Source organism: Pseudoalteromonas sp. SWYJ118 (genome assembly GCF_015864505.1).
GTDB classification, from domain to species: Bacteria; Pseudomonadota; Gammaproteobacteria; order Enterobacterales; family Alteromonadaceae; genus Pseudoalteromonas; species Pseudoalteromonas arctica.
The window spans coordinates 1-230,686 of record NZ_JADYXC010000001.1 but is presented as its reverse complement, the minus strand read 5'-3'; the positions used below and the strand labels follow the sequence as shown (position 1 = coordinate 230,686).

Annotated in this window: 226 protein-coding genes, 4 tRNA genes, 1 other RNA gene and 1 riboswitch (1 of these 232 cut by a window edge); of the genes, 111 read left to right on the top strand and 120 right to left on the bottom strand. The window is 37.2% G+C overall.

What is annotated here, in order from left to right:
• Positions 1–269: the end of an MFS transporter gene (locus I6F48_RS01155; RefSeq protein WP_165740952.1), read on the top strand. Its footprint begins 928 nt before the window's first position; only the last 269 of its 1,197 coding nucleotides appear in the window; its start codon lies off the left edge, out of view; it ends in the stop codon at positions 267–269.
• Here the strand turns inward: I6F48_RS01155 and I6F48_RS01150 are convergent.
• The 3 genes from I6F48_RS01150 to I6F48_RS01140 form a co-directional block, all read right to left on the bottom strand.
• The gene (locus I6F48_RS01150; protein WP_165740953.1) at positions 258–479 is read right to left on the bottom strand and encodes a hypothetical protein; all 222 of its coding nucleotides are present in this window, start codon (positions 477–479) and stop codon (positions 258–260) included. The two genes, I6F48_RS01155 and I6F48_RS01150, sit on opposite strands and share 12 nt — an antisense overlap.
• Before the next feature lie 111 nt (positions 480–590).
• Entirely contained in the window at positions 591–1,004 is a 414-nt protein-coding gene (locus I6F48_RS01145) for a GFA family protein (RefSeq protein WP_007581502.1), read from the bottom strand.
• Positions 1,005–1,307: 303 nt separating this feature from the next.
• A complete protein-coding gene (locus tag I6F48_RS01140) occupies positions 1,308–2,297 on the bottom strand; it encodes a fatty acid desaturase (protein WP_165740955.1) in 990 nt (329 codons plus the stop codon).
• Positions 2,298–2,688: 391 nt separating this feature from the next.
• On the opposite strand from I6F48_RS01140, the gene I6F48_RS01135 reads away from it, so the two are divergent.
• Positions 2,689–2,773: transfer RNA gene (locus tag I6F48_RS01135), tRNA-Leu, on the top strand.
• Positions 2,774–2,990: 217 nt separating this feature from the next.
• Here the strand turns inward: I6F48_RS01135 and I6F48_RS01130 are convergent.
• The 4 genes from I6F48_RS01130 to I6F48_RS01115 form a co-directional block, all read right to left on the bottom strand.
• Positions 2,991–3,464 (bottom strand): VOC family protein, encoded by a 474-nt coding sequence (locus I6F48_RS01130; protein WP_165741087.1) that lies wholly within the window; start codon positions 3,462–3,464, stop codon positions 2,991–2,993.
• Positions 3,465–3,564: 100 nt separating this feature from the next.
• Positions 3,565–4,035 (bottom strand): GFA family protein, encoded by a 471-nt coding sequence (locus tag I6F48_RS01125; RefSeq protein WP_165741088.1) that lies wholly within the window; start codon positions 4,033–4,035, stop codon positions 3,565–3,567.
• A gap of 103 nt (positions 4,036–4,138) precedes the next feature.
• Positions 4,139–6,211 carry a catalase gene (locus I6F48_RS01120; protein WP_197118641.1) on the bottom strand — a complete coding sequence of 691 codons (2,073 nt, stop codon included), beginning with the start codon at positions 6,209–6,211 and terminating at the stop codon, positions 4,139–4,141.
• A gap of 242 nt (positions 6,212–6,453) precedes the next feature.
• Positions 6,454–7,287, bottom strand: a complete 834-nt coding sequence (locus I6F48_RS01115) for a mechanosensitive ion channel family protein (protein ID WP_010553100.1) — start codon at positions 7,285–7,287, stop codon at positions 6,454–6,456.
• A gap of 370 nt (positions 7,288–7,657) precedes the next feature.
• Between I6F48_RS01115 and I6F48_RS01110 the strand changes: the two genes are divergently transcribed.
• The 6 genes from I6F48_RS01110 to I6F48_RS01085 all read left to right on the top strand — a co-directional run bounded on the left by I6F48_RS01110 (position 7,658) and on the right by I6F48_RS01085 (position 17,056).
• Positions 7,658–8,044 (top strand): hypothetical protein, encoded by a 387-nt coding sequence (locus I6F48_RS01110; RefSeq protein ID WP_007581468.1) that lies wholly within the window; start codon positions 7,658–7,660, stop codon positions 8,042–8,044.
• 331 nt (positions 8,045–8,375) lie between these two features.
• Positions 8,376–10,244, top strand: a complete 1,869-nt coding sequence (gss, locus tag I6F48_RS01105; RefSeq protein WP_197118640.1) for a bifunctional glutathionylspermidine amidase/synthase — start codon at positions 8,376–8,378, stop codon at positions 10,242–10,244.
• A gap of 136 nt (positions 10,245–10,380) precedes the next feature.
• Positions 10,381–10,749 carry a DUF2237 family protein gene (locus I6F48_RS01100; RefSeq protein ID WP_165727644.1) on the top strand — a complete coding sequence of 123 codons (369 nt, stop codon included), beginning with the start codon at positions 10,381–10,383 and terminating at the stop codon, positions 10,747–10,749.
• Between the two features lie 236 nt (positions 10,750–10,985).
• Positions 10,986–11,510: a DNA starvation/stationary phase protection protein Dps gene (gene dps, locus I6F48_RS01095; protein WP_010553097.1), complete on the top strand. Its 525-nt coding sequence runs from the start codon at positions 10,986–10,988 to the stop codon at positions 11,508–11,510.
• 624 nt (positions 11,511–12,134) lie between these two features.
• Positions 12,135–15,074, top strand: coding sequence for a TonB-dependent receptor (locus I6F48_RS01090; protein ID WP_165727645.1), 2,940 nt, complete (start codon positions 12,135–12,137; stop codon positions 15,072–15,074).
• Positions 15,075–15,316: 242 nt separating this feature from the next.
• Positions 15,317–17,056 carry a SulP family inorganic anion transporter gene (locus I6F48_RS01085; protein WP_197118639.1) on the top strand — a complete coding sequence of 580 codons (1,740 nt, stop codon included), beginning with the start codon at positions 15,317–15,319 and terminating at the stop codon, positions 17,054–17,056.
• Positions 17,057–17,108: 52 nt separating this feature from the next.
• Here the strand turns inward: I6F48_RS01085 and I6F48_RS01080 are convergent, their stop codons facing one another.
• The gene (locus tag I6F48_RS01080) at positions 17,109–17,786 is read right to left on the bottom strand and encodes a glutathione S-transferase family protein (protein ID WP_197118638.1); all 678 of its coding nucleotides are present in this window, start codon (positions 17,784–17,786) and stop codon (positions 17,109–17,111) included.
• Positions 17,787–17,963: 177 nt separating this feature from the next.
• Between I6F48_RS01080 and I6F48_RS01075 the strand changes: the two genes are divergently transcribed.
• Positions 17,964–18,734 (top strand): DUF1223 domain-containing protein, encoded by a 771-nt coding sequence (locus I6F48_RS01075; RefSeq protein ID WP_165740882.1) that lies wholly within the window; start codon positions 17,964–17,966, stop codon positions 18,732–18,734.
• A gap of 25 nt (positions 18,735–18,759) precedes the next feature.
• Here I6F48_RS01075 and I6F48_RS01070 read toward each other — a convergent pair whose 3' ends face one another.
• Positions 18,760–19,413 carry a hypothetical protein gene (locus tag I6F48_RS01070; RefSeq protein ID WP_165740883.1) on the bottom strand — a complete coding sequence of 218 codons (654 nt, stop codon included), beginning with the start codon at positions 19,411–19,413 and terminating at the stop codon, positions 18,760–18,762.
• A gap of 184 nt (positions 19,414–19,597) precedes the next feature.
• Here I6F48_RS01070 and I6F48_RS01065 point away from each other — a divergent pair, with 184 nt between their 5' ends.
• The gene (locus tag I6F48_RS01065) at positions 19,598–20,956 is read left to right on the top strand and encodes a serine hydrolase domain-containing protein (protein ID WP_197118637.1); all 1,359 of its coding nucleotides are present in this window, start codon (positions 19,598–19,600) and stop codon (positions 20,954–20,956) included.
• A 164-nt stretch (positions 20,957–21,120) separates the two neighbouring features.
• Here I6F48_RS01065 and I6F48_RS01060 read toward each other — a convergent pair whose 3' ends face one another.
• Complete coding sequence (locus I6F48_RS01060) at positions 21,121–21,942, bottom strand: AraC family transcriptional regulator (RefSeq protein WP_197118636.1); 822 nt, start codon at positions 21,940–21,942, stop codon at positions 21,121–21,123.
• Between the two features lie 126 nt (positions 21,943–22,068).
• Between I6F48_RS01060 and I6F48_RS01055 the strand changes: the two genes are divergently transcribed.
• Positions 22,069–22,539, top strand: a complete 471-nt coding sequence (locus I6F48_RS01055) for a YHS domain-containing (seleno)protein (protein ID WP_197118635.1) — start codon at positions 22,069–22,071, stop codon at positions 22,537–22,539.
• Between the two features lie 111 nt (positions 22,540–22,650).
• Here the strand turns inward: I6F48_RS01055 and I6F48_RS01050 are convergent, their stop codons facing one another.
• The gene (locus tag I6F48_RS01050) at positions 22,651–22,992 is read right to left on the bottom strand and encodes a YajD family HNH nuclease (RefSeq protein WP_007581433.1); all 342 of its coding nucleotides are present in this window, start codon (positions 22,990–22,992) and stop codon (positions 22,651–22,653) included.
• Between the two features lie 144 nt (positions 22,993–23,136).
• Here I6F48_RS01050 and I6F48_RS01045 point away from each other — a divergent pair, with 144 nt between their 5' ends.
• Complete coding sequence (locus I6F48_RS01045) at positions 23,137–23,613, top strand: YqhA family protein (RefSeq protein ID WP_007581432.1); 477 nt, start codon at positions 23,137–23,139, stop codon at positions 23,611–23,613.
• Positions 23,614–23,708: 95 nt separating this feature from the next.
• On the opposite strand, the gene I6F48_RS01040 is transcribed toward I6F48_RS01045, so the two are convergent.
• From I6F48_RS01040 to I6F48_RS01030, 3 genes are all read right to left on the bottom strand, one after another.
• Positions 23,709–24,644: a hypothetical protein gene (locus I6F48_RS01040; protein ID WP_197118634.1), complete on the bottom strand. Its 936-nt coding sequence runs from the start codon at positions 24,642–24,644 to the stop codon at positions 23,709–23,711.
• Positions 24,645–24,729: 85 nt separating this feature from the next.
• Positions 24,730–25,344, bottom strand: coding sequence for an acyl carrier protein phosphodiesterase (locus I6F48_RS01035; RefSeq protein WP_197118633.1), 615 nt, complete (start codon positions 25,342–25,344; stop codon positions 24,730–24,732).
• Between the two features lie 154 nt (positions 25,345–25,498).
• Positions 25,499–25,993, bottom strand: coding sequence for a hypothetical protein (locus tag I6F48_RS01030; protein WP_165727652.1), 495 nt, complete (start codon positions 25,991–25,993; stop codon positions 25,499–25,501).
• 468 nt (positions 25,994–26,461) lie between these two features.
• On the opposite strand from I6F48_RS01030, the gene I6F48_RS01025 reads away from it, so the two are divergent.
• Positions 26,462–26,845, top strand: coding sequence for a hypothetical protein (locus I6F48_RS01025; RefSeq protein ID WP_024607151.1), 384 nt, complete (start codon positions 26,462–26,464; stop codon positions 26,843–26,845).
• A gap of 194 nt (positions 26,846–27,039) precedes the next feature.
• Here I6F48_RS01025 and I6F48_RS01020 read toward each other — a convergent pair whose 3' ends face one another.
• From I6F48_RS01020 to I6F48_RS01010, 3 genes are all read right to left on the bottom strand, one after another.
• Positions 27,040–29,328, bottom strand: coding sequence for a hypothetical protein (locus I6F48_RS01020; RefSeq protein ID WP_231615164.1), 2,289 nt, complete (start codon positions 29,326–29,328; stop codon positions 27,040–27,042).
• Positions 29,329–29,734: 406 nt separating this feature from the next.
• Positions 29,735–30,454, bottom strand: a complete 720-nt coding sequence (locus I6F48_RS01015; RefSeq protein ID WP_197118631.1) for a PP2C family serine/threonine-protein phosphatase — start codon at positions 30,452–30,454, stop codon at positions 29,735–29,737.
• The gene (locus I6F48_RS01010; protein ID WP_197118630.1) at positions 30,454–31,128 is read right to left on the bottom strand and encodes a vWA domain-containing protein; all 675 of its coding nucleotides are present in this window, start codon (positions 31,126–31,128) and stop codon (positions 30,454–30,456) included. The genes I6F48_RS01015 and I6F48_RS01010 overlap by 1 nt, the downstream gene beginning before the upstream one ends.
• 481 nt (positions 31,129–31,609) lie before the next feature.
• Here I6F48_RS01010 and I6F48_RS01005 point away from each other — a divergent pair, with 481 nt between their 5' ends.
• From I6F48_RS01005 to I6F48_RS00990, 4 genes are all read left to right on the top strand, one after another.
• Positions 31,610–31,855, top strand: a complete 246-nt coding sequence (locus I6F48_RS01005) for a DUF4235 domain-containing protein (protein WP_002958040.1) — start codon at positions 31,610–31,612, stop codon at positions 31,853–31,855.
• A gap of 402 nt (positions 31,856–32,257) precedes the next feature.
• The gene (locus I6F48_RS01000) at positions 32,258–32,566 is read left to right on the top strand and encodes a hypothetical protein (RefSeq protein ID WP_197118629.1); all 309 of its coding nucleotides are present in this window, start codon (positions 32,258–32,260) and stop codon (positions 32,564–32,566) included.
• Between the two features lie 305 nt (positions 32,567–32,871).
• Complete coding sequence (locus tag I6F48_RS00995; protein WP_197118628.1) at positions 32,872–34,020, top strand: hypothetical protein; 1,149 nt, start codon at positions 32,872–32,874, stop codon at positions 34,018–34,020.
• A gap of 83 nt (positions 34,021–34,103) precedes the next feature.
• On the top strand, positions 34,104–34,247 hold the full coding sequence (locus I6F48_RS00990) for a hypothetical protein (protein WP_197118627.1): 144 nt from the start codon (positions 34,104–34,106) through the stop codon (positions 34,245–34,247).
• 1 nt (position 34,248) lies between these two features.
• Here I6F48_RS00990 and I6F48_RS00985 read toward each other — a convergent pair whose 3' ends face one another.
• The 7 genes from I6F48_RS00985 to I6F48_RS00955 all read right to left on the bottom strand — a co-directional run bounded on the left by I6F48_RS00985 (position 34,249) and on the right by I6F48_RS00955 (position 44,926).
• Positions 34,249–35,142 (bottom strand): Abi family protein, encoded by an 894-nt coding sequence (locus I6F48_RS00985; protein ID WP_197118626.1) that lies wholly within the window; start codon positions 35,140–35,142, stop codon positions 34,249–34,251.
• A gap of 442 nt (positions 35,143–35,584) precedes the next feature.
• Entirely contained in the window at positions 35,585–38,416 is a 2,832-nt protein-coding gene (locus I6F48_RS00980) for an NACHT domain-containing protein (protein ID WP_197118625.1), read from the bottom strand.
• A gap of 576 nt (positions 38,417–38,992) precedes the next feature.
• Positions 38,993–39,277: an addiction module antidote protein gene (locus I6F48_RS00975; RefSeq protein WP_197118624.1), complete on the bottom strand. Its 285-nt coding sequence runs from the start codon at positions 39,275–39,277 to the stop codon at positions 38,993–38,995.
• A gap of 336 nt (positions 39,278–39,613) precedes the next feature.
• Entirely contained in the window at positions 39,614–42,505 is a 2,892-nt protein-coding gene (gene gcvP, locus I6F48_RS00970) for an aminomethyl-transferring glycine dehydrogenase (RefSeq protein WP_197118623.1), read from the bottom strand.
• 161 nt (positions 42,506–42,666) lie between these two features.
• Complete coding sequence (gene gcvH / locus I6F48_RS00965) at positions 42,667–43,056, bottom strand: glycine cleavage system protein GcvH (protein ID WP_024592874.1); 390 nt, start codon at positions 43,054–43,056, stop codon at positions 42,667–42,669.
• A gap of 73 nt (positions 43,057–43,129) precedes the next feature.
• Complete coding sequence (gene gcvT, locus I6F48_RS00960; RefSeq protein WP_121955113.1) at positions 43,130–44,212, bottom strand: glycine cleavage system aminomethyltransferase GcvT; 1,083 nt, start codon at positions 44,210–44,212, stop codon at positions 43,130–43,132.
• 114 nt (positions 44,213–44,326) lie between these two features.
• Entirely contained in the window at positions 44,327–44,926 is a 600-nt protein-coding gene (locus I6F48_RS00955; protein ID WP_165740687.1) for a hypothetical protein, read from the bottom strand.
• Between the two features lie 126 nt (positions 44,927–45,052).
• On the opposite strand from I6F48_RS00955, the gene I6F48_RS00950 reads away from it, so the two are divergent.
• On the top strand, positions 45,053–45,904 hold the full coding sequence (locus I6F48_RS00950; RefSeq protein WP_024607170.1) for a LysR family transcriptional regulator: 852 nt from the start codon (positions 45,053–45,055) through the stop codon (positions 45,902–45,904).
• 188 nt (positions 45,905–46,092) lie between these two features.
• Positions 46,093–48,249 (top strand): TonB-dependent receptor family protein, encoded by a 2,157-nt coding sequence (locus tag I6F48_RS00945; RefSeq protein WP_197118622.1) that lies wholly within the window; start codon positions 46,093–46,095, stop codon positions 48,247–48,249.
• A gap of 206 nt (positions 48,250–48,455) precedes the next feature.
• Here I6F48_RS00945 and rlmB read toward each other — a convergent pair whose 3' ends face one another.
• From rlmB to I6F48_RS00920, 5 genes are all read right to left on the bottom strand, one after another.
• Positions 48,456–49,199, bottom strand: coding sequence for a 23S rRNA (guanosine(2251)-2'-O)-methyltransferase RlmB (rlmB, locus tag I6F48_RS00940; protein WP_007378377.1), 744 nt, complete (start codon positions 49,197–49,199; stop codon positions 48,456–48,458).
• Positions 49,196–51,691: a ribonuclease R gene (gene rnr / locus I6F48_RS00935; protein ID WP_007579938.1), complete on the bottom strand. Its 2,496-nt coding sequence runs from the start codon at positions 51,689–51,691 to the stop codon at positions 49,196–49,198. The genes rlmB and rnr overlap by 4 nt, the downstream gene beginning before the upstream one ends.
• A gap of 205 nt (positions 51,692–51,896) precedes the next feature.
• The gene (locus I6F48_RS00930) at positions 51,897–52,637 is read right to left on the bottom strand and encodes an enoyl-CoA hydratase/isomerase family protein (protein WP_197118621.1); all 741 of its coding nucleotides are present in this window, start codon (positions 52,635–52,637) and stop codon (positions 51,897–51,899) included.
• A gap of 100 nt (positions 52,638–52,737) precedes the next feature.
• Positions 52,738–53,352, bottom strand: coding sequence for a response regulator transcription factor (locus tag I6F48_RS00925; RefSeq protein ID WP_197118620.1), 615 nt, complete (start codon positions 53,350–53,352; stop codon positions 52,738–52,740).
• Complete coding sequence (locus tag I6F48_RS00920) at positions 53,349–54,452, bottom strand: sensor histidine kinase (RefSeq protein ID WP_165727667.1); 1,104 nt, start codon at positions 54,450–54,452, stop codon at positions 53,349–53,351. The genes I6F48_RS00925 and I6F48_RS00920 overlap by 4 nt, the downstream gene beginning before the upstream one ends.
• Before the next feature lie 327 nt (positions 54,453–54,779).
• Here I6F48_RS00920 and I6F48_RS00915 point away from each other — a divergent pair, with 327 nt between their 5' ends.
• The 4 genes from I6F48_RS00915 to queG all read left to right on the top strand — a co-directional run bounded on the left by I6F48_RS00915 (position 54,780) and on the right by queG (position 58,813).
• Positions 54,780–55,646: a DMT family transporter gene (locus tag I6F48_RS00915; RefSeq protein ID WP_010554316.1), complete on the top strand. Its 867-nt coding sequence runs from the start codon at positions 54,780–54,782 to the stop codon at positions 55,644–55,646.
• A complete protein-coding gene (locus tag I6F48_RS00910; protein ID WP_165740593.1) occupies positions 55,643–56,347 on the top strand; it encodes a glycerophosphodiester phosphodiesterase in 705 nt (234 codons plus the stop codon). Before I6F48_RS00915 ends, I6F48_RS00910 begins: the two co-directional genes overlap by 4 nt.
• 45 nt (positions 56,348–56,392) lie before the next feature.
• On the top strand, positions 56,393–57,613 hold the full coding sequence (locus tag I6F48_RS00905; protein WP_197118619.1) for a methyl-accepting chemotaxis protein: 1,221 nt from the start codon (positions 56,393–56,395) through the stop codon (positions 57,611–57,613).
• Between the two features lie 66 nt (positions 57,614–57,679).
• Positions 57,680–58,813 (top strand): tRNA epoxyqueuosine(34) reductase QueG, encoded by a 1,134-nt coding sequence (gene queG / locus I6F48_RS00900; protein WP_121955309.1) that lies wholly within the window; start codon positions 57,680–57,682, stop codon positions 58,811–58,813.
• A 46-nt stretch (positions 58,814–58,859) separates the two neighbouring features.
• On the opposite strand, the gene I6F48_RS00895 is transcribed toward queG, so the two are convergent.
• The 3 genes from I6F48_RS00895 to I6F48_RS00885 form a co-directional block, all read right to left on the bottom strand.
• Positions 58,860–59,987 carry a response regulator gene (locus tag I6F48_RS00895; RefSeq protein ID WP_165727670.1) on the bottom strand — a complete coding sequence of 376 codons (1,128 nt, stop codon included), beginning with the start codon at positions 59,985–59,987 and terminating at the stop codon, positions 58,860–58,862.
• Between the two features lie 55 nt (positions 59,988–60,042).
• Positions 60,043–62,037, bottom strand: a complete 1,995-nt coding sequence (locus tag I6F48_RS00890) for a hybrid sensor histidine kinase/response regulator (protein ID WP_165740591.1) — start codon at positions 62,035–62,037, stop codon at positions 60,043–60,045.
• A 119-nt stretch (positions 62,038–62,156) separates the two neighbouring features.
• Entirely contained in the window at positions 62,157–62,645 is a 489-nt protein-coding gene (locus tag I6F48_RS00885; protein ID WP_165727672.1) for a GNAT family N-acetyltransferase, read from the bottom strand.
• 81 nt (positions 62,646–62,726) lie between these two features.
• Here I6F48_RS00885 and I6F48_RS00880 point away from each other — a divergent pair, with 81 nt between their 5' ends.
• From I6F48_RS00880 to I6F48_RS00855, 6 genes are all read left to right on the top strand, one after another.
• The gene (locus I6F48_RS00880; protein ID WP_024590220.1) at positions 62,727–63,302 is read left to right on the top strand and encodes a glutathione peroxidase; all 576 of its coding nucleotides are present in this window, start codon (positions 62,727–62,729) and stop codon (positions 63,300–63,302) included.
• Between the two features lie 86 nt (positions 63,303–63,388).
• Complete coding sequence (locus I6F48_RS00875; protein WP_002958009.1) at positions 63,389–63,670, top strand: peptidylprolyl isomerase; 282 nt, start codon at positions 63,389–63,391, stop codon at positions 63,668–63,670.
• Between the two features lie 64 nt (positions 63,671–63,734).
• On the top strand, positions 63,735–64,313 hold the full coding sequence (locus tag I6F48_RS00870; RefSeq protein ID WP_165740590.1) for a glutathione S-transferase family protein: 579 nt from the start codon (positions 63,735–63,737) through the stop codon (positions 64,311–64,313).
• A gap of 17 nt (positions 64,314–64,330) precedes the next feature.
• Positions 64,331–64,681: a DUF2750 domain-containing protein gene (locus tag I6F48_RS00865; protein WP_197118618.1), complete on the top strand. Its 351-nt coding sequence runs from the start codon at positions 64,331–64,333 to the stop codon at positions 64,679–64,681.
• Positions 64,682–64,780: 99 nt separating this feature from the next.
• Entirely contained in the window at positions 64,781–65,461 is a 681-nt protein-coding gene (locus I6F48_RS00860) for a hypothetical protein (protein WP_024590219.1), read from the top strand.
• Positions 65,462–65,609: 148 nt separating this feature from the next.
• On the top strand, positions 65,610–68,183 hold the full coding sequence (locus I6F48_RS00855) for a M1 family metallopeptidase (RefSeq protein WP_197118617.1): 2,574 nt from the start codon (positions 65,610–65,612) through the stop codon (positions 68,181–68,183).
• Between the two features lie 82 nt (positions 68,184–68,265).
• On the opposite strand, the gene I6F48_RS00850 is transcribed toward I6F48_RS00855, so the two are convergent.
• Together I6F48_RS00850 and I6F48_RS00845 are read right to left on the bottom strand one after the other, a co-directional pair.
• Positions 68,266–68,631, bottom strand: a complete 366-nt coding sequence (locus tag I6F48_RS00850; protein ID WP_007579906.1) for a hypothetical protein — start codon at positions 68,629–68,631, stop codon at positions 68,266–68,268.
• A 75-nt stretch (positions 68,632–68,706) separates the two neighbouring features.
• Entirely contained in the window at positions 68,707–69,582 is an 876-nt protein-coding gene (locus I6F48_RS00845; protein ID WP_197118616.1) for a hypothetical protein, read from the bottom strand.
• Between the two features lie 157 nt (positions 69,583–69,739).
• Here I6F48_RS00845 and I6F48_RS00840 point away from each other — a divergent pair, with 157 nt between their 5' ends.
• From I6F48_RS00840 to yjjG, 3 genes are all read left to right on the top strand, one after another.
• On the top strand, positions 69,740–70,639 hold the full coding sequence (locus I6F48_RS00840) for a phosphoribulokinase (RefSeq protein WP_165739829.1): 900 nt from the start codon (positions 69,740–69,742) through the stop codon (positions 70,637–70,639).
• A gap of 78 nt (positions 70,640–70,717) precedes the next feature.
• Complete coding sequence (yjjX, locus tag I6F48_RS00835) at positions 70,718–71,263, top strand: inosine/xanthosine triphosphatase (protein ID WP_165739827.1); 546 nt, start codon at positions 70,718–70,720, stop codon at positions 71,261–71,263.
• Between the two features lie 13 nt (positions 71,264–71,276).
• Complete coding sequence (gene yjjG / locus I6F48_RS00830; protein ID WP_010554302.1) at positions 71,277–71,951, top strand: pyrimidine 5'-nucleotidase; 675 nt, start codon at positions 71,277–71,279, stop codon at positions 71,949–71,951.
• 92 nt (positions 71,952–72,043) lie between these two features.
• Here yjjG and lpxC read toward each other — a convergent pair whose 3' ends face one another.
• From lpxC to mraZ, 16 genes are all read right to left on the bottom strand, one after another.
• Entirely contained in the window at positions 72,044–72,955 is a 912-nt protein-coding gene (gene lpxC / locus I6F48_RS00825; protein ID WP_007582940.1) for a UDP-3-O-acyl-N-acetylglucosamine deacetylase, read from the bottom strand.
• Positions 72,956–73,061: 106 nt separating this feature from the next.
• Positions 73,062–74,309 carry a cell division protein FtsZ gene (gene ftsZ, locus I6F48_RS00820; protein WP_007582938.1) on the bottom strand — a complete coding sequence of 416 codons (1,248 nt, stop codon included), beginning with the start codon at positions 74,307–74,309 and terminating at the stop codon, positions 73,062–73,064.
• Between the two features lie 21 nt (positions 74,310–74,330).
• Positions 74,331–75,563, bottom strand: coding sequence for a cell division protein FtsA (ftsA, locus tag I6F48_RS00815; protein ID WP_197118615.1), 1,233 nt, complete (start codon positions 75,561–75,563; stop codon positions 74,331–74,333).
• The gene (locus tag I6F48_RS00810) at positions 75,560–76,339 is read right to left on the bottom strand and encodes a cell division protein FtsQ/DivIB (RefSeq protein ID WP_007582934.1); all 780 of its coding nucleotides are present in this window, start codon (positions 76,337–76,339) and stop codon (positions 75,560–75,562) included. Before I6F48_RS00810 ends, ftsA begins: the two co-directional genes overlap by 4 nt.
• Position 76,340: 1 nt before the next feature.
• Entirely contained in the window at positions 76,341–77,261 is a 921-nt protein-coding gene (locus I6F48_RS00805) for a D-alanine--D-alanine ligase (protein WP_024592944.1), read from the bottom strand.
• Entirely contained in the window at positions 77,258–78,709 is a 1,452-nt protein-coding gene (gene murC / locus I6F48_RS00800; RefSeq protein WP_002957994.1) for a UDP-N-acetylmuramate--L-alanine ligase, read from the bottom strand. The genes I6F48_RS00805 and murC overlap by 4 nt, the downstream gene beginning before the upstream one ends.
• Positions 78,710–79,786, bottom strand: a complete 1,077-nt coding sequence (gene murG / locus I6F48_RS00795) for an undecaprenyldiphospho-muramoylpentapeptide beta-N-acetylglucosaminyltransferase (protein WP_197118614.1) — start codon at positions 79,784–79,786, stop codon at positions 78,710–78,712.
• Complete coding sequence (gene ftsW / locus I6F48_RS00790) at positions 79,783–80,958, bottom strand: cell division protein FtsW (RefSeq protein ID WP_007582927.1); 1,176 nt, start codon at positions 80,956–80,958, stop codon at positions 79,783–79,785. The genes murG and ftsW overlap by 4 nt, the downstream gene beginning before the upstream one ends.
• Complete coding sequence (gene murD / locus I6F48_RS00785) at positions 80,955–82,289, bottom strand: UDP-N-acetylmuramoyl-L-alanine--D-glutamate ligase (RefSeq protein WP_197118613.1); 1,335 nt, start codon at positions 82,287–82,289, stop codon at positions 80,955–80,957. The genes ftsW and murD overlap by 4 nt, the downstream gene beginning before the upstream one ends.
• A complete protein-coding gene (gene mraY, locus I6F48_RS00780; RefSeq protein ID WP_007582922.1) occupies positions 82,290–83,372 on the bottom strand; it encodes a phospho-N-acetylmuramoyl-pentapeptide-transferase in 1,083 nt (360 codons plus the stop codon).
• Complete coding sequence (locus I6F48_RS00775) at positions 83,372–84,754, bottom strand: UDP-N-acetylmuramoyl-tripeptide--D-alanyl-D-alanine ligase (protein WP_197118612.1); 1,383 nt, start codon at positions 84,752–84,754, stop codon at positions 83,372–83,374. Before I6F48_RS00775 ends, mraY begins: the two co-directional genes overlap by 1 nt.
• Positions 84,751–86,229: a UDP-N-acetylmuramoyl-L-alanyl-D-glutamate--2,6-diaminopimelate ligase gene (gene murE / locus I6F48_RS00770; protein ID WP_197118611.1), complete on the bottom strand. Its 1,479-nt coding sequence runs from the start codon at positions 86,227–86,229 to the stop codon at positions 84,751–84,753. Before murE ends, I6F48_RS00775 begins: the two co-directional genes overlap by 4 nt.
• Positions 86,222–88,039: a penicillin-binding transpeptidase domain-containing protein gene (locus I6F48_RS00765; protein WP_165739818.1), complete on the bottom strand. Its 1,818-nt coding sequence runs from the start codon at positions 88,037–88,039 to the stop codon at positions 86,222–86,224. Before I6F48_RS00765 ends, murE begins: the two co-directional genes overlap by 8 nt.
• Positions 88,036–88,362 carry a cell division protein FtsL gene (ftsL, locus tag I6F48_RS00760; protein WP_007582915.1) on the bottom strand — a complete coding sequence of 109 codons (327 nt, stop codon included), beginning with the start codon at positions 88,360–88,362 and terminating at the stop codon, positions 88,036–88,038. Before ftsL ends, I6F48_RS00765 begins: the two co-directional genes overlap by 4 nt.
• Positions 88,359–89,297: a 16S rRNA (cytosine(1402)-N(4))-methyltransferase RsmH gene (rsmH, locus tag I6F48_RS00755; protein ID WP_008167099.1), complete on the bottom strand. Its 939-nt coding sequence runs from the start codon at positions 89,295–89,297 to the stop codon at positions 88,359–88,361. The genes ftsL and rsmH overlap by 4 nt, the downstream gene beginning before the upstream one ends.
• Before the next feature lie 28 nt (positions 89,298–89,325).
• Entirely contained in the window at positions 89,326–89,784 is a 459-nt protein-coding gene (mraZ, locus tag I6F48_RS00750) for a division/cell wall cluster transcriptional repressor MraZ (RefSeq protein ID WP_007582904.1), read from the bottom strand.
• Positions 89,785–90,280: 496 nt separating this feature from the next.
• On the opposite strand from mraZ, the gene I6F48_RS00745 reads away from it, so the two are divergent.
• From I6F48_RS00745 to I6F48_RS00735, 3 genes are read left to right on the top strand one after another with little or no spacing between them, the layout of a single operon-like run.
• On the top strand, positions 90,281–90,619 hold the full coding sequence (locus I6F48_RS00745; RefSeq protein ID WP_197118610.1) for a DUF883 domain-containing protein: 339 nt from the start codon (positions 90,281–90,283) through the stop codon (positions 90,617–90,619).
• Between the two features lie 6 nt (positions 90,620–90,625).
• Positions 90,626–91,072 (top strand): hypothetical protein, encoded by a 447-nt coding sequence (locus I6F48_RS00740; RefSeq protein ID WP_197118609.1) that lies wholly within the window; start codon positions 90,626–90,628, stop codon positions 91,070–91,072.
• 10 nt (positions 91,073–91,082) lie between these two features.
• Complete coding sequence (locus I6F48_RS00735) at positions 91,083–91,325, top strand: hypothetical protein (RefSeq protein WP_007582895.1); 243 nt, start codon at positions 91,083–91,085, stop codon at positions 91,323–91,325.
• A 3-nt stretch (positions 91,326–91,328) separates the two neighbouring features.
• On the opposite strand, the gene I6F48_RS00730 is transcribed toward I6F48_RS00735, so the two are convergent.
• Entirely contained in the window at positions 91,329–92,303 is a 975-nt protein-coding gene (locus I6F48_RS00730) for a glutathione S-transferase family protein (protein WP_197118608.1), read from the bottom strand.
• A 21-nt stretch (positions 92,304–92,324) separates the two neighbouring features.
• The gene (locus I6F48_RS00725; RefSeq protein WP_197118607.1) at positions 92,325–93,167 is read right to left on the bottom strand and encodes a pirin family protein; all 843 of its coding nucleotides are present in this window, start codon (positions 93,165–93,167) and stop codon (positions 92,325–92,327) included.
• A gap of 201 nt (positions 93,168–93,368) precedes the next feature.
• On the opposite strand from I6F48_RS00725, the gene I6F48_RS00720 reads away from it, so the two are divergent.
• Positions 93,369–96,473 (top strand): bifunctional diguanylate cyclase/phosphodiesterase, encoded by a 3,105-nt coding sequence (locus I6F48_RS00720; protein ID WP_197118606.1) that lies wholly within the window; start codon positions 93,369–93,371, stop codon positions 96,471–96,473.
• An 89-nt stretch (positions 96,474–96,562) separates the two neighbouring features.
• Positions 96,563–97,450 (top strand): LysR family transcriptional regulator, encoded by an 888-nt coding sequence (locus I6F48_RS00715; protein ID WP_165727686.1) that lies wholly within the window; start codon positions 96,563–96,565, stop codon positions 97,448–97,450.
• A 3-nt stretch (positions 97,451–97,453) separates the two neighbouring features.
• On the opposite strand, the gene I6F48_RS00710 is transcribed toward I6F48_RS00715, so the two are convergent.
• Complete coding sequence (locus I6F48_RS00710) at positions 97,454–98,407, bottom strand: YihY/virulence factor BrkB family protein (RefSeq protein ID WP_007582878.1); 954 nt, start codon at positions 98,405–98,407, stop codon at positions 97,454–97,456.
• A gap of 117 nt (positions 98,408–98,524) precedes the next feature.
• Here I6F48_RS00710 and I6F48_RS00705 point away from each other — a divergent pair, with 117 nt between their 5' ends.
• On the top strand, positions 98,525–99,604 hold the full coding sequence (locus I6F48_RS00705; RefSeq protein ID WP_197118605.1) for a mechanosensitive ion channel family protein: 1,080 nt from the start codon (positions 98,525–98,527) through the stop codon (positions 99,602–99,604).
• Positions 99,605–99,679: 75 nt separating this feature from the next.
• Here I6F48_RS00705 and rnpB read toward each other — a convergent pair.
• Positions 99,680–100,044, bottom strand: an RNA gene (gene rnpB / locus I6F48_RS00700) — RNase P RNA component class A.
• A 42-nt stretch (positions 100,045–100,086) separates the two neighbouring features.
• Positions 100,087–100,944 carry a 16S rRNA (cytidine(1402)-2'-O)-methyltransferase gene (gene rsmI, locus I6F48_RS00695; RefSeq protein WP_010554279.1) on the bottom strand — a complete coding sequence of 286 codons (858 nt, stop codon included), beginning with the start codon at positions 100,942–100,944 and terminating at the stop codon, positions 100,087–100,089.
• Positions 100,945–101,005: 61 nt separating this feature from the next.
• Between rsmI and I6F48_RS00690 the strand changes: the two genes are divergently transcribed.
• The 4 genes from I6F48_RS00690 to dolP are packed head-to-tail and all read left to right on the top strand — an operon-like array spanning position 101,006 to position 104,459.
• Complete coding sequence (locus tag I6F48_RS00690; protein ID WP_007582872.1) at positions 101,006–102,883, top strand: penicillin-binding protein activator; 1,878 nt, start codon at positions 101,006–101,008, stop codon at positions 102,881–102,883.
• 19 nt (positions 102,884–102,902) lie between these two features.
• Positions 102,903–103,274, top strand: a complete 372-nt coding sequence (locus I6F48_RS00685; protein WP_010554278.1) for a YraN family protein — start codon at positions 102,903–102,905, stop codon at positions 103,272–103,274.
• Positions 103,275–103,306: 32 nt separating this feature from the next.
• The gene (locus I6F48_RS00680) at positions 103,307–103,900 is read left to right on the top strand and encodes an SIS domain-containing protein (protein WP_002957968.1); all 594 of its coding nucleotides are present in this window, start codon (positions 103,307–103,309) and stop codon (positions 103,898–103,900) included.
• Positions 103,893–104,459, top strand: coding sequence for a division/outer membrane stress-associated lipid-binding lipoprotein (gene dolP, locus I6F48_RS00675; RefSeq protein WP_165727690.1), 567 nt, complete (start codon positions 103,893–103,895; stop codon positions 104,457–104,459). The genes I6F48_RS00680 and dolP overlap by 8 nt, the downstream gene beginning before the upstream one ends.
• Before the next feature lie 59 nt (positions 104,460–104,518).
• Here dolP and I6F48_RS00670 read toward each other — a convergent pair whose 3' ends face one another.
• The 8 genes from I6F48_RS00670 to zapE form a co-directional block, all read right to left on the bottom strand.
• The gene (locus I6F48_RS00670; protein WP_024593995.1) at positions 104,519–104,956 is read right to left on the bottom strand and encodes a ClpXP protease specificity-enhancing factor; all 438 of its coding nucleotides are present in this window, start codon (positions 104,954–104,956) and stop codon (positions 104,519–104,521) included.
• Positions 104,956–105,582 carry a stringent starvation protein SspA gene (sspA, locus tag I6F48_RS00665; RefSeq protein WP_002957965.1) on the bottom strand — a complete coding sequence of 209 codons (627 nt, stop codon included), beginning with the start codon at positions 105,580–105,582 and terminating at the stop codon, positions 104,956–104,958. The genes I6F48_RS00670 and sspA overlap by 1 nt, the downstream gene beginning before the upstream one ends.
• Positions 105,583–105,662: 80 nt before the next feature.
• The gene (locus I6F48_RS00660; protein ID WP_007580337.1) at positions 105,663–106,412 is read right to left on the bottom strand and encodes a cytochrome c1; all 750 of its coding nucleotides are present in this window, start codon (positions 106,410–106,412) and stop codon (positions 105,663–105,665) included.
• Positions 106,409–107,674 carry a cytochrome b gene (locus tag I6F48_RS00655; RefSeq protein WP_007580335.1) on the bottom strand — a complete coding sequence of 422 codons (1,266 nt, stop codon included), beginning with the start codon at positions 107,672–107,674 and terminating at the stop codon, positions 106,409–106,411. Before I6F48_RS00655 ends, I6F48_RS00660 begins: the two co-directional genes overlap by 4 nt.
• Positions 107,674–108,264, bottom strand: a complete 591-nt coding sequence (petA, locus tag I6F48_RS00650) for a ubiquinol-cytochrome c reductase iron-sulfur subunit (RefSeq protein ID WP_007580333.1) — start codon at positions 108,262–108,264, stop codon at positions 107,674–107,676. The genes I6F48_RS00655 and petA overlap by 1 nt, the downstream gene beginning before the upstream one ends.
• A gap of 581 nt (positions 108,265–108,845) precedes the next feature.
• Positions 108,846–109,238, bottom strand: a complete 393-nt coding sequence (gene rpsI, locus I6F48_RS00645; protein ID WP_024590200.1) for a 30S ribosomal protein S9 — start codon at positions 109,236–109,238, stop codon at positions 108,846–108,848.
• Between the two features lie 8 nt (positions 109,239–109,246).
• On the bottom strand, positions 109,247–109,675 hold the full coding sequence (gene rplM / locus I6F48_RS00640) for a 50S ribosomal protein L13 (RefSeq protein ID WP_007378318.1): 429 nt from the start codon (positions 109,673–109,675) through the stop codon (positions 109,247–109,249).
• 285 nt (positions 109,676–109,960) lie between these two features.
• Complete coding sequence (zapE, locus tag I6F48_RS00635; protein ID WP_197118604.1) at positions 109,961–111,049, bottom strand: cell division protein ZapE; 1,089 nt, start codon at positions 111,047–111,049, stop codon at positions 109,961–109,963.
• Positions 111,050–111,183: 134 nt separating this feature from the next.
• Between zapE and I6F48_RS00630 the strand changes: the two genes are divergently transcribed.
• The 3 genes from I6F48_RS00630 to I6F48_RS00620 all read left to right on the top strand — a co-directional run bounded on the left by I6F48_RS00630 (position 111,184) and on the right by I6F48_RS00620 (position 114,296).
• Positions 111,184–111,627, top strand: coding sequence for a YhcB family protein (locus I6F48_RS00630; protein ID WP_007580324.1), 444 nt, complete (start codon positions 111,184–111,186; stop codon positions 111,625–111,627).
• Positions 111,628–111,758: 131 nt separating this feature from the next.
• The gene (locus tag I6F48_RS00625) at positions 111,759–113,111 is read left to right on the top strand and encodes a Do family serine endopeptidase (protein WP_010554276.1); all 1,353 of its coding nucleotides are present in this window, start codon (positions 111,759–111,761) and stop codon (positions 113,109–113,111) included.
• Between the two features lie 102 nt (positions 113,112–113,213).
• Positions 113,214–114,296, top strand: a complete 1,083-nt coding sequence (locus I6F48_RS00620) for a trypsin-like peptidase domain-containing protein (RefSeq protein WP_165727692.1) — start codon at positions 113,214–113,216, stop codon at positions 114,294–114,296.
• A gap of 100 nt (positions 114,297–114,396) precedes the next feature.
• Here I6F48_RS00620 and murA read toward each other — a convergent pair whose 3' ends face one another.
• From murA to I6F48_RS00585, 7 genes are read right to left on the bottom strand one after another with little or no spacing between them, the layout of a single operon-like run.
• The gene (murA, locus tag I6F48_RS00615; protein ID WP_165727693.1) at positions 114,397–115,656 is read right to left on the bottom strand and encodes a UDP-N-acetylglucosamine 1-carboxyvinyltransferase; all 1,260 of its coding nucleotides are present in this window, start codon (positions 115,654–115,656) and stop codon (positions 114,397–114,399) included.
• 13 nt (positions 115,657–115,669) lie between these two features.
• A complete protein-coding gene (locus tag I6F48_RS00610; protein WP_002957953.1) occupies positions 115,670–115,927 on the bottom strand; it encodes a BolA family protein in 258 nt (85 codons plus the stop codon).
• A gap of 5 nt (positions 115,928–115,932) precedes the next feature.
• Complete coding sequence (locus tag I6F48_RS00605) at positions 115,933–116,226, bottom strand: STAS domain-containing protein (RefSeq protein ID WP_010554274.1); 294 nt, start codon at positions 116,224–116,226, stop codon at positions 115,933–115,935.
• A complete protein-coding gene (locus I6F48_RS00600; protein ID WP_165739997.1) occupies positions 116,219–116,899 on the bottom strand; it encodes an MlaC/ttg2D family ABC transporter substrate-binding protein in 681 nt (226 codons plus the stop codon). Before I6F48_RS00600 ends, I6F48_RS00605 begins: the two co-directional genes overlap by 8 nt.
• A 5-nt stretch (positions 116,900–116,904) precedes the next feature.
• Positions 116,905–117,453 (bottom strand): outer membrane lipid asymmetry maintenance protein MlaD, encoded by a 549-nt coding sequence (gene mlaD / locus I6F48_RS00595; protein ID WP_002957950.1) that lies wholly within the window; start codon positions 117,451–117,453, stop codon positions 116,905–116,907.
• A 13-nt stretch (positions 117,454–117,466) separates the two neighbouring features.
• The gene (gene mlaE, locus I6F48_RS00590) at positions 117,467–118,246 is read right to left on the bottom strand and encodes a lipid asymmetry maintenance ABC transporter permease subunit MlaE (RefSeq protein ID WP_002957949.1); all 780 of its coding nucleotides are present in this window, start codon (positions 118,244–118,246) and stop codon (positions 117,467–117,469) included.
• A complete protein-coding gene (locus tag I6F48_RS00585) occupies positions 118,246–119,061 on the bottom strand; it encodes an ATP-binding cassette domain-containing protein (RefSeq protein ID WP_076915496.1) in 816 nt (271 codons plus the stop codon). The genes mlaE and I6F48_RS00585 overlap by 1 nt, the downstream gene beginning before the upstream one ends.
• A gap of 255 nt (positions 119,062–119,316) precedes the next feature.
• Between I6F48_RS00585 and I6F48_RS00580 the strand changes: the two genes are divergently transcribed.
• From I6F48_RS00580 to I6F48_RS00520, 13 genes are all read left to right on the top strand, one after another.
• Positions 119,317–120,285, top strand: a complete 969-nt coding sequence (locus I6F48_RS00580; RefSeq protein ID WP_166419373.1) for a calcium/sodium antiporter — start codon at positions 119,317–119,319, stop codon at positions 120,283–120,285.
• A 3-nt stretch (positions 120,286–120,288) separates the two neighbouring features.
• On the top strand, positions 120,289–121,260 hold the full coding sequence (locus I6F48_RS00575; RefSeq protein WP_024607452.1) for a KpsF/GutQ family sugar-phosphate isomerase: 972 nt from the start codon (positions 120,289–120,291) through the stop codon (positions 121,258–121,260).
• Complete coding sequence (gene kdsC / locus I6F48_RS00570) at positions 121,261–121,812, top strand: 3-deoxy-manno-octulosonate-8-phosphatase KdsC (protein WP_007580311.1); 552 nt, start codon at positions 121,261–121,263, stop codon at positions 121,810–121,812.
• The gene (gene lptC, locus I6F48_RS00565; RefSeq protein WP_007580308.1) at positions 121,809–122,363 is read left to right on the top strand and encodes an LPS export ABC transporter periplasmic protein LptC; all 555 of its coding nucleotides are present in this window, start codon (positions 121,809–121,811) and stop codon (positions 122,361–122,363) included. The genes kdsC and lptC overlap by 4 nt, the downstream gene beginning before the upstream one ends.
• Complete coding sequence (gene lptA, locus I6F48_RS00560) at positions 122,353–122,898, top strand: lipopolysaccharide transport periplasmic protein LptA (RefSeq protein WP_024590191.1); 546 nt, start codon at positions 122,353–122,355, stop codon at positions 122,896–122,898. Before lptC ends, lptA begins: the two co-directional genes overlap by 11 nt.
• The gene (lptB, locus tag I6F48_RS00555) at positions 122,895–123,620 is read left to right on the top strand and encodes an LPS export ABC transporter ATP-binding protein (RefSeq protein WP_007580304.1); all 726 of its coding nucleotides are present in this window, start codon (positions 122,895–122,897) and stop codon (positions 123,618–123,620) included. The genes lptA and lptB overlap by 4 nt, the downstream gene beginning before the upstream one ends.
• A gap of 69 nt (positions 123,621–123,689) precedes the next feature.
• Positions 123,690–125,189 carry an RNA polymerase factor sigma-54 gene (locus I6F48_RS00550; protein ID WP_007580303.1) on the top strand — a complete coding sequence of 500 codons (1,500 nt, stop codon included), beginning with the start codon at positions 123,690–123,692 and terminating at the stop codon, positions 125,187–125,189.
• 26 nt (positions 125,190–125,215) lie between these two features.
• On the top strand, positions 125,216–125,503 hold the full coding sequence (gene hpf / locus I6F48_RS00545) for a ribosome hibernation promoting factor (RefSeq protein WP_007580301.1): 288 nt from the start codon (positions 125,216–125,218) through the stop codon (positions 125,501–125,503).
• A 4-nt stretch (positions 125,504–125,507) separates the two neighbouring features.
• Positions 125,508–125,960: a PTS IIA-like nitrogen regulatory protein PtsN gene (gene ptsN, locus I6F48_RS00540; RefSeq protein ID WP_024590190.1), complete on the top strand. Its 453-nt coding sequence runs from the start codon at positions 125,508–125,510 to the stop codon at positions 125,958–125,960.
• An 18-nt stretch (positions 125,961–125,978) separates the two neighbouring features.
• Positions 125,979–126,824 (top strand): RNase adapter RapZ, encoded by an 846-nt coding sequence (gene rapZ / locus I6F48_RS00535; protein ID WP_010554269.1) that lies wholly within the window; start codon positions 125,979–125,981, stop codon positions 126,822–126,824.
• Between the two features lie 42 nt (positions 126,825–126,866).
• On the top strand, positions 126,867–127,139 hold the full coding sequence (locus tag I6F48_RS00530; protein ID WP_002957937.1) for an HPr family phosphocarrier protein: 273 nt from the start codon (positions 126,867–126,869) through the stop codon (positions 127,137–127,139).
• Positions 127,140–127,269: 130 nt separating this feature from the next.
• Positions 127,270–128,628 (top strand): magnesium transporter, encoded by a 1,359-nt coding sequence (gene mgtE, locus I6F48_RS00525; protein WP_010554268.1) that lies wholly within the window; start codon positions 127,270–127,272, stop codon positions 128,626–128,628.
• Positions 128,629–128,684: 56 nt separating this feature from the next.
• Entirely contained in the window at positions 128,685–129,236 is a 552-nt protein-coding gene (locus I6F48_RS00520; protein WP_165721143.1) for a protein disulfide oxidoreductase, read from the top strand.
• Positions 129,237–129,693: 457 nt separating this feature from the next.
• Here I6F48_RS00520 and I6F48_RS00515 read toward each other — a convergent pair whose 3' ends face one another.
• Positions 129,694–131,871, bottom strand: a complete 2,178-nt coding sequence (locus I6F48_RS00515) for a YgiQ family radical SAM protein (RefSeq protein ID WP_007580292.1) — start codon at positions 131,869–131,871, stop codon at positions 129,694–129,696.
• A gap of 399 nt (positions 131,872–132,270) precedes the next feature.
• Entirely contained in the window at positions 132,271–134,460 is a 2,190-nt protein-coding gene (locus tag I6F48_RS00510; protein ID WP_197118603.1) for a bifunctional diguanylate cyclase/phosphodiesterase, read from the bottom strand.
• 111 nt (positions 134,461–134,571) lie between these two features.
• On the opposite strand from I6F48_RS00510, the gene I6F48_RS00505 reads away from it, so the two are divergent.
• Both I6F48_RS00505 and I6F48_RS00500 read left to right on the top strand, forming a co-directional pair.
• On the top strand, positions 134,572–135,153 hold the full coding sequence (locus I6F48_RS00505; protein WP_007580289.1) for an SRPBCC family protein: 582 nt from the start codon (positions 134,572–134,574) through the stop codon (positions 135,151–135,153).
• The gene (locus I6F48_RS00500; protein ID WP_197118602.1) at positions 135,122–136,009 is read left to right on the top strand and encodes a TIGR03899 family protein; all 888 of its coding nucleotides are present in this window, start codon (positions 135,122–135,124) and stop codon (positions 136,007–136,009) included. Before I6F48_RS00505 ends, I6F48_RS00500 begins: the two co-directional genes overlap by 32 nt.
• A gap of 33 nt (positions 136,010–136,042) precedes the next feature.
• On the opposite strand, the gene I6F48_RS00495 is transcribed toward I6F48_RS00500, so the two are convergent.
• From I6F48_RS00495 to dusA, 7 genes are all read right to left on the bottom strand, one after another.
• Positions 136,043–136,813 carry a TIGR04219 family outer membrane beta-barrel protein gene (locus tag I6F48_RS00495; protein WP_007580285.1) on the bottom strand — a complete coding sequence of 257 codons (771 nt, stop codon included), beginning with the start codon at positions 136,811–136,813 and terminating at the stop codon, positions 136,043–136,045.
• Positions 136,814–136,816: 3 nt separating this feature from the next.
• Positions 136,817–137,803 (bottom strand): DUF2333 family protein, encoded by a 987-nt coding sequence (locus tag I6F48_RS00490; protein WP_010554262.1) that lies wholly within the window; start codon positions 137,801–137,803, stop codon positions 136,817–136,819.
• 8 nt (positions 137,804–137,811) lie between these two features.
• On the bottom strand, positions 137,812–138,321 hold the full coding sequence (locus I6F48_RS00485) for a copper chaperone PCu(A)C (RefSeq protein WP_024590184.1): 510 nt from the start codon (positions 138,319–138,321) through the stop codon (positions 137,812–137,814).
• Between the two features lie 79 nt (positions 138,322–138,400).
• Positions 138,401–138,727, bottom strand: a complete 327-nt coding sequence (locus I6F48_RS00480; RefSeq protein ID WP_010554260.1) for a hypothetical protein — start codon at positions 138,725–138,727, stop codon at positions 138,401–138,403.
• A 172-nt stretch (positions 138,728–138,899) separates the two neighbouring features.
• On the bottom strand, positions 138,900–139,106 hold the full coding sequence (locus I6F48_RS00475; RefSeq protein WP_008172691.1) for a PspC domain-containing protein: 207 nt from the start codon (positions 139,104–139,106) through the stop codon (positions 138,900–138,902).
• 9 nt (positions 139,107–139,115) lie between these two features.
• Positions 139,116–139,796, bottom strand: coding sequence for a PspA/IM30 family protein (locus I6F48_RS00470; RefSeq protein WP_197118601.1), 681 nt, complete (start codon positions 139,794–139,796; stop codon positions 139,116–139,118).
• A gap of 243 nt (positions 139,797–140,039) precedes the next feature.
• The gene (gene dusA / locus I6F48_RS00465; protein WP_197118600.1) at positions 140,040–141,044 is read right to left on the bottom strand and encodes a tRNA dihydrouridine(20/20a) synthase DusA; all 1,005 of its coding nucleotides are present in this window, start codon (positions 141,042–141,044) and stop codon (positions 140,040–140,042) included.
• Positions 141,045–141,198: 154 nt separating this feature from the next.
• Here dusA and I6F48_RS00460 point away from each other — a divergent pair, with 154 nt between their 5' ends.
• The 10 genes from I6F48_RS00460 (at position 141,199) to I6F48_RS00415 (ending at position 154,268) form a co-directional block, all read left to right on the top strand.
• The gene (locus I6F48_RS00460) at positions 141,199–142,374 is read left to right on the top strand and encodes an integrase (protein WP_197118599.1); all 1,176 of its coding nucleotides are present in this window, start codon (positions 141,199–141,201) and stop codon (positions 142,372–142,374) included.
• Between the two features lie 276 nt (positions 142,375–142,650).
• The gene (locus tag I6F48_RS00455) at positions 142,651–143,289 is read left to right on the top strand and encodes a ParA family protein (protein WP_197118598.1); all 639 of its coding nucleotides are present in this window, start codon (positions 142,651–142,653) and stop codon (positions 143,287–143,289) included.
• Positions 143,290–143,300: 11 nt separating this feature from the next.
• Positions 143,301–143,537: a hypothetical protein gene (locus I6F48_RS00450; protein WP_197118597.1), complete on the top strand. Its 237-nt coding sequence runs from the start codon at positions 143,301–143,303 to the stop codon at positions 143,535–143,537.
• Between the two features lie 376 nt (positions 143,538–143,913).
• On the top strand, positions 143,914–144,183 hold the full coding sequence (locus tag I6F48_RS00445; protein ID WP_197118596.1) for a hypothetical protein: 270 nt from the start codon (positions 143,914–143,916) through the stop codon (positions 144,181–144,183).
• 14 nt (positions 144,184–144,197) lie between these two features.
• Positions 144,198–145,268, top strand: coding sequence for a hypothetical protein (locus tag I6F48_RS00440; protein WP_197118595.1), 1,071 nt, complete (start codon positions 144,198–144,200; stop codon positions 145,266–145,268).
• Positions 145,269–145,433: 165 nt separating this feature from the next.
• A complete protein-coding gene (locus I6F48_RS00435) occupies positions 145,434–148,277 on the top strand; it encodes a hypothetical protein (protein ID WP_197118594.1) in 2,844 nt (947 codons plus the stop codon).
• Between the two features lie 119 nt (positions 148,278–148,396).
• The gene (locus I6F48_RS00430; RefSeq protein WP_197118593.1) at positions 148,397–150,916 is read left to right on the top strand and encodes a hypothetical protein; all 2,520 of its coding nucleotides are present in this window, start codon (positions 148,397–148,399) and stop codon (positions 150,914–150,916) included.
• Positions 150,917–151,060: 144 nt separating this feature from the next.
• Positions 151,061–152,137, top strand: a complete 1,077-nt coding sequence (locus I6F48_RS00425) for a hypothetical protein (RefSeq protein ID WP_197118592.1) — start codon at positions 151,061–151,063, stop codon at positions 152,135–152,137.
• Between the two features lie 78 nt (positions 152,138–152,215).
• Positions 152,216–152,893 carry a hypothetical protein gene (locus I6F48_RS00420; protein ID WP_197118591.1) on the top strand — a complete coding sequence of 226 codons (678 nt, stop codon included), beginning with the start codon at positions 152,216–152,218 and terminating at the stop codon, positions 152,891–152,893.
• A gap of 595 nt (positions 152,894–153,488) precedes the next feature.
• Positions 153,489–154,268: a reverse transcriptase domain-containing protein gene (locus tag I6F48_RS00415; protein ID WP_197118590.1), complete on the top strand. Its 780-nt coding sequence runs from the start codon at positions 153,489–153,491 to the stop codon at positions 154,266–154,268.
• Between the two features lie 39 nt (positions 154,269–154,307).
• Here I6F48_RS00415 and I6F48_RS00410 read toward each other — a convergent pair whose 3' ends face one another.
• The gene (locus tag I6F48_RS00410) at positions 154,308–155,363 is read right to left on the bottom strand and encodes a hypothetical protein (protein ID WP_197118589.1); all 1,056 of its coding nucleotides are present in this window, start codon (positions 155,361–155,363) and stop codon (positions 154,308–154,310) included.
• A gap of 111 nt (positions 155,364–155,474) precedes the next feature.
• A complete protein-coding gene (locus I6F48_RS00405; RefSeq protein ID WP_197118588.1) occupies positions 155,475–156,182 on the bottom strand; it encodes a hypothetical protein in 708 nt (235 codons plus the stop codon).
• A 300-nt stretch (positions 156,183–156,482) separates the two neighbouring features.
• Here I6F48_RS00405 and I6F48_RS00400 point away from each other — a divergent pair, with 300 nt between their 5' ends.
• Both I6F48_RS00400 and I6F48_RS00395 read left to right on the top strand, forming a co-directional pair.
• Positions 156,483–157,661, top strand: coding sequence for a hypothetical protein (locus I6F48_RS00400; RefSeq protein ID WP_197118587.1), 1,179 nt, complete (start codon positions 156,483–156,485; stop codon positions 157,659–157,661).
• A gap of 119 nt (positions 157,662–157,780) precedes the next feature.
• Positions 157,781–159,529: an LA2681 family HEPN domain-containing protein gene (locus tag I6F48_RS00395; RefSeq protein WP_197118586.1), complete on the top strand. Its 1,749-nt coding sequence runs from the start codon at positions 157,781–157,783 to the stop codon at positions 159,527–159,529.
• Positions 159,530–159,561: 32 nt separating this feature from the next.
• Here I6F48_RS00395 and I6F48_RS00390 read toward each other — a convergent pair whose 3' ends face one another.
• Positions 159,562–161,868, bottom strand: a complete 2,307-nt coding sequence (locus I6F48_RS00390) for an AAA family ATPase (protein ID WP_197118585.1) — start codon at positions 161,866–161,868, stop codon at positions 159,562–159,564.
• A 77-nt stretch (positions 161,869–161,945) separates the two neighbouring features.
• Positions 161,946–164,273: a hypothetical protein gene (locus tag I6F48_RS00385; RefSeq protein WP_197118584.1), complete on the bottom strand. Its 2,328-nt coding sequence runs from the start codon at positions 164,271–164,273 to the stop codon at positions 161,946–161,948.
• 305 nt (positions 164,274–164,578) lie between these two features.
• Between I6F48_RS00385 and I6F48_RS00380 the strand changes: the two genes are divergently transcribed.
• The 11 genes from I6F48_RS00380 (at position 164,579) to I6F48_RS00330 (ending at position 170,740) form a co-directional block, all read left to right on the top strand.
• A complete protein-coding gene (locus I6F48_RS00380) occupies positions 164,579–164,821 on the top strand; it encodes a ParE family toxin-like protein (RefSeq protein ID WP_197118583.1) in 243 nt (80 codons plus the stop codon).
• 2 nt (positions 164,822–164,823) lie between these two features.
• On the top strand, positions 164,824–166,734 hold the full coding sequence (locus I6F48_RS00375) for a hypothetical protein (protein WP_197118582.1): 1,911 nt from the start codon (positions 164,824–164,826) through the stop codon (positions 166,732–166,734).
• A gap of 108 nt (positions 166,735–166,842) precedes the next feature.
• Entirely contained in the window at positions 166,843–167,232 is a 390-nt protein-coding gene (locus tag I6F48_RS00370) for a hypothetical protein (RefSeq protein WP_197118581.1), read from the top strand.
• Positions 167,229–167,597: a hypothetical protein gene (locus I6F48_RS00365; RefSeq protein ID WP_197118580.1), complete on the top strand. Its 369-nt coding sequence runs from the start codon at positions 167,229–167,231 to the stop codon at positions 167,595–167,597. The genes I6F48_RS00370 and I6F48_RS00365 overlap by 4 nt, the downstream gene beginning before the upstream one ends.
• Positions 167,598–167,645: 48 nt before the next feature.
• Positions 167,646–167,876 (top strand): hypothetical protein, encoded by a 231-nt coding sequence (locus I6F48_RS00360; RefSeq protein ID WP_197118579.1) that lies wholly within the window; start codon positions 167,646–167,648, stop codon positions 167,874–167,876.
• Positions 167,876–168,439 carry a hypothetical protein gene (locus I6F48_RS00355; RefSeq protein ID WP_197118578.1) on the top strand — a complete coding sequence of 188 codons (564 nt, stop codon included), beginning with the start codon at positions 167,876–167,878 and terminating at the stop codon, positions 168,437–168,439. The genes I6F48_RS00360 and I6F48_RS00355 overlap by 1 nt, the downstream gene beginning before the upstream one ends.
• Before the next feature lie 13 nt (positions 168,440–168,452).
• Positions 168,453–168,884 carry a GIY-YIG nuclease family protein gene (locus tag I6F48_RS00350; RefSeq protein ID WP_197118577.1) on the top strand — a complete coding sequence of 144 codons (432 nt, stop codon included), beginning with the start codon at positions 168,453–168,455 and terminating at the stop codon, positions 168,882–168,884.
• A 24-nt stretch (positions 168,885–168,908) separates the two neighbouring features.
• Positions 168,909–169,145, top strand: a complete 237-nt coding sequence (locus I6F48_RS00345; protein ID WP_197118576.1) for a hypothetical protein — start codon at positions 168,909–168,911, stop codon at positions 169,143–169,145.
• Between the two features lie 326 nt (positions 169,146–169,471).
• A complete protein-coding gene (locus I6F48_RS00340) occupies positions 169,472–169,780 on the top strand; it encodes a hypothetical protein (RefSeq protein WP_197118575.1) in 309 nt (102 codons plus the stop codon).
• A gap of 66 nt (positions 169,781–169,846) precedes the next feature.
• The gene (locus tag I6F48_RS00335) at positions 169,847–170,119 is read left to right on the top strand and encodes a hypothetical protein (protein WP_197118574.1); all 273 of its coding nucleotides are present in this window, start codon (positions 169,847–169,849) and stop codon (positions 170,117–170,119) included.
• A gap of 66 nt (positions 170,120–170,185) precedes the next feature.
• A complete protein-coding gene (locus I6F48_RS00330) occupies positions 170,186–170,740 on the top strand; it encodes a YkgJ family cysteine cluster protein (RefSeq protein ID WP_197118573.1) in 555 nt (184 codons plus the stop codon).
• Between the two features lie 89 nt (positions 170,741–170,829).
• On the opposite strand, the gene I6F48_RS00325 is transcribed toward I6F48_RS00330, so the two are convergent.
• From I6F48_RS00325 to I6F48_RS00285, 9 genes are all read right to left on the bottom strand, one after another.
• Complete coding sequence (locus I6F48_RS00325) at positions 170,830–171,306, bottom strand: hypothetical protein (RefSeq protein ID WP_197118572.1); 477 nt, start codon at positions 171,304–171,306, stop codon at positions 170,830–170,832.
• 9 nt (positions 171,307–171,315) lie between these two features.
• A complete protein-coding gene (locus I6F48_RS00320) occupies positions 171,316–172,044 on the bottom strand; it encodes a hypothetical protein (RefSeq protein WP_197118571.1) in 729 nt (242 codons plus the stop codon).
• Positions 172,044–172,529 (bottom strand): hypothetical protein, encoded by a 486-nt coding sequence (locus I6F48_RS00315; RefSeq protein WP_197118570.1) that lies wholly within the window; start codon positions 172,527–172,529, stop codon positions 172,044–172,046. The genes I6F48_RS00320 and I6F48_RS00315 overlap by 1 nt, the downstream gene beginning before the upstream one ends.
• A gap of 24 nt (positions 172,530–172,553) precedes the next feature.
• Positions 172,554–173,087, bottom strand: coding sequence for a hypothetical protein (locus I6F48_RS00310; protein ID WP_197118569.1), 534 nt, complete (start codon positions 173,085–173,087; stop codon positions 172,554–172,556).
• Positions 173,088–173,105: 18 nt separating this feature from the next.
• Positions 173,106–173,522 (bottom strand): hypothetical protein, encoded by a 417-nt coding sequence (locus I6F48_RS00305; RefSeq protein WP_197118568.1) that lies wholly within the window; start codon positions 173,520–173,522, stop codon positions 173,106–173,108.
• Positions 173,523–173,532: 10 nt separating this feature from the next.
• Positions 173,533–174,282, bottom strand: coding sequence for an N-6 DNA methylase (locus I6F48_RS00300; RefSeq protein ID WP_197118567.1), 750 nt, complete (start codon positions 174,280–174,282; stop codon positions 173,533–173,535).
• Positions 174,279–174,524 (bottom strand): hypothetical protein, encoded by a 246-nt coding sequence (locus I6F48_RS00295; protein ID WP_197118566.1) that lies wholly within the window; start codon positions 174,522–174,524, stop codon positions 174,279–174,281. The genes I6F48_RS00300 and I6F48_RS00295 overlap by 4 nt, the downstream gene beginning before the upstream one ends.
• Before the next feature lie 3 nt (positions 174,525–174,527).
• Complete coding sequence (locus tag I6F48_RS00290) at positions 174,528–174,926, bottom strand: hypothetical protein (protein WP_197118565.1); 399 nt, start codon at positions 174,924–174,926, stop codon at positions 174,528–174,530.
• A gap of 183 nt (positions 174,927–175,109) precedes the next feature.
• Positions 175,110–175,394 (bottom strand): pyocin activator PrtN family protein, encoded by a 285-nt coding sequence (locus I6F48_RS00285; RefSeq protein WP_197118564.1) that lies wholly within the window; start codon positions 175,392–175,394, stop codon positions 175,110–175,112.
• A 664-nt stretch (positions 175,395–176,058) separates the two neighbouring features.
• Between I6F48_RS00285 and I6F48_RS00280 the strand changes: the two genes are divergently transcribed.
• A complete protein-coding gene (locus tag I6F48_RS00280) occupies positions 176,059–177,534 on the top strand; it encodes a zincin-like metallopeptidase domain-containing protein (RefSeq protein WP_197118563.1) in 1,476 nt (491 codons plus the stop codon).
• Between the two features lie 191 nt (positions 177,535–177,725).
• Positions 177,726–178,034, top strand: a complete 309-nt coding sequence (locus I6F48_RS00275; protein WP_197118562.1) for an XRE family transcriptional regulator — start codon at positions 177,726–177,728, stop codon at positions 178,032–178,034.
• A gap of 37 nt (positions 178,035–178,071) precedes the next feature.
• Here the strand turns inward: I6F48_RS00275 and I6F48_RS00270 are convergent, their stop codons facing one another.
• Both I6F48_RS00270 and I6F48_RS00265 read right to left on the bottom strand, forming a co-directional pair.
• Positions 178,072–178,386: a hypothetical protein gene (locus I6F48_RS00270; protein ID WP_197118561.1), complete on the bottom strand. Its 315-nt coding sequence runs from the start codon at positions 178,384–178,386 to the stop codon at positions 178,072–178,074.
• A gap of 1 nt (position 178,387) precedes the next feature.
• Positions 178,388–178,684: a hypothetical protein gene (locus I6F48_RS00265; RefSeq protein ID WP_197118560.1), complete on the bottom strand. Its 297-nt coding sequence runs from the start codon at positions 178,682–178,684 to the stop codon at positions 178,388–178,390.
• 245 nt (positions 178,685–178,929) lie between these two features.
• On the opposite strand from I6F48_RS00265, the gene I6F48_RS00260 reads away from it, so the two are divergent.
• From I6F48_RS00260 to I6F48_RS00230, 7 genes are all read left to right on the top strand, one after another.
• Complete coding sequence (locus tag I6F48_RS00260) at positions 178,930–179,376, top strand: hypothetical protein (protein WP_197118559.1); 447 nt, start codon at positions 178,930–178,932, stop codon at positions 179,374–179,376.
• A complete protein-coding gene (locus tag I6F48_RS00255) occupies positions 179,369–179,530 on the top strand; it encodes a hypothetical protein (RefSeq protein ID WP_197118558.1) in 162 nt (53 codons plus the stop codon). The genes I6F48_RS00260 and I6F48_RS00255 overlap by 8 nt, the downstream gene beginning before the upstream one ends.
• Before the next feature lie 200 nt (positions 179,531–179,730).
• Positions 179,731–180,474: an endonuclease gene (locus I6F48_RS00250; RefSeq protein ID WP_197118557.1), complete on the top strand. Its 744-nt coding sequence runs from the start codon at positions 179,731–179,733 to the stop codon at positions 180,472–180,474.
• Between the two features lie 191 nt (positions 180,475–180,665).
• Positions 180,666–180,938: a hypothetical protein gene (locus I6F48_RS00245; protein WP_197118556.1), complete on the top strand. Its 273-nt coding sequence runs from the start codon at positions 180,666–180,668 to the stop codon at positions 180,936–180,938.
• 18 nt (positions 180,939–180,956) lie between these two features.
• Complete coding sequence (locus I6F48_RS00240; RefSeq protein WP_197118555.1) at positions 180,957–181,505, top strand: ABC-three component system protein; 549 nt, start codon at positions 180,957–180,959, stop codon at positions 181,503–181,505.
• Positions 181,492–181,728 (top strand): ABC-three component system middle component 6, encoded by a 237-nt coding sequence (locus I6F48_RS00235; protein WP_197118554.1) that lies wholly within the window; start codon positions 181,492–181,494, stop codon positions 181,726–181,728. Before I6F48_RS00240 ends, I6F48_RS00235 begins: the two co-directional genes overlap by 14 nt.
• A complete protein-coding gene (locus I6F48_RS00230) occupies positions 181,715–183,409 on the top strand; it encodes a DUF2326 domain-containing protein (protein WP_197118553.1) in 1,695 nt (564 codons plus the stop codon). Before I6F48_RS00235 ends, I6F48_RS00230 begins: the two co-directional genes overlap by 14 nt.
• Positions 183,410–183,560: 151 nt before the next feature.
• Here I6F48_RS00230 and I6F48_RS00225 read toward each other — a convergent pair whose 3' ends face one another.
• Positions 183,561–184,673: a hypothetical protein gene (locus tag I6F48_RS00225; protein ID WP_197118552.1), complete on the bottom strand. Its 1,113-nt coding sequence runs from the start codon at positions 184,671–184,673 to the stop codon at positions 183,561–183,563.
• Between the two features lie 136 nt (positions 184,674–184,809).
• Here I6F48_RS00225 and I6F48_RS00220 point away from each other — a divergent pair, with 136 nt between their 5' ends.
• Positions 184,810–185,121: a hypothetical protein gene (locus tag I6F48_RS00220; protein WP_197118551.1), complete on the top strand. Its 312-nt coding sequence runs from the start codon at positions 184,810–184,812 to the stop codon at positions 185,119–185,121.
• Between the two features lie 179 nt (positions 185,122–185,300).
• Here I6F48_RS00220 and I6F48_RS00215 read toward each other — a convergent pair whose 3' ends face one another.
• Together I6F48_RS00215 and I6F48_RS00210 are read right to left on the bottom strand one after the other, a co-directional pair.
• Positions 185,301–186,266 carry a hypothetical protein gene (locus I6F48_RS00215; RefSeq protein WP_197118550.1) on the bottom strand — a complete coding sequence of 322 codons (966 nt, stop codon included), beginning with the start codon at positions 186,264–186,266 and terminating at the stop codon, positions 185,301–185,303.
• Between the two features lie 3 nt (positions 186,267–186,269).
• Entirely contained in the window at positions 186,270–186,800 is a 531-nt protein-coding gene (locus tag I6F48_RS00210; RefSeq protein WP_197118549.1) for a hypothetical protein, read from the bottom strand.
• A 547-nt stretch (positions 186,801–187,347) separates the two neighbouring features.
• Here I6F48_RS00210 and I6F48_RS00205 point away from each other — a divergent pair.
• The 3 genes from I6F48_RS00205 to I6F48_RS00195 all read left to right on the top strand — a co-directional run bounded on the left by I6F48_RS00205 (position 187,348) and on the right by I6F48_RS00195 (position 193,435).
• Positions 187,348–190,602 carry a hypothetical protein gene (locus I6F48_RS00205; RefSeq protein WP_197118548.1) on the top strand — a complete coding sequence of 1,085 codons (3,255 nt, stop codon included), beginning with the start codon at positions 187,348–187,350 and terminating at the stop codon, positions 190,600–190,602.
• Between the two features lie 123 nt (positions 190,603–190,725).
• The gene (locus I6F48_RS00200; protein ID WP_197118547.1) at positions 190,726–192,816 is read left to right on the top strand and encodes a hypothetical protein; all 2,091 of its coding nucleotides are present in this window, start codon (positions 190,726–190,728) and stop codon (positions 192,814–192,816) included.
• A 52-nt stretch (positions 192,817–192,868) separates the two neighbouring features.
• Positions 192,869–193,435, top strand: coding sequence for a hypothetical protein (locus tag I6F48_RS00195; RefSeq protein ID WP_197118546.1), 567 nt, complete (start codon positions 192,869–192,871; stop codon positions 193,433–193,435).
• Between the two features lie 103 nt (positions 193,436–193,538).
• On the opposite strand, the gene I6F48_RS00190 is transcribed toward I6F48_RS00195, so the two are convergent.
• The 5 genes from I6F48_RS00190 to I6F48_RS00170 form a co-directional block, all read right to left on the bottom strand.
• A complete protein-coding gene (locus I6F48_RS00190; RefSeq protein ID WP_197118545.1) occupies positions 193,539–193,715 on the bottom strand; it encodes a hypothetical protein in 177 nt (58 codons plus the stop codon).
• Positions 193,716–193,945: 230 nt separating this feature from the next.
• Entirely contained in the window at positions 193,946–194,974 is a 1,029-nt protein-coding gene (locus tag I6F48_RS00185) for a hypothetical protein (protein WP_197118544.1), read from the bottom strand.
• A 1,964-nt stretch (positions 194,975–196,938) separates the two neighbouring features.
• Positions 196,939–198,615, bottom strand: a complete 1,677-nt coding sequence (locus I6F48_RS00180) for a methyl-accepting chemotaxis protein (protein ID WP_231609594.1) — start codon at positions 198,613–198,615, stop codon at positions 196,939–196,941.
• A 56-nt stretch (positions 198,616–198,671) separates the two neighbouring features.
• Positions 198,672–199,136: a hypothetical protein gene (locus I6F48_RS00175; RefSeq protein ID WP_101216902.1), complete on the bottom strand. Its 465-nt coding sequence runs from the start codon at positions 199,134–199,136 to the stop codon at positions 198,672–198,674.
• A gap of 462 nt (positions 199,137–199,598) precedes the next feature.
• Positions 199,599–200,219 (bottom strand): MarC family protein, encoded by a 621-nt coding sequence (locus I6F48_RS00170; RefSeq protein ID WP_101216903.1) that lies wholly within the window; start codon positions 200,217–200,219, stop codon positions 199,599–199,601.
• Between the two features lie 95 nt (positions 200,220–200,314).
• Here I6F48_RS00170 and I6F48_RS00165 point away from each other — a divergent pair, with 95 nt between their 5' ends.
• From I6F48_RS00165 to I6F48_RS00155, 3 genes are all read left to right on the top strand, one after another.
• Positions 200,315–200,752 carry a transcriptional repressor gene (locus I6F48_RS00165; RefSeq protein WP_007580267.1) on the top strand — a complete coding sequence of 146 codons (438 nt, stop codon included), beginning with the start codon at positions 200,315–200,317 and terminating at the stop codon, positions 200,750–200,752.
• 75 nt (positions 200,753–200,827) lie between these two features.
• Positions 200,828–201,295: a chemotaxis protein CheX gene (locus tag I6F48_RS00160; protein WP_166419386.1), complete on the top strand. Its 468-nt coding sequence runs from the start codon at positions 200,828–200,830 to the stop codon at positions 201,293–201,295.
• Positions 201,292–201,720: a secondary thiamine-phosphate synthase enzyme YjbQ gene (locus I6F48_RS00155; protein ID WP_165721147.1), complete on the top strand. Its 429-nt coding sequence runs from the start codon at positions 201,292–201,294 to the stop codon at positions 201,718–201,720. Before I6F48_RS00160 ends, I6F48_RS00155 begins: the two co-directional genes overlap by 4 nt.
• Positions 201,721–201,940: 220 nt before the next feature.
• Here I6F48_RS00155 and I6F48_RS00150 read toward each other — a convergent pair.
• The 4 genes from I6F48_RS00150 to orn form a co-directional block, all read right to left on the bottom strand.
• Positions 201,941–202,016, bottom strand: a tRNA-Gly gene (locus tag I6F48_RS00150).
• Between the two features lie 120 nt (positions 202,017–202,136).
• Positions 202,137–202,212, bottom strand: a tRNA-Gly gene (locus I6F48_RS00145).
• 173 nt (positions 202,213–202,385) lie between these two features.
• A tRNA-Gly gene (locus I6F48_RS00140) sits at positions 202,386–202,461 on the bottom strand.
• A 105-nt stretch (positions 202,462–202,566) separates the two neighbouring features.
• A complete protein-coding gene (gene orn, locus I6F48_RS00135; RefSeq protein ID WP_007585019.1) occupies positions 202,567–203,112 on the bottom strand; it encodes an oligoribonuclease in 546 nt (181 codons plus the stop codon).
• Between the two features lie 121 nt (positions 203,113–203,233).
• On the opposite strand from orn, the gene rsgA reads away from it, so the two are divergent.
• Together rsgA and asd are read left to right on the top strand one after the other, a co-directional pair.
• Positions 203,234–204,292 (top strand): small ribosomal subunit biogenesis GTPase RsgA, encoded by a 1,059-nt coding sequence (gene rsgA / locus I6F48_RS00130; RefSeq protein ID WP_197118543.1) that lies wholly within the window; start codon positions 203,234–203,236, stop codon positions 204,290–204,292.
• 14 nt (positions 204,293–204,306) lie between these two features.
• Positions 204,307–205,173, top strand: a complete 867-nt coding sequence (gene asd / locus I6F48_RS00125; RefSeq protein WP_197118542.1) for an archaetidylserine decarboxylase — start codon at positions 204,307–204,309, stop codon at positions 205,171–205,173.
• A 394-nt stretch (positions 205,174–205,567) separates the two neighbouring features.
• On the opposite strand, the gene I6F48_RS00120 is transcribed toward asd, so the two are convergent.
• The 8 genes from I6F48_RS00120 to I6F48_RS00085 form a co-directional block, all read right to left on the bottom strand.
• Complete coding sequence (locus I6F48_RS00120) at positions 205,568–206,317, bottom strand: HesA/MoeB/ThiF family protein (RefSeq protein WP_197118541.1); 750 nt, start codon at positions 206,315–206,317, stop codon at positions 205,568–205,570.
• A gap of 20 nt (positions 206,318–206,337) precedes the next feature.
• Positions 206,338–207,873, bottom strand: coding sequence for a thiamine phosphate synthase (gene thiE, locus I6F48_RS00115; RefSeq protein ID WP_197118540.1), 1,536 nt, complete (start codon positions 207,871–207,873; stop codon positions 206,338–206,340).
• A gap of 9 nt (positions 207,874–207,882) precedes the next feature.
• The gene (locus I6F48_RS00110) at positions 207,883–208,674 is read right to left on the bottom strand and encodes a thiazole synthase (protein WP_024592345.1); all 792 of its coding nucleotides are present in this window, start codon (positions 208,672–208,674) and stop codon (positions 207,883–207,885) included.
• A 5-nt stretch (positions 208,675–208,679) separates the two neighbouring features.
• Complete coding sequence (gene thiS, locus I6F48_RS00105) at positions 208,680–208,874, bottom strand: sulfur carrier protein ThiS (RefSeq protein WP_002960781.1); 195 nt, start codon at positions 208,872–208,874, stop codon at positions 208,680–208,682.
• A 7-nt stretch (positions 208,875–208,881) separates the two neighbouring features.
• The gene (locus tag I6F48_RS00100; protein ID WP_197118539.1) at positions 208,882–209,892 is read right to left on the bottom strand and encodes an FAD-dependent oxidoreductase; all 1,011 of its coding nucleotides are present in this window, start codon (positions 209,890–209,892) and stop codon (positions 208,882–208,884) included.
• A 118-nt stretch (positions 209,893–210,010) separates the two neighbouring features.
• Complete coding sequence (gene thiC, locus I6F48_RS00095) at positions 210,011–211,963, bottom strand: phosphomethylpyrimidine synthase ThiC (RefSeq protein ID WP_169044136.1); 1,953 nt, start codon at positions 211,961–211,963, stop codon at positions 210,011–210,013.
• A 140-nt stretch (positions 211,964–212,103) separates the two neighbouring features.
• Positions 212,104–212,218, bottom strand: a riboswitch (TPP riboswitch).
• 107 nt (positions 212,219–212,325) lie between these two features.
• Positions 212,326–212,724 carry an META domain-containing protein gene (locus tag I6F48_RS00090; protein ID WP_010555269.1) on the bottom strand — a complete coding sequence of 133 codons (399 nt, stop codon included), beginning with the start codon at positions 212,722–212,724 and terminating at the stop codon, positions 212,326–212,328.
• A gap of 126 nt (positions 212,725–212,850) precedes the next feature.
• On the bottom strand, positions 212,851–213,249 hold the full coding sequence (locus I6F48_RS00085) for an acyl-CoA thioesterase (protein ID WP_010555268.1): 399 nt from the start codon (positions 213,247–213,249) through the stop codon (positions 212,851–212,853).
• 84 nt (positions 213,250–213,333) lie between these two features.
• On the opposite strand from I6F48_RS00085, the gene I6F48_RS00080 reads away from it, so the two are divergent.
• The gene (locus I6F48_RS00080; protein ID WP_197118538.1) at positions 213,334–215,451 is read left to right on the top strand and encodes a TonB-dependent receptor; all 2,118 of its coding nucleotides are present in this window, start codon (positions 213,334–213,336) and stop codon (positions 215,449–215,451) included.
• A 498-nt stretch (positions 215,452–215,949) separates the two neighbouring features.
• On the opposite strand, the gene epmA is transcribed toward I6F48_RS00080, so the two are convergent.
• Both epmA and efp read right to left on the bottom strand, forming a co-directional pair.
• The gene (epmA, locus tag I6F48_RS00075) at positions 215,950–216,924 is read right to left on the bottom strand and encodes an elongation factor P--(R)-beta-lysine ligase (RefSeq protein WP_197118537.1); all 975 of its coding nucleotides are present in this window, start codon (positions 216,922–216,924) and stop codon (positions 215,950–215,952) included.
• Between the two features lie 56 nt (positions 216,925–216,980).
• The gene (gene efp / locus I6F48_RS00070) at positions 216,981–217,547 is read right to left on the bottom strand and encodes an elongation factor P (protein ID WP_010555265.1); all 567 of its coding nucleotides are present in this window, start codon (positions 217,545–217,547) and stop codon (positions 216,981–216,983) included.
• 41 nt (positions 217,548–217,588) lie between these two features.
• Between efp and epmB the strand changes: the two genes are divergently transcribed.
• Positions 217,589–218,602: an EF-P beta-lysylation protein EpmB gene (gene epmB, locus I6F48_RS00065; protein ID WP_197118725.1), complete on the top strand. Its 1,014-nt coding sequence runs from the start codon at positions 217,589–217,591 to the stop codon at positions 218,600–218,602.
• Here the strand turns inward: epmB and I6F48_RS00060 are convergent.
• Positions 218,599–218,808, bottom strand: a complete 210-nt coding sequence (locus I6F48_RS00060) for a hypothetical protein (RefSeq protein ID WP_197118536.1) — start codon at positions 218,806–218,808, stop codon at positions 218,599–218,601. The genes epmB and I6F48_RS00060 overlap by 4 nt on opposite strands.
• An 82-nt stretch (positions 218,809–218,890) precedes the next feature.
• Between I6F48_RS00060 and I6F48_RS00055 the strand changes: the two genes are divergently transcribed.
• Complete coding sequence (locus I6F48_RS00055) at positions 218,891–219,181, top strand: hypothetical protein (RefSeq protein ID WP_002960798.1); 291 nt, start codon at positions 218,891–218,893, stop codon at positions 219,179–219,181.
• Positions 219,182–219,225: 44 nt separating this feature from the next.
• Here I6F48_RS00055 and I6F48_RS00050 read toward each other — a convergent pair whose 3' ends face one another.
• Positions 219,226–219,717 carry a DUF3016 domain-containing protein gene (locus I6F48_RS00050; protein WP_197118535.1) on the bottom strand — a complete coding sequence of 164 codons (492 nt, stop codon included), beginning with the start codon at positions 219,715–219,717 and terminating at the stop codon, positions 219,226–219,228.
• Between the two features lie 279 nt (positions 219,718–219,996).
• On the opposite strand from I6F48_RS00050, the gene galE reads away from it, so the two are divergent.
• Positions 219,997–221,013 (top strand): UDP-glucose 4-epimerase GalE, encoded by a 1,017-nt coding sequence (gene galE / locus I6F48_RS00045; RefSeq protein ID WP_165740872.1) that lies wholly within the window; start codon positions 219,997–219,999, stop codon positions 221,011–221,013.
• A 679-nt stretch (positions 221,014–221,692) separates the two neighbouring features.
• On the opposite strand, the gene I6F48_RS00040 is transcribed toward galE, so the two are convergent.
• Positions 221,693–222,373, bottom strand: coding sequence for a Fe2+-dependent dioxygenase (locus I6F48_RS00040; RefSeq protein WP_007585050.1), 681 nt, complete (start codon positions 222,371–222,373; stop codon positions 221,693–221,695).
• Positions 222,374–222,462: 89 nt separating this feature from the next.
• Positions 222,463–224,643, bottom strand: coding sequence for a TonB-dependent receptor (locus I6F48_RS00035; RefSeq protein ID WP_024592337.1), 2,181 nt, complete (start codon positions 224,641–224,643; stop codon positions 222,463–222,465).
• A gap of 217 nt (positions 224,644–224,860) precedes the next feature.
• Here I6F48_RS00035 and I6F48_RS00030 point away from each other — a divergent pair, with 217 nt between their 5' ends.
• The 6 genes from I6F48_RS00030 to I6F48_RS00005 are packed head-to-tail and all read left to right on the top strand — an operon-like array spanning position 224,861 to position 229,840.
• Complete coding sequence (locus I6F48_RS00030; protein WP_197118534.1) at positions 224,861–225,634, top strand: DUF3450 family protein; 774 nt, start codon at positions 224,861–224,863, stop codon at positions 225,632–225,634.
• Positions 225,634–226,959 (top strand): MotA/TolQ/ExbB proton channel family protein, encoded by a 1,326-nt coding sequence (locus tag I6F48_RS00025; RefSeq protein ID WP_165729237.1) that lies wholly within the window; start codon positions 225,634–225,636, stop codon positions 226,957–226,959. The genes I6F48_RS00030 and I6F48_RS00025 overlap by 1 nt, the downstream gene beginning before the upstream one ends.
• Complete coding sequence (locus tag I6F48_RS00020) at positions 226,952–227,332, top strand: MotA/TolQ/ExbB proton channel family protein (RefSeq protein WP_002960812.1); 381 nt, start codon at positions 226,952–226,954, stop codon at positions 227,330–227,332. Before I6F48_RS00025 ends, I6F48_RS00020 begins: the two co-directional genes overlap by 8 nt.
• Positions 227,333–227,336: 4 nt before the next feature.
• A complete protein-coding gene (locus tag I6F48_RS00015; protein WP_197118533.1) occupies positions 227,337–227,741 on the top strand; it encodes an ExbD/TolR family protein in 405 nt (134 codons plus the stop codon).
• 1 nt (position 227,742) lies between these two features.
• Positions 227,743–228,399: an energy transducer TonB gene (locus I6F48_RS00010; protein WP_010555258.1), complete on the top strand. Its 657-nt coding sequence runs from the start codon at positions 227,743–227,745 to the stop codon at positions 228,397–228,399.
• A 19-nt stretch (positions 228,400–228,418) separates the two neighbouring features.
• Positions 228,419–229,840, top strand: coding sequence for a tetratricopeptide repeat protein (locus tag I6F48_RS00005; protein ID WP_197118532.1), 1,422 nt, complete (start codon positions 228,419–228,421; stop codon positions 229,838–229,840).
• Positions 229,841–230,686 lie beyond the last annotated feature (846 nt).

Here is a 230,686-nt window from a genome sequence, read left to right as displayed (position 1 = left end):
GTTTTTGCTCTGGAGCATGTTTTATATTGGGGTTGTCGTTTATTAGTTTACGAACCGATGATTCGCAACAAGCAGCATCGCTTTCAGGTATGTCGCAAAGCGTAGGTTATTTACTCGCGGCTATTGGTCCTATGCTAGCTGGTGCATTACACACGACTACAGGAAGTTGGGCTGCGCCATTATGGCTGTGCGCTATTGCCGGAGTACTGTGTGCATTATGTGGTTTAGGCAGTGGTAAAAACACTACTTTAGCTAAATCAGTTAACTAGTTGCTGTAACCACGAAAATAAACCAGACGAAGTTTTGTTGCTCGTGTGTTTTTGCTCATAGCGTTTATTAGTCGCTTCGCGCTGTTCACGGCGCTCTTGTGCTAAATTAGCCTTTGCAGCAAAACGCAAGCGCTGCTCTTGAGTAAGCTCATCATTAAAACTAATGGCTGTTTTTTTAACTGCTCGGCTGCTTTTAGGTGAACTACACATGTTATTCTCCAAATGACTGACTTATAAGTAGACAGTCATTTGGTAAAATAAATTTCAAACCGCTTACTAAAAAAGTGATTTTTGATCAGTATTACTAATAACTCCAACTAACTAGTTTTGTGGGGTTGTATCAAACGCAGGTACTTCGTGTAAGCCGCTCAACCAGCTCAATGTTGATTTAGCCCAAATTTGTGCTGTTGGCGTAAACTGTTCACGCTGATCAACCGCACCAATACGCAAGCCATATACACGGTCAGTTTTAGCTTCGTTAGTTGCATAAAGTGTTGTACCACATGTACCACAAAAACCTTGCGCACGCTTGTTACCACTTTGCGCTGTTTTAACAAACTCTTTTGGCTCACCTTGGGTAAATACTACCGAATTTGGCTCTGCAATTATAACGGCTCTAAATGGGCCGCTCGACATACGTTGGCAATCGCTACAATGGCAAACAAGTGCATTATTATTTTGAGACTTTGCTTGGTATTTAATTTCACCACAGTAACAGCTTCCAGTAATTTCCATTATTTAAATCCTTAATGCTTATGAAGATTGAATCGAGATATAAGACCGGCAGTATCGATTCATTATTTTTAAAATATAAAAAATTGCTCGCCGGTTCATTTGTATATTCGGTTAGATTTTTAATTTTTGAGAGTGATTTTCAACGTTGAGCAAGTGCTACAAACATGATCCGATGTTTTAAATAAAACAGCAATACCACGTTAAGCTAATAGCGTAACGTGGTGCGTCTAAATTATTTTTTATATGTGTTTAGATCATAAAATAAGAATAGCAATGTAGAACCTCCCCTTATGTTGGGGGTAATTATTTAAATGCGTTAGCATTTTTTATGCTGTCAAAATCGTTAAAGCGCACGTTGTGTTGCGCCATTACTTTAAGTATTTTTTCACTTAGCATTTGACGTAAATAAAACGGCTGATTTGGCACAAAATGATGGATGGTATGCGTTTTACCAAAGTTAAAACAAAACAAGTGAAACGGCATAAATAAACGGCTCGTTAGTACATGAGTTTGCTCAAGCATGTTATTAACGCCGCCATAGTAATGCATGCTTGAGGTAACAAAATTAAGCGAGCTTGAGCGAATAATATTAGGAACAATGAGCACAACCATTAAAAATTCGAACACATTCATTGTACTTAACAACCAGCTAGGCGAATTTAGCGAAAGTGGTATAAATAAATCAACAATATGAAATACAATAACGCTGTATAAAACAGCAAAATACGCAGTCGCTATCGGAAATCCCGCATTAAAAACACTCGAAAAACTAAAGCCATTAATTTCTTTTCTAAAACGTTTAGTAGAAATAACTAACCCTAATAACCCATCCATAATAACTAACGCACGTAAGAATGGGTTTTTAATACCGTTGCCCACCAAGCGCTCTTCTAAGTCTTGTTGTGTGCCTGAGGTTCTGTGATGGTGTAAATGCATTTTACGTCGGTACCACGGGCTAATAGTATTTGGCCGCATTAACCATACTGTTAGCATCATAAAATTATGCATAAATGGCTGGTTACTAAAGTATTGTTTATGTATAAGGTCGTGTTCTAACTCATGGGAAATAGATGCAGCAATAGCCGCAAGTACTATGCATACCCAAGCAGGTATGATGGCTAAATAATATAAAACACCAACACCAATTAGTGCGCTAAGCGATAGCAATAAAATAATTAACCCTAAGGTATTTTGATGTGCAAGTAACGGGTGCTTTTGACGAAGTGATGCTTCCTCTGCCTTAATTGCTTTAACAATCGATTGAATGTTCTGTTTGGCACTTAATTGAGTCATATATAATGTCTTAAAAACCTTGTTGTACAAATAATACCTGAATTAAGCGCAAAATCGGCATAAAGCAGGAATAATTTTTGTAATACGATTAACTATTATCAATAGTTCAATTGCTTATTTATTCAATCGCATAACAATTTAATAGCACTCATAACCCAAAATATTCGCTTTATATATCAGTCCAAAAAGACTTAAAAAATTTACCGATGGAGTCTCCTTGCTATAAACGATCAATTATCAACCAGTTGTTTATACAAATAAAAGAAAAGGCTTGCCGCCCCCTCTTTTGTTTGTATAATGCGGATACAGAATAAGAGGTATATAAGTATCCTTTTTATTTTAAGTGGTTTTTCTTTATCTTTTTATGCTTAAAAGATTAAAGAAAAATTATGCCAGCGTGATGAAATTGGTAGACATGGGGGATTCAAAATCCCCTTCCGAAAGGAGTGCCGGTTCGAGTCCGGCCGCTGGTACCACTTTTTGAACCTCAGCTAATTATTGGCTGAGGTTTTTTTATGCCTAAAATTTAACTAGTAATTAATACTAATTCGCTTTACTAAGTGAGCTACGTTTAGGCAGAAAACGGTTTCGATAACAAGATAAAACCTAGATGAGTTGAAGCAAAAGCTACAAGCCTTTCATTAAAGCCGTCAACGTAATTAGGAAGGTACATAAATCTAATTAGCATGCTAGTTATGCGTCTTGCTCTTGATTTGTTATATTCCCAATACGATTATTTAACTCTTCGTCACTAACATCTTCTTTGTGTGTACCAATGATCCATATATGACCAAATGGGTCTTGTAGTGTGCCGGTCCTATCACCATAAAACTGATCATGTACGGGTCTTATTAGTGTTGCACCAAGCTCAATTGCTTTTTTAAATACGGTATCAACATCTTCAACATAAAGCATAAGGCTTAGCGCTGTACCACCGAGTTCTTTTGGGCTTTTTAAATGCTCTTCAGAACCATTATCTGAAAGCATAATATGCGAATCACCAATTATTATTTCTGCATGGGCTATTCCACCATCAGGTAAAGGCATTTGCATTACGTGTTCAGCACTAAATGCATCACAATAAAAATCTATCGCTTTTTGTGCGTCATTCATAATTAAATATGGTGTAACTGAATGAAACCCTTTTGGTATTGCTGGGACTGCCATAATATTCTCCTTTACTTACGCGGTGATTTTTAATATTTAATAAACTAAATATGCGTTTAATTGCCCCTAAATTTAAGCTTAGCTCATACAAAAAATTGCGTTACTTTTCGAGGTTTAAACGCTTATGCCAAGCAGCAATACTTTCATCAGGGTATTCTTCAAATTGCTTGTCACCTTCATTAATGGGCGCATTTACCCAATTTGCTTTACTACCAAGCATTAAATGAGTGCGCTCTGGCGGTATGGGTAACTCACTATCTATTGCACCAGCAAAGGGGTGAACTTGCTCAGGCCAACGTGCATCGTATAACCACAAGTTAGCACTACAATGCTTACAAAAATGACGCTCTGCAGGGCTGATTTTATCGCCTATTTTTGCATGATAAATAGTTATGTGTTCACGCCCTGTAACCTCAAGCGTGCTGTATTGTGCGTTCAAATTAATAACAAACCCGCCGCTCCCTGCGGTTTTACGACATACAGAGCAATAGCATAAATTATAAGGATAAGGGTGTTTTGAGTTGACCGTAAATACCACTTTGCCACAGTGACAAGCGCCATTAAGCTTCATAATATATCCAATTTTATTGTTGGCTTGAACTAATACCTTAACTAGGTGAGCTTAAAAAAAACCACAACAATTACATGCTGTGGTTTTTTAATTATTGAGCTTACTAACGTTTCCAATATCTTAAATTACGTAATGTATTTATAAATTTATCGGCAGAGTGTGCCTCTAAATCAATCCAACCATCATCTGCTTTGTCATCGAGCCCTGCGGCTTTAAATAAAGGCTTAGCCTCTTGTGTGTAGCCTATGTATTTCATATGTGCATACGCATCACTTACAAAGTCTTTAGCTTCTGCAATAGCAGCTAGTTTTTCGGCTCCCTCTTCAGTGGTGAGTACAAGTACCGCATCGTATAAAACCGATGGACCACCATTAATAACCTGATCAGCTTTAAAGTGCTTACCTTTACTGCATTTAGCACCGCCAACTTGTGGGGCAATAATTTCAGAGTTTGCGCCTTCACTTTTAAGTGCATTGGTAACCGATTCAAAAATTTCTGCATTAAAGCCATCACTTACTAAAATACCTAATTTACGGCCTTTGAAGGTGTTGGGCGCATTTTTCAAAATACTTAACGCATCAGATACAGGTAAGTCTTTACGTGTTGGCATAGCAGCTTCAGCTGGGTCTGGCATTTCTTGCAAGCCAAGTCCTTCGGCAACTTTATTTGCGAGGGTTTCGTCAATATTTAACAAGTGCGATACCAAACGTTCTCGTATTGGTAAATGCTCAACTTTAGACAGCTCAAACACGTACGCAGATTGAATATGCGCCTGCTCTACCTCTGTTTGACTTAAATAAAATTGACGGGCTTGACTGTAATGGTCGCTGAATGTTTCTGAGCGATAACGCAGTTTATCACCGCCGCTTACTTCAGGTTCCTTTGAGCTTTTAAAGCCATGTACTGGGCATTCGCGCGGGTTGTTTTCGTCGCCGCTCCATGAGTTTGGCTCATAATTAACACGCCCTTTTGGATTGTGCATTGCCATGTGGCCATCTTGCTGAAAATGACGCATTGGACATTTAGGCGCATTGACCGGAATATGCGTAAAGTTAGGACCACCTAAACGCTTAGTTTGAGTATCTAAGTATGAAAAGTTACGACCTTGCAGTAGCGGGTCGGGTGTAAAGTCGAGCCCTGGTACAATGTTTTGAGTACAAAATGCTACTTGCTCTGTTTCTGCAAAAAAGTTGTCTACAACACGGTCAAGCACCATACGGCCAACAATTTGCACTGGTACTTGCTCTTCAGGTATAAGCTTGGTGGCATCAAAAACATCAAATTCAAATTCATCAGCAAATTGCTGATCAAACACCTGCACACCTAACTCCCACTCTGGGTAGTCGCCATTACCAATAGATTCCCACATATCTCTGCGATGAAAATCAGGGTCCGCGCCGTTTAGCTTAAGTGCTTCGTTCCATACTACAGATTGCATGCCGCCTTTTGGTTTCCAATGAAATTTAACAAATTTCTCTTCACCTTTGGCATTAATAAATTTAAAGGTATGAACGCCAAAACCTTCCATAAATCGCAATGAACGCGGAATAGCTCTATCAGACATTGCCCACATAACCATGTGCATTGACTCAGGCGATAAGCTCACAAAATCCCAAAAGTTATCATGTGCTGTTTGCGCTTGCGGAAAACCTCGGTCGGGCTCGGCTTTAGCTGAATGAACTAAGTCTGGAAACTTCATCGCATCTTGAATAAAGAAAACCGGTATATTGTTTCCCACTAAATCCCAGTTTCCTTCTTGGGTATAAAATTTTACCGCAAAACCACGTACATCACGTGCTAAATCTGGAGACCCTTTATTACCTGCAACTGTAGAGAAACGAGTAAATACTGGGGTTTTTTCACTTTTTCGCTGAAAAATATCTGCACAGGTTAAATCTTCAAGCGTGTCGTAATTTTCAAAGTACCCATGTGCCCCGTAACCTCGTGCATGCACTACTCGCTCAGGAATGCGTTCGTGATCAAAGTGAAAGATCTTCTCGCGCATTATGTGATCTTCTAATAATCCTGGGCCACGCTTTCCTGCACGTAATGAGTTTTGATCGTCACTTACAGGGCAGCCCTGCGCGGTGGTCATGGTAGGGTGTTCATCCGACGCTTTTTGATGCAATTCACCGCCATGCCCTTTATTACCTGAGTATTTAAATGATTCAGCCATGTTTAGTCCTTCATACAGTTTGATTTAATGGGTCAATAGTTTTTATGAGCTTTAAAGCTAAAAGCGACTATGCAAATGCAAAATAAAGACCAGCCATCCAACCTAGTAAAAAAGGGCTGTACAGATAACAATGTAGTATTTGAAGTGGTTTATAAAAGAAAAGGTTACACAGGTATGTAACTTTTTCACACAAAAAAAGAGCACTTAAAAGTGCCCTTAGGTTTAAATCGTTTTAAATTTAGTTAATCTTTGCTTTCGTTAACTAAAATAACTTTACGATGTGGGAAAGGTATTTCGATGTTGTTTTCATCCAGTGCTTTTTTAATTAACTCTGGCACCGTGTAAAGAATATCGAAGTAATGCTCGCCCTTACAAAAAGGTCTTACTAAAAAGTCTACTGAGCTGTTGTTTAGAGTTTCTACTTCAACAAAAGGAGCTGGATCTTTTAGTATGTGTGGGTGCGCTGCAAGTACGGCATCTATAACTTTACGTACAGCCGTTGTATCTTCACCGTAAGCAACACCAAAATGCATATCCACACCACGAATTGGATGATGTGAATGGTTTATAATTTGCGCGCCCCAAATTTGACTATTTGGAATAATAACCTGTTGGTTATCGAACGTTTGTAAAATAGTAGTAAACATATCTACTTCTGTTACTTTACCAAAACGCCCTGCGGCCTCAATAAAGTCATTCACTTTATAAGGTCTGAAAACAAGTAGCATAACGCCTGCGGCAAGGTTCGACATTGCACCTTGTAACGCCAAGCCTATAGCAAGTCCCGCAGCACCTAGCAAAGCAATAATAGAGGCCGTTTGTACACCAAAGCGATTTAACACAGCAATAATAACGAACGCTAATATGATGTAGCGAGCCATACTGCCTAAAAAGCGAAAAAGCGTATCATCAAGATGAGTGTATTTATGGCATAAGCCAATAATTAAATTGCGTACTTTGCCTGCCAGCCATAAGCCCGCAAGTAAGATTGCAATCGCTAGTAATATGTTGGTTGCCCACGTAATTGCAGCGGGTAAATATTGATTAATATCAATGTTGTTTATTATATCTTCCATTTTTTTTCCTGTTTTAAAAACTTTTAACTGACTTCAATTCATACTAAGCGCAATAGTTTAACAAAAAATTAACTAAAGTACGACTATAGGAGTAATTTAAAACATAAAGAAAGAGCGTTCCCTCAAAACATGTCATCGCTCACGTAAATCTTTCAACGCATAATTTTGCTTTAACCCTTGGTTTATAGCTTAAATAATTAAACTTTAACTAGTTCATAAATAAAGTTAATGCCCGATATAAATCTCGGTTAGCTCTCTTAATTTTCTAATTACTACTGGCACTCATCTATAAATTTACCGATAATCTCACCTAAGCGCGCATATATTGGCGAGACAACACAATTGGATGAAATTAAAACAAAGGATTATTATGAAAAAGTACTCAATTTTACTTACAGCGGCAGCACTTACTGTACTTGCTGGTTGTTCAACATCTGTTGCAGTAAGAGACTTTGAACAAAACCCTATTCCACAAACATCAACAATTACCAACAGTGAAGCTGACGTAGAAAAAGGTATTCTAAAGGCATGTATTCAGCTTGGTTGGAAGTGTACGCCTATGAGTGAAGGTAAAATAAAAGGTGTACTGGATATTCGAACACACCAATTAACTGTCGATATTGCGTATGACAAAACGGCATACTCAATCAACTATAAAGACTCTATTAACTTAAACTACAACGGCAAAAAAATTCACCGCCAATATGTTAATTGGGTATCAAACCTAATACGCCATATAGATGCTGAAATGATTTAGCAGCGCGTTAACCTGCTTTACATATTATAAAAATCACTAAATATGAATAATAAAAGTGGAGAAGTTACCTATAGCTTCTCCATTTTTTAATTGAGATTTAAACAGTAATAATCACGCCAAAAATATTAATAAATTTCAACCAGTTACAAGCCAAAAAAGCACCAAACCTAACACTATTAGTAAAAGTACTCTCCCGTATTTTCACTCTTTAATGAATGAGTGATTTTTTACTTATCCCCCTTCGTAAAAACATATTTTATATCTTGCTATAACGCAGTTTCGCTCATATAGTCAGCAAATTATCACACCTTTATTTTGAACATCTTTGTTTATGAAATCTTCTGCTCCTGCTAGTGATTTTGGTACCTTATTAGGTTATGCACCTGGTAATGTTGCTGTGTATTCATCTGATTATGATACGGCTGACGAAAGCATTTATCCTAATCGTAGCGCCTATCGTAGTTACCTTGATGGCATTTACATGGGCTATAAATGGCAATGCGTTGAGTTTGCACGTCGATGGATGTATCTCAACCATAGCTATATTTTTGATGATATTGCTATGGCTTACGATATTTTTGAGCTGCGTTCAGTGCGCGATGTAAATAGCCAAAACAGATTGCCACTAAACGCGTTTAAAAATGGTGCAAAACATCATCCTCAAGTAGGTAGCTTACTTATATGGGAAGAAGGCGGCGAGTTTGAAGAAACAGGCCATGTTGCTGTCGTTGTTGAAGTGCATAAAGATAAAATACGTCTTGCTGAGCAAAATGTAGGACATCAAATATGGCCAACAAATCAAAACTGGTGCCGTGAACTAAAAGCAAAAGTAACTAAAGATGGCGACTATTGGATTGAGTGCTCTTACAGCGACGCCACTATTTTAGGCTGGATGACACAAACTGATGAAACAGAATATGCTGAGCCAACGTCTGAGCTAAACACTGATTTATTTATTATAGAAGCCCATAAAGCAGTAGATACAGGCCAAGCAAACAAGTCATGGTTAAATATTGCGAATGACGATGAAGCTGCCTACGTAGAAATGATGCAAGGCCATAAACTTACATCAGTAGCTGAGGATCAGCATAATTACTTTGCGATATCTCAAACGGCGCAGCAAAGCATTGAGCATGCAACAAATGAGCTGCATGGCTTATTTATGCATGCAACCGATTATGTATTACAGCACCCTGAGTTATTAAAAAAGTTTAATTTACCCGATGTTGTGCTTAATAAAATTCGCCAATCGTGGGATAACCGCTTAAACCAATTAATTACCAGCCGGTTTGACTTTGCCTTAACAGCAGCAGGTTTAAAAGTTTACGAATACAATTGCGATTCGGCATCGTGTTATATGGAGAGCGGCAAAGTTCAGGGTAAATGGGCAAAACACTTTGGTGTTAAAACAGGTGTAGATGCAGGCCAAAATTTATTTAAAGATCTCGTAAAAGCATGGCGTAAAAGTGAAGTAAAAGGTCTTGTTCATATTCTGCAAGATGATGAACCAGAAGAGCATTACCACGCATTATTTATGAAAGAAGCTATTGAAGCCGCGGGCTTTGAGTGTAAGTTAGTAATTGGCTTAAGCACACTTCGCTGGAATGAATCAGGCAACATAGTAGATGAAGACGGCGCACAACTGAGTTACGTATGGAAAACCTGGTCGTGGGAAACCGCACTTGATCAAATTCGTGAAGAATGCGAAGCAGACCAATCATTAGGTGATAACTTTGAACCACAACTCAAAATTGGTGAAACGCCACGCTTAGTCGATGTATTACTGCGTAAAAATGTCATGGTATTTGAACCGCTGTGGACATTGATCCCAAGTAACAAGGCTATTTTACCAATACTGTGGAGTTTATTCCCTAATCATAAATATTTACTTAATACCGCGTTTGAGCTTAACGACGAGTTATTACAAACCGGTTATGTAGTTAAACCAATAGTAGGACGTTGTGGTGCTAATATTCAACTTGTTGATGAACAGCAGCAAGTTATAGAAAAAACAATGGGGCACTTTGCCGAGCAAGACCAAATATACCAACAACTATTTGCACTGCCTAAAGTAGATGACTACTTTGTACAAATATGTAGTTTTACAGCCGCCGGAAAATACTCTGGTGGTGGCGTACGTGTTGATAAAAGCATGATCATAAACGGCCATAGCGATTGTATGGCACTGCGTATTAAATAAATAATACTAAGCCCGCAATTTTGCTGCGGGCTTAAGTTTGTGTAGACCCCCTTCCCTCTTTTAAGTTTTATAGCTATCTCAAGCGAGTTACTCCTGATAGAGTAAATTTATTAAACACCACAAACTAAGGTATTTCATGGCGAATCAATTTAATGTACTTGGCACACGTTTAAAACTATGTTGCGGTAATGGTGGCTACACACGTGAAGGATTTTGTTATGTACCAGAATCAGATCTTGGCAATCACAGTGTGTGTGCAATTATGACTGATGAGTTTTTACAGTTTTCAAAATCACAAGGTAACGATTTAATAAGCCCAAACCCTCTTTACGATTTCGAAGGTTTAAAAGCCGGTGATAAATGGTGCTTGTGTGCAGTAAGATGGCTTCATGCTATTGCAGCGAGCGTAGCGCCACCAGTGGTACTTGAAGCCACAAATAAAAAATCATTAGAAATAGTGCCGCTCGATGTTTTAAAAGCGCACGAATATATAGCCAAAGTTTAAATACACTTAAGCGTTATTAAATTAAAGTCTGCAGATTTTACAAATGTATGCAGGCTTTTCAAAAATTCAATCATCCCTCCAGCCTCTAAAATCTTAAATAAAAACATAACCCCATGTTTTTAAATCACTTTTGAAAGTAATCAACTTACGGCATAACAGTTGCTTCATTAAGTTTAAGTCATGCTCATAACGCAACATATTATATGAGCAACACATTACTTAATGTAGGAGAAATTATGAGTAACAATAACGAATCAAACAAAACAACTAAATTTACCGCGCCAGGTATGAGTGACGAATCAGCTCAAAAAACAATAGCTACGCTAGATAACCGCATGGTTGCATTGATAGATTTACAGCTTACTTTAAAGCATATTCACTGGAACGTAGTGGGACCTAACTTTATTGGCGTACACGAAATGATAGACCCACAAGTAGACATTGTGCGCGAAATGACAGATACAATTGCAGAGCGAATTGCGACTCTTGGTGGAGTGCCCGTTGGTACGCCTAAATCAATTGTAGATCGTCGTACATGGAACGAATACTCAGTAGGTAAAGGTTTAGTAACCGAGCATTTAGCCGCACTTGATAAAGTATACAACGGCGTTAATGGCGATCACCGCAAAGCAATTGAGACTCTTTCTGAATTAGATCCGGTGTCTGAAGATATGATCACCAGCCAACTAGCTGACCTAGAGCAATTTCAGTGGTTTATTAGAGCCCATTTAGAATCATCTACAGGCGAGTTAAAAAGCTAATATATTTAATCTAAGAAAGCCCAGCATTAATATGCTGGGCTTTTTTTTGCGTAAAAATCACTCTATTTATAATCATATATAGATATATATCAGTAAGCTCTAATACAAAATTCATATAAAAACAATAGAAAATTGGTATTACCAAAACAAATAACCAAAATAAAATTGAATGATTTTATACTCCTTACTATTTCGCAAATTTATAAGCCATACCCAACCTTTAATGAACATCTCATTATTTTAACATCACTTAAAAAACAAACTAAATACGTATAAAAGTACGGCATAAAATTTAAAAATAGCACTAAAAAATGTATTTAATAGTACAAATAATATAAAAAAACGCCTTTGGTAAACATACTTCAATAAAATTCACTCAAAATATAAAAAATAAAAATACACCATAAGCCATTAAATTTATTAAATATAAGCAAAATAAAAGAACACTTTGTAATACACCTTGTGAATTTTTGGTAAACAAAGGTTGTAATAAAAGCTGAATTGGACTAATTTCAACCATACCACCTGTATGACACACTACAGGGAAACAGCAGTTAAATTGGTTAACCAAACCAAGTAACAACACACACAATGACGTAAGTCGTACCCAAACGGGAGAGATACATGAAACTCAATCAAATTACTTCAACATTAATTAATAAACATAAAAGAAGTAGCTCTACAACAATCAGTGCAGCAGCCCTTTTATTAATGGCTTCTTCTACTATTGCAGCGCAAGAGGCTCCGGCAGCTTCAGAAACGGCAGCTGCAGATATTGAAGTTATTGAAGTAAAAGGCATGCTAGGTAGTATGAAAGCCGCCGCTATGCTTAAGCGTACTGACGGACGTATTGTAGATGCGATTGTTGCTGAAGACATTGGTAAGTTACCTGATAATAATATTGCAGAAGCACTGCAACGTATTACTGGTGTATCTATTAATACCGATTTTGGTGTGGGTGACAGTGTTTCGATTCGTGGCTTACCTCAAAACCGTGTTGAATTAAACGGTCGCTCTACTATTGGCGACTCTCGTGACGGTATTAGCTTACAAGATTACCCATCAAGTTTCTTAAAAACAGTAGAAGTAGTTAAGTCTCCTACTGCCGATATGATTGAAGGTGCATTAGGCGGAACAGTTAGCTTAAAAACAGTTCGCCCATTAGAGTTAGATAAACTAACTGGCGCAGTTTCATTAGATGGTGAATATGCAGATAAAACAGAAAAAGTAGCACCTATTTTTAGTGGTTCACTTGGTAACAACTGGGACTTTGACGAAATGGGTACCTTTGGTGCTATTGCTATGTTTTCGTATCAAGATCGTGAAATTCGTCAAGATGAAACGTCTAGCCGTGTTAAACCTCAAGACATTGATATTAATGGCCAAGAAGGTAATACACCAAGTGGCAACGCTATCGTACGAGACGAGCACAGTGTTGAACAATATGTAGAACAACGTAAACGTACTGCTGTAAATTTATCACTTCAGTGGGCACCGCAATCTGGTAATGGCATGGTGTATCTAGATTTAAGTGGCACTAAACGCTCTGGTGAGCAAAGTGGTAACTCTATATTAGGTGTTGCGGGTTCGTTATCAACAGATGCAAATACAACTCAAGATGCTAACGGCGTAAATAATTACACGCTAACAAACGAATTTGGTATCCCTAAAACATACAGTGACTTTCGTGAAACTGACTCGTTTTCAAATGCACTTGGTGCAGAGTGGAACCTTACTGACAGTATAAAAATCTCTGGTGAAATTGCAGTAGCATCATCAGAAAGCGTAAGACCTGATTCTGAATTTACACTTCGCCCAATCGAAAAATCAACATTTGAAGCAAGTGGCGGAACTCAGCTAACAAATCATTTATATGATGGTGCATTTTCTCAAGACGGTAATAAATTACCAAGCATCATTCATTCAGATCCAAATGCATTTACTGACCCACAAAACTTAGCACTACGTACGTTTAAAAGTGAAGATAGAAGAACAGACAATGACGAAACAGCTATTCGTTTTGATGTTGAAATGTTTGAACCTCTCAGCAGCTTAAGCTGGGTGTCTAAAGTAAAAGCAGGTGTACGTGTTACTAACCGCGATTACGAATATGAGCAATACAAAGTAGAAATTAAAGACATTTACAAAAATGCATTTAACGACTCAGATGGTTCATTAGCTACTTTATGGGTTGATGACTACAACGCTGCTTTTTCAAATAGCTTCACAACAGTTAGCCACGACAACTCTTTTGACCAATTAGGTAATTCTGGTCAAAACGACCTACTAACGTTTTTAAGCTACAACGGTTTATCTAACCCTGCAAATACTTACGCTCAACTTCAGCAGTTACTTGCAGGTACTAACCTAGCGTCAACGGGGAGTCTTTCAGATAACCAAGAGTTCCAAGAAAGCGCATACCGTAACGTAGTTGAAGATACAGCAGCTGTGTACATATCAGCGTACTTAGACTTTGATAACATCACTGCGATTGTGGGTGGTCGTTATGTGACTACAGATTTAGAATCAAGCGTATTTCTTAATGGCGAAAAAGTAACTGGCGACAATGACTACAGCGACTTTTTACCAAGCTTAAACGTTACGTATAACTACTCAGACGAAACATTATTCCGCTTTGCTGCTGCAAAAGTTATGCGCCGCGCTGACTTTAGCGAGCTAAGCCCTGCATTTGACGTTAATAACGATATTACGGGTGCAACGCAAGGATCTATTGATTTAGAACCATACCGTGCAACGCAGTACGACTTATCAGTAGAGCATTACTTTGATGAAGGTAACGTACTATCTTTCGCTGTATTTTATAAAGATGTTGAGTCTTTCTTAAGTAACGAAAGCAGCTGTCAGGCTTCTTCAAGCACTTCAACTGGTCAAAACGTAACGCAGTGGAACCAAGTATGTCAGCTTGACGTTGCAGGTGTTTCACAAGACAACCTAGTATACTCTGACGCAACTGATTTCCCTGTAGATGCAGATGGCTTTAACCATGTTGCAGGTCTGCGTGACGCAGGACTAACGGGTATCGATACAGTTAAAAATGTAAATGGTGAAAACGGCTCAGTACAAGGTTTTGAAGTGGGTTACCAACAGTTCTTTACAAGCTTACCTGGTGCATTTTCTGGCTTAGGTGTTAATGCAAACTACACGTATGCAGACAGCGAACAACCAAACGGCAACCCACTATTAGATATTTCTAAAAATACATATAACTTACAAGTATTTTGGGAATACGAAGGGTTCTCTACTCGTATCGCTTATAACTACCGTGACAGTTTCTTAGATACTGAAAACGAAAAACGCGTAGAAAATATTAACTCAGATGGCAGTATTTCAGCAGAAGGCACTGTTTACGGTAATAACTACCGTGACGACAGAGGCCAGTTAGATTTCTCTGCAAGCTGGGATATTAACGAAAATATTACGCTAGTAGGTAATGCGACTAACTTAACGGGTGAGCCTTCAATCTACCTATCTGAACTAGGTGGTGCTTGGAAGTACACTGAAGCGGATCGTCGTTACAGCTTTGGTATTCGCGCTAAATTTTAATTTTCCCTGGAAACTAAAGCCTGCTTTATGCAGGCTTTTTTACGTCTATAAAAAAGTGGCTTTATATTATACAACCTTATTAAAAACATGATTATTCTACCGAGTTAAATAACCCTCCATCGCTATAGTAAATAACTAATTCAATACAGTGGGTATTACGTAAAAATACTCTCCTCTAGCTATACTTATTTGAATATTAAATTTACTATCAAAGCGTTATTACTATTAACAGGAAAGTTGAAGTGCTGTCGCGTTTATATAATTTTATGCCGGGTTTAGATACATTGCTGCACTATGAGCGACAATGGTTTGCTGATGATTTAAGAGCAGCGCTATCGGTAGCTGCCGTAGCTTTACCTGTTGCCATTGCTTACGCACAGCTAACCGGTGTTAATGCTGCCGTAGGGTTATATTCTTGCATATTGCCAATGATGTTATATGCACTTTTTGGCACTTCAAAACAGTTAATAGTAGGCCCTGATGCTGCTACCTGCGCCGTTATTGCAGCAGTAGTAACACCTCTTGCTGCAGGTGACAGTTTTAAACATTGGCAACTTGTTGTCACCATGACCGCTATGACCGGCTTTTGGTGCTTTATAGCCAGTAAATTTAAGCTAGGTGTATTAGCCGACTTTTTATCTAAACCTATTTTAATGGGATTACTAAACGGCGTAGCCATTACTATTATTGTTGGTCAATTTTCCAAAGTATTTGGCTTTACCTTTGACGAACGCTACCTACTTGAACGCTTAGGTGGTGTGCCCACATACCTAGCGCAAACACATGTCCCCACCTTATTAATGGCTTTGTTTACACTGGCGGTTTATTTTGTGATGAAACGCGTAAAACCCACGTGGCCTGCATCTATGTTCGCCATTGCCTTTGGTGCGCTTTTGGTGTGGATTTTTGATTTAAAACAGCTTGATATAAAAACCATTGGCACCGTAACAGGTGGACTTCCCGTTTTTAATACCCCTGTTTTTGATTTAGGGATTATTCGTGAGTTAGTGGTCCCCGCACTTAACTTAGCCATCGTGAGCTTTGTTAGTATGATGCTAACTGCCCGCAGCTTTGCTGCTAAAAATGGCTACGACATAGACGCCGATAAAGAATTTAGAGCGTTAGGTATTGCCAATATAGCGTCAGCTCTTTCGCAAGGTTTTGCAGTCAGTGGCGCCGACTCACGCACCGCTGTTAACGATGCAACAGGTGGTAAAACACAGTTAGTATCAATAATAGCAGCGGCCATTATTGCTGTCATAGCCGTATTTTTAACAGCCCCACTTGAATTTATTCCAAGCGCAGCGCTAGGTGTTGTACTCATTATTGCCTCTGTTCATTTACTCGATTTAAAAGCTGTTTGGCAATTAAAACGAAAAGATAAACAGGCATTTTATCTCGCATCAGCCACCTTACTTGCCGTGTTATTTATTGGCGTTATACCAGGGATCACACTTGCTGTATTACTGGGGTTATTTCAGTTTATTCGCACCGTAATGCGCCCAACCGATAATATACTCGGCGTAGATGTTAACGGTGTAGTAAGAAGTTTAGACGCCACAGATAAAGCAAAAGCGGTGCAAGGCGTGTTTATTTACCGCTTTAATTCACCTTTAACTTACTTTAATGCCAGCTACTTTAAACGCAGATTACTTGAGCAATACGCAAGACAAAAAGACGATACGCAATGCGTAATAATTGATGCCGTGCCCTGCTTTACTCACTTAGATTTAAGTGTAATGGCCATGCTTGCCGATCTCGACGTTATATTTAAAAAGCGCAATATAAGGCTTGAACTTGCAGGCAGAAAACGCCAGCTGCTCTCATGGTTTGAAATTGCCGGAATGAAGTCAGGAACAGAGGGTATATACATTCACTCAGACCTATACATCGCCCTAAAAAGAAATAGCGTAAGCCAGCACACACAAGAGGTTAGCTTGTTTGAGTCAGACGAAAATAAAGAAGCGCTCACACAGCCATAAAATACTAAACAGCAGATCAGCTAGCTGATCTGCTTATTGTATTAAGTACTTTTTATACTTTAGGGTAATTTGAAGGGAAAAATGCTTTTTTAGCGTCTTCATCAAACTCTTTTTTAAATGCTACATCAGTACCTATTACGCGTGCACGTGCAACCGCTGGGCGCCTATCAATGCTTTCAAACCAACGCTTAAGATTTGGATACGGTGCTAAGCCCTCTTCACCTAATACAACCGGTGCTTTATCAATCCAGCCCCATGCAGATACATCAGCAATGGTATACGTATCACCCACAATAAAGTCGCGGCCCTCAAGATGCGTATCAAGTACTTCGTAATGGCGCTGCGCTTCACGTAAATAACGATTAACCGCATAATCAAGCCCTTCTGGCGCCATGTGTCTAAAGTGTACACTTTGCCCTGAATACGGACCCAAACCAGATGCAATAAACATTAACCACGACAGCATTTCAGCACGGTCATCGCCCTTGCCTTCTAGCTTTCCATATTTTTCAGAAAGGTACATTAAAATAGCATTCGAATCGAACACACGCGTTTCACCATCAACAATTGCTGGCGCTTTAGCATTTGGATTAATTGCTTTAAATTCAGGTGTATGTTGCTCACCTTTTAAAGTATCAAGAGGAACAAGTTCAAACGGTAAGCCTGTTTCTTCTAAAAAGAGTGCAACCTTCATTGGGTTAGGAGTATGGTGAAAATAAAATTTAATCATGTAAAGTTCCTCAATAATTGAGCAACGATTAAAACACAACTTGAGCGGGTGTTCAAATTAAGTTTTAACCAAGTAAAATATACAGTTAAAACGTGATTTAATTGTGAGTATTTCGTGATACTTCATTCGTAAATATCATTTAGGCTGAATGCAATATCAACCTTTGCGAGAAGTAACATGCCTTTTAAAGCACTATCCCGTCCATTTTTTATCTCACTTGTTGGGTTAATAATTTTTTGCTTTCAAAGCCAAGCTGCTGAGCAAGTAACTATTTCCAGTACAGCTAATCCGACTACCTTTTTAGAGCTTTACACATCGCAAGGTTGCAGTAGTTGCCCACCAGCAGAGCGCTGGATTTCAACGTTTACAGATGATGAAAAGCTATGGACTGATTTAATCCCTATTAATTTTCATGTTACTTATTGGGATTATTTAGGATGGAAAGACCCGTTTGCCTCTGCTGTTTTTAGTAAAAGACAACGTACTTATAAAGCACTCGGTAAAAGTAGGATTGTAGCAACCCCAGGATTTATGGTTAACGGCAGCGGGTGGCAAGGTTGGTTTTATAAGCAAGCTATTCCTGTAGCTAAAGCCCCTCATTTAGGTAATTTAAAAGCGACTATAAACAATAGTAAAATTAATCTCGAATACGATACTGTTAATACCAAAGATGATACTAACCAAAACTTAATAGCCCATGTAGCTCTGTTAGGCTTTGGCATAGAAACACAAATACACAGCGGCGAAAACGCAGGCCATAAGTTAAAACACGACTTTGTTGTTATTGGCTACGAGCAAAGTGACATGCAAACTAAGCAACAATTATCATTAACTGACTTAAACCTGCCTCGCGCTAAAAAAATATCGCCAACAAAGCAAGCCTTAGTATTTTGGGTATCTGAAAAAAGCGACCCTACCCCACTACAAGTTGCAGCAGATTGGTTTTAATATGGATAAAATAAACAGCTGAAGTTTAAAAATAGGCCACCATTACACCTTTAACTATACAGCTTGTTAGTAGTCCACTCATACCCATATACGTAAACATAAAGCGTTGTTCAGAATCTGTTTTAAACACGAAAGCGACTAAATAAAGAGAAGCAATAATAGCTACGCTTAGCATAAGCCCATAAATAAATGAGCCGCAATAGTGTGGTAATACAGCTAAAGCGAGTGCGGTTAAATTAGTGCCAAAGAATGCTACGGGCTTTTTAATACCGCGTAAAATGGCAAATAGCGGTATAACAAAAGTAAGACAATACAACCAAATAATATGAGTAGACCATCCGTAACTTAAGGGAGCTTTAACTTCAAAAGTAGAAAGCTTAAAATTACTCGTAAATGTCCATGCAGCATTAATAATTATACTTACAATAAAAGCCCCAATAAATAGAGCGACTAACACCGCAATTGCACCGCCTGCGGTAGCCCCTGCTTTCTCTTTTTCTATAATTAAAATAATGACACTTAACAGCCCACTTAATTGTAACCACTGCCAATAATCGCTCGTAAATAGAGGAATAGCAGCTAAAACGATCGTAGTTATAATTAACTTACTTCCATCATTTGAGCGCAATAAATAAAAGGCCATTATGGCAATATAAAATAGAGCCGTTACATCAGGCATATCAACAACTTCCTTGTAAAAATATAATAAAAACCAATAAACGCAGCGATTATACCTATTACTGAGCCCCTATAAAATCCGATAATTGTGTTTACTTTTTAGCTGTGCAATATTAACTCACTATAAAACACAAGGATCGCTAAGCCTATCTAGAGGTTTGGTATAAAAACTAAAAAGGATGAATATGATTAAGCCATTTTACGCTAGCTGTTTGTTAGCCCTCTCGCTATTAACACCCAGCCTTGTAAAAGCCAACCCGACAGCCTCGCAATATCAGGAAATTCTTAACGAGAACCTTGCTGAAAACGAGCCTGGGGTATCGGTAATTATAAGTAAGAATGACAAAGTACTTTTTAAAGGAGCGCGCGGGCTTGCCAACCTTGAACATAACATTGCACTTAATGAGCAAAGCGTTTTGCGTTTAGGTTCTATTTCAAAACAATTTACTGCAGCTGCAATTATGATGCTGCAAGAGCAAGGTAAGCTAGCGGTTACCGATGATATTCATAAGTATGTTGCAAACTTCCCAACAGAGGGCAACCTCGTCACAATCGAAAACTTATTAACCCACACCTCAGGCATCGCCAACTACACAGATGACGACGACTTATTCGATAAAGAAATACAAGTACCCACCAGCGTTGACGATGCGTTAGCGAGATTTGCCAAACACCCAATGGTGTTTAAACCCGGCGAAGCCATGGCTTATTCAAATACCGGTTATTCACTGCTTGGTAAAATAATTGAAGTAGCAAGTGGCCAGTCTTACAAAGACTTTATTGAACAACTCATATTTAAAAAGCTAAAAATGAACCAGAGTAGTTATGAAGGGCAAGAAATTGTTGCCCATCGCGCCTCTGGGTATGAGCAAACAGAGCAAGGATTTATCAACACCAACTACATTAATATGGATTGGCCATATGCCGCAGGTGCGCTTATATCTACTCCAACTGACTTAAACATTTGGTTTAGTGCGTTATCGTCTGGCAAGCTTATTAGTAAAGCAAGTTATGAGAAGATGGTAAGCCCTTTTAAATTAAATGACGGCAGCTTTTCATCCTATGGTTACGGATTAATTATTAAGCCTTTGAATGAATACACCGTAATTAAACACACTGGCGGAATAAATGGTTTTTTAGCGCATGCACGCTATATTCCAGAACAAAAGCTATATGTTGCAGTACTGGCTAATTCAAACCACATAAACCCTATTTTTATCAACGAAAAACTCACAGCCAGAGTACTAGGTATTGCACTCCCCGAGTTTAAAAAAGCAGAGGTAACAGAGCAGCAATTAGCGCCCGTATTGGGTGATTATCGTATTGATAAAAACACCTTACGCAGCCTAATTTTTGAAAATGACGTTTTGTATTCAAAGCGCACTGGTGGCGATAAAACAAAACTTATTACGATGTCTAAAAATAGCTTTTACTATCCTAATTCAAACAATTACTTAGTAATAGAAAAGAACAGCCAAGGGCAATTAGTGATGAAGTACTTTAGTGGGTTATCAATAATCCCTACTGAGGCAATTAAAATTTAATTTCAAGATTATCTAAATAAAAATGCCCGAAGTTCACTCAAGTCGTAACCTCGGGCATGACTGGTTTTATCGTGATTCTGAGGTAAATTAAGACCCTATTAATTTGATATTACGAAAACCTTCACCAGATTCAAAAATGCAGCTTACTCAAAGAAACTAAAAATTTACTGCTGACTCAATAACCACTCCTTTGGCGCTTGCCCTGTTTTTTTTCTAAATACACGAGCAAGTGCAGAGCCATTTTCGTACCCAACCTGATTAGCCACTAAATCCATATTTTGATTTTTTAAAATAAGCTTTTTAGCAACTGACAAACGCCAATCAGCCAAATAGTCAGCTGGTGTTTGCTCTATAATTAGCTTAAACGTGTCAGCAAATTTAGAGCGCGACATGCCACACGCCTCAGCCATAACACTAAGCGACCAGCTTTGCTCTGGGGTTTGGTGTATTTTTATTAATACCTTAGCCAACTGAGGATGGGCAAGCCCTGCCATCATCCCGGTTTTAATGGTGCCCTCTTCTAATACCTTGCGCAAAACACTAATTAAAAATACATCGCATAAGCGATCTATAATTAAATGCTTACCGCTGGCGTCTTTAAATGCCTCATCAAAAATCCAAAAAGCGCTCTGCGCTAATAATCCATCACCCGTTAATTCGTAATTTAAGCAAAAAGGCAGCGCCTGCAATAAAGGGCTATGCCCGCCGCTTTGATAGTTAATTTGTGCACACACTAAATCAGCACCGTCACCCTTATCCGAAAATAAACAGTGCCCTGTAGAGTGAGGAAAAAAAATAACCGAAGGCGTAGACAAAACTACTTCAAAGCCACTATTACTACGCACTTTTAACGTACCAGAACGTAATAAATGTAAATGCCCAACACCTTGATCGTCACTAAAGTCACTCGTACCGCACATGTTCCCACTAAAAAACACATTGGCATTAAGCGAAAAGTGACTCAGTACACTCGAAAGTACGTCCATAAGCGCCTCTTTGGATTATTGGTATGAAAATATAGACTAATAGACGCATATTAACCAAGCAATAACGATAAAGTACAGTTGAGTTTTAAACAAACACACTAATTAAATTACCCTTTGGAGATACACATGAAATTTTCGACACTCACTAAATCAGCTTTTTTTGCAGCATCAGTCCTTGCAAGTTCACTAAGCTTTGCAGCAGACATAGACGCAAATGCAGACGTTAACGACATTGCAATTAGTGGCTACGATACCGTTGCTTACTTTACCCAAAACAAAGCGGTAACAGGCAGTTCTGAATATACCGCAACGCATAAAAATGCCATTTATAAGTTCAGCTCAGCTAAACACCGTGATTTATTTAGAGCTAACCCAGAAAAGTACGCACCGCAATTTGGTGGCTTTTGTGCGTTTGGTGTATCAATGGAGAAAAAGTTTGACGTAGATCCTGAAGCGTTCAAAATTGTTGAAAACAAACTTTATTTAAATCTTGATAAATCGGTTCAAAAACAATGGCTAAAAGACGTACCAGGCTTGATTACTTCAGCCAATTCAAACTGGTTTGACATAAAAGACAAAACAGCAAAAGAGCTTTAATAAAACCAATTTAAAGTTAATTTTGAGGTTGCTTCGGTTTATAACCGTTCACCCTCAAAATGCCATTTAAATTAATAAAATTTTAGGTTTAAGCTCTTAATTTAACTAATATTACTTTGATTTATTAAGCATCGCTTTTAAATCGGCAAATGGAGAATGCGTCGCAGCCTCAACTTTGCGATCTGTAGTCGACCCGCCATACATAATATGCTCGTGGTATTTATTGTGCTCATTGTCGTGGCAATAAATACACAATAACTCCCAGTTACTTCCGTCTTCAGGATTATTACTGTGGTTATGATCAACATGATGCACCGTTAACTCACGTAAATTAGAGTATTCAAACTCACGAGCACAACGCCCGCATACCCAAGGATATAATCTTAAGGCTTTTATTCTATAACCTTCCTCTTGCTTAACATAAGCCTGAGGTACATCGTTATTCTTACTCATAATATTCCAGTTAAATTTGTTATTTCTATGCTTAACAAGTAAATAGCCAATATGTTAAAGCAAATATAAAAGTAAAAAGTTCGTAAGGGATCTAACTTAAGCTACGTTTCGTATAAGTCAGGTCTAATTATAAAGTTGAGCAACATGGAAAATATATTCCAAACAAGTCGGTTTTTGGTCGTAATCGCCGTTATTACCGCTGCAATATCATCATTACTCGTTTATGTTTCATGCATTAATATTGTAGCTAATATAGTAATAACAACGCTATTTGACCTGCCTGATTCAGCTAAAGCCGGTAAAGCCCTAATAGTTGAACTACTGAAAATTCTTGATTTGCTACTAATCGGAATTACCTTACAAGTTATTGCTATTAGCTTGTACCGACTATTTATAACACCATCTAAGCCTGAGGAAAGTAAATTTCTTGCTGCTTTTAATATTAAAGACTTTCATGATTTAAAAATAACTCTGGTACAAGTAACTTCGGTTGTACTGGTAATACTATTTTTAGAGCACGCAGTTGAGTTCGGCGGCACAATAGAAACACTCTACTTAGGTATTGCCATTGCGATCGTTATTGCAGCATCTACATTTGCATGGCGCTCAATGAAAGACTAACTAAGCACTCATTACTATTAAGTAATTACATGCAGGTGTAATTACTTATCCCTAAAATTCTGCAAAAACTTAAGTGAGAGCCCCAGCACTCAATATTAAAAAAACTTAATTACTGACAAGTCACCAAAAGAAGTATCTATATGCCTACCTGTTTGCTCCCACGCACGTAGTACTACCATGAGTTTTTTGTTACTTGAAGTCCAAGAAATACCACCGCCGTATGCCGCTACTTTTTCACCGCCCGAATCTTTTAACCCCAGCCCAGGGTCTGTATTTCGAATATTTCCCTTACCTACTTTGTATTCAGCAAATACGTGAACATTATGCGGCAACGAAAATGATAAAAGCGAGCCAATACTCGCCCCGTACGAATTAGAAATTAACTTAGTGACCTGTGGTGCAGACGAATTTAAAAAATCAGCCTGAAATACAATATTATCTTTATTCTCAAGGGATACATGCTTAAAAGACCACGCACCAACAACACTTAACGACAAGTCAAATTTGCTGCTTAGCTTTGGTCTATTAAGAAAAAAATGCTCAAACAAAGACTCTTTATTATTAAAGGTATAAAAGTTGTGTTGGCCAGATAGCTCAAACTTGGTTGAACGTGTATTTTGCGAGAAAATTTGATCCGTTTGATTGCCGCTTAAATTGCTAGCCGTGCTTTGCAGCCCTTCAAGCGTTTGATAGTTAAATGTGATTTTAGAATTTTTAAATTTTCTATACGAAAGCAGTATATCTTGTGTTTTTGTTTCAACATCATCTTCAAAAATATCGGCTGAATAACCAATTTCAATGTCGTTAATATCAAAAAACACACCCACACGTTGATTGTTTATGGGCTCTAACGAAAACAGTGTTTTTTGATTACTCCCAGCCAAGTCGTCATATATTAACGCGTGGCTAGTGTTTGGGTTTGAAATAGTGGTTCGTACCGACTTTAAGTCAAAATCGAAAGCCAATACAGCACCAGATTGAAATGCCGCTAAAACAGCAAAGCTCACAATAACCAAGTAATTGCGATTCATTAAAAACACTCAAAAATTAATTTGTATTAGAGTAGCGTTTTTTTTACCTTAAATTATCACAAAAGGTTAACAATTGATGAAAACTTTAAATAATGCGCTTTATGCCATTTTTTGGGGTGCTTTCAAGGTCAAACTCACTTACATGCTTAATTAGCTCTGGGAAGAATGCTAAAAACACGGCTTCTAATTCATCGTAATTCCGTGCTATGTCATCAGCCGCGCCCGCAAAAGTGTTGGTAAAGCGAATACGCTTGGCAATATTGTCAAGTGCTAGCCCTATTCCATCTATGGTTTCGTATTCTTTAAACCAATCGTTTTTAGTCATACTTGTTACAACATGCTGCATACGCGTTGGCATAACAGGTATGCGATTATTTAAAAGCTGATAGCTGGTGTACTTAAAATCACTTAAAGGTTGCTCGCTAAAGCGCTGCCAATGCACAATTAAAAAATGATCAAACACCACATCAATAGCTACACCAGCAAAGCGCTTACGCTCGGGTGAAAAGTACTGTTTAGCGTGTTTTACTGCGCGGTGAGAGTCGGTAAATTTATCGACTAAATAGTGGTTATCGAGCCCGTTTTTAACCGTATTTGGTAAGTGTTCTACATGCCTTTTACCACCAAAGTCGCCCAACAAGTTCCCAAAGTGAGAATCGGCTGTAGGCTGTGCTAAATAAAGGTGAGCTAAATAATTCAAAGTGTTCTCGGGCTTAGTATTAATACAGTTAAAATAATAACTTAATTGTAAGCGCTACTTAAAGTTAGATTTTATGCCTAATCAAAAAAATAGCATAAAAAAGGTGAAACTAAGTTTCACCTTTCATATTAATTTTGAAACTAATTAGCTAGCATTACGCTGTAGAAACGTTACTTGCGCCTGCATTGTTAAGTATTTCTTCAATAGCGTTTTTGTTGTCACTATCGTACTTAATACCAATTAATATAGAGCCTTTTTCAATGGCGTCTTCATAATACTTAATTTCGTGCTCGGGGATAAACGCACCAACTGCGGCACCTAAAGTACCACCTACTGCAGCGCCTGCGCCACCAGCGGCAAATGCAGCGACTAATGGACCGGCAACTAATAAGCCTGTACCACCTGTTGCTACAGTCCCTACGGCAGTAAATCCACCAATAATTGCAGCAAGAATACCACCCGAAGCCGCGCCAATAAGGCCACCTTCGGCAGCTTTAGTACCTTCGTCTACAGCAAAATCTTCCTTTGCGTATGAGTCGTTGGCTACAATACTAATATCAGCTTCATTAATACCTAAAGCTTCTAATCTATAAATTGCGAGTGTTGCTTGTGATGCACTTTCGAATAACCCAGTAATAACGGTACTCATAATAACTCCTTTATTTATTTAAGAAAATACATTTACTACCAAGCAAAACTCAAACCAAGTAAATTATCGTTTAAAATCAACAATATAAAACAAAGCCCTGTACTAACACTCTTATTATTAGAGTAAAAATTGCTAAATTTTGTAAAAAACTCCTATCTACATAAACAAAATTCCTTGCGAAATAAAGAGAGGTTTTTATCACTCTCTTGTTTATGGTTATTACCGTGCTTACCAATAAAATTAAAAACACCAACAGAGCATTATTTTTCATGCGATTTGAAGGTTAAAACAAAGACGCTTATCCTCTTCAATTCCCCTACCCAGTTACAATTGTGTTTTATTAATTCAGTAAAGAGTCAGTCTAATTTTGTTATCACTGTGCTTCATTTTTCGGTGCGCATGAATCGTAAAATACTGTGCTAAATCTCCTTTTTATATTGCCCTGCTATCAGCAGATATAGGCCGCCCATGGATTACGAAAACAACTTTTTAAGTCAATCACAACAAGCTGCACTGCAACAAGCGATGGTCAATACCAAGCTTTTAAACAGCACTTCAATAAATACTAACAACATGCCAACACCTGAACAGCAAGCTTATGGTGTTATTGCTGTCGCGCTTTACCGCTTTAATTTACAAAAAATAAAATGGTCATTATTTTTAAAAACAGCAATAAAATTAACTACTAATGTTTGCCAATGGCTGGCCACCGAACTCACAAGATGCCAGCAAGAATACAAAGCCCAACCTAATGACGCTGTAATAATTGAGCAAAACGCTCTTTTGAATGGTATTTTTAGCGAAGAACTCGCCTATGTCGGTGCCTTACTAGGAACTGAAGCACAAGCTTAATATAGCAAGTAACAAAGCCCACCAACCAATAACGCCCAAGTATACTTTTAAAGAAAAAGGTTATGGCTAAAAATAAATATATAAGAGAGGTTCAAATATAAAGTCAGCAATCTTGCTCGTATTATAAAAAAATCAATTTCAGTATTACAATCATTACAGCCCTTGTGGTATGCATTTTAAAGTTGAAGCATGAATTATTCCTTCATTGCTTCAACATTCAAAAGTTCGAGTTGATATCGTTGCTTTTCAAATCTTGTTTTACTGCTTTTTGATAAAACGTCAAAAAATACAAACCAGCCTAAAGCAACCTGACTACCATCGTGCGATAAGCTAGCGCTCAAATAACTAAGATAGGCTGTATTAGATGGAGAATTTGATTGGTTGATTGGATCATAAGTTTTGTCTAGTTCGGCTGCTAACAAAAACTCATTTTCTAAAAAGTTTAGTTTAAAAATAGAAGCCTTCGCTTTTATGTAATCTCGCCTTTTGCTTGCTGTGATCCCTGAAAGTAAAACATCGCCTGATTTGCTCAACATAAATTGTCGGTTAAACCTCAGGTCGCCCATTACCTTAGAGTCAGAACTGAAATTCGCCACAAGTACAGACCTACTAATATTTGCTGGTACTTTAGTTACCACTTTATCTGGACTTAGTTCATTTTGTTTTAACGTGACTATTTGGTCATTTGGCAAGCGGACAGCCTGCCAGCCTTGCGCTGTTTTTTTCCATAATTTAATAACCGGATGAGCAATGGTTACCTCTACAGGCGTATTAAGTATATGGAACCTTGTGTTATTTTGCTCAGGTTGAATGTATTCACCTATCGCTAATACATCGCCTTTAAGATTAGTTGCAATATCAACCCCTGACATTTTATTAGAGTCAGGCAACGTAGCAAAATTAGTAGTGACTTGATAAGTGTTGTTAACTAACAAAAGCTCTGTCACAAAACCCTGATAATTTTTTCCATATTGCTCACTTTTAGCCAAAGCGACAAATAGCCTTTGTCCATTATTAACACTCAGCAAGCGGGTTACATTCCACTCATCCCACTCCTTAGGAAGCCTTTGTTTTATTATCGGTTTACTTGGGTTGGCAATATCGTAAACAACTAATTCAAAATTGCTGAGCATGACAATTTTTTTACCATTTTCAGTAATATTAAAACGCCAAGGTCGATAACTATCTGCCGAAACACCTGTATTCTCATCGGGGAAACTTTTTTCTGCTTTAAAATCATTAAATTTAAAACTAACTTTTTTTTGCATACCTATTTGCGTTACGTGCGTGCAAATATTGGGATCGTATTTACAGTTATAAACATAACCTTGCTCACTATTACTGTCATACTGCCAATCATCTAAGTGGTAAACTCTATCGCTTCGATATTCAAGTTGCCCAACTTTTTTACCTGCCATTTCAAAATCAATTTTACTTAAACTAACTTGAGGTGAATCACTAGGGAATATTCTACCAAAGGGAGAGTGTTTAATGAGCGGAAAAGCGTCAGACGATTTAAAACCAGTTAACTGATAAAAAGGGATTTCAACTAATTCTCTCGACTTATTTAGCAAAACCATATCATGTTTATAATAAGTCACATTACCTAATAATGAGTTGGCCGTTTTTGCTTTGTGAACGGTTTTATGTTCAAACTTAACCCCTTTGTTTTCTACTGGTTTAGTTTGTATATGAGAAGGCGTTGCTTGCGGCTGGCTATAAGTTGATACAGAGCTAAAACAGCCACGTAAATTAGCCGCAATAATCACAATCAATACAATCGTAATAAGTACGATATATTTCCCTACACCACTATTAGTTTGATTACTAGATGACTGACTTGAATTATTTATAGGGGCACTGCGCTTTACTGCAGACTTAATATTCGGTTTTATATTTTTTTTAACTTGCGCTTTTTTTTGATTAAGCTGGCAATGTGGACAAGCTTTTTGCCAATAGGCATGATCTGAATTTTGTTTACATACTTTGAGCTTTAAACTTTGTTCTAGTAGTAACTTTTGCCATATATTAGCTTTAGTTCGAACTCTACTCGTTAAACTTTGAGTAAATGCTTTTGACAAAACGTCAGGAAAATCAGTGTGTATACTCCACGGAGAAGGCTTTATTTTTGCATGAACTTTTATTGCATATGGATAAAGGCCCTCAGTAATTTTAGTTTGGTTGTCGCTTGGTAAAGAATATCCATTTTTAGATACGCCTTGGAATGGGTGTAAACCGTTATTTAACAGCTGAAAGAGTATTGTAGTCAACGCGAATAAATCTTGACCGACTCCTAACTTTTCAGGTGGTATTCTACCGCCAAAAGCTTCGGGGGCAATATAACCAGACGTATATTGATGCCCCTTAAATCTCTTTTTATCACCTTTAATCGAAAAGCCGTCGCAATCTAAAACCATTACATCACCAGTGTGCTTATCAAAAGATAAGTTTGCTGGTTTTAAATCAATAATATAATGACCCAAACGGTGAAGCTCTGCGACCTTACTCGCTAAACTAATCGCAACGGTAACCCTAAACTTATAACTGTCGGTTATTTTTAATGACTCACGCAAGCGTTTAGAAAGTAACATTTCAATAGTGTAGCAACGACTTAAATCAAGTAGAGGCATTGCATAACCAATAAAGTTATTTTTTTTATCACTTATAACGGCAACAGGCCAACAAATTCCCTCTGCTGTCGGCGCATTCGACAACATCTGCCACAATTTATCTTGCCGTTGCATATCTTTGTTTGGATCATGATAAATTTTTAAAGCTAACTTGTTGTCAATAGTAGCGTAAATAGTGCCATCAGCACCGCTATTAATCGGCTTTTTTTTGTACTGTACTTGCGCTGTTTTTCCATCAAGATAAATTAGGTTTACGCTATTACTCATTCAATAACCAAACTAAGGTTTTATCATCGTTTGTAATACTATTGGTACGAGGATCATTTAAAGTGTTTTTTAGTGCGTGGCGTCCTGTTGCGTCATCTACACTAGCTAAGTAATTGTGTATCGGTAACAAAAAGTTAGTTGTGGGTCTATAAGGATTTGTTAATGCAGCAAAACTAGCCGCGCCATCAGACATTAAAAACCAGAGTTTATAACGTTCTGGAGCACACATAATACGTAAGTGAGATTGCCAATCAGGTAAAGTAAAAAAATAAGTGGTTTCGGCAAATTCGCCATTTTCAGGTTCGCTGACAATAAAATCAGACCAATCTTCAGGGTTAATACCAATAACAATCCCATCACCAATATGAAACACTAAACTTCCCTCATGAGAAGTTGCCACGCCACATAAGGTGGAATGATAATCCGATATTTCGCCTTGCAGGGCAACGCACTTTCGAGCTTCACTAATTGCAGTTTTTAAGCTTACTATTGCGCTTTCGCCAATCGTTTTTTCTTGAGCTAATGCTTCACATACTTTATCAATTAATTGCTTTGAGCCTAGATGTGAATATTGCGCAGAGCCTGCTCCATCAGATACACAAGCGACAAGTCCCATTGCCGTTTTTTTTACTTGCCAAGCGTCTTGGCAAGGTATCTTGCCATCAATATGCGAGGTACCAGTAACTGAGCAGCCAAGAAATCGCCCAGCCATTAAATCTCAACCTCGGCCCACTCATCGGCTGAAGGAAGGCGTACTTTTTGACCAGGAATACTTGCTGATACTGTTGCCATAGAACGACTAAGCCAAACAAAAAGTTCTGTAAAATTTAATCCTTTCAATTTTTTTGCTGATTTATTAGAAAACTGCCCCAGCGCTGCAAAATCTGCGCCTTCAGTACCTATTGGAAAAATAACAACTTTTTTATCTTCTTCAGCTTTACGGCACGCATCAGCTGATTGTTCCCAATCCAAATCTGTCGGACAGCCATCAGATAATACGATGATCCAAGGTCGAGTACTTGAAATACCATTCTCGTCGTATACTAATTTTTGTTGTTGTACCTCATTAAGTGCCGTCGACATTCCTGCACCTAATGGGGTTAAGCCTCCGGCTTCAATTGTTGGTGCTTTAAAATCTACAGCATCTACCCATGGCTGTATTACCTCTACATCATCATGACCTCCAACAGCTAATACAAGAACCTGCACTTTTAATGCGGCAGACAAATCACTTTTTAATTGTTCTTCAAAAACTTTAAGACCAAGGTTGAGCTGCTTTAGAGGCTCACCAGCCATTGAGCCAGAAGCATCTAGCACCAACACACATGGAGTTCTTTGATTAGCGTTATCGATAAATTCAACGCCTGGAATTGCATCATTATGCATAAGTAATTAAGTCCTTTTAAATGGGAGATTTTTAATCAATAATTTAGAGTTTACTAAATTTTTATCGACTCAAATATATTATAAAAATTAATTATATTAAAGGTTTAAAGAAAACTAAAAACAACAGATTAGTTATTCTTTAATATTAAAACTAAAATAAAGATTACGTAGATACTCGTAAATACAGCTGCAAATAGACTTTCCATCAATACCCACTTAGTGAGAACCCCCTCTCCTTGCTTAATGCATTATTTTAAATACGTAACCAATACCATCCCTAAATTAAGTAGTTATTTAATAAATACAAATACTCGCGGGGTTTAATAAAGCTTTAGCGGAAGAATATTAAAGTGTAGATTTTAAAATAGCCCGATTTAAAGGCTTTACGGTTCTATCGGTATATAAATTGCTGTTACTAATGTTCTTACTTAAAGAGTTACACATAAATAACGCTGCCGTTATTTATAAAAAGGAGAACATTATGAGTAATAAACAGCTAATTACGACGATAGGTATAGGTCTGGCCGCTGCATCAGCAGGTATGTTAACAAGGAAAACTTTACAAAAATCGTGGGAAAAGGTTACCAACGAACCAGCACCAAAGGATAGACCAAGCGAAGAAACAGATCTTAAAGAGGCCGTTACATGGGCTGTAGTCTCAGGTATTGGTGCGGGTGTTGCAAGAATGGCCGTACGTTATGTGCTAGACAAGCGCCGATCCAAATAAACCGACCCGATTGATACCTCTTATAAGTATTAAGCGTAATGCGGTGAGGCTCTAAAGGCGGCTTGCGACAACCAATCCCCAGTTGTCGCAAGCAACTTTGCTAAAGCCTTGATTAAGGTTACTTAACTATTGAGCTAAAAAACATATTAATATCCAAACCGGGGTTCTGTGGTTAAATTTAAAATGTCGGATGGCACGGCTGCGCCGCTTATCCGACCTGCGTAGGTTGAAAAAGCCAAAGGCGCCTTCCAACAAGACCTCCTAGATTTTAAACAGATACACTCTATTGAACATTAACCTATTAAATATTAACTCCCTTTCAAAGTTGTTGCTTACCTACAAGCTTGCGTATAATGCCCGCATTCCGGCTGCATTTTTTAGCCGCTAACTTGGATTTTAATAATGAAAAAACTCTCTGCAGTGCAAATAAAGCAGCAAGCACTTGTACTTAATACTGCTGAAAAATTAGAAGAACAAGGCCGCGCTGAGCTCCCAGGCATGCTGCAATGCTGGTTTGATGTTCAATATCACTTATTTCCAAGTACACTACTGCTGTGCTTTCAGTTTGAAAACGAGCAAGCCTTAGCAGCCGCAGAGCCAGATTTATTAAAGTGGCAAAAGCGTTTAAGCGGCGCAATGCTCAAAAAAGGCGTTATTTTAAAAGATATGCGTAAACATTTAAAATTTACGCTCAAAGGGCCTGACGATTAATTAGGAAGGTTTAAAACTATATTTTGGCTTACGCTCGTGTCACCGCAAGCGCATAAAACCATAATGAAAAGCCGTTGCATTGCTGCAACGGCTTTTTACTTTTTATTAAAACTTAAAGTAGAACCCATAAAGATCACTTTAGACTCAGGGATTTTTATTAGCCGATAATGCTAATTGGCCGTTAAACAAAACGAATGTACTGCAAAAGCAAATATCAGTCGATTCAACGTTAATTAGTTGCTCTAAGTTAGCAATAGTAGGATAGTAAATTACATATAAAACAATAGCCTTATATTAGGAATATTATGATCAAAGTATTATTCGCGACCAGCTTAATTGCCTCTTCATTCGCTGCTTTAAGTAATCCTTTAACTGTTGAAGAGCAACGTATCAACAAAGCTCAATCAACAATGCTAAATGTTTTAAATGCATTTACCCCACAAGTATCAAGCTTTGAGCAACAATTTAAAGAATTAAACGACTTTAAAAGTGCAAAAATATTAGTACAAAGCTTTAGCTTTGAACTGTGGGAAAACGCAAAGCAACGCATAGTAAAAACCAATAATTACGACGACCGAGAGCTTTACTGGGCACGCCTGCTTTCAAGCAAAGTAATACGCACAACATCGCCTAAATTTTCAATTACGCAGGCTCAACTAAATACTTTACTAACCATACTTGAGGAAGGCAGCAGAGGACGTACCGATCTTGCTTTTTCATCAGGCAGCACTAAAAAAATATTACTTACAGGCTTTGACCCATTTTTACTCGATAAAAACATAAACCAAAGTAACCCCTCAGGTGTTGCGGCGTTATTACTCGACGGCCAAATTATTAATTACAACGGCATCAGCGCAGAAATTAATACCGTTATGGTGCCTGTACGCTACGAAGACTTTGATCAAGGTATAATAGAATCACTACTTGCCCCCTACTACGCACTTAATAATGTAGACATGGTAGTAACCGTAAGTATGGGCAGAACAGAATTTGATTTAGAGCACTTCCCGGGTAAACGTCGCAGTGTAACCGCCCCCGATAATGCCAATATTGTGTATGGCGGCACGCAAACAAGCCCAGTAATACCAAAACTTAATGGCCGACCACTCCCGGGCAACGAGTTTGTAAAATTTAGCTTGCCTGTAAGTTACATGCAACAAGCCAAAGGCCCTTATAAAGTTATCGACAATCACGAAGTCACCACGCTTGAAAAAACCTATAAAGCGGGTTCGTACGGCGAGCTTAAAAATAATATTGCGGTTAATGGCGGCGGTGGTGGTTACCTATCTAACGAAATATCGTACCGAAGCATTCGCCTGCGCGATGCGCTTAATTCAAGTATACCTACAGGGCATATTCATACCCCACGTATACAACAATTCGAACCTGAAACAGAAGCTAAAATAGTAAAACAAATAAAGGCAATGCTAGAGCAAAGCTTAGTCGCGCTATAGTTTATAACAACCAATTTAAGGGTATAAAAAAGGGCAATAACATTGCCCTTTATTTTCTCACGCACTCTCCCACGGTTAATCACATGGTAAACACATTTTCATATTCTATTCGCAGTGGTCTAGACAGAGTAATTGACTTAATGAGCAATAAATCTAAGTACTTGGTATGTAGTCAAAGTTTAGTGCCTTGGTTTTTACAGTTAACTGAGGGCTTAATTAGCTCTTAATTTATTTAATGCTATTCCAAATAGGTAACATTTTCCAATCTTCAGGGAAGCCCATTTCGGTTACGTCAATATTATACACCTCAATCAAGCTAGCTAGCTTTTGTTTCCAATGGTGATTAGGGCTAATTAAATCCATAAAATAAGCACACATAACGAGTGTGTTGTATAACTGCTTAGTTGTATCGCTAAAGCTATTAAGCAAAACACTGTCGCCATTTGTTGGCAGCTTCATGGTAAATGTAAAATCTCGGTTGTATAAACGGCTGTGGTGGGCACAGATATTACGCACCGTCGTTATGTGGTGTAAAAAAGATGAAAGTATTGTTTCTTTTACTTTATATGAATCTGCAATATCATTTTTTAGCGCTCGTCGCCCTATTGCATCATAGCTCCTTGAAAGCCAGCCGAAGCTCATTACTTCAGCAATAATCCAAATAGCGGGTGTTTCTTCATTATATTTGTAATTTTGCTTTTTTATATTTGTATCTGACGTTCGTTGAATTTCAGCACAAATATTACTAACAAAGTCGTTATGATTAAATTTAGAAGAAAATGCAGCCGGCTCTAAGTGTGCATGTGAACCATGCTTTTTTGCTAAATAATATGCCCACTGAGTGCGCACAGATACTTCTATTCGCTCAATGGCATCAAGTAATAACAACCTTAGCTCTCTATCAAAAGAATACAGATTTAACACTTGCTCAAACGTAGTACCAGACTTAAAAGTATGATTTTGATGCTCTTCAATAAACGACCACCAATAAGTGCCTAGCCTGTAATAATTAATATGGCTAAGATAAAAGGCTGCTGATTCTTTATCATTAATTACTAGCCCGCGCTCTTCTAGTAAGTCGACTTGCTGCGCAAATATTATGGGGGCTTTAGGGAACTGCATGAAGGCTAAATCCTTTTACCATGCTATAGAAATAATTAACCCCTCGCAGGGCGCTGAGCTTACGGGTAGCGGGAGGGGTGTTGTTACGCGTAATTATAGAGCTTAAAAGTATAATTTCAAGATATTTGTAGCTTGGCTGATATTGGCACTAAACAATGACTCAGGCGAAAGCCAGAGCCTTAATTAATCATCAATGATGCTAATTAAAACGCCTATATTCATATGGCGTTCTTTATTCAAGCCATGGTGCATATTCACACCAATCGACGTCATTACTCGTTGTATCAGGTACAGTGCGTAGTCATATTTAAATTGAGTTTAAATAATAAGAACACTTGGTTTTTGAATAAAAAGATCAAGAAAACAAATGTGCCTGGTTGACCGGAACTTTCTAATGGGTGACCTCTTTGGTTTTCTTTGTTTTTTTGTATGCAGTCTCGATTTAACCCTTTTGTTTTTTACATGTACCAAAAACTTTGGCTGGATAAACAAACAAACTATAATTGGCGTCAGAATCTACTTTATTATTAGGAAAAACTACTTCACCTTTAAGCATAGACCTGATGGCAAGATTTAACTCATGCTTTATGTTTTTTGGCTTTTGCCCTGCACGATTCCAATGAGCCCTTAGCAATTTAATGATAACCTCTCCTCCTCGCTCAGGTCCCTTCAACAAAATGAGTAAATGTAGGGTAATTATTGGTAACAAGAACGATACGATTGGAAGTATGTTTGTTTGTTTTAATTCGTCTAAGCCAAAAAGCACAATGAGAGTTAAAAATATAGGGATTGAAAACATTATTATAAAAACCCGTGAAGAATTATAAATAACCTGAGAGCTTACTTCTTCAAAAAAGTTATTATATTTATTTGTCAGTTCGTTTTTTTCACCAATCTCCTTTGTTAATTTATTAGAAATTAAATGGCTAACCTCTAAGGTTTTGTGTAAAAGCAAAATCAATAGGAACTCAATAGCCACATAGATCCTTGTAAAATTTGATAAAACCCTTTTTAAATCTTGACCAATACATTCTGATAGATAGTTAATTGAGTTATTTTCATTTCTAAGCCTAGTAAATATACTTTTCTCATTTGATGAATTGGATAGCACTACAGAAGCTCTATAATCATTAGGATCAGATATTATTGCTATTCCTTTTGCCACCAAAAATTCAAAAAACTGCTTGTGAGGAAACCTAAGGTTAGTTGTACCACCTGCAGTATCATTAATTAAGAGACCAGCACTACAAATCTCGGTAGTTATCATTTCAATTCTATCAGCAAGGGTGTCTTCTGAATAACGCTTTTCAAATTCAATAACCCCATGAGCTACATCAGTTGAAACACCTTCGGCCTTACTCAAAGTGACGATGATTTCGTATGTTTCTCGAACCATATCTGAGATTTCAGAGCGTGATATTGTATTTTTATACTTTAATCCTGACATTTTCCACGCAACGCATATTGTCAGTAATTCTCTTACTTGTTTAGGTAATACTAGGTATCTAGAGCCCGACGGTGCATCAAGCCTAACTCTATCCCTTTCTAACTCAACTTCCTTTCTTGAAAAAACAGCCTGAACGTATCTCTCAATTAGATCTGCACCTGTTAGTTGCGCTCCCGCTAATTGCAACTCTGCTATTTGTGGCCAGATTGTAGCGACAACTGGCAACATAGATGGTCGGCTTACAATATCAAAAAAGTCTTCATTATCCGCAATTGCAGAAATAATTCCACCTCTGACGTCTGGTTCAAAACTTCTACATGCAAATTCAATTTGTTCTGTTGTAAGCTTTTTAAGGCTCCAAACTTCTGTATAACTTTCTCCACTAACCCCTCTGTTAACTTGAGTCCTTAAAGTTCTATTTACCTCTTCTTCATCCAAAAAGAAATTAGGGCGTCCAGTAAAAACTAATTTAGTATTTGGGTATGCAAATTTCCAAAGTGCATTAAAATGTTGATGGCGATAAAATTCTCTTCCAGCATTTCTTAATTCATCAAAGCCTTCAAAAATAACAACAGCCTCACCTGATTTTATCAAATTCATTACTTGCTGGGGTAAAAGGCGATATCGTGTACACCATGAAGAAATAAAAGTTAAAGGATCCGATTCACACGGGCTTTGTCCGCGCAACTCGATCAATAAAGGGACACGCTCTTCTATATTACCCGTAGCTAGAAATTTCTTTGCCCAATCAACGCAATATTTCATTAACACAGTACTTTTACCTTGCCCATACTCCCCAGTTACTGCGACATGACCATTACTATAACGATCCAACCAATTCTTAAAGCTTTCATCAAAAGGTATTGAGTGTGAGCCGTCCACATTAGTTGTAATATTCAAATCAACAAATGAATCTTGCAATGTAGCACTTGTTCCACCTACAAGAGTATTTTCGAAGGCAATAACAAGCTCTCTTGCATAATTATGTAAATCTAACCCCATAAGGATTAGTTGCCGAGAAGAGTAAATCTCTACTTTCACACCATTTACACAAAGTTCTTTAACATTACAATCCGCATCTTTAAGTGATAAATATATTGCAAACACTCGATAATTTTCAAGCGTTCCATGCCTTAACTGAACATTATTAACACGAGTATTAATATTAATAACATCTTTAACATCATCTAAAATTAAAACAATAACTTTTTTTCTCTGTTCTTTAGTCAATCCTAGAATCTCACCTACCCATATTTTATCTTCATTTCTCCAGCCATCATCAGGAAGCCTTAACTCGCTTAATGCTGAAACCAACATATCACGCAAGAGATCTTTTCTTTCTATTGGTTTTGGTGTTTCAGCTAGCTTTTCTTTCCAGTTACTAGCAGCATCGCTAGCTATAGGATCTGACTGCCTTTTTAAAAGTAATTTTATCTGCTCCATACTTAATGCAGCAACATTATTATTTAAACACCTCTCTTCTAATTCTAATTCAGAGACTCTTGGTGGGGCTTCCCAGTTTTTAATAGCTTTTACGCCAAATTTATATATAAAAAAAATAGCTATTAAAGTAGTTATAAAAGTAATGACTGACGGTGCACTCGTTGTAATTGGCCCATAGCCTAGAGCTTCTGAAAATTTAGATAGTATCGCAGCTGGTAAAGTAGATGACATTGAAGACAATCCAAACACAAAGCAAAGCACTATTGATGAAACAACTGTTAAAGCAAATTTGGCTTTCGATGCCTTCATTCGCCATTTCAGCCATAAAAGAAAGGATAAAGCGATAAATAACAACATACCAATTAAAGGTAATGAAAAAATCATAGATACACAAAACAACTAAGCGAAATTTAACTAACGATAACACAAAGATAACAACTTAAATTATCGAAATTGACTTTTTCTATAAAGAAAAAACGCAGAGGTTCAGGTCTTGTTTATTGCCAAGACCAAACACCAACCTCACGTTTAACACCCTCCCCCGTCATCACGCCCTGAAAATAAGCAATTGATGAGTAATGCATTTCATGGATGAAATGAAAGCCATGCTTGCACATGGATGTGCTTTCATGGCGTTTACGTTCACATCAATTGTGGTTTGAGGGAAATAGCGTGATGCTCGGGTGGCGCTGAGAGCGTCCAGAGAGGGACCAGCGGCAGCCCCTCTTTGGCTGCCGTCGCCAGCGCGACAAAACCTTGAATAAGGTTTCTAATTTCTAGGAGTACCAAGCGTATTCGCGTTATCGGTGATGATAACCTCAAGCACCTATTCAAATACTTATTCGGGCTGCCGCCCGCGCGTCAGCAAGCTAAACGCCTACATTAAATAGCACATACTATTGGCTTTTAAGCGAGTAAGTATATTTGTGATTCGTTGGGTTTCGTTACACTCTTCCCAGCCTATGCAACTTGTGTTGTAAGGCGAAAGTTAAGTGCTTTCATCACTTTAAAAATAGTTTCCCAACGTGGCTTGGTTTTACCGTTAACTGCCTTATATAAGCTTTCACGGTTTAATCCCGTTGCTTTAGCAATATCACTCACGCCATGCTTTTTAACTAATAAGCCAAGCGCTTCAATAAAGGTATTTGGATCGTCATCAGCTAAACACTCTTCTAAAAATGTATTAATTTCTTGCTGTGTTTCCATATAGTCAAACGGGTTAAAATCTGATGTTTGTAGCGACATAGTAATTACTCCTATTTATTCAACTTGCTGAATAAATGTAGCCTAAAAGCTACAAGCGCACAATGTTATTTATAACTTTAAGGCTGCCGCCAGCGCGTCAGCAAGCTAAACGCCTACAATAAATAACACATACTCTTGGCTTTTGAGCGAGTAAGTATATTTGTGATTTGTTGGGTTTCGTTGCACTCTTCCCAACCTACGCACATATAATTTATGGTTGTTCACCACACACAAAAAAGCCGTTGCATTGCTGCAACGGCTTTTATAATTTTGATAAATTCCCAAACTATAATGGAACTTACGTACCATTAAAGGTCAAAAAATTAGTCTATGCTCTTAATCGCGATATGTCTCAACCGCTGGGCATGAACATACTAAGTTACGGTCGCCGTATACGTCATCTATACGTGTAACGGTTGGCCAAAACTTGTTTTTAGCCACTGCAGGCACTGGGAATGCAGCGTAAAAACGGTCGTATGCGCGGTCCCATTCGTTACCTAACACGTCGCCTTGTGTATGCGGTGCAAATACTAGCGGGTTGTTTTCGATTGACCATTCGCCAGAGATTACTTTTTCAATTTCGCCTTTAATCGATACCATTGCTTCGATAAAGCGGTCAATCTCGCCTTTTGACTCAGACTCAGTTGGCTCAATCATTAATGTACCAGCTACTGGGAACGACATCGTTGGTGAATGAAAGCCGTAATCTTGCAAGCGCTTAGCTACGTCCATTTCAGTAATGCCTGATTGCTCTTTAAGCGGGCGTAAATCAACAATACATTCGTGAGCAACACGGTTGTTACGACCACGGTATAAAATTGGGAAGTGCTTGCTTAGCTCATGCGTTAAGTAGTTAGCATTAACGATTGCCATTTCAGTGGCTTGTTTTAAGCCCTCGCTGCCCATCATGGTGATGTAAGCCCATGAAATAGGTAAAATAGCGGCTGAGCCGTAAGGCGCTGCCGATACCGCACCGTTACCGATGTTAGTACCTGGTACGTTAATTACGCTGTGGTTTGGCATAAACGGCGCAAGGTGCGATTTAACGCCAATTGGACCAACACCTGGACCACCGCCACCGTGTGGAATACAAAATGTTTTGTGCAAGTTTAAGTGCGATACATCTGAGCCAATAAAGCCTGGGCTTGTTACGCCAACTTGTGCGTTCATGTTTGCGCCGTCCATGTAAACTTGGCCGCCGTGCTCATGAATAATGTCACAAATTTCGCGAATTGTTTCTTCGTATACGCCATGCGTAGACGGGTATGTGATCATAATACACGATAAGTTTTCAGCAACTTCTTCAGCTTTCGCTTTAAGGTCGCTCATGTCTACGTTACCGTTTTTATCGCAGTTAACTACTACAATTTTCATGCTCGCCATTTGCGCTGATGCAGGGTTAGTACCGTGCGCAGAGCTTGGGATTAAACATACATTACGGTGTGCATCGCCGCGTGACTCGTGGTATTTACGAATCGCGATTAAGCCTGCGTATTCACCTTGTGCACCAGAGTTTGGCTGAAGTGATACTGCATCGTAACCGGTAATGTTTACTAGCCAGTCGTGTAGCTCGCCAATCATTATTTGGTAACCCTCTGCTTGATCTAGCGGGCAGAATGGGTGAAGGTTTGCAAACTCCGGCCACGTAATTGGGATCATCTCAGCAGTCGCGTTTAGTTTCATGGTACATGAGCCTAACGAGATCATTGAGTGATTAAGCGATAAGTCTTTGCTTTCTAGTCGCTTAATGTAGCGAAGCATGTCTGTTTCGCTGTGATAGCTGTTAAAGTTTGGATGCGTTAGTACTTCGTCGTCACGTACTAAACTTGCAGGAATTGACTCGCTGCCATTTGCTTCAACGTCGGCTGCAATAGCGTCAACACTTAGGCCATGGCCTTCGCCTAAAATAATATCGAATAACTCAGCTACATCGGCACGTGTTGTTGTTTCTGATACCGAAATTGAGTACTCGCCGTCGTGGTTTGTTGCAAAGTTAACGCCGTGTGCAATTGCACGCGCTGTTACGTCTGCTTTGCTGTCGCTTACTACTGTTAACGTATCAAACCAAGTGCTGTGCTTAAGTGCTATGCCTTTAGCTTTTAGGCCACTTGCTAAAATATCAGCAAAGCGATGTATACGCTGCGCGATAGTTTTTAAGCCTTGTGGGCCGTGGTACACCGCGTAAAACGCTGCCATATTGGCAAGTAATACTTGCGCTGTACAAATGTTTGAGTTGGCTTTGTCGCGGCGAATGTGTTGTTCGCGCGTTTGCATTGCCATACGTAGTGCGTCGTTACCTAAACGGTCTTTAGATACACCAATAATACGACCTGGTAATGAACGTTTGTATGCGTCACGTGTTGCAAAAAATGCAGCGTGTGGACCGCCGTAACCCATAGGTACGCCAAAACGTTGAGCCGAACCAAGTACTACGTCTGCGCCTAGCTTACCCGGTGCTTTTAATAGTAATAAACTCATTATGTCGGCAGCAACACAGGCAATGGCCTTTTTGCTTTGTACGCCAGCAATTAGGTCAGTTATGTCTACCACTTCGCCTGATGTAGTTGGGTATTGGAACAATGCGCCAAAAATGTCGTGGTTAACGGCATCTTCTGCTTTACCTACAATTATTTCAAAACCAAACTGCTCTGCACGCGTTGTTACTACGTCGATTGTTTGTGTGTGTACGTCGTCGGCGATAAAAAAGGCATTGGCTTTTTTAGCTTTTGATACGCGTTTTGCAAGGCCCATAGCCTCTGCAGCCGCTGTTGATTCGTCAAGTAGTGATGCACTTGCTAAATCAAGACCAGTTAAATCTAGGGTCATAGTTTGGAAGTTTAATAATGATTCTAAACGCCCTTGTGCAATCTCTGGCTGATACGGTGTGTACGCTGTATACCAACCTGGATTTTCTAGTACGTTACGTAAAATTACGTGCGGTACGTTAGTTGGGTGGTAGCCTTGGCCAATGTACGATTTGAAAACTTTATTTTTGCTGGCTACTGATTTTAGGTAGCTTAGTGTTTCAACTTCAGTACGGCTTTCGCCAACTGTTAGCGGTTGTTCTAGACGAATGCTTGCAGGTACAGTTTGGTCAATGAGCTCTTGCACACTCGATACTTCTAAAGCACTTAGCATATCGCTTACTTGTGCTGGGCTTGGCCCAATATGGCGGCGAATAAAATCTTGCTTTTGCTCTAGTTCTTCAAGAGATTTGGCGTTTGACATGAATCCAGATTCCTATGATCCTAAATGCTAATGGGTAACTAGCATTAATTAAAATATTTGACGATTTAACAGTTCACTCAGTATGGGGTTGTGCGCTGTAAAATCATAAAAGCCCCATTTTTATACATTAAACGGGGCTTTTAGTTATCTACAAAAAATTATTATTCTTCGTCGATAGTGTGCGAGTAACCTTCAGCGTCTAATAAGTTGTCTAGCTCAGACTCGTCAGATGCTTTAATACGGAATAACCAACCGTCGCCGTAAGAGTCACTATTTACCGTTTCTGGTGAATCTTCAAGCTCTTCGTTAATAGCAACAATTTCGCCACTGATAGGTGCGTAAATGTCTGATGCTGCTTTAACTGACTCTGCTACTGCACAGTCTTCGCCAGCGTCTACTTCGTCGCCAACTTCTGGTAATTCAACAAATACCATGTCGCCAAGAAGTTCTTGTGCATGCTCAGAAATACCAACAGTAAATGTACCGTCGCCTTCACTGCGAACCCACTCGTGTGAAGGTGCGTATTTTAACTCGCTAGGAATATTGCTCATTTTATTTGTCCTTTGGTTTATATTGGGAGGATACCAATCGCAATAATTATTGTGATTGGTATAACCAAATTATTTAAATTATTGATTTACCGTTACGTACAAAGCTAGGCTTTACTACTTTAACGTTTACTAATTTTTTACGCATTTCTACTTGAGCTGTGTCGCCTGTTGAACGTGGTACACGTGCAAGGGCTACACTAAAACCAAGTGTTGGTGAAAAAGTACCTGATGTAATAATACCTATCCCACCGTCAACAATTACTTTAGAACCGCTACGCAAAACGCCTTTTTCTTCAAACACTAAGCCAACTAGTTTGTCAGTGCTTTTTTCTGCGCGTTGCTTAACAAGTACGTCACGGCCAATAAAGTCGCGATCTTCTGGTTCCCATGCAATGGTCCATGCCATGTTAGCTGCAAGTGGTGATACGCTTTCGTCCATATCTAGGCCGTAAAGGTTCATACCGGCTTCTAAACGTAGCGTGTCGCGTGCACCTAAACCAGCAGGCTTAACACCTGCGTCTAGCAGTTGTTGCCATAAATCGGCTGCTTGGTCGTTCGGTACTACTATTTCGTAACCGTCTTCGCCAGTATAACCCGTTGTGGCAATAAATAAATCACCTACTTGAACGCCAAAAAACGGCTTCATACCTTCAACGGCTGCTTGTTGCTCAGCATTTAAAAGTGTGGCTGTTTTTGCTTTAGCGTTAGGGCCTTGTACTGCAATCATTGCAAACTCTGGGCGCTCTGTAACAGTTACGTCAAAGTCGCTCGATACGTTAGCTAAATGTGCTAGGTCTTTTTCGCGCGTTGCTGAATTAACAACTAAGCGGTAAAAAGTTTCACTGAAGAAATAAATAATTAAGTCGTCTATTACACCGCCTTGCTCGTTAAGCATGCCTGTGTAAAGCGCTTTACCTGGTACGGTTAATTTTGCAACGTCGTTAGCTACTAGCTTACGTAAAAATGCTTGTGCTTGAGGCCCTTCAATATCAACAATAGTCATGTGTGATACGTCAAACATACCTGCGTCGGTACGCACGCTATTGTGTTCTTCTATTTGTGAGCCGTAGTTGATTGGCATTTCCCAGCCATGAAAATCAACCATTTTAGCGCCCGCTTCTAGGTGCTTAGCATGTAGTACAGTTTTAGAAGTCATAACATTCCTTCACGTTTAAATTAACCCTGTTTAGGGCGTGGCTTAAATTAGTTTTTACTTAACCGTAATTAAAAACAGGTAAACATTGTTATGTTCACCTGTTGTTTGTATTCGTTATGCGGCTTCACTATGCATAAGTGCAAAACCTTGCGCTTGCATGTAGCTTTGCCATTTTTGTAGTTCTTGTTGTTTAGCGACTAATACAAAGTGTTGTTCGTCGTTTTTATCAATGGCGGTAACAAATACATCACCGCTTTGTGCACCGTAGCATAGTTGCGCGTCAGAAAGGCGCAAACCTGGTGTTAATTTAAAAGCGTTTACTAGGGTATCAAACGCGTTGTCGCCACTTAAAATAAAACTTGCCAGATCGGTGCGTACTACATAATCAATATCAAAACGTAGCTGTTGCTCGTTTATAAGTGCTTGTAGTTGAAGGCTTGCGTTGTGTGGCAGTACAAATCTAAAGGCGGTTTCGCTAAAGTAATAAACAGCAAAGCTGTAGTCAGAATTATAGTCGCCATCAAGCGTGCCTTTTAAGCCTAAACCGCTGGCGGTAAGCTTCGTTAAATCAAGGCCTAAAATAGTGCTTAAAAATACACTGGTTTCGGTGCCGCTAAAATCCATTACAACGTGATTGTTGTTAGTTTGCAAAGCGTTAGTAACCGCACTACTTGCGTTGCTGTGGCGGGCAAACATTATTGGGTTAAAAGTCATAACAAACACCTGTGTATTTTCGATTACAAAAGTATATTGCCCACGCCTACCAACAACAAATTGTAATTTTTTATCAATTGATAAATAATACTTATATATATAGCCATATAAATTGTAATTTTAAATATGAAAAACATATCAACCGACGGTTTACGTACTTTTGTGATGGTAGTTGAAATAGGTGGCTTTGCTAAAGCAGGCGATTTACTTGGCTTGTCGCAACCTGCTGTCAGTTTGCAAATAAAGCGCTTAGAAGACGTGCTTGGCTATAAACTATTTAAAAAACAAGGACAGCGCCAAGTATTAAACCAGTACGGCGAGCTATTATTGCCTATGGCAAAACAAATGATGCAACACAACGATGCTATTTTGCAGCAGTTCACATCAGAAAACATCGCAGGTAAAGTGCGCTTGGGTATTCCGAGCGAATTTGCAGCGCGTATTTTACCTTCTATTATTGGCGACTTTGTGGCGCTCTACCCTGAGGTGTCGTTAGAAGTTAAGTCGCGTTTAAGTAAACATTTGCTTTCGGCCTCAAGGCAAGATCAGTTCGATTTAGTACTTGCACTAAATGAGCGGCTCAACTCTGATAAGTTTCCTATTTTTATGCAAGACGAATTAGTGTGGGTGGGCGACCTGTCACTTGCGCAAAACGATGTGGTTACGCTAGTTACCGCACCAGAGGGCTGTATTTATCGTCGCCGTGCAATTGATGCATTAAAAAATGCAGGCATAAAATACCGAATTGTATATAGCAACGCCGATTTAACTGGCCTTATTGCGGCATTAAAAGAAGGCTTAGGCATTACGGTACTTGCTAAAAGCACAGTACCTAGCGAGCTTAATTATCAAGTTCAAACCAAACATTTACCCACTCTTGGCAATATTGGTATTAGTTTAATTAAAAGCTCGGGCGAATCTGACCATGCTGTAGATAAACTCGCGGAGTTTATAGCGCTACGCTTAGGTTATAGCTAATCCAAACTTTATAACTAGTTTATAAGTTATGAAGCAATACAAAAGAAACAATTTAGTTAACATAGTTGCATAAGTTGGTGTTTTTAGTTCTATTAAACTGAATAATTAAATACTTAATAACATTGATTCGTATTCGTTAACGTGTTCAAATTACGCCAATTTAGATAATTGACATGATTAGGAACACAATGAACCCTAAGTTTTTAGTATCTACCCTGGCAACTGCGGTTGCTTTGTCTTTTAGTGCTACTGCAATAGCAAAAGACACCAGCGATAAAGAACAACGCTTTGAACAAATTACCGTTATTGGCTCACAGCAAGCAATTAACGATATTCCGGGTTCGGCTACGTTTATTTCTGAAGAAGAGCTTCAAAAATTCCAGTTTACCGATATTTCTCGCGTTTTAGCGTCTGTTCCGGGCGTTTACGTGCAAGAAGAAGACGGCTACGGCCTTCGCCCTAATATTGGTATGCGCGGTACAGGTACTGGCCGTAACGATAAAATATCGGTAATGGAAGACGGTGTATTAGTTGCGCCAGCACCCTATTCAGCACCATCTGCTTACTACTTCCCTACTACGGGTCGTATGGAGTCTATTGAAGTATTAAAAGGCGCGGCATCAGTTAAGTACGGCCCGCGTACTACGGGCGGTGTTTTAAACTTACTTTCGCGCAGCTTACCTACTGAGCCAAATAGCTCAAAAGGTATGGTAGATGCAGCCCTTGGTGGTGATGGTTACTACAAAGGTCACGCTTACTTCGGTAAAGAAAAAAACAACACAGCAGGCTTAATTGAAGTATTTACTTACGGCGCAGACGGCTTTAAAGAGCTGCCAGTAGGTAATGACAACACCGGCTTTGAAAAAACAGATTTACTATTAAAGTTTGGCCACACGTTTGGTCAAAACGATGCGCATAATCTTGAGCTGAAAATTAAGTACTCTGACGAAACATCAGACGAAACATACATGGGCTTAACTGACGAAGACTATCAAGAAAGTCCTTACCGTCGTTATGCTGCATCGCAAAACGATGAAATGAATACTCGCCACAATGCATACCAACTTAACTACGCGTACCGTTTTGGTGATGGCTATGAGTTTTTAGCTACGGCTTACTTAAACGATTTTCATCGTAACTGGTATAAAGCCAGCAAAGTAAGCGAAAGCTACCTTGAACAATACAGTGAATTTGAAGCAAACCCGACAAGCGAAGGCATTGAAGGTATTGGTATTAAAGCTAATAACCGCGATTACCAAGCTAAAGGTATTCAGTCTGAATTACATATTCCTGCAGGCGATCACTATGTGACTGTTGGTGTGCGTTACCACGAAGACGAAATGGATCGTTTTCAGTGGGAAGACAAATACACACTTAATCAAGACCTAAGCTTAACGCTTACGGAGCAAGGCATTCCAGGCTCTGACAGCAACCGTGTAGATAGCGCAGAAGCAAGTACTTTGTTTATTCAAGACGAGTGGACAATTGATGCATTAGTAGTAAGTGCAGGTCTTCGTTATGAAGATATTACTATTACGCGTGAAGAGTGGTCTAAATCAGATCCAACACGCAGCAACGGTTTAACTAAAGATGTGTCGAACGACACTGAAATTTTAGTTCCGTCACTAGGTGCTACTTACACGCTTAACGAAAACGTAACGCTACTTGCGGGCATTCAAAAAGGTTATGCACCAGCAGCACCTGGTAATGCTGACCAAGAAGAAGAAGAAAGTGTAAACATTGAGTTTGGCTCTCGCTTTAATATGGATGGCTTTAGCGGTGAAGTAATTGCGTTTTACTCTGACTACAGCAACATGCACGGTAACTGTACTGCAGCGGTTGGTTGTAGCGACGACAACATTGGCGACCAATACAACTACGGTGAAGTAGAAGTAGCGGGCTTTGAATTTAGTGCAGCACGTACGTTTGCAACTGATACAGCTATGTTCCCAGTTAAATTAACGTATACCTACACAGACTCTGAGTTTAAAAACGATTTTGATTCAGAAATTTGGGGCACGGTAGAAAAAGGCGATGCAATGCCTTACGTACCAGAAAACCAAGTAGCGTTATCGTTAGGTGCTGAGTTTTCTGCGTTTGTAGTTAACAGCCAAATACGTTACGTATCTGATGCGCATGCTAACTTAACGCAGTCGGGCTTAAACGCAATTGATAGCCGCGTAGTATGGGATTTAGCTGCTAAATACTTAATCGATGAAAATCAAAAAGTATACCTAAGCGTTGATAACTTGTTTGATAAAACATACGTTGCTAACCGTTCAAACGGTGGCATTCAACCAGGTAAGCCGCGTACTGTACAGATGGGCTACACTTACTCATTCTAAATTGAAAGCTGGTTAAACGGTTCACTAACAGCGTTAATAATTTTTTATGTAAAAGCACTACACATCTAAATTATTGCCTTGTTATTAAACCGTTTACCAAAGCTTACAAAGTTAAAGCGTAAGTTACAGATACAAAAAAGCCGAGATTGAATTTCAATCTCGGCTTTTTTAATACTTAATTTAAATTAGGTATTATTAATTAGGTATTAGTTATTTGCGTTACGTTGGCGTAATACTTCAAACAAACAAATACCCGTGGCTACCGATACGTTTAAGCTTGAAACAGTACCCGCCATTGGGATTTTAACAAGCATATCGCAATGCTCACGCGTTAAGCGTCGCATGCCCTCGCCTTCTGCGCCCATAACAATCGCCATTGGGCCCGTTAAGCTTGCATCAAATACGTGGTTATCAGTTTCGCCAGCGGTGCCTACAACCCATACGCCTGCATCTTTAATTTCGCGAAGCGTACGTGCAAGGTTAGTCACTTGAATAAGCGGTACTGTTTCGGCTGCGCCACAAGCAACTTTACGTGCTGTGCCGTTAAGCTTGGCAGAGCGATCTTTAGGTACAATTATAGCGTGAACACCAGCAGCGTCTGCACTACGTAGGCATGCGCCTAAGTTATGCGGATCGGTAATACCATCAAGCACAAGTAAAAACGGTGTGTCTTCACGAGCGATTATCGCATCAAGATCTTTTTCGTTAAACGTAGGCGCTGCTTTTACGTTAGCAATAATACCTTGATGCTGCTCGCCCTTTGATTTGCTATCAAGGGCTTTACGCTGCATAAACTGTACTGAAATACCAAACTTACGTGCTTCATCAATAATCGGAGTTGAGCGTTTGTCGTCACGACCTTTAAGGGCGTAAATTTCTACAAAGCGCTCTGGCTCGCTTTCTAAAATTGCTTCAACAGAGTGAAAGCCAAAAATTAATTCATTACTCACGTATTATCTGCTCCTGGGCTAGTACTTTTACGGGCATTTTTGCCAGCTCTTTTAGGCTTTTTAACTGCCTTCTTTTTCGGCTTTTTCTTTACGGCAGTGTCTGCTGCTTTTTTATCTGCGGGTTTAGTTGCAGACTTATTTGCCGGTTTACCTTTGTCTTTATTCGCTGGCTTTTTTTTACCTTTTGGCTTGTCATCGCTGTGCGACTTTTTACCCGGTACTTTGCCTGCTTTTAATTGCGAACGCACACTTGCTGGCGCATGCTCAGATTTACCTGAACCTTTTTTTGGCGCACGACGACGTGAGTATCTGTCTTGTGCAACATCGCCTTTAAGCGTTAAGTTGATACGGCGATCGTCTAAACTAACCGACGCAACTTTTACTGTTACTTTATCGCCAAGGCGATAAACTTTGTGAGAGTGCTCACCTATTAGGGTGTGTTTTGCAGCATCATGCGCAAAAAACTCGTCGCCTAAATTAGTAACATGAATAAGCCCATCAATTTGTAAATCGTCTAAACGAATAAACAAACCAAAGTTAGTGACCGATGAAATAACACCGTCAAACTCGTCACCTACGTGATCTTGCATAAACTCACATTTAAGCCAGTCGGCTACTTCGCGAGTTGCATCATCGGCGCGGCGCTCTGTGGTAGAACACTGCTCACCTAGTTGATCAACTTCGTCGTCGGTATAAGCGTATTCGCCAGACGTTTGCTGACCTTGTGCTTTTATAACTGCTTTAATAGCACGATGTACTACTAAATCTGGGTAACGACGTATTGGCGATGTAAAGTGCGCATAAGCCGATAACGCTAAACCAAAGTGACCAATGTTATCTGGCTGATATACAGCTTGTTTCATTGAACGCAGTAGCATAGTTTGAATTAGTTCGGCTTCTGGGCGGTCACCTAGTCGCGCTAATACTTGGGTTATTTCTTTTGGTGTTGGCTCGTCGCTTAATGTGCTTTCGATTCCTAACTCGCCTAAAAACTTAGTAAAGTTACCTAGCTTTTCGCTGTCTGGTTCGTCATGCACACGATAAAGCGCGCTTGCTTCGTGCTTTTCAAGAATTTTAGCCGCCGATACGTTGGCTAAAATCATACATTCTTCAATTAGTTTGTGCGCATCGTTACGAATAACAGGCACTATTGATTCTATTTTACGCTGAGCGTTAAATACAAAACGTGTTTCTAGGGTTTCAAACTCAATGGCACCACGGTCTTGGCGTGCAGCTTTAAGTGCCATATACATTTGCTGTAAGTCAGTTAAATGTGGCACTACGGCTGAGTATTCTTCGCGTAGTTTTTCGTCGTTTTGTAAAATGGCATTTACTTTGGTGTAAGTTAAACGCGCATGCGAGTTCATTATCGCTTCGTAAAACTTATAGCCCGAAAGTTTACCCGCGCTCGATACGGTCATTTCGGCAACCATACATAAGCGATCTACTTTTGGATTAAGCGAACATAATCCGTTAGAAAGCACTTTTGGTAGCATCGGAATTACTTGCTCAGGAAAATACACTGAGTTACCACGCAAAATTGCTTCTTTGTTAAGCGGCGTGTTCATTCCTACGTAATGCGATACATCGGCAATGGCAACCCATAAGCGCCAGCCACCCGATTTTTTAGGTTCACAGTATACGGCGTCATCAAAGTCGCGAGCGTCTTCGCCATCAATAGTTACAAGTGGTAAGTCACGTAAATCTACGCGGCCTTTTTTGTCAGCGTCTTCAACAAACTCACCTAGGTGAGCAACCTGTGCTTCAACTTCTTCAGGCCATACATGTGGAATATCGTGATTGCGCAGTGCGACTTCAATTTCCATACCTGGGGCTAAATGCTCACCAAGTACATCAATAATTTTACCTACCGCGTTCATGTTGCGACTCGGATTTTGAGTGATTTTAACCTGCACCATTTGGTTATGGCGGGCACCGTTTTCGTTGCCTGGTAAAATCATTATATCTTGCGTTATGCGCGGGTCTTCAGCTACCACAACGGCAACACCATGCTCTACAAAGTAACGGCCAACAATTGGCGCGCGCTCGTTAGTAAGCACTTTTATAATACGTGCATCGCATTTTGAGCCAGAGCCACGTTTAGTGCCTTTAGCTAGTACAATGTCGCCATGTAACACCATATTCATTTGGTGCTTAGCAATAAACCAATCTTTACTCTCGCCTTCAACTTCTAAAAAGCCAAAACCGTCTCTGTGGCCTATTACTTTGCCTTTGGTTAAACCGGCTTCGTCAATTAGGGCATAGCATTTAAATTTATTAAAATACAGCTGTCCGTCACGCTCCATAGCGCGAAGGCGGCGTTTAAATGCTATTTGGCGTTCGTCATCATTTACTGCTAGTTCTTCACATAATTGCGCGTAGTTAGCAGGTTTTGAACGCTCTTGAAGGTGAGTAAGTATAAACTCACGACTAGGGACTGGGTTTTCGTACTTTTCTTGTTCTCGACTGAGATTTGGATCTTGGTTTGACATTCACTATCTTGTTAGTTGGTTATGTAGGTATTTTAACCCATATAGTTATAATGAGACAGGTAAAAGCGATTAAACTTTTAAGAAAGCACTTTTACCTTGCTGTTTATCTTGCTGTATAGTTTAAAAATCTAGCGCAATGGGGCTTAACGCCCCCTTAACTGCAAAGTATTTAGTCATCTGGTAGCAATGCTAAAACCCTTTCGCGCTAAATACTATTTTTTTGTAGGTTTTTCCACAGCAGTTTACTTATATTATCAATAAAGCTTGGGTCTTCTTCTTTCATTGTAAGCAAAATTTGCTTATTCATTTGTGATTTATTTTGAGCGTAAATCCAGCGGTTTTTATTAAACTGCTGGGCAAACTCAAGTGCACCCGCTTGTAGTTCGTCGTTATTTGCAAACACAGCTTCAACCACTTTATTGTCTAGCAACTGCTGTGCACCAACACGCTCTCCTGACATAGCTAAACGATTAAAGAATGTTTGCGAAATAGCTTTATTAATTATAGGAAACATCGACGGTACAAACGGCACCATTACATCCACTTCAGGAAAACAAAAGAAGCCTTTATCTGACTTCATAAATCTAAAATCGCACGCACACGCAAGCACAGCACCATTGCCATAGGTATGCCCGTTTAACGCAGCAATAATAGGCATAGGAAAAGTAACTATGCGCTTAAACAAGTCACTTATTTGAATCATAAAGTCAGAAATAGCTGCAGGTAAAATACTTGGATTGGACATCCATTGAAGGTCGATGCCTAATGACCAGTTTTTGTCACTCGAGGACGTTAAAATAACTGACTTAATATTTTGATCTGCCTCAATGTGGTCAAGATGTAAATTAAACTCAGCCACAAACGCTGGATTGTGGCGGTTTTCAGCGGTATTCATAGTGAGTATTGCAGTACTATTTTTAGTTATTAGTTCTATTAGATTTGCCATTAAACCCTCTTTTAACGCTTTTTAAGCTAACTTTAAGCACTGTTCGTTACTTTTATAAGTAACATAGTAATACTTTGCTTATAATTTATAAACCCACTATTTAAAGCCATCCTTTTTGTTTAGCTATACGCGCAGCATCTATACGGTTAGTGGCGTTTAACTTAGCAATAGCGTCTGATAAATAATTACGTGTGGTACCTTCACTTATAAATAACTGCTTGGCTATGTCGCTTGTTTTAAGGCCGTCGCTTGCAAGTTTAAGTGCTTTGCGTTCTTTATCGGTAAGTGGATCTGCGTCGTCTAATGCATTAATAGCAAGCTCTGGGTCTATCACTTTTTGTCCCTGCATTACTTTTTTAAGCGCATTTATTAGCTCTTCACTGGGTGCTTCTTTTAAAATAAAACCTTTAACACCTGCTATAAGCGCTCGCCTAATATAACCCGCACGAGAGAATGTGGTCATAATAACCATTTTTATAGCGGGGAACTTAGCGGCTATTTTTTCACTCAGCTCTATACCATTCATAGTTAGCATTTCTATATCGGTTAAAATTATATCGGGATGTAAATCACTATCAAGCGCTTCAATTGCATTAAGTGCATCTTGCCCGTTACTTGCTTGCCCAATAATCTCAATATTAAAATCGAGTCCTAACAATGCTGCTACTGCGTCGCGCACAAGCGCTTGATCTTCCACTAAATACACTCTGATCATTGTAAATCCTTAGCTGAAATTGGTAGCATTACATTTAAAGTAAAAATATCGCCACAGGTAAATGTTGCACTGCCATTAAGTTGCTCTGCTCGCTCTTTAATACCATTTAGGCCATTGCCCGAATTTAATGTAGAGCACGGTGCACGATCAATAACGGTAATGAGTAGCTGCTGCGCTGTTTGTTCTATATTTATTTCGCAATTTTTTGTGCTGCTATGACGTAGCAAATTGGTAACGGCTTCTTTAATTATAAGGCCTGCGATGCCCTCTACTTTAGCGGGTAGAGTATTTAAAACTACATTAAATGAAACGTTAAAGTCTTGTTCTATTAATCTTTGTTTTAACTGTGCTACTTGGCTAACAAGGTTAAGCTGTTTTAAATCACTAACGGCGCTTCTTACATCACTGAGTAACTGCCTTGCCAGATCGGCCACTTGTGCAATTTCGCTATTTGCTTGAGCGTAACGCTCACCTTGGTTTAATTTATTTGCAAGCTCAGCTTTTAAAGCAATAGATGACAGTGAGTGACCTAAAATATCGTGCAAGTCGCGGGCTATCCGTTCACGCTCAGCAATTGCTGCTAATTGCTCTAATTGGTTAGCGCTTTCTTGCTCACGTTTTTTGTACAGGCTCTCTCTTTTAGCTGCAATACCGTAACTAAATAAGGCTGCACATAAAATCAAAGCAACGGCTAAAAAGTATTGAACCTTCCCTATATCACCAATATATGCGCTTAATAAAACCGTAGATATAATCGCGAGTGCAGCATAAATTCTTTGATGGTAGTTGTATGCATAGCCTGCTACGTAGGCTGCAAAGCCAAATAAAGTAGGAGTACCTGTGGTGTAAAAAGTAGCGCAAAAACAAATTAATAGCATGGCTACAAACAACTTGGTCACCCCTGCACTTTTGCAGTTTATTGCTTTTACATATAAAAGAATAAAAGCAACATAAAAGGCTAAAGACATCGTTATTTGGTTAGCAGTAAAGCTCGCAAAATTAATTATTAATGGGAGTAAATAAAAGCCTGTAAAAATTAAATGCCCATATTTCCAAAAACCTTTATCACTTTGTTGAGAAAAGGAGTTAAGCGAGCTCATACAAATACCTCTGGCATATTATTTTTACTTATAGGACTATTTTTATTAATAAATATAAATAACATAAAAATGCATGCCAGCATAAAGCAATCTGCGTACGTAATCGTAAAACTTAATGCCTCTAGCACTTCATTAATAGTTAAGCTGATTAAAATTAAAGAATTCATAATTATCCCCTGTTGAGTAAGGTAACTATGCCAGCGTACAAAAATAATAAGAGTGTGAAGTGTCATCAACTTTTATGACATTTGTCATGCGATAAAAAAATTCATCTTAAGAATTTTTAAGCAATGTTAATATGTTCAAAAAGTACAACAAGGAAACTAAATGCAATCTCAGCAGCAAAGTTTAATTTATTTGCACATAGCGGTATTACTTTTTGGCGGAACCGCTTTATTTGCCAAGCTTATTGGTTTAAATGCTTTAGATATTACCGTTTACAGAACTGCAATTGCAGGAATGGCTATTTTAGCCATGCTGTATTTTCAAAAAAAACAAATTAAACTAAACAAGCCTAAAGACTACCTTATTGCATTATTTTTAGGTGTTGCGGTGGGTATTCACTGGGTAACCTATTTTGCTGGTATGCAAATGGCCGGTATAACAATTGGGATGTTGGCATTTTTTAGCTACCCCGTAATGACGGTATTTTTAGAGCCCTTATTTAATAAAAGCAGGCCAAAAGCAAAAGATATAATAAGTGCGGCGGTGGTTGTTTTAGGGATTTACCTGTTAGTACCAAGTGCAAACTTGGGCGACGATGTAACCTTAGGTGTAATAACAGGTGTGATATCGGCATTGTTTTTTTCAATCAGAAACATTACCCATAAGCGCTACTTTAGCCAATATGGTGGCCCGCAAACGATGTTTTATCAAACCTTAGTGGCAAGCATTATGCTGTGCGCATTTATAGAAGTGCCGGTATATGAGGTTAGTCATCACGACCTAATTTTAATTGCCATAGCGGGTGTTATTTTTACAGCTACACCGCACTCGTTATTTGCAGCAAGTTTAAAGCATTTATCAGCGGCAACTGCGGGGTTAATTTCTTGCTTACAACCACTTTATGGCACCATACTGGCTATAGTAATTATTCATGAACGTCCTACTGTTATGACGTTAGTTGGTGGAGCACTTATTGTTAGTGCCGCTTGTTTTGAAACGTGGTCAATCACTAAAAAGGCTCGACAATGAAAGTATTTGCACACCGTGGTGCCAGTGGGGATTTTCCTGAAAACACCAAAAGCGCTATTTTAGAAGCGTTAAAAGTAGGTGTTGATGGTATTGAAGTAGATATTCAAAGTTCCATCGATGATTACATGTTAATACACGACTCATGGCTCGATAGAACCACCAGCGGTAAAGGTAGAGTGAGTAACTTTACGGCACATGAACTATCTAAACTTGATGCTGGAAATGGTGAAAAAATTCCCACTCTTCAACAGTTGTTTGATTGGAATAACAATAAATCTTTATTAAATATTGAGCTTAAACATACATTTGAACTAGAAAGGTTTGTGGCTCAACTTGAAGAAAATATTGAAGCTAACAAAATATCGAAAGCGAATATTTTAGTATCATCGTTTGATCATCATCAACTACAGTGGCTTAAAAGCAAGCTACCATGGCTTAAAATAGGCGCCCTTACTTCTTCTATTCCAATTAACTATGCAAAGTTTGCAAGTGATTTAAACGCTTATAGCGTACATGCAGATAAAACCTTTATAAATAAGGCTTTTGCCGATGATGCAAAAAAAAGAGGCTTAAAGATTTATGCTTATACGGTCGATAGAGAACAAGATATAGCGCTAATGCTTGAGTATGGCATAGACGGAATTTTTACAAATTACCCAGCGCGAACCAAAGCTTACTTGTTATCGTTACAAAAAAGCTAACTTACACCTCCCTAACTAAAATAAGAATCGTAGGGCTTAAGCATAATGAGTAGTTTTATGAAAATTTATAACTATATAGAGCAAACATTCTTTTTTACGTTAACGCGTAAAATAATCGGTAATTTAAGTTTTGTATTATTGTTCCAAGCAATTACGTTATTTTGGCTGCATCAGAGTTTAAGCGAACAACAGCAAAGTACAGGGCTATTTTGGCTGCTTACGCTTGTTATTATATCTGGTTTTATTTTTACTCTTTTTTATATGCGTTTTTTAATTGTTCGCCCTGTTACTGCTATGCGCGATACTTTGATAAAAATAAACCAACAAGATGCAAATTTAGCAGCAAAACTTCCCCACTTTTCGTATGACGAATTTAAAGATTTAAGTTCACAATATAATATATTTACTGCCCATTTAAGTGAGTTACTCAGCACAACATATAACAGTGCTCAAGCTAGTGCACACAGTAATATACAAGTCACCGAATCGATGAAAAATACTGAGCAATCAAGTGAGCAACAAATACAGTTAAGCCACAGTATTATTAATGCCAGTATGCAAATAACCCAAAGCTTACAAAACATAGTAAATAATACAGATAGCGTGCATAACGTTAATAATGAACACCTTAACTTTGTAAAACTATCTGCATCAGAGCTCGCAGCTTTAGTAAAGCAGGTTAAACTTATTACTAATATGCTAGGTAGCTTTTCAAATACAATTGCGGGACTGAAAGAGAACAGTGAAAACATTCGCAGTATTTTAAAAATGGTTGAAGAGTTTTCTGATCAAACCAATTTGTTAGCCCTTAACGCCGCAATAGAAGCAGCTAGAGCGGGTGAAGCTGGCAGAGGATTTGCCGTAGTTGCAGACGAAGTACGCACACTTTCAATAAAGGTAAGTGGCGCAACTAGGCAAATAAGCGACTTTATTACTCAAATGAATGAGCTAGTAAATGAAACAAATAAAGAGTCAGAGCAATTAATGACTCACTCCAATAATGCACAAAGCTCAATTAGTGCAACCTCCGAGGGTTTTACAAAAATGCTTAGTGAGTTTGAGCACAACCAACAGCAACTACAACAAATAGCCAGTGCTGTACATATGCTTGAGGGCACTCAAACTAATACTCACCAATCGGTAGAGCAAATAGTAGCTTTAGGTGAGCAAGCTAAACAGCAAATAGATACGGCATTAGCCGATAGCGAGCAATCTCAACAATTAAGCTTACAGACCCAACAACAGTTAAAGCGCTTCGTGCGCTAAGAAGCGTTTTCGGGCTCAGAGAAATATGGTAAATTACGCAGCTATTAATTTAAGTGTGTGAAGTGTGTGAGCAACCCTACCCCAGACTATGAAAAATTAGCCCTACAAATAAAAACCTGGGGGCAAGAGCTTGGTTTTAGCGAAGTAGGTATTACTGATATTGACCTATCTAAGCACGAAGCCCAATTGCAACGCTGGCTTGATGCTGGCTACCACGGCTCGATGGATTATATGGCTGCTCACGGCATGAAACGTGCTCGCCCTGCTGAATTAGTACCAGGTACACAGCGTGTTATATCCGTAAAAATGAATTATCTCCCTCCCGATGCTGGCTTTGCAAAAACCTTAAAAAATAAAGAAAAAGCATACATAAGTCGTTATGCACTGGGTCGTGATTACCATAAATTAATGCGTAATCGTTTAAAAAAACTTGGCCAAAAAATAGAGCAAGAAATTGGCGAATATGGCTTTAGGCCATTTGTAGATTCAGCCCCGGTACTTGAGCGTCAACTTGCCGAAAAAGCCGGTTTAGGGTGGCGTGGTAAGCATTCTTTATTAATTAACCAAGAAGCAGGATCGTGGTTTTTTTTAGGCGAACTATTTATTGATTTACCTCTACCAATAGATGCAGAGAACACGTTTGAAGGCTGCGGAAAATGTGTTGCTTGTATTACTCTTTGCCCAACAGGTGCAATTGTAGAGCCTTACGTTGTTGATGCACGTAAATGCATATCGTACTTAACGATAGAACACCAAGGCCCCATACCCGAACAATACCGAACTTTATTAGGCAACCGTATCTATGGTTGTGATGATTGCCAGTTGGTATGCCCTTGGAATCGTTATGGACAAATAACGGATGAAAATGATTTTCATCCTCGTACTCAATTAAAAAATAAAGATTTACTTGAGCTATTTGCTTGGGATGAGCCTACATTTTTAAAAAATACCGAAGGCAGCCCTATTCGCCGCATAGGTCACGAACGTTGGTTACGTAATATAGCGGTCGGTTTAGGTAATGCAGAGTTTAGCCCGGCTATTATTCATGCTTTACAAGATAAAAGCCAAATATCCAGCGAGCTTGTTTTAGAACATATTGAATGGGCGCTTGCTCAACAAAACGATAAACAACGATTACAAATTCGTAAAACGGCTAGGTTAATCAGAATCGTAGAAAAAGGCTTACCCAGAGATGCATAATGCAGTTGGAGTAAGCCTCAAAGTAACATTATTTAATTAAATATATTTAGCTCTTTAAAAGCAATGACAGGTCTTGCTCAATTTCAGCAAAAGCTGCTTTTACCTGTTTAACAGACTCCTCTCTGGCCACTGAGTTTTGGATAGTTTCATCTACTTTTTTATAAATAAACACCTCCTGATCTTCATCTAATCCCATTGATGGGATACGTTCTTCGAGCTCTTCTTGTAACTGTTTAAACACTTTTTCGTTGTTTTGACGGTTGTCATTCAATAAGCTAATTAAGCCATGAAACTTACTGTGAACTGTACTTGCTACGGCATTAAGTTTTGCTTGTTGTGATTCAAGCATTTTCTTAGTCATGATGGCGCGTAGTTGCTGCTCGGTAACACTGACAATAAAACATACGTGGTCGCGTATACGCCCGTGTTTATCTGGATCGTGATCAGGCATATTTAAAATAAGTAAGCTAATCAATTCATAGTTAACTAAAATTCGATGCGAAAATTCATGTAAACGCCCTTTGTTTTTAAGCATTTCAAATAGCTCCACCACAATAGGTGAACACACGCCGCTTAATGCAAAGTGACTAATTTCATCGTTCTCTCTAAACTCAACATTACTTTGCAAATCAAAAGATTGCAGGCAATCTATAAGCGCTTTACCTAGCTCTTGAGGGTCGTTAATAAAGCCTATGTTTTCAACGTAGTTAACTATCTGCCCCATTTCACTGCTGTTAGCCATGGCATTAAATGCAGTTGATGTAGCATCTTCAACTTGCTTTTCAAGGCTTTGTTTTTCAACAAGTACTTGGTTTAAATTTTTAAGCTTTGACTTAAGTTCATCATGGCCAAAGGGTTTTACAATATAGTCTTCTGCACCAACCGAGTAGCCTTCCATACGCTCTTCAACTGTGCCACGAGCAGACACAAACATAACAATAATGTGTGCTGTATTTGGGTTTGCTTTAAGTGCCTTACATACTTCATAGCCGTTCATTTGCGGCATACTTACGTCGAGCAATATAACCTGAGGCATATAGCCTTCAACCATGTTTAAACACTCAGGACCACTTGTTGCTACTTGTAATTCAAAATCAAGATCCTCTAAAATCTCCTCAATAATTTCAAGGTTAAAGGGTTCGTCATCAACGGCAAGTATTTTAGTTAAGGCCATAATTTATCATCCATTCAAATTCTCAAAAAAAGTTACTTGGTATGCTAACTAGCAATTAATTACTGTGTTGTATTAATTGATCTTCAGCCAAATGATCATCTAGATTTATTTCTAATGGCACCTGTATAGATATAGTTGCACCACCATTTTCGTTGTTACGTGCAGTGATCTCACCTTGATGTAAAGACACAAACTCTCTACACAATGCAAGGCCCAATCCGGTACCACCGGCACCGCTATTTGTTTTGCTGCTTTGTACAAACTTAGTAAAAATATGTTCCAGCTCATCTTCTGGTATACCGACCCCATTATCGGTAACCTCTATAGTAGCAAGCTTATTATCTGACTCTAAATTTACCCGTATTTTACTTTTGGGTTCGCTAAATTTAAGTGCATTACCTAATACGTTTCGAAGTAACTGATTTATTTGCTCTTCATCACATTGCGCAATTACAGGTAATGGCTGCGCGGTAAATACAACCTCAATTTCTTTTTCCATTGCCGTACCAGATACATCATCAATACTTGTTTTTATAATGTTCGCTAAATTATATGGACGAGGATTAAATGGAAACTTACCCACATCTAGCTTAGATAGGTCGAGTAAATTATTTAGTAACGACAGTAAACGCTCACCACTACTCTCTATTCGCGATAGGTATTTAATGAGTTTTTCTTTTGCAAAATCTCCAGTTTCTAGTTTGCTTAAACCAAAACGCGAAAAGCTTAAAATAGAGTGCATAGGTGTTCGAAGTTCATGCGACATGTTTGCTAAAAATTCTGATTTACTTAAGTTTGCAGCCTCAGCCACGTTTTTAGCGTGCTCGAGCTGTGAGGTACGCGCTCTTACTTGCTCTTCAAGGAGATCTTTTGCTTCAAGTAGTAAATCTTCTTTTTGCTTAAGGTGGGTTACATTTTTAAATATTACGGCAAGTGCTATTTCGCCATGGTGATCTATTTCATTAAAAGATCCCACTAACGGTATATAGCCCCCTGCAGTTTTAGATAAACGTAAGTCGCAGCTAAATTGGCGATTGCTGTTTAGTGTCGAAATTTTATTTTTAATACCTAACGTAGAATCATCATCTAAAAAGCTAAATACTGATTTACCTTCTAGTTCGTTAAACGGTAAGTTAAATAGTTTTAAACAAGCATCATTAGCTTCTATCACTCTACCGCATTTCTCAAACAACATAATTGCATCAGGCGTATGCTTATAAATAACCTGAAGTAGGCTGTCTTTTTCAATCAGGGCATCAACCGTATCTTGTAGCCTTTCGACAAGTTCTGCGTTATGGCGTTTTAATAACTCTGTTTGCCACAGTTTATGTATTGATTGTAATAATGAGCTGTCGTTCAATGGCTTAATAAGTACGTCTTCTACACCTTGACGAATAGCTTCAATCATTGAAACTTGATCGGGACGTGAGGTAAATAATAAGCAACGGCAATGTGGTTGCATTATTTTTAAGTTTGAAAAAATTTCTAAACCGGTCCCGTCATCTAAAACAAAATCACTTATTAGTATATCGATTTGCTTTTCTTTCGTAATTTCTAAAACTTCTGCAGAGGTGGTTGCTGTATGGGTCTCGATATGAGCACCAATCAAGCTGTTTTTCATTTTTTCGAGGCGCTCAGGAACATGATCGACGAGTAAAATAGCGGGTAATTGCAAAATATGATTAGAGCCTAATTCTAGTAGGCTCTCTAAAAGAGAAGTAATTTCTTTATTAGAAAAAAACGGGTAGATCACGGTTGCGTCAGGCGCAACATGATTTAGCTCACTAAACGCAGTTAGTTGCTCACCACTTTGTGCTTTTGGAGCAAGCAGCATAAAACGCTCTTGCGCTACTTGGCTAACAAGCGGTTTTATAGAATCAACAGGGACACCATGGGCAACAACAACTAAGTCGTAGTCGCCTATATTGGTATACATGTCTAGCATGCTGAAATGAATTAATTCGACTTCACATCCTATTAATTCTAAAAGCACTTTCACACGCATTGCGATGACACTGCTACTATCAACAATTAATATTTTTCGAATCATCAAGCTACACTTCAAATTAATAAACTTAATATGTTAATAGCGTAGACTATTTTTATTTAATTGGCATAAACCCTTCGTCTTATTTTGTAAAAAAATATTACAACATTATGAAAAATAATTTATTCCAGATGTTTTCCAAAAATAGTAAGGCTATACGCCTTATCATCCATTATGGCAACGCTTGGCAACTCACCCCATATTGCAAAATCAAAATGCTTAAACAATTTAACACTCGGTAAGTTATGACTAAAAATAAAGCCGAGTAATACTTTAATATTTAATTGCTTAGCTTGTGTTTGAGCAAATATCATTAGCTTTTTACCAAGCCCTTTACCTTGCGCTTTACTGGTAATGTAAATGCTCATTTCTACTGTGCCGTCGTAAGCTGGGCGCCCATAAAACGATTTATAACTTACCCAAGCAAGTACTTGGTCATTTTCGCAGTAAACGTAAATAGGCCTTTTATCGTTGTGGCTATTAAACCAGTTACGCTTTTCGTCAACGCTCACTTCTTGCGTATCTGCAGTTACCATTCGCCCTGCAATAGTTTCGTTGTAAATGGCTACAATTTCATTAAGATCATTAATAGTTGCTAAACGGATTGTCATAGGTCATTAGAGGGTTGATCAATTTGTTCCATATTAGCGTATGATTATCCAATCAAACAATCGTAAAGTTTAGGTAATGTAATGCTTAAAATAATTATAATAGGTTTAACGGCTTTACTTATTAATGCTCCCCTTCAAGCTCAAACACCATCAATCATAAATAAAACCTCTACACAGGACTGCCAAGATTTTACCAATGTAGATATACGAAAGCTTCGCTCAAAAGAATCTATTAACTTGTGCCAATTTAAAAATAAACCTTTGTTAATAGTAAACACGGCAAGTAATTGTGGTTTTACATATCAATTTAAAGGCCTTGAAGCGCTATATCAACAATACAAAGAGCAAGGTTTAGTCGTATTAGGGTTCCCCTCTGATGACTTTTTTCAAGAAGAAGACAATGAAAAAGAAACAGCGAAAGTATGCTTTGTAAATTATGGTGTAACTTTTCCCATGTTTGCCACCAGCAAAGTTCGTGGTAGCGAAGCAAATCCAATTTTTAAATATTTGAATGAGCAAACTAGCTCTCCAAATTGGAACTTTTATAAATACTTAGTGTCTGCTGATCGTAAAACAGTTTTACGGTTTAACAGCAAAGTGGCACCTAATTCAGAGCAAATGATTACTGCAATTGAAACTGCGTTTTCTGATAAATAAGTTTATACTGGTACAATTAGTTGAAACTAACTAGAATGATATTTCAATTCGGTTAAAAAAACACCACACTATACTCGGGAGATTTTATGACAGTAGCAAGCGCACGACATATACTTGTAGACAGTGAAGCACAATGCTTAGACTTAAAAACAAAAATTGAGCAAGGCGAAGACTTTGCTGAACTAGCAAAAGCACATTCTAATTGTCCTTCAGGTCAGGATGGCGGTGCTCTTGGTGAGTTTGGCCCTGGTATGATGGTTCCAGAGTTTGATAAAGTTGTGTTTTCTGCGCCAATTAATCAAGTACAAGGCCCTGTGCAAACTCAATTTGGTTATCATTTACTTGAAGTTACTAGCCGTTCAGAATAAATTTAACTGTACTGTAAGTAACATTTGATAAAAGCCGCTTATGCGGCTTTTTTATGGAGTAATTATGCAATTAATTGGTTCTGTACCTTCACCTTACGTGCGCCGCATTAGAATTTGGGCACAACAAAACAGCTGCAAACCAGAGCTTGTAAGTCTCGATATATTTTCTGAGCAAGATCGCCCTACTATGGCCAGTAAAAATCCAGCTCGAAAAATCCCAATACTGGTAGATGGCGACTTAACTCTTAGTGACTCTAATTCTATATTGCGTTATTTACTTGAAAAAACAGGTCAGCCAAAACTAACGTGGCCTCAAGAGCACTTACTTACGACTATAAATGCTTGTAACGATTCGTTAGTAGAAATGGTGTTATGTAAACGTTCTGGATTTGACACCAAAAGCGATAAATTATTTTTTAATCTGCAAAACGAACGTATTGAACAAACATTAAGCTTTTTAAATACCCATTTAAGCGATGAAGAATTTAAAAGCTGTGAATACCTCAACATCAGTTTATACTGCCTGCTTGATTGGATTTGCTTTCGCGAATTAGCTGACTTTAGTCAGCATTCAGCGCTTGTTGCTTTTCATAAGCAATATGACGAGCGCCAAGCAGCAATAGACACCAATCCTCGTCACTAATTTAAAAGGGTAAACACATGAGCGATATCGAAATTGAATCACAACTAGTTAACTTCGTAGAAAAAGTACGTATTAGCGAAGTAATTTGGGCACTTGGTGCAGAAGATAATGGCTTTGTAGTGTGCGATTCTAACCAATTTGATGAAACTGACGTATTACTGCTTTGGGAAAGTGAAGCAGCAGCTAAAGCACAATGTAAAGAAGAGTGGAAAGATTACAGCCCAGTAGAAATCAACCTTGATGAGTTTTTAGATGCATGGGTTGAAGACTTAAATGAAGATAACGCACTTGTTGGCATTAACTGGAATGATGACCAAGTATGTGCAGAAATTGAACCTACAGGTTTAGCTCGCGCATTGAGTGAATAATACTTTATACGCTTTACTCTAAAAGCGGATAAAACCCGACTAGCATCTACTGCTAGTTGGGTATAAAATAAAACACATCATTATTTTCAAGGTATTACGTTGAAAACCCATCTTGGTCGCCGGCCCTTTTCAGCCATGGAACTGCACACTCTTTATAATGGATATATATACGGTGATTTTAAAGTTGCACGAGAGCAACCAAAACACTGGCATTTTTGGCTCCCTTTAATTGCATATTATAGTGGTGCTTATAGCGATGAGATTGGTTATTTAACGCTTGATGATCTGTCCCTTGAAAAAAACGTCTTATGCTTTAATTTTCATACCCACGGTAAAATAAAACCTCGCTTAGTTCCTGTACATCAAGCACTTATAAATGCTGGATTTAATGAATATATAACGTTCATCAAATCGCAAAACCAACACCGATTAATGTTCGACTTACCGGCTAAAACTGGCAGGTACAGTGAAAAAGTCCGCATTTGGTTTTCAGGCGAAGGTGAGCGAGCCGGTTATCTGCAAAAATGTGATATACCAAACGTAGATCAACTCGGTATGAAAACAGCAATAAGCAGTCTTCGTCTTAACTTTGAGCAACAAGTGCGTATATACGCCCTACAAGCTAACTCTAAAGATGCCTTTAATTACTTGATGGGTTTTAACGAGTATCCACACGATGTGTTTAGCGATACCCACTTATTAAATACCGTTGTCCAACAAATACGTATTATTAACTCACACCTGCATTGGCAGCGTTTTATAACACGCGAAAGCCACTGACAAACTTTGTTACTATTTCCCCTTAAAGTCACCGTTATAATCAATTACTCTATTTAAAAAAACTGTTAGGATATCTAACCCCCTAATTATATGAGCATAAAAAAGCCTATTTAGGGTAGTTTCTAACAACAACAATCTAGGGATCACTATGTTTCTTAAAAGCCTCTTAACAGTGAGCGTTGCTTTGGCAATGGGTGCTGCAAACGCTAACGAATTCGTTATTGAAAAACTCGCAAAACCAAGTTCACAACAGGTGTCGTTAACACTCGACCCGAGCCAAGATACATTCACAGGGATGACTGAGATTTCCCTAGAAGTACTAAAACCAACAAAATACATTGAGTTAAATGGCGTAGCTTACGCTGTTAAAATGGCGCAACTGCTTGGTGATGAAAACTGTGATTTAAACAATGAAATGCTTAAAACAGGTAAAGTAAAATTTAGCTGTGATGAGCAAATTCAACCAGGTAAATACACACTTAAAGTTGATTTTTCAGCGCCATATAACCGTCAAAGTGTTGGTTTATACAAAACATTAGACCAAGGCACTCCTTACTTATTTACTCAATTTGAAATGAGTGATGCACGCCGTGCATTTCCTGTTTTTGACGAGCCAAGTTACAAAATTCCATTTCAGTTAACGATTACTGCGCCTACATCACAAAAAGTATATTCAAATACGCCAGAGCTTAAAGCAATCGTTAATGGCGATATGACCACACACTACTTTGATAAAACACCGCCAATCCCTTCATACCTAGTAGCGATGGCTGTTGGCCCGTTTGAAGAATTAGAAATTAAAGGCATGCCAATTCCTGGTCGTGTAATTACCCCACAAGGTAAAATCCACTTAGCCCAATACGCTAAAGAAAACATGCCAAAAGTACTGGGCGCACTTGAAGCGTATTTTGGTATTCCTTACGTTTACAAAAAATTAGACTCAGTAGCGGTACCAGAGTTTCCATTTGGCGCAATGGAAAACTCAGGCTTAGTGACCTACAGAGAAGATATTTTATTGGTTGATTTAGCTGCCGCAACACGCAGTAAAAAACAACGTAATGTATCAATTATTGCTCACGAACTTGCTCACCAATGGTACGGTAACTTAGTAACCATGAAATGGTGGAACGACTTATGGTTAAACGAAGCGTTTGCTAGCTGGATGGCTGCAAAAATTACTAAGCAGCTTAACCCTGAGTTTGAATCGCACTTAGACCTGCCACAAAACAACGTAATGGCACTTGATGCACGCCTAAGCACTAAACCTATTCGTAAGCCAATTAAAACCGAAGCCGACATTATGGACGGTTTAGGTCTTGCTTACAGTAAAGGCAGCTCAGTACTTGCTATGGTTGAAAACTGGATTGGCGAAGATGCATTTCAAAAAGGTATTCAAAGCTACTTGAAAGAGTTTTCATATAAAAACGCAGAAGCGGCCGACCTATGGGAAGCACTTGGTAAAGCATCAAATAAAGACGTAGCGAGTGTTTTAAAATCGTTTATTGAACAGTCTTCTTTCCCATTAGTTAAAGTAAATCAACAAGGCAGCAAAGTAACTATTTCACAAAGCCGCTTTGTAAATGCAGGCGTTGATGCGCCAGAGCAGTTATGGAATGTACCGGTTGCAATTAAATATGGTGCTGGCGATAAAGTAAAAACAGCAAATGTATTACTTAATAAACAAAGCCAAACGCTAGACTTAGACTTTGAGCCAGAATGGATTTATCCAGATCAGGGTGCACTAGGCTACTACCGCTGGGTAATGGATGACGCACAATTTAGCGCACTTGTTAAAAAGGCGCCAAGCGTACTGAGTGACCGTGAACGCTTAGCGTTGTTATCGGCTACTGATGCACTACTTGACGCTGGTGTTATATCTGCGGCTAAGTTAATGCAAACACTTGAAGTGTTCGTAAGCGATAGCCACCCTCGCGTAGCAAATACCGCGCTAGGTTACTTAGTATCGCAACAACGTACTTTTAAAGACGATAGCAATAAAGACCTATGGCCTGAATTTATTCGTAATGCAGTAACGCCTGCAGCTAAAAAATATGGTTTAGAAGCTAAAGCGGGAGAAGACGGAGCTATTGCACAACTTCGTGCGGCCGTTGTATCACGCTTAGGCTTTGATGGTGAAGATCAAAACGTAATCAGTAAAGCGAAAGAACAAACACAAGTTTATTTAAATGCTCCACAAAAAGTAGACCCTTACTTAGCCGGTACGTACTTAACTCTTGCTGCTTTTCATGGTGACAAAGCGCTGCTTGATCAATTCATGACAACGTTTAAAACAACGAAAGATCCACAAGTACGCACTAACATGCTTGCTGCAATGGGCTTTTTTGGCAAACCTGAATTACAAAAAGCGGTATTAGCTTATAGCTTAACGGATGAAGTAACTGCATCTGACATGCGTACTATTTTGTCAGGTCAAAGTTACACAGATGAGCGCCAAGCGTTATTTATTGACTGGGTTTACAGTAACTACGATAAAGTAACAGCAAGCTTACCGCCTTTCTTTATTCCTAACTTACCGTACTTTACAACGGCGAGTTGTAATGCAGAAAGCTTAGCTAAAACAAAGACCTTTTTTAACGAAAAAGTAGCTGATGTAGCCGGTTACGCTCGTACATTAAGTAAGCTTGAAGAAAGTACAAACGATTGTATCGCGCTTAAAACACGTGAACTAGAATCGGTTAATAGCTTCTTAAAAAGTAAGTAACCCTTAGGTTTATTAAGCTATAAAAACACAAAAGCCGCTGAATATAAATTCAGCGGCTTTTTACGTTTATATTTTTGCTTTATTAATTACCAATAATCATCGTTAGCTTAGCAATAAAGTCTTTTGCTGCTTGCTCAGAGTTTATTTTAAATGCCACACCGTAGTGAATAGGCTGAGCACTTTTAAAAATACGTGTAGGAAAGCGTGTCATCTCGCTGCTATGAAAGTAGCCTTGCGCACGCGTTACGCCATCAATATCACTAAAGTCATCGCTAAACACCTCAAATGCTGGGCGAATTACTATTTTACCCTTACCGCTTTCGCTGTGGGTATAAAATGCTTCTTTAGAGTTTACTAACATGTACTCTGCAATATTTTTAATCTTAAAATTACTTCTACACTGTAATTTAATGAGCTGTTCTGTCAGCTCGTCTGCACTATAAGCCACGTGTAATCCCTATTAGTTAATTTGCGTATTAGATTAACGCATACACACAATAAAATCTGAATTTATTTGTCTGCTTTACTGCGTTATATCACATACAAAAGCGAGTTTTTCATTGTTGTAACTCATTCTTGTTATATTTGTTTCGCAGTAGGTGCTTAAATTAAGCCATTGCGATACTTCATCACTTCCATCAAGTTTACGCTGATAAACGCGGTTTTTAATAGCATAAGCGATAGTTGCATCATCTTTCAAAATAAAATCTTGAACTTGAGCAGGTAACCTTAGTAGGTCTTCAACTTGTTTATCCTGTGGATTAAAACTCGCTAAAATATGTTGCTCGTTTTTAGTGTAACTAAATAAAAATGCAGCTGTAGAGTTGTTATAAATAAGCGTTCGGCCAATATTACTGGCAGCTATTTTCCCCTTCGCTTGTGCAACAGAAGTATATTGAAGAGTATGAGGCTTTCCTAAAATAAACATTACTAAATCATTTTGAACACCCCATGCATGGTACCCAACAGGTTCAATCCAATCAAAAATACGACTTGGCGCATCTTCGCTTTTGAGTGGGTATTGCCACAGTTTTTGCTTACCATCTGCCTCTACAACAATCGCTGATACTGCATCACCACTTGGCATAACCGTTGGTGAATATTCGCTTACGGGAGAGTTACTGATATTAATAACTTTTTTTGATGTTAAATCATAATAAGCAATATCGGTTTGGCTTTGCTCACCTGCAATCACCTCATGAGTAAAGTATAAACCTGTACTTGTTAAGTACGGTTGGTTGTTATAACTGTTTTTATCACTCACTATACTAACTTGTACCCCGAAAGGTGTATTTAAATCAGCAAGTAATACTTGGCTTTTTGGCATGCTAGCCTGCGCCATAATTGGGCTAAGCGCTGCTATAGAAAAGACCCCAAGTAATGGTTTAATAAGTTTCATGCTTTCTCTCGTTTTAATTTTAAGCACCTCATGATAACGTTATTTGCTGATGGCGTCACTTGAGCTAAGTCAGTCAACTCTTAAGATACCCAAACGGCTTAAAATAATGTTAAGTTTAGTCTGGTTATAAAACCTGGTCCTAAAAAAGAGAATTAACATGTCAGCTAAAAATCCTATTATTGCGATTACGGGTTCGTCTGGTGCGGGTACAACCACCACAACCAATGCAATTAAACATATTTTCCGTAGCCTTAATATTGAAGCGGCTTTTATCGAAGGAGATAGCTTTCATCGTTACACTCGCCCTGAAATGGATAAAAAAGTACGTGAAGCACAACAAGAAAATAAACACATTAGTTACTTTGGCCGAGAAGCAAATGACTTTGGTGCTTTAGAAGCGTTGTTTGAAAACTATAGTGAAACAGGCCAAGGTAAGTTACGCCGATACTTACACACCTTTGATGAAGCCGTTCCATACAATCAATTACCGGGTACATTTACTCCTTGGCAAGACCTTGATAGTAATACTGATATTTTGTTTTATGAAGGGTTACACGGTGGTGTAGTTGATCAAGATGTAGACGTAGCAAAGCATGTCGATTTATTAATAGGCATGGTTCCAATTATTAACCTTGAGTGGATTCAAAAATTAATACGCGATACATCCGAACGAGGCCATTCTCGCGAAGCGGTTATGGGCTCTATTGTGCGCAGTATGGATGACTATATAAATCATATTACCCCGCAGTTTTCTCGTACCCATATTAATTTTCAACGCGTGCCTACTGTTGATACATCAAACCCATTTAGCGCAAAAGACATTCCATCGCTTGATGAAAGCTTTGTTGTTATCCGCTTTAGGGGAATTGAAGATGTTGATTTTCCTTATTATTTGCGCATGATTGAAGGCAGTTTTATGTCTCGTATTAATACGCTTGTAGTACCAGGCGGCAAAATGGGCTTGGCTATGGAGCTTGTGCTTACCCCATTAATTAAAGATATTATTTTGAAAAAGCGTGCACTGGAAAACCTAGCACCACTCGATTTACCTATTTAATATTAAGTTAGTCGTATAGCTCTTTTTTGTTAAAGCTAACTCACGTACACTGCTGATTTTGCTCAAGGTGAGATCAGCATGCCACAACAATTAAAAATTATTGTCGGTTCTAAAAATCCTGTAAAAATAAATGCCGCTAAACATATTTTTACTATGTATTTTCCAGAATGTATCATTGACTGTGAAGGTGTGAATGCTCTCTCAGGCGTGCCTGATCAACCTATTGGTGAAGACGAAACCCGAATTGGCGCTCAAAATCGAGTGAATTACTGTAAAACTCACCATCAGGCTGACTATTATGTAGCCATGGAGGGCGGTGCAGAGCAATTTAGCTATGGGCCTGCAACATTTGCTTATGTTGTTATTGATAATGCCTTAAATCAAGTTGTAGGGCGTAGCAGCAACCTTCCTCTACCCCAAGTACTTTATAATGCATTACTTAAAGGTGAAGAACTTGGCGATGTAATGGACAAAGCATTTAATACCACCAACGTTAAACAAAAAGGTGGCGCTATTGGTCTACTTACCAACAATCATGCCACGCGCGAAAGTACCTATACACAAGCACTCACTTTAGCTATGGCGCCTTTTTTACACCCTGAGCTATACGGCCAAACAAATTAATTTAGGAAGTTTAATGAAGTACAACTATGTATTGTTTGATGCAGACGAAACCTTATTTAGGTTTGATATTTTAGCGGGCATGACTCGCATGTTTAAAGCTTACAACGTAGATTTTAGCCAAGACGATTATATTCATTATCAAAAAACCAATAAGCAGCTGTGGGTTGATTATCAAAATGGCACTATTAGCGCAGATTACTTACAAGTAACACGCTTTAATGAGTGGGCTTCAAAACTTAATGTGCCAGCAAAAGAGCTAAACGATGCTTTTTTAGATTCTATGGCGCAAATTTGCGAGCCATTACCTGGTGCTATTGAGCTTTTAAATAAACTTAAGCCAAATGCTAGATTAGGTATTATTACTAACGGATTTGCCCGCTTACAAACCGTACGCCTTGAGCATACTGGCTTAAAAGATATGTTTGAATGGTTAGTTATATCTGAACTTGTAGGTATAGCAAAACCGAATAAAGCGATTTTCGAGCACACATTTGAGCTAATGGGTAACCCAGATAAAAGCGAGATACTTATGGTGGGTGATACTGCTGCAAGTGACATACTTGGCGGCAACAATGCAGGTATTGATACTTGCTGGTTACAACACCCTGGTGAGCAATTAGCCGACGGAATAAAGCCAACCTATACCGTAGCTAGTTTAAATCAGTTACAAGCTCTTTTGGAGTTATAATAAAGTATAGAGCTATTAAATTTCACGCAAAAAAATGACGCTAATTAGCGTCATTTTTTATAACTGTTTTTCGAGCTGCTCTTTTACTGCTTTTAGGCTGGAGCTAACTCAAGACCGGGTGCAGGCATCGTCACAGGCGTTTCAAATGTTGCCCACTCCCATGCTGACTCTGTAGCCATAATTTTACGAAGTAATTTATTATTTAAATCATGACCCGATTTAAATGCAGTTACTTTACCTAAAAGGTTATGGCCTGTCATAAACATGTCACCAACACAGTCTAATATCTTGTGCTTAACAAACTCGTCGCTATAACGCAAACCGTTAGGATTTAAAACTTTGAACTCATCAAGTACCACAGCACTATCCATGCTACCACCTAGCGCTAGGTTGTTTGCATGCATGTATTCAATATCTTTCATAAATCCAAAAGTACGCGCACGGCTAATTTCTTCAATAAAGCTTTGCGTTGTTATATCCAACCCAATACGTTGGCGACTTTCATTGATAGCTGGGTGGTTAAATGCAATCTCAAAGTCGATATGAAAACCATCATATGGTTCAACTTCAGCCCACTTATCACCTTCTTCAATGCGTACTTTTTCTTTAATACGGATAAAGCGTTTAGCAACGTTTTGCTCTTCAATTCCGCCTTTTTGTAACAGATATATGAATGGTAATGCACTACCATCCATAATCGGCACTTCTGAGCTATCTAATTCTACAATTAGATTATCAATTCCCATTGCAGCAACAGCTGCAATAAGATGCTCAGTAGTCGATAAGCGAACACCATCTTTGTTAATTAAACAGGTACACAACTGCGTATCACCAACGGCTTCAGGTGTTGTTTCAAAATCAACAACCGGATCAAGGTCGACACGACGAAATACAATCCCAGTATTTGCGCTCGCAGGTCGGAGAGTTATTGTGACCTTCTCACCTTTATGAAGTCCAATTCCTATGGCTTTGACTACTTCTGCAATCGTACGCTGTTTAATCATAGGTATGCTCACTTTTAAATCAGTTACAGTTATATGGCGTATTTTAACATAAATCCTTTTGCCTTTCAATATTTGTACATATTTCAAACAAAAGTATTATTAAATGTTAATCAGCCTGCTTACGTAAAAAAGCGGGGATATCAAAATAATCACCACCTTCTGATTTATCCGCTTTTTTACTGTTTTGTGCTGAAGAGCTTGATGCACTGCTTGAACTAGTTGTAGGCGCTTTTTCTTTGCTTTGCGTTTGCGCTTTAGCAGTGTTTTCTTCAGTGTTTGTATCTTGGCTTGCAAAGCTTGGTACGTACATACTGCTCGTTTGGTTTGATGTGCTTGCAACATCAGAACCTGATGCTTTTTTAAAGCCGTTATCAACGATACCAAACTGTGGACGACGATCGCCGCCTAAGCCAGTTGCAACAACCGTTACACGTAGCTCATCAGTCATTTCTGGGTCGATTACCGCACCAACAACAACCGTTGCGTTTTCTGACGCAAGTGCTTTAACGTGATTACCAACAATTTCAAATTCTTCAATCGCAATGTCCATACCTGCGGTGATATTAACTAAGATACCTTTAGCACCTGTTAAATCAACGTCTTCTAGTAGTGGGCTTGAGATAGCCGCTTCTGCTGCTTCTTGTGCACGATCAGGGCCTGACGCAGACGCCGTTCCCATCATTGCAGTACCCATTGCAGACATTACAGTTCTAACATCGGCGAAATCCACGTTAATTAAACCAGAACGTGTAATTAGCTCTGCTATACCTTGTACCGCACCAAATAATACGTCATTAGCTTTAGCGAAGGCATCTAGAAGTGTAGTCCCTTTTCCTAAAACTTTAAGCAATTTATTGTTCGGAATTGTAATAAGTGAATCTACAATTTCTGACAATTCGTTAATGCCTTGTTCAGCGGCTGCTGCACGTTTTTTACCTTCAAAATCAAAAGGACGTGTTACAACTGCAACGGTTAAAATACCGAGTTCTTTAGCAATTTTAGCAACTACCGGTGCTGCACCAGTACCTGTACCGCCGCCCATACCGGCTGCAATAAATACCATATCGGCGCCTTCAAGGCTGGCACGAATTGTATCTGCATCTTCTTCAGCCGACTTACGGCCTACTTCAGGGTTTGCGCCCGCACCCAACCCAGAGGTTATTTGCGTGCCTAGCTGAACTGTAATATCGGCAGCAGAGTTACGTAATGCTTGCGCATCCGTATTAGCGGCTATAAAACGCACGCCTTCTATTTGTTGTTTAACCATGTGCTCAACAGCGTTACCGCCACCACCGCCCACGCCGATTACTTTTATTACAGCTTCTTCGCTGTGTTGTTCCATTATATCAAACATGTTTACTCTCCGACTTGAGTCTTAAAACTCGCCTTGGAACCATTTAGTAATGCGGTTCCACCAATTATTGTTATCCTCTGCTTTCGACTTTTGTGCATTCATCGATTGCATGGTACGCCCGTATTGTAACAAACCAACAGCGGTTGCGTACGAAGGATCATCTACGTAGTCTGTCAAACCAACCATCCCGATTGGTTTGCCTATCCTTACTGGCATTTGGAAGATGTCTTCTGCCACTTCCATCGCGCCAGTCATTTTAGCAGTTCCGCCTGTTATAACGAGACCTGCCGCAATTTGGTCTTCTAAGCCTGAACGACGAATTTCTTCCATCGCAAGCTCAAATAATTCTCTAAAACGAGGCTCTACCACCTCAGATAATGTATGGCGCGACATCAGTCTTGCTGGTCGTCCGCCTACACTAGGTACTTCAATCGTGTCTTCACTACTAGCCATTTGACTACTAGCACATGCGTATTGTACTTTGAGTGACTCTGCATGTGATATAGGTGTACGAAATATTTTTGCAATATCACCAGTAACTTGGTTACCAGCCACAGGTATAACGGCAGAGTGACGAAGCGCACCATTAATATAAATGGTGATATCCATAGTACCGCCGCCAATATCAAGTACTGCAACACCAAGCTCTTTTTCATCTGGCGTAAGCACTGAATAACATGATGCCAACGCAGTAAAGATAAGCTGATCAACTTCAAGACCACAGCGCTCTACGCATTTCTCGATATTTTTTGCCATATCGTTTGAGCACGTAATAATGTGTGCACGCGCTTCCATACGAACACCACTCATGCCCAATGGGTTTTTAATGCCCTCTTGCATGTCGATACTGTATTCTTGCGGCAATGCATGCAGCATTTTACGCTCTGCCGAAATAGGCACAGAACGCGCAATATGAATTACATTTTCAATGTCTTCTTCAGTGACTTCAGTGTTATTAATTGCCACCACGCCACTTTCGTTTTGACATTGTATATGCTTGCCAGAAATACCCAAATACACAGAGCTAATACGACAATCAGCCATTAACTCGGCTTCGTCTATTGCTCGGCGAATAGACTCAGACACTAAGTTTAAATCGTTAACGCCGCCTTTATCCATACCATGAGATACTTGGCTGCCCACACCAACAATGCTGAGCTTGTTATCTGCGGTGATTTCACCTACCGTGGCAACCACTTTCGAGGTGCCAACGTCTAACCCTATTACTAGGTTTCTTTCTGCTGACTTAGTCATGCCTTACTCTTATTTTGTAATTGTTCTTCTTGCACTGGCTTAAAGCTGACTGCAAGGCCGGTATCATACCGTAAATCTATTGTATCTACTTGTGCATCTGCACGTTGTTCCATTCGTGGATAAACGTCTATAAAACGTTGTACACGCTTGGCTTTATCTTTACGTCCTAAATTTAAACGTATTCCGTTATCTAACCATAGTTGCCACGAAAAGCGCTCCGACAATGCCAAACTTGTTAACGTTAAGCCGTTAACTTTTAGCATTTCATCAAATTGCTTAAAAGCAATCCACGCTTCTTCTTCGCTGCCTTCTGGGCCGTATAACTGCGGTAAGTCATCATCTAACTTATCGCTGCTGGCTTGAAATGCTTGACCACTTTGGTTGAGCAATAAGTCGCTATTCCAATGTGCTACTACTTCATGTTCAACAACATATACTTGTATAGTATCAGGCCATTGTTTACGCACCGAAGCGGTAGCAACCCAGGGTAAGTCTTGAACTAGCTGCTGCACATGCTTAACATCAAGTTCAAAAAAACTACTTAAATCGGCTTTTTTAATCGCTTTTATAATTGCCGTTTCATCTGTGTATTTAGGCTGCCCTTGCACTGTAAGGTGCTTAATTTGAGCATCTTTGTTTTCAACTAACCAATCCGATACACCTGTCGTAATTTGCACTAAGCCAATTACAACTATCAGAAAAAAGCTCACACCAAAAATCAGAGACCAATTAAGTTTCAGTTTGATTTCCTGAGCTTTTTCTAAAAGGGGATGCATATTAAAGCGTTTGCTCTAAAATGCGAACAACTAATTGTTCAAAAGTTGCCCCATTCGCTTTTGCTGCCATTGGCACTAACGACTTTTCAGTCATGCCAGGTACTGTATTTACTTCAAGCAGGTAAAAGTTACCTTGCTCGTCTTGCATCGCATCAACACGGCCCCAACCACTTGCGCCCACTAAATCAAATGCATCTAGCGATATAGCTTGTAAGTACTTAGTATCTTGCTCTGATAAATCTGCAGGGCAATGATACTGCGTTGTATTTGATTGATACTTAGCTTGGTAATCGTAAAAACCATTTGGTGTCGTCATCTCGATGACTGGTTGTACTTCATCGCCAAGCACTGTAACTGTGAATTCACGTCCCGTGATCCACTGCTCTACAAGCACTTGATTATCAAACTTAAATGCATTAGCTAGTGCGTCTTCAAGTTCTTGTGCTGTACTTGCTTGCGCCATACCTATGCTTGAGCCTTCGTGCGATGGCTTAACCATTACCTTTTTAAACTCACCCATAATAGCTGCAGCATCAAAGCCTTTTTTAGCGTCAACTACGGTATAAGGTGCAGTGCTTAAACCCGCTGATTTAAATAAGTGCTTACAACGTACTTTATCCATAGCAAGTGCTGAACCCAGTACATTACTGCCCGTGTAAGGCAGGTTCATAAACTCAAGCGCACCTTGTACAGTTCCGTCTTCGCCACCACGACCATGCAAAGCAATAAAAACGCGCTCTACATTTAATTCTTTTAACTCCCACAAAGAACGACTTTGCGGGTCAAATGCAATTGCATCAATGCCACTATTTTGCAGCGCATTTAAAACAGCCTGACCCGATCGTAAAGACACTTCACGTTCTGCTGAGTTACCACCTAGCAGTACCGCTACTTTACCAAATTGTGTGTTTACCTGAGTCATACTTCACCTTGCTTAAGTTTTTCTATCGACATACCCGTCGCAGCTAATGTTTTAACTAACTGACCTATATTACCAGCGCCTTGGGTTAATACTAAATCATTATTTTGTAAATTTGCGGCCAAAACGCCTGCAAGCTCTGCATTTGTTGCTACATGTAGCGGCTCTTTGCCACGTTGACGAAGGCTACGGCATAAGCTTTTGCTATCTGCACCAACAATTGGATCTTCACCAGCGCTATACACATCAAGCAATAGCAACTGATCTACATCAGCAAGTACTTTTACAAAATCTTCGTATAAGTCGCGTGTACGAGAAAATCTATGAGGTTGATATACCATTACTAAACGCTTATCAGGCCAACCTTCACGTACTGCTGCAATTGTTGCTGCAACTTCTGAGGGATGATGCCCGTAATCATCAACTAACATCACATTGCCACGCTCGTTTTCAAATTCACCATAGTGTTGAAAACGACGACCAATACCTTCAAACTTCTGCAGCGCTTCTAAAATTGCATGATTCGCAATGTTTTGATCTTTTGCCACAGCAATCGCAGCGGTTGCATTAAGTGCGTTGTGTCTACCTGGCATATTCAACGTGGCAGTTAAACACTCACCTTGTTTGTTAGTTACTGTAAATGTGCATGTATTAGCTGATTGGCTAAAGTCGCTCATGCGGTAATCAGCATCCTTCGATTCACCATACGTGATAACTGGGCGACCAAAGCGCGGGATAAGTTCAGCAGCAACTTCAGAATCAATACATACAACAGCTAAACCATAAAACGGCAAGTTATGAATGAAATCTACATACGTGTCTTTCATTTTTTCAAGACTGCCGCCATAAGTATCCATGTGATCTTCTTCAATATTTGTGATCACCGATACCATTGGCTGTAAGTGTAAAAACGACGCATCGCTTTCATCAGCTTCTGCAATTAAAAAATCACTTTTGCCTACTTTTGCGTTACTACCTGCGCTATTTAACAAGCCACCAATAATAAAGGTTGGATCAAGCCCTGCTTGTCCATAAATACTCGCAATTAAGCTTGTTGTCGTTGTTTTACCATGCGTCCCCGCAATTGCTATACCGTGGCGAAAACGCATTAATTCAGCCAACATTTCTGCGCGGCGCACAACGGGGACTCTTGCGGCTTTAGCTGCAATAATTTCAGGATTTGTTTCATCAATCGCACTTGAAACAACGACTACATTGGCATCTTTCACGTTATTTTCATGATGGCCAATAAATACTTCTGCACCGGCTTTAATTAAACGATCTGTCATAGCGCTATGGGCAATGTCAGAACCTGTAATACGGTAGCCTTCAAAAGCGAGTACTTCAGCAATACCGCCCATACCTGCTCCACCAATACCAATAAAGTGAATGGTTTCTATTCGGCGCATTGCAGGACGTGTGTGTTTTTCTTGTACTGACGTTTCTTTCACTTATTTTCTCTTATTTGTTACTTGCTCACAGTGCGTTGCTACGCTTGCTGTGGCATCTAAAATGGCTTGTTTTTTTGCATTTGTAGCCATTTCAGTAATTAATGAAGGTTGGGCTAAATACGGGCTTAATAGTTCAACAATTGATTGTTTATTAAACTGCCCTTGTGGCATTAATAATGCGCCATTAGCCATCACTAAATATTGTGCGTTCGCTGTTTGATGGTCGTCCACAGCATGGGGAAACGGAACAAAAACGGCCATTTTACCTGCCGCTGCAATTTCGCTAACAGTTAACGCACCAGCACGGCAAACAACAATGTCGGCCCAGCTATACGCTGCGTCCATATCATCAATAAATTCAGCTATTTTTGCATTACTGCCTGTAAAAGCATGCATTTTATAAGCGGCTTCTACGGTAGTTAAATGACCCTTACCTGTTTGATGCCATACACTTATTGGAGCTGTATTATTTAGTGCTTTAAATGCTTCTGGTAATGTTTGATTAAGCACTTGTGCACCAAGCGAGCCGCCCACTACTAAAATATTAATAGGGCTTGATACATCGCGTTTGACTATATTCATAACGCTTTGGCGAACTGGGTTACCTACTAGCTCGGCTTGACCCTGTGCAAAAGCACTTGGAAATGCAGCTAATACTCGTGTAGCCACCTTAGCTAGCAGTTTATTGCTCATACCCGCTACAGCGTTTTGCTCGTGAATAACCAGCGGGATACCTAAACTTTTTGCGGCAATTCCCGTTGGACCCGTAACATAACCGCCCATTGCAAGTACTACATCAGGACGCTGTTCTTTCAATACCTTACGCGCCTGCAATACTGCATTAATTACCATGAATGGGGCTTTAATAAGACGCTTTAATCCGTTACCACGAACACCTTTAACGTTAATAAAATCAATATCTATATTGTGCTTAGGTACAACGCTCGCTTCCATTCGATCTGGTGTGCCGATCCAGCTAACTTGCCAGCCCTGCTGTTTTAAATAATCGGCTACTGCAATACCGGGAAAAATGTGTCCGCCAGTTCCACCAGCCACTACTACTAATTTTTTACTCATCGCTTACCTCCGCGTGAGGTGGCTTGTTTGGTTGCCATTTTGGTTTCAAAATCTACGCGTAATAAAATACCCGTGGCAATCGTCATAATTAATAAGCTTGAGCCGCCATAAGAAATAAACGGCAGGGTTAAACCCTTCGTCGGTAAAATACCCGCGCTCGCACCTACATTCACCATGGTTTGAAATGCAAACCAAATACCAATGGCAAATGAAAAGTAGCCTTCGTATTCCTTGCCGCACTTAAGGGCTTGTTGGCCTATTAATAAGGCTCTAAATACTAAAGTAGCTAATACCGTTAAAATACTTACAACGCCTATTAAGCCAAGTTCTTCACCTATAACGGCAAAAATAAAATCGTTATGTGCTTCAGGTAAATATTGTAGCTTTTGTACACTGTTACCTAAGCCTTGGCCAAACCAACCACCCTGGCTATATGCCATTAGCGATTGCACCAACTGATAACCCTTGCCAAAAGGATCATCCCAAGGGTCTAAAAAGCCAACAACACGTGCCATACGATATGGTTCAACAATAATAAGTAATACAACCAGACCAACGCCCGTTAAAATAAGTACAAAAAACTGCCATAACTTAGCACCAGCTAAAAACAATAAACCAACCGTTGTTACAAACATAACAACCACTGTGCCTAAATCTGGCTGCAGCAGAATAAGCAGTGCATACACTGCAAATACAGCAATTGGCTTTGCAAAGCCTTTAATATTTTCTTGTACTTCTTCGCGTTTTCTTACCAAATAACCCGCAATATAACTAAAAAAGTACAACTTAGCGGCCTCAGCCACCTGAAAACCAACAGGTCCAATAGGTATCCATCGTTTAGCGCCGTTTACTTCACGCCCAATAATCAATACCGCTATTAATAGCACCATACCTAGTATTAATAGATAAGGGTTTGATCGTTTCCACCACTCCATTGGCACACAAACACTTATCCAAAAAAGCACAAAAGCCATTGCCAAAAACATGCTGTGGCGAATGGTAATATGGTACGGGTCATCAAATAACCGCTCTGCGGTAGGCATTGATGCGCTGGTCACCATGATAAAACCAACACCAATGAGCATTATTACGCAGTACAATAGCGGTACATCGTATAACTGCGCCGAAGGCTTAGGTGTTAATGCGTCTCTTATATCGGCAAAAGCAATCATAACGCCCCTGCCATTACACACTGAACAAAGTCATCACCGCGTTGCATATAGTTGTTATACATATCAATACTGGCACATGCGGGTGCTAATAAAACAATATTGCCTGTACTACTAAGTACTTTGGCCAAAGTAACGGCTTCTTCCATATTGTTAGTTAAATAACTCTTATTGGTAATCGCAGCTAAGTCACTTGCATCTTTACCAAAACAAATTAATGCTTTTACATGCTGTTCTATGTAAGGTTTAAGCGCATTTAAATCAGCGCCTTTGGCATCGCCACCAGCAATAACAATCAGATTTTCACCGCCACTAGCTAAACTATCTATTGCAGCAATGGTCGCTCCAACATTAGTTGCCTTTGAATCGTTAAAATACTTTACACCGTTAAGCTCAGCTACAAATTGGCAGCGATGAGCCAACCCATTAAATTGACCTAATGCATTTTTATATTGCTCTTTGCTTACTTCAAACGGACTTAAGAGCGCCATTACTGCAAGCGTATTTAAATAATTGTGCTTACCCACTACCGCAAGCGTATCAACAGCTAAAAAGGCATCGCCTTTAACCATAAAGTGAGTTTCGCCATTATGTTGCGCTAAATGGTAATCACCTTGTTGAGCACCAAAGCTGATTAGGGGGGTAGAACCGCGCTCAACTGGATGTGTTTGACTATCGTCTGCGTTGACAATAATAAGCTCTGCACCGTCATAAATACTTAGCTTTGAGTCTATATAAGCTTGGTAACTGTCGTAGCGATCAAGGTGATCTTCAGACACATTTAATACCGTTGCACTCACAGGTTTTAAACTCGTTGTGGTATCTAGCTGAAAACTAGATAACTCAAGTACATACACGTCAAAATCATCACTGAGCAAATCAAGCACCGCTGTGCCAATATTTCCACCCAAAGCAACTTTATAGCCGGCTTGTTTTAATACTTCATAAGCGAGCGTAACCACGGTTGATTTACCATTAGAGCCCGTTACTGCAACAACCGGTTTTGAATTAATACGTGCAAATAACTCAACGTCGCCAATCACTTCAACACCTGCGTTAATTGCATTTGCAACAGCTGGTATTTTTAAGCTAAGCCCAGGGCTTATAATAATCATATCGCTTGAACAAAGCTCTGCGTCATCCAAATTACCAAAGTGGGTATCTAGAGTTGGCGCGTGCTCTTTTAACCAATCAATCCCCGGCGGGGTTACTCGGCTATCAATGACCTTTGGTGTGAGGCCATGAGATAATAGAAAACGCACAATGCCCAGACCGGTTACACCGAGTCCGAGCACTGTTATTTGTTTGTTTTTTATCTCGTTTAAATACTGCATTTATCGAATCTTTAAAGTAGCTAAGCCAGCAAGCACTAGCACAACAGAAATAATCCAAAAGCGCACAATAACGCGAGGCTCTGGCCAACCTTTTAATTCATAATGATGATGAATCGGCGCCATTCTAAAAATGCGTTGTCCGCGTAATTTATACGACCCCACTTGTAATATTACCGATAGCGCTTCCATTACAAATACACCGCCCATAATAATAAGCAGTAACTCTTGGCGTACTAAAACAGCAATAATACCTAATGCACCACCAAGTGCTAATGAGCCAACATCGCCCATAAATACTTGTGCTGGGTAAGTGTTAAACCATAAAAAGCCAAGCCCTGCGCCCACAATGGCAGTACATACAACCACAAGCTCACTCGCCAGCGGTAAATGTGGAATATGTAAGTAAGCCGAAAAGTTAATATTACCTGTTAAGTAAGCAATAATTGCCAATGCCGAAGCCACTAAAATAATTGGCACAATCGCCAAGCCATCTAAACCATCGGTCAGGTTTACCGCGTTTGATGTACCTACTATGGCAAAATACGTAAGCACGATATAAAACAAACCTAATTGCGGTAATACGTCTTTAAAAAATGGAACAACAAGTGATGTTTCAGATGCTTGTGCACTGGTAAAGTACAAAGCAGTAGCTACAACTAATGCAATGACCGACTGCCAAAAGTACTTCCACTTAGCAATTAAGCCTTTTGGATCTTTACGAATAACTTTACGGTAATCATCAACAAAGCCAACAATACCTAAAGAGCCAATTACAAACAGTGTTGCCCATACGTATTTATTTGATAAATCGGCCCAAAGTAACGTGCTGGTAAAAATAGCGGCTAAAATAAGTAAGCCACCCATAGTCGGCGTACCCGACTTAGACAAATGCGATTGCGGACCATCGTCTCGAACTGTTTGGCCTATTTGCATACGTTGCAAACCACGAATTAACTTAGGTCCTAAATAAAGAGACATAATTAGCGCGGTTAAAATACCTAAAATGGCACGTAGCGTTAAATACGAAAAAACATGAAAACCACTAAAATACTGTGTTAAATACTCTGCCAGCCAAACTAACATTATGATACTCCATTGATGGCTTGTTGCTGGCCATTAACTAAATCGGTTACTAATAATTCCATGCGAGAACTGCGCGATCCTTTCACTACTATTGTTGTTTTAGTATTCACTTTATTAATACTTTCTTGAATTTTTTGCTGCATCTGTTCGCGGCTCGAAAAGTGGCGATTAGGTAGTTCAAACACATCACTTGCGTATTTACTTAATACACCTAATGTAAATAACTCATCAATCCCTTGCTCAAGTGCATACTCGCCCACTTCTTGATGGTACTTACGTGCATCTTCACCAAGCTCACCCATGTCTCCGAGTGCTAAAATGCGGTGACCTTGCATATCACTTAACAAGTCAATCGCAGCCTTTACCGACTTAACATTGGCATTATAGGTATCATCAACCACGGTAAGTAAATCAGACACTTCAATTAAATTAACGCGCCCTTTTACATCCCCCATTGTGGCAAGTGCATTGGCTATTTCTTCAAGAGTTACATCAAATTCACTGGTCAGTGCAGCAGCGATAAGTGCATTACTAATATTGTGCTTACCCGGAAGTGCCAAAGTAACAGGTACTTGCTTGTTTTTAGTGCAAAGCGTAAAGCTTGCACGCGCATTGGCATCAAGCGTGATGTTCTCTGCCCAAATATCTAGTTTTTCAGTTGTAGAAAAACGTTTAACATTTCGCCCTTTAAGCTTATCTAACCAATATTGGCTAAATTCACTATCGCAGTTAACAATCGCAACACCGTCATCTTTAAGGCCATCAAAAATCTCACCTTTAGCTTTTGCGACGCCCATTAAACTACCAAAACCTTCTAAGTGGGCTGCTGCAACATTACATACAACGGCTACATCTGGTTTTGTCATTGCCGTGGTGTAGGCAATTTCACCTAAGTGATTTGCACCTAGCTCAATTACTGCAAAACGATGTTGAGGCTCTAAGCGCAATAACGTAAGTGGGACGCCTATATCGTTATTAAAATTACCTTTAGTAGCTAATACATCACCGTGAACCGACAAAATTGCCGCACACATTTCTTTTACGGTGGTTTTGCCTACACTCCCTGTAATAGCAATTGTTTTAGGCGCCACTTGCGCCATAACAGCGGTACCAATTGCACCTAGTGCAATACGTGTATCGCTTACTATAAATTGTGGAATATCTACATCAACTTTGTGCTGAACAATAACGCCAATAGCCCCTTTTTGTTTAGCCTCAGCTATAAATTTATGCCCATCAAAATTGGGCCCTTTCAGTGCTAAAAACACTTCACCATCGCACACTGTACGAGTATCAGTATTTATATTAAGCACGTGTTGATTATCACCTTGATAATCGGTTGTTAGCACATTAGCTAACCAATTAAAATCCATTGGGATCATTGTGTTATCCCTCTTACTGCTTTTTTTAGTTGTTCTTGTACATAGCGGCGATCGCAAAAGTCGATGCGCTTATCGCCTATAATTTGATAATCTTCGTGGCCTTTACCTGCAATCAAAATAACGTCATCAGCTGTAGCATTTTCTATAGCAAAACGAATTGCAGTTGCTCTATCAGCCTCTAAATGTGCATTGTGAGGATGGGTTAAACCGCCTGCTACATCTGCAATAATGTCATCAGGGTTTTCTGAGCGTGGATTATCACTGGTAATAATAACTTTATTAGCGTTTTGCTCTGCAGCTTGCGCCATTAATACGCGCTTACCTTTATCTCTGTCACCACCGCAACCAAATACACAACTTACACCGCCTGGCACATGCAGCTGCAATGCTTGTAACGCAAGGGCTAGTGCATCGGGCGTATGGGCGTAATCAACAACACACGTTGGCATACCTGCTTGACTAAATGCTTGCATTCGCCCTGCTACTGGCTGTAATTGCGCACAACCTGCAACTAATTGCTCAAGCGGATAACCAAGCCCTAGTAATGTAGCGAGCGCTGCCGTTAAGTTATATAAGTTGAATTCGCCAAACAGAGGCGATTTAATTGAAATATCACCCCAACTTGTCGATAACTGAGCCGAAATACCTTCACTTGAATATTCAACATCAGAAAAATAAACGTATCGGGCATTCTTAGGAGCTAAGTTTTTGCGACCATAACAAATTAGGTTATTAAAATCATACTTTTCAAGCCATTGCTCAGCTTGAGAATCATCTTGATTAAGCACTACAACTTGCGGTTCAAAATCACGGAAAAGCATTAGTTTCGCATCACCGTAACTTGCCATATCACCATGGTAATCTAAGTGATCACGCGAAATATTAGTAAACACAGCCGCTTTAAACGCGCATTTAGCAACACGTTGCTGCACTAACCCATGAGATGATACTTCCATGGCTACTAGCTTTTTATGCTGCGAATTTAAATCACTCAAAATATGTTGTAAATCAACCGCAGAAGGCGTGGTATTAATCAGTGGAATTAAATTATCAGGGTGGCCGTAACCTAAAGTCCCTATAATGGCCGACTCTGTACTGCAAAATTGCGCTAAGTGGGCAATCATTGCTGTGGTTGTCGATTTACCGTTTGTACCTGTCACACCAATTAAATCAAGAGCCTGACTTGGCTGGCTATAAAAGCGACTTGCTAATTCTGGAAGCTTTTTATCAAGCTCCGAAACTAAATATAGTGGCTCAAAACTTGTTTCAAATTCACATAATCTGTCAGCAATAATAGCTGTTGCGCCATTTTCAATTGCTTTATTAATAAATTGACCGCCATCAAGTGCATGGCCTTTAATAGCAACAAATACATCACCTGGCGTTACTTCACGGCTATCAAGGCGTAAATGTTTTACCAGTTGCGAGGGCGCATCTATTTCGATGTATTTTAAAATATCCTTTAAATCACGCATCGTTATCTTTACCTTGTACGTACGCAACCTCTTCCTTGTCAGGCGCTACGTTTAATATTCTTAATGCGTTAGAGATGATTTCTGCAAATGCAGGGCCAGCGGTGGCACCTCCATAGTACACATCACCACCTGGTTCATTAATCATAACTACCACGGCTAAACGAGGATTACTTGCCGGCGCTACACCTGCAAAATAACCTACATATTCATCACCATAACCACCTGCTACGGCTTTTTTAGATGTACCTGTTTTACCAGCTGCACGATACCCATCAACTTTTATGTTGCGAGCAGTACCGTCTTTTTCAAATACACTTTCCATCATGTGCACTACGGCTTCTACGTCTTTTTGTTTAAAAATACGTTCGCCTTCAGGTATATTGTCTTGCTTTAAAATAGTCAGAGGTCGGTTAACTCCACCAGCGCCTAACATGGTATAAAAGCGCGCCATTTGCGCAGTGCTTACCGAAATTGCATAACCAAATGATAAAGTGGCAATTTCAAAGTCAGACCAACGACGATTTGGATAAAACAAACCGCTGCTTTCGCCTACCATGCCTGTTCCAGTGTCACTGCCAAACCCTACTTTTTGGTATAAGCCAACAAGGTAATCTTTAGGCACTAACTGAGTAACCTTCGCAACTCCCATGTTTGAGGAGTACTTTAGTATTTCACGCAATGTTAGTTCGCCGTGATTACGGGTATCTCTCACTAAACTACCACCTAAACGCATCCACCCTGGATAGGTATCAATTGTGTCATCTGCCTTAATGGCGCCGTAGTCTAGCCCAGCCAAAATGGCTAGAGGCTTAACAGTTGAGCCAGGTTCAAACAAATCGGTAATTGCACGATTACGACGTTTATGAGGGGCTGCATCGCTTAAATTATTTGGATTAAATGAAGGACTGTTTACCATTGCCAGTACTTCACCGGTTTTAACATCAACTACCATAGCCGATCCCGATGTGGCTTTATAAGTCAGTACAGCTGATTTTACGGCCTTGTACGCAATGGCTTGAATTCGTTGATCAATACTTAATTCTATACTTTCTGGCTCTACACGTTCACGTTCGTCAAGTACTTCTACCTCACGCCCTTGTGCGTCTTTACGAATGGTACGGCGGCCTTCCTCGCCCGTTAAAGCGTTTTCGTATAGCTTTTCAATACCTTCAATGCCTTTGCCATCGATATTGGTAAAGCCAATTACATGCGCGGTAACTTCACCTGCAGGGTAGTAGCGTTTAGATTCATCTAGTAAATGGATACCAGGGAGGCGTAAATCACCAATATAATTTGCTACAGCAGGAGTAACTTGGCGCTTTAAATACACAAAGCGACGCGAAGGATCGTTTAAAAGTCGAGAATTAATCTTTTTAGGATCAATACGCAGCACATCTGCAAGCTCGCGCCAACGTAAATCGTTTTTATAATAAAGTGCAGTACGCTTATCAAGCTCAACAGTGTTTTCAGTTAAAGATAAGTGATCTTCGCCGCTTTTGCGGGCTTGTTTGATTACTTTAGATACAAGCGATTTATGTAATGCTTTAGGATCAGCATACACACTTACCACAGGCACACTTACCGCTAATTCTTTACCATTGCGGTCAAAAATCATTCCGCGTTGCACATGCAGTTTTTCAACACGTACCGTACGTTTATCACTTTCTGAACGTGCTTTATCAGGTTCTATCACTTGTAAATAAGCAGCGCGAGATACGAGTGTTACAAACACCATAAACACAACTGTACACACCAGCATAAAGCGCCATGTGATTAAATTAGTGACTGGTTTTTTGCCTCTATTTCTCATTGTACTATTATTACCTGCTCATCTTGACTCGTAGGTCGTTTCATTTTTAATTGTGATATAGCAACTTCTTCAATGCGTGCATGTTGCGAATAAAATTCTTCTTCAACAAGTAAGTAGCGCCACTCTAAATCGAGTTCATCACGTTCTTGTAATAATTGATCTTGCTTTATAAGTTGCCCACGAGCTAAATGTGTTGTTTGCACAACAGCTAAACTAGAAGCGAATATCACAACCAACAAGGCCGAGGTTAGCTTGTTAGCACCTAGGCCTTTTAATATTTCAAAGAATAAATTGGGTTGACGATAGCTCGCTTTTTTACTCATCCCAACCTCTGTGCAATCCTAAGTACAGAACTACGAGAACGTGGATTACGTTCTACTTCAACAGTACTTGGCTTAATAGCCTTACCCACTGCTTTTAACGTCAGGTTTTTATTTATTTGTGCATCAGTTAAAGGCAGACCTCTGGGTAACACTTCTCCCCTACTCTGTTTTCTAATAAACTGTTTTACAATACGATCCTCTAGTGAGTGAAACGAAATCACCACTAAACGTCCGCCTGGCTTTAGCACTTTAACTGCAGACTGTAGCGCTGTTTGAATCTCTTCAAGCTCGCTATTGATATAAATACGAATCGCCTGAAAAGTACGTGTTGCAGGGTGCTTAAACTTATCTTTTACAGGTACTGCTTCATCAACAAGGTCAGCAAGTTGCTTGGTTGTTGTGATTGGCGTGTGCTCACGAACTTCGAGTACTTTGTGTGCAATGCGTTTACCAAACTTTTCTTCGCCCAGTTTTTTAATTACGTGGGTAATATCATCTAACTCGGCTTCTGCTAACCACTGTGCAGCACTGCGACCTGTTGTTGGGTCCATACGCATATCAAGTGGCCCATCTTTCATAAAACTAAAACCACGCGCAGCGTCATCCAGTTGTGGCGACGAGACACCAATGTCTAATAAAATGCCATCCACTTTACCAATTAGATCGTTCTGCTCTGCTACTTCGTATAAATTTGAAAAACGAGTATGTGCAATCGCAAAACGTGGATCATCAGCAAATTTTTCGGCTGATTGTATCGCTTGTGGATCTTGGTCAATTGCTTGCAGGCGACCTTCATCACCTAGGCGTGCTAAAATTTGTCCAGAGTGGCCGCCACGTCCAAACGTACCATCCATGTATATACCGTCTGGCTTAATTGCGAGGGCATCGATGGTTTCGTCCATTAATACGGATACGTGTTCAAATTGCGCTGTCATTAGCTATTATTTGCCTTTTTTTGTGCTGTTAGAGTGTAAAATTATCTAAATCTTGGTTAGGTTCAAAATCGCCAAGCCTTTCAAGCTCAGTATCTTGCTGCATTTGCTCGTGCCAACGCGCCTCATCCCAAATTTCAAATTTATTCATCAAACCAACTAGCATGATTTTTTTGCCAAGTGATGCATGAGCCCTCAGTGACGGCGCAAGCAAAATTCGACCATTTTTATCAAGTTGATATTCAGTAGCATTCCCGAGCAACATACGCTGCATTCGACGGGCTCGTGGGTTCATATTGGAGATTTTAGCTAAACGGCTTTCTATTTCTAGCCACTCAGCCAGCGGATACAACCATAAACACGGCTCATTTAATGCGACGGTACAAATAACCGTTCCCTGATCTTCAGACAATAGAGATTCTCGGTACTTAGTCGGTACCGCAAAACGCCCCTTATCATCCAAACTCAGTGAACTCGCGCCACGAAACATAAAAAACCTACTTTAAAATTGTTTTATTCAACTTTTGTTTATTTTTATCCAGAGTGATCCACTAAAAACCACTTTTTACCACAGTGCTCCAGTTTAGGGCTTGACAAGCCATTTTGTCAAGTAAGCTGACCAGCTTTAGTAAGTCCTAAAGCTAGAAAAAATAAGGGCTCAAGCGAAGCGTTTGAATTACGTGGGAAAAAGTGGGATTGTGATGAAAAAAATATCTATTCTGTTTTTTATAACTTTCTGTTTACACGCTTTGCTTACTGAATAACCAATGAATATTTACAACTTTTTAAGCATTTTTACTCCCTTTGTAAAATTTACCTAACCGTGTAGTAATAGTTACTGTTTACTTTAAATTACCAAATATGAAAAGTTACATACAAACAATAAAAGACAATAAACTCAACAACTTAAAATAAATAACAGTTTTGGTTTAATCATTGCATCATCTAAATCACTATTTAAATTTTTAACTTATTAAGGATTGATTATGGCTACTGCAACAAATACGAAACCAAACACAACTTCAGATGTTAAGCCTGACGTTAAACTAACAAATACTGAATCACCTCTTACAGAGAAAGCAACATCAGCGGCGCACGACGCGGTAGATGCACTTTCTAGCAAAGCAGCAACAGCTGAAAGTAGTGTTCGTAAAGGCGCTTCTAGTTCAGCAGAAGCACTAAGCGAAAAACAACTTATTGCACGCGAAAAGCTGGGGGAATGTACAGCTAAAACTCGTGCCTTTGCGTCTGAAAATCCACTAGCAACTGCAGGTATTGCTTTTGCTGCGGGTATGCTAATTACTTCATTGTTCCGTCGTAAGTAATTAGTGATGAATAACCCACAAACAACCGCAACCAAGGATGGTAATGCACAAGACCAAGCCACTGAGCAGCTGAGCCAAAAGGACGATTGGCAAGATCATATTGCAAAGCTTTTAGAGTACTCTAAGCAGCTCAAGGATGATTACCAAACTCAAGGAAAGATCACCCATCAGCTTGCTAAAGCTGAATGGCGGTTATCGCTTAGATCGCTTGCATTGATCACTATATTTTTAGGCTGTTTTGCCAGTGGTTTGGTTTTGTTGTGGGCAGGATTTCTAGGTGCTGTTGGATACGGTGTATACGATCTTTTTGGGTCAGTATGGCTAAGTATTGCAACAGCTACTTTGCTGCAAGTTGCTTGTTTAGCATGGCTTTGGAAAAATACGGTTTACCTAAGCAATAAAATTGGCTTTAGTAAAACACTTAAAAGCTTAAAACAACTGTTTAACTTATAAGGAAATTAATATGTTGGTTAACTACTTAATTAAAGCACCTAATGAAAACGTTGATGCTCTGAGTAAGCAAATGGATACGCGCAGTGAGTTAAAACGCCAACATCATGCAGCGTTTCAATATAGACTAAAGCGTTTTGCCGCAACTAAAGTGGGACTAACAAGTGCCTTTTTAGCCGGCGCAGCTGTACAAGCAGGGAAAGGCGAAACCAGCTTGGTAAGAAAATACGGCTGGCTTGTTAGGCTGTTTGCTTAAACGCTAAACATTTCTACCGTGATCAGATAAGTAATCAACACTTGGGCCATTTGGCACAACTTGTGTTGGATTGATCATTGTATGGCTAAAATAGTAATGACGCTTAATATGATAAAAATCAACTGTCTGTGCTACTCCCTTAACCTGGTATAGCTCTCTGAGGTATCCGCTCAGTGCAGGATAGCTTTCAATTGTGCGTAAATTACATTTAAAGTGACCAACGTACACACTATCAAACCGAATGAGAGTGGTGAATAATCGCCAATCTGCCTCTGTAGGCTTATCCCCTGTTAAGTACCGCTGTTTGCTCAGTATGCTCTCTACTGAATCGAGTGCTTCAAATAAATCGTTAAATGCCTCTTCATACGCATCCTGAGTTGTTGCGAACCCTGTACTATAAACACCATTATTTATACTTGGATAAATCAACGCGTTTAATTCATCAATTTTTGGTTGCAGCGCCTCAGGGTAGTAGTCATCGTTATTACCTGTTAACTCATTAAACGCACTATTGAACATACGTATAATATCGGCAGACTCATTACTGACAATTTTATTTAGCTTTTTATCCCACAATACGGGAACCGTTACTCGCCCAGAATACTCAGGGTTATTTTTTGTATACACTTGATGTAAGTAATTACTATTAAATAAAGCATCGCCAGTACTGTGGTTTTGCGTATCAAAAGCCCAACCACTATCAAGCATGTCAGGGCTAACAACCGACACCGTAATTAAATCTTGTAACCCTTTTAACGCTCTAAATATAAGCGTTCGATGCGCCCAAGGACACGCAAGTGACACATATAAATGATACCTGTTCGCTTGAGCTTTAAAACCGGCCTCGCCCGTTATTCCAGCGCTACCATCTGCAGTTATCCAGTGACGTAACTGCGCCGCCTCGCGCTCAAACTTACCATTACTTGAATCAGTGTCGTACCATTTATCTTGCCATTGACCGTTAACTAATAATCCCATAAAACTCTCCTAAAAATACCGTTAAATTTTGCCAAACTCGCCGTTTTGATAATCACGCACTGCTTGCTGTACTTCAGCTTGAGTCGTCATTACAAACGGCCCCATATGAGCAATCGGCTGATTAAGTGGATCGCCGGCTAAAACCAATACACCAGCGCCGTGCTCAGAGCTAATATTAATATCACTGCCTGGTTCCAAAATAAGTAACTTGCCCGCTGGTATTGTTTGATTGTCGCTCATTATTAGTGAGCCGCTATGAATATAAAGCATTACTTTTTGTTGGCTAAGAGGCTCTAAATTCATGCTTTTACCAGCGGGTAATGTAATATCAGCGAGCGCCGCATTAGCAGCTAAACTTTGCAGAGCGCTTGTAAGCGTTTCACTTTCGAACTGCCACGATCCCGCAAGTGCTTTTAACGTCACACCTTGCGTATTTGTAAAACTCGGAGCTGGGTTTTTAGTAGTATCTTGATAACGTGAATCACGCATTTTTTCTGCGCTTGGCATGTTTATCCAAATTTGAAAGCCATGCAAACCGTCAACAGCATCCGCGAGTGGCATTTCACTGTGCATGACGCCGCGCCCTGTACTCATCCATTGCACATCGCCTGCTTTAATTGCTTCTCTGTTACCCATTTGGTCACGATGCTCAAAGCCACCTTTTAGAATATAAGTAAACGTTTCAATACCTCGGTGCGGATGCTCAGGAAAGCCTCCCATATAATCTTTTTTGTCGTCTGACTTAAGTTCATCAATCATTAAAAAGGGATCTAAATATTTACCATCAAACCCAGGTATACGGCTAATGCTTACACCATCGCCATCTTGAGTTGCATAAGCTGTAAGTATTTTTGATATTTTCATTTATTAATTCACTCTAAAGAATAAGTTTATGAGGTTATTAAATCATTCATTAAACAAAACAACTATGTCTTTAAATCGACCTTAACATTCCAAAAAATAGAACTATAATGATTCATTGGTTACATTTTCAACCTTATAATTACTATGGTTATTTGGAGTGAATTTGGCTACAATTGTTATTGCAAAATACAAAACTAAGGAATGGTTATTTTTACTTATTCTCTCAAACATCAGCTTTATCGTTTACTTATATTGCTAAGTATTCCGGGCACCGCTGTAATTATTTTTACACTGCTGCTTGAACGCGATCACTCTATTGAGCAAAGCGAAAAAAAAGTAGAAAATATTGCTAAGCAATTAATTTTACAGCAAAAGCACTTAGTCGATGATATTGACCGTTTAGCGCGTTATTTGGCTAAAGAGGAAAGTAAGAAAGAAAATTTAGCAACGACCTGCCCTAATTATTTTAATCAATTTAGATCTATTTACGCACATGTTGCCAATATCGGGATTATAGATCCAAATGGCATTGTTATATGTACAACAAGCGGGTTAGCCAAAACAATTAATATTGCCGATCGGGCGTATTTCCAAAACGCCTTAAAAAGTAACCAATTGTCGGTAGGTTATTTTCAGCACGACCGAAGTCTGCAAAAAAACACCCTTAATTTTGCGTTACCTATTATTAATAAAAAAAATGTAATTCAGGGCGTTGTAGTTATCGTTGTTGCGCTTGACTGGTGGAACAATGCTTTTAATGACATTGAACTTCCGCCAGGCTCTATTGCTGCAATTGCTGATTCTAACGGAAAAATTTTAGCGCGTTATCCACCTACAACGGCCGCTCTTGGCGATAATATTGCACAGACTTTATTAGCAACTGATTCTTCGATTGATAATGAGGCATCAACAAAAATAAAATCTATTGAAGGTGAAGCCCGAATGCTTCACCACTCTGTTATTTACAGCGATCCAAGTAATAACAGCTTAAATATACATATTGCACTTCCTGTCACACATGCTTTAAAGCAAATAAATAATAATTTTTTTATAGCGATTGGTGTGTTTATTTTATCGCTGCTGATACTGTGTTTAATTGCACGTAAACTACTTAAAACCAGCATTATTGACCCAATTAATAATCTAACAAATGCAACAAACGTATTGGCTAAGGGCGAGATGCCCTCACAAAAAATACAACCCAATAATCCAGAGCTAAATACTCTCTATCAGCGTTTTAAATCAATGGCGCAAACTCGGTTAACAGCTGAAGCTAATTTAAAAAACAAGCATGATGAGCTTACTAGCTTGCTTAATACTCTGCCCGATAGTTACGTTAGAATTAACATCCATGGCGATATTCTCAACATAACAGGACAGTTTAAGCCTCAAGTAAATCCTAACAGCACTGTAGTACCTCATTTATCATCAATACTTTCACACAGCAATGTTCAGCTTTTGTTATCGCAGTTATCTAAACTTGATGTTTCGAGTAATTTAGAATTCACACTCGAAAAATCAGATCCTAAACGCAGCTTTGAAGCACGTATTAGCGCAATGCAAAGTAAAAATGAATACGTTGTTGTACTACGAGATATAACACAACGAAAAGTAAATGAAGAAGCACTCCACCTTGCCTCACTAGTGTATAACAACAGTAGTGAAGGCATGGCAATCACCGATCCAACGGGTATCATATTTGATGTAAATCCTGCATTTTGCAAAACGACTTTATATAGTAAAGAAGAAGTAATTGGCCGGTCCTCTTCAATTCTTTCATCAGGAAAACATGATAAGAATTTTTACAATAAAATGTGGTCTGAATTACAGCAAACAGGCCGCTGGCAAGGCGAGGTTATTAACCGTAAAAAAAACGGGCAGCTTTATTCTGAGTGGCTCACAATCGATACTATTTATGATACAAACAACGCACCTATTCGTCGTATCGCGATATTCACAGACCTCACAGAAAAAAAACAAGCTGATGAAACCATTTGGCGACAAGCTCATTTTGATCACCTAACTGACTTACCAAATCGTTTAGAATTAAAGGAGCGATTAAATCAACGATTTTCAAATGTTGTTACTCCAGATAATCAATTGGTTGTCATGCTTTTAGATATTGATCACTTTAAAGATATTAATGACACATTAGGCCATCACTATGGCGATAACTTATTAAAACTCGTATCTCAGCGTATAGTCCAGTCGGCAAAAAATGCTGAGTTTGTGGCACGAATTGGGGGAGATGAGTTTGTTATTGTATTTAGTCACATTAAAAGTACGCGCCATATTAATCAAATTGCGAGTAATATTTTACTTAGTCTATCGTCAGCTTTGCATCTTGAAAACGAAGAGTTATTTATTAGTGCAAGCATAGGCATTGCTTGCGCTCCTAATGATGGTGAAAATACTGAACAGCTTTTAAAGGCAGCCGATCAGGCTATGTATAAAGCAAAAAGTAATGGTCGTAACTGTTTTGAGTTTTTCTCTGCTGACATGCGCGAATATGCACACGCGCGCATGGTGCTATTAAAAGACTTACGAAGTGCCATAGAACTTGAACAGTTTGAGTTATTTTATCAGCCCATAGTTGCTTTAAATGATTTACATATTCATAAAGCTGAAGCGCTTATTCGTTGGCAACATCCCGAAAAAGGCCTAATTAGCCCTATCGCATTTATCCCACTTGCTGAAGAAACCAGGCAAATAAATGCAATTGGTCAATTTGTATTTGCCCAAGCTTTGCAAACACTTAACGATATAAAAACACTAACCGATGATACTTTTCAAATAAGTGTAAACGTATCGCCAGTGCAATTATCCACGCCAGAGAGTGGCATAGATGAATGGTACGATATGCTAAAAGCAGCAAAACTGCCTGCTTCGTCAATTGTCGCAGAAATAACTGAAGGCTTAATGGTTAACCCTGAAGCACTTACGCAAAGACGCCTAAAAGAAATAGTAAAATCAGGTATGCAGCTTGCTCTTGATGATTTTGGTACCGGGTATTCGTCGCTCGCTTACTTACAAGAAATGGACACCGACTATTTAAAAATAGATAAACGTTTTGTTGATAATATTCAAATAGGCAGCCAAGAACTTGCATTGTGTGAAGCCATCATTGTTATGGCACATCAGTTGGGCTTAAAAGTAATCGCCGAAGGAATTGAAACTAAATTACAAATGCAGCTACTACTTGAAGCAGGATGCGATTACGGTCAAGGTTATTTATTTTCAAGACCTTTAAATAAAAGCAGTTTTATGGCACTTCTAGCTGATAAAAAAGTAGCTTTATTAAAATAAATAGACAAAAAATCACTGTTACGCAATAAATAATGCGTCTGCGCGGTCAAGTTAAGCAATCAGATATAAAGTAGTAACAGGATTTAAAAATGGCAAAAGCAACATTAGAGCAATGGCGAATGTTTAAAGCGGTTGTGGATCATGGCGGGTTTGCAGGCGCAAGCGCAGCTGTACATAAAAGTCAGTCAACCGTACACCATGCTGTGCAAAAACTTGAAGCCGCCTTGCAAATTAAGTTGCTTGAAGTAAAAGGCCGTAAAGCATTTTTAACCGATAGCGGTAAGCTGATTTTACGCAGAGCCGAGTTTTTAATTGAGGAAGCGACTAAAATAGAATCGGTAGCAAGTACACTAAGCGAAGGCGTGGAAAGCACATTAAAAATAGCTGTTGATGAGGTTTTTCCACACGCTATTTTATATCAAGCACTTGCTAAAACGAGTGAGCTTTACCCTCTTTTAAAAATTGATTTAGTAGAAAGCGTGCTAACCGGTGCAAACGAATTACTACATAACTCAGTGGTTGATTTAGCCATTTCATCAATTCCTATCTATGGAATTAGTTGCAGTACGTTATGCGATATAGAGTTTATAGCCGTTGCGCATAAAGACCATGTATTACACCAACAAACTGAACAACTCAACTTTCGCGATTTAAAGCTACACCGGCAAATAGTAGTTCGCGATTCAGCAACCCACACCAGTCACAATGATGGCTGGTTAGGTGCAGATATGCGCTGGACAGTAAGCCATTTACGCAACTCTATTGATATGGTTAGTCAAAATTTAGGTTACGCTTGGCTGCCAAAAACACAAATTGCACACTTAATTGAAGATCAAACCCTCATTGCACTTAATTTAGACCAAGGTACAACCCGCACTCTTAATTTATATTTAATGTGCAACGACAACGATAGGCTTGGTCCTGCAGCACAAGAATTTAAAGAGCAAATTACTGCACTTACTAATTTAGCTAATTAATAGCTATTCATTTTTTACATCGAGGTGATCTGCTACATAGGCGCCTCGCTGCCCACGCTCTTTAGCCGGCCCTACAGTGCTATCTTTACCTGTTTGCTGCTCAGTAGCTGCATTAATTACAGCACCTAATGTGATTATATAAGCGCTGATATACAACCACATCAGCATGATCACTACACCACCTAGTGAGCCATACGTTTCGTTGTAACTAGAAAAACGCGACACATAAAATGAAAAACCTATAGATGCTAAAATCCACAGCACGGTAGCAATAGACGACCCCATTGTGATCCAACGCCATTTAGCAGGTTTACGATGTGGGGCATAACGATATAAAAGTACCAATGCAAAATTAAAGGTAAAAGCCAATAATGGCCAAGAAATGAGTTTAATTAATAAATCTATACTTTCTTTTAGTCCCACTAAATTAAGTACAATAGGTAAAATACCAATAATTAATAGCGCAAAAATTGCGACTACAATCGCTCCTACCGAAAATAAAAAGCGCACTAGTTGAGCCTGAAAAAATGAGCGTTTTTCATATTCACGATAACTAATATTACATGCAGTAATAAGTGCTTGGCTGCCCTTTGAACTACTCCAAATAGTAAGTATGAGCGTACCAATTGCACTTAAGCTCAAGCTTGCACTTGATGTTTTAGCAAGGCTAGAAACCTGAGATAAAATCAGTTCACTGGTGCTTGGTGGAAGCAAAGTAACTATTTTACTTAAGTGCTCACTTATATCTGTTGGGGATGAAAAGTACGCATACACTGATACCATCGCCGCAATGGCTGGAAAAATAGCAAGTAACGCATAAAATGCCACACCGGCTGCCACTATAGATAAGTTATCTTCACTCATTTGCTTAAAAATACGTTTAACAATATCCCACCAACCTATAAAAGGGATATGTGCAGGCTGCTCTGCTTGCTGTCCTCGTTTAGCTTCTTTCATTCTAAACCTCAATATTTGTATTACGTTACTACAGCAAAATATTTGCCAAGTTATAAGCGTTTGGTACCAAACTTGCTAATATTTATCTATAAATGACTCTAACACGGAAGATAAGCCATGCTCGGTACCCTAAAAAGCAGTGTAGCGCTAAATAATACAACACCAATAACTGACGTGATCAAAGTTGATACACTTTCGTGGAATTTCTTTTATGAGCAAGGCGTGCAATTACTTCACGTAACAGCGCAAATATTACCCACTATTTTACTCGGCATAATGCTTTTAGTACTCAGTTACTTAATTTCAGGACCACTTTCTAGATTACTAATCAAACCCATTGACTATATGACTGACAGCAAGCTTGTTCACCTAGTTATAAGGCGCAGCATAAGCACCCTAATAATTTTATTTGGGGTATATTTATTTTTACGTTTAGCAGGGCTTACTCAGTTTGCCGTTGCTATTATGAGTGGGACTGGGTTGATAGGTTTAATACTCGGCTTTGCTTTTAGAGACATAGCAGAGAACTTTATTGCCAGTTTATTACTGAGCGTACAAAGACCTTTTAAAATTGACGATGTAATTGAAGTGGATGGCCGATTAGGTATTGTTAAAAAAGTAACAGCAAGAGCAACCACACTTGTTGATTACGATGGCAATCATATTCAAATACCTAATGCGACTGTATATAAAAATACCATTAAAAACCTGACTGCCAATCCAAAAATGCGCGGCAAAGTAGAAATTGGTATTGGCTACGATAACGATATACGCAGCGCACAAACCCTCGCCCTAGATATTGCCAATCAACAAAATGCAGTACTTAGCGACCCACCCGCGCAGGTTTTAATAAAAAACTTAGGCTCATCTACTATTAACTTCGTTTTGTATTTTTGGGTTAATAGCGAGCAGCACAGCCCATTAAAAGTAGGCTCACAACTTATGCGCGAATTAGTAAATGAGTTCACTAAACAAAAAATCAGCATGCCTGATGACGCACGAGAGAGAATTATACTCACCGACCCTAATGAAAATGCTTCTAGCTTAGAGGAAAAACAACCATCGCAAATACAAAGCGAAAAAAGTGAAACTGTTGAGCAAACTAAAACGCTTGATGATGTAAGTAGTGATACCGACGAAATACGTGAACAAGCAGAGCAATCTCGCGATCCAGAACAAGGGAAAAATATTATTTAATAATGCTTAAATTGTATTAACTAAAATTTAAACGCAAAAAAGCCCGCAGCGTTAACTGCAGGCTTTTTATTGAATGAGTGAGTCAGCCGTATAAGCCGGGTTTTGTCCTTTCCGAAGAAAGTGATAATCATTCGTCTAGGCCATAAATCGCTCTATGGCTCAAGCAACCTACCCGGTTCCAACGTGGGCCACGCCATAAGGAACCCTATTTGGTCTTGCTCCGAGTGGAGTTTACCTTGCAACCGACTATTACTAGCGGCCCGGTGCGCTCTTACCGCACCCTTTCACCCTTACCAATCCGAAGATTGGCGGTCTCCTCTCTGCTGCACTTGTCGTGGGCTCACGCCCCCCAGCCGTTAGCTGGCACTCTGCCCTATGGAGCCCGGACTTTCCTCCCCCTGATCATTTTCGTCACAGGCAGCGATCATCTTGGCTGACTCGGCGCGCAGTATACATGAGGCTAATACCAAGCGCAGTAAAATTTACTCTTTTTCTTCAATAATTGTTTTGTATAAAGCGTTTTTCTTCATTCCAAAGTATTCAGCAACAACGCCACAGGCTTTTTTCATTGGCATTTCGCTTTCAAGAAGTGCCAGCATTTTGCGCGCTTCAGGCGGAACATCGTCTATTTGCTTTGGTTTGCCCGGAAGCATAAGCACTATTTCGCCGCGCTGCTTGGTAGGATCATCAGTTAAAAACTGTTTAAGCTCACTTACACTACCATTAAAAAATGTTTCAAAGGTTTTGGTTAGCTCTTTAGCAAACACAACTTGCTGCTCATCACCAAGGGCTAGTGCTAAATCATCAAGGCTTGCCATAATACGGTGCGTACTTTCGTACATTATGCTGGTAATACCTGAGTTAACAGCTTCGGTAAAAAAGTCTTGGCGAGCTTTACTTTTAGCTGGCGTAAAACCAATAAACTGAAAGCGGTCGGTTGGTAAACCTGAACAACATACGGCTGTAATTGCAGCACATGCACCTGGAACAGGTGTAACATGAGCGCCTTGTTCACGACATAGATTTACAACAGCGTAGCCTGGATCACTAATTAGCGGTGTACCAGCGTCAGATACTAAAGCAATATTTAAACCTTGATTAAGTTGATCAATAATTTGTTGTGCTTTTTGCTTTTCGTTGTGGTCGTGTAATGCAAACGTTTTTGCCTTAATACCAAAGTGGCTAAGTAGCTTGCCGGTATGGCGAGTGTCTTCAGCAGCAATTAAGTCAACTTGCGATAATGTCGCAATGGCACGGTGACTTAAGTCGTCATAATTGCCAATTGGGGTGGCAACAATGTAAAGAGTGCCAATTTTCTGTGAATTCTCCTCATTTAACATTGAGGTCTCCTGCGTCAGTCAGTAATATAAGCAAATCGCGTTAACGTATTGGGAAATCATTGTGCGACTTAAACTAGTTAGTCTATTAATTATATTGTCAGGGTTATCGGCGTGTAGCACAACCGAAAAACCAACTAAAAACAGCGATAACGTAAGTAACCGCACTAATGCACTGCAAAATCAGGCAACCAGTGCGCAATCTATCTATCAATTGGCGCAAAACCGCCAAGGTGCCGATAAAATACAGTTATTGTATAGCGCCCGTGATGCAGCAATTAGTGAGCAAAACTGGCCTTTATTAGAGATAATTGGGAATGAGCTTGAATTAACCGCAAGTGTTGATCAAATTCAGAACCGTCTTTATATTGCATTTGCACAAAAACAACAGAATAAAAATGATCAAGCTTTGGTTATTTTACAGTCGCTAGACGGACAACTGACTCAACCTGAGCATTTTGCTTGGCATCAGTTTTTAACGGCCAGTATTTACGCATCGCAAAATTTTCCGAAAAAAGCTGCACCCTACTTTTTTAGGGCCTCTGAAACAGCAACAAAAAATAATATAGAAATCCCTCAACTTAATCAAAATTTGTGGGATAACTTAAAGCAACTTTCTTCTTACGCGCTTGAACGCTTTAACCGTGGTTCGGTTATTCAGCAAGGGTGGGCTAACCTAGCGTTATATCATCAAGTATATGCAAGTAGTGGCGTAGAGTTAGATCAAGCGATCAACAATTGGCGCAGACGCTATATTGGGCATCCGGCTTTTACTGTATTACCTGAACAAGATGAAATGCTTACTGAACTTGCTCCTATCAATATAGAGCGCTTAGTTGTGTTATTTCCACAATCGGGCCCTAACGAACGTTTAGGTGATGCCCTTAAAGCTGGCGTATTAGCTGCACTTGATACGCAAAATATCAACGACACTATTTTTATTGATGAAAACTTAAGTACAGAAGAAATTGCAGCACAACTTGAAGAAATAAAGCCTGACTTTGTAATTGGTCCTCTACTTAAAGCAAATATTGATAAACTTGCCAATGCACAAACTCTTATTGATACTCCGGTACTACATTTAAACACCTTTGATGGTGAGCGAATTTCGCTTCAGCATTATTATTTTGCACTAAACCCTGAGCACGAAGTACAACAAGCCTTAGAACACTTTTTAACTAAGGGCTATCAAAAACCTATGTTGCTTGCACCAAATAACGCAAATGGCCAACGCTTGGTTGATTACTTTAACTTACAGTGGCAACGCTATAGCGAAACCAAGCCGCAAATAGGTTTTTATAACGATAAAAAAGATATGCCTAATACAATTACCAGCTTGTTAGAAGTTGATAAATCAAAAGAGCGCATAAAAACGATTAAAGCACTATTTAAACAGGAAGTAGAAAACGAAACCCGTTCACGTAGTGATATAGACGTTATTTATATTTTGGGTGATGCAATAGAAACACGCTTAATTAAACCTTACCTTGATGTAAACGTAAGTACATTTGCAGATCGTATTCCACTTTATGCCAGCTCTAAAAGTCATAGTAAACAAATTGACAGTACTGACAAAGGCGACTTAGACGGCCTATACTTCACTGAATTGCCGTGGATGCTCGATTCGCAAATTAAACAACATAACTTACGCCAGCAGTATGATTCGTTATGGCCAGAGCAAGTAGATATTAGCCAACGCTTATTTGCAATGGCGTACGATGCTGTATCAATATTACATGACATCAGGCAGTTAAGCGTAATGCCAGGCAATCAATATAGTGGTTTAAGCGGTAAGTTATCTGTTAATACCAGCGGCCATATAGAACGCACGCTCGACTGGGCTCAATATACAAACCGTCGCATTAAGCCTGTGCAATTAGAAACACAACGCCCGGTACCATTGTTTATGCAATCAGCGGGTGACATACAAACTATCAATTAAATTTAATTAAGGGGGCGGCATGTCGTGGTTTAAAGAGCTGTGGCACAATAGTCGCGAAAAAGGCCAGTATTATGAGCTTGAAGCGCAAAAATACTTAGTTACTCAAGGGCTAACACCCATAGAACGTAATTATTACTGCCCCTTTGGTGAGCTTGATGTCATTATGAAAGAAGGCGATACCCTTGTATTCGTTGAGGTTAAGTTTCGCAAAAATAATGCTCGTGGCGGTGCCAACTATGCGCTTAGTCCACAAAAACAAGCTCGATTAAAACGTAGTATTTATCATTACTTAGCAGCTAAAAATTTAACTAACCAAGCTCTAAGAATTGATTATGTAGCCATTACAGGAGAAGCATCTCCTAATATTAATTGGCTTAAAAATGTATTTTAAACGCAAATACAAAGATAAATTATTGGTAGGCTATGCAAGACACAATTAAAGAAATTTTTACAGAAAGCATTCAAGTTCAAATCGCTGCTGGTGAAGTGCTACCTAGTGCGCTTGAGTCAGCTGCATTTACTATTGCACAAAGTCTGATCAACGGAAATAAACTCATTTGCTGCGGTACTGCAAATTGCCACATGCTCGCTCAGCATATGGCGGGTGTGTTGGTTAATCATTATGAAACCGAACGTCCCTGCTTACCTGCAATTGCTCTATCGCAAGAAAACGTTAATCTTGGGCAAAGTACTCAAGTAGACGATCACGATACATTTGCTCGCCAAGTCCGCGCTTTTGCCCAACAAGGTGATTTATTGCTTGTATTGGCTATAAACGGCAACGAAAAACATGTTATTTCTGCCGTTGAAGCTGCACTAACTAAAGATATGAAGGTCATAGTTATGGTTGGTGATGATGGTGGCGAGTTGGTAGGCCTACTTGGACCTAACGATGTTGAAATTAGATCGCCATCTAAACGCCCTAGCCGCATTATCGAATCCCATTTAGTTAACTTACATTGTTTAAGCGAACTTGTTGATTTAACGCTTTTCCCTCAGGATGAAAATTATGTTTAAACACTCTCTTATTGTTTTAGGTACTGTTGTATTACTGCAAGGCTGCGCAGCCGCTGTTGTTGCAGGTACAGCCAGTGCAGTAACTGCAGCGAATGACCGCCGTACTATTGGCTCTCAAATTGACGATAACAATATTGAAATAAAAGCCAGTATTGCACTTAGCGAAGTAGAACGTCTTGAAAAGTTTGCCAATATAAGCGCTGTAAGCGTTAACGGTATTGTTTTACTTGTTGGACAAGTATCTAACGAAGAAATGAGAAACGAAGCGCAGCGCACCATTGAGGGCGTTTCAGGTATTCGTAAAATACATAACCAAATTCGTATTGGCTCAAATACTGGCATTACTACACAAACTCACGACTCTTGGCTAACTTCTAAAGTAAAAGCCCAGCTACTAACAGCAAAAGACATTAGCAGTAATAACATTAAAGTAGTGACAGAAAATGCTGAAGTTTTTTTAATGGGCTTAGTATCTGACTCTGAGTCAACTCAAGCTGTAAATATTGCCCGCAATGTTTCTGGCGTAGAGCGTGTAATTAAAGTATTTGAATACTTGTAAACACAAAATACAGACATAAAAAAACCGCTTATTCAGCGGTTTTTTTTGGCATTTACTTATTATTTAATAACACGTAAATGAGAGCCTTTTTTCTTCTCAGGCTTTTCTGGTGGTGTTTCATCAATATACTCAGCTGATGAATCAACACTTTCAAGCTCTGGCACAAAATCGTCTTCGTCCTCTAAAAACTCATCTGCGGTAAAGACTGTTCCTTCGCCATTTTCACGCGCGTATATTGCAAGCACAGCACCTAGAGGTACATACACTTGCATTGGCTGACCACCAAAGCGCGCACTGAAGCTAAGTTGGGTTAAGTCTAACGAAAACTGTGTGACCGCTGATGGACTTATGTTTAAAACAATTTGTCCGTCTTGAACAAATTGTGTTGGCACTTGTACATTTGCAAATCCAGCGTCTACCACTAAATGCGGTGTACACTCGTTATCGACTATCCAATCAAAAAAAGCACGTAATAAATAAGGACGATTAGGCGTCATTATAAACGGATCTCACGCTCAGCTTCAGTTAAAGAGGCTTGGAATGACTCACGTTCAAATAAACGGATCATGTACTCTTTAAGCTCTTTAGAACCTGCACCATTAAGCTCAATACCAAACTCTGGTAAACGCCATAATAGTGGAGCTAAATAACAGTCTACTAAGCTAAACTCTTCACTCATAAAGTAAGGTGCTTCGCTAAAAATAGGTGCTACAGCAAGCAATGCTTCTGTTAGCTCTTTACGAGCTTGAGCAGCGTCTGACGTGTTGTTACTGATTTTGTCAGCTAGGCTGTACCAATCAGTATCAATACGATGCATCATTAAGCGGCTACGACCACGCATTACCGGGTAAACAGGCATTAGTGGAGGATGAGGAAAACGTTCATCAAGGTATTCCATGATGATGTTTGCCTGGTATAAACCAAGCTCACGGTCAATCAGTGTTGGCACTGTACCGTAAGGGTTAATTTCGTGAAGTGCTTCTGGCAAGTTATCTTTTTCAGCCAAATGAATATCTACACTTACACCTTTTTCCGCAAGTACAATACGTACTTGGTGGCTATACATACAGTTAGCACCAGAAAAAAGGGTCATTACAGGGCGCTTATTGGCAGCTACGGCCATGCCTATACCTCCATTAAATAACTAAAACAGCAAAAGGGGCTTAAGCCCCTATTGCAAAATTACCTTTAAAAATGTTCAACCTAATGAACATCTCTCCAGTATTCTTTCTTAAGCATAAATGCCAAGATAAACAGGATAATTAAAAATCCTATTACCTTAATACCTAGCGCTTCCGATTCAAGACGTGAAGGTTCACCCACGTACTCAAGGAAGTTTGTTAAATCACGAGCCGCTTGGTCGTATTCATCTATGCTTAATTCGCCCGTACCATCTGTTTCAGTAGCAATAACTTTAGTCACAGTGTGACCATGCTCTTGTACTTCTTTAGTGATAGGTGTTGGTAAACCTTGTAGTTCTTGAAGAACGTGAGGCATACCTACCGATGGGAAAACAATGTTGTTAACCCCAAACGGACGAGATTCATCTTTATAAAACGATTTTAAGTACGTGTAAATATAATCTGGTGATTTTACACGAGCAATTAGAGTTAAATCCGGCGGAGCCGCACCAAACCATTTTGCTGCATCGTCTTTTGTAATCGCGTTAGTAATATGACTACCTACTTTAGAGCCGTCAAAAATCAACTGCTCTAAACCAACCTCTGTTGGGATACCGATATCACGAAAAGTACGTTCATAACGTTGATACTGCATTTGGTGACAACCAAGACAGTAGTTCATGAACAACTTTGCACCGCGTTGTAAAGATGGTTGATCAGTAAGGTCGTTGTTCGCTTCCATTAAAGGAACCGATGGACCCGCTGCCATAACCATGTTCGGCAACAAGTTTACTGATAAAGCAAATAAACCAATAATAAGCTTCTTCATCATTTCGTTAACCTCTCTGGCAATGGCTTAGTTTTTTCGTTCTTACTGTATACAAACAACAGTACGAAGAACATAAAGTAAGTCACAGTACAGATTTGAGAAATAATCGTTTTCATATCAGTTTGTGGAGTTGCACCCACCCAACCTAGAAGAACGAAAGTTACAACAAAACCTGCAATGTTCCATTTATGGAAACCACAACGGTAACGAACCGATTTAACTCTACCACGGTCTACCCAAGGTAGTAACGCAAGTACCACAATCGATGCACCCATCGCCGCAACACCGATTAACTTATCAGGGATTGCACGTAATATTGCATAGAATGGCGTAAAGTACCAAACCGGGAAAATATGCTCAGGTGTTTTAAGTGGGTTAGCTGCCTCGAAGTTTGGACCTTCTAAAAAGAAGCCATTCATCGCTGGCATAAAGAACACAACCCAACAGAACAATATTAAGAAACCAACCACACCCACAATATCTTTAACTGTGTAGTAAGGGTGGAACGGTATCGCATCAACAATATCTTTCTTGTCAGTGTAATACTCATGAAATTTAAATTTAGGCTTATCTTCTTCAGCTACTGAGCCTTTCTTACGTTTAATCTCAATACCTTCAGGGTTATTTGAACCCACTTCGTGTAGAGCAACAATGTGTAAGAAAACTAAGATTACAATAACCAGTGGTAGTGCAATTACATGTAATGCAAAGAAGCGGTTAAGCGTTGCACCTGATATTACATAGTCACCACGGATCCAAAGTGTTAAGTCATCACCAATAACCGGAATAGCCCCGAATAAGGAGATGATTACCTGTGCACCCCAGAACGACATTTGCCCCCATGGTAATAAATACCCCATGAATGCTTCAGCCATTAGCGCTAAGAAAATAAACATACCAAATAACCACAGTAACTCACGTGGTTTTTGATAAGAACCGTAGATCATGCCACGGAACATATGCATATATACAACGATGAAAAACGCTGATGCACCGGTTGAGTGCAAGTAACGTAATAACCAGCCATATTCTACATCACGCATGATGTATTCTACTGAAGCGAATGCACCTTCAGAAGACGGAACAAAGTTCATCGTTAACCAAATACCTGTTAGGATTTGGTTTACTAGTACCAACATGGCTAATGAGCCAAAAAAGTACCAGAAGTTGAAGTTTTTAGGTGCTGGATACTGTGCAATATGCATGTTCCAAACACGTGTCATTGGGATACGGTCGTCTATCCAACCAATAATCTTACCAAACATTAGGCTGCCCCTTTTTCTTCGCCCACTAAAATAGTGGTCTCATCAAGAAAAGTATAAGGTGGTATCTCTAAGTTTAATGGAGCAGGTACCGATTGAAATACACGGCCAGCCATATCAAATTTAGAACCATGACATGGGCAATAGAAGCCATCATCGGTTCCTTCAACTTTCTCACTAAAGTTACCTTGGAAAAAGCCAGGTGAACACCCTAAATGCGTACAAATACCTACAGCCAGAAAGATTTCTGGACGTAATGAACGGTAATCATTTGTTGATGATTCTAATTGTTGTGGCTCTTGCGAATGCGGATCACGAAGTTGACCTTCATGTTCTTTCATTTGCTCAAGCATTTTTGGGGTCCGTGATACAACCCATACAGGTTTACCACGCCACTCGACACGTATTAATTGTCCCGGTTCAAGTTTGCTGATATCTACTTCTACAGGCGCACCCGCAGATTTAGCTCGCTCACTTGGATTCCAAGACGCAATAAAAGGAACAGCAGCCCCAGCCGCACCAACACCACCTACAACAGAGGTAGCTATGGTTAAAAAGCGACGTCGGCCATTGTCTACAGGCGCATTGCTCATCCACTTATCTCCACTATGATTCTCAACACTTGCTATATTGAGAACATCAGTTACAGCAGGTTAATTATTCGAATTTTTAAAATAGAAGCGATCATAATTAAAACCCTTGATTAAAACAAGGTTATTCAAAGCCCTATGCTCGAATAAAACTAACTTGATCAAAACTTGATTAAGTAAGCTCGAGAATAAAGCCGAACGACTATAATAACGCTTCTGTAAAAACAATATACTGACCAAGATCAACACCACTAAGAGGAAACAGTAAAAAACTGTACATAGTGCGGTTAAACTCACTCATTTTACTTCAATGCCAATTGTAGCAAAAAATTCCACCAATTAACTGATGGATTTAAACTAATTACGATAATTATTTAACTTTTTTGCAGCTATCTGAGTGTTTTTTAACTTTCGTTTGATTAATACGCAGTTATTAATCAATTTGATCATCATTAATTGCTGCAATCACCCAGTATCACCGTCGATATAAATAACTTTATATTAAGTTGCAAATGTAAACATTTTGATTTGAAAACAAAAAACCCAGCATAAGCTGGGTTTTTGAATTCTTGATAACGTATAGATTAACGTTTTGAGAACTGTGGACGCTTACGCGCTTTCTTAAGACCCACTTTCTTACGTTCAACTTTACGTGCATCACGTGTAACAAAACCTGCTTTACGAAGTTGTGAACGTAATGATTCGTCAAACTCCATAAGTGCACGAGTGATACCATGACGGATAGCACCAGCTTGACCAGTTGTACCACCACCAGAAACGGTGATGTAAAGGTCAAATTTTTCAGTCATATCAACTAGCTCAAGAGCTTGATGAACAACCATGCGTGCTGTTTCGCGACCAAAATACTCTTCTAGAGAGCGTTTGTTGATTACGATGTTACCAGTGCCTGGGCGTAAGAATACGCGAGCACTTGAACTTTTACGACGACCTGTACCGTAGTATTGATTTGCCATGATGGTGCTCCTTAAATGTCTAGAACCTGAGGCTGTTGTGCAGCATGGTTGTGCTCAGTACCTGTGTAAACTTTAAGTTTACGGTACATAGCGCGGCCTAAAGGACCACGTGGCAACATGCCCTTAACAGCCTTCTCGATGATCATTTCAGGCTTTGCAGCTTGAAGTTTATCAAAAGTAGTAGACTTAAGACCACCTGGAAAACCAGAGTGTGAATAGTACACTTTGTTTTTGAATTTGTTACCAGTTACAGTAACTTTTTCAGCGTTGATAACGATGATATAATCACCAGTATCTACGTGCGGTGTATATTCAACTTTATGCTTACCGCGTAGGCGATGAGCGATTTCAGTAGCGATGCGACCTAAAGTTTTACCTTCAGCGTCAACTACGTACCAGTCACGTTTTACTGTTTCTGGTTTAGCAACAAACGTTTTCATTTATAAAAATCCAATGTTTTTCAATTAAAACCACAAGTAGTTAATATTAACTACTGCTCTAAGTTTGCTATAACCCCTTCGAGTTTTAGACTTTTGCGCCGCTCACAAGTGGCTAGACTATATGAGGGCATAGAACGCAACGTGGCAGACGCGGGAGTATACCAGCACTTAAAACACATTGCTACTCGCCGGTTGTTTTTTCCACAAGAAATTTTAGAAATAAGAAGTACTATATATGCACCTCTTATTTTTAATGACTAACCTATTACACTTTTACCTACTAATTTAAACCAAATGCTCTCTAGCTAAATACTCTAGAGACTGCATTTCTTGCAAACGGCTTATACAACGCTTAAATTCAAAGTTTAAATTACCTTGGGTATAAAGTTCGGTAATAGGTTTTTCAGCCGATATAATTAAAGTTACATGGCGCTCGTAAAATTCATCCACTAAAGCAATAAAGCGTCTAGCGGCATCATCATTAGTTTGCCCAAGCTGTTTTACGTTAGAAATAATCACCGTATTATATAAGCGACTAATCTCCATGTAATCAACCTGACTACGCGCTGTTTCGCACAATTCACTAAACTCAAACATCACCACGCATTTGGCTACTTTTCGCGTTTTGATTAAACGACCTTCTATCTCTATCGGCTCATCTAATTGTCCAGGCTCTGACGATAGCTTATCGAAGTATTCAAATAGGTTTTTATCCGCTTCTTTATCTAACGGACTATGAAAAATTTCGGCTTGCTCTAAGGTACGCAACCGATAATCAATACCTGAGTCTACATTAACTATTTCTGTATTGAGCTTAACCAGTTCTATAGCAGGGACAAAGCGGGCACGCTGCAAGCCATTTCTGTAAAGCTCATCAGGCACTATATTAGATGTAGCAACAAGTACTATACCCCGTGCAAATAGCGCTTCCATTAAGCCACCTAGCAACATAGCATCGGTAATGTCTTGAACAAAAAACTCATCAAAACAAATTATGTCTGTTTCTGCTTTGAAAATGTCAGCTATTTTTTCTAATGGATTAGCCGTATTGTTTAGTTTTTTAAGCTCATTATGCACTCGGTGCATAAATCGATGAAAGTGCACGCGCATTTTACGTGTGCCCGGTAGTGATTCGTAAAAAGTGTCAACTAAATAAGTTTTACCACGCCCTACTCCACCCCAAAAGTACAAACCTTTTATAGGCGCAGGTTCATCTTTACTAAATAACTTAGCAAAAAAACCTTTTTGTTTTGGCTTTGCCTGAGTTAGGTCATCGTATAGACGTTGTAAATGGCGCACAGCATTTTCTTGTGCTGCGTCGTGTACAAAGTCATCTCGCTTTAAGTCTTGTTGGTATGTTTGCCAAGGAGTCATATCTATTTACAGTTAAAACACAGTTTAATTTGCAAAGCATATTAACACGCATCATAACTCGGGGTATATTACACTTAGTATGATTTATAATTGAATCGGCATTCGTTAGTTATTTTCCCAAAGGGGTAGTTTTTATGGGCACAGTTATGTGGGTAGGTTTAATTGTTATTGCTGCTGTTGTAGCATTTTTTATTGGCGCATTTGTTACTAAAAAACAATTCAAACAAGATGAATTAAAAGAGCAGGCAGAGCAAGCTGAAAATGCGTTAGAGCAGTATCGTCAAGATGTAGCTGATCATTTAGCGAATACTGGCAAGCTCGTAAATAAAATGAAAGAAAACTATGATCAACTGCTTAGTCACGTTGAAGAAACAAACCAACTTCTTTTAGAAGATAGAAATAAAGCACCAGCAGAACCTTATTTTTCTAAAGAAACAACAGAACAACTACAAGCGTCTTTAAAAGAACGTCGTTCAGATCGTTCTTCAGCCGCAGCGCAACCAGCTGATTATGTATCGGGTGAATCTGGTTTATTTGCTGGTCAAAATAAAGTTTCAGAACATTCTAAAGTATCTTGATGAACTTTTTTTAGACCCCATAGTCTTTAGATATAACAGCTTTGTTGTTTTATCTTAATAAACCAAAAAGGGCTGCTTTTAAAGTAGCCCTTTTTGTTTTTGCTTTATCTTAAGTGGAGTTACCCCTGACTATGAAAATGAAATTATCACTTATCAGCGCAGCTATTTTATCTACAAGCTTATTAATGAGCCCTGTAGCGTCTTATGCAAAAATGCCAATTGCAGTAAATGGTCAACAATTACCCACTCTTGCCCCCATGCTAGAGAAAATATCTCCTGGTGTTGTAAGTATCCAAGTTTCAGGCTCTAAAGAAGTACGCCGCCGTGCAGATCCACTCGAATACTTTTTTGGACAACAGCAGCCTCGCAGTCAAAAACGCCAATTTAGTGGATTAGGTTCTGGGGTCATTATCGATGCTGATGAGGGCTATGTAGTGACTAATAACCACGTAATCCAAGACGCCGAAAAAATGGTAGTTACTCTCGAAGATGGCCGTGAATTTGAAGCAACTAAAATTGGTACTGACACAGAATCAGACATCGCTCTTTTACAAATAGACGCTGATGACTTAACTGAAATCAAACTCGCCAACTCAGATAATTTACGAGTGGGCGACTTTGCGGTTGCGATTGGTAACCCATTTGGCCTTAGCCACACAGTTACATCAGGTATTGTTAGTGCCCTTGGTCGAAGTGGTTTAAACATTGAGGGCTACGAAGATTTCATTCAAACCGACGCAGCTATTAACCAAGGTAATTCTGGCGGTGCCTTAGTTAACCTCAATGGTGAGTTGATTGGTATTAATACCGCTATTTTAGGTGCTTCTGGCGGCAACGTGGGCATTGGTTTTGCGATTCCATCTAATATGATGAAAAATCTAGTCGATCAAATTATTGAACATGGTGAAGTACGTCGAGGCTCGTTAGGCATTTCTGGTCGCCCACTTGATGCAGGACTTGCAAAAGCACAGCAACTTGATGTCAAACAAGGTGCTTATGTAATGCAAGTAATGGACGACACTGCCGCAAGTAAGGCAGGAATTGAAGCTGGTGACGTTATTGTTAGCATAAACGGTGGCGACATTAGTGGCTTTCATGAACTACGCAGCAAAATTGCTACGCTAGGTGAAGGCCGTGAGATAAAACTTGGCATTTACCGCGATGGTAAAATTAAAACAGTGAAAGTAACTCTTGATGGTGCATCAGGTGTTACAGCGACCGGTGAAGAACTCCATCCTGCATTCCAAGGTGCGACACTTGAAAATGTACAAAAAAACAGTAATAAAGGTGTTGAGGTTACTTCTGTAGATCCTCGTTCACCTTCTGCCCGTGTTGGCCTTGAAGAAGGCGATATTATTATGCAAGTGAATCGTCAACGAGTAGAAACAATTCGCGACATGAATAAAATCATCGACAGTACAAAAGGTAATATAGTACTTGGCGTGCAACGTGGTCGTGAGTCTATATTTATTTTAATTCAGTAATAAATAGCACTATTAATGTAATAAAAATAACAGTGGCACTTGCCGCTGTTATTTTTTTTATGTCATCATAAAGAGATTGCTCACTTACATAATAAGAAAATCGTGCTGAAACTAATAAAATTTATTCTTCCCCCTTTATTTGCAGGCCTAAGTATTGCTTTTTTAGTGGTTTTTTTCAGCCCTAATATGCGAGCGGCTTTACTTCCAAATGTTCCCCTACCAAGCGCAATGAGTTCGAGTCACCTGAGTTTTTCTGATGCAGTTAAACGAGCAGCTCCTTCTGTGGTTACTATTTTTTCAGAAAGTATCTCCAAAGAACCTCGTTATAAAAGAAAAAACACGGTACAAGAGCTAGGCTCTGGCGTCATCATGTCGCAAGACGGTTACATTCTTACCAACTACCATGTTGTTAATAATGCAGATCAAATTATGGTTATTCTAACCGATGGCAGACGCTTTTTTGATGTACAGCTAATTGGTTTTGATACTATTACTGATTTAGCCTTACTTAAAATAAATGCAGATCACCTTCCGGTAATTCCTGTAAATGATAGCTATGTATCCAGTGTAGGCGATGTTGTACTTGCCATAGGTAACCCGCTTAATTTAGGCCAAACAATCACGCAAGGCATTATTAGCGCAACGGGTAAGCAAAAAATTACAGACAGTCCGTACAATAACTTATTGCAAATGGATGCGGCTATTAATGTGGGCAACTCTGGCGGCGCATTAGTTAACTCCAATGGTGATTTAGTCGGCATTACTTCTGCGCAGTTTAAAACGCGTGAGAACTTGAATATTCAAGGAATATTCTTTGCGGTTCCTTACTCACTTGCTAAAAAAGTAATGGGTAAGCTCATTCGTCATGGTCGCGTTGTGCGCGGCTATTTAGGCTTTGAAGGCACAGCAGTAGATAGTACCGGCAAGGAAGTAAACGACAGTCTGACCCCAGTTACTGGCATGCGTATTACTAATTTAGACCCTTTGGGACCAGCATGGCAAGCGGGTATTGAAGAGCAAGATATTGTTATTAAAATTGCAGGGCTTTCGGTAGCAAATCCACAAAAAGTGCTGGAAGAAATAGGTAATACAGAACCAGGTAAAGAAATAGAATTTGAGCTTTACCGGAATGGTAAAATAGAAAAGATTATGGTGACTGTCGCAGAGCTTGAAACAAAGCTTTAATAAAAAATAATACCAACTTTCATAAATCGTCAATAAAAAGGTCGGATAGCAATTTGCGTATCCGACCTTTTTAAAATAGCTTAGCTAGTTAAATATCTACTTAACTACTTCGACGTTTAATATTTGCACCCAACGCACTTAGCTTATCTTCAATGCGCTGATAACCTCTATCAACGTGATAAATACGGTCAACAACCGTTTCACCCTGTGCCACTATACCCGTTAAGATTAAGCTAGCTGAAGCGCGTAGGTCGGTTGCCATCACTTGCGCGCCCGTTAGGCTCTCAGTCTCACCACAAATTGCGGTATGCCCTTCTAAACGAATATTAGCGCCCATACGCTGCAACTCAGGTACATGCATAAAACGGTTTTCAAAAATCGTTTCCGTAATCGTTGCACTACCATTTGCTACTACATTTAATGCTGTAAACTGAGCTTGCATATCCGTAGGAAAACCTGGGTGTGGAGCTGTTTTAATATTCACGGCTCTCAGTTCTCGGCCGCGCATATCAAGATAAATACTGTCGTTATGTACTTCTAAGTGTGCATTTGTTGCACGTAGCTTTTCAATCACAGGCTCAAGAGAATGAAAGTCAGTGTTTTTGCAAAGTACTTCACCGCCTGCCATTGCTGCAGCGACTAAAAACGTACCTGTTTCTATTCTATCTGGTAAAATGCTGTGCTCGCATCCTGCTAAACGCTCAACGCCTTCAACTTCAATGCGGCTAGTGCCTGCACCCGTAATTTTAGCGCCCATAGCAATTAAGCAGTTAGCTAAATCAATTATTTCGGGCTCGCGTGCAGCGTTATCAAGTATGGTTTTACCATCAGCGAGGGCAGCTGCCATCAATAGATTTTCGGTAGCGCCTACGCTTACCATTTCCATAAAGATTTCAGCGCCTTTTAAGCGACCGTTTACCTTGGCATTAATATAACCATTTTCAACGTTAATTACCGCGCCCATGCGCTCCAAACCCTGAATATGAATATCAACAGGGCGAGCACCAATAGCACACCCACCAGGTAAAGACACTTGAGCTTCACCAAAACGAGCAACTAAAGGGCCTAATGCAAGTACAGAGGCACGCATTTGCTTAACTAAGTCGTATGGCGCTAATGTCTTATTAACCGTTGCGCCGTCAATCACTAGCGTATCGCCGTGCCAATTAACATCAGCGCCTAGAGTTTTTAATAAGGCTTCAGTGGTCACTATATCGCGAAGGCGCGGTACATTAGTAAATGTACTTTTTCCATCAGCTAATAATGAAGCAAACAAAATAGGAAGTGCGGCATTTTTAGCGCCAGAAATAGTCACTTCACCAGCAAGTGAAGTACCACCTTGAATTACAAATTGATCCATTAAGAGGCCCTATTTATTGCGGTAAAATAAATTTTTGTTCACGCTTCCACTCTACAGGAGTAAATGCACGAATAGATACTGCGTGAATTGTGCCATCTGAAATTGTATTCATTAATGGGCCATAAACTAGCTGCTGCTTTTTAACTCGGCTTAAACCGTCAAAGCATTCACCTACTGCAACAACTTCATAATGACTACCATTGGCTTTTACATGTACTTCAGCTAATTGAAGTTCTTCGCGTAATAATGTTTCGACTTGGCTAGTTTCCATAACTCTCACTCAAATAGGGTTGTAACCTGACCCAGTTGCATTAAATTTTGCAATTGCTCAGGTAGGTTTTGCAATTCAAGGCGAATGCCTTGCTGCTTTAATTCTGCAAAAGAGTGAATTAACCAAGCTAAGCCCGCTGTGTCAACCCTAGATACACCACTTAGGTCGAAATAGATGATTTTATGCTTGGTTAATAGCTTGTTGTTCAGAAGCTGTTCATCGCCAATTGAATTTCGAGTAAGCTCACCGTTTACTCGAAAATGTTGTCCATCAACTTGGCTTATTGCCAATTTAGTCATTCGAGTTACTGCCTCTAAACTGAACTGGTAGCTGACTCTTTTGCTCTAAAAGGTTACTTACATTATCAATACCTTGCTGACGCAAAATACCTTGTAGCTCACTTTGTTTTGCATCTAGTAAACTAATACCTTCAGCAATCATATCGTACGCGCGCCATTCACCGTCACGGTCTTCGCGTACTTTAAAATCGATTCTGATATCAGGTTTACCATCTTCAATAATTTTAGTTTTAACGACAACGACATCTTTGCCTTTAAATGCTTGTTCTGCACCAAACTCAACTTTTTGGTTTGTATATTGAGTGAATACACCTGCATAAGTAGCAACTAAGTACTCTCTAAAAACACCAATAAAGCGTTGAATTTCTTTAATTGCTTTGGCTTTTTCAGCTTCGTCGGTAATTGCACGTACTTTAGATACTTCACTACCTAGTACGCGAAGTGCTGCATATTTGTAGTCGATATAAGGCATTAATTCATCTTCAACGATTACGCGAAGATGCTCTTGATTTTTAACAATTAATGGCTGATCTTTTTTAATACGTGCAAATGTATTATCGGCAACTTGGCGTACCATTTTATTTGGATCAACCAATTTAACATCTGCTGCACTTACGCTTTGAGTTAGCGTCATTGTGCCAATTGCTACAATAGCTAAAAACTTTTTCAACATAATAATTACTCACTACCTTGGTTGAATAAAAACTGCCCGATTAATTCTTCAAGTACAATGGCAGACTTAGTATCAGTAATTGAATCGCCATCACCTAGTGCTTTACTTTCCACACCAAACAAATCGTCAATTGCTTCATCTTGCTTGTTTTCAGTCACTGTTTCGCCTAAACAACGTTGTTTAGCCGAATCTGGAGAAATTACAGGGTGAATACCTAAGTACTGCTCACCTAAAATACCCGACGTTAAAATAGAGATTGAGCTTGTGTCTGAAAAACGACATAAGTACTGCGCATCAATGGTCATATTTACCACTGGTAAAAACTCTTGTGGGTGAACATAAATTGATTCAACACGACCAATTACAACACCACCTACTTTTACAGGTGCACGTGCTTTTAACGAGCCTATGTTTTCAAACTTGGCATTAAGCGTATATGTTTCGCCAGAGCCACTAATACCTGAATTGGCAACTTTAAGTGCAAGCATCGCAAACGCTAAAATGCCAAGTGCTACAAAAAAACCAACTAAAATTTCTAATTTCCGTGAATTCATTATCTATACCCTATTAGCTGGTAAACATTACCGCTGTCAAAATAAAGTCAAAACCTAAAACTGCTAATGACGAATGAACAACCGTTTCGGTGGTTGCTTTGCTGATCCCTTCAGAGGTCGGCACACAATCATATCCTTTATAAAGTGCAATCCAGGTCACCACTATGGCAAATACAAAACTCTTAATAATACCGTTTAGTATGTCTTGCTGAAACGATACTTGTGATTGCATGATTGACCAAAAGCTACCTGTATCAACTCCCAGCCAATCTACACCCACTAAGTGAGCGCCTATGATTGCTACGGCTGAAAATATTAAGGCAAGCAATGGCATGCTTATAAAGCCAGCCCAAAAGCGCGGTGCAATAATTCGTTTTAGCGGGTCGATTGCCATCATCTCAAGTGATGAAAGTTGCTCTGTTGCTTTCATTAAGCCAATTTCAGCAGTCAATGCGCTACCTGCACGTCCTGCGAATAGTAATGCAGTAACAACCGGGCCCAGTTCTCGCAATAAACTCAGTGCCACTAACGGCCCTAAACTATCCTCAGCGCCATAACCAACTAATACGGTGTAGCCCTGTAAAGCCAACACCATGCCGATAAACAAACCCGACACCATAATAATCAGCAACGATTGCGAACCGACCATATAAAGTTGGCGAACAAGTAACGGTGTGCCTTTTTTAAAATTAGGAACATGCGCTAGCGCACTAAACAGCATATAAGCCGAACGGCCAAGAGCCGCAAAACGTCCTAGCGTTTTATGCCCTAGCTTTTGAAATAAATCCAACATTATGCTTTTTCTCCAAGCAGTTCATCTGCATAAGCTTGAGCCGGAAAATGAAATGGTACTGGACCATCCGACAAGCCTTTTAAAAACTGTTGAACTAAAGGAGATTCATGATTGCGCATTTCATCAGGAGTACCACAACCAATTACCCCTTGATCGGCGATAATTATAACGTGATCGGCAATACTCATTACCTCCGTCACATCGTGCGTCACAATTAAAGACGATAAACCCAATACTTCGTTAAGCGACTTAATTAGCTTAACCAATACGCCCATTGAAATAGGATCTTGCCCTGCAAATGGTTCATCGTACATGATTAGCTCAGGATCAAGCGCTATAGCGCGCGCAAGTGCAGCACGCCTTGCCATACCACCCGATAACTCAGAGGGCATTAAATCTTTAGCGCCACGCAGTCCAACCGCTTGTAATTTCATTAATACAACTAATCGAATAAGGTCTTCACTTAGCTTTGTGTGCTCTCTTATAGGAAACGCAATATTGTCAAATACCGACATATCAGTAAACAACGCACCACTTTGAAAAAGCATGCTCATTTTAGTACGTGCTTCGTATAGCTCTTTGCGAGACATTTTAGGGATGCTGCCACCTTCAAATAAAATATCACCTGAATCTGGTTTAAGCTGACCACCAATTAAACGCAACATAGTGGTTTTGCCAATTCCGCTTGGCCCCATGATCGCAGTAATTTTACCTTTAGGAACGCTAAAACTCATATTTTTATATATGGTTCTATTGCCTCTCGAAAAGCTAACATCCTTGACTTCTACTATTGATTGCGACAAGTCGCTCTCCATAAAAATGTTCACTAGTGCACCTATTTTAAAGCTTTTTTGTCAAAGATGGAAAAAACAATTCGTAAGATTTTGTAATACACCCATAAAAAGGATTATAAGACTCGCTCAAAACAGCTTAACCCCGGCTTAAATTTTTAAATTAGCTGTTTTAAAGCAATGTTGCCACCTAGTTGACCTTACTCTTTTATTTATACTTTCATCTTGGCTTTTGTTACTATTCGCGCCATCTGTATTTTGTATAACTGGCTTAACACAATGGTTACCTCGTTTGTTATTTTAATTCTTGGTTTTGCAGCTCTTGTTTGGAGTGCAGACAGGTTTGTTTATGGCGCTGCGGCTCTTGCTAAAAACTTTGGAGTGCCTACACTTATTGTTGGTTTGACCGTTGTAGCAATGGGTTCTTCAGCACCCGAAATGATGGTTTCGGCATCTGCTGCACTGGCTAACAAAACAGACACAGCCGTTGGTAATGCTGTTGGCTCTAATATTACAAATATTTTACTTGTGTTAGGTATCACGGCTTTATTTCGCCCTCTTTCAGTTTCATCTAGTACGTTAAAACGCGAAATGCCATTGGTGATGCTCGTATCTTTAGTTACTTGGTATGTGTTTTCAGATAACTACTTTTCATTTAATGAAGGTGTTGCGCTTTTAGTTGGCTTTATCGTATTCATCGGTGGGTTAATTATTGTATCTATGCGTGCAAAAAACCAAGATGACCCATTTGTCTCAGAAGCCTGCGACGACGTACCTAGCAATGTACCTACAAAAAAGGCCGTATTTTGGTTAGTAGTCGGCATGATACTCCTACCTGTTAGTTCTCATTTTTTAATAGGTTCAGCTGTCGATATTGCTAAATACTTTGGCTTAAGCGACCTAGTCATTGGTTTAACAATTATTGCCATTGGTACTAGCTTGCCAGAACTTGCCGCTTCTATTGCGGGTGTACTTAAAAATGAAGACGATTTAGCACTAGGTAATATTGTTGGCTCAAACATATTTAATATTCTAGCTGTATTACCACTGGCTGGTATTATCAACCCTTCTGCAATTGACCCGTCATTAGTAAGTCGAGACGTATTAATTATGATTGGTGCAACACTTGCCCTAATTATTATGTCATTGAACTTTAGAGGCACCCAACGTATCAATAGAGTAGAAGGCGGCTTATTGCTAATAGCGTTTTTGGGTTACCAAGGGTATATTTTTAGTCAAGTAGGGTAAATAATGGCAACGCTAAATTTTATTGAACAAGGCCTTCGCGTTTTAGATGTTGAGCGCCAAGCACTTAGTGATATTGCACAATATGTAGATGAGAATTTTCATAACGCATGCCAATTAATGTACGACTGTGAAGGCCGTATTATTGTCATTGGTATGGGTAAATCAGGTCATATTGGCAATAAAATAGCAGCAACCCTTGCAAGCACTGGCAGTCCAGCATTTTTTGTTCACCCTGGTGAAGCAAGTCATGGTGATTTAGGTATGATCACTAAAAATGACGTGGTTATGCTTATTTCTAATTCAGGTGAGACCAGCGAAGTTTTAAATATCATTCCTGTTTTAAAACGACTTGGTGCCAAAATGATATCGATGACTGGCAATACGCAATCAACCATGGCGACCCTTGCTAATGTGCATGTGTGCATTAAAGTAGAAAAAGAAGCCTGTTCATTGGGTCTAGCTCCTACATCAAGTACCACTGCAACGCTTGCGATGGGCGATGCCATGGCAGTTGCATTATTAGAAGCTCGCGGGTTTACAGCTGATGACTTCGCGCTATCTCACCCAGGTGGTAGTTTAGGCAAGCGTTTATTACTTACTTTAAAAGATGTTATGCACAGCGGCGCAAATACACCTATTATTAGCGTTTCACAAACAGTTAAAGACGCCCTCATTGAAATGTCTGCTAAAGGTTTAGGTATGACAGCCATTGTTGATGAAAATCAGCAGCTCGTGGGATTATTTACCGATGGCGATTTGCGTCGTATTTTAGAGCAAAGAATTGATATTCATACAACACAAATAGATGTTGTTATGACTAAGTCATGCACTACGGCTACGCAAGATATTTTGGCTGCTGAAGCGCTTAATATTATGGAACACAAACGTATAAATGGCTTAATCGTCGTCAATGAGAAAAACCAACCTATTGGCGCATTAAACATGCAAGACCTATTAAAAGCAGGAGTATTATAAATGCAATTTGAAGAACTCTATCAACCGCTGAGCGATGATGCAAAAGCACGCGCTAAAAAAGTAAAACTACTTATATGCGATATTGATGGTGTATTTTCTGATGGCCGTATTTACCTTGGTAATCAAGGTGAAGAGCTAAAAGCATTTAATACAAAAGATGGTTTTGGCATTAAAGCGCTTATAAACAGTGGCTTTGAAGTGGCTGTAATTACTGGTCGTCATTCACAAATAGTGCAACAACGTATGAGCAGCTTAACCGTACAGCATATTTATCAAGGCCAAGAAAATAAGCTCATTGCCTATCAAGAGCTAAAAGACAAACTCAACCTTAGCGATGAACAAATTGCTTATATCGGTGATGATGGTCCTGACATGCCCGTTATGGAATTAGTCGGCTTTGCTGTTGCAGTAAATGATGCCCATCCACTTATTAAACGTTTATCACACTATGTAACGCAAATGCCTGGCGGCTTTGGTGCAGTAAGAGAGCTCACCGACTTACTTATGCTTGAAAATGGTAAAGCATTGACTACACAAGGCACTAGTTCATGAATGCAGCGCGCATAATATTAAGCGTTTTATTCATTAGCTGTATGGTTTGGCTTTGGTACCCTTATTTTACACAAACAAATATTGTGCCTCAGACTGAGCCTGAAGTTATTGCCAAGCCTGATTACATAGCCATAGAACTCAAACAAACAGCCTATGACGAACAAGGTAAAATTAGCCACAAAGTCACTGCGGCTAAAATGGAGCTATATCAACAATTAGGTTTTACGTTTTTTGAAAAACCTATTTTTACTTTATATAACGAAAAGCAAACGTGGCAAATAAATGCAGACGAAGCAACATTATACGAAGACAAACAATTAATTTTAGAAGGCAATGTGGTTGCCAAAAACTTAACCGATAACGCCATGATAGACAAAATCAATGCTGATAATATTCAGGTAGATATAAAGCTATTAACAATGCGTTCGGAGCAACCCGTTATCATCACTGGACCCAATTTAAAAATCACTGGTAAAGGCCTAGAAGCCGACTTAAAAACCGAAGTGATAAAACTAATTAACCATACGCGAACCATATATTATGACCAATAAAATATTAAAATCACTTATTATTCCTACACTTATACTAGCGTTTAATAGTAGTGCTGCAGAGCAAAACACGCAACCGGCTGCAAATCAAATTTCAATAAGCGCCGATAAGCAAGAAGGTCAATTAAAAGCTAATGTCGGGATTTTTGAGAAAAACGTTGAAATTATTCACGGTAACCGCCGTATCACAGCCGACCGCTTAGAAGTACATAAACGCGATGAACTTGGCGATAATAAACAATTATTAATTGCTACAGGTAGCCCTGCGCACTTTGAAGAAAAGCAATCAGATGGCACGACTATGAGCGCCAGTGCTGACGAAGTACGTTATGATGTATCTAAGCGTTTTTTAACGCTTGTTGGTAATGCACAAGTATCGCAAGCGGGACAAAAAATAAATGCTAAAAGCATTACCTACGATATAGAGCAGCAGCTAATCAGTGCCGAAAAAGATGAAAACTCAACTGACCGCGTTCACACAATTTTAGTACCAATCGAGACTAAAAAAAGTAAAAAAAGCGACAAAGGTCAACCATGAGCACATTAAAAGCAGAGCTATTAGCAAAGAGCTATAAAGGCCGTGAAGTTGTAAAAAACGTCGGCCTTGAAGTCAAAGCTGGCAGTATTGTTGGCTTACTTGGCCCTAACGGCGCAGGTAAAACTACCACGTTTTATATGATAGTAGGACTTGTACCTAGCGACAAAGGTAAAATATCGATAGACGATAACGATATTACTCTTTTACCTATGCATAGTCGTGCTAGATTAGGCATTGGCTACTTACCGCAAGAGTCTTCAATATTCAGAAAGCTGACTGTTTATCAAAACTTAATGGCCATTTTAGAAACGCGCAAAGAGTTAAATAAACAAGCTAGAGAAGACACTCTCGATAAATTATTAGATGAATTTAGCATACAACACATTCGTGATAGCCAAGGTATGGCATTGTCGGGTGGCGAACGTCGTCGTGTTGAAATAGCACGTGCGCTGGCAGCAGATCCTAAATTTATATTACTGGATGAACCATTTGCAGGTGTTGACCCGATTTCGGTATTAGACATAAAGAAAATAATAGAACATCTTAAAAATCGTGGGATTGGTGTATTAATTACCGATCATAACGTAAGAGAAACCCTTGATGTTTGTGAAAAAGCCTACATTGTTTCTCATGGGGAGCTGATTGCATCAGGTACTCCAGAACACGTATTAAATGATAAAACAGTACGCGATGTTTACTTAGGCGAGCAATTTAGGCTGTAACATTTACGCCATGTCTTTAAGCATCTGCTAGTATTAATTATAACAACATAAAAGGATTGTTAGAGATACATGAGGCAATCACTACAGCTGCGCATGGGCCAGCAACTTACAATGACTCCACAGCTGCAACAAGCTATTCGTTTGTTGCAACTCAGTACATTGGATCTCCAGCAAGAAATACAAGAAGCTCTCGACAGCAACCCGCTATTAGAGGTTGAAGAAGCAGACTATTCAGAAGACGCTGCAGGTAAAAACGAGCAAAAAGCAGATACAGATGACATAACTGTTAGCGCATCTGCCGATGATGCTCCAAGCGAATACGAACAAGATAGTGGTGAAGCACTTGCAAAAGACACGCTAAGTGACGACATGGCTATGGATGTTAGTTGGGATGAGTACATGAGTGCCGCCCCAGCAGCATCATCGGGTCCGATGCCTGAAGACGAATCAATATACCAAGGCGCCTCTACTGAAACGCTCCATGAGTATTTAATGTGGCAGTTACAACTAACGCCATTTAGCCCTACAGACGAAGCTATTGCTATTGCTATTGTAGAAGCCGTCGATGATTCAGGTATTTTAACACTAAGCTGCGAAGAGATTTTAGAAAGCTTTAATCAAGAAAACGAAGATGATAACGAAGTCGAACTTGATGAAATTGAAGCTGTATTAAAACGCATCCAACTGTTTGATCCTGTTGGTATTGCTGCACGTAGTTTACAAGAGTGTTTGTGTATTCAGCTTAACCAGTTTGATAAAGAAACACCTTACATTAATGAAACAAAAATGATTTTAACCGAGCATATTGATTTATTAGCTGCTCGTGACTATCGTACATTAATGAAGAAAACTAAGCTCAAAGAAGAAGAGCTTAAGGAAGTAATGACATTAATACATACTCTTAGCCCTAAACCTGCAGATACTATTGTAAGAGAAGAATCTGAGTATGTTATTCCTGATGTGTCAGTTAAAAAAATTAAAGGCCGCTGGGTTGTTGAGTTAAACCCAGACAGCATGCCTAAAATTCGTGTTAATAGCCAATACGCGGCAATGTCTCGCACTGTAAAATCCAGTGGTGACAGCCAGTTTATTCGCTCGCATTTACAAGAAGCTAAATGGTTTATTAAAAGCTTAGAAAGTAGAAACGACACGCTATTAAAAGTGACAAATTGTATTGTTAAGCAACAACAAGGCTTTTTTGAACACGGTCCTGAAGCCATGAAACCAATGGTTTTAAATGATGTTGCTGAAATGGTAGAAATGCACGAATCAACAATTTCGCGCGTAACAACCCAAAAGTATATGCACACACCCCGTGGTATATTTGAGCTTAAATATTTTTTCTCAAGCCATGTAAGCACCGAAAACGGTGGTGAATGTTCATCTACAGCAATCCGTGCGCTTATCCGAAAATTAATCGCAGCAGAAAACTCAGCAAAACCATTGAGTGATAGCAAAATAGCGGATATATTGGCTGAGCAAGGAATTAAAGTAGCGAGACGTACAATCGCAAAATACCGCGAATCTCTGGCTATTCCACCGTCAAATCAGCGTAAAAGTTTGATTTAAGACGCAAAAAAAAGAGGGTAATGCTTATGCAACTAAACTTAACTGGTCGTCACGTAGAATTAACCGATTCACTAAGAGACTATATTAATACCAAATTTGCGAAGCTAGAAAGACACTCTGATCATATTAATAATGTTCATGTCATTCTCGATGTAGAAAAATTAAATCAAAAAGCAGAAGCCACCATACACGTAAGCGGTGCTGAGCTATTTGCCTCTACAGAACATCAAGATATGTATGCCGCCATTGACTCGTTGATCGACAAGCTCGATCGACAAGTAATTAAACACAAAGAGAAGCTTGCTCGACACTAATATGATGAAATTAAGCTCACTTATATGCCAGGACTGCAGCAAAGCTGCGGTCCTTTTTAATAGCAAAAAAAGAATTTTAGAGTTCATTAGCGAACTTGCTCACGACAAACTTCCGTATTTACCGCAACAAGATATTCTTAATGCTTTAATGAGCAGAGAAAAATTGGGTAGTACAGGTATAGGGCGTGGCATTGCCATTCCTCATGGAAGAATGAGCGGTGCAGAAGAGCCTTTGGCTTTAGTACTCGTTAGCGAAACTCCAATAAATTTTGATGCGATCGATAATCGCCCTGTTGATATTTTCGTCGCACTCATCGTACCAGATGGCGATAACCAGCAGCACTTAAAGACTCTAGCAACCATTGCTGATAAACTAAACAACAAAGATTTTTGTAAACAGTTACGCAGTGCAAAATCAGATACTGAGCTTTACCAAGTTATTGTCAATCAATCATAGTTTTATAAAGGGTGTTAAATGGAGTTAATTATCATAAGCGGCCGTTCTGGTTCTGGAAAGTCGGTTGCTTTACGCGTTGTAGAAGATTTAGGTTATTATTGCGTAGATAATATTCCAGTTAACTTGCTTCCTTCATTAGTTCGCAGTGTGTCTGATAGCTATGATAAAATTGCTGTTAGCATTGATGTGCGTAACATCCCTAAACAACAAGATGAATTTAACGATATTCTTGAATACTTGCCTGGCTTTGCAAAACCTACGTTATTTTATTTAGATAGCGACGATCAAACATTGATCAAACGTTTTTCTGAAACTCGTAGATTACACCCACTATCAATTGACTCGTTGCCTCTTGATTTAGCCATCAAAAAAGAAAAAGAATTACTTGATGTATTAATCACCCGCGCCGACTTTATGATAGATACAACTGATTTAAGCGTTCATCAACTTGCTGAATCTATTCGTGAAAAGATTTTAGGTAAAAAAGATAAGCAACTGATTGTCACGTTTGAATCGTTTGGTTTTAAATACGGTATACCAAAAGAAGCAGATTACGTATTTGATGCACGCTTTTTACCCAATCCACATTGGGAACCTGAATTAAAACCTTTAAATGGGTTAGATCAACCTGTTAAAGATTATTTGGCCAATCACAGCATAGTGCAAAAATTCACATGGCAAATTCAAACATTTGTACAAACGTGGTTACCGCACTTAGAGCGAAATAACCGCAGTTATTTAACCATTGCCATTGGGTGTACAGGCGGGCAACACCGCTCTGTATATTTAGCGCAAACTATCGGTGAAAGTTTTGCAATGACACATCCCAATGTGAAAATTCGCCATCGCGAACAAGAAAAATAATATAGCTGAATAATCACCTGTTCAGCTTAAGTAGAGTAAGTTATGCATTGTGAAGACACTTTTTTAATAAAAAACAAATTAGGATTGCACGCCAGAGCAGCCACCGTGCTTGCCCAATTGGCAGTGCAGTTTGATGCGACAATTACATTATTTCAAGATGACAAAGAAGCCGCAGGCGATAGCGTACTTGCACTAATGTTACTTGAAAGTAGCCAAGGCAAAGAAGTAAAAGTTGTATGCAAAGGCCCCGATTCTGAGCAAGCTTTACATGCTGTTGGAGAATTAATAGCACAACGTTTTAATGAACAAGAATAAACAGTTATAAAAATAATGCTCGCATTACTAATGCCCCAACTAAAACAGATATATAAAATAAATACGGTTAGTGACGCCAGTTAACTCACCTCTCCCCATAAAATAATATAAAAATTTATAAAGGACGCCAATGCCTGAAGCTTTTGAACAAGATTACCCACTACAGCAACTAAAACAGGTGACTAAGTCACTCAATAGTGGTCAATTTGTTCAAGTTAGGCGCATGCTCGCAAAAACAGCTCCTTGTGATACCGCATTATTATTAGAATCATCACCGCATAAAATTCGCCGACTCCTTTGGCAGTTGGTTGATCCTGATGTGCAAGGCGATGTTCTTGAAGAACTATCAGAAGATGTTCGTTTAGGCATTATTGCCCAAATGGAACCTAAGCACATTGCAGCCGCAACAGAAGATATGGGCCACGATGACTTAGGTGAAGTATTACGTAGTCTGCCGGACACCGTTTATAAAGACGTTGTTAGCGCGATGGACATTCAAGACCGTGAACGTGCAACACAAGCACTTTCGTATCAAGAGCGTTCTGCTGGCGCGCTAATGAACACCGATACGGTGACCATTCGCCCTGACGTTACGCTTGATGTTGTACTTAGGTATATTAGGCTACGTGGCGAGTTACCAGAAGGTACCGATGACTTGTACGTTGTTGATAAGCATAACTGCTTTATAGGCGCTTTATCGCTGAGTACATTATTAACTAACCCGCCAGAAAAGATTGTTCGCGATTTAATGGATGAAGATTGTGAATCCATTCCAATCTCAATGGATGAAAGTGAAGTCGCGCAATTATTTGAACGTCATAATTGGATATCGGCCCCCGTAGTCGATGATAACGATCAGCTCCTTGGCCGTGTCACTATCGATGACATCGTTGACGTAATCCGCGAAGATGCTGAGCATAGTTTATTGGGCTTAGCCGGCCTTGATGATGAAGAAGATACCTTTGCGCCAGTACTAAAAAGCTCTAAAAAACGCTCAGTTTGGTTAGGTGTCAACTTACTAACTGCACTTGCAGCTGCTTTTGTAGCTAGCTTTTTTGAAGGCACTTTAGATGTTTTACCTATTTTAGCTGTACTTAACGGTATTGTCCCTTCTATGGGCGGTGTTGCAGGTAGCCAATCATTAACGCTTGTTATTCGTGGTATTGCGGTAGGTCATATAAATCAAACAAACCAACGTTTCTTGATGATGAAAGAGCTTGCTATTGGCGCGTTAAACGGTGTTTTGTGGTCGTTGTTAATAGCAGGTGTTATTGCCCTATGGCAGTGGGACTTTATGCTTGGTGGCGTACTCGCCTTCGCTATGTTTATGAACTTAGTGGTGGCAGGTGTTGCTGGTGCGAGTATCCCTATTATTCTTAAAAGAATGAATATAGACCCAGCACTTGCAGGGAGTGTGGTGCTAACCACGGTGACAGATATTGTGGGTATATTCGCCTTTTTAGGTACTGCTACTTGGTTGCTGGTTTAAGTTAGAAACTTTTGCAAATAACTAAAGTAAAAAACACTTAGGGTAAAGCTGCAACTATGACAACGGGTACCAAAAATAAAAAAGACACACCTAAAAAAACGCCAAAACAAAAAGGCCTATCAATATTAAAAAGTGTGTTGATATATGGTTTCATATTTTTCGTAATTTATAACGCTGTCAATTGGTGGCGACAACCTGTTATGCCAGCAAATCCTCAATTACAATTAATAGATTATAAAGGGCAAAACATTGATTTGTCAGCAATGAGCCAAGATAAACCAACACTTGTCTATTTTTGGGGAACTTGGTGCCCTATTTGTAGTATTACCTCCCCTGCCATAAACGAACTCGCAAACGAGAATAACTACCCTGTCGTGAGTATCGCAATAAAATCAGGCTCGGATCAAAAACTACATGAGTATCTAAATGATCATGGCTACAGTTTTACCACTGTCAACGATCAACACGGTGAGATATTTGCCGATTGGCAAGGGCAAGTCACGCCATCTTATATAATCTTAAAAGATAATAAAATGACGCAAGGGCTAACAGGCATTCAGCCGTTATGGTCACTAAAATTACGTTTGTGGTTATCATCAACGTTTTAAGAAAAAACTAACTGCAAGTATATAGGCACTAAATACGTGCTATCTCAAGAGGGGTTTCTAAAAGCTCGCTCTTTATTACCTACAATAATATAGCCAATAAAGAGCAAGGTTTACTTAATTTACGCATGAAAAGGGTTTAAAAACCCTTAGCGTAATTAAACTAATCTACTAGGGCGTGTTGATCTTTGTGGATTGAAATTTGTTCAATCTAGGGGCGATTAAATCGCGGCGCGAGGTTTGTAACCTAGTGGGCTAAGTAAAAACCGAGCAACAAAGAGTTAATCGTCCCTAGAAAGAACCCAAAGGGCAGCGCATGTTTGGTATTTATGCTGCGTTATCGCCTATTCATGGGGAATAACCACACTACATAGGCTCCGCCTTGCCTAAAAACCAAACATACTGCTGCAAATTCACCCACCAAAGATCAACACGCCCTAGTTATTAATAGATTGAATCACTAACGTGTACTTTGACGATTACCGCCTACTTTTGGTTTAGTGTTTGCCTTTTTAAATTGGCTAAAACCGGTATGTCGCGTTAGTGCAGGACGTCCGCCTTTACTGCCACCTTTACCTGCTTTTTCATCACGCCCTTCTTCAGGCACTAAACAGTTAGGCCCTTTACCAATTAAATTAGCTTTACCCATTTTACGCAGTGCTTCACGTATCATCGGCCAACCTGCTGCATCATGGTAACGTAAAATAGCTTTATGTAATCTACGTTGGCGAGCACCTTTAGGTACTGGAACAACTTCTGTATTGTTTTTTATATTACGTAAAGAGTTCATTTCTGTGTGGTAAATAGTCGTCGCATTAGCCATCGGTGATGGGTAAAAATTTTGTACCTGATCAAGCTTAAAGTCGTTTGATTTAAGCCATAAAGCCATGTTTACCATGTCTTCATCTTTTGTCCCTGGGTGAGCAGATATAAAGTAAGGAATTAAATACTGCTTTTTACCGGCTTCTTTAGAGTACTTATCAAATAATTCTTTAAATTGATCGTACGCCCCCATACCTGGTTTCATCATTTTTGATAATGGACCATCCTCTGTATGCTCTGGGGCTATTTTTAAGTAGCCACCTACATGATGCGTTACTAATTCTTTAACGTAACGCGGGTCGCGTACAGCTAAGTCGTAACGAACTCCAGAAGCAATCAATACCTTTTTGATACCCTTAACTTCACGTGCTTTTTTATATAAGTCTATTGTTGGCGTATGATCTGTATCCATATGCTTACAAATTTCAGGATACACACATGATAAACGTCTACAGGTGCTTTCTGCCTTTTTGCTCGTACAACGCAGTTTATACATATTTGCAGTTGGACCACCTAAATCAGAAATAACACCAGTAAAACCGGGTACTTTATCTCTAATCTGTTCAATTTCTTCAATAATTGATTCTTGCGAACGGCTTTGAATAATACGCCCTTCATGCTCCGTAATTGAGCAAAACGAACACCCACCAAAGCAACCGCGCATAATATTAACTGACGTTTTTATCATGTCGTAAGCAGGAATTTTAGAGTCGCCGTAACTTGGATGAGGAATACGCTGATACGGTAAACCAAACACAGCATCCATCTCATGTGTTTCTAATGGGTATGCTGGCGGGTTTACCCAAATAGAACGATCGCCGTGTCGCTGAAACAGTGCTCTTGCACAACCAGGATTTGTTTCTTGATGTAGAATACGCGAAGCGTGGGCGTATAAAGGTTTGTTAACACTTACTTGCTCATAAGCAGGTAACTTAACATAGGTTTTTTCCCACGGTTTAGGTCGCGCAGGCTGAACCATAATTGGTTTTGCAGCTTCTGCCTTTAAGTCTATACCCGCTTGTTTAAATTCAGATTTACTACAGCCAACATCATCAGCACCGTATGGATTTGGAATTGGATCAATTTTACCAATTTTATCTATAGCGGTGGAGTCACTTCCACGCCAACCTGGTAAAGGTTCTTTTCTGATAACAGCCGTGCCGCGAATATCTTGAATAGTATCCATTGTTTCGCCTGCGGCAATACGGTGTGCAACTTCAACTAACGGACGCTCTGCGTTACCGTAAATTAAAATATCAGCTTTTGCATCAAACAAAATACTACGACGTACTTTTTCTTGCCAATAGTCGTAATGAGCTATACGACGAAGACTCGCTTCAATACCACCAATAACAATTGGGATACCTTTGTATGCTTCACGGCATTTTTGCGAGTAAATCATTACGGCGCGATCTGGACGTTTACCACCTACGTTATCTGGCGTGTAAGCATCATCGTGGCGCATACGCTTTTCAGCTGTATAGCGATTGATCATCGAATCCATGTTGCCAGCTGTTACACCAAAAAATAAATTCGGTCTGCCTAGTTCCATAAATGCATCTTTAGAGTCCCATGCTGGCTGGGCAATAATCCCCACTCTAAAGCCTTGCGCTTCAAGTACACGGCCAATTACCGCCATACCAAAACTAGGATGATCGACGTACGCGTCGCCACTAATTATTATTATGTCGCAGCTATCCCAGCCAAGTGCATCCATTTCTTCACGTGTAGTTGGTAAAAATGGCGCGGTGCCATAACATTCAGCCCAGTATTTAGGGTATGAAAATAAGGCGCGCTTAGCTTTGAGTGTGCTCATAATTGTGGCCGTAGAATAACAAAAGGCGCGAATTATACCCTACTAAATTGTTTATATATACAAAGTAGTCAAAGCATATCGCGCCTTAAATTCTAAATCGTTCATTAGGGCGTGTTGATCTTTGTGGATTGAAATTTGTTCAATCTAGGGGCGATTTAATCGCGGCGCGAGGTTTGTAACCTAGCGGGCTAAGTAAAAACCGAGCAACAAAGAGTTAATCGTCCCTAGAAAGAACCCAAAGGGCAGCGCATGTTTGGCATTTATGCTGCGTTATCGCCTATTTATGGGGAACAACCACACTACATAGGCTCTGCCTTGCCTAAATACCAAACAATCTGCTGCAAAATTAATCACAAAAGTTCAACACGCCCTAACTTAAATAATAATAAGTTAATCTTTTTAGCGTTTATTTATAAATTCTATTAATTCATTTTCAGGCATGGGTTTAGCATACATAAAACCTTGTACTTCATCGCATCCTAAATCTTTTAAGAACTGGGCTTGCTCTTGTGTTTCGACCCCTTCAGCAATCGTTTTTAAGCCCAATTTAGCACCAAGTGATATAACTAAGGCAGCAATAGCGCCAGTGTCGTCATTTGGTAAATCTTTAATAAATACACGATCTATTTTCAACCGATCCAAAGGTAAACTTTGAATGTAACTCAGCGACGAAAAACCAGTACCAAAGTCATCAATAGCAACTTCCATTCCGAGTTCTTTTAGCTCACTTAGCGTACTAATAACCGTTTCCAGCTCATCCATTACTACGCTCTCGGTGATTTCTAATTCTATGTTTTTTGGCTTAACACCATATTTTAACAATGTATTTTTAACAGTTTGCGCATAACCTTTTACTTTAAACTGTGGGACAGACACATTAACTGCAATACAAATTTCTGTGCCCATATTTTCTAGGCGCTTTTGCTGTTGGCAAGCTTGTTCTAATACCCACTGCCCTATATCAACAATTAAGCCCGCATCCTCTGCAAGTGGCACAAACACAGCCGGTGATATATACACGCCATCACCTGCCGGCCAGCGTAATAATGCCTCACATCCAATTAGTGATAAGTCATCTAGTGAAAGTTGAGGTTGGTACCATACCTCTAATTTATTTCGAGCAAAGTCATGACGTAACTGCCTAATGATCCCTATCCGCCAAGCCATCTTATCTTGCATATCAATATTGTAATAAACGCCTTCTTTATGCTTTGCTTTTTTAGCTTGGTCAAGTGCAATATAAGCAACTTTCAGTGTATCAATACCGCTACTTTGAAAGTCTTGTTGTTGGCATAAGCCCACTCTAAAATCGATAGGGAGTAAATGTTCTTCTGCGTAAAATGAAATACCTAATTGCTCATTCAACTTTTTTAAGTCAAATTCGTCTTGGCGAATAATAAAACCAAAAACATCAGCGCCAATACGTGATAGTAATTTAGCTGTTGGGTAATTTTCTCTTAACCTTTGCACAATGCCAATTAATACTTTATTGCCGACCTCTTGCCCTAAGCCGTTATTAATATCTGCAAAATTAACTACATCAAGTAATACAAATACATGATCGTTCACGTGTGGCTTTTGATAACTCACCACACGCTCAATAAAGTTAGTACGATTTGAAATACCAGTAAGCACATCTTTATAAGCAGCATCTCTTAACTTTACAAATAACCTTATGTTATCAAGTGCTACACTTACATTAGTTAAGAAAATTTCAGCAAATTGTAGCTGTGCTTGTAAGGGAATGTGGTCGCACTCTATATATAAAGCCGCTTTTCGATGCTTACTTTTTAATATAAATGTTGAACTTGAGTCTATGTGTTGGTGCTTTGACAAACCAAAACACGACTCAACTTGTTCAAATACTTTGCTATCAACATTAATTAATTTTTTACCAAAATAGCTTTCGTAATGCCCGCAACCACCTAAGACCTGAATAAAATCATCGCCATCTAACTTACTGCAAACAAGCCCTCTAGGTGAACATTTTAAAATAATACTCATGTGCTTGATGATTTCTTTGCATAATTGCTTAACATCAGTAAGTCCTAAAATAGACTTTGATGCTGAAACAATCGTGTTCATTGCATCACTTTGATATTCAAGCTGACATACCTGCTCGTATGAGCGAATAGCGGTTATAAGCGAAGTTACTAACTTAGAACGAGTCAGCTCTGTTTTCGTTTTATAGTCATTTATGTCGTATTCTCGTATTACTTTTTCTTCTGGTGTAATACCTGCTTGCCCTGTTCTTAAAATAATTCTTACATGCTGATTATTTAATTCGTCACGCACCCTTTTTACAACCTGCAAACCGGCATCGTCAGTTTCCATAACAACGTCTAAAAAAATAACCGAAATATTTTTATTTTTAGCTAGCACTTCTATTGCTTCTGCACCCGAATAAGCATCGTGAAATCGCAAGCCAGCCCCTAAAAACTCAACGCCAGACAAAGCTAATTTTGTTACAGAATGAATCTCAGGTTCGTCATCAACAATTAAAATATCCCAAAACTTAGTCTGCTCAACAACAGCATCGTCTTCAAAATCTTGTTCAAAAAATAAAAAATCGTTTTGATCTGACGACATTCGCTCTCCTAAGTAGCAATCAATAAATTATTTTTGGTTTATAATCTAATTCATACTATAGTCGATTAATAAAAAGTTGTTGTATTTCAACTTGAAAAACTAATAAAAGGTGTGCTTATTAAACCATTAAAAATATTAATCAAATGCGTACTGTTATTACTATTAGTATTGGCACTGGTAGGGCTAATACTGCCTCAAAGTTATAGTGTAAATAAAACAATCGAAATTAATGCCAATCTTAAAGTAATAAAGCCGCTTATCACCGACTTTAGCCAATGGCAAAAATGGTCTCCATGGGAAAAAGTAGACCCCAGCATACGTTTTACTTTGGGCGAACCCAGTTCTGGCCTAGGGGCTCATCAGTCTTGGAAAGGAAAATGGGGGTATGGTGAAATGATCATAACTTCGGTAAGCCAAAATAAAGTCAGCTTCAACATACTTTTAAATGCTGAACATATTATTAGAGGCACTTTTAACCTTAGCGAGCAAAACGGTATAGTTACGTTAATATGTAATATTAAAGGTCAAACAACTGCTCCTTTAATATCTGGTTACACTGCAATTTTGAGCGAGTACGTACTCAGTAATACAGTTTCACTGGGTTTAAATAACCTTCAAACTGTTGCACAGCTTAGTGATCCACAAAGGATAATGCACAGTCATGACAGTCAAAACAGCACAGGCGAGAATTAATCTTGCCAACATCATCGAGTCCTTGCTTGGTTACCCTATAACAAAAGTAGGTAGTAACGGTGTACTACCTACTAACGAGCAAAGTTACGATATTAAGGGCAAAATTAAGCCGCTTTATCATATCAACAGTGAAAACTCTGTTTTAGCTCGCGCTCAAAAGCGCCAAGATTTATTACTTATTAAACAACAACAAAATATAGAATCAATTTTAGCAATGGCTATGGGGTTTTGCCCTGATGTAGCAAGTAGTAAACAGCCCGATGTTGATTGGGTAGAGCATTTTATAGCTCTGTGTGAAGATACTTCTAATGAATCAATGCAAATTTTATGGGCAAAAATTTTAACAGGAGAAACACTTAACCCTGGTACGTTTTCAATTAAAAGCCTACAAACTTTAAAGCATATGACACAGCGAGAAGCAGACTCTTTGCAAAAATGTGTGTCGCTCTCAGGCTATAACGAAAAAGACGACAGCCACTTTATATTACTCGGCTTTTACAAAAAACCATCGTTGTTTGATTTGCTACGAAAAGGCAATAAAGTATCTTTAAATTTAGGAAAAACGGGTATTAGCTTTCCTGATATTTTAACGCTCATGGATCTTAATTTACTGTATAGAAAAGAAATTGAATCTGCAGTGCTTAAAGCGGGGCAAGAACTTACCCTTTCATTTTTATCGCAAAAAGTAACGTTAAAAGCAAAGAGTAGTGATTTGGTATTAAGCTATTACAAATTTACTCAAACAGGTGATGAGCTATCTAAACTCATTAATTTCCCTGTCAATAAGGTCTATAAGCAGTTGATTAATAATGCGCTAGAGGGAGAGTTTGATTTAGCGTGGCACGCAATAAAATAATATGCCACGCTTCATTTAATTAGAAAATACTAATTAAAAATGAACCTGAATACCCGCAAATGGGCCAGATGCATCAATATCAGTAGTAATATCATCTACATCATCAAGTTCTAATACCATAGAGCGGTAACCGGCTTTAACAGCAACATCTACTGCTAGGTTATCAATAAGTTCCCACGCTACGCCTACTTGGTAATCTTGTACTTTACTATCGTCAATAGCCAAAAAGCTACCTTCAAAAAATACACTTAAACCAGTAAATGGTAAGCCAGCTTCGGCACGGCCGTATGCAAGAGGAACAAAACCAGAGAAGTCTTTGGTTTCGGTAAAGTTAGTACCACCATTTTGGGTAGTGCCGCTTACAACAATATCACCGTCAAACTGTTTAGCATTTAAACCTAGGTCTATTGAAATTAAGTCATTATCAAAAATTTCATAATAAAAAATATAATCAATATGCGTTAAATCACTTACCGTATTTACAGTAGAACCAACAACATAATCAGAACCATTAAAGCTAAATGTATCTGTAAGCAGCGCAGAACCATTTAACTCAAGCTCTGTATACTTTAATTTGATATTTGGTACTAACGGCACTGGGTGCTCAAGCGCCGCGTAATAACTTACAAAAGTCTCATCTTCAAAATTAAAATCTTGAGATGCATTATTTTTGTAAGAAAATTGGCCATCGTTATCTGACTTCCATCCATCAACACCTACGTATAAACCTAGTAGAGTGTCAGCTTGCGCTGCTGGTGCTAAACATGCCATTGAAAGGGCTGCTGCTAAACAATACTTTTTCATTTTTTATCCTTGAGCTAGTAGTTCGCTAAGTTCGATTAAAGCCGCATTGGCTCTAGAAATATAATTTGCCATAACTAAAGAGTGGTTAGCAACATAGCCAAAACCATTCCCGTTTAAAATAAGTGGGCTCCAGACTGTTTCTTGAGTTGCCTCAAGTTCACGTATGATTTGTTGAACGCTTACACGTGCATTTTTCTTTTCAAGTACATCATTAAAGTCATACTCTATTGCTTGTAAAAAATGCAGTAACGCCCAAGTAGCACCGCGCGACTCGTAAAACACGTCGTCGATTTCTAACCACGGTGTTCTTACTTGCTGCTGCAGTGGAGCAAGAGTTGCTTGTTTATTAGATGAATTACCCGCTAAATCGGTGTTCACTTTTTCTTGGCCTACACTGGCACTTAAACGCTGACTTAAGCTACCTAAACGTTTTTCAGCTTCTTTAAGCCAACTACGTAAGTTATCTGCTCGTGCGTAAAATTGGCTATCGCGCTCATGCTCGTTAGCAATTTGTCCACGATATACCATTAAATAATCAATACCTTTTTGATACTCACCTTCAGCACTTGGCCATGCCCATGCTTCAGAGCTTATATTAAACTGTGGCTGCGCCTTTTTAAGTGCTTCATGCTCAGTAGACTGTGATTGCGAACGGCTAAAATCTTTTCGCATAGAAAGCGACAAATCACGCACCATTTCTAGCGCGCCATATTCCCACGCCGGCATATCATCCATAATAATACTTGGTGGTATTACATCATTTGATAAGTAGCCACCGGGTTTATCTAGTAAGGTATTTGCTACTGTAATTAATGTAGAAGTCGTTACATAACCCGTAACTATTTTTTCATTACGAAGCTGCGCTTGCTCTTTGGCGTTTGCAACAACATCAAAACGTGAAGGCTCAGTGCTCCAATAAACAGCAATTGCGTAAAATATGATAAGCAGTAAAACAACTATTCCTGCTATTTTTCCTTTGTGTTGCGACATGTGTACTCCTAGTGATGAGCGTGTTGAGTAGATGGTTTTGACTGCGTAGCTTGCGCTTCAAGCGACACGACTTGAGCATTAGTGAACAAGCGATTACCGTCACTAAAATATAGCGTGAGTTTGCGTTCTTGCCCTACTTTTAATGGCTCTTGTGGTTCAAATACCATTAAATGATAACCCCCAGGTTGAAAACTGACACTTTCGTGCGCTTTAATTTCAACTGATTCAACTTGTTGCATTTTCATCATGCCGTCTACATGTGAATGCTCGTGTATTTCAACACGCCCTAAGCCATCAATAGTTGCCTTAGTTAAAGTTGCTGCGGCTCCACTGTGATTTATCAGCGTTAAATAACCTACAGTTGAAGTACTGCCAGGTAAAAACTCTCTAATTTGCGCGTTAGTTACTTCGAGCACAGCCACATCAGAACCATGATCGTGCCCTGAGTGCGCCGCCAACGATGACGAAAAAAAACTAAATATTAATGCAGAAGCCATCGAAAAACATAGTTTCGTCATCATTCTTATCCTTATGAAAACTTTAAATTACAGGCTAAATTTAACATAGTTAACCTATAATAGTCAGTCAAATTAAGGATTAAGAGGCTACTTTTTTGTTATCGGCAACAAGCCAGCACAACACTGCAACAAATAGTAACGGCCATGCAATCATTATAGATCCGAATAAAAGCGCTAAAACAGTCCCTGCTAATGCCACTACACCCGCACCAACTAATCCCATAGTAATTAAAGCCACTACAGCAACTACAGCAACAATTGCGGCCAAAGCACCTACAAGCTCAAGCCCAGCCCAGCTAATATCAGCAATCCATAACGGCAACTGCCAAGAATCAATCTGCACAAACGTTATTAAATCAGTAAACAGTAATAAATAGATAATTACACATACTGCCAAAGCTTTCATAGTAATTCTCCTTATACCAACCGGCTTATATATGAGGTCGATTTAACGATAAGAAAATTGCGCTATAACTAGGCAAAAATTTTTATATCTAGTTGTTCTAAATAAAAATTTTTAACAACGTTATAGAGTGATTTAATTCGTTAAATTGTTCAAATATTTATGCCTATTGGTATTAATACTCTTTATTTTCAAGGCAGCAATGCGCTATAAAATAACCAAGTGCAATTGCAAACGGAAAACTCAAAAATAATAAAATAGTAACTACGCGTGTTGCCCATACAGGAAAGTCCAATCTATGGGCTAAACCACTACACACACCCGATATTTTTTTATTCAGAGTATCTTTATACCAACCTCGTTGACGATTAAAGCTGTTCATAGCAATCTCCTAAGCAGTGTGTTTTAAATTAGTATTTAAGTTCGCCTTTAAGCGAGCCAGTTCAGCATCAATTTTTTCATTTTTAACTAACGACTCAATTTGGGCACTGGTAGAGCTTGCTGTATCAGTCAGCTCATAAGCCTCTACTTGAGCTTCAATACCTTCAACACGCTGCTCTATTTGTTCAAAACGAGACAACGCATGAGCTACTTTATCGCTTTGTAGTTGCGTACTGATTCGCCCTCTAGCAATAGCAACATTATGGCGTTGCATTAACTGAGCTTGCTTAGTTTTAGCCATAGCCATTTTTTGCTGCAAGCGCTCACAATCAGACTTAATTTTTGCAATAGACTCTTGCAGTGTTTCTAGTTGAGTTTGCTTATTTTCAATGCTTTCGTTAACGCGTTGCTTTTCAAGTAAGGCAGACTTAGCAAGGTCATCACTGCCCTTCTCAACCGCACGTTCTGCTTTAATTTGCCAGGCTGTTAATTCTGTTTTTTTAGTATCAATTTGGCGATTAATTATTTTCTCTTCACACAATAAAGCGGCTGCTGTACTACGGCACTCATTCAACGCATCTTGCATCTCGGTAAGCATCAAGTTTAAAAGTTTTTCTGGGTCTTCTGCTTTATCAAGCATAGCGACAATGTTTGATTGAATTACATCGTTTACGCGGTTAAATATTCCCATGGTATTCTCCTGTTGATTTTTAATTAATTTCAACAAGAAGATTCCAAGAGTTGTGCCAAGTTCATCAAAAAAAAATAAAGCATTTAAAATCATAGTGATAAATAACAAGCACTCTAGTTTTTAGTGACTTCCAGCTGAACAGCATAGAGTGTAATTGGCCAATAAATCATGCTTTTGACTAATATTTAGGATCAAAAAAGCCACTCGAAAGTGGCTTAAATTTAGAACTTTTAAAGCTTAGCTTTATTCTGGTACAAAGCTTAATGCTTTATCCATTACCGATAAATCAGCTTGCTTACCATGACCACTTTCAGAAAGATGGCGTCTAAAACCTCGTGCACCAGGCTGCCCCTGAAAAATACCGAGCATGTGACGTGCAATATGCCAAAAATTAGCACCCAAACGCATTTCTTCTTCAATGTAGCTGTACATTGAGCGCACTACGTCGTGGCGTGATTGTGTGTTTGCAGCATCACCATAAATTTTCTCATCAACGTCATTGAGCATAAATGGGTTACTGTAAGCTTCACGCCCAATCATTACACCATCAATATGTTGTAGATGTTCTAGGCTCTGCTCAATTGTTTTAACGCCGCCATTTAGGCTTAAGTCTAGCTGCGGATAATCTTTTTTAAGTTGATAAACACGTGGGTAATCAAGCGGTGGGACTTCACGATTTTCTTTCGGGCTTAAACCATTAAGCCATGCTTTACGAGCATGAATAATAAAATCATCACATCCTACTTTATGAGACGCTTCAATAAGCGCACATAAAAACTCATACGAATCTTGCTCATCAATACCAATACGCGTTTTAACAGTTACAGGAATACTTACTTCGTTTTTCATTGCTGCAACACACTCAGCAACTAATTGAGGCTCAGCCATTAAGCATGCGCCAAATCGACCATTTTGAACTCTGTCTGACGGGCAACCTACATTTAAATTTATTTCGTCATAGCCACGCTCACCTGCCAGTTTTGCACATTGCGCAAGCGCTTTAGGATCAGAGCCACCAAGTTGCAGTGCAACTGGGCCTTCGTGTTTATTAAAATGTAAGTAGTCGCCTCGACCAAATAAAATAGCCCCTGTGGTTATCATTTCTGTATAAAGCACAGTATGTTTAGTCATTTTGCGATGAAAAGTACGACAATGGCGATCAGTCCAATCGAGCATCGGTGCGACCGATAGTTTGTGTGATATAGTTTTTTTATCTAAGCTACTGTTTATTATGTTTTTATTGTTCATATTGGCTCATTGGTTAATCTCTGTTTTTGCTTGTTTTTACATATTATGTTATATTTTGAGAATACTTTGACCCCAAAATGCCCCCAAAAACTTGATTTTTTTGACTCCAAGCTTTTGAGTGATTCAATAAGACCCCAGTTTAAGGAGAAATAAAATGGCATCAATGAGCATCGAACAGAGAAAATCTAAAGATGGAAAGTCCAAATTTAGAGTGAAAGTTAGACACACACAAAATGGCAAAAAGATTGAAGAAAAAAGCGAAACTTTTCTTACCCGAAAACTTGCTAATAGTTGGGGCGAAAAAGCTCGAAAAGAAATTGAGTTACGTTACTCTAAAATGAAAGCAGGAACGTTCCGTGAAGAAGATAATTTAAAAGAAGCTACTGTAGGTGAACTTATAGACCTTTACTTGCGTCTTCACGATCCAGATGAACCTAAAGACCCTAACGACACAAGAGCCTCTGTAGAGCCACTTGGTAGAACAAAGGTGTATGTTCTAAAATCTTTACTACACTATCCAATTTCTTCAATTCTTGCGAGCAATCTTCGTGCTGATGATATTATAACTCATTGCAAATCTAGAACAAACGAATCTACAAAACCTAAACCTCAAACTGTCTTTCATGATGTTACTTATTTGCATACTGTTATGCAAAGTGCAAAATCAATATTCAAGATAAATGCTAATTTAAGTTACCACACAGAAGCGGCTCCTCTTCTGAAAAAATTTAGGCTTATTGGTAAGTCAGTACCTCGAACAGACAAAAAGCCAACCGATGATCAGTTACAACTAATGAGGAAAGGCTTAAAAGAAAGACAGGAACACCCAAGCGCAATAATCCCTTATCTTGATATTCTTGATATTTCTCTTCTTACTGCAATGCGAATCAGTGAAATTACTAGGGTTCGATGGGATGATTTTGATTTCGATAAAAAAACATTAACAATTCGTGAGCGTAAAGATCCAGATCCTAATGAAAAAAGTAGAAAACATTCTGTAATACCGTTAATTGATGATGCGCCTGATATTATTGCGAGACAAAAAAGATCAACTGATCCAGAAAAATGCGATTTGATTTTTCCATACAATTCGAGAAGCGTTACAGCAGGCTGGCAAAGAGTTAGAAAAGATCTAGGTATAGGCGATATAAGATATCATGATCTTCGCCGAAAAGGTTTATCCGATATGGCATCTAGAGGTGTTCCACTGCTGATTTTATCGAAAATAAGTGGCCATAAGAGCATCAATATTCTTCATAATATATATTTAAATCTCGATATGGAAAACTTTGACATAGATTCATTTACTCCAGCACTCATTAAAAAATAACCTACTGTTATTATATTAGATGATGAGATTAGAGATAATATTTTAATTTAAAACTCTATCTCATCTGATTTATTAGAAATAATTTCCTCTGAACTAATTACTCTCATCTAAATCCCCAAAATCAGACAAATAACAGCTATCAATAATTGTTTAAATTGCAGGAATGTATATCCGATGTATATCCATTGAATATATAAAAGATATCCATTTACTTGCAAAAAGCAATTGGCCTGTTAATTTATACAGTGTGAGTAAATAACGAAGAAGGATAAATATATGATTATTGTATTAGGTGGATCAGCAAAAGGTGGCGTAGGTAAGACAACAACGGCTGCTTCTATAGCTCATTTATTGAGAGCAAAATTAGTTGAAAATGACATAAGAGGCCAGCTTAAATGTATAGAAAATTTTAGAGTGCATAGTGAGCTTGAAAAACTAGATGTTGAATACCCAACAAATAAAGCTGAATTGATAAAGGTGCTAGAAAAATCAACAGAAGATAATTGTATTGTTGTTGATTGTGGTGGTTATGACAGTAATCTTATTAGAATAGCTTTAGCTGCCGCAGATCTTATTATTGCTCCTTGCAAAAACAGTACATTAGAACATAGTTCTCTTCTCGAATTTCATAGCGCCATTGCCGAAATATCAACAAACATAACTCGTCAAATTGATGTTCATATTCTAAGAAATCGTATTCATCCTTTAACAACTAACTTTGAAGACTTTGAATATATATCTACAGAATTTGAGCATTTTAAATTATTAAATTCTATTATTCGTCATCGTTCAGATTTTGAAAAAGCTATGGAAAAAGGTGCATCCGTTACAGAATTAAAAAAGTATAAACACGAAAAATCAACTAAAGAAATAAAAGCCTTAGTTGCAGAAATTAAAGTATTAATTAACTTATAACAGGAAATATTATGACAGCTATAAAAAACATAAAACGTATCGCAGAACAAGCATCAAAAGGTGCTTCTCTGACGGAAAAAAGTAAAATGAGTAATACAGCCAATAAACTTGTAAGAAACGTTCCTGATAGGCTTAAAGAAAAGCATAAAGATCTTTTAGATAATGGTTATACACACCTTACATTTAGTAAATTTATGATAGAGGCAACAGCAAAACACATTGAGTCACTTAAGAAGGCTAACCAATAACAACTTTATGAACTAGAGCAAAACTGCATCAACTGACAAAACAAAATTTTTTCAAGTAAGCTTAACCTCCACTCGATTTTTTTATTGGTTTATTGCTCTTTATAAGGCAAGAAAAAAATGAGTAACAAAATTTATTTTGTAAAATTCAATGTATATCCAATGTATATCCAATGTATATCCAACGTATATCTCATGAGTATCCAATAATTCATTAAATTCTTTATTATTTTTTCAAAAAGATTAAAAAAATCTTCTTATAAAAAACCTTCAAATAAAGCAATATTTACCTATTCCAATAACAATAAACCCTCTTCTTCTTTACAAATACGTTATATGTGAAAGCATATAACTATATGAATTATTGAGGAATTAAATCATGGAGTTATTAAGGAAAACAAAGGCGGATATTAAAGAATCAAAAATAATCAGTCGTTATATAACGAAAAGTCGTAAGGAATTCATAATGGAAGTTTTAATTGCTGATGTTATCTATCATCTTATTTTAGAAAGAAACCATAGAATAATTCTCAAAGTAGGTACATATGAAGAAACGAACAATTACATCAACAGAATTGATTTTGATTTATACAAAAGACTTCATTATTCAGATAATGAGTTAGGAAGAATTTTTCACAATTTAGCATAAAAGGATTTATACAAATGAAAGCAATAACAAAAGTAACACTATTAGCAACATCATTATTTAGTATATCAGCCCAATCAGAATATGTAGCGGTTATTACTATACCCAAAATAGAAGTAACTGAACCTGCTGCTCAACTACTGGTATCACAAGAATCATTAATCGGTATGAATGGTTCATATAGAGTAAATAATTCAGAACTGTTCTATTCAGATACTTTGATTAGTGATGAAGGCTGTGATGTGAAACTGACGGGTGATGAAAAATCAGGAACGTGGGAATATTTCAATTCTCTAGGTTGTACTGATAATGACACTATTACCTTTTTAGCTAAAGGAGGATTAACTAAAACTATTTCACTCTGGAGTAACCTTTCGGTTTGTAAATATTGGGAAAATGATTGGTTGGCTGCTGCACAAAATGGAACAGGTACAGGGCTAATTTACAATTCTAGTAGCTGTTCAATCAATGGCTCTGCGATAAGATCGTTAATTAGTCATGATAGTCTCCCAAGTTACTACTTGGATTCTATTCATATTGATGTATTAGGTGGTGGTGAAGGCGGTGAAGGTTTACCACCAGCCCCCGAAGGTGAAGGAATTGGTGAAGGGGCTTCTAATCCTGAATTCAATCTCCCGTTAATTCAATATGTGTTCAATGATATAGTCGTAGATTTTCCATTTTTAGTTAATATAGATTTATCAAATTTAAGATATGTTCTGGGTGATCAAGTAATACTACGAGGTATGCAAAACATAACTAAATTCGACTTAAGTAGACTTCAAAATTATTATAATTCACCACTAGATATAAACATTATGGGTGCAATGATAGCGACAGAATTAGATATCTCACGCTTACAAAATGCAGGTATAATTGATATCAGTTACACTAATATTACTGATGTATCTAAATTCTCTAGATTGAAATTTGGAGCAATAATTAGTAATAACGATAATGAATTATATTTCCCTCAAGTTACTGTATTTCCATCAAGGTTCTCAAACTTTTGTCAGGGTATTCGCTGGGGGAACATAACTTTTTCAAGTTCAATATCTCAGACAAATGCTGATGATGCTTGTCAGTAGTAAAACAAACTAAAAACCTAAAAGTTTTTTAACACATTTTAATTATTGTGTTTTTTTTTATGTTTAAAAGTAAGCATTAATTATCCCTTATCGCTTTCAATCTTTCCTTTCATTTGAAATATACCCTGTATGTGATAATTCTGACTGTAAGACAAGGAAAGAATTATGCTGATATTTAAAAAGGAAACATTGCTAAAAATAATAGTTATTCCACTATTACTAATCTTATCGGGCTGTTCTGAACAATCAGAAAGTCTCTGTTTTGATGAAAATAATAAACTGGAAGTTACTACAAAATCTTGTAAACCATTAAATGAGTTTTCAAAATCAATCAATGTTATATCTTATAATCCTCTGAATGAGCCTGTTTATGAAGCTAGTATTCACCTTACAGAAGATGAAGTTAATACTTATAACAATCGTCAAATAAAGTTAAATACAAACACAAAAAGTATTCAACATAGTAAAAAGGTTTACGCTGAAATTCTTCTATCTTATTTATCTTTTTTAATGTTTATTATCGTACCTATAGCTTTAGTTAAGTCCTTAAAAAGTGTTGCTGTAGAAGGCGTAGAAGGTAAAGAAACAAGGTTTTTAAATACTACATTAATGCTTTTAATTTTAAGCAGTTTGTTTTACTACGTTTATTCATCAGATGATTTTTCAGTAAGGCTTAAAAATGGAACTAATGCTGTAGGTCAATTTATTTTTACATTAGGTGCAACAGTAGAGCTTGCTGAAACAAGAATGGAGAAATCAAGTATTAGTAACAGCTCTAAAAATGAAGCTCTTCGTGATATTGAAGCAATGCATAAGATAAATATTTGTTTATCTAATAACCAAAAATCACATCTTGAGCGACTTGAAAATACAAAGAATCGCTTAATATCCCAAAAGAGTGTTGTGGATTTTTACTACAAAAAGAATATTCCATACTTAAAGTTTTATGAAAAAAGAACCAATCAAAAAATATCTTATTTGATCGATAAATACGGTGTTATTAACTCTATATCTTTTGCCAATTGTGGGGATATCAAAACAAATAAAAACATAATATCACCAGAGTTATTGGAAATAATGGAATATGTTAATTTTAATAATGTGATTCACCGAACAATCAAATCTAAAGCTTTAGAATCAGGTTGGAACATAATTTCAACAAAATATAAGTCAAAGTATTTTGATACAGATAAAGCTAAAAGAAGATTGATGCAGTTGGCTATTCTTTATTTATCCGAATATAAAAAAGGTCTGTTAGTCGGCTCTGTCGAAGTTGATTATGAAGCAGGGAGAAGATCAGATTATTTAGCAGGTACAAAACCTGTTATTGATTTTGATTCCAGTAACCTAGAATCATTCTTATCTAATTCAGATGCAATTTATTCAAACATAAATGAATCAATATGTTTACCAAGAGCCGATTTAATTAACGATACAATTAATCGAATTGAAGAGTTCGATACTACTCAACATATGAGTCAGTATGATTGTGTTGATTTTAAAAATGAAAAACTCATTTCATCATCCACTTCAAACAAAATTTATAACAATGACAATCAATTTGAAATCGACACTAATATTGCTCGTATTGTCGAAAAGACCAGGGACTTAGTGGGTGCTTCTACAACAGATTTAATTTCAGAATATAAAAAAGTTGATGATCTCTTTTTAACGATAGTTGATAACTTATACAACTTTGAAAAAGACGTAAATAGAATTTTAAATCGTGGTTATTTTGCAATGGGTGATTTTTATAAATATACAAATACTCAATCCAATGAATATTTAACAATGTTTTCTGAATTAAATGATGTATTAGATATTAGCTTTGCCAAAGCACTACCTAACTACTCATCAGGAGACGATGTTACTGAATCTAATTTATTTGCTTATGAATCGGCTTATATCAATTATTTTATGACTCCAATTTTCGATCAAATAGATATTTCTCAATCTTCTTCACCAAGTAATTATTCATCAATAGGGTTAGAAGTCGCTACAGACACCTCTAGTTATAATATTGATAAAGAGGAATTATTTTCTGTATCTAATGTTGAAAATCTTTTTACTACTGGCGTACACGTTATGTCGAATGTGTTTAACTCCGTTAAAAGAATGACTTGTAACGATGGCAATACTTGTATTGATGAACAAAAAGACTATAGCGGTGTTCTTGAAATTCAAAACTTAAGCTCTAATTTAAAAACAGGGGCATCATTTGGTTTAGCTGTCGGTTTTACTGGAAAAATTAGTGCTCTAACTCTTGATGGGGTTGCCACTCATAAAGCTAAATCCTCTTTTAACATGGGTAAAAAGAAGAAAAAAGTCTCTTTTAATAATGCTATAAAATCAGCAGGAAATATGATTAATGGTGTTTCAAACTTTATGATTATAACCAGTGTAATAGCACTAGTTTTATCAGCACTATTAGATTTTATTTTTAAAATAGAACAAGTATTTATGATTTATGTTCAATTATCTCAAATGCTATATTTGAACTATGTCGATTTTTTTATTTTAAATGCAATTATGGTTGGAATTGCCATAGGGAAAAGCACAAAGACTTATCACAATACTCTAATGTATTGCTTCAATCTTATTATTTATGCACCTTTATTTACTCTATCAGTCGGTTTAATCGTTATTCTAAATAACTTTTTAAGAACTTGGATTTTAAATATTCTTCCGTTCATCTCTGAAACTGCAAAAGCAGGTGTAGATGATGGTTCTATCATTATGAGTATAGCTTTACCTGCTATTCAAATACTTCTAAATCTAGCAATAATCATTTTCGGTATTAAATGGTTTTTCAAATATATAATAAGTAAATTCAAGCCTGTTGTTGATAAAGCTATCAAAGGAGGATTAGAAGGAGTTGAAGATTTTATTAACGAAAAAGAAAATGCTAAATTCTATACAGCGGTATACGCTTCGACCCAATTAGTAAAACAATCTAATCAACCAACCCAAGATAACCAGAAAGAAAAACAACCAGATTCTAAAAAATAATTACTGGCTTAATGAAATTAAAAAGACTGTTGATACAGTCTTTTTTTTGCTCTTAATATTATGAAAATTGAAATATACCCTGTATGTGATAATTCTGACTGTAAGACAAGGAAAGAATTATGAGACAAAGGTCGGGGAAATTATCAATTATAAACATTATTAGTAGAAGCTTTTCATTGATAAAAAAATCATTAATTTTTTTATGTTTATCCTATTTATTTGCTCCTAAAGTTAATTTTAAAAAAATAAGAGCAATGTATTCGGCTATAGAAACACCTTTAGCTTGGTCTTTTTTCCTTACCTTTATTTCATTATTTACACTTCAATCTTCTGCTGTAAATCAAATAATGTTTAATTCTGAATATACGGTAATAGCTGATATTTATTATTCAGTATTCCCTTACTTACAAGATGAAAACCTTATTCGCTCTCAAAATTATGTTTCACCTGAAATATCAACAAAATGGGCTTCATATTCTGAAATATTGGATCAAGTTCTCTTGTCATTTATAGTATTTCCTACACTATTTTTTGCCACTCAATTTCTTATGAAATCAATGGCTGGAACTAGGGATGTGAATACAAGCAGCAGATTTTTTGCTATGTGTTTAATTTTATATTTATCTTCACCATTAAGTACATTTGAAGTTGAAACGTCAACTGGTCATATCCACAAAATTAACCCTGTACGTTATGTTATGCAATCGGTAACAGGTAAAGTTATTAATGATATTGAAAAAGTAATGCAAGTAAATAACAGCCAAGAAGTAACGATAAATTCAGTTCAACTTGCAGAGCCTAGAGCTTTAATGAATGATTTCAAGCTTATCACCAATGCTTTTATTAAAAATGTTGGGTCATCATCGGTTGATTTACATACTAAATTAAATGTTGAATTCAAAGAAGGAAAATACTCTGCTCGCTTTGAAATGGGCGGAGAAGCAACAACTATCACTTTATTAAGTAACGAAAGTTTAAATAAAAAAGCTGATATGTTTGGTATTGATTTAGCATCGCAAGAAAAAGAAATGGTTAAAGATTACTTTAATGCTTTATTCAATCACAGCACTAAAGTTAATCAGAATATTTCTAATATTCAAATAGCGATTAATGATGCAAGGACTTCTGATTTTACAGATTTTGATAATCTATATTTCAAAGATTCAATGTTTGAAAAAGATTATAAGGAATACTGCTCTTCAATTTACACTCATGATTTATCAGGTGCGGATCTGGGTGTTATTAATACTTATATTGAAGTAGCTTCCCAATGTGCATCACACACCTTTTTAGTTAAACATTATAAAAACCCTAATTTTGATGCTAATAAAATACTATCAAATCAGGGGGAGTTAAAGTACAGACACGCTATGCTCTTTGGCTTAAACAACTTCACAATGACTTTTGATGAACTTAAATCAGAAACAAAAGGTTTATGTGCTTCAAGTTATTTTACTTGCGCTGAAAGTGTTCAAATGCTGGCGAGAGAGAATATAGACAATGGCTTTAATTTAGGTCTTTTAGCGACACCTGTTCATATAATCAATAAGCTTCTTTCTAGTTATATTGATATTTCAGGTGATATTATGAAGCATCGTGTTGTTTCTCAAACAAGTATTCAAGGTCTTGGTTTTACAGATAGAACTCTTAACAAAAACGCTGATTTCTCTATTGCGTTTATTAGAGATAATACAAACTATGGTTTTGAAGTCGTTAATCCTATTGACCTAATAGATATTTCAAAACTTACAGAGCCTTCTTTAAATGAGATTTTAGATACGGTTTCAGGCTTTTCACTAAATTCAGTATTTCAACGTATAACAACGTGTTTTAACAGGCCAAATGAAATTATTTCTAATTTTAAGTGTAATTCAATAACTAAAGAATTAACTGATTTAGGCACAGGTGTTATTCAATGGGCTATAAGTTTAAAAAGTGGCGCAATGTTAATGTCATTCAATGCTTCAAAACCGAAAGGAAAAGCGTTAAAAATGGCTAAAAAAGGATTGGGGAAATATGCTTCTTCAGTAAGTGCTGTCTCTGCGGTTCTTGCTCCTGTAGCTTTTGATAATTACTTTAAAAGCAGTCCTTATTTTTCAGCACGGGGCGCACAAGCGATGCTTACTACCTCATTAATACTTGAATATTTTGGATTGAAAATTGTAGCTTACTTAAACAATCTCGCTTGGGCTTTAATGGTTCTTGGATTTACTCTTTACTACATTGTTTTTGGCGTTCCAATGAGCTTTTTCCTATCATTCTTAATGAAAGTATACGCCACTATGATTAACACTCTAATTGTCTTTAATAGAGCTTACATCAACGGATATTCAAAAGGGATTAGTGGCGTTGAAGAGCTTTATGATGAATTTATAATTGATCTCTCGCAGATACTATTGATCGGCATTATATCTTTATTAATATTTACTCAACTAGATATAGCCCTTATTGTTATTTTTGATTTTATCTCTGATTATATAATTGCTATGGGTGCAACAATCACATCTCAAATATTAAATATTCCTGCTCTTTTATCAGTATTAATATCAATTTTAATACTTATGAAAAACCTACCTAAAGTGTTATTAGATAAAGTTGATGCTCAAGCAACATACTTATTACAAGAATTAAAAAAATAAGTAGATATATTTCGTTCAAAAAAACATTCATTTTTATATTTTGTACTGTAAATACTAATAATTATTTTCTGGATGTAGTCTGTCTCTTTCAAATATCGAAATATATGTAATAAGTAATATATAGATATTGAAAAGGAGTTAATTATGAATAATGGAACAAATATACCAAACGATGAAATAGAAGATGCTGATTTTGATGATGTGATTGAAATGGATCATAAATCTCTCAAGATGAAATTACCCACAGTGTTTAACCCAAAACTTGAAGAACTTTATGATTTTAATAATATCTTTGATCTAAAAGCGAATCCTCAAAAAGACCTTGAAAAGTCTGAATTAGAACTTGAAGAGGAAATCAAAGAATCAAAACTACGTGCCGATTTTTTAAGAGAAGTTAATGAAAGAAACTTTTCACCATTTGAGAAAATAAAAAACAATTATTATCTTGATGGTGTGTTAGCAATTAAAGTTAAAAAATCATTGTTTGGTAAAGTTAAAGGTGCAGAAGCCGCACCTAACGCTTCCTCTAAAATAATTAGTGCAATGCTTTCAGAGTACAAACCTGTTATTACTGATATTGAAGTAGATAACCCTGACTTTATGGATAACTTCAAGCAAGGTTTAATTATGGCAGTTGATGAAGATGATTTTGATATAGATACACTTAAGGTTGCTAGCGGCTGTCCGAAACGTAAAGAGATGCTTAAACTTATTGATGAAGTTAAGAATAGAAACTCTTTAAAGTTAGGTGATGAACTTGATAAGCCTGAACCAGAAACAGCAATAAAGAACAGCTTTAAGCTCAGTGACACTGATGATATTTTAGAAAATATTGATGATGAATTAGAGTTATCTTCAATTGGCTATGATGATGAAATGTCCGATTCTGATTATAATTTAGAATTGTTAGCGTTAGAAAATTTTGATAATCCTGATCTTAAGTTACTGGCGCATTCACCAGACTCGCCTTTGAATGATTTTAATAATGAGATACCTACTTTACCAGCCCCAGAACAAGACTTTGATAAGGTATTCAACGTTGATGATTTAAGCTTTGATGATGATTTAGAAATAAAAAAAGATACTAAAAAAACATTTGATAGAAATGAAGAAATGGAAAGCTTAAAGGATATATTATCGAAAGAAAGTGAGCCTGATAAAAACTCATTGAATAAATCAAATAGAAATACAAATAGAAAAAATTCAAAACTCAGAATATAAAAACCCATATAGATTAGACATATCTTTTAATAACTATATTTTATATTATTAAAAGATGATTGTTATGTGGAATATATTATGACTAAAGATATACCAATAAAAAAAATAGATGTTGAAGCTGAACTAAAAAAATATGATGCAGAGCAAGCTGAAAAAGCAAAAGCGCAAGCTGAAATTAATAAAGAAAAGCGTGATGCAAAAATGGCTGAACTTAAGCGTAAAGTAAAAATCAATGATCAGCTTATAAATATTGTTGAAGAAGAAAACCCTGAAATCATTACAGATACTTTAAATGCATTATTACCTTGGATAATAAGTAATCTCCAATATGCTGATATTTCTTTAGTTAATGAACTGATGAAAAAAGTAGGTAAAAAAACTAATGATTCAAAAGGTGTAGGTCAAAATCTAGGGAGAACTTATTTAATTTTAGATGGAATCAAGTTTAAGTCTAAATATCTTGATTTGTATAACTCTTTGATTGAAAAAGTCGGTGTTACTACTTTACAGGAAAATAAAGATCAATTGGTTGTTACTGCTAAGAACTACGGACCTTCCTTTAAAAAACTTGTTGAGACTAAAGGATTTAAAGCGATACTTAAATCAAAAGGAAAAAAAGAAGTTTCTGCAACGGCTGTAATGTTGCTAGAGTTCTGTATTGCTAAAAAAGTTGTTGATGATAAGACTATTGATAGTCTTGAGGTGGTAAAAATGAAACCTCTAAATTACTTTAACACTCCCTTATTAGAAAATTAAACATCAGATAATCAAAGACAGCTTCATAAGCTGTAGTTGGAATTCTAACTTGAAACTACTTCCTAACTACAAAAATAAAGGCAAAACGTCTATTTAAAACGCTCTGACCACATTAATTATTCATCAACACGAGCACTCTACTCTTTTAGGTCGGTAGAGTTGGGAATTAACGGGCCTGTTCTATTCTCTGTCTTTAAATTTTATATGTGTTTAGCTCCTGAAATACATTGACAGCAAGCCTACTAAAAAATATCATTGATTTTCCTGATGTTAGGCACTTGTTGCCCCCTCTGTAGCTGTCACATTGTGATTCTTATGGATGCTATGTTGTTGCTTTCAATGTTTATTGATTTCAATTTTATAATGGTTGTCCTGAAAAGTTAGTTTTAGTCATGCGCTTGCGCTAGGCACGTCAGGATAATACGGAGGGCGTGATTATGAATAATAATTCAAATCATAGCCTCGTTAAAGAGCGTTTAGTGGTTGCTATCTTGATAGTTAAACTACTAAAAGTTACAGGTGAATTTTTACCTGTAGCTATTGAACTCCTTAACATGGCTACTTACTACTCATCTAAACAGGTACGTTGGCTGATATGTCGTTTGAACCACCTTGGATTCATAAATTTGAAGTTAAGCCAGGTTCGTGGGTATATATCCCATCAACAGCAACTAGAGTCCTTGGAGAGCGAATAGCCAAGCAAGTTAAAAGTGTTTGGCATGCTCCTAATTATTTTTATCACCTGAATCAAGGTGGTCACGTTAAAGCCTTGCATTCACATTTAAATGACAATTATTTTGCGAGCATTGATATTAGTGATTTCTTTGGTTCCATTAGCCGAAGTCGGATTACAAGATCTCTTAAAAGAAACTTTGGATATGAACAAGCTAGAGAAATAGCAATGGCCTCTACAGTTAAACACTATAAACTAGAGAAACATTCGCATTCTCTACCGTTTGGCTTTGTGCAGTCCCCTATTTTAGCCTCAGTATGCCTCGATAACAGTACATTAGGTGAATGTATTAAAGCATGTTCAAACAATTCAACTTTAAACATTAGTGTATATATGGATGATATTGTTATATCAAGCGACTCTATACAAGAGTTAACAAAGCAAATGGAATTATTAAAAGATGCAGCGAAGCGTTCACATTTTTCATTAAATGCAGAAAAAGAGTCTCTACCTTCTGATTCGGTAGTTGCATTCAACATCGAACTTTCTCATTCCTCGTTGAAGATCACTGATAGTCGCTATGTTCAATTTGTTCAAGCATACTTAACAGCAAAGTCTGAACCTGAAAGAGAGGGTATTGTTGGTTACGTAGGTACTGTTAATTTTAAACAGGCTAAGTCACTAGAAATGCTTCAAATATAAATATATCAGACCATAAGAGCTATTTGGGATTGGAAGTTATTACTCATACTTAAGCTCTCCAAAAAGTCCTATCATCAGATCATCTTCTAATACCTCGTATGGAAGTTCTATGTACTCTTTAGGATGTCTTGGTTTTGCTTTTCCATCATGTGGCGCATTCTTAGTATGACCTTGAACGAACTCTCCATTTTCTTTCTCATAAGGAAGTACAACAATTCGTCCATGATTTTTCGATAGAATAGTTCCTGTTTTCCAAAGCGTATTTCCAGATTTTTCAGCGTCAGAATAACTAACTTCTTTTACTATCCAGCCTATATTGTCATTTTCCTCAAACCAGAATACAAAGCCTGAAGCTACAACAACCTTTTTTCCTTGTTGTTCAGCTTCAGCTAGCATTCGTTTTACGCTAGCTAATTGAAGCAACTGATTTGCTCTTGGGAGTAGAATTTCTCTAATCTTAGATTTTGTTTTTCCCCAGTGTTCGTCTCCATTAAAGCCAAATGCAGCAGCTATTTTTTCTCTATAGAAATACTTAGCCGTTTGTTTAGTATGTTTTGCTCTGGTTGACCAATCATGTTCCTTTTCTCTGAGTAAACTCGTTCCATATCTCTTCAGTCTTACAAAATTTATATATGGAGTTTCTTGTAATATATCCATTAATGGCTCTAAAAGTCTTTCTCCATTTTCTGGTAATACAATGTCGTTGTTCGTTGGTCGAGGTGTTTTCTGATGTCTACGGATGCCTTCTGTAAGCATTAGTTGCTCTTCACCAAATAAGCGACTTTGTTTGGTTATTATTTTTTCAACTTTCAAGAGTAATGACTCTTTTTCTCTTATAGGAAAATTAAGATTGGTAATTTTTCCTAATAGTCCCTTATTTCTTTCTACAGCAACTTCAACAGCTAATTCATATGAGTTATAAACATCAACTTTTACGTGTTTTGTTTCAAGCTCAATGTGGCCGAGATACCATTTTAAACTGCCATCTTTACAAAGCTTTAACTCATACATTTGCCATAAACAGTTTTCATACCACGGTTGAGGCCAAGCAGCTAAAGTGGGTAGCGAATATCCTTGCATTTGTTCTAACAGCATCTTTTATTTCCAGAGAATCGTCACTAGTTGAATAAATACATCATAACCACATCCTCAAATGGATGTTAGTGATATTTGAACTACCATACAGAAGCGTTATTTCGGTATTTATTAGTGTAATGCTTTTGATATAGCAACTTTGATTAGATAAATTTCAGGGAAGTCTATTTTATTATGAATAAGGTTAAATTTGGGGTGTGTACCTTCTAAATATTTACTACCTCTCAAACAGCCAATAATCGCCTCTTCGCAATCCGTTTTATTTAATACCATTGGAAGCTTTAAAAAGTTTTTTTCAATGATTCTACAGATCTGAAAATAATCATCTTCATTATTATCAATAACAGATTTAACAAGATATATAGCTTGTTTGTAATTTATGTTTATCTTTTGAAGCTCCTGATTTAACTTTTCAATTATAGCTTTGTCTTTTTGAATAAGATGAAAGCTCATTTTAAGAGCGTTACCGTGAAGTCTGTTAGCTGTTGTAGCCAATCCTAACTGATCTGTTAAATCATCAAACAATTCAGGTTCGGTTAAACTTTCAAGAGATTTAATTAAGCCTGTACCAGTTAATATCTGTTCAAGCTCTGTAATTTTCTGCTTGTTATGTTTTATGTGTTCATTGCAAATATCTTTATTCTTTTTATTTTTGTTTTTTTTGAACAGCTTGATAGAACTTTTTATTTGGACATTTATTGAGTTTAGTTCTTCCAACAAGTGATTTAATGTTTCTTGTTTAAGATTTAAAACTAAAAATAAATCTCTAAAATCATACCTACTTTTATAATTATTTATCTGGTGTATTGTATCTTTCATATTAAAACTCCTTTTTTATATACTCCTGATTATATTTAATCATCTAGTTTGTTTTTTACAAGAAACATTAATTTACAACAACTTAAACTTCCAGTGATAATTTACTTCTGTTTCCTTAAAAGCTTTGTTTATAGCTATTTTGATTGAAATTATTACTTTGTTTTTTAATGACAATATAAATTTTGATGCCGATATTTCACATAAAATAAAGGTTAAAAAATATATACACCAAGTAATAATCTCTTTTGTATTTGAGTTATTGTTTCTCCGTGGTAATAGATCTATAAATGGAGAAAAGTTATGGAAGAAAAAGATAAGAAAGTATTATTCTTAAAAGATTTAAAAAGTAAGTTATCTGGGAATAATTACACAGGAATAAAAGCTACCGTAGAAATAAATGAGGGGTTTAAACCAACATTTATTATTTTAAGATACCCCAACTCAATCTTAAATCCTTCTAGTTATATGGCTCAAAAAAATGCATTACATTACTTAAATAAACATATTGATAAAGCAATTAATGAATGTTTTCCTGACTTGATTTTAATAAGAAACGAACATTTAATACCGAAAACAAATGAAGAAAATATTGCCGATGAAAAGCGTGAACGAGTTGTTGAAGAAAAACGCTTAAAGAAGATTAAAGATGATGAAATTAAAAGCTTTAATGATAATCACGGTTCAATTTTCAGTTTTAAATCGTCAAAATCACTTTATCCTAATTTCGTTGAATTTAAGCCTAATGCCACGACTTTGAATATTTTGAAAAAATATATTCACGATGATTATATTTCAGAGCTTGAAGAGTATTTTCAACTTTCCCCAGAAGAGTATTTTAATATTAAAATTCAAAATGGTTCTGTGAATCATTTTGAAAGTGAAAATTTAAATATTGGATTTATGTACTCAATGAATCTACTTAACAATAAGATGTACGTTGTTAAGCCTTTCGCTATTCCAAAACCTTTAATTAATTTACTGATAACAGGTAGCACTAAATATTCAATAAAACCTGCAACATCAGATCTCTTAATCAGACAAAAACTTAAAAAGCTTCCCTTGCGAATATTGGAGCAAGATAAAACACCATTTTGTAACTTTGTTTTTAGGCATATTGAAAAAATAATTACGTTCAATCCATATTTTGAAAAGGATTTAGATTTTCATCTAACAAACAAACTATTTAGGGATAAGAATCAAGAGCAAGTAACCAAGGCTCTAAATAGATACTTATCAGAAAATAATATGTTGTTAAGTGATTTATTCAATGTAGATACCTCTACAAATGATGGAATGAAGCTTACTGAATTATATCGAAAACAACTGATCTTAATTTTCACTTTGCTGATAAGTAAATATTTCAAATTATATTATGAAAATAATATTGATATGAGTGAATATACGAAAAGTGAAGGTGAATCAAATACTTTACAAGAAAATAAATCTAAAGGAACAAAAATGATGAAAAACCGAATATAGTTTTTTTCACAATGTATTTAGGATGATTTTTTGATATTCTGATATGAACAGTAGGAGCTTCATCGTAGCTCTATAACTAAAAAATCAAAGATAGCGACTGCTGCCTTTTAGAGTGATTTATGGAAGATGATACTAAGCTAGTTTTGATAGACAATTCGGCAATGGCTTTATTTGAAGCAAGAGCAGATGAATTAATCCTATCTGGTAATAAAGAAGAGTTAGCAAGTTTCGTTAAGGCTATAGATCAAAAGACTTTCACTTTTGATGATTATTTCCTTGAAGCTCGGTATTTTTACACATTAGCAAATTGCTATTCTGATGTTTATCGTTACCGTGATAGTGATTGGTATTCAGAAGATTTAAGCAAAGCTGTGGTTAATTTCCGTAAAGCCCTCTACGCCATAAAACATATTGAAGACCCAAATGTTATTCAGTTAAATCTTAGAAGCAGAATTGAGACTAATCTTGCTAATTACTTAAGTAGTCAAGGAAGAGCGATATGTGCTTTAGAGCATTGGAATAATGCTCTTGATATTAATGATAACCCTGTTGCCATTATCGCAAAAATTAATAATGCCTTTTTCATTGCCGAATGCTTATATGACAAGTTCCATTCTCATTATCACTATTTTGAAGCGTATAAGCTAATTTGCTTAGGGTTTGAAAGTTTAAATAACCTAGAAGAAGAGCATCAAAAAGCTTATTCAGAAGATGGGAAATTTCTCAAATTCAAATTATGGTTTGAAACAGAATTTCAAGAGTATGACTTTAGCCTTATTGATAATTATAAAGAAGATTTTAAATCTAAAAAACAAAAAGACTATCTAAGATGGTGCGGTGCTCATCGACTTTTTCTTAATGACTTAAATGATTTATACAAAACAGAGCTGACTTATACTGATTGCTTTACGCTACCTACCATTACACAGAGTATAAATAGGACTTTAACGTATAATGAAGATTTAATTTATCATGGTAATTTTGATGAAATAAAAAATGACTACTGTTACTCAAGATATTTGATTTTTTCTTCCTTGAATATTTCTAATGAGCAAGAACACTTTTTCAATGGCACTTATGATCGAGTTGATGATATGACTCACTCATTAACAAACCTTAAATCCCAGCATTATAAAACGGCCTTTAAAACTCTCTATTCTATATTTGATAAAATAGCCTATTTCTTAAATTCCTTTTATGACCTAAATAAAATAGATTCAAAAATTTATTTTCATAATATTTTTGGCCAAATAAAAAATGGTAAGCTCAAACCACATAAAAAACTTATTGATAGTCAAAATTATTTTTTACACGCACTATTCTTTATTTTGAAAGATATTCGTAATTCAAACTCAAAAGAGCTTGAAGCCGAGTCTGAATCTTATTGGCTTGATCCAGATATTGAAGCATTTAGTGAGATAAGAAATGCTATGGAGCACCGCTCTTTGAAAATTGTTGATGCTTTTGGTCATACACTGACTAAAAGTAGCATTGAATTTCATCAAAGATATGTTGATGAACTAATAGAAAAGAAAATAACGATTCAGCACGAGCTTGAGTGTATTTATCCAAAAATAAAACAAGCAAAAAAGGCTGGCGATTTAAATACTAAAGCGAAGCTAGATCTAGAAAAAAACAAACTTGATTCAGCCTTGAATAAATTAGAAATCAAACTTACTGATAAAGAGAAACGTTCTAAGCACTCCTTACTAATCACAGATGAAGAGTTTGAATTAAGACTATTCACGCTTATGAAATTGGTTAGAAACTCTATTATGTATCTATCATTAGCTATTAACCATGATGAGATGTGTAAACCTGCTAATGATTACACTTCCTTAGAAATGAATGTACCTTTAAAAGTGTAGTGATTTCATTCGATAGCACCGTTACAAAAACACTAAACACCAGTTATAAAACAGAGCGTCTCTTTTGCATAAGATTTAACAGTCTGATAATCTAAATCTTGTATCTTCGTATCAAATCCGTCCGCATGGTGATAATTTTTTGAAAAATCATTAATTCTTTCGATCGAAGAAAATCTATTATGCTTATCGTAATAAGGGCTACTTTCGTTAGTTTCTTGGCGGATTTTAGTAATCATATCCCCTAGCCAATAACCCTTTATAAATTGCTTCGGATACAAGAACCTTAAATAAGCTTCAAGTATTGGTCTTATTGATCTGGCAATTTCAACTTTTTGTTTTTCGTTCCCATCAGCTACAAATTCAAATAGCTTATTATATTCTTTATGATAGGAATGAATAACATATGAATCATAGTTTTCTCTATCTACTAATTTACTTGATATATACTGTGCGCTGTTGGCATCCAGTGGATTTAAATCTTTATAAGAAGCTTCAATTTCAAAACAATTTGTATACTTAGATAAAATCGAATGTTTGTAGAGATCAGATAAAAAGAATGGGTCGTGGCTCAAGACAAAAGTTTGATAATTACTATCAATAAGCTTCCCTATTTCAATGATAGTTGCATCTCTTCTATAACTATCCAAGGAGGACATAGGATCATCAAGAACAATAATGGACCTATCATCATTGTCTTTTGAGAATCTGGATAAGAAAAATGCCAAAGCTAAAGCAGACCTATCACCTAAACTTAAGACATGTTCAAAAATATGTTCGTTGTTACTGAGGATAGATAATTCGTTATCTATAAAAGCAATAGCATAGGTAACTCGACTTGCTCCTTTACCACCCTTATTATCCTTTTTTAATTCAGACAAACGAACCATAGAGTGAAAATTTTTCAGCAATGAATTTATTGCATCCTTATGATTTCCAATGCTCTCTTCTTGTTCATCGTTAATCTTCTCTCTAAGGTCTTTTATCGTCTTAGTATTCGTCTTTTTATCACCTTCTAACTCTTTTAAGTCTGCTAAGTCGTTCACAACTTCATCACTGTGCCTTAGTTGTGATTCCTGTATATTATCTATTTTGGTTTGAATTGATTGACTTGTTTCTGTTCCTAATCCATTAAGAAAATGATCAATAGATTCATTGAAAATACTTAGATATTGGTTATATGCATCAAAATTAATTTTTGAAAATATTTCATTAAATATCTTATTGAATTTAGTTAAATCAATCGTTGCAAGTAAATCTTTCTTTTTAAGGTTTATTAGCCTTACACATTCTAAAACCAAATTTGTACTAAAACGGTCAAGAGCTTTGAAATCATGAGTGAGGTCAATACTATCTATTCTATCTGACCATTCTCTGATTATGTCAGAGTTGGATTTTACTCGCTCTTCTAATGCTTCTAACTTAACACCTATATCACGGACACTTAGTTCAAATTTATCACCCTCAAGCTCAAAATCATTACTGGCATTAAGGTATGCTTCATTCATAAATTCTTGGTATAAATGAAAAATCGGTGATGTTGAAAGAGGTTGAGCGCAGAACGGACAATTATCTGAATCTGTTACTAAATCTTTTCCCGTTTCTAGCCAATAACTATCTTGCTCCTTAAGGTTAAGTTCAATATGTTTTGAAATTTTATCCTCAGATTCCTTTGATAGATTTTCGATTGTAGTAACAAATACACCTGTTTTTAATTCTGGTTTGTCGATACTCAATGATACTAATTTACGTCTTTTTCTAAAATGCTCAATACTTTTGATATCTTGCAATTGCTCTTGAAGCTTCTCTAGTTCTGAATTTTCATTCTTAAAAACTTTAATTCCCTTGATTTTAACTATATTTTTATTAGAAAATCGCCCTGTAATTTTATTAGATAGCGGAGTGATTTTAGAAGTTAAAACATTATTATCAGACTTTAGACGCTCAATTTCTTTTTCATGGGCGACAGATACCATCCCCAGTGAAAATTCATAATAATTAACCAGTTGGGATTTATCAGTACCTTTGGATATATATAAATTATTATCAATAAATGCTTGGTTGAAAATTTGAAACTTGCTAGAACATTTCAATGAGCTAAGACTGACTGTTTGATCTTCCATTAGAAATCTCAACTCTTGTTTGCCTGATGTTTCTATCGGTCTTTGAGATTCGATAGCAACCTTATCATTGTTATTTATAGCTTCAAATAACTTACATAGCGTAGACTTACCAGAACCATTTCTTCCATAAATCAAATTAAGTTTAACAAATGATTGATCTAACCCTCCCTTATGTTGCCATTGCTTAATATTTTCAATTTTAATAATTTTCTTTAGCACTTTTATCTCACTGGCAGAAGGTTAGTTCAAAGAATATAGCATACAATTACCAAGGAAATACGCACGTAACTGCATATTTAGATACAGATTCTTTTGGGCTTCACTTTTCTCGATATGGTAATCGCATCGTTCTTAATATTTTGCGTTTTATTACTTTTAATGACTTTAGCAACAAGCTTTCTCTTCTCTTCTGGTAATTCGCCAGCAAGCTCTAATAACTCTTTTTCATTAGCATCAAAGTATGCATCATCTTTGTTGCTAAACTTGATTTCTGTAATCCCTTGTTCCGCTATCATTTCGACTATTTGACGATTAAATTGCTCCTTGATTTTATCGTGATAATCAAAGAAATTAGGATTGTTAAGTAAGTGAATACCACTCGCTTCTGTAAACGTATATTTAGTTTTTCTTTTACTGAACTTCTTAACATTTTTATCAAAACGCTCAAGCTCTTTATCAAGCCTTTGTTCTATCATTTTTTGAAGTTTTTGATCTGTGATTTTATTAGGATAATCAACTTGAATCTTTTTACTATTCGCATCAGTTGAGAACATTAAATCAACTTCTAAATGTCTTAATGTGTCAAAATCATTTGTCATTCTATCAGGAGAAATAACAAGCTTTTTATCGTCTGATAATGCTCTAGCATCTTCTTGTAGCATTGATAATAAAATAGGTGAAGCTAGTTTTGGGTGTAAGTTGTTTATTGAGATAGATGATGAGTTATCATTATTATAAGTTTGACTTATTAACGCTCGACCGTCTTTATCAAATAAGAAAAAGTCCTCTTGTTCATCAAATTTCACTTCGAGGTTAAAGCGCTTAAGTGTATTTTTATATTGTTCTATTATTCGGTATTCTTTATCTACTGAATTCATTTCCAAAAAATTAGCATTAAAATACACAACATCTCTATATTTAGCTGTTTTAGGCATTAGTTGAAATAATTCTTTTTGATGCTTTATAATAGATTCTTCATCAAGTTCAAATAGCCCGATTAATGATTTACCTTGAAGTTCGGGATTAGTAAACATTGAAGCTTTATGTTTTCTCGCTTTAGCATTATTCTCAATCACTCCATCATTATTTTTAAAAGAGTTTTCATCAACTTTATGGAATAGTAAATTACCTTGTTTATTGAGGTTTACAACCAGACTTGCCTTTAAAGCCCCCCTTGTAAATTCTTTAAAAGCTTTTTGTTTAATAGCTTTGTGATCAGACTGTTTAGCATTCCTTAAATCACGCTCTAGCTTGTTCTTAGTTCTAGCCAGTACCTCTTCAAGCACTGATTGTATTTTCTCGCTCTTGTCCTCTAATTTAGTTGATTTGTTTAATTGGTCAAACTCAACTCTTTCCATAAACTTTTTAATATTTGTATCGAATAATTTATTGTTTTTAGTTGAAAAACTTTCTGTGTTTAATTCTACTTTTGAATCATCAATTTCAATGTTCATTTTGTATTTTTTATTTGCATCTTTTCCCTTTGGATTAAGATGTATTCCTTTAGCTTTAAGCTCTGAAATTATTGCCCCAGTTGATTTATTGCTGGTTATTGCTTTGTGAATTTCATTTTTAATATCTTTAAAATCTTGTCTCGTTTCTTTCCAGTTTTTACCGTTATTAATAGACTCCGCAAGATATTCTCTTAATGCGATTTTTCCTTCATTTTTATAAGCACCTATTGCTATACCTTGATTTAAGAATTGCTTATATTTTTTCTCTAAAGCTATATGTACTTTTTGTTTTGTATAGGCGAATGCCATAGGATTAACCCATCTTTTAGTAACAGGATCAAAGCTATGACAAAAGAAATGAATGTGAGGATTAGCTTCATTTTTGATGTGATAATTACTCATCTTTTCAATGTCGCTAATTTTAGTTTTATTACCTTTAATACCTCGTTGTTTCTTAACCTCGTTGATATACATTGCTAAAAAATCACTGTTTATTTCATCTATGATTTGTTTAGCTTTTTCCTCATCACCTTTGGCGTGAGTTAATATTCTTTGGTACTCTTCCATTTGAAGGGTACAGTTACCTTTTAAGTAATATAGTGAGTCTTCACCTTTCGTATCAAGACACTCGTTATGCTTATCAAGAACTCTTCTTTTACGGCTATGTTTAACGTACTTCTCAACAATATAATCGTGTTGTTGTTGGCAATATTCCCTAACCGTATTTTCAATCTCTAATTCACTCATATTTTCACCGTCATACTTTAACTTGCTTCCAAGATCAGCCATAACAGGATTTATCTTAAAAAATAAATCAGAACGAGTGTTTGAATACTTCTTTGTTTCCTTATCTCTAATAAGATATAAAACGTGTGCTGTTAAGCTACCACGCCCGTTTCCATCTAATAAATTGTTAGAGGTGAAAGATACTTTTTCCATTTTTATGATCATTATATTCATCCTTAAATATCACAGAAAGCATATATTTTATTTATCATGAAAATGATTTTAAGCAACAAAAGAAATGGGATTTAAAACATCGAATAAGAAAACAGTCTTGTTACAGTCTTTCTTCTTCAATAAACATATTGAATGTATATGTAATTAAAGGGATATATAAAATAACGAAGATTGGAATTGCTTTAAAATATAGGATATAAGGTCCAAATTTATTTTTATAAATATCTAAAATTTATTTAGGCTACCAATTTGGTATCGCTGATATTTTATTTTCACTCTTAATATTAGGAACGAAAATGAAAAATATGACCGTTTTAGGAAAGTGTCCAAATTGGGTATTATTAAAAGCAAAATCTTTAGTTGAGTCTTTTGATCCGCAGCATAAGATAAGTAAAAAATTAGCTGGTATGAAAAGCCACTACTCAATAAAAATAAGCACTAATTATCGGGTTTTGTTAACAGGCACTGGAGAGGTTTTTGTCTGTAAACATAACCATTACGATAGAAAAATTAAAAATATTAAAAGAAAAGGAGTTTAATTATGAGTAGTCATAAACTGGCACTAACTGACTTAGTGAAAAGTCTTGGATTTAATTCATCTTCAGCGATATCAAATAAAATTCGAGATATTTTAAAAGAGAAAGAAGACTTTAAAACTCGATTTATCATTGATGAAAGAAATGATTATGAAAGTGAAAACAACCGAGTTGAAAAAACTTATGTATCTGAAGAGGCAAAAATCATAGTCGATAATCTTGCTATATTATTACAATATTCTGGTTTATTCGGTAGAGGTACATCAAATACTTTAGCTGCATATAGGGAGTTATTAAAAGGCGTTGATGAAGGATATTTTAAATCAAAGGTAATAAAGCAGACACACACATTTAAACAAAGTGTTGAACGTTCCAAAAGTAGTTTAAAAGAGTTACCTATCTTCTCTAATGCCATATTAGCTAAAAAACCTATAGATATTACCAAAGATAGTCTACGTGAATTAATGCAAGAACAGACTAATAATAGTGAAATACTAGACTTAACAAATACTTTTGAACTTAGCGCTTGGAATGAGCTTCTTGGCTATCAAGAAGAATTAGAACAAGGTGAAGACCATTCTTCTATTTATCATAAAATTGGTGAGAAATTTTTTGAACTGGGAGATAACGAACAAGCATTAACAGCACTGATTACATCAACAGGGCTTGATCCTAAGAATGGTATCGCTTGGGCAATAACCTCACTCATATATCATTCAAGACTTAAAGAAAATAAACACTCTCATTTTCAAGCTCTCGCAAGAAATGATTTTTCAGAAGCAATTGAACACCCATTAACGTCTGAAGAGCATTGGGTAAACGAGCGCATAGAAGATACCTATAATGACATTATTGATGTAAACAGTCAGTTTGTTAGCTGTGCAATCAATGCTTTAATTTATTGGCCTGTATGGGATTATTCGAAGACAGAAGAAAAACCAAATCACTTTTATAATTTGAATCAATCGCATGATACGAATGTTGAAGTTGAGCGAAGATACTTATTTATAAAATTAATAAATGAAATAAGTTTTAATCAATTTGAACTACATAAAAAAGAAATGGTTGAGATTGTACGTTCATTCCAAAGATGGGAACCAGAGCTATATCCTCAAACTAATTTAATTCACGACATTAATAATAATGATAAATCTAATTTAATGAGAATATTAAGTTGGATTTCGGATGCCGATATTAAAAATGCTTTAAATTCTTACTTTGCTAATATTTTAAATAATTCATACAGAGCACATGATGATTTAGCACTATTGAAAGATGGGGCTGTACAAAGCCTATATAGAAAGCATATAGGGAAAAATGAATATAGAAAAACATTAAGTACGTTATTAAAATTAGACATAGAAAATCAAGAAATAGATATTTTCAACAAGTTATCTAGTCCTCACTTTTTCGAAGTTCATTCCCAGCTTACAGCCGTTATTAAGAAGTTAGAGATTGAAAGTAGATATGGAAAAATACCTCCAACTTGTTACTTAGAAGATATTAAGTTGACGGATGAAGGGGTGGAGTTAGCGTTGGCAAAAGCGTTAAAAAATAGCGATGGTTGGTATGACTATTTATCAGAACAAGCTTGGGTTAATTATCCTTACTCTCGTGATATACATTTTAACTTTTACGGTCTTGCTCTTCTTTCAATCTTATTAGAGCTAGGTAAAGTAAAAAATATAGAAAGAAATATTGAGTTCCTTAATGAACTATGTGAAAACAATATCGCAATGAGATCATCTTTATCTAGACTACCGACAGAATTATACACTGAATTAGTTAAGCGAATTGATGAAGAGACAATGGAAAAATCAAACAGGGATAAGTTATTACTCTGTTTGGAAATTATTTTTGAATTGAGATGTGTACTCGATGATGAAGAAGATGAATACAATGCTACTTTTGATTAAAACTATTTAATCAAATATTTAGCTCACCTCATAAACATGAGGTGAGCTATTGACTTAATTATTATATATTAAGTCTGGTCTCATTTATTAGCATAGAATTGGAGTTTTATGAATGACGAGGAAATAAAATTAAATATAGCTACAGCGAGTATTGATAATCAAATTAATTTTTTTATTTCATTAGTAATAATTTGTTTTTTGCTACCTGTTGGCGCTTTCTATTTTAATTTTACAAGTGATCTATTACATACATGGGTACAAAGAAGTGGCTCAATTATCACTATCGTAGGTATTTATTTAGAGGTCAGAGCTATTCAGTTTATAACGCAGATTAACTGTACACCTAATTTGAATTGTATTGATTACTCTCCAAAGTATTCAAGTGAAAAACTTATCAACAAAGTTTTTTTATTCCAATATACAACTCACTTTTTAATAGCTTTTGGGACTATTGTTTGGGGTTATGGTGATCTCATTTTATTATGGATTTTGGCGTGAAAATAAAAACAGTTAGACCAAATAAAATTGCCGTTTGGGTTAAAAGTAAAAAGTTCGAAGCTATGTATACAAAAAATGAACTGTGCATCAATAAATGGAGTGGTAATCCAAGAAAGCTTTGGTTTTATTATTCTGAACCTATGGTGATGACTCATTTTGAATTACCCTGTGTATTTATTAGCGTTGATGGTTCGATTACTTTCGATAATGGCAGGCATAGATCACGATGGTTGCTTAACCAAAACTCAGATACCATACCAGTAGGACTTTACAACGAACACCTTGCGAGAGGCTATGAACTAGGTTTAATTGATCGCCTAGCGACAGATGATGATTTATTAGGCTTTGATATTACCTTTGATTAACGCTAATTTGTAGATCCCCTACATATCGTAATATAGGAATTAATTTAAATGTTGAAATATTGGATTGGAATCAAAGCAAAACCTGATGGAATGTCTTTTGCTATAGGACCCTATAACAGTGCAGATGAAGCGAACCTAGCTAGAAACAACGAAAAAGCTAATGATCTTGATGTATCTGTTTGGTTCACGGCAGAAAAACAGGAAGATGCCGACAAAATAGCTAAATGGCATCTTGAAGGTGGCACTCACCCTATGCACAATGAAGAAAAATCCATTTAATGAGTATTGGAATAGTATTTGTTTATTTTAGACGTTTTTTAATTTTATCTACTTGGTTTAGTTTTTCCGTTGTTGCAAGTGACGATGTAAAGGTGACTCCAGCAGCAGTTCACGAAGCCGCTCATTATGTGTATTACATTTTAAGTGGAAACGACCCTTCTTCAATATCTAAAATTGAAGTAGATAACTCTCTAGAGGGCAGGAATTACTTTATTAATCAACTCCCCTTAAAAAATGTTAGTGCTGTGTATATGTCTGGGCATTATTATCATTGGCTTTTAGTTCACAAAAAGAAAGCTTTAAATAATACTGAATTTGTTGAGTTTTTGGATTATTACCGAGCTTCCAGTGAATATAAAGAACATATAGGGTCTCTAAATAAAATTAAATTATCAAACAATATGCAATTTCAAGGTTTTGTAGACACGGAAATACAACATGCTAAATTTTTCATAGAGAACAGGTTTAAAATAGCTTTTCCCAAGGTGAAACGTCTTGCTCTGCACTTAGTTAAATTAAAATCGATTTCAGGAAGAAAAGCTTTAGAGCTTGTTAATAATTAATATTGGAACAAATATGCAGCATGTTTACATAATGCGAGACCCAAGGAACCACAACGACATTAAAGTTGGGTTTAGCATTAACCCTATAGAGAGAAGAAAACAGCTTTATAGAACCAATACTCCATTGCCATTTAACCTAAGTGCAGTGTGGGCTGTTTCAGATCAGCGCATTGCCGAAAGTATTGCTCATTTTAGGTTGTCAGATCACAGAATCAATGACCGAAGGGAGTGGTTTGAAATTGTCCCAGCCCAAATAATAGGTACTAAAGATTTTCCTTTGTATTGTAATGCCGATTATGACTTTACAAGCGATTGTTTGGACGTTCTTGTTGAATTGATACAAGAAGACTTCTGTAGCTATTCAGGCTTACAATGGCAGCGTATATTTGAGTATAAGGATTTATTACTATCCGTATCATTGGAAGATATTATTTTTTTGCAATGAGCATCTCTTAATTGGAATAAATAGATGGCTAAATATAGGGAAATATCACCTTCCTTAATAGGTTGCTCTTGCGTGATAAAGCCGACACTCGGCTGTTATCAAAATAGCAAATTTGGTGTTGTTGTAGATGAAACGAAAACACTTTTAAAAATTCGTGTTGAGGGTGAAAGTTATAACTGGAAATTTTCAAAAAAAGATATGTTGCGAACAGGGATAGAAATGAAGGAAGTCCCTTGTTACAAATTAGAATTTAACGAATAGTTGGAAATAATAAAGAAGGAAAATTATTTTTATGTGGTACGAAAATCCTGTGGTTGAGATTATTCTAGGTCTATTAAGTATGGTAGTTATTTTTGCTACATTCTACTTTGCTTTTAATATTTTAGTTCGATTTTTTAAAGGTTTTTATTTTGTTATTCGGGTGCTCCTTTCTCCTTTATTATGTGGCCTGTTTAAAAAACATGATCATAGGGAAACGTATAGAAAAGAGAACTCTGACCATTACCACGTTGAATCTAAATGTAGATATTGTGGCAATGAGATAGTAGATCAGAAAAATTAATAGCGTAATAAACATATTGGAAAAAATGATGAAATCTACATCTGCATTAATGGCGTTCATTGACGCTAACAAAATAACTCGAACCAAACCCAAAGAGTTATCATTTTACATCAAAAACAACAAAGAAGAATCATTGCAAGGTGGTGTTAGCGGAACGGTATACCCTAACAGTCACAATCCATACATATTACTTTCAGATGTGGCGAAAGGATGGGGCGTAAAAGAGCTTATTATTAACCCTAATCATTGCGATATTACAATTAACAAGAAGAACAAGGAAATATCCATAATCAACAAAAAAGGGGATAAATTCACATTATCTCTAAACGATTAGCAGACAAGCTTTAACAATCAAAACCCTAAACAAATAATAGTTGAAATCAAACATGGAGGTAGCCAAATGAATATAAACGAAGATAGGGTTGAAGAGATATTTCAAGAGCTGTGTAATCAACTAGAAAAAATTACCCGTGGTGAGCTAAAAGATGGTGCTTACAAAATATTAGAGCGAAGAGCTGAATTTCATGAGTCAGAAGAAAGGAGAGCTAAAGAGAAACTTAGTATTACCTTTAATGAACTCAAACAAGAAGAGGTATACCGAGAAATTAATTTAAAGAAAAATAGAGCTACAGCAAAAGCCGAAGCTTACAAGAGAGCGAAGCAAGGGATATAACAATAGCCCTAAATTATGGATATCGGATTAAAATAAACGCATTGGAATAAAATAGGGAAATTTTAAATGAGTGAGCACCCAGACGTAACAGCTTCAAAGATCAATAGAGCAAAAGCGATTGAAATAATCCCTATCAAATTAAAAATTCAAGAAGAAAATCTGTTTGATAAAGTTATAAAAAGTAAATCCAATTTAACTAAAAAACTAGTTAATCTATATGGATTTATGGGTGAAGTATCAGGAAGTTTTAGTCATTTAACACCATGTGAAAAAGGGTGTTCGCATTGTTGTGATATCAGAGTTGATGTATCTAAAATCGAGTTGTCGCTGATAAAATCGAAAGCTAGAAAAGCATATAATAATGCAACCAAAGACCTTGTAATTGGTGAGCCTTGTCCTTTTTTAAAAAACAACTCATGCTCTATCTATGAAGTAAGACCTTTTTTATGTCGTAGACACCAAGTATTCACTCCTTCTAATGAATTATGCATAAATAACGATGAACTGGGTCAAGAATTACTCTCATTCTCTGAGATCGAACGATCTTATATGTATATTTTATCGGAAAGTGACTCTGAAAAGCCAAAGGATATAAGAGAATATTTTCAGAACGGAAATTAATAACTACATCGGGTAACATCAAACTCTTTAAGATTAGATGTAAGGGCTAGTAACCCTTAATCTAGTCTTTATAGGTATTGTAAGATACATTACAAAATAACAGGTCTACGCTCATAACAATGAAGCTCATTTTTAAGTGCATCTTGTTTAATTTCCTCAAGATATTCAGATTCATAAATACCACAAAGTGCATTATCTTCATATTCATCACTCTCATACTTAGATAAAATAAGAGAAGTTAATGAGTTAGCAAGTGTGTTTATAGCTTGATCAAACTCAGGATCTTTACTGTGTTCAATAGTTAAATCATCAACAAATGCTTTGACTAACACCTCATCTTCTAGTTCTTCAAGTTCCAAATGCCTAACCAGCTTTGCTAACGATTTATCAATTTTTAGCAAACTTAAAAGTAATTCAGGTTTATACATTGTGGAAAATGCAACTTCCCAAAAAACATCTCTCTCAGACGTAATAAGAATAAAGTCATGAGGGCAGTCGGTGTGAGGTAAATCACTAAATAGCTCTCTATACTGCTTTCTATTTGTTATTATTTTATATATTTTCATAAGCTCTCCTTAAGCTGCTTTTTTACTTGAGGTTGATAAGTTTTTTAAAACTTCTTCACTATCACTTTTAAGCTTTTCTTCAAATCGTTTTTTAGCTAAAAAGCGTTGAACGTATGGTTCTTGTATATTGTCTGGGTTATTGTCATAAACAACATAACCAGAATTTAAATACTCAGTAAGAACATTGTTTTGAAATGCTAATATTTGAATTTTTTGTAATTCTTTAAAGTCGTTTACCAACAGGTTAAAGAGACACTGGACTACTGTTATTTTCACAAGTCTGTTATCTAAATCGTTAATAATCAATTCAAGTGATTTAGTATTATTATTAGCCGTAATATGACTCTTTATTGCTTTAAGTACAAACGACCCCGTACCACAAGTAAACTCACAAAACTTACCTTCTAACTGTTTTTCACCTAACATCAAGCTAGTTACTATATCTACTAACTCTGGGGGAGTCATGCATTGCCCCATTTTTCTATCGAACTTACCAAGCTCTACCATTATTTCAGCAAAATAATCGAAGTAAGGACGCTTCTTCATGGATTCCATCAGGTAAGTGATGAACTCTGTATGCTCAGTAACAAGATAAGCATAATCTTGACTATATGCTCCAGTTACAACATATTGGTATGTTGCTTCAACGAATTCAGTTAAGATTTTGTCAATTGATTGACCGTATTTATCTGCTGTTGAAGTGATGATTTTTACTAGTTGTTTTGTTTCATTCTTCATTATTTTTCTCCTGTGTGAATTTCGAAATACGGTAGACCTGTTGCTTCACAATCTTCAATCACTTGATCAAGGTATTCAAAGTCGTAAACACCAAAAAAAGTATGTTCTTCAAAATCTTTATCGTCATATTTTTCTTTAATATATTCTGATAGTAATATTGATAACTCTTTTATAATCTTTTCATACTTTAAATTAACATCGTTACCAATATTAAATTTATTGTCGTAATGCCAAAACGTATTTCTCAAAATAGTATTTTCTAAAAATTGAAGTTCATTTTCTGTTAATTGATCCTCGTAAATACTGCCAACACATAATTTATTAAGTAGGTTAGGTTCATAATGTTTTTCAAGAGCAATATCACTAAATAAGCCTAAATCGTCCGTTAACAACATCATTTCACCTTCGGTTAAATCATCTTCAAACACAATAGGAATTAGCGGTAGTAATTCGCTTTTACTTGTTTTAATTTTGTATAATTTCATATGTTTCTCCTGTTTATTATTGTTTTAATAGTAAAATTCATAATCAAGATAGTCTGTACTACAAGGAATATGAACTTCCAGAGCATCGAAACACTTAATATTTAGTTGATCGTGTAAACCTCGAAAAACAGATTCAACATCACCTCTCTTTGAAGACAGATCTACTTTATGAAGCGTTTTATATGCTTCAATAAATGCAGAAGCATCATCATCAAAACTGTCAGGTGTATATTCTGAACTGAATGGCATAATAAAATCCATAATGTTTGTATTTATCGTTTCCCAAAATGCACTTAAAAAATCTTCTTCTGGTAAATCACAACTACAGTCAGGTAATACCGCTGAAAAGTTAAGGCTTTCAAGTTCTAAAACGTTTAATCTGTGCATAATATCTAAATCAAACATTTCTAAAAAACAGGAATCATCATCATCAAAGTTCGACTCATTATTAATGAAGCTTTTAACAAGCTTATAATCATCTAAAGTAATATCTTCTTTGATGTTTTCTAAATCTTCTAACAGTAAATATCTATCTATATATTTTATATATTGTTTCATTATTTTTTCCTTTTTAAGTTATGCTGCAAAATCTTCAACTTTGTCATAAATCCAATTCTCATAACAAAAGTCCATAATTCCAGAAAAAATAGGACTTCTTTCATCGTTAATATCTGATTGGTCTATATTTACATCATCAAGAGAAAAACCTAGTGTGAACTCAAAATCAATTTGAGAATTTACAATGTCTTCTAAATCGCTATAAACTTTTTGAATATCGCCTTTAGCATTGCGGCAAATTGCATCAACTTTCGATTTTTCTACATTTTTTAATAATGTTCTGGTGTATTGCATAAGTTCAACGAACTCTTTACCGCTTCTAATAAACACATATTTAACGGTTATTTCTTTACCTTTGCGTAAACCAATTCGATTTATGTAAACGGCAGTTTCCCAATCTCGATCTGGTTGTAATTTTAATAATTTATGACTCATAATTTTCTCCTTAAGCTGCTTGTTTGTTTTTAGTTAATTTTTGTTTAAATCGGTCTGAAATACTATTGAACGGATTCAATGATTCTTGATGATCAAGATAATCAAAATACCCTTTTACATAAGGATCAGAGATACGTCTTAATTCAGGGTGGCATCTAATGTTTTCAGGTTTTTCATAACCTGTTAATGTGTTTCCACAGTGAGCAATAATGTTAATATTCTTATGGTTTTGATGATTGTTAATGTAGTAATTAACTCTGTTATATTGCAGTTGAACGATACAAACTTTCACCATCTCTTCATTAATATCATTAGCAAAAACATTGAAAGTTTTTGCATTAGTAGTTAGAGCCAATTTAAGGTTTTCAAGAAGAATTGAACCAGTTCCACAACCTGTATCATCACCAATATTTATTTCTTCTTTATAGTTCCAATTTTCAATGTGATATCTACTAGTGATTTTAGCGATTAAGTAAGAAATATCAGGGGGTGTCATACACTGACCCAAGTATTTTTTATCGAAGTTAAAAACGTCCATCATTACTTCACCTAATACATCAGTAAATGGATTTTCTGTAACTAAATTAGCTAACATATCTCTAAAAATAAGGTGCTCTTTTTCAAGATATTTGTACTGAATATCAAAGGTAGTCGTACAATTTAACTGATAAGTCATTTCTATTAATGTATTGAACATTTCATCTTTTTTAAGACGATGTTTTTTAGCAGACTCAATAATATGTTTAATTAAATTCTTCATAAGCACTCTCCTAAAAAACGTTTATTTGTTAATTCTTCATCTTTTGCAAAATATATTTCTCCATAAAAATGACTAACAAGCCATTCAGAATTACATTGATTACAAGTTCTAATCTCAATGTGTTCATAAGATTCTGGTTCATTTTTCTTAATCAAAGAGTGCTTATCACTACTACAAAAAAAACATTTTTCAATATTTAAGCTATCTGTAATCTCTAGTGTTTTACCGATCAATTCATTCATAAATTACTCCCTAAAATTTGTGTAGTGAAAAACAAATAAGCTTTTAACGATTGTTTCTTCTAGTTCATAAAAAACCTCATTAGCTTTGCTTTCAAGGTAATCTTCGAAACAATTAAAACCAGAATCTTTATCGTGATTATTAAACTCTTCTTCATCGCTCCAAACATTCGCTCTAATCTGAATTGTGTGAGTGTCAATATTTCCACAATCATCAATAATTTCGAGAAACTTCAAAACTTCTAAAGCCAAATCATTAAAGTCAGGTTCTTTAATCCAAAACCCGTTATTCAACGTTTCTTCTAACGCTTTAATACCATTTAAATCTTCGGTCCAGAACCAACCATCACATTTATGAATGTCATACCTTAAGTCTCTTAATAATTTTTTTGTGTTATTTTTCATATCAATTTATCTCTTTTATTAGGCAACTCCTTGTTGCGTTAAGTCTTCCACTTCCCCCATTTTTAACTTCATTTCTGAAATTTAGGCGCAAGAGTGCCTATGACAATTTTTTTAAAATTGACGGATTATTTCTCAGATATTAATTAAGAAGTAACTTGGTTTAGTTGGTAAGCAGTGCTTTTGTCAGCTAGCTATTTGAAATCGTTGCCAAACAGCTCTTTCTTCTAAAACCCTACGGTCTATATAGCTAACTAAATCTTCAAGGTGGATACACCAAGGCGACTTATTAGAGCTTCCCAGCCTAAAGCAAGGAAACGGCAACGAATGCGTTTTAGCCATATTTAAAGCTGTGCGTCTTGCTAGATTGAGGTAAGGTTCGGCAATCTCATCGACAGGTATAACTATTCGATGATTGAATTGCTGTAGTAAGACCATATGAGTTAAAGACACTTGATTGTTATTGTTCATAAGCACCTCCTTTAAGGAGTGTATTAAGAACATTAATACTGTAAGTGTTAACTGAATTAGAAGTGATAAGTTTATATAGAAAGGTATTGAAAAGTTTCGATATGAAGTTTGTACTTTTAATTTTTTGTTGTAATTGTATTCCTCTATTTAAATATTTCATTATTATTAATTCCCCGTATGTTTGTTTTTTATCTCATATATATTCTCTTTTAAAAAGTAAGTAGTATTTAAGATGTAGCTATTTTACCAAAGTTATGCTTGGCCTGTCAATGGGCGGCAAATCATAAAAAATCAAATTATGCAAGTTATTTAATAAGAAAATAAAAGAAGAAATTTTCAACCTCATGATGGACCTAAGCTGTAGAATTCTTTAAAAAATAAAAAAACAAAAAAATTAATTTAAATTTTTTTTAAATTAATTTTAAAAATGCTCTGAAACACCCTTTTACTTCTATTTTTCGACTAAAATATCGTCTATTCAGTAAATTATTTTATTAAAAATGCGCTTAATAATCCCTTAAAACTCTAATTTATTAAATTAATTTACTTCCATAATTACTAATATCTAAATAAAAAAGCATTCATATAATTGCATTATCAGTTAGGGCTAGCTTTTAAAAGTGAATATTCATGATATGAAATCCTTATAACAAGGAGAAATATTATGGAGAAAGAGCCTAAAAAATTATCGAAGTGGGATCAATGTACAGCGAACATTATTAAGAGAACGCTGACCGATTCTCAACAAAGTGAACTACAAGATACTGACCAAGTTGAAATAGGGCAATTTAGAAGGTTAATTAAAGCTAGACCTGTAAATATTAAAGGTAAGTTTTTTGGACTTTCAAACGAATTGATTTTTATCGCTTCTCAAACAGAGAATAAGTTTAATATCAATATGCAAGTTTCTTACAATCAAATGAAAAGATTCTTTGATGAAGAAAAAGCTAACCTTCCTGAAAAATCTCAAGAGTTGAGTACGGCTGAACTTATGAAGAGTTTTAAACACTCTGGAAATATGATTCAGTCATTTTATGTTCATAAGAAAAAACAAGGTAAAAAAATAATACCGTTATCTAAAGCTAAATATGAATTAGATACTAAAGGTATGTCTGATGAAGAGATTAAGAAAAAAGGTTACTTTAAATATAAGGCAGTTAAAAATACTGCAATGTCTTCAATTGAAAGCTTCTATGAGCATTTACCTGAAGCCTTCATTCAAAAACACTTTTACTTAAGAGAGTACCGCAGACTTAAAGAATTAAAGATGGACCCTGAACTACATAATCAAGAAATGTTGGATTTAGCAGAAGAATTTAAAGCTTCAGGTGAATCAGATTGTATAGAAGTTACTGAAAGAGATTTATCAGCTTATGCACCGCTCAAAGATCAGAGAATGTTAGCACCGTATGAAAGATATATAAATGCGGTTTCTTACGCCTCAATAACGTCTCATGAAACACATCACGCCAGCGGACATCACACAAGGCTTAATAGATTTAAAGTGTCTGAAAGTGATTCTAAAGTGTTACTTCCCCGTTCAGATAGTGATTATTCTGGTGAAGAAGTAGTTGCAGAGACAGGGAATCAGATGACTTTAGCTTCCGAAGGAATACATAGTTCATTCGACTCATCCGTAAGTTATGTTGATGGTTGGCTAAAGCCAATTATTGATGATCCTGAAAGGTGCTTAAAAGCTTTTGATGATGCAGTAGAAGCTTCAAGTTTTGTTAGAAAAGACTTATATAATTATCGTATTGATAACGCTCTAAAACAGCTTGAGGATTACGGAATTAAGCTAGAAGATATGGTTGAAGATGGTATGAGTATTGAGACTACGTTTGTTTCTGCAAAAGATAAAAAAGCATTTGTGATTACGACCGAACAAGTTGATTATCATAAATTTACAAGTGATAAACCTGAACTTCTTGAAGCTATTTCTGATAATGCTTACTTTGAAAATGAACCTGATAATAGGGATGACGCAGTAAAGAAAACACTAATGCAATTGATTGAATCAAAAGTGGCTTTAGAAACAATTAAAGGTGAGAAGCTTAAACAAAAGCCAAAAACTGAAATTGAAGAGCCAAAACCAGATCAGAAGCTTTCTAAAAAATCACGTTCTACATTAACAATGTAAAAGTGAAGCGCCCAATTTGGGCGTTTTTTTATAATGTAACTCTTATAAAACTATAATAATTGAAATAAAAAATCGAAGTCCTGATAAATATTTTTCGCTAAAACTCAACATACTTTCACTTAATTCTATTGCCTCTCTTTAAATATACCCTCGCTGTGATAATTAGTATTAGAGCAACAGGAGAAAATAAGATGAATACAAAAGAGAATAAAATAATACTTATAAAGTATTTAAAAGAGATCAAAATTAATCATGAATTGACACAACAACAGTTAGGTAAAATGATTGAAATGCCTCAACCAAGATTATCTTTATTATTGAATGCAAAAAGATTAGATGATTTTAAAATTGATTTAATATTATTTCGTCTTGAAAAAATTGGTGTAACAATTGATTTAAATTTCAATGGCGAAATAAGAAAATCACCGATAAAAATAGATAATAATTTTCTAAATAGAAAAGTTAATGAAGTTAAGATAGAAAAATCTATAGAAATATAATTACCTCTTATTTAAACAACTAATAAACACCATATTTCTATTTTTTCATTCCTGCCTCATTGTTAATAGCAATAAAAGACTGACAAATTTTTTCCATCGAAGGAGATAAACCAATATTCCCTTTTTTATACCCTAAAGCTAAATAATCTTGACTTCCATTAATATGAGGGTTGTTTGGGTAGGCTGTAAAACAACTGTAATTAACAGTTTTTGTATTATTTGAAAGAGTGATTAACTCATACTTGTAATACACGCCAGATGGCATTTTAGCTATTAACGACTCTGAACGTGATGTTACTGAATATGCTGATTGCATTGACAGTATTATGATTACTAATAAATATTTCTTCATTTTATTTTCCTTTTAACTTTTGTTTAACTATTTTCAAATTCTTAATCTTCTTATGGATCAAGCGGTCTACCTTCTTATGTATATAATTCACTTTCCCCTGCGTGTTTTTAAAGTTTGAATTAGCCACCTTAAAAACTGCGCTTGTTCTTGCGATTGAGTGATGAATATTTTTATTTTTTGACTCTGAAACTCTTATTGCACTTTTCAAGTTATGCATCTCTTCTAACGTCATTACCTTTTTTTCAATCAATTCAGTCACGATTTTATTTATATGCTCTTCTAAATTATCAATTGTCATATTTATTCCCTTCCTTTTTAGTAGAAGAACATTCATTTATTTTTTTGCAAATCCGCTAGTGTTTTTGAAATTATTTTCCACATTCTCAAAGCAATAAAAACAGCTAAAACCAGGTAATAAATAGGCGTTTAAAATTATTTAAAATAATTCATTTTTGTTGAAAAAAAGAATGTTTTTTTGACAGTTTAAAGTGAGGTGATATGACTGTATGGGTAGGAAACTACATAACTAAACAAGGAAATATTATGAAAACATTAAACAAAATAAAGGATTGGTTCTTAAATTTAGAAACTATCAAAACATTAAATTACAGGAATGTGGGGATCACTCCCATTTTTACGATTCTATCAACCATAGGATTTTATTTATTAACAAAATCAAATGAATCAGGAATTATTCTGATTCTATCACCACTTTTAATAACGCTGTACCTATGTAAATTTTCAGCTAATGAAAGTGGTTTAGTTGGCTTTTTCAAAGAACATTCATCCGTTGTTCTTACATTAACTGTTGTAACTGCTTTTCAAATGCTTTCTGTTTGGGCTTATAACGAGCCTAAAATGATGATCCCTGAATCAGTTCAAGCAATAGTTTTAATCACTCTACCTGCTTTAAAATGGCTTGTGTTCATACACGTATTAACAACCAGCAGAATAAATAATAAAGATATTCAAGGAGAAAATAATGTTTGATTTGAACGAACTTGATGATGGTTTAGGTTGCTGTGATATTTGTAACGAGGACACTATTAACGGTGATAAATTATGTCGAAGATGTAAAGAACAGGAAGCAATAGACAATGATATTCATTTCTCCCCTGACGGTTCTAATCCTTTTAAACATTAAACTCAATTAACAAAAAAACATCTCAGGAAAGGAGATGTTTTTTATGTGGACAAGTTTTCTATTACTAAACATTATGTAGATGCAATGCTTAAGCATCTAAGAGTAGTAATATCATCATATGAAAACTTGTAAAGGGTCTTTAAGATAAATATTATAATACCTCTTATTATTCCTAGCTTTTTTAATAGATGGATTTACCAATGAACCTTCTACGCATCACCTTATTATTAACTATCTCAATTCCATTTTTCGTCTTAAGTGCAACAAACCAAACGATTGATTCATTTAATAAAGCTAAAAAAATTCTTGAGAGAAACGTTTATCAAGATCATAGAATTACTTTGTATTGCAATGCTGAATTCGATAGTAAAAAAAAGGTAATACCACCTAAAGGGTTTCACACTGATAAGTATGTCAAACGAGCTAAAAAAATTGAATGGGAACACGTTGTTCCTGCTGAAAACTTTGGTAGAACATTTGAAGAATGGCGCAATGGTGATAAGCAGTGCGTAAGCTCAAAAGGTAAAAGTTTCAAAGGACGAAAATGCGCTGAAAAAGTAAATAAGGAATACCGTTATATGCAAGCTGATATGTTTAACCTTTATCCTGCAATCGGTGCTGTTAATGCGTTAAGAAGTAATTATAACTTCACTATGTTACCAAGTGAGAAAAGTGATTTTGGTAGTTGTAATATGAAGATTGAAAACCGTAAAGCTGAACCACCAGAATCAGCTAGAGGGCGTATATCAAGGACTTACTTATATATGGAAGATACTTATTCTCGTTACAAAATGAGTAAGTCACAACGTCAACTTATGAATGCTTGGGATCGAATGTACCCTGTTACTGAATGGGAATGTCAGAGATCTAGGGTGATTGCGAAATTGCAGGGTAATTCTAATGATGTTGTTCAATCTAGGTGTGAAAATAATAAATATTTGTAGGTGAAGTCGAAAAATAAATCATTATATTTCATAAAAGAGCTGATTTGGTCATTTATTGCGACAGTAAAGAGCCTTACTTCTAAATAATGTTTTATTTTTCACTTATTTGCAGAGTTATAAAAATCTTTACTCTTCATATAGATATATATTGATATTTACTTTAATATCTAGTATTTGATTGGAGATTAAATATGTTTGACTTAAGCTGGTTTCTAACACCAACAGCGGCAGCGATAGCTTGGGTCTGTACTGTTATTGGGGTCGTAATGGCACTATTTCAAAGTAATAAGAAAAATACATTTAAAGTGAAGTGTGAAAACCTCGAACAAAGTAATATATCTCTAAAACAAGAAGTTACAGAAATTCAAAAGAACAATATCCAAGGTAACTCTCAAACCGTAGAGCAAACGGGGAAAAACAACTTCAACACTGGTGTCATGACTGGTGATTTAAATATTAACTAAAATAATTTAAGTGCTTATATGTCTGGAACTCAAGTTAACATAAACGAACTCAAAGGTGATATTAATAATATAGAGTCGCCTGAGTTAAAAGTTGATTCCATTATAAATAAAATAATTAGCGACATTTCACAAGTTAATGTAAAAATTGACATTAGAGATCGCTCTTTTCCTTCACAAGTTATAAAAAAAATAGAACATAACCAACTTAAAAACAAAAGAAGTATTATTCAGCAATATAAGGTCTACTCTTCACATATTGAATCCGCCTACAACATTGCGGAAAAGAATATTATTAACGGTAAGCAATCCGCAATGCTCATACTTAATGATATGTACATTAAATCTCTGAACAAATTTAATATCGACTACTACTCCCCTGATATGGAATTAATCCATAATAATGCTGATAACATTATTGATGATGTTATAAAGCAACTCAATAAATTCCTATATAGCTCTGCCAATGTTAGTTTTAGCAAAGAGCAAATGTTGATTGGTATTAATGTCGTTGTAGCACACGCCTTTGTTGAATGTTATGTCTTGGAGAACCCAAATGATTCCAACTAAAGGTGCGAATCCTGAAATAAATGCAATCTATATTGGAGCTTTTATTCTCAATGTACTCAATGGCAAGAGAGGACGAAAAATGAAGATTGTTTCTCTTATGAAAATGAGCCAGAAAGAACTATCAATATCTATTGACCATATAATACTTACATTAGATTGGCTTTATGTAATTTCAGCTATCGACTACAAAAGCAATGAGGTATTGATAAATGAAACTAATTAAGTTGATTACTAAAGTTGGTGATAAAGTTATTAGAGAAATCGACTTCAAAGACACTCTTAATATAATAACCAATAAAAAAAATATCACTCTATCAGGGAACCAAATCGGCAAATCAGTTCCGGGGCGAATTCTTGACTATTTACTTGATGGCTCAATTTCACCAATCTATATAGATGAAGAGTTTAATACTCCAGAACCTAGTATTGAGAGATTATTTAGAGATCATGTTGTTACATCATCTTTAATATATATAGGATTAGACGGAAAAACATCAAAAATCACAAGAAGACTTTCAACTGAGAAAAAGTTGCAGTTGTATTATGTTAATGATGAAAATAAAAAATCAAAAGAGTACATTGAGTATGTACTAAAAAGTATGTTCAATGTAACTTCAGCAAAGCCCACAATAAGAAAGCTTGCTCCGAAATTTCTAAGAACAGACTCTAATCGAATGACTAAGACTGTTAAATTCAATGATGATAAATTCCCAATTTCACCATCAGATAGAAATACATTATTTTTATACCTATTCAACTTTAGTGATACTGAGATACTTAGTAAAATACAAAAACTTAAGACTTCAATAACTGGTTACAACAAAAAATTAACGTCTTTCAGTGGGATAATTAAGGAAGACAAGATAATAAAAAACATTAATGAAACGAAAAGAACACTCGATAAACTGGAACAATCGTTACTGTTAACAGAAAACAATATCAACAAACTTGAAATAATCAAAAAAATTAATGAAATTGATGATGAGCAAAATAAACTTTCAGATACGGTACTAGCTCTAGATTTTCAGGTTAATAATATTATTAAAACTAAAAAAATATTGGAGAAAGAGGAAAAACATCATTTATTAGATGAGCTAGCTGAAATTTATAATTATGCGTCAATAAAAATGGATTCCGTACTTAATGACTACAGCAAAGTGCTGGCGTTTCATGAATGTTTACTGAGCACTAAAGCCGAATTTGTAACCGAAGGGTTAGATACTCTTGAAGTAAAGCTTTTAAAAAGCAAAAATAAAATAAACTCTCTTACATTAAAAAAAGATAAATTTTATCAGGAGCTTAAATCTAAGAAAAAGATAGATGAAATTTCTGATTCTGTTAAACAAATTGGTGAATTAAACAAAAAATTAATTGAGTTAACAGCAATTGTAGATAAAAAAGATAGTATCCAGTCTAGATTAGATATCGATCAAGAGGCTTTAAAATCGTTATCTGAAGATCTCAAAGGTGAACTAGCAAATGTTGATTCTTTTGAAACTCAATTCAAAAAGAATTTCAAGCATTACACTAATATTTTCTATGGTATTGAGTATAATTTCAGTTTAAATTTAAACTCAGAAAATGGTGATTGTGAACCTTCAGTAGATGACTCTCAATCTAATAATGATGGTGGTCTGAAGAGGCTAGAAGCGATTACCTTCGACTTATCATACATAAAATCAGTGTCTGAACTATCTCTTAAACGACCTACTTATATTGTTCACGACTCAATTGATGAAGTTGATATCAAACACATAAGGCAGCTATTTAATGAGTCGATTAAGTTAAATGGTCAGCACATCGTCTCAATGCTTGTAAGTCAACTTGAAGAGAGTGATTATGAAACGTATAAAGATTACATTGTATTAGAGCTATCTCAAGAAGATAAATTTTTTCAAGTTTAATAATGACACTGTATTAAAGAACAACTGCTTTGCTTAAGTGGAGGCTTACACTGTTTGTTATATAATTATTTAGCTTCATAACTTAGCTGTATTGATTCAATTATCTCCTTTGGCCTATTCAAATTAAGACATACCAAATACATATAGACGATTAATAATAATTAACGTCTAATTCATCTAATATTTTAAGGAACTTTTTTCTAGCATTAACAACGGATTCAACTTCATATGGAAAACCTATATTAGTAAAAAATTCAGCTACGCACTCTGCTGCATCATGTAGATTTTTTATTTCTTGGTTTTTTGTTTCTGTGCGCTTCCATTCTACTATTTTGGTTTCATATAGCCTGTCACAAAAAAGTCCTACAAACATAGTTGATACCATACTTTTATTCTTTATAACCTGCCTCTTGTATGTATTGGTACGTAAGTTAGTAGGAAGGTAATGTGTATAAATATCTTTTACCGTCTCTATTGGAACCAACTTTTTAAAAATTAGTGATTTTATATATTCGATTGTTGCGTCAAACATTGGCTCTTTAATTTCTTTAGGTATAGCAATAATATGATATCCATCCATTAATTGATTATTAATAAATGCATTTGATTTATCTCCATCAAAATAAAACCCTTCGATACAGGCTCCAATAGATAAATTAGCTTCAGTAGTGTCATTCCAAAGCTTGATTGTACTTTGTGCTTTATCTGGTTCAACTAAATCATCAAGTATAGATTTAGAACAGTCCCAGAAATCGGTTTGCTCTTCGTTCATTGCTAGAGATCTATTTGGGTTGAAATTAGCATCTGAAATAAGTTTATACCAGAGTAAGTCAATGTAATTTCTTAAGCTCTTAGTTGGATAGTTTAAGCCTCTTTTTAAAATGGTGCTCCAAGGCTCACTTATAGCAGAAGGATTCTTTACCGAACCACTTACTTTTTTAGTGATGTAGTTAATATCGCTTTGAGAAATGCTTGGGAATTTTTGAGTAAACTTTTTTAAATAACCTTGATACTCATACTCACCTCCTATGAAATAAATACATATCAAATCAAACATATCATTGCTTAACTGTTTTTTAAAAGCTTCATCTAATAATTCACCTTGTTCAATAATATTTTTAAAAGCCATATCAAATGTTTTTTTTATCTCCTGTACTTGTCTAACCCCACCTCTTTTAACAATTCGCCAAACACTGATCTCTGCGGCTAACTCTTGATCTACATAGTTAAGTATATTTCTTTCATGTTGAGGTATCCGTGGCATTAATATCTCCCTAATCAGTATTGGCATCACTTGGGGTTAACTTGATGTACCTTACAATACAAAAAAAATAATTGTAATGTAAATATGTCGGTACGAACTTGTACCAAATAACTAATTTACTTGTGAGGTAATTAATATGAGCGACAAAAAAACAGTAAAAAGTAAAATTAAAAGTGTCATTAAATCTGTAAATGGTACGGCAGGTGAAGCATTTGAGAATTCAACTTTTGACAGTATGGTAAATAAGTATGGTGAAAATACCACTTACAAAGTTTTAGAGTCTGAACTTAAAAAGGCAGGGGAAACAATAGAATCCTTTAAAATTTATCAGCGAGTAAAGCGTAAAGTACAGAATGATCAGATCAGTATCTATCGAACAGAGCAAAAACTTGAAGAAGAGGTTAAGAAAGTAGTTAAAGGTGAGCTTGGATACTTATTAAAAGTCTAATAGTTCTTTTTGATAACCAAATATACAGTTGATAACGCAAGCGGATTTTACGTATTGAAAATACTTAATCTATGTCATTCCTGCTTTACATTATTATAGTGAAATGGCATAGATTTTTGAATTCTTCCATCGTGAGATAGTGGCTAAACACTAAAATTACGGATGAAAGCTTAAACTTATTAATTGAAGAGGTGATATTGAGTTTTTAGAATTAAAAACAGCGACTTACGAAGTTCATAAACAGACTTTATCTTTTCATTCTTATCAGATTTTTTATCGTTAATTTTTGAATGACAAGCTCTTACCTTGTCATTCAACACTTTCATATTTTCTAAAAACGGTTTAATTATTTTTAATTGTTCCTCTGTATTGGAGTAACTATAGATATTCAAAGTCAGTAATTTATCTACTAAAAAATCAAAGTTTTTATATTCTTTTTTAGGGTTTGAAATACTGGTTATTGTCTTCTGAATTTGCTTAATGGCAGAGTTAAAACACGCTGGGTTATCATTATCCTCGTTAATAGTTTTAATCAGCTTAATTGTTTGAAGGCACGATTTAACCACTCTTTTTGTTTCATTATCAATATTGTTTTTTTGGTGTGAATCAACCTCAAGTTTTACTGCATTTAAATCATCAATCATTGGGGTCTTTTGCTTTCTGACACCTTCTTTATTTATTGCTTTAAGAACCTTATTATTTATGTCTTTCATAAAATCAGTATCATCAGATAATTTACTCATAACAGGTGTAGCAATATCAAAGTCAAACTTGTTTAAAACTCGTTTAAAAGCTTCTAAACAGATATTTACATATTGTGAATGTGTCGGTTTAATTTTCTTAATTAATGATATGTAATCATCAAGACTCTTACAGTTACTTAAATCAATTATAGAATTATCAGCCTTTGTATAAGTTGAATTAAAAAACTTATCAAATCCCTTGATTTGCTCTTCATTTGGCTTGAATTTTTTTTCCTGATTTATAGCTTTATCTGGTTCAGTAAATGCAATACTTATTCGCTTTCCATAAAGCACTGTATTAAAGAAATCAGTCTTTGTATTAAAACCTAACTCTTGAATTAGCTCTTGAATAAGAGCTTCTTCATACTGGTTTGAGTAATAACTAAATTTACCTTTACTCATAACTTAACCAACTTCTTTATCAATTGTTTTTGTTGAAAAAGCTTTAATATAGTTAAGTAGTTTTTTCTTATCTTCAACAGATCTACGTTTTGAAAATATTTCAATAATAAGCTCGCAATCTATCGAATCTGTTATCTTTGTTCGTAGCGTTTTAACGACTTTATCCAGAACGTTACTTATTCCTTTTTTGGCTTCTGTAGAGCCACTTTTTAAAGACTCTTCTTCTAGCCTTATTAATTCATCACATTTACTAAAAAAGCGATTGTAGAACTCTGTTGATACCTTATTTTCATTACTGCGTTTTAAGTCCATTACAATTTTAAAATACTCATTAAAATTGCTCTTGATGATCGTTTCAATCATTTCAGAAAATAGCACTTTATTAACTTCTGTTTGTGAATCAACCATCAAAGATAGAACCGAGACTTGAGCTTTCATTGCATTAAATCTACTGCGTTTTAATGTTGGTATTACCTTTGTCTTTTTAGCTTCAAACGTTTTTTTTAATGCCTGTGTCGTTATAAACCTACTCATAATATTTCTCCTTTTTAATTACTATGATTTTTAATACTTTCCATATTTACTAAAGAACCACATTTAAAAAAAAGATCAAATAAAGCATATAAAAGACCTTAAAAAAAAGAACCCATACCGACCGAAGGGAGTAAATAAATAAACATCAGAAAGGGAAAAAAACGAAGTTATTTGATGTGATGCGTTTATTAATTTAATTCAGATGAAGCGAGAAAAAATATATTGGAATGCCGAAGGCTTCCATATGTTTTAGGGAAGTGGAAACTGTTGTCTTGCATTGTTTTTACCTAAATCTTTAATGTTTAGTTTTCGGACTTAAGCCATTTTGGAGAATTCAAAATAAAATCATTTATTTTTTCTGTTTATGCATTTCGCTTGAAAAAACAAGTTAAAAAACTATGTTTCTATCTGAAATTATTTCTGGTTTTATAAAATGCTTTTTGTGTATTTAAAAGACTTTTTAATTTCGTTCTGTATGTTCGCTTGAAAAAACTTATTTATATGTTCTTTTTAATAATATTAATGATTATTTATAAGGACATAAATTATGAAACATATATTGGCAATTTTATTTACGTTAGTTGCACTAACGGCTAACGCTGATTCTGGAAGGATAGTAAATTCAGATTGCATACCTTCTAAACATCTCACGCAGAAACAAGGGAATATGACTAGAGCAGATTTAAGCTCATTAAGCGCCTTAACCCCTTGTGGAATGATATTAGATGCAAAGACAGTTATTTCTAACTTAAGTATGATTTCTACTAAAGATGATGTTCGTTTTTACAAAAATTATATACAAGATGCTACTCACGAATATCAACGTATTGAAGATGCTATGAAAGATGTAACAAGCATATCGTTAATATTTGAATACTTGTCTTACTGTGTCTTTATATTGATGCCGCTTTATCTAACAGCAGTAGTTATTAGATCAACGACTAGCAAAGAGAATTTACGAGGTGTTCTAGTAGTGCTTGCTTTGGGGGGATTCGGTGGATTAACTTTTAATATATCTACTGTATACACAGGTATGACTTTAGGTACTTTGGGAACACTTGGTTATATAAATTATGAGCAAAGTGATAATGATACATTTAACGATGTACTTAATTCAGACTTATCAAATATTTCCACTGCATATAGCGAATCAAACACTAAACTTATTACAGCAATCAAATATGACTCGATTCAAAACACTGTAACGAACTTTCATTTGAAAGAAGTTCTAGGTGGACGTTTAGAGCTTGATGCAACTCTATTAGGTGATGAGGACGATGTTAATAGACCAACCGAAGGAGAGTTTAGGTTTTATCAAAAGCATTGCGAAAAAGCATCTGGCTTTGCAGTTACAGATAAAGACTTTAGTTTTCTTGTTGCCAACTTCAATTATACAAATTTACCCGTGTCTGGAAATCTTCTATCAGCAGGGAACACAAGTGAATTCAATTGTTCAGATCACTACGGAAAACTAACAAAAACAGTAAGCATAACCTCTAACGCAGTCGTATCAACAGATAGGTTTATGCTGGGGCTGTTTGAAGAAGAAATGGCAAAAGATTTGAACTGGCTAGAGTCGCTAAAAGCAAGTTTTGACAGTTTGAATGGGAGAGCTAATCTTGTATTAGAAAAGACCGCAGAAGTTGCCTCAAATAATATTGATTTTATACCTTCGCAATTAGAGTTAGCCCTATCAGCAGTGAAAGAATCTAAAAGTTCTAATACACCAATTAAGAAAACAAAATCTTGGGGTAGTTTAGTTGCTTCTCAAAAAACAAGAATGGGTAATGTTTATGATAACGGTGATATTGAAGATATGACGGTTATGCAGGAAATGGCTTTGAATGCAATTCAGGGACAATATTTTAAGTCTGCTACTTTATTTGGATACAGTCCTGAAGATGGAGAAGAATTAGATTTTATAAGTGATAAATTTGGTATTGGTTTTTATTACCTTTCCCCATTTGTTAATGAGACTTCCAAATTAGCTTTAGAGATAGAATGTATTAATACTGATGGCAAGTTTTACCCTCATAGAATCAACTTTGCTAATTATTATAATAATGTGGATCTTGAAACACCTCACCATCTCACAAAACGTTTTGGCGGTGAATCAGGCGCACATTGTTATAAGTATGTTGGGGACAAACTTGTTGCAGGAGCTAACCCTGAAGATCTTCAAATATTAAGAAGTGAAGTGAGACAACGAGATAAAGCTTTGAGTATTTGGTTTGACTCTATTGATGCCGCTTCTATAGAGTTAATTATGGATAAGCCAAATTTGAATGACGACATTCTTGTTGATTATTTAAATACGCTCGATACAACTTTCCAATCTACTGTTGATAGCTATCTTGTTCTTACAAAGGTTAAACAAGAATTGATGCAAATATTTAATACGGTTGATGATGCATTTTCAGTTAAATATGCAATGGAAGAGATGATTGAAGATACAAGTAAGCCAGCAACATATTTTAACTTTGGAAGATTCTACGACAATGTTTACCAGCAAGACTTAGATCAAATTGCACAATCTAAAGGATTACGATTTTTTGATTTAAAAGATTATTTCACCTTAAGTGTCCAAACGTTTATTGATGCAGAAAATGAAAGAGCAATGGAAGCTCAAGGTGTTATTAATACTTTGTTTAAACCCCGTTGTCCTGTCATTGATCAATACGGTAATTGTGAAGCATCAATTATTCAGTTGCTTCAAGTTAATTACGAAACAATGTTCTCTATATCTGAAAGTTTAACGTTGTATAAACTTGTCATTGATGGTGTTGATGGTGCTTGTGATTTAAGTTCTAGTAATAATACGGGAGGCTCTTTACAAATGGGTGCAGCAAAGGCCAACCCTTATATTATGGCTATTTGTGGTTTATCAGGTGGCTTAGATACAGTAAATGAGTTGATTGTTGCTCCTGCAATTAATGTTGGTTGGGTTTTGACGTTCTTTAATAAAGTAGGATTATTGATACCTAGTCTTGCAGATTTATTTATTTTTGTTTTAGGATTTGTGATGATTTTTATACCAATTTTAATGATTCCTATTTTATTGAATGTTGAAATGTCACGAAACTTAATGTATCAGTTCAGTGATGATCCAAAAGCTTTTGAAAAATTAACTGATTTTGATGCAACGATTAATGCAGTTAAAACCCTACTGATTAGTTCTTTTGCATTTTGCTTTACTGGTTTAGTAGGTATCTGGTTATATACCTCTGGTGGCTTCGGTGGTGGTATTTTTGACACGTTAGTTAGTAGTGATTCAGATATTGAAGAAACTACGATTAAAATCATTATTAGCTTGTTACTTGTTGTCGTGGTAGTTGCGCTTATTGCTGTTAAGTTTATTCCTTCTATTTTAAGTAACGTATACGACCAAATTATGCAATATATGAAAGTTCAGGCAAGTAAAATGTCAGAATCATCCAATGCATTTTCTGGATTTATGGTTGGTTATTTTACTACTAGAGCTTTTGACCAAGCTAATAAAGTGCAAAGTAAATCTTTAGGCGCAAGTAAAAACTCACTGAAAAATAAAGCTACGAAATTTAAAGAAAATTTGAATGCTAAATCAACTCCAAATAATAACGAAAAAGTTAATGTTGATATCGTTGATAAAGATCATTCGAAAGAAAAAGAGGTAACAAAGTCTTCTAATCAAACTTCAAAGAAAAAGCCAATGAAAACTTATGAATTTGAAGGTGATATTGGAAAAATGGATAAAGACGAATTAAAAAAATATGAAGAAGACATAATTAAGACTATTCATTCTAGTGAAAACTCAAAGAAATAATTACTCTCTTAATTAAATTAAAAGGCTGTTTATTCAGCTTTTTTTTGCTCTTAATATTATGAAAATTGAAATATACCCTGTATGTGATAATTCTGACTGTATAGATAAAGGATTATACATACGATGAAACACACGATTTCAATATTAATATTCACATTACTTTTTTCATTTTCTGCACTATCAATGGAAAAAGATTTAACGATAGGCGAATGTAATTACTCATATCAGGCAAGTAAAAACTTAAAAGTATCTGTTGAAGAAAATAGTAAATGTTTAACGGGGGCTTTAGAAAAAAAAACAGAACAAAATAATAAAAACAAAAAAACTTTTAGTGACGCTTCTGGAAAACTAAAATCTTCTTACGACACTATAAAGCCTTATATGGGAGGACTTTTAACACTATTATTGCTCTATAAACTTATTCAGTTTTTAAGCCCTGAAAACCGTGAAAGAGCGAAACAAGGTGGTACAGATGTACTTTTTAAAGTATCTCTTTTCTCTTTAGCTGTAATGATAATGTCAGAAGTTGAGTTGATACAAGATATATCAGATAAAGGATTAAATACTATTTTTCACAATATGATTTTACCACTTGCAGTAAACAATCATATAAAAGAACAATCAGATACCGTTAAACAACACGCTGTTGAGGCAAATAGGACTATTATCACTGAGAAAATAGTTCAGATGTCTCAATCTATGTTTGAGTCTGAAATATGTGCAATATCTTACAAAGCTAATTTAATGACTTCCTATAGTTTAAAAGATTTAGAGGTTATAGATGCCAATCCAGTATTACTATGTATGGATAATTATAAAGCAAAAAACTCAAGTAAATCTATTACTGAAATGGATAATAGAATGCTTTTATCATCGGCAATTAATCATTGCTCTCAAGTATCAGAATCATCACATTTAATCGACTGTGGTAAACAGTATTCGTTAGGTTTTAGCCAAGGTATTAATTCGACAATCAATAAGTATTCTATTGAAATTGCGAGGCTGGCGAATGAATTTCACGCTGTAAATTGTAATATTTTAAAAAATAAGAATAAAAATAATTATGAAACATATTGTCGTGATTATACAAATGGTGATTTCTCTCTTATTGAAACAGATAAGACGTTAGGTGACTTCGATACTCATTTTAATTTTACTATTGAGTCTTTTGTAACAGACTATTCAAATATTATAAAAAGGGAAATGGAATTAATACAAAAAATAGTTAAAGAAGGGAAAATGGCTTCTGCCTATGATCAAGCTGTTGAAGCAATGACAATACCAAATAGAGATGAAGAATACGGAAAGATTATCAAAGATAGAGTTAATGAATTGCAGTTTATATCTCCATACAGACGTGATTTTGAAACGGGAAGGCATTTACAAAGTCTAGTAACTGATTTAAAAGTTATTGAATCGGTAGATGATTATTTCTCATATTTAAATCACTCTTCGCTTTCATCTTTTGAAAACGCTAATAATTTTGCCTCAAATTTACTTCGTCAATTTACTTGGATTACTGATCCTGAAAAATTAATTGGTGAATACTCGGACTCTCTTAATGAAGAATTTAAAATTAATTCTGATGTTCTTTTAGCCATTCAAGAAAACAAAGCCTCATTTTTAGCTGTAGGAACAATTACTAAAATATCTGTAGCTATCGCTAAAAGAGCATTCAAAAAACAAGGAAAGCCACTAGGCAAGCTAACAATGATTGATACTATTGGTTCCATATGTATATTTTTAAGTTTTTATAAAGAAGTATTAACAGTGACATTTATTTCTATTGGATACGCATTGTTTTTACCTACGATAATTACAGCATTAATTCTTATTTCTCTGAAATTTTTATCAAGTCTATTTTTAAAAGTAGATATTATTTATCTTGGAGATGAGATAAATGACATATATTTTAATATTCAAAATATATCTTTAAGCTTATTAATACCTATTGTTGGAACATCACTTTTCGCAAATGTAATACAGCATCTTATAGATAATGTTGATATTTTAAATAATGGTTATCAGTCTATATTGGCCATACTAAACTTAACGGTATATTTAATTGTTTGTTTAGGCTTACTAGCTGTTCAAATATACCTGATGTTCTGGACATACAATTACATCAACTCTAAATCAAAATCAAAAAGTGAAAACATAAAAGACAATCCAAAAACATTTGCATTAAAAGGGAAAAAAATATTAAGACTATAGCTTGAAATATATTAAGGTCCAGATATTATATATAATATAAAAGGAGAATATTATGAAAGGAAAGATATTAGTAATAACATTAATTAATTCTATTGTAGGAACAGCGCAAGCAACACCAAATGAAATTGATTTTAATTTATATAAGAACGATTGTATTGAGGAATATAAGGCTAATGTTACAAATGTAGGTAAAAGTGATATTAATGGAATATATTTAAGATATGAGGGAGTTGAAAAAATAAAATTTACCTCTATTTATTTTATGCCCGATTTAAATATGGGAGTTAAATTCAATGGAGTTAAGTTCTCGCCAACTTATGATCTAAATGATATTGATGGTACTTATACTTTTTATAGTAAAAAAGATAATGACTCTGGAAGATCTGGATTAATGTATAGTTTGAAAGACGTAGGTGATGATGAATACTCTTTTAGTATATTTAAAAGATCAGGTAGTGAAAAAGTTAATGGTAAAATAACATCCAAATTTGAGAAAGCTAAAAAGCTTAATAAATCTAAAAAAGAACCTATCTTTGAAGCTGTTTTTAAAGTGGATAACGAACACGGGAAGTTTTTATATCCAGAACACACTCAATTCCCTAGAGTCTGTTTACTATAAGGAGGTAACATTATTTACAGCGCATTTATGCGTTGTTTTTGTTGTATGAAAAAGAGTGGAACATTAAAAGAAAGAACCATTGTATTTTATTATTAGTGAGAGATTAAAAGCGAACTAATGATTTAAAGCCGTAAAAAGCTTGTTGTATACCGTACCAAACAGTACCTAATACAAGTAAAGAAGCTAATACTGCTCCAATAAATAATAACTTTCCAGTTAACCCTCCTGCTAAAAGAATTGACAGTGCGATTAATGTATTTCTTTTTTTACTTTTGCTCATAATTTTTTCCTTTTTAATTTATGTATAATTTAAAATATTTAAGTCTCACAAAGACAAGATTTAAATATTTTCAATGAAAACATAAGTTGTAATAATTTTAGTAAATCTCCAAATAAGATAATCAACCTAACTAAATCATATAGCAATACATATCGAATGTCAATATATATGTATATATCAAAACTTTAAATATATATATTTTTATTTGTCCTGCATTTTTATTTGTATGTTTAGTATTTAACTTTAACAAGTTCCTTTACACCATCTTTTGTATATTGAAGATAATCAGTATTAAATATATCAAAGGCTATATCTTCATCAGACTTACCGTTTATTAAACTATTAAATATCTCTCTCCCTTTTGCGGTGTTCATTAATTTACTATTAATTTCTATTTTTTTAGGTACTTTTTTAAGTGCTTTTATTGTAGTAGATTCAACAACTTTTTTTGCAATGTCTTGTATTTTGTATATTGACCATTTTAACCACTTATTTCCAGCAAGTGGTTTTGCTGTAACAATTTTTTCAAAGTTTAAAAAACCTTTTTCTTTAAGGTTTTCAAATGCATTATTTAGTAACTTATTACAGTTTTTATATATACCAAGCGCATTAATCAAATACTTTGTAGCAAAGAACTTATCTTTTTTAATATTTGATATTGACTGAATCATAAAAAATAAAGAACCACCTGTCTTATTTGATGCTACTTTAATGAACTCATCAACTTGAATATAAGTAATTGAGCTTTCTTCTTTGTTCAAAAAATTAATAAATTTTTCGCTAAAAACAAAAGATATAGTTTTATTTTTTAGATTTAATTTAAGTGTTGAGAAAATGCTAAATGTTACTTTTTTATTATCTTTTAAGCTTGTTACTGAAATAACCTTATTAGGCGCTAAATCAGTAGAGAATAGTTTTAATGCTTCAGTGATTTGAGTAATTGTATAATTTGATTTGATTTTACAAGCCCTAACAAGCTCGTCAGCACACGAATTAAATTTAAGTGTAATAGTCTGTTCATTTTCTTTTTTTAATGCCGTGTGTTGGTGTATTTTAAGCATTTCGCTGAATATCAAAGCTCCGTGCTTAATATCTAATTGCATATTGTTCAATTCAACTACTTCACTTCTGATATGATTCTTTATTGGATTCAGTTGCTCTGTTCTATTACGAAAAAAACCTGATTGGATCATAAATGTTGGTGCAATTATAGTTTCTTTAGAGAAACCTTTTTTGTATGAGTTTAAAATTGTAAGCATATTTTTTTCCTTTTTTATAATGTTTTTAAATTTTAAAAAAGAAAAATATAAGAGAGATATTGACAGAATTAATATTTGAGGTATTAAATATAGTATCTTTTTTTGTTATTAAGATACTTTAAAGGTAACTCCACATTGCCTTTTCTTTTTTTGTTATAAATATGTTTTATCTCAAAAATAATTTAAATCAAGTCATACAATGTAATTAATTTTACGGTATGGCTTTTTTTATATAAAAAGATAGGGAATGCTTCGCAAAAAAAATCATAGATTTTTCATCTCTGGTTAAATAAAGTCAGATTGTGTTTATATGTTCTACGACAACTAATCTATAAAAATCATCAGAAAAGCTTGCATAGCAAGCATTTAAAGAATAATACGTCATATTAATCATTTTAAATGCTTAAACCTGATATATGAATATATCCATTTCTAAATCTAAACTATCTTAAAAAGTTATATCTTATTATTGTGAATTATTGAGATTATAGTTGAGAATTATTAGGAAAAATATTGAAAAAGTAGAGAACTTTCAGGATTGAACCGTAGAACTTTCAGGAATAACAAAAAGTCCAAAGTTGATTTTATCCCTAAAGATCAATAATTTTACTGAATACTAATAAGTACCTTATAACAACGAGGCTATGTACTAGAAAAAAGATAAATCATAACTAACTCAGACAATACTGTTACAGCAATTCACCTATTGAATCTTTGCGCCTTTAGAAGGGATTGCAGAAGCTTGCGAGACGAACAGTATTAGATACGGAGAGAACGTACTATTTATTTTTCCGTGTGTCAGTCTAAAAAGACAAATAAGTATCAATGAATGTGTATTTAAATGATTATATTGACAGAAGAATAGGTGAGGAAATAAGCATATAAAGCACTTTAAAAATGAGTTACATCTCTCTTCAATTTTGACCCCTTTTGACCTCGAATCTTTATTTTCACTCAATGATTTGTGGGACCGATAGTTAATGTTCAAATAAGTAGTGATGCATAAAATAAGATTAACTTACCTAATCGATCTGATTTATGAAATTATAATTCCGCTATATTTCAATAAAACTCAGTGTTTACAAGGGTTGTGTGATGATTTAAGATATTAAAATATCTAACTTACTACCTATAACAATTTCAAATAGATCATAATAATGAAAATAAAGCTTAGATATTTTGCCCCCGCTACTGACCCCAAAAAATAAAACCCAATTACAAACAACAATTAATCATAAAAAAAACAAATAGTTGCAGTTGAAGTATTTAACGATCGGTCCAATCAAGCATTGGTGCCACAGAAAAGCGTCTATCCAAAGTACATTTATTCAAAGCAAACCTCAGGGTATTAAAGTTATTAAGCACAGCTTAAAAGGCGCTGCATTTTACACAAAAGCCTAGCGAGCATCAATGTAAAGAAAACACCTAAAAACCAAAATAATAATCTACACCAATTAAAATAAACCATATGACTCTGCTAAAGCCCATTTACCTGTGAGGTTAAACTTTCAACAGCTATGTTTATTTTTAGGTAAGGCAAAGTCTACGTGATGTGGCTACCCCTATAAATAGGCGATAACGCAGTATAAATACCAAACAGATGTTGCCCTTTGGATTCGCCCTTGGGGCGATTTACCTTTGTAGCCTACATAGGTTTAGATTAGGGACATTAACAGAACACAAAAACTTTGCCCCGTTTTTTAGCGAGCCCACAAGGTTACAAACCTCACGCCGCGATTAATTCCCCTAGATAAAACAAATCTTAAAACTGAATATTTAACAGGCTCAATATATTAACGCGACTATTATTGATTAATTTGTCTGTGCGGCAATAATGAAACTAATACAACTGCAGCAAGACAAGCACATAACCATATTTCATAAAGCGATTATCTACCTTAGGGATATATTTTTTGACGAGCAATAATTCGATTCCATTAACGCCGCTAAGCCAAAAATATAATTTAAACTTTAAATTTATTTAAATTCACTCTTAAATTTGCGATGTATCGGGCAATACTTTCATTCGCTTCTGATGTATTTTTTGCACCTGTAGACGTTTCTATTGCAATGTTAGTAATATTAATCAGATTTTGATTTATTTCACTTACAACAGCAGATTGCTCTTCTGCTGCGGTAGCAATCTGTAAGTTTAAGTCTGTAATTTCATTAACAGCGATGGCTGAGTTGGCAAATATTTCTGACGTTTGAGTACTTTTTTGCAGGCACTCGTCAGCACTATTAATGCCTTTATTCATACTAATAACCGCATTTTTAGCTTCGCTTTGTAAGCGAGTAACCAGTCCTTGTATATCAATGGTTGAAACCTGCGTTCGTTGAGCAAGCGCTCTCACTTCATCCGCAACTACTGCAAAGCCTCTACCAGTATCACCAGCGCGTGCAGCTTCTATAGCCGCATTTAAAGCAAGTAAGTTAGTCTGTTCGGCAATGCTTTGTATTGTGTCTAAAACACTACCAATGCTGTTCGTTTCAGTAACAAGGCACTCTATTACAGTGCTTGCTTCATCTATTTCTTGAGCTAAACGCTGAATAACAACTTTTGCTTGTGAAGCTTCTAATTTCCCCTTTGATACACGCTCTTTAACTGCTTCAGTTACGTCCGATGCATTTTGGGTATTACTAGCAACCTCTTGGGTAGTACAATTCATTTCCTCTACAGCGGTTGAAACCATTTCTGTCTCAGCTCTTTGCATTTCAACATTAACGACTGTTTCTTGCATTACAGTTACAGCAAACTTTGATGATTCATCTAATTGGGAGAGGTGTATATTAGCCTCGTTTATTGTTTCTCTTAGCATTAGTAAAAATTTATTAAATGCTCTCGCTGTATCTCCAGTTTCATCACCAGCGCTCTCGTCAAGTTTTAAAGTTAAATCACCATCGCCATCAGCTATTTCAATCAATCTATTTTTTAGCTTATTCACTGGTAAAGCAATTGCTCGACTGATCAAATATGATAAAGCAACGCCAACAATGACGGAGAATATAAATATATAAAGAATAAAATGAATACCTTGTTTTTCATCATTTTCAGCTTGGAGCGCTGAATTTAAGGTAAATTTTTGGATCTGGGACAGTAAAGCTATAAGCTTTTTATCGAATTTATCTTCCGCAACCTCTATTGATTTTACTTTATTACTCACACTAGAAACGGTCTGCGTTTTAGTCATCTCAATAACATCACTAATACTCACAGCAATACTTTGATACTCTTTATTTAAAAGCTTTAAATCGCTCGCGAGAGACTTAAAACTCAATTTCGCTTTTTCACTATGCAATTTATCAATTGAGTCAGTGACAAATTTTTCTGACTTATCAAATTCACTCTTAATTTTCTGTGTTAATGAAGTGAGTTTTTGCTCAATTTCTGCATTGTCACCCTCTGGATTTAAACTTACCTGTAATAAAGCTCGCTGAAATAATATTGTCTGTTCTAATTTATGCTCAGACATTTTAGAAAGCATATTGCTAAGCGGTATATCTCGCTCAGCTATATCAACTAGCTCTATACCAATTTTATTCATTTGTATTAAAGATATAACTCCGATCACAAACATTAGTAGTATTTGTGATACCCCTAGAAGGTATATTTTACTTGTAATAGACAATTTATTTAACATTTCAGACCTCTTAATAATTTAGGTTTAACCTAACTCTACAGTTACAAGTCAACACATTAAAAAGGTCTGGTAATAGCTAAACCCACAACAATTGCTTCTTCATTATCAATAAAATCAACAGCTATAGTGGGTGCAATTCCAAAATCTCCTATATGAAAATCATAAGCAGAACTTATGCGGTATAAATTTTCATTATGAGGGTGAGCTCCGCCAATTCTCTCCTCACCATAGCCCACACCTAAACGTATACTTTTGGTTGGATGATAATAAAGCGAAGCCAAAGCTACAGCAGTACCATCGCCATGATGAGCATCGTTTGTACGCTCAAATATCACCCCAGCGCCCCAAGCTTGAGTAAACTTATATTCATATTCAACACCAAACGTAAACTCAGTCTCACTATCAAAATGTGTAGTACCAATAAAAAAACCAGGAATATGCTTTACCTCATCACTGGCTTGAGCAATTGGAGCTAAAAAAGTTAATAAACATACCGTGAGCTTTACAGTTTTATTTTTCATAATTTTCTCTTTTAAATAAGGAAACAAAAAAACTCCCACACTACATCACCGTCAGTATTCCTTATAACAAAGCTAAAATGTAATAACTAAATAAACTGTTAAAAAAAATTTATTTCATATGTGGGGCAATATCACTAGTAAATATAGGAAGGGTTGCTTACTTAGTAAAATTTTTTATGAAATCATTCAAGACTATAAATGACGCAGTTTTATTTATATGAAACATGCTTATTTTTGCTGGGTGGGGTAACTCTTATCACTAATCACGATAGCAACATAGATTGAGGGCTATATTAATACCTATTCTCTGTACAGCACTCTATAGAAAGAAGTAAGGGAACACTTAAAAAACGTTGAGAGGAAGCTACGAAGATATTAAGTCGTCATTAGATCATAATGATCGCCAAAAACCCAGAACAGCAATATAGCGTAACGCCTTGCACCTCTAAGTAGGGACTACTTTTAATTAAATACCTGCAAGCCAAAATAATGGGCTATGCCATTTAAAATATTGGTAACCGCAACCGAGCTTAAAATAAGCCCCATAATTCTACTTATTATACTTGCACCACTATCACCAATTAATTTATGTACATGCGTTGCAAGCAGTAACAAAACCAGTACAACCGCTAATACAGCAAGCATCATTGAAGACGTTAGTAATTGCTCAACCCAGGTATATTCTTCATTACGAGTCATTAATACGGCGCCTAACATAGCGCCAGGGCTCGCGATAGACGGAATCGCAAGCGGAAAAATAGCGGTTTCAGTGCTGTCGCGTACACTTTTAATTTCGGCTTCAGGTTTACTTTCACCAAATATCATTGAAAGCGCAAAAATAAGTAATATGATACCGCCGGCTATTTGAAAAGCCGAAAGTGGAATTTCAATTGCGTTAAGTAATTGCTCACCTGCGAGTACAAAAAATAAGAGCACTAATGCAGATACGCCTACCGCTTTAAATATAACTTTACGTTTAAATTTCTCATCATCACCACGTGTGACTGCAATAAATACAGGTACAGTGCCAATGGGGTCAATAACCGCAAAAAAGAAAATAAATATAGCCAATAGTTCGTGCATTACTGGGTTTCCTAGGTAAAAAGCGCTTAATAAAAACGCTGCAACTACAACACAGTATGTTAGTATATCACGGTAGCATAAGGATAAGAGTAATGATGAATATAGAATCACTCGTAAGTAAAGCAAAACAAGTTTGTGACAACCGTGGTGCGCGTTTTACGCCTATCCGCGAGAAAGTATTTCGTCTATTAGCCAGTGCACAAGGTGGTGTTGGTGCATACGATTTGCTTGAGCAATTAAAAGTAACTGAAACAGGTGCTAAACCTGCAACTATTTATCGTGCATTAGACTTTTTAGCTGAACTAGGTTTTATTCATAAAATTGAAAGCACAAATGCATTTATGCTGTGCCATCATTTTGATCATATTCACCCGGTACAATTATTAATTTGCGATACATGTGGCTTTGTTAAAGAATTACACTCGAGTGTAATTTCGCATGAGCTTAATAATCTAGCTGCCGAAGGTGGCTTTGTCGTATCAGGGCAAACAATAGAAGCACATGGTAAATGTGAATCTTGCAGAGCATCATAATCCTTCAAAGTTATCCTTAGTGACTATACTCAAACTATATAGTCATTTCACAGAACAAATTTAAGAGTAGCCACTATGAATGTAGAATTCATCAATCCTTTTTTATCTTCTTTAATTAATGTTTTAAGCACTATGGCTCAAACTCAATTGAAGCCGGGTAAACCTCGCATTAAAACTGATGAGATAGCCTGTGGTGATGTATCAGGTTTGATTGGTATGGTTGGCCCGCAAACTCGTGGATCGTTTTCAATTACGTTTGATGAAGAGTTAGCGTTGACCATTATGGAACGTATGCTTGGCGAACGCCCTGATACCATAGATGAAGAAGTTACCGATATGGTTGGCGAAATAACCAACATGGTAACTGGTGGTGCTAAAAATTTACTTGGCGAGAAAGGCTTCGACTTTGATATGGCAACGCCTATTGTGGTATCGGGTAAAGGTCATACAATTACTCATAAAAGCCAAGGTAAAAAGATCATCATGCCATTTAGCTGTGACGCAGGTAATGCAAACATTGAAGTTAGCTTCGATAAACTATGAGTTGGCAGCAAAAGCAAATTACATTAAAACCTCGCCTGCGAGGTTTTCATATAATTGATGGCGAAATATTATCTCAACTTCCTGAACTGGCGAGTTACAAAATAGGCTTGTTACATTTATTTATTCAGCATACCTCAGCGAGCCTTACAATAAACGAAAATGCAGATCCCACTGTTCGTATGGACATGGAGAGCCATTTCAATAAATTCGTTCCTGAGCGTCAACCTTACTACCGCCACGATTATGAAGGTGATGACGACATGCCCGCGCATATTAAAACCAGTACGTTAGGCTGCGAGCTAAGTATTCCTATTTCAAATGGTTATTTAGCGTTAGGTACATGGCAAGGCATTTATTTAGGTGAACATCGTAACTCAGGCGGAGCTAGACGTATTATAGCAACTATTCAGGGGGAGCTATTTTAACAAAAGCTTCAGGTTTCAAAGTATTAGCTCTTCTGTACCTCACTCATACCTCATAACTTCAAAGTACGACACCTTTCTTGTGGCGCGAAGCGATAGCTTCTAACAACCAAAACTTCAATGCTGAATATTGCACATAGAATAAAGTAGATAAGAGAGATTTTAAATTATAATTTTATTTATGATTTTTAATATAGAAAATTTTGAAAGGATATAAAAAGATTGGAGCGGTACACGAGGCTCGAACTCGTGACCTCGACCTTGGCAAGGTCGCGCTCTACCAACTGAGCTAGTACCGCATTTTTATTTCTTTAGTTATTTTACGCTTAAGCGCGACAGGTCGCGTTCAACATTCTAGCAACTGAGCTAGTACCGTATAACTAAATTTACTATCACTACAATTTCTTTTGGTTAGAAATTGGAGCGGTACACGAGGCTCGAACTCGTGACCTCGACCTTGGCAAGGTCGCGCTCTACCAACTGAGCTAGTACCGCATTTTCACTTCTTCAGTTATTTTACGTTGGTGCGCGACAGGTCGCGTTCAACATTCTAGCAACTGAGCTAGTACCGCATTTTTCAGTTATTTTATTGATGTGCAATAAATTGCGTTCAACATCCTAGCAACTGAGCTAGCTTTTATTCACTACAATTTCTTTTGGTTAGAAATTGGAGCGGTACACGAGGCTCGAACTCGTGACCTCGACCTTGGCAAGGTCGCGCTCTACCAACTGAGCTAGTACCGCATTAATTGATGGTAATTCAATCACTCAAACACACTAACCCCGCGTGGGTTATCGTCTTGAGCGGGGCAGGATTCTACAATAATACAGTCTGTTTGCAAGTGTTTTTTACAAATTAAAGAAATTTTCTCTATAGACTTTTAATTCCATAATCGAATCTTTAATGTCATCCAAAGCAAGGTGTGAGCCTTTTTTGTTCACTTTTGCAAGCACTTCTGGTTTCCAGCGACGTGCTAATTCTTTAATAGTACTCACATCAAGATTTCTGTAATGAAAGAAGTCTTCAAGCTCGCGCATATATTTATTCATAAAGCGGCGGTCTTGACCAATTGAATTACCACACATTGGCGAAGTGCCTGCTGGTACCCACTGCTTTAAAAACGCTAAAGTTTGCTCTACAGCATAGGCTTCATCAAAGGTACTTGCTTTGCAGCGTGCTGTTAAACCCGACTTACCATGCTGAGTAGTACACCACTCGTCCATGCCATTTAGTAATTCATCACTTTGATGAATAGCTATAGTTGGCCCTTCGGCTAATATATTCAGGTCTGCGTCAGTGACAACCGTCGCAATTTCGAGTATTTTATCGGTCTCTGGTTCGAGTCCGGTCATTTCAAGATCGAGCCAAATTAAATTTGATTTATTAATAGTCATAATTACCTAAGCGGTGCTTTCCTTTAGATCCAACGCATTTCGATATATCATATTAGCATCAACCGTCGAGCTAAAGCTTTTTTTAGGAAAAGCGACATTTAACTAAGGTTATAGGCCTCCAGTGGCAAAACAAAAAAAATTAAGTAAAGGCCAATCGCGTCAGATCAAGGCCAATCACCAAAAGCGCATTAATAGCGCAGACTCAAGACCGGCTAAAAAAGGGGCGCAAGAATGGCAAACCGATAACTTAGGTCAGGTCGAGAGCGCAATTGTGATCAGTCGTTTTGGCCAACACGCCGATGTCGAAACTGAAAATGGCGATGTACTTCGCTGTAATATACGCCGTACTGTGTCTAATTTAGTATGTGGTGATGAAGTATTATTTCGCCGTGCCAAAGTAAGTGAAGGTGATTTAGCCGGTGTAATTGAAGCCACGCAAGAGCGTCGCTCGCAACTTACCCGCCCTGATTTTTACGACGGTGTTAAAGTTATTGCAGCCAACATTGACCAAATACTCATGGTATCGGCGGTATTACCCGAATTTACACCCAGTATTATCGACCGTTATTTAATAGCCTGTGAAGATATGGGCATTGAGCCAATTTTAGTGCTCAATAAAACCGATTTAATTGACGAAGCAGGCCTTAACGAAATACAAAAAGTTCTCGATATCTATCGTAAACTTGATTACCAAGTACTCCTTGTTAGTAATATATCAGGCGATGGTATCGATAAATTAAAAGAAGTACTTGTTGATAAAAATAATATTTTTGTTGGCCAAAGTGGTGTGGGTAAATCAACCCTCGTTAATACTGTTTTGCCAAATGCTGAAATATTAACTAAAGAAGTATCTGAAAACAGTGGCCTTGGCCAACACACAACAACTGTTTCACGCCTTCACCATTTACCAAGCGGCGGTAACTTAATCGACTCACCAGGAATTCGTGAATTTGGTTTATGGCATTTAGATGTTGAGCGTGTAACGTGGTGTTTTAAAGAGTTTAGAGAGTTTATAGGCGGATGTCGTTTTAGAGACTGTAAACACTTGAACGATCCGGGTTGCATCGTTAAAGAAGCAGTAGCCGATGGAAGAATTTCGCAATTGCGCTTTGACAGCTACCACCGAATTTTAGAAACAATGGCTGATGGTCGTGCCGGTTCTCGCGCACCTCGCGTATAATTTAGGAAAAAACTGTGAGTTTAGACAAATTTAAAATCGCAATGCAGTATGCAATGCCAAAACATTTTATTTCGCGCGTAGTAGGTAAATTAGCTGCTGCTAAAGCGGGCGCTTTAACAACCACGTTAATTAAACTATTTATTAAACAATACAAAATAGACATGAGCGAAGCACAATATTCAGATCCGGCTCATTACAAAAGCTTTAATGAATTTTTTACCCGTCCTTTAAAAGACGGCGTGCGTCCAATGGTAGAAGATAGTGACATTATTATTCATCCAGTGGATGGCGCAATCAGCCAACTAGGCGATATTGTTGACGGACAGCTCATACAAGCTAAAGGTCACGACTACAGCTTACAAGCACTGCTAGGCGGCTCACAAGATGACACAACACCTTTTTTAGGCGGTAAGTTTGCCACTATTTATTTAGCGCCTAAAGATTACCACCGTATTCATATGCCAATTGATGGCACACTAAGCAAAATGATTTACGTGCCAGGTGACTTATTTTCAGTAAACCCACTTACAGCGCAAAACGTGCCTAACTTGTTTGCACGTAACGAACGTGTAGTAGCAATTTTTGAAACTGAAATTGGTCCGCTTGCTATGGTGCTTGTTGGCGCAACAATAGTGGCAAGTATTGAAACTATTTGGGCTGGTACAGTAACACCACCAGCAGGTAGCGATGTATTTAGTTGGAAATACCCAACCACTGGCGATAACGCTATCACGCTTAAAAAGGGTGAAGAAATGGGTCGCTTTAAATTAGGCTCTACTGTGGTACTAGCATGGGGTGCTGATAAAGCTGAAATACTGGATGACCAACTACCAGAAGTGGTTACTCGCTTAGGTACTGCGTTTGCAAAAATTAACGATTAAAATCAATCGTTAATTCGAAATTAAAAAAACCGCGTTTAATTAACGCGGTTTTTTATTTTTGAAGGGGTAAAGCCTGCACACGCGTAAAGCGCCGCTTTTAATATTTATAACTGATAACTATTAATTGGCTTCTCTAAAGCGAAGCGCCCTCTTAACCTCTTTGTGAATAAATCACTTAAGATCTTATTGCACTAAGAGAAGCAAAAGAGATGTAAATGAGAAGACATCTGGCATAGAAATTACGAGCTTTTCTCGTCACGCCAGCAAGCTGTGCGTATACAAGCTTGGTGTAAGAGTTTTGATGTACTGTAGGCGTGAAGCTTGCTCACGCGAAAAGCGCAGCTTTTAATTCTTTAACGCCACATGTAATAACAGGCACAAGCCCCTCAAAAACCTATTTACCACACTCTTTACACTCTGAATCTTTAATCACTTTAAAGTGCTGCTGCTTTAAAGTAAGCGCATCAAACGTTATAAATACACATCCCTCTGCATGCCCCATTAATAAGTTGAGCGTAAGTTGCGCCTGCATAGAGCCTATTACACCAAGTAGCGGGCTAATCACTCCTGCGTTACTGCAATTTATAACGGGTGTATTGTCGCCCTGTGGAAAAACACAGCCATAACACGGGCTATCACTTTGCCTAAAATCAAAGCCTATTAACTGCCCTTTAGTTACTAAAGCTGCACCAGAAATTAACGGTGTTTTATTAGCAATACAATAACGATTAACGCTATACCGAGTACTAAAGTTATCAGAGCAATCAAGCACTATATCAGCACCTTTTAAAATGTTAGCTGCATTACTCTCATCTAACTTTTGGCAATACGTTACTATGTTTATTTGATTATTAAGACTCGCTAATACTTTACCTGCGGCGGCGACCTTGTTTTGCCCTAAGTGGTTTATTTTATAAAGCACTTGGCGCTGTAAGTTTGAAAGCTCAACTTCGTCATCGTCAATTAAAATAAGCGTTCCAATGCCCGCCGCAGCTAAATATAAAAGCGCGGGGCTACCTAGCCCGCCAGCACCCACAACTGCAACCGTTGAGGATTTAAGCGTTAACTGCCCTTCAAGCCCAACTTCTTCAAGCAATAAATGGCGACTGTAACGCAGGGTTTCTTTATCGCTTAGCTCATTCACTTTTACTGCCCTTGTTAATATTAATCAGCAGTACTTATCGCTACTTGCAGAGCGCTTATAGCTTCTACGTAATTATCAGTTTCGGTAATCGCACGCACTACGGCAACACTGCCCACACCGGTTTTAGCTACCTGCTCAGCACGGCTTAAATCAATACCGCCTATTGCCACTGTGGGGTAACTTTGCATTAGCGGTACAAATTTAATCAGCTTTTCAAGGCCTTGTATTTGCCCTGTCATATCTTTTGTTGTGGTTGGGTAAATAGCACCAAATGCCATATAACTAGGGCGATAATTATGCGCACGCAGCATTTCATAAAAACCATGAGTAGAAAGCCCAAGCCTTAACCCAGCGTCTTTAATTGCCGCTAAATTAGCAATCTCTAAATCCTCTTGCCCTAAATGCACACCATACGCACCATGCTTAATAGCTAGCTGCCAGTAATCGTTTATAAATACCTGTGCGTTGTATTGCTTGCCCAGCTCAACAGCTTGCTTAATAAGCTCACCAAGCTCGTCTTGTGTTTTATTTTTAACGCGTAACTGCGCTGTTTTAATGCCTTGTTGTAAGCATTTTTCTAACCAATCGGTGCTATCAACAACCGCATATAAGCCCAGCGATTGTGTTTCACAAGGTGCAAAATCAGCAGCCATATTAAAATCAAGCGGCACATCAAAATCTAGTTCATCACCTAGCCAGCTACCGGGCTCAATTACTTGTGGGTAGTCAGCTAAATTAGTGGGGAACGAGGTCTGAGCAACCGGTCCAATCCCCTCGCCGTATCGAACAGACTGTTTTAGCCCTTGGTTTATATATGCCTTAGCTAAAATAAAGGCATCTTTTAATGGGTAGTCTTTAGCTAAACACGCAGCAATTACCGAAGCCATGCTACACCCAGTGCCGTGGTTATGCGGTGTTTGTATTTTTTGATTGCCTAACCAGTATTCTTCACCATTTTGCGTATTACTATCAATACAATAATCAATACAGTAGCCACTTGGGTAATCCCAATGTCCGCCTTTAATAACAACGGCTTTTGCCCCCCAGCTTAATAACTTATTAGCCGCTTCTTTTATTGCAGCCGGGCCAATTAAATACACACCGGTTAATAACTGTGTTTCGTGGGTGTTTGGGGTTATTACATCCACCAGCGGCAGTAAGCACTCTTTTATTGCGCTGACGGTATCTTCTTCTGTTAGTAAGTCACCGCTTGAGGCAATAGCGACAGGGTCATATACAATAACGGGAGGCACAGGCCACTTAGTTTTATAATGACTTATATGTTCGCTGATCAACTGAATTTGCTGCACATTGGCTAACATGCCAATTTTTATCACTTTGGCTTTCATATCTTTTTCAAGCGCTAGTAACTGCGATTCAATAATATCGGTAGACACTGCATTAATAGCCTCTACGCCTAAACTATTTTGTGCAGTAAGCGCCGTAATTGCCGTGCAGCCATGTACACCAAAACTTTGCATTGCTTTTATATCTGCTTGAATACCGGCACCGCCGCCAGAATCAGAACCGGCAATTGTCCATACTACGTTATTCATATTCTTTCCTTACTGCTGATGCCAAAATGGCATACCCATTGTTGGGGTTGATGGGGCTGCAACGTCTTTTTCAGGCATTGCTTTTGCTTGATATGCAAAGCGCCCTGCTTCAACTGCGGCTTTAAATGCGCGGCTCATAGTAATTGGGCAACCCGCCCCTGCAATGGCTGAATTTAATAATACCGCATCATACCCCATTTCGAGTGCTTGGCAGGCATGCGATGGCAAACCTAAACCGGCATCTACTATTAATGTGGTATCGGGTAAGCGCTCTCGAATAGTTTTTAAATTATAGCTATTTAACAAGCCTTTACCGGTGCCTATTGGCGCCCCCCACGGCATAAGCACCTCACACCCTAGCTCATTTAAGCGCTGGCAAAGTACTAAGTCATCGGTGCAATAAGGCAATACTTTAAAGCCATCATTAATTAATATTTTTGTGGCTTCAAGTAGCGCAAAAGGGTCAGGCTGTAAATTGTAATCATCGCCAATCAGCTCTAGCTTAATCCAGTCGGTGGCAAATACCTCTCGGCACATTTTTGCAAGCGTTATCGCTTCTTTAACACTGTGGCACCCTGCAGTATTAGGGAGTATTTTTAAACCGGTATTTTTTATTAACTGCCAAAAATCATCACCTGCCGCTGCACTTTGTTGGCGCCTAAGCGACACGGTTACAATTTCAGCGCCAGAGGCGACTATCGATTGGGTCATAATGTCGGGCGACGGATAAAGTGCAGAGCCTATTAATAAACGACTCTTTATTTGCTCTCCATAAATAGTTAAACAGTCTTTAGTTTGCATGAGCTTTATCCGCCTTGAATGGGTGACAGCAACTCAACACTGTCGCCTTCATTAAGTACATAGTTACTGTGCCGACTTTGTGGAATAAATTCGCCATTAACAGCCACAGCAAAAGGCGCGACTGCACCAAAACTTTGAAGTACCTCAACGAGTGCTTTACTATTAACATTAAGTAGCTCGCCATTAATTGTAATATTCATTCTACTCTCACTCTATTCGTGAAACTGCTTGCGCCACTAATGCCGGCGCCAACATATAACCATGTCGATACAAACCGTTAATGCTAATTACATTACCAACTTGTGATACTTCTGGGCGGTTATCGCTAAATGCAGGGCGTAATCCGGTTTGAATACTAAGTAGTCGTGCTTCGGCAAACCCGCTGTGTACGGTATAAGCCGCTGAAAGTAATTCAAGAGTTGAGCGTACGGTTGCGGCACCATTGTCTTGTGACTCTATTTCAGTCGCACCAATTACATATTCACTGTTAGGTTTAGGCGCTATATAAATTGGATAACGCGGGTGCATTAAACGCACAGGCCTGATTAAACTTACCTCTGGTGCGTATAACCTTGCTACTTCGCCGCGCACACCTCTAAGCGGTTTATCATCTTGAGTATTTTTAGCACCAAGCCCACGGCAATCAATAATGTAATCGAAGGGTCGATTGTTTATTTTGTTGTCGCCAATGGTTACGCGCTGATTAAATACAAACTTTACTTTGCGTTTGTTGAGCTGTGCAAAGCTGGCTTTATAAAATGCTTGGTTATCTATTTGCCCCTCGCAGGGTAAAAATAGACCTTGGTTAAAACGCCCTGCAAGTTCAGGTTCAAGCATTGTAATTTGTTGAGTATTTACATGCTCGGCAGTGTGATCAGCTAGCGGTTTTATACGCTGTGCAAAGCTTTGTAAATCGCCTTTGTCCTGCTGGTGCGCAATGACCAAAGTGCCTTGCTGCTGAAAAAAAACGTCACTTTCAAGTTCAGCAATAATACCCGGCCAGCGCTTCATTGAATCAAGACCCATTAAAGCTAAATCAGTCTCGCACAATACCGACTCTGCAAGTGGAGCAAGCATTGCTGCTGCCACTTTACCTGCGCTATTTTGTGTACGCTCATCGTCTGCTTCAAAAACAGTGACATGGTGCTGTTTGCTCAGCGTAAGCGCAGCTAATCTGCCCGCTAAACCAAACCCAACCACCGCAATGCTATAAACCATACAAACCTCCAAAGCAGTTATTAGTAGGTGCGAATTTACTTCGCACTTCTTCAATTTTTAAAGAAGCGAGGTATAAAACCTCACCTACGTCTGCATCTAACTTCTAGCGATAATTACTTTATACCGCTTTATGGTAAATCTCTGAGCCTGTTTGCTTAAACTGGTCAGATTTAGCTTTCATTTCGGCTTCTACATCAACCATTTTTATTTCAATAGCGTCGCCAGCGTTATTAGGATCAATACCACGTGTTTCTAAATCTTTAGCGTAATCGCGTACTTCTTGGCTAATTTTCATCGAACAAAATTTAGGACCACACATAGAACAAAAGTGAGCCACTTTGCCTGATTCTTGCGGCAGGGTTTCGTCGTGATATTCGCGAGCACGGTCTGGATCTAAACCAATATTAAATTGGTCATGCCATCTAAACTCAAAGCGTGCTTTTGATAAGGCGTTATCGCGCTCTTGCGCGCCCGGGTGACCTTTTGCTAAATCGGCGGCATGCGCTGCAATTTTGTAGGTAATTAAGCCTTCTTTAACATCTTCTTTATTTGGCAGACCTAAATGCTCTTTAGGTGTTACATAGCAAAGCATTGCACAGCCGTACCATGCTATTTGAGCCGCCCCAATACCAGAAGTAATATGGTCATACCCTGGTGCAATATCGGTCGTTAACGGGCCTAAAGTGTAAAATGGCGCTTCATCGCAATGCTTTAATTGCTCATCCATATTGGCTTTAATCATGTGCATTGGCACATGCCCTGGGCCTTCAATAAATACTTGTACGTCGTGCTTCCACGCAATTTTAGTCAGTTCACCTAATGTGCGCAGCTCACTAAACTGTGCTTCATCGTTGGCGTCAGCAATCGAACCAGGGCGAAGTCCATCACCGAGTGAAAAACACACATCGTATTGTTTTAAAATTTCGCAAATGTCTTCAAAGTGCGTGTATAAAAAGTTTTCTTTATGATGCGCTAAACACCACTTAGCCATAATTGAGCCACCGCGCGACACAATACCGGTTACACGTTTAGCGGTCATTGGTACATAGCGAAGCAGTACACCGGCATGAATAGTAAAGTAATCAACACCCTGCTCGGCTTGTTCAATAAGCGTATCGCGGAAAATTTCCCACGTTAAATCCTCAGCCACACCATTTACTTTTTCAAGCGCTTGATAAATCGGTACTGTGCCAATAGGTACAGGCGAGTTACGTACAACCCATTCACGCGTTTCGTGAATGTAACGTCCCGTTGATAAGTCCATCACGGTGTCTGCGCCCCAGCGGGTAGACCACACCATTTTTTCTACTTCTTCTTCAATAGATGAGCTAACCGATGAATTACCAATGTTGGCATTAACTTTTACTAAAAAGTTACGACCTACAATCATAGGCTCTGTTTCTGGATGGTTTATATTATTTGGTAAAATAGCGCGACCACGGGCTATTTCGTCGCGTACAAATTCTGGGGTAATAAATTCAGGAATACTCGCACCAAACGACTCGCCTTTATGCTGCGCGGCAAGTAATTCTTTACGAATTTCTGCACGTCCCATATTTTCACGAACAGCTACGTATTCCATTTCAGGGGTAATAATCCCTTGGCGTGCGTAGTGCATTTGCGTTACGTTTTTACCAGCGACACCACGGCGAATTTTTGGAAGGTGATCAAAGCGAATATGATCTAACCCTTCATCTGCCATGCGTTGCTGCGAGAACTGCGACGTCACTGATTCTAAAACCTCGGTGTCGCCACGGCTTTCAATCCATTGTTCACGAAATTTTGGTAAGCCTTTGCGTACATCAAGTTCAAAATTAGGATCGGTATACGGGCCCGACGTATCGTAAACACGAAGCGGATCGTTTGACTCATAAACAGGGTTTTCATCTGTGCCACCAATAAACGTATCACTTAATGTGATTTCACGCATACCAACACGCACACCAGGTTGAGTACCTTCAACGTATACTTTATGAGAGTTTGGGAACGGTTGACCCGTTAAGTTATAAATATATTCAGACGCGGCAGCACGAGTTTCTCGGCGTGACGCTTTATTTGTAGTATTTGACATGACTTGCCTCATTGCTTAAGGGTTGTCTTGTCAGATATTCCGAGGAATAGAGAAAGATCGTAAAGTAGCGTACATGCTACTTTGCAGCCTAAAAAATAAATCACTTTATTGTGCGCATAAAAAAAGACGCACAAGCGTCCTTATTTAGGCAGCTTGTTCCCTACGCAGGTATTAACCTGATCAGGTTCACGGATCCCGCTTTCGCGATCTCAGCCAAAAACTAATTACTTAGCTTTGGCACTCCGACAAGTATTGATATATAAATTCTGTTCGTTAATTTGAAGGTGTTATCCATCAAATCTGCGCTGAGTGTACGTCAGTTAAAAACTGCCCGCAAGGGGCTGTTTTTCAAAAACTTAAAATTATTTAGGGATAAACACAAATGTTTGCTCGCCTTGCATGACTAATTGCTGATCTTGCATTTTAAGCTCTGCACCTTGCTTTAAGGCTTGTAATAACTGCTGCTCAAACTCATCAAGGTCTTCGCCGCACGACTTGCGCGTCATTCCTAATTTACTTACGGTAAGGTTACTTTCTTCAAGCGAGCCTTCACCAAAAAATTTGTTACAGCCAGCAAAACCGTTTACTTGCAGTGCTTCAATAAAGCTCATTGATGCATTAAACGAAGGTGGAATTGCTAAACCATCAACACGTGATAATTGCCATTGGGTGTATTTAAGCTGCTCACTGGTAACCGTCCCTGTTGATGCGCAACCAACACATAAACCGACTATAAGCATCGGTATTGCTGCTAATTTCATGCTACTACTAACTAATTGTCTAATTAATGTAATTGTAACAATATTTATGCCCTTTATCCGTTAAAAATGCATGTTTTAAATGTAAATTTTTGTTCTATGATAGTTCAAAAGTTATGCGATTAAGTACTAAGTTGTAGTTTTAAATACGTTATCTATTTGCTCAGGTAAAAACGGTCTACCTTTTTCATTAACAGACGTTCCTATAACCAGTGCATTGAGCATTACTTTTTCATCGCTTTTACGTATAACCGTTTGCTTAAACGCAAATTTTAAACGACTGATACGCTGCGGCTCCACAGCCACATAAAATTCATCACCTGGTAGTAGTGAATGTTTATAGTCCATTTCGCTGCGCATCACGACTAGGTTAATTTTATCTTTCGCTAATTGAGCAAAATCAATACCGTGTGCGTACAAGAATTCATGGCGAGCATGCTCTAAATAATTAAAATAAACACTGTTATTTACGATACCTTGTAAGTCACATTCGTAATCACGTACTTTGAAGTCAACTTTAAAGGTCATATTAGTAATCCTGATTATTTAACGTATAATTGCCGCGTTTATAGCACATGTGTTTAAATAATTGCTACCATACGAGTCCCTAAAATGGAGTTAAGTAACCCAATGAACTTACGTTTGTCTTTAATTACTGCCGCACTTTTACCGCTGCTTGGTGCACCAATTGCAGCTAACGCTGATGATAGCGACCTAGAAAGAATTGTTGTAACTGGCGATTTTCAGCGCGAAAGCATTCAAACTTTAAGCGCGAGTGCGAGCTTATTCAGCGAAGATGAAATTAATCAACGTGGTGCAAGTTACTTAGACGAAATGTTAGGCAGTGCCGCCAATGTAAATTTTGCATCTGGTGCGTCGCGTGGTCGTTACATCCAAATTCGTGGCGTGGGACTTCGCTCACAATTTGTAGACCCTATTAATCCATCTGTAGGCTTAGTTATTGATGGTATTAACTATTCTGGTCTTGGTGGCAGCTCATTATTATTTGATATAGACCAAGTAGAAATTTATCGTGGCCCACAAGGTACACGCTTTGGCGCAGACGGTATGGCCGGTATGATCCAAATGGGTTCAGCTAAAGCCACGAGCGATCCAAGTTTAAAATTACAAGTAGGTGCTGGCACGTACAACACCCGCGAAGCAGGTATTGCAGCAAGCACTGGTTTAACAGATGACACTAGCGCACGCGTTAGCTACTTTCGCAGAAAGTCAGACGGCTACGTAGATAACTTGTACTTAAATGACGAAACACAAAATCAAGACGAACAAGTAGCCCGCTTTAAAATAAACAGTCAGCTTACAAAGCATTTAAATACTGAGTTAAACCTTCACTATATTGACATAAACAATGGTTACGATGCGTTTACGCTTGATAACAGCCGCAATAGTGTTGCCGATGAACCAGGCCAAGATAATCAAGAAAGCTACGCTATAGGTGTTAATAATACTTATACGGGTTTTGACGCTTTTGATGTAAATCTAAACCTATCGGCTATTGATACCGAATTACTTTACAGCTTTGACGAAGACTGGGTATGTAACGATACAAGTGAGCCAAAGTTATGTGCTGCTGGCTTACATCCAGATGGATACAGCTCAACCGATCTTTACAGCCGCGATCGCGACGATCAGTCTGTAGATTTACAGTTTAATTCTAAAACGGGTAACTGGGTTGCGGGTATTTATTACCAAAACCGTGACGTTGATTTAGAGCGCCAATACACATGGTTAGCAAGCCCGTTTTCTTCAACTTACGAAACGAGTAACGTTGCAGTATATGGTCAAGTAGCGACTCCAATTGGCCCTAAAACAACACTCATTACAGGTTTACGTGTAGAGCAATACCAAGGCGACTACACCGATAGTAATGGCTTTATACAAGACACTGACGACGTAATGGTTGGCGGTAAAATAGCACTTGAATATCAAGTGATTGATCGCACTATGATCTACACCAGCATTACGCGTGGCTACAAAGCTGGCGGTATTAACTCAGAAGCGCTTGCTAAAGCCAAAGATGAAGGCTTAAACCTAAGCGCTGATTTTTTCCAGCAACACACCAGTTTCGACCCTGAATATTTATGGAGTGGCGAATTTGGTGTTAAAGGCTCATCGCTTGATGACAAATTTACGCTTCGCTTAGCTGCATTTTACATGCACCGCGACGATATTCAGTTAAAAGCATGGCAAGTAGAAGGTCAGCAATTTACCGGTTATGTTGATAACGCAAGTTCTGGTAGCAACTACGGATTAGAAGTTGAAGGTAGTTACCAACTAACTGATAATCTATTTTTAACGGGTAGTGCTGGTTACTTAAACACTGAAATAGATGACTTTGTAACGCAGTCTGGCTTAAACCAAGACGGTCGTGAGCAAGCACAGTCACCTAAATACCAGTATGCGTTTACTGCTCGCTATAACTTTACAAGTGAGCTTTACGGTATGATTGGTGTTGAAGGTAAAGATAATTACTACTTCTCTGATAGCCACAACTCACAAGCACCAAACAGCAACTTAGTTAATTTAAGCTTTGGCTACGAAGCAGACATGTGGGCAGTACGCGCATGGGCTCGTAACGTGTTTGACGAAACAGTCCCTACACGTGGTTTTGAGTTTGGTAACGATCCACAAGATGGTTACGCAACGCATACCTACACACAATTAGGTGAGCCTCGTGTTGCAGGTGTTACGTTTACACTTAATCTGTAAAATACAGCCGTTGGCTTTCAAATGAAAGCTACAGCAAGCAATAAAAACACCGCGTTTAAATTAAACGCGGTGTTTTTATTTGTAGGTGAGGTTTTATACCTCGCTTTTTATAAAGTTAAATTATACGAGCGCGAAATAAATTCGCACATACAGGTTGGGCGTATATTTTTGGGGTTGATGTTTATTAGTAGGTGAGGTTTCATACCTCTCTTTTTTATAAAGTTAAATTACACAAGCGCGAAATAAATTCGCACCTACAAGTTTAGCGTATGTTGTTGGGTTTGATGTTTATTGTAGGTGAGGTTTTATACCTCGCTTTTTATAAAGTTAAGTTACACAAGCGCAAAATAAATTCGCACCTACAGGTTTGGCGTATGTTGTTGGGGTTGATTTTTATTGTAGGTGAGGTTTTATACCTCGCTTTTATAAAGTTAAATTACACGAGCGCGAAATAAATTCGCACCTACAAATATTCTACCTACGCCTACAGGCTAAGCATCACGCTCTTTGAACATCAAACGCTATTACGTCTTTAATTTTCTCTTTATTTGTTGCGAGCATTACCAACCTATCAATCCCCAAAGCAACCCCTGCGCATTGTGGTAATCCATGCTCCAGCGCTTTAATTAAACGCGTATCCATTGGTACTTGCTTTAAACCGTTGTTAGCGCGGTATGTGTTATCATCATTAAATCGTTTAGCTTGCTCACTAGCATTTGTTAATTCGTTAAAGCCGTTAGCCAATTCCATATTTTTGTAATAAAGCTCAAAGCGCCCAGCTACGCGTGCATCATGTTCACAAATTTGTGCAAGGGCCGCTTGAGAAGCTGGAAAATGATAAACAAAACACGGTTTTTCTTGTCCTATTGTTGGCTCCACTTTCATACAAAATAATAATTGCAGTAAGGTATCTTTATGCGTTTCATTTTGGGCTATATCAGCAAACCCCTGCTTACACGCTAGTTGCTTTAATTGCTCTATGCTTGCTGTTAAAGGATCGAGGCCGAGTACTTGTTCAAACGCTTGCTGATAAGTAAGTCTAGTTGCAGGCTCGACACCTAAAACAAGTTGCATTAACTCATCCATTTCATCCATAAGTGTAAATTCATCAAAGCCTGGGCGATACCATTCCAGCATAGTAAATTCAGGATTATGATGGCTACCCGCTTCTTCATTTCTAAATGCTTTACAAAGCTGAAAAATAGCGCCTGAGCCTGCTGCTAACAAGCGTTTCATGGCAAACTCTGGAGATGTTTGTAAAAACAGAGGAAGCCCACCAGCATGCCCTGGACCTACAAATTTGGTATTAAAACTAGCTAAGTGCACATCGGTTACACTGGCAGCACTTAAGCTTGGCGTTTCTACTTCTAAAACATCACGTACATAAAAAAATTCACGGATGCTACGTAATATCGATGCGCGTTGTTTTAGTGTTTCAATGCTTGCGCTTGGGGCCCAAAGATCTGCTGACATATTTTCTCCAAAAAAAATCCCAGCGTAAGCTGGGATTTTATAAACAATGTTAAAGCTTACTTAACACGGCTTACGTATTCACCGTTACGAGTGTCTACTTTAATTACTTCGCCAATTTGTACGAATAATGGAACTCGTACCACAGCGCCTGTGCTAAGCGTTGCTGGTTTACCACCAGTACCCGCTGTATCGCCTTTAAGGCCTGGATCTGTTTCAGTGATCTCAAGCTCAACAAAGTTAGGTGGTGTAACAGCAATAGGGCTGCCGTTCCATAATGTAATTGTGCATAAATCATTTTCAACTAACCATTTTACTGAATCGCCTAGTGCTTTTTCGTCAGCAGCAATTTGCTCAAATGTTTCATTGTTCATGAAATGCCAAAATTCGCCGTCTGTGTATAGATACGCTAAATCAGTATCCATTACATCAGCACCTTCAACTGATTCACCCGATTTAAAGGTTTTTTCAAGCACCTTACCAGAGATAAGTTTACGGATACGAACACGGTTAAACGCCTGGCCTTTACCAGGTTTTACCATTTCATTTTCTAAGATACTGCAAGGCTCGCCGTCCATCATAATTTTTAGGCCGCCCTTGAACTCGTTGGTGCTATAATTCGCCATCGTTTCCTCTATTTATATTTTTTCGAGTAATCTACATGCCAATGATACAAAGAAATGAAGCAAATTTGCATAAAAACTGGCAAAAAGAATTAGCAAATGTAGTTACCTGCCCAAAAACCTTGCTTGAAATGGTCGGTTTATCGAGCCAAGTCCATGAAAACGACCTAAAAGCCCGTAGTTTATTTCCGGTACGCGTGCCTATCCCTTTTATAAAAAAAATACGCAAAGGCGATCCAAACGATCCTCTTTTGCTACAAGTTATGCCACGCCATCAAGAATTTTTGACTAAATTGGGTTTTAATAAAGATCCCCTACTTGAGCAAGATAACGACCAACCAGGCGTTTTACATAAATACAAATCGCGTGTTTTAGTGATGTTTAAAACCGGCTGTGCTGTAAATTGTCGTTACTGCTTTAGAAGGCATTTTCCGTATCAAGAAAACCAACTCAATAAAAAAAGTCTGCTAGAAACACTGAGCTATATAAAATCAGATAGCAATATAAACGAAGTGATTTTAAGTGGTGGCGATCCACTGATGGCCAAAGACGATGCAATAAGCTGGTTTTTGGATGAGCTTGAGCAATTACCACAAATAAAACGAATGCGAATTCATAGCCGTTTGCCAGTAGTTATACCGGCGCGAGTTACCGATGAGTTATGTGAACGATTAGCAAAATCGCCATTAAAAATTATTTTTATTAATCACATAAACCACGCAAACGAAATAGACGCTGATTTTAAAGCTGCCATGCAAAAGCTTAAACAAGCAAACGTAACGCTTCTAAACCAAGCTGTAATTTTAAAAGATGTGAACGATACGGTTGATGCGCAAATAAATTTAAGCGAAGCGTTATTTGACGCAGACGTATTGCCGTATTATTTGTATTTGCTAGATAAAGTTGAAGGGGCGAGCCACTTTGATATTAATGAAGCGCAAGCAATTGAAATAATGGCAGAGCTATTAAAAGCTCTGCCTGGATTTTTAGTGCCTAAATTAGTAAGAGAAATCGGTGGTCAAAAAAGCAAAACACCTATCGATCTTAAGCTAATTTAAACGTATATATTTACGTTGTTACCCAATGATGCAGTTACCGATTTAGCCGGTGTTTGCGCACTTGACGATTGTGCAGCACCTTCAATAAGTGCAAGCGCTGCAGCGCCATCAGCTAATTGCTGTTTTTTAGACAAAGCAGCAGTGTAAAGCTCGCTGCCTTGGCCTGAACCAGACATAGCTGGTAAATTTCCACCTGATATATTCATAATTATAAGCCTTAATCAACCTGACTTTTAAATGTAATCCACGTATTATGTCGGCCATGCAGCACAAAGCTTTAGGAAAACCATGGATTCTATAATTGAACAACTCAACACTAACTTAAAAATTGTTTATCGTCAGGCACTTGATGCCGATAAAAAATTAGACGAATTACAACAACAAGGCCATGGCAAATTTAAAGCCTTATTTGCACAAGATGCTGGTTTTAGCTTTGAAGCTAAACGTTTTAAGCCTTATGTTCTTGATGTAGCCGCTGATGTTGAAAGCTTATCTAACGATGGTTTTGATGAAGAAAAACTTAAAACGACCGTTATTAAGTTACAGCAAATACTCACGTTGTTAGCTACTTTTAAGTAAAGCTTAAAAACGAAAATGCCGCTATTTAGCGGCATTATTATAAGTTAATCTAAACTTGGTAATATTTGCTCACCAAACCATTCTGTTAGTAAGCGTTTTTCGTAATAAAATGATTCATCGCGGCCCATTTTTATTTTATCCATAAAGCCCATGTCTTTAAGCTCTACATCACTACCTTTACTTAATACTGTACCGTCGCTATCGCTTAGCGAATAATCCATTTTAATACGTGGAAAGTAGATTGGCTTAACAACACGTATTTGGTCAATACCACCATAACGCACATCACCTGCTAAATCTAAATCAGTAAACTCTACGTTTAATTTATAATTTTTTGGCAATTGCTCGGCTAGTTTAGCCATATGCTTTTCGAAACTTGCTGCCACACTTTTATGATATGAGCTCTTTGTTTGGTTTGACGCTCGCACATCACGATAATCATTAAAGTCATGCCATTTAACAACAGACTCACCAGCATGGGCAAGCGCAGGTAATGCGATACACATTGTTGTTGCTATTTTTTTAACTAAATTCATATCTTTCTCCAAAGAGGTAGACCAATCACAAAAGTGTAGATTGGAGTAAACCTAGCATTAGCTATTACTAGGCTCATTTTAGCACTTGTTTATTAACTATAACTTAATCTTACGTATAAAGTGTTACTTGTACTGAGTAAAATGTAATCAAAAGTACTTAATTTACCGTTATTAAAAAAAGATGTTATTTAAACTATAGAAATTACAGATAAAGCATGTAAATCACCTCTATTTATGGTGAAATTAACTCAATTGATAAAATGTACCCACGGAGCTTTCATGACTATTTTAGTAACCGGTGGCGCTGGCTATATTGGCTCGCACACTGTTTTAGAACTTTTACAGCAAGGTAACGATGTTGTTGTTATTGATAATTTAAGTAACTCATCACAAGAATCACTTGCGCGCGTAAAGAATATTACAGGCAAAGAGGCCACTTTTTACCAAGGCGATATTCTCGATAAATTCTTTTTAGATTCAGTATTTGCAAAACACACGGTTGATAGTGTTATACATTTTGCGGGCTTAAAATCAGTGGGCGAGTCGGTTGCAAAGCCCATTGAGTACTATCAAAACAATGTACAAGGTACGCTTACGCTTGTTGATGCAATGCGCGACGCAGGTGTATTTAAATTAGTATTTAGCTCGTCAGCTACGGTATACGGCGACCCTGCTAGCTTACCAATTAAAGAAGATTTCCCTGTAGGCGGTACTACCAACCCTTACGGCACATCTAAACTAATGGTTGAAATGATGCTACAAGATATCGCTAAATCAGATGAGCGCTTTGCGTTTGCTATTTTGCGTTACTTTAACCCAGTAGGTGCACATGAATCGGGCTTGATTGGGGAGGATCCTAACGGTATCCCGAACAACCTTTTACCGTTTATCGCACAAGTAGCGGTAGGTAAATTAAAGCAACTCGCTGTATTTGGTGATGATTACGACACTGTTGATGGTACTGGTGTGCGCGATTATATACATGTAGTCGATTTAGCAATGGGTCATTTAAAAGCGCTTGATAAAATTGCCAGCAGCACGGGTGCATTAGTTTATAACCTAGGTACTGGTAATGGTTACTCTGTACTACAAATGGTTAATGCATTTATTAAAGCAAGCGATCAAGCTGTACCCTATCAGGTTTCACCTCGTCGCCCTGGTGATATTGCAGCATGTTATGCAGCGCCAGAAAAAGCACTTAATGAACTTGGCTGGGAAGCAGTGCGCGGTATTGATGAAATGATGCAAGATACATGGCGTTGGCAGTCAAATAACCCTAACGGTTATAAGGGTTAAGTAAAGCAAGCTTCAAACTTAAAGTAAGTGCGCGGTATAAAACCGCGCCTACAGAGTACTTTAAATACCGAGTTCAATTTTATAGCTGTGTTGTAGGCGTAGAGCGCAGCTTTTAATATTTAAAACTGATTGTTACTTACTTTTGGCTTCTCTAAAGCGCAGCGCCCTCTTAGCCTCTTTGTGAATAAATTACTTAAAATCTTTTTGCACAAAGAGAAGTAAAAGAGGAGTAAATGATAAGACACCAAAGCATATAAATTACGAGCTTCGCTCGTCACGCCAGCAAGCAAGCAGCGCGTCTACAAGTAATTTAACCACAGCGTAAATTTTGGCTGTAGGCGTTTAGCTTGCTCACGCGAAAAGCGCAGCTTTTAATATTTATAACTGATTGTTACTTACTCTTGGCTTCTCTAAAGCGCAGCGCCCTCTTAGCCTCTTTGTGAATAAATCACTTAAAATCTTATTGCACAAAGAGAAGAAAAAGAGGAGTAAATGAGAAGAGACCAAAACATAGAAATTACGAGCTTCGCTCGTCACGCCTGCAAGCAGCGCGTCTACAAGTGAATTTAACCACAGCGTTAAGTTTTGGCTGTAGGCGAAGAGCTTGCTCTCGCGAAAAGCGCAGCTTTTAATTACTAACATCTAACATCTAACATCTAACATCTAACAAATTTCTTCGTTATGTCTGCGCCCACTGTCTTAGCAAGTTATGATAAACACCCGTTAACTGAATAATCTCTGGGCTATCTTCTACTTTGCTGCGCAAACTTTGAATCGACATATCTAAATCAAATAACAAACCACGTTTTTCGTCGCTGTTTACCATGCTTTGTAACCAAAAAAATGAGGCTAATCTGCGCCCACTCGTTACTGGCATTACACGATGTAAACTCGTTGAAGGGTACAACACCATACTGCCTGCTGGCAGCTTTACGCTATGTGAGCCATAAGTGTCTTCAATAACAAGTTCACCGCCCTCATAGTCTTCAGGGTCATTGATAAATAACGTCATTGATACATCTGTACGAATTTTTACAGGCGTACCCGGCACTTGTCTAATTGCATTATCTACATGCACACCAAACGATTGCCCGCCTTGGTAACAATTAAATAACGGAGGAAAAATTTTTGCAGGAAGTGCAGCCGACATAAACAAATTACTGCGCGCAAGTGCTGCCATAATAATATCGCCGAGCTCTTGGCATTCAGGGCTATTTTCAGGTAGCTGTAAGTTATTTTTTGCTTTGGTTGATTGATGCCCTGCGGTAATACTGCCATCAGCCCACTGCGCTTTAAGCAAAACCTCATGACAATAAGCCACTTCTTCTTTTGTTAATAGCTCTGGAATTTTAACTAGCATGTGCGCCCTCTCACATTTTTATCAAATAATTAAGGGCAGGTAATAGGCCTGCCCTTATATTTACTCATACTTTTTAATTTGTTTTAAAATTAAAAAGAGTAGCTTGCTGTTAGGCTAAACTTACGACCATCACCTGGTACAAAGTGCCCGCCACCTAGCTGATCAACGTAATCTTTATCACCTAAGTTTTCACCGTTAAACTGCAGGCTCAAATCTTTTGATATGTCATACGCAACCATCAGGTCAAAAATAGTATAACCTGGCGCACGAGAACGTGTTGACGTAGTGCCGTTGTAGCGCTCACCTACATATTGCGCACCTAAACCAAACGATAATTTATCCGACATATCGTACGTAGTCCAAACACTCGCGCTATTTTTAGGCGTACGTGCAAGCTCGTTACCGATTTGAGTTGCGTCGTCGCCTAATGCTTCAGTTACTTCGCTATCTTGGTAAGTGTATGAAGCAATTACAGTCCACTCTTTAGTAATTAAGCCAGTAGCAGAAAGCTCTAAACCTTGTACGCGCTGTTCACCACCGAGTATTTCGTCACTTGAGCTATCTGCAAATGGGTCATCAGTACGGGCATTGGTTTTCTCAGTACGGAAAAGTGCAGCATTAGTTTGCAGGCGACCATCCATTAGGCTCCATTTAGTTCCTAATTCATAACTGCGACTTTCTTCTGCGTCTAAATCAGCTGCATTTGAACGCGTAGATACCGTTAGGCTTTCCGCTGATGGATTGAATGAATTACCTGCGCCTAAATATACACTGCCGTTTTCTGTAGGTTTATAAACTACAGCTGCATTCCAGCTAAATAAGTCGTCACTTGTAGAGATTAAAGCGCTTGGGTCATTGTAATCGTTGTGATAATCCGTAGTGAAGCTATCAAAGCGAATTCCGCCTGTAACTTCCCATTGCTTGTTAAGTGTCACTGTATCAAATGCATAAATAGCTTGGTTTTTAGCTTTAGCTTCAATGCTTGTACCGTCACGGCCATACACACCCGTAAATGCAATTGTTGCATCAGGATTGTATAAGTCGTTGCGTATTCCATCTTCAATTAGGTTATCAGGTGTAGTTGCAACAAAGTTATGGCGTGTAAACGTTTCGTTTGCAAGTTCAACACCCACTACAACATCGTGAGTAAAGCCAGCAAATTCATAGTTACCAATTAAATCAACTTGAAGTGCAGCAAGTGAATTTTCTGTATCACGTGTTTTTTCATCTGCAAAGGTAATGTCAGTGTCTGTTGTAACCGAGAAATAACGCGGTGCAGTTGTTACCGATTCACGTTTAACTTTACCTAAACGACCTTGCACACGTAACGTAGTATTTTGAGAAAAATCATACTCATAACGAGCTGTTGTTGAGTAGGCTTCAATATCTTCATAATCACGGTAAATATTACCGTAAAAGTTATCAAAATCGACAGGAGAAGGTGAGCGCGCGCTATCTGCAAGTTCAGCTACTGGCGTATCACTGTAAACCCAAGGAATACCGTAATCTGGTAAATTGTCTTGGCGCTGATACTCTAGGTTTAAATCAAAACGGCTGTTTGTACCAAGCCCTGTTGCAAATGCAAACGCAACAGCATTTGTTTCATTCTCAACATGGTCACGACCTGCAACATCACCTTTATCAGTAAGAAGATTGATACGTAGTGCGCTTGTGTCGTTTACTTGAATGTTAGTATCAAAACGACCACGGTAATCGTTTTCTGTACCTAAACGTAGCGAAACGTCGTTAAAGTTGTCTAACTTCGCCTTTTTACTTTCTAAATTAACACTACCACCTGCTGCGCCACGACCAGAAACCGCTGAGCCTGGGCCTTTTGCAACTTCAACGGCTTCAATGTTGTAAATATCACGTGTGTAACCTGCAACATCACGAATACCATCTACAAAAATATCATTTGTTGCACTAAAACCACGAATCGACATGCTATCGCCAGTAGGTGAGCCACCCTCACCTGCAGCTAAAGAAATACCAGACACATTGCGTAAAGCATCACGTAAGCTATCTACGTTTCTATCTTTCATTACCGCTTGGTTAATTACCGTTACAGTTTTAGCTGTATCGAGTAGCGGTTGAGTGTATTTATGAGACGTTGATTTTTCAACAACATAGCTAGACTCAGTTTTAGTTTCTGCTTTAGTTACCGATAGTTCTTGAACATCCTGTGCACTTGCCCAAGTTGAAAGCGTTGCCGTAACAACCGCTGCAATTGGCTTTATGTAGGCATTTCCTTTATTCGATGGCTTACTCATGGTTACTCCGTAGTTTTTATTAAGCACTTAACTATTGTTAATTTAAGGTACATATTTAATTTCGGCGAAATCCTACCACCCAAACAACGTAATGTAAACGATAACTGTTATCAATTGCATTGTTATGTAAATTCCTATACTGTATACACACTCAAAAATTAACAGTAATTACGTCCTTGTAATTGCTTGTAGTAACTTTCAGGATTGTTGTTAAGTAATGCGAAGCTTAATTAAACCAATTAGCGTAGTTATCGCGCTTTGTAGCACTATGGCAGTAAAAGCCGACACTGTTAGTGAGCTAGAACAACTCGTTAATAAATGGCTACAAATAGAAAATCAAAACACAGAATTAAATACTCATTGGCTTGAACAAAAAAGCAGCATGGAGCAAACCTTAACGCTTCTAAATGCTGAGCAGCAGCAACTTAGCGAGCTTAATCAGCGTAGAAAAAAAAACACCAGTGAGCTTGCCCAAAAACGCGAACAGCTTGTTACCAAGCAATCAGAGCTTGAAAATGATCAACAGCAATTAAATGATCAACTAGCGCGTATTTCTCAGCAATTACTTTCATTACAAGTGCAACTCCCCCCGCCACTTTTAAGTAGTTGGAAAAACACCGGTGATTTAAGCGATTCAAAACTCAGTACAACTGATAAATTACAAACAGCACTAAAAATGCTGACTCTACTTAATGATTTTCAACAACGTATTTCTATTCACGAAATGGCTATTAAGCATCCTGATGGGCAAGAAGTATGGGTAAAGCAGCTTTACTTAGGTGCAGCTCAAGCATGGTTTGTAAGCGAAGATTTAAGTTATGTAGGTATTGGTTTTCCAAGTGACTTAGGTTGGCAGTGGGAATTTGACCCAAGCATTAATGCTGAACAAGTTGCACTGGGTATTGCTGTACAGCAAAAAAAGCGCGCTGCTGATTGGGTAACACTCCCAATATTAAGTTATGTAAATAAAAACCAGCAAGGGGCTAAATAATGGCTACTAACAGCATAATTGCAGTATTTAGCGCCACGGTTTTACTTTTTAGCGCAAACATTTCTTTTGCAGCCAGCAGTGATGATGCTAAACAAAGTATTTTAAGTGATATTAAAACAGCGCAACGCACTCTAAATAAAACTCAAAATAGTATTTCAAAAGAGCAAGCTACTCTTGCAAAGCAAATTTTTACCAAGCAGCAATCGCTCAGTAAATTGCGCGAACAAGCAGCCGTTAATCGCCGCCTAGCTGACGAAAACACATTAAGCCTTGATCAGTTACAAACCCGATTAGACACTTGGCAACAACAACAGCAATATCAATTAAACTTACTTAGCCGTTTTGTGCGCCAAAATACCAGCAATAGTGCTAGCAGTAACGAGTCGACTAATAACCAAAACGAGTTATTAAGCCGCGTTATATCGCAAATTAATAATCAAGAACAGGCACTTTATCCACAGTTTAAAAAACAATCGGTTGTGCTAAGTAATGGCGAATTAAGCCAAGCTAGTACCCTTCAAGTAGGGCCTGTTGCATGGTTTAGTACGCAAACACCTAAACTTATGGGTTTATTAAATTTGGATGATGAATCTAATGCATTAAAGGTAGCGTTAGTACAATCAACAAGTGACGATAACCCACTCGATAATACTTTAAAGCAAAACGGTGTAGGCTCTACATTACTTACTTTTGATCCTAGTTTAACGCACTTAGTGACTAGCCAAGCCCAACAAGAAAGTCCGCTTGAACACTTAGAAAAAGGCGGTTTATGGGCTATCCCTATTATTTTATTTGCCTGCTTTGCACTAACCATTGCGCTATTAAAAGCCGCGCAATTACTGCGTTTAAGTAAAATTAAAATGCACTCTCAAATGCAATTACAGCAATTTTTTAAAGCTGAAAATAGCAATGAATTTGCAGGCATGCAGCAGCAGTTGTTCAACTTAACGCTGCAAAGCGAAAAAGGCCAAGTACGAGACGATCAATTATTTAATCAGTTAATTCACGATAAGCATAAACTCGATAACTTTATTGGCGCTATTGCCGTTACAGCTGCAGTAGCTCCACTACTTGGCTTGTTAGGTACTGTTAGCGGCATGATCGAAACATTTAAAATGATGACTTTATTTGGCTCAGGTGACCCAGAAGTTGTATCGGGCGGTATTGCACAAGCACTTATAACAACTGAATTAGGTTTAGTCGTTGCCATACCAGCTCTGGTATTAAATGCACTGTTATCGCGTAAAGCAAAAGCGTATTACAGCCAACTAGAAGGCTTTGCATTACAGCTAAGCCAACTAGAAAAAGGAGAAACCAATGTTTGAAAAAATCGTTAGTAACCCTATTTGCTGGTGTATTCTTTTACTCGCTTTATTTGTATACCAACTGATTTTTCATGACTTACTGCACCTTAAACAATACCAAGCGCAGCGCAAAGGCTACTGGCAAGAGGTTAGCTCTATTTTAACAGCTGCTCTTCCGCTACTTGGTTTATTAGGTACCATTGTTGGTTTGCTTGATACATTTAAAGTAATGGCGCTGGGCCATAACGAGTTAATGAGTGACGCCATTGGTGATGCATTACTAACAACTCAATTGGGCCTTGTGTGCGCTATTCCTGCATGGTTAATGCAAGCTTACTTAGCGTATTCGCAGCGTAATCCTAAATTACATACGTTAAGTAAACAGTTAGGGTAACACTATGCAATCACGATTAAAGCACAAACTAGATCAAGAAGCGGGGCAACATATCGATATGTCGCCACTACTTGATGTGGTATTTATATTGCTAATATTTTTTATTGTTACAACCGTATTTGTACGCGAAAGCGGCGTTGAAGTTGATAAACCACAAGCCGTATCGGCCAGTCGCCTTGAGCAGCAAGTTATATTTTTAGCAATAACCGACTCTCAACAAGTATTTTTTGATGGTAGCCAAATTGGTGTCGCTGGTGTACGTAGTAGTATCGAGCAAATGCTCAAACAGCAACAACGCCCTGTGGTTATTCAAGCTGATAAAACAGTACCTACAGAGTTACTTGTTCAAGTAATTGACGAAGCAAAGCTGGCAGGCGCGGCGCAAGTTAACTTAGCTACGAAGCAATAATATGCACACGATTGACTCGCCTCAAAAAACAAAAAACAATCGCCATCCACTTTTTGCATTTGGCCTTAGCCTCATTGTACTTAGTGCTGCATTACTACTTTTATGGCTTGGACAACTTGCAGAGCATCATATACAAGACAAAGTGGTTGTACGTGAGATTGCCATGGTGGCACTGCCACCTCCTCCTCCGCCATCAATATCGCAACAGCAAACAAGTGAGCCAATGCAAAGCTTAGCGGTAGAAGGTGCAGGCGCGTCTATTCAAGCCGTAAAAATTAAGATCAACAGCAATTTAAGTATTGTAAAACCCGATACACCTAGCGTAAAAGTAAGCGCGCCACAATGGCAATCAATGAGTGTAAATTGGGATGCATTTAGCTTAAATCAACTCGATGGTCTCCCCACTTTGCTTACTCCCGTCAAGGCCGTTTTACCAAAAAGCTTAACCCGCCGAGGTGTTGATGTATTTACTGTAAAACTCGATGTATTTATTGATGAAAGTGGCAAGGTAAGTTTAATTGAGGTAGTGCAAAATCCATATCCTGAACTTAAACCAGCTATCGACAAAATTATTAAACAAAGCCGCTTTAGTGCACCTAAAAAAGAAGGTGAAACCGTACGCGCTCGCTTTATTTGGCCAATCGAATTTAAACCTTAAGCCTATTAAAATGAAAAATATGAATATATTTAAAACGCTAAAACCATTAACTTCCGCACTGTTGACGACTGTAATGTGTTCATTACCTTTAGTAAGTGCAAGTAGCGTACATGCAAGCGCTGCCAGTGATACTAATGCGCCACTAAAAGTAACGTTATCGCCTAGCGATCCAACATGGCAGTTGACTATAAATAATAAATTACTGGGTCCTACAGAGGTCCTTATTGAGCCGACCGAGCGCGGTTTTGCTCGCCAAGTGCAGCCACTCTTACAAGCCGGTAATTACAGTGAAGTTGCTGCGCTATTTAAAGGTCGTGATATAAGCCAAGATAGCACTGCTTTAAACTTGTTACGTGCACAAGTTTTGCTTTCAACAAAGGACTTTAATAACGCTGAACTGGCTTACTTGGCGTGTTTAAAAGCTTCACCTAATTTAGTAAAAGCACACCAAGGTTTGAGCCTTTTATACATGCAACAAGCAAAGTATGACAAAGCACAAACACACTTAGTACGCACTATTGAACTTGGTCAGGCTGATGCACAAAGTTATGCGCAACTTGCTTATATACACGTGCAGCACAGCCAACCTTGGAGCGCAGTAGCGGCCTACCGCCAAGCGCTGATGCTAGCGCCAGAAACAAGCCAATATCAACAAGGGCTATTGTTTGCGTTAATTGAATCGGGTGATTTAAATCAGGCAAATGCATTATTAAAAGAGTTACTCAATAAAACCCCTAATAAAGCTGAACTTTGGCTGCAACGTGCAAAAATAGCGTTACAACTTGATCAAAAAAAGCAAGCGCTTGCTGCTATTGAAGTGGCCTTAAAACTCAACCCTAAAGATACCAGCAACCAGCTTTTAGCCGCTCAGTTGCACTTAAGTGAAGGTAGCAGTGAACGCGCTGTTAGCTTATTAAAGCAAGGTTTAAAACACGCCACTAAACAGCAGCAAGTTGAGGTTATTAATACCACGATGCAAACTTTAGGCTGGCTTGTATCTCAACAAAAATGGGATTTAGCTAAAGATCTAATAGGCAGCGCAAAAAGATTAACTAAGCAGCTACCCCGTGATGAACAAGCCCAGTTTTCTGTATACAGTGCACAACTTGCTATGCAGCAAGGTAATACTAAACGTGCTCTTAAAAGTTTAAATAACGCACTTAAAATAAACCCGAATTTAGGTGATGCCCTACTTAGTTTAGCGAGTATTTATCGTGATAAAAATCAGCTTACGCAAGCTAGGTTAATGTATGTACGCGCGCAGGCTCTGCCTGACTATCAACTATCTGCATGGCTTGGATTATCGCAAATAGCGATTGACTCTAAAGACTACCCGAGCGCGCTAAAGCATCTTAGAAAAGCATTACAAGCCAACCCACAACGCCAGGACTTAATTACTAATATTCGCGCCCTTGAGAATATAGTGCGCCAAGAGGGGTAAGTTTAACGCTGTGGTTAAATTTACTTGTAGTCGCACAGATTGCTGGCGTGATGGGCAAAGCTCGTAATTTCTATGCTTTAATGTTTTCTCATTTACTCCTCTTTGTGAAATAAGATCTTAACTGATTTATTCACAAAGAGGTTTAGAGGGCGCTTCGCTTTAGAAAAGTAAAAATACATAATTACTATTGTTTTAATGTCTTCTCATTTACTCCTCATTCGCTTCTCTTTGTGCAATAAGGTTTTAAGTGATTTGCTCACAAAGAGGTTTAGAGGGCGCTGCGCTTTAGAGAAGTAAAAATACATAATTACTATTGTTTTATGTTTTCTCATTTACTCCTCTTTTGCTTCTCTTTGTGCAATAAGATTTTAAGTGATTTATTCACAAAGAGGCTAAGAGGGCGCTGCGCTTTAGAGAAGTAAAAATACATAATTACTATTGTTTTATGTTTTCTCATTTACTCCTCTTTTGCTTCTCTTTGTGCAATAAGATTTTAAGTGATTTATTCACAAAGAGGCTAAGAGGGCGCTGCGCTTTAGAGAAGTAAAAATAAATAATTACTATGTTTTATGTCTTCTCATTTACTCCTCTTTTGCTTCTCTTTGTGCAATAAGTTTTTAAGTGATTTGCTCACAAAGAGGTTTAGAAGGCGCTGCGCTTTAGAGAAGTAAAAATACATAATTACTATTTTTTTATGTCTCCCCCTGTGTCAGGATAGTTGTCGTCTCTAACTTTTAATAGAGGCAGATAAAATGAGACGTCGATTTACACAAGAATTTAAAGTTCAAGCTGTTGAAAAAGCATTATCTCAATGTGATGATGTTCGCCTAGAAGATATTGCGCTTG

Excerpts from the sequence above, each read along its gene's own strand:
- I6F48_RS00255 (WP_197118558.1), top strand. The coding sequence starts at position 179,369 with ATGTTTGATTTGAACGAACTTGATGATGGTTTAGGTTGCTGTGATATT.
- I6F48_RS01005 (WP_002958040.1), top strand. The coding sequence starts at position 31,610 with ATGAGTAATAAACAGCTAATTACGACGATAGGTATAGGTCTGGCCGCT.
- murD (WP_197118613.1), bottom strand. The coding sequence starts at position 82,289 with ATGCAGTATTTAAACGAGATAAAAAACAAACAAATAACAGTGCTCGGA.
- I6F48_RS00395 (WP_197118586.1), top strand. The coding sequence starts at position 157,781 with ATGGAAGATGATACTAAGCTAGTTTTGATAGACAATTCGGCAATGGCT.
- I6F48_RS00775 (WP_197118612.1), bottom strand. The coding sequence starts at position 84,754 with ATGATCCCAATGGATTTTAATTGGTTAGCTAATGTGCTAACAACCGAT.
- I6F48_RS00100 (WP_197118539.1), bottom strand. The coding sequence starts at position 209,892 with ATGGTTTATAGCATTGCGGTGGTTGGGTTTGGTTTAGCGGGCAGATTA.
- I6F48_RS00495 (WP_007580285.1), bottom strand. The coding sequence starts at position 136,813 with ATGAAAAAGTATTGTTTAGCAGCAGCCCTTTCAATGGCATGTTTAGCA.
- I6F48_RS01040 (WP_197118634.1), bottom strand. The coding sequence starts at position 24,644 with ATGAATCGCAATTACTTGGTTATTGTGAGCTTTGCTGTTTTAGCGGCA.
- I6F48_RS00865 (WP_197118618.1), top strand. The coding sequence starts at position 64,331 with ATGAGCGATATCGAAATTGAATCACAACTAGTTAACTTCGTAGAAAAA.
- mlaE (WP_002957949.1), bottom strand. The coding sequence starts at position 118,246 with ATGTTGGATTTATTTCAAAAGCTAGGGCATAAAACGCTAGGACGTTTT.
- dusA (WP_197118600.1), bottom strand. The coding sequence starts at position 141,044 with ATGAACAATAAAAACATAATAAACAGTAGCTTAGATAAAAAAACTATA.
- I6F48_RS01045 (WP_007581432.1), top strand. The coding sequence starts at position 23,137 with ATGGAAAATATATTCCAAACAAGTCGGTTTTTGGTCGTAATCGCCGTT.
- rsmI (WP_010554279.1), bottom strand. The coding sequence starts at position 100,944 with ATGTTAAATGAGGAGAATTCACAGAAAATTGGCACTCTTTACATTGTT.
- thiC (WP_169044136.1), bottom strand. The coding sequence starts at position 211,963 with ATGTCAAATACTACAAATAAAGCGTCACGCCGAGAAACTCGTGCTGCC.
- I6F48_RS00305 (WP_197118568.1), bottom strand. The coding sequence starts at position 173,522 with ATGAGTCATAAATTATTAAAATTACAACCAGATCGAGATTGGGAAACT.
- I6F48_RS00905 (WP_197118619.1), top strand. The coding sequence starts at position 56,393 with ATGAGTAGTTTTATGAAAATTTATAACTATATAGAGCAAACATTCTTT.
- hpf (WP_007580301.1), top strand. The coding sequence starts at position 125,216 with ATGCAACTAAACTTAACTGGTCGTCACGTAGAATTAACCGATTCACTA.
- I6F48_RS00515 (WP_007580292.1), bottom strand. The coding sequence starts at position 131,871 with ATGAGCACACTCAAAGCTAAGCGCGCCTTATTTTCATACCCTAAATAC.
- I6F48_RS00225 (WP_197118552.1), bottom strand. The coding sequence starts at position 184,673 with ATGCCACGGATACCTCAACATGAAAGAAATATACTTAACTATGTAGAT.
- thiS (WP_002960781.1), bottom strand. The coding sequence starts at position 208,874 with ATGAATATTACAATTAATGGCGAGCTACTTAATGTTAATAGTAAAGCA.
- dps (WP_010553097.1), top strand. The coding sequence starts at position 10,986 with ATGAGTAACAATAACGAATCAAACAAAACAACTAAATTTACCGCGCCA.
- I6F48_RS00175 (WP_101216902.1), bottom strand. The coding sequence starts at position 199,136 with ATGAAAAATAAAACTGTAAAGCTCACGGTATGTTTATTAACTTTTTTA.
- I6F48_RS00385 (WP_197118584.1), bottom strand. The coding sequence starts at position 164,273 with ATGATCATAAAAATGGAAAAAGTATCTTTCACCTCTAACAATTTATTA.
- I6F48_RS00290 (WP_197118565.1), bottom strand. The coding sequence starts at position 174,926 with ATGAAAAATAACACAAAAAAATTATTAAGAGACTTAAGGTATGACATT.
- zapE (WP_197118604.1), bottom strand. The coding sequence starts at position 111,049 with ATGACTCCTTGGCAAACATACCAACAAGACTTAAAGCGAGATGACTTT.
- I6F48_RS00500 (WP_197118602.1), top strand. The coding sequence starts at position 135,122 with ATGACAGTCAAAACAGCACAGGCGAGAATTAATCTTGCCAACATCATC.
- I6F48_RS00230 (WP_197118553.1), top strand. The coding sequence starts at position 181,715 with ATGAAACTAATTAAGTTGATTACTAAAGTTGGTGATAAAGTTATTAGA.
- I6F48_RS01065 (WP_197118637.1), top strand. The coding sequence starts at position 19,598 with ATGATTAAGCCATTTTACGCTAGCTGTTTGTTAGCCCTCTCGCTATTA.
- I6F48_RS00190 (WP_197118545.1), bottom strand. The coding sequence starts at position 193,715 with ATGAGCAAAAGTAAAAAAAGAAATACATTAATCGCACTGTCAATTCTT.
- I6F48_RS00435 (WP_197118594.1), top strand. The coding sequence starts at position 145,434 with ATGCTGATATTTAAAAAGGAAACATTGCTAAAAATAATAGTTATTCCA.
- I6F48_RS00735 (WP_007582895.1), top strand. The coding sequence starts at position 91,083 with ATGTTGGTTAACTACTTAATTAAAGCACCTAATGAAAACGTTGATGCT.
- I6F48_RS00310 (WP_197118569.1), bottom strand. The coding sequence starts at position 173,087 with ATGAAACAATATATAAAATATATAGATAGATATTTACTGTTAGAAGAT.
- I6F48_RS00315 (WP_197118570.1), bottom strand. The coding sequence starts at position 172,529 with ATGAAATTATACAAAATTAAAACAAGTAAAAGCGAATTACTACCGCTA.
- lptC (WP_007580308.1), top strand. The coding sequence starts at position 121,809 with ATGAATGCAGCGCGCATAATATTAAGCGTTTTATTCATTAGCTGTATG.
- I6F48_RS00355 (WP_197118578.1), top strand. The coding sequence starts at position 167,876 with ATGAGTATTGGAATAGTATTTGTTTATTTTAGACGTTTTTTAATTTTA.
- I6F48_RS00720 (WP_197118606.1), top strand. The coding sequence starts at position 93,369 with ATGGTTATTTTTACTTATTCTCTCAAACATCAGCTTTATCGTTTACTT.
- I6F48_RS01060 (WP_197118636.1), bottom strand. The coding sequence starts at position 21,942 with ATGGACGTACTTTCGAGTGTACTGAGTCACTTTTCGCTTAATGCCAAT.
- murA (WP_165727693.1), bottom strand. The coding sequence starts at position 115,656 with ATGGATCAATTTGTAATTCAAGGTGGTACTTCACTTGCTGGTGAAGTG.
- I6F48_RS00010 (WP_010555258.1), top strand. The coding sequence starts at position 227,743 with ATGCACACGATTGACTCGCCTCAAAAAACAAAAAACAATCGCCATCCA.
- I6F48_RS00440 (WP_197118595.1), top strand. The coding sequence starts at position 144,198 with ATGAAAGCAATAACAAAAGTAACACTATTAGCAACATCATTATTTAGT.
- I6F48_RS00945 (WP_197118622.1), top strand. The coding sequence starts at position 46,093 with ATGAACCCTAAGTTTTTAGTATCTACCCTGGCAACTGCGGTTGCTTTG.
- I6F48_RS00410 (WP_197118589.1), bottom strand. The coding sequence starts at position 155,363 with ATGCTGTTAGAACAAATGCAAGGATATTCGCTACCCACTTTAGCTGCT.
- I6F48_RS01090 (WP_165727645.1), top strand. The coding sequence starts at position 12,135 with ATGAAACTCAATCAAATTACTTCAACATTAATTAATAAACATAAAAGA.
- I6F48_RS00730 (WP_197118608.1), bottom strand. The coding sequence starts at position 92,303 with ATGGGATTATTAGTTAACGGTCAATGGCAAGATAAATGGTACGACACT.
- I6F48_RS01000 (WP_197118629.1), top strand. The coding sequence starts at position 32,258 with ATGAAAAAACTCTCTGCAGTGCAAATAAAGCAGCAAGCACTTGTACTT.
- I6F48_RS00510 (WP_197118603.1), bottom strand. The coding sequence starts at position 134,460 with ATGTCGTCAGATCAAAACGATTTTTTATTTTTTGAACAAGATTTTGAA.
- I6F48_RS00280 (WP_197118563.1), top strand. The coding sequence starts at position 176,059 with ATGGAGAAAGAGCCTAAAAAATTATCGAAGTGGGATCAATGTACAGCG.
- I6F48_RS00680 (WP_002957968.1), top strand. The coding sequence starts at position 103,307 with ATGCAAGACACAATTAAAGAAATTTTTACAGAAAGCATTCAAGTTCAA.
- I6F48_RS00660 (WP_007580337.1), bottom strand. The coding sequence starts at position 106,412 with ATGATGAAGAAGCTTATTATTGGTTTATTTGCTTTATCAGTAAACTTG.
- I6F48_RS00360 (WP_197118579.1), top strand. The coding sequence starts at position 167,646 with ATGTTGAAATATTGGATTGGAATCAAAGCAAAACCTGATGGAATGTCT.
- I6F48_RS00920 (WP_165727667.1), bottom strand. The coding sequence starts at position 54,452 with ATGAGCTCGCTTAACTCCTTTTCTCAACAAAGTGATAAAGGTTTTTGG.
- murE (WP_197118611.1), bottom strand. The coding sequence starts at position 86,229 with ATGCGTGATTTAAAGGATATTTTAAAATACATCGAAATAGATGCGCCC.
- yjjG (WP_010554302.1), top strand. The coding sequence starts at position 71,277 with ATGAAGTACAACTATGTATTGTTTGATGCAGACGAAACCTTATTTAGG.
- I6F48_RS01100 (WP_165727644.1), top strand. The coding sequence starts at position 10,381 with ATGGCGAATCAATTTAATGTACTTGGCACACGTTTAAAACTATGTTGC.
- I6F48_RS00765 (WP_165739818.1), bottom strand. The coding sequence starts at position 88,039 with ATGAGAAATAGAGGCAAAAAACCAGTCACTAATTTAATCACATGGCGC.
- I6F48_RS00325 (WP_197118572.1), bottom strand. The coding sequence starts at position 171,306 with ATGAAAATATATAAAATAATAACAAATAGAAAGCAGTATAGAGAGCTA.
- gcvT (WP_121955113.1), bottom strand. The coding sequence starts at position 44,212 with ATGACTTCTAAAACTGTACTACATGCTAAGCACCTAGAAGCGGGCGCT.
- I6F48_RS00035 (WP_024592337.1), bottom strand. The coding sequence starts at position 224,643 with ATGAGTAAGCCATCGAATAAAGGAAATGCCTACATAAAGCCAATTGCA.
- I6F48_RS00200 (WP_197118547.1), top strand. The coding sequence starts at position 190,726 with ATGAAACACACGATTTCAATATTAATATTCACATTACTTTTTTCATTT.
- I6F48_RS00550 (WP_007580303.1), top strand. The coding sequence starts at position 123,690 with ATGAGGCAATCACTACAGCTGCGCATGGGCCAGCAACTTACAATGACT.
- I6F48_RS00805 (WP_024592944.1), bottom strand. The coding sequence starts at position 77,261 with ATGACTCAGGTAAACACACAATTTGGTAAAGTAGCGGTACTGCTAGGT.
- I6F48_RS00340 (WP_197118575.1), top strand. The coding sequence starts at position 169,472 with ATGATGAAATCTACATCTGCATTAATGGCGTTCATTGACGCTAACAAA.
- I6F48_RS00885 (WP_165727672.1), bottom strand. The coding sequence starts at position 62,645 with ATGACAATCCGTTTAGCAACTATTAATGATCTTAATGAAATTGTAGCC.
- I6F48_RS00425 (WP_197118592.1), top strand. The coding sequence starts at position 151,061 with ATGAATAATGGAACAAATATACCAAACGATGAAATAGAAGATGCTGAT.
- I6F48_RS00015 (WP_197118533.1), top strand. The coding sequence starts at position 227,337 with ATGCAATCACGATTAAAGCACAAACTAGATCAAGAAGCGGGGCAACAT.
- I6F48_RS00875 (WP_002958009.1), top strand. The coding sequence starts at position 63,389 with ATGACAGTAGCAAGCGCACGACATATACTTGTAGACAGTGAAGCACAA.
- I6F48_RS00870 (WP_165740590.1), top strand. The coding sequence starts at position 63,735 with ATGCAATTAATTGGTTCTGTACCTTCACCTTACGTGCGCCGCATTAGA.
- rapZ (WP_010554269.1), top strand. The coding sequence starts at position 125,979 with ATGGAGTTAATTATCATAAGCGGCCGTTCTGGTTCTGGAAAGTCGGTT.
- I6F48_RS00260 (WP_197118559.1), top strand. The coding sequence starts at position 178,930 with ATGAAAACATTAAACAAAATAAAGGATTGGTTCTTAAATTTAGAAACT.
- I6F48_RS00950 (WP_024607170.1), top strand. The coding sequence starts at position 45,053 with ATGAAAAACATATCAACCGACGGTTTACGTACTTTTGTGATGGTAGTT.
- I6F48_RS00020 (WP_002960812.1), top strand. The coding sequence starts at position 226,952 with ATGTTTGAAAAAATCGTTAGTAACCCTATTTGCTGGTGTATTCTTTTA.
- I6F48_RS00170 (WP_101216903.1), bottom strand. The coding sequence starts at position 200,219 with ATGCACGAACTATTGGCTATATTTATTTTCTTTTTTGCGGTTATTGAC.
- I6F48_RS00520 (WP_165721143.1), top strand. The coding sequence starts at position 128,685 with ATGACAACGGGTACCAAAAATAAAAAAGACACACCTAAAAAAACGCCA.
- I6F48_RS00335 (WP_197118574.1), top strand. The coding sequence starts at position 169,847 with ATGAATATAAACGAAGATAGGGTTGAAGAGATATTTCAAGAGCTGTGT.
- I6F48_RS00300 (WP_197118567.1), bottom strand. The coding sequence starts at position 174,282 with ATGAAGAATTTAATTAAACATATTATTGAGTCTGCTAAAAAACATCGT.
- I6F48_RS00085 (WP_010555268.1), bottom strand. The coding sequence starts at position 213,249 with ATGACCTTTAAAGTTGACTTCAAAGTACGTGATTACGAATGTGACTTA.
- I6F48_RS00485 (WP_024590184.1), bottom strand. The coding sequence starts at position 138,321 with ATGACGAAACTATGTTTTTCGATGGCTTCTGCATTAATATTTAGTTTT.
- I6F48_RS00405 (WP_197118588.1), bottom strand. The coding sequence starts at position 156,182 with ATGAAAGATACAATACACCAGATAAATAATTATAAAAGTAGGTATGAT.
- I6F48_RS00090 (WP_010555269.1), bottom strand. The coding sequence starts at position 212,724 with ATGAAATTAGCAGCAATACCGATGCTTATAGTCGGTTTATGTGTTGGT.
- mraZ (WP_007582904.1), bottom strand. The coding sequence starts at position 89,784 with ATGTTTCGTGGCGCGAGTTCACTGAGTTTGGATGATAAGGGGCGTTTT.
- kdsC (WP_007580311.1), top strand. The coding sequence starts at position 121,261 with ATGCAATTTGAAGAACTCTATCAACCGCTGAGCGATGATGCAAAAGCA.
- I6F48_RS00890 (WP_165740591.1), bottom strand. The coding sequence starts at position 62,037 with ATGATTCGAAAAATATTAATTGTTGATAGTAGCAGTGTCATCGCAATG.
- I6F48_RS00655 (WP_007580335.1), bottom strand. The coding sequence starts at position 107,674 with ATGTTTGGTAAGATTATTGGTTGGATAGACGACCGTATCCCAATGACA.
- I6F48_RS00160 (WP_166419386.1), top strand. The coding sequence starts at position 200,828 with ATGAATGTAGAATTCATCAATCCTTTTTTATCTTCTTTAATTAATGTT.
- I6F48_RS00670 (WP_024593995.1), bottom strand. The coding sequence starts at position 104,956 with ATGACGCCTAATCGTCCTTATTTATTACGTGCTTTTTTTGATTGGATA.
- rnr (WP_007579938.1), bottom strand. The coding sequence starts at position 51,691 with ATGTCAAACCAAGATCCAAATCTCAGTCGAGAACAAGAAAAGTACGAA.
- I6F48_RS00240 (WP_197118555.1), top strand. The coding sequence starts at position 180,957 with ATGTCTGGAACTCAAGTTAACATAAACGAACTCAAAGGTGATATTAAT.
- rsmH (WP_008167099.1), bottom strand. The coding sequence starts at position 89,297 with ATGACAGCGCAATTTGAACACGTATCCGTATTAATGGACGAAACCATC.
- I6F48_RS00810 (WP_007582934.1), bottom strand. The coding sequence starts at position 76,339 with ATGCATCCCCTTTTAGAAAAAGCTCAGGAAATCAAACTGAAACTTAAT.
- I6F48_RS00270 (WP_197118561.1), bottom strand. The coding sequence starts at position 178,386 with ATGAAGAAATATTTATTAGTAATCATAATACTGTCAATGCAATCAGCA.
- I6F48_RS00050 (WP_197118535.1), bottom strand. The coding sequence starts at position 219,717 with ATGAATTTAGTTAAAAAAATAGCAACAACAATGTGTATCGCATTACCT.
- I6F48_RS00330 (WP_197118573.1), top strand. The coding sequence starts at position 170,186 with ATGAGTGAGCACCCAGACGTAACAGCTTCAAAGATCAATAGAGCAAAA.
- I6F48_RS00250 (WP_197118557.1), top strand. The coding sequence starts at position 179,731 with ATGAACCTTCTACGCATCACCTTATTATTAACTATCTCAATTCCATTT.
- I6F48_RS00275 (WP_197118562.1), top strand. The coding sequence starts at position 177,726 with ATGAATACAAAAGAGAATAAAATAATACTTATAAAGTATTTAAAAGAG.
- I6F48_RS00205 (WP_197118548.1), top strand. The coding sequence starts at position 187,348 with ATGAAACATATATTGGCAATTTTATTTACGTTAGTTGCACTAACGGCT.
- I6F48_RS00910 (WP_165740593.1), top strand. The coding sequence starts at position 55,643 with ATGAAAGTATTTGCACACCGTGGTGCCAGTGGGGATTTTCCTGAAAAC.
- I6F48_RS01050 (WP_007581433.1), bottom strand. The coding sequence starts at position 22,992 with ATGAGTAAGAATAACGATGTACCTCAGGCTTATGTTAAGCAAGAGGAA.
- I6F48_RS01110 (WP_007581468.1), top strand. The coding sequence starts at position 7,658 with ATGAAAAAGTACTCAATTTTACTTACAGCGGCAGCACTTACTGTACTT.
- I6F48_RS00245 (WP_197118556.1), top strand. The coding sequence starts at position 180,666 with ATGTTTGACTTAAGCTGGTTTCTAACACCAACAGCGGCAGCGATAGCT.
- I6F48_RS00915 (WP_010554316.1), top strand. The coding sequence starts at position 54,780 with ATGCAATCTCAGCAGCAAAGTTTAATTTATTTGCACATAGCGGTATTA.
- mraY (WP_007582922.1), bottom strand. The coding sequence starts at position 83,372 with ATGTTAGTTTGGCTGGCAGAGTATTTAACACAGTATTTTAGTGGTTTT.
- I6F48_RS00605 (WP_010554274.1), bottom strand. The coding sequence starts at position 116,226 with ATGACTAAATTGGCAATAAGCCAAGTTGATGGACAACATTTTCGAGTA.
- I6F48_RS00975 (WP_197118624.1), bottom strand. The coding sequence starts at position 39,277 with ATGTCGCTACAAACATCAGATTTTAACCCGTTTGACTATATGGAAACA.
- I6F48_RS00155 (WP_165721147.1), top strand. The coding sequence starts at position 201,292 with ATGAGTTGGCAGCAAAAGCAAATTACATTAAAACCTCGCCTGCGAGGT.
- I6F48_RS00600 (WP_165739997.1), bottom strand. The coding sequence starts at position 116,899 with ATGTTGAAAAAGTTTTTAGCTATTGTAGCAATTGGCACAATGACGCTA.
- I6F48_RS01145 (WP_007581502.1), bottom strand. The coding sequence starts at position 1,004 with ATGGAAATTACTGGAAGCTGTTACTGTGGTGAAATTAAATACCAAGCA.
- I6F48_RS00715 (WP_165727686.1), top strand. The coding sequence starts at position 96,563 with ATGGCAAAAGCAACATTAGAGCAATGGCGAATGTTTAAAGCGGTTGTG.
- gss (WP_197118640.1), top strand. The coding sequence starts at position 8,376 with ATGAAATCTTCTGCTCCTGCTAGTGATTTTGGTACCTTATTAGGTTAT.
- I6F48_RS00980 (WP_197118625.1), bottom strand. The coding sequence starts at position 38,416 with ATGATTTTTTCATTACCTTTAATTGGTATGTTGTTATTTATCGCTTTA.
- I6F48_RS00625 (WP_010554276.1), top strand. The coding sequence starts at position 111,759 with ATGAAAATGAAATTATCACTTATCAGCGCAGCTATTTTATCTACAAGC.
- I6F48_RS01080 (WP_197118638.1), bottom strand. The coding sequence starts at position 17,786 with ATGATTAAATTTTATTTTCACCATACTCCTAACCCAATGAAGGTTGCA.
- I6F48_RS00930 (WP_197118621.1), bottom strand. The coding sequence starts at position 52,637 with ATGGCAAATCTAATAGAACTAATAACTAAAAATAGTACTGCAATACTC.
- I6F48_RS00475 (WP_008172691.1), bottom strand. The coding sequence starts at position 139,106 with ATGAACAGCTTTAATCGTCAACGAGGTTGGTATAAAGATACTCTGAAT.
- efp (WP_010555265.1), bottom strand. The coding sequence starts at position 217,547 with ATGGCGAATTATAGCACCAACGAGTTCAAGGGCGGCCTAAAAATTATG.
- I6F48_RS01115 (WP_010553100.1), bottom strand. The coding sequence starts at position 7,287 with ATGGAAGATATAATAAACAACATTGATATTAATCAATATTTACCCGCT.
- mgtE (WP_010554268.1), top strand. The coding sequence starts at position 127,270 with ATGCCTGAAGCTTTTGAACAAGATTACCCACTACAGCAACTAAAACAG.
- ptsN (WP_024590190.1), top strand. The coding sequence starts at position 125,508 with ATGAAATTAAGCTCACTTATATGCCAGGACTGCAGCAAAGCTGCGGTC.
- I6F48_RS01150 (WP_165740953.1), bottom strand. The coding sequence starts at position 479 with ATGTGTAGTTCACCTAAAAGCAGCCGAGCAGTTAAAAAAACAGCCATT.
- I6F48_RS00585 (WP_076915496.1), bottom strand. The coding sequence starts at position 119,061 with ATGGAGAGCGACTTGTCGCAATCAATAGTAGAAGTCAAGGATGTTAGC.
- I6F48_RS00040 (WP_007585050.1), bottom strand. The coding sequence starts at position 222,373 with ATGCTAGTTAAAATTCCAGAGCTATTAACAAAAGAAGAAGTGGCTTAT.
- I6F48_RS00895 (WP_165727670.1), bottom strand. The coding sequence starts at position 59,987 with ATGGCCTTAACTAAAATACTTGCCGTTGATGACGAACCCTTTAACCTT.
- I6F48_RS00185 (WP_197118544.1), bottom strand. The coding sequence starts at position 194,974 with ATGCTTACAATTTTAAACTCATACAAAAAAGGTTTCTCTAAAGAAACT.
- I6F48_RS01015 (WP_197118631.1), bottom strand. The coding sequence starts at position 30,454 with ATGGCTGGGCGATTTCTTGGCTGCTCAGTTACTGGTACCTCGCATATT.
- petA (WP_007580333.1), bottom strand. The coding sequence starts at position 108,264 with ATGAGCAATGCGCCTGTAGACAATGGCCGACGTCGCTTTTTAACCATA.
- I6F48_RS00610 (WP_002957953.1), bottom strand. The coding sequence starts at position 115,927 with ATGGAAACTAGCCAAGTCGAAACATTATTACGCGAAGAACTTCAATTA.
- I6F48_RS01030 (WP_165727652.1), bottom strand. The coding sequence starts at position 25,993 with ATGAGTACCGTTATTACTGGGTTATTCGAAAGTGCATCACAAGCAACA.
- I6F48_RS00165 (WP_007580267.1), top strand. The coding sequence starts at position 200,315 with ATGAATATAGAATCACTCGTAAGTAAAGCAAAACAAGTTTGTGACAAC.
- I6F48_RS00215 (WP_197118550.1), bottom strand. The coding sequence starts at position 186,266 with ATGAGTAAAGGTAAATTTAGTTATTACTCAAACCAGTATGAAGAAGCT.
- I6F48_RS00725 (WP_197118607.1), bottom strand. The coding sequence starts at position 93,167 with ATGAAAATATCAAAAATACTTACAGCTTATGCAACTCAAGATGGCGAT.
- I6F48_RS00740 (WP_197118609.1), top strand. The coding sequence starts at position 90,626 with ATGAATAACCCACAAACAACCGCAACCAAGGATGGTAATGCACAAGAC.
- I6F48_RS00455 (WP_197118598.1), top strand. The coding sequence starts at position 142,651 with ATGATTATTGTATTAGGTGGATCAGCAAAAGGTGGCGTAGGTAAGACA.
- I6F48_RS00060 (WP_197118536.1), bottom strand. The coding sequence starts at position 218,808 with ATGAATATATCAGGTGGAAATTTACCAGCTATGTCTGGTTCAGGCCAA.
- I6F48_RS00430 (WP_197118593.1), top strand. The coding sequence starts at position 148,397 with ATGAGACAAAGGTCGGGGAAATTATCAATTATAAACATTATTAGTAGA.
- I6F48_RS00925 (WP_197118620.1), bottom strand. The coding sequence starts at position 53,352 with ATGATCAGAGTGTATTTAGTGGAAGATCAAGCGCTTGTGCGCGACGCA.
- I6F48_RS00630 (WP_007580324.1), top strand. The coding sequence starts at position 111,184 with ATGGGCACAGTTATGTGGGTAGGTTTAATTGTTATTGCTGCTGTTGTA.
- I6F48_RS01140 (WP_165740955.1), bottom strand. The coding sequence starts at position 2,297 with ATGACTCAATTAAGTGCCAAACAGAACATTCAATCGATTGTTAAAGCA.
- I6F48_RS00220 (WP_197118551.1), top strand. The coding sequence starts at position 184,810 with ATGAGCGACAAAAAAACAGTAAAAAGTAAAATTAAAAGTGTCATTAAA.
- gcvH (WP_024592874.1), bottom strand. The coding sequence starts at position 43,056 with ATGAGCAATATTCCTAGCGAGTTAAAATACGCACCTTCACACGAGTGG.
- ftsW (WP_007582927.1), bottom strand. The coding sequence starts at position 80,958 with ATGATTGCTTTTGCCGATATAAGAGACGCATTAACACCTAAGCCTTCG.
- rplM (WP_007378318.1), bottom strand. The coding sequence starts at position 109,675 with ATGAAAACGTTTGTTGCTAAACCAGAAACAGTAAAACGTGACTGGTAC.
- I6F48_RS00955 (WP_165740687.1), bottom strand. The coding sequence starts at position 44,926 with ATGACTTTTAACCCAATAATGTTTGCCCGCCACAGCAACGCAAGTAGT.
- I6F48_RS00450 (WP_197118597.1), top strand. The coding sequence starts at position 143,301 with ATGACAGCTATAAAAAACATAAAACGTATCGCAGAACAAGCATCAAAA.
- I6F48_RS00400 (WP_197118587.1), top strand. The coding sequence starts at position 156,483 with ATGGAAGAAAAAGATAAGAAAGTATTATTCTTAAAAGATTTAAAAAGT.
- epmB (WP_197118725.1), top strand. The coding sequence starts at position 217,589 with ATGATACAAAGAAATGAAGCAAATTTGCATAAAAACTGGCAAAAAGAA.
- I6F48_RS00370 (WP_197118581.1), top strand. The coding sequence starts at position 166,843 with ATGAATGACGAGGAAATAAAATTAAATATAGCTACAGCGAGTATTGAT.
- I6F48_RS00880 (WP_024590220.1), top strand. The coding sequence starts at position 62,727 with ATGCTTAAAATAATTATAATAGGTTTAACGGCTTTACTTATTAATGCT.
- lptA (WP_024590191.1), top strand. The coding sequence starts at position 122,353 with ATGACCAATAAAATATTAAAATCACTTATTATTCCTACACTTATACTA.
- I6F48_RS00080 (WP_197118538.1), top strand. The coding sequence starts at position 213,334 with ATGGAGTTAAGTAACCCAATGAACTTACGTTTGTCTTTAATTACTGCC.
- I6F48_RS00005 (WP_197118532.1), top strand. The coding sequence starts at position 228,419 with ATGAATATATTTAAAACGCTAAAACCATTAACTTCCGCACTGTTGACG.
- sspA (WP_002957965.1), bottom strand. The coding sequence starts at position 105,582 with ATGGCCGTAGCTGCCAATAAGCGCCCTGTAATGACCCTTTTTTCTGGT.
- I6F48_RS00710 (WP_007582878.1), bottom strand. The coding sequence starts at position 98,407 with ATGAAAGAAGCTAAACGAGGACAGCAAGCAGAGCAGCCTGCACATATC.
- I6F48_RS00055 (WP_002960798.1), top strand. The coding sequence starts at position 218,891 with ATGGATTCTATAATTGAACAACTCAACACTAACTTAAAAATTGTTTAT.
- I6F48_RS00025 (WP_165729237.1), top strand. The coding sequence starts at position 225,634 with ATGGCTACTAACAGCATAATTGCAGTATTTAGCGCCACGGTTTTACTT.
- I6F48_RS00575 (WP_024607452.1), top strand. The coding sequence starts at position 120,289 with ATGGCAACGCTAAATTTTATTGAACAAGGCCTTCGCGTTTTAGATGTT.
- I6F48_RS00285 (WP_197118564.1), bottom strand. The coding sequence starts at position 175,394 with ATGAACAATAACAATCAAGTGTCTTTAACTCATATGGTCTTACTACAG.
- I6F48_RS00030 (WP_197118534.1), top strand. The coding sequence starts at position 224,861 with ATGCGAAGCTTAATTAAACCAATTAGCGTAGTTATCGCGCTTTGTAGC.
- I6F48_RS00990 (WP_197118627.1), top strand. The coding sequence starts at position 34,104 with ATGGTAAACACATTTTCATATTCTATTCGCAGTGGTCTAGACAGAGTA.
- ftsA (WP_197118615.1), bottom strand. The coding sequence starts at position 75,563 with ATGACTAAGTCAGCAGAAAGAAACCTAGTAATAGGGTTAGACGTTGGC.
- yjjX (WP_165739827.1), top strand. The coding sequence starts at position 70,718 with ATGCCACAACAATTAAAAATTATTGTCGGTTCTAAAAATCCTGTAAAA.
- I6F48_RS01075 (WP_165740882.1), top strand. The coding sequence starts at position 17,964 with ATGCCTTTTAAAGCACTATCCCGTCCATTTTTTATCTCACTTGTTGGG.
- I6F48_RS00580 (WP_166419373.1), top strand. The coding sequence starts at position 119,317 with ATGGTTACCTCGTTTGTTATTTTAATTCTTGGTTTTGCAGCTCTTGTT.
- I6F48_RS00265 (WP_197118560.1), bottom strand. The coding sequence starts at position 178,684 with ATGACAATTGATAATTTAGAAGAGCATATAAATAAAATCGTGACTGAA.
- I6F48_RS00985 (WP_197118626.1), bottom strand. The coding sequence starts at position 35,142 with ATGCAGTTCCCTAAAGCCCCCATAATATTTGCGCAGCAAGTCGACTTA.
- I6F48_RS00460 (WP_197118599.1), top strand. The coding sequence starts at position 141,199 with ATGGCATCAATGAGCATCGAACAGAGAAAATCTAAAGATGGAAAGTCC.
- I6F48_RS00320 (WP_197118571.1), bottom strand. The coding sequence starts at position 172,044 with ATGAAGAATGAAACAAAACAACTAGTAAAAATCATCACTTCAACAGCA.
- lptB (WP_007580304.1), top strand. The coding sequence starts at position 122,895 with ATGAGCACATTAAAAGCAGAGCTATTAGCAAAGAGCTATAAAGGCCGT.
- I6F48_RS00845 (WP_197118616.1), bottom strand. The coding sequence starts at position 69,582 with ATGAAACTTATTAAACCATTACTTGGGGTCTTTTCTATAGCAGCGCTT.
- I6F48_RS01025 (WP_024607151.1), top strand. The coding sequence starts at position 26,462 with ATGGATTACGAAAACAACTTTTTAAGTCAATCACAACAAGCTGCACTG.
- I6F48_RS00235 (WP_197118554.1), top strand. The coding sequence starts at position 181,492 with ATGATTCCAACTAAAGGTGCGAATCCTGAAATAAATGCAATCTATATT.
- epmA (WP_197118537.1), bottom strand. The coding sequence starts at position 216,924 with ATGTCAGCAGATCTTTGGGCCCCAAGCGCAAGCATTGAAACACTAAAA.
- I6F48_RS00445 (WP_197118596.1), top strand. The coding sequence starts at position 143,914 with ATGGAGTTATTAAGGAAAACAAAGGCGGATATTAAAGAATCAAAAATA.
- I6F48_RS00995 (WP_197118628.1), top strand. The coding sequence starts at position 32,872 with ATGATCAAAGTATTATTCGCGACCAGCTTAATTGCCTCTTCATTCGCT.
- I6F48_RS00110 (WP_024592345.1), bottom strand. The coding sequence starts at position 208,674 with ATGCAAACTAAAGACTGTTTAACTATTTATGGAGAGCAAATAAAGAGT.
- I6F48_RS00840 (WP_165739829.1), top strand. The coding sequence starts at position 69,740 with ATGTCAGCTAAAAATCCTATTATTGCGATTACGGGTTCGTCTGGTGCG.
- ftsL (WP_007582915.1), bottom strand. The coding sequence starts at position 88,362 with ATGAGTAAAAAAGCGAGCTATCGTCAACCCAATTTATTCTTTGAAATA.
- I6F48_RS00745 (WP_197118610.1), top strand. The coding sequence starts at position 90,281 with ATGGCTACTGCAACAAATACGAAACCAAACACAACTTCAGATGTTAAG.
- I6F48_RS00530 (WP_002957937.1), top strand. The coding sequence starts at position 126,867 with ATGCATTGTGAAGACACTTTTTTAATAAAAAACAAATTAGGATTGCAC.
- I6F48_RS01010 (WP_197118630.1), bottom strand. The coding sequence starts at position 31,128 with ATGCATAATGATGCAATTCCAGGCGTTGAATTTATCGATAACGCTAAT.
- I6F48_RS00210 (WP_197118549.1), bottom strand. The coding sequence starts at position 186,800 with ATGAGTAGGTTTATAACGACACAGGCATTAAAAAAAACGTTTGAAGCT.
- I6F48_RS00480 (WP_010554260.1), bottom strand. The coding sequence starts at position 138,727 with ATGAAAGCTTTGGCAGTATGTGTAATTATCTATTTATTACTGTTTACT.
- I6F48_RS00470 (WP_197118601.1), bottom strand. The coding sequence starts at position 139,796 with ATGGGAATATTTAACCGCGTAAACGATGTAATTCAATCAAACATTGTC.
- orn (WP_007585019.1), bottom strand. The coding sequence starts at position 203,112 with ATGACTATTAATAAATCAAATTTAATTTGGCTCGATCTTGAAATGACC.
- I6F48_RS00490 (WP_010554262.1), bottom strand. The coding sequence starts at position 137,803 with ATGTCGCAACACAAAGGAAAAATAGCAGGAATAGTTGTTTTACTGCTT.
- I6F48_RS01130 (WP_165741087.1), bottom strand. The coding sequence starts at position 3,464 with ATGGCAGTCCCAGCAATACCAAAAGGGTTTCATTCAGTTACACCATAT.
- gcvP (WP_197118623.1), bottom strand. The coding sequence starts at position 42,505 with ATGTCAAACGCCAAATCTCTTGAAGAACTAGAGCAAAAGCAAGATTTT.
- I6F48_RS00195 (WP_197118546.1), top strand. The coding sequence starts at position 192,869 with ATGAAAGGAAAGATATTAGTAATAACATTAATTAATTCTATTGTAGGA.
- I6F48_RS00350 (WP_197118577.1), top strand. The coding sequence starts at position 168,453 with ATGCAGCATGTTTACATAATGCGAGACCCAAGGAACCACAACGACATT.
- thiE (WP_197118540.1), bottom strand. The coding sequence starts at position 207,873 with ATGAATAACGTAGTATGGACAATTGCCGGTTCTGATTCTGGCGGCGGT.
- dolP (WP_165727690.1), top strand. The coding sequence starts at position 103,893 with ATGTTTAAACACTCTCTTATTGTTTTAGGTACTGTTGTATTACTGCAA.
- I6F48_RS01055 (WP_197118635.1), top strand. The coding sequence starts at position 22,069 with ATGAAATTTTCGACACTCACTAAATCAGCTTTTTTTGCAGCATCAGTC.
- I6F48_RS01120 (WP_197118641.1), bottom strand. The coding sequence starts at position 6,211 with ATGGCTGAATCATTTAAATACTCAGGTAATAAAGGGCATGGCGGTGAA.
- galE (WP_165740872.1), top strand. The coding sequence starts at position 219,997 with ATGACTATTTTAGTAACCGGTGGCGCTGGCTATATTGGCTCGCACACT.
- I6F48_RS00415 (WP_197118590.1), top strand. The coding sequence starts at position 153,489 with ATGTCGTTTGAACCACCTTGGATTCATAAATTTGAAGTTAAGCCAGGT.
- murG (WP_197118614.1), bottom strand. The coding sequence starts at position 79,786 with ATGAGTAAAAAATTAGTAGTAGTGGCTGGTGGAACTGGCGGACACATT.
- I6F48_RS00685 (WP_010554278.1), top strand. The coding sequence starts at position 102,903 with ATGTCGTGGTTTAAAGAGCTGTGGCACAATAGTCGCGAAAAAGGCCAG.
- I6F48_RS00855 (WP_197118617.1), top strand. The coding sequence starts at position 65,610 with ATGTTTCTTAAAAGCCTCTTAACAGTGAGCGTTGCTTTGGCAATGGGT.
- I6F48_RS00380 (WP_197118583.1), top strand. The coding sequence starts at position 164,579 with ATGAAAAATATGACCGTTTTAGGAAAGTGTCCAAATTGGGTATTATTA.
- I6F48_RS01125 (WP_165741088.1), bottom strand. The coding sequence starts at position 4,035 with ATGAAGCTTAATGGCGCTTGTCACTGTGGCAAAGTGGTATTTACGGTC.
- I6F48_RS01070 (WP_165740883.1), bottom strand. The coding sequence starts at position 19,413 with ATGCCTGATGTAACGGCTCTATTTTATATTGCCATAATGGCCTTTTAT.
- mlaD (WP_002957950.1), bottom strand. The coding sequence starts at position 117,453 with ATGAATTCACGGAAATTAGAAATTTTAGTTGGTTTTTTTGTAGCACTT.
- I6F48_RS00375 (WP_197118582.1), top strand. The coding sequence starts at position 164,824 with ATGAGTAGTCATAAACTGGCACTAACTGACTTAGTGAAAAGTCTTGGA.
- I6F48_RS00295 (WP_197118566.1), bottom strand. The coding sequence starts at position 174,524 with ATGAATGAATTGATCGGTAAAACACTAGAGATTACAGATAGCTTAAAT.
- I6F48_RS00345 (WP_197118576.1), top strand. The coding sequence starts at position 168,909 with ATGGCTAAATATAGGGAAATATCACCTTCCTTAATAGGTTGCTCTTGC.
- I6F48_RS00420 (WP_197118591.1), top strand. The coding sequence starts at position 152,216 with ATGACTAAAGATATACCAATAAAAAAAATAGATGTTGAAGCTGAACTA.
- ftsZ (WP_007582938.1), bottom strand. The coding sequence starts at position 74,309 with ATGTTTGATATAATGGAACAACACAGCGAAGAAGCTGTAATAAAAGTA.
- I6F48_RS00705 (WP_197118605.1), top strand. The coding sequence starts at position 98,525 with ATGCTCGGTACCCTAAAAAGCAGTGTAGCGCTAAATAATACAACACCA.
- lpxC (WP_007582940.1), bottom strand. The coding sequence starts at position 72,955 with ATGATTAAACAGCGTACGATTGCAGAAGTAGTCAAAGCCATAGGAATT.
- I6F48_RS00180 (WP_231609594.1), bottom strand. The coding sequence starts at position 198,615 with ATGTTAAATAAATTGTCTATTACAAGTAAAATATACCTTCTAGGGGTA.